We start from the raw sequence: 228,887 nt of genomic DNA, 5'->3' as shown, positions 1-228,887 counted from the left end.
CTGGCTCGGCTGGATGAGGAGAATGCGTTCAAGCGCAGCGAAATTGACCTGTGCTCGCTGACATCGGATATCACCGAGGACTTCAAGCTCACCGCGAGCGACCACCATTGGGAGTTCGACTGCCAGGCGCCGCAGACCATTGTCAATGGCGACTCGGCCTCGCTTCGCCGGGTGATCACCAACCTCTTGGCCAACGCCCGCAAGCACACGACGGCCGGAAACACCGTCACCGTTTCGGTGGACCAAGACGAAGACACCGATGAAGCCATCATCCGGGTTCACGACACCGGTGAGGGCATTGCCCCGGAATTCCTGCCTCGGGTCTTCGAACGTTTCACCCGCGCCGACAAGGCGCGTTCTGGCTCCGATGGCACGACCGGGCTGGGCCTGCCGATCGCCAAGAGCATCGTCGAAGCCCACGGGGGCACCGTCACGGTCACCTCCCAGCCAGGAGATACCGTCTTCGAGGTCCGGCTTCCGTTGGACACGCCCGAAACCGGTGAAGAAACGCCGAAGGCTGCGGTGTAGTCACCGCAGCCTTCGGGCACATCGCTTAGCTGGAACTAGGCAATGGGCGGGGTCACGCCATACAGGCGGTCGCCGGCATCGCCCAGGCCTGGGATGATGTAGGACTTCTCGTCCAGCTTTTCGTCCATCGCTGCCAGCACGATGTGCACGCGATGATCGCCACCGTGGATTTCCTTCAGACGCTCGATGCCCTCAGGGGCAGCGATCAGGCAAATGCAGGTAACGGATTCTGCGCCGCGTTCGAAGATGAACTTGATGGCCTCGGCCAGGGTGCCGCCGGTGGCCAGCATCGGATCCAGCACGAACACTTGGCGGCCGGCCAAGTCATTTGGCACGCGGTCAGCGTAGGTGATGATGTCCAGGGTTGCCTCGTTGCGGGCCATGCCCAGGAAGCCGACCTCAGCGGTCGGAACCAGGCGGGTCATGCCTTCGAGCATGCCCAGGCCGGCGCGCAGGATGGGGACAACCAGCGGGGTCGGCTTGGCAATGGAGGTACCGGTGGTGGTGGCGACCGGGGTCTGCACCTCAACGTTTTCGGTTTTCACCTCGCGGGTTGCCTCATAAGCCAGCAGGGTGACCAGTTCGTCGGTCAGCTGGCGGAAAATCGAGGATGGGGTGTTCTTATCACGAAGAACCGAAACCTTGTGTGCCACCAGTGGGTGGTCGACTACCTGTACGCGCATAAGTAGAAATCTATCAGCACCGACTCAGGCAAATCGAGAGATATCCCCGATTTCCCGTCGTTAAAGCACTTTGGTGTGCCCAAGGAAACAGCAAACTTCAGTGCAGTGCGCAGTGCACCACACTCCGAGCACCCGGCTACCGTCCCAAAACACGTAAAGTGAAAGCACTATGGTGCACGAATTTGATGCTTGGATGGACCTCGCCTTGGCTGAAGCGCGCGAAGCGCTGGCCACTGATGACGTACCCATCGGCGCCGTCATCCTCTCCCCCGAAGGCGAAGTCCTGGCCACCGGACGCAACGAGCGCGAGGCCATCAAGGACCCCACGGCGCATGCCGAGGTGGTCGCCATTCGCAATGCGGTCAAGGCCTTGGAAGCCAAGGGACAAGATGATGGCTGGCGCTTATCCGACTGCACCCTGGTGGTGACCCTTGAGCCCTGCGCCATGTGCGCCGGGGCAATAGTCCTTTCGCGCATTCCCAAATTGGTCTTCGGGGCCTGGGACGAGAAGGCCGGCGCGTGCGGCTCGGTCTTCGATATCGTCCGTGAACCGCGATTGAACCATTGGGTCGAGGTGTACTCGCGGGTCAAGGAAGAAGAATGCGGTGACCTGTTGCGTGAATTCTTCCGGAGCAAGCGCGGCTAGAAACCGACGTTGATGTGTTTCGGAACACTTCAGGCCAAAAACAGCGCTCTCGTTTTTGTTTTCGCCTGATGTTCGTTATAGAGTTATCAGGTCTGGTGACGTGTCCGAGCGGCCGAAGGTGCAACACTCGAAATGTTGTGTACGGTAACCCCGTACCGTGGGTTCAAATCCCACCGTCACCGCCAATGAAAACCCCTGGTCAGCCAGGGGTTTTCTTCTTTTAAAGATCTGACATGGTGCACTTATGGTGCATATTTCACCGGAGGGTAGTTACGACATGCCCATCCTTCGTTGTGAACACGGCTACCACCACCATGCAGGCCCGCACGCCTGCGACTGGGTGAACCACAACGAAGAATGACCATACTGGGCATCGCGCAAGCAGGACGAAAAAGATCTCTAGCCTCCCGCCGGCTGCCGCACCTGCTGCGCGCGCTTGCCCTCAGGAAGCCGGGCACAGAGAAAGGTCCCCCTGCTGCTGTATGCGGCAAGGGGATCTCTTCGGGTTAGGCTCAGCGGATCTGGACATTGCTCGTCTCGGCTCATTCGACGAACGAGCCGGCGTTACCTACTATCGTGAAGTGCTGGTCTTCGAGTGGTGGCGGTAGTTGGTGAACGCCAGGATAAGCGCTGCTAGCAGCAGTACTCCGCCAACAGCCCATCCAACCACGGCGTAGTCGGTAAGCTGAGGGACCCGTGGCAGGTTGATCGCGGCTACCGCAAGGAACAGAAGCACCACTACGGTGCTCTTCCTGGCGGCAGACGAATTGCTAGGTTGCTTTGTCATTTGCCGTTTCCTTTCTCGTGCCTAGCTGGCACCGCTCAGGCACTGTCCTACGGATGCGCCAGCAACAGCGGTGAAACCAGCCACGCAGATGATGCAGCCTGTTCCCACGGTAACAGCACAGAACGCCGCACAGGTGGAGATGATCACGAGCGCCGCCATGGTGGAGATGCCCAGCGCGTTGAGGCACTTGATCACACCTTCGTTGCCAGCGGCCGCAACGCCCACCGACGAGCCTTCAGGAGACATGGCGCTCAAGGCTTTCGCAGCCTGAGCTTCAGCTTCGGGAGTAGCTTCAACAGTCCACTGCTTGAGCAAACTCCCATCGACCCACTGCTTCACCTCGGCAGTGCTGTCGCTGGTGTACGTGGCTTGAACCTGTGCGAAGCTCTGGACAACGTCTCCAGCAGCGTCAACGACGGCAACGGCGAAGGAGCCCTCGTCGTGGCCGTCCCCAGACGTAGCCGCTGCCACCATCAGCGAACTGGAGCCATTGATCCGGGCGACGTTTGCCTGCTTGATATCGACTTCTGCACCGTTTCGCAGCTGAGCATCGAAACTCGGTTCGGCACTTGCGATCGCCCGCTCGACAGCTGACTCCGAAAGCGGCTCGTTGTTTAGGAACGAACCTTCGGAAGCGTTGACCGGACTAGCAACCGCGAAGAGCATCGCCCAGCCTGCAACCATCGCGATGATTGCTTTCGAGATCTTTTTCATGTTGACCACTTCCTATTTCTGGGCCTGGTCGATGCAATATCCTACCTGACCGCCCCATACGCCCGCGGCTGCGGCGATGCAACCCACGCAGCCGAGCCCAACAGTTCCTACGCAGACCGCCGCGCAGGTGATAGAGATGGCGGTAATAACTCAGCTAGGGATGCCCGCGTTGGCAAGGCAGTTGTTGAGCTTGTCCCAGAAACCGGCATATGTAGTGACGTTGTTTTCCGCGCCAGCTGTGGTCAATTGCTTGCCCATGGTCAGATTTCCGTCGACCCACATGCGGGCATGACCAGATACGTCGTCGCCAATGAAAGCCATCTCTGTGCGCTGCGCAACGTTGCCAGACTTATCAAGCAGCGCACCGACTGTGGCGAGCTGAACGCCGTCGCCAACGAGCGGGTAACTGACATACGATGTCCCGTCGGACATCGACCATGCCTGAACGCCTGAACGATCGACCTTCAGGCCTGAGAGCGACTCCGTTGGAAGATCAGCGCTGTTGGCCAACTGAACAGCCTCGGACTTTGGCAGACTCTCGGCATTCTCGCCAAAGCTGGCAATGCTGGTCACGGCCGGAGACGAAGCGGCCGCCGCTGGCTTCGTCAATGCAGTACTCAGAGTCAGGACCAGAGAAGCGATTGCCACGAACGCGATCGCAAGGTACGTGACCCCGGAGCGGAATTGTTGTCTTGATGTTGGGATTGGAATGCAGTGGTCGTCATTTGACCGGACCGCAATCGAGTGAAGTTTAAGCTTCACGACTATCACCTTTTGAATGAATCGAAATCTACATCCTCGTAAAGATCGGCGCATCATCTGCCGTGCCAAGCGGGGGTCGACCGGAATCGCGCCACCGAATCAAAAGTCCTCGCTCTGGATCGGATCTCCCCAGAAACGAGCACGTTTAATAATCATCATTAAATAAGAACGGCGTAAATACTACTTAAGTAGGAGGGCAAAACCCGCCTCGGATTACTCGATGGTCGACAGAAGGGCAAATGGATGCTCGCCGAGACCACTGGCAATCTTCACGATGATGTCCAAGGTGGGATTCCTGCGACCACGCTCGATTCCGCTGACATAAGTCCGGTCGAGTTCAGGATGGTTGGCAAAGGCTCCTTGCGACGTAAACCCTTGGCTTTCCTCAACTCTCGGCCCCGGTCGCCAAACGCGCGTCGATGCTCAGGAATGTTCATATATCAAGCTTTTTGATTATGATGACCATGAGACAACGGACTATGAGTCACATGCACGAACATCTACGCTAGGAAGCCATGGCATCGATCACCATCCCGACAAAACGAATCCGAGCCCTGAGAGTACTCTCACGGACTGCTAAAGGTTTCAAATCCCACAGTCACCGCCAGAAAAACCCCGGGAATCAATGATCCCCGGGGTTTTGCTGTGCCTAGAGCTAGTTCGCGAAGGTATCGGTGAGCTTGCCCTTGGCATCCCACAGCGCCAGCGAGTCGCCACCGTTGTTCAGGATTCCTGGTCCGTCCACGTAGTAGGCTTCTTCGCTGTTGGTACCCGGACCCGAGTACACGCGCAGCTGATCGCCTGTCTCCAGCTCGTATCCTTCGCCAATTTCCAGGATGTTGTTAGCGGCATCGCGAATGATGTAGCCGCTGACATCGATGGTGCGCTTTCCGGTGTTCTCCAGGATCACGTGCTCGCCATTTTCTGGGGCGATGTCATCTCCCGGCACGTCATTGATCGCGTTGGCAATCACCACGCCATTGTTGGCAGGGAAATCCTTCTGGCCAGCGATGTGGCGGTTCACCTGTGCTGGGAAGTCGCCGGTGATTCGCTCGACACCCAGGGCCAGTGCAGCATCGGCTGCTTCGACGGCGTTGACGGTGTAGACGCCCAGGCCCAAGCCTGCGTCCTTCACGCGCTGCGCACCGGCGGCGTCAAGGGTGCGGTAGCTAGTGCCGAAAGAATCCGCGTAGGTCGCGTAGGTTGCCAGTTCCGCGGCAGAAGGCACGGTTCCGGCCAGCTGCTGCAATGGTACTTCAGGTGCCAGTTGGGCAAAGATCTGGTTGGATGCTGCGTCGAAGCTGAGGACCTCGATCTTGTTGGCCTCTGCCAGTGCCTTCCATTCAGGATCCTCAGCCAGCGCGTCGGCTACCAGCTTCTCCACGCCAGGGGACTTGGCTGGATCTTTGATTTCGATGAATACTCCCGTGCCACCGGTCAGTGCACCTGGAACCTCATCGAAATGGGGAATTTTCGTTCCCTCGAACTCGTCTGAGAAGTAGGAACCGGCATCGAGCTGCTGCAGTTCTTCCCAGGTAAATGACGTGATGGGGTCATTGACGCGGCCAGGGAAGACCTCTGCCACGTTCGTGGTGCGGGAGGGCGTACCGTCGTGGAAGATGAACGGTACTCCGTCCTTGGACAGCTGCACATCGATTTCGATGAATTCAGCGCCGGACTGGCTGCCTGCCTTGATGGCAGCCAAGGTGTTCTCCGGTGCCACGCCTGCTGCTCCGCGGTGGCCAATGATCAGTGGATCAGATCCAGTCGGTTCGATCTGAGCAGCCACGGCGGGAGCTGCCAGGGTGATGGCCAAAGCCAGAGTTGCCGTGCCAAGGGTGATATTGCGCAGTTTCATGGAGCACTTCCGTCGGTGTCATTGGTGTACACCGGCCATGTTTCCGCGCGCTGATGACTGCGACCCCACACTGAGCTGAATCAGAGATTAAGCTTTTCTACTCAATCTCATGCGTGCTGAACTGGGTTTCCAGATTCGTCCCGTTCAATTCAAGGTAGATTTGCCCCTCGGTCACCGAGACGGACATGGCATTGCGGCGCGTCAATGCTTGGGCCGCTGCATCAATGAATTTGGGGTCGAAGGAGCGCACCATGATCTCCTGCGACTGGTGGATCGTTTTGCCACGCCAAGAAGCCAGGAGCTTGGCAGGATCGCGGTGCGTGTAGACGGCGGTGCGGTCTGCCCGCTTGCTGCCCAAATGCAGGCGCTGGGCATCAGGGGCGCCGACTTCAATCCACGCGGTAATGAGTCCGGTCAGGTCCTTGACCAAAATGGCTGGCTCTTCCCCGGTGGAAACGCCTCCGGCCGAGAAGGCGATGCCTTCTTCATATTCGAGGCAGTAGGCCAGCACACGGGTGACCATGTAGGCATCGGTTTCTGATGGATGCTGCGCAATACGGAGCGAAAGATCCTCGTAAACCCCGCGATCTACATCAGCAAGTTGAACTTCAAAGGTGTGTATAGTCGCGCCGATAGCCATAGTTCTCGAGTTTACCGTGAACGCCGCAGCTCCATCGACGAGAGGTACGTGCGCTAAGCCTTCGCCTCGCAGTTTCGAACCACGAAGAATCCTGCCAGCGATGACAAGCTGGCCACGGCGGCAAAGATGCCAACCATTGGATTTCCGCTAAAGGAAAGCACCGAACAAGCAGCAAAAAGAATGGCAGAAACAACGAACAAAGTCTTCATAAATACATCCTATTTGATACAGCTCGCGGATAAAAGACATATCTAGGGGTGGCAGTTTTCTCACTCAGCCCCTTGAGCCACTGGCAAAGGAGCTCAACAGTTCGGGCATGCAGCTACCGGGACTCCGTTCAATATCATCTGGCAGCCCGCGTCGCGCTATCCGCCGGCGAATACCGAAAAGCCCGGTACGAGGTGCACGAGCACCTCGTGGCGCGCTCGCCCCAAGCACACGGAACCGCTACCGACGCCACGATTCTTCTTGGGCTTCACGTCCCGCCAGCACGGTCTTCCTTGAGACCCACCGGCCACCTGCTGGGGATCCGACGCCGGAGAGTTGCTGGATAATCTTTCGCCCGTTGCACTGCCTGGCGCAGATGTACGATTCCGGAGTGAAGACTGTGCGTTGGCCGCTGGCCGGATTCAACTGGGGCGCCGTATCCGCTGCGGTGCTCATCGGCCTGTCATTCGTCCCCGGGCTGGTACGGCAGGGCCTTGAGCTGGCGGACTCCCCCGATCACCCGCTGAATCTGCTTGGCATAGTGCTCGTGGTGTTCCAGGGCGGCTCGGTGGCAGTACTGCGCCACTGGCCGCATTGGTCTTTGACCCTCGCCTTTTCGTCGTTTGCCGCTTTACCAATTGCTCGAATTTCCCACCACATTCGCGGCTCTCGGTCTGCTGGTGGCCCTGGTAGGTGCCGGCGCGCTGGTGCAACGGCACCGACCTCTGGCCGTATCGCTGTTCCTTGCCGGCTACGTCCTGCTTGTCGCGGCCCTGATTCGGATTGACCCCACATTCACCGTGCCCGACGCCTTCGTCTTCGTCTTCGGAGCGTTGCTGGCTGCGCTGTGGATCTTGGGCTCGTGGCTTCGCGCGCAGTCCGCGATGCGGGTGATTTGTCCCGCGCCCCAACGCCGTAGCGTCTTGTTCACACCCACTAACGGGTAGCGAACAAGGAGCAAGAATGACAGAAGCTACCGAGAAATCCCCCTCCCTCAGGCAAAAATCTGGATCTCCACAACCCTGATGGTCACTGGAATGGCCATAGCAATGCTGATGGCCAATGCCCTGGCCGCGTGGCCACGCAATCCGGTGGCAGCCCTGATTATCGGACCCATCCTGGCCGTGGCAATGATCGGCCTGTTCAGCATTGCGGGACAACGAGTCGAACACCGCAAGGTAAAAGAATTCCCGAGGAGCAACGGCGTCCGCCATGTGCTGGTCGGGACAGGGCTCGGGGTGCTGATGTCCGGTGCCACAGTGGGCTTGCTTGCCCTCTTCGGCGCCTACGCGATCACCGGCTGGGGCTCTGTTTCCGGGATGCTGGCCGTAGCCGGAATGATGTGCGCTATCGCGGTGTCAGAGGAAGTATTCTTCCGCGGCGTCGTCTTCCGCTTGCTGCGCGGCCGCTGGGGCACAACGGTGGCGCTGGGTATCTCGGCCGTCCTCTTCGGACTGGTCCATCTGGTGAATCCGGATGCCTCATTGTGGGGCGCCTTCGCCATCATGATCGAAGCAGGAATCATGCTGGGCGCCGCATACCTGGCTACCGGGTCCCTCTGGCTGGCCATCGGCGTGCACTTCGGCTGGAACTTCGCGATCACCGGCCTGTTCGGATCGGTCACCTCCGGCTCCGAAGCCCGCGAATCGCTGGTCACCGCGACCAGCAGCGGACCGGACTGGCTGTCCGGGGGAAGCTTCGGGCCAGAAGCCAGCATAGTGGCCATCTTGGTGTGCTCGGCAGCCATCGTCGTGTTCCTGGTTGTCGCCCGGAACCGCGCCAAAGCTAACTGAGGATTTCCAGCTCGCAGTTCGGAGGGACCCAACCCATGCCAGCCGCTGCCGAGAGGCCGCGCCGGCGCAGGGACCAACATCCATCAAGGATGGAACCCGAGCACAGTACTCCAGCGGTTGATGATTCCCTTCAAGCCTCCATGCCTCGCCAGAGTGTTCAGCGCTACCTTGCTGGAAGCCCTGAGTCCGGCCGGCCGCGCGTAAACCCGTCCTGCTGCCTCCACACGCAAAGAGGGAACGAATTTCAGGACGAAACTCCCCTGCGAAGCACAACTCAAATCCAAATCATCATGGATCGCAGATCCCTCGCGACATACTTCATGGCTCAGTTCTTCCCACAGGCTGCTTCTGAACGCCATATTGGACCCCCATAGCGGAACGGTCGCAAGAGCTGAACCCAAGCCGGCAAAATATCCGAAAGCGTAAACGACCGAGCCGAGTGTCCGGAGGCCCCGCGGAAGGTCGTAGAAATAACCGGGGCCGGTCAGAGCATCAATAGCGGGGTTCCCGGCGAATTCTTCATGGACCTTCTCAAGCCAATTGTCCGGCGGGATCGAATCGGCGTCACACCTCACAATGATCTCCGCCGAGGTTTGGTCGTAACCGGCACTTGCGGCGGCGGGGATGCCTCTAGTTCTCTCAACAATGACTTTTGCCCCGGCGGAACGAGCGATTTGAGCACTATCATCGGTGCATCCGTTATCAACCACAATGATCTCGTCTGCTTGCCGCGTCTGCGACGCAAGCTTTTCCAGTAGCGTTCGGAGATGGTGCTCGTCGTTCAGCACCGGGACTACTACGCTGATTCGCATGCGCGTCCGAAGCTCCTTATCCGCTTGATCCAGCACACTGCCAGGACAATGCCCAGCATGCCGGCGAGTAAATCAGTAATGCTGTCGCTGATTCCGACCCCGATACTCCGGGAAATCAAGAAGTAGCCAGCCCATTCTCCGATTTCCCACAGAACAGCCGCTAAGGTGCCATTCACCAGCAGCCAGCCTGCTATTTTGTGTTCTTCAGCCGAGTTTGAAGGCGGTCTTAGAATCTTTCGATGAGTTGCGACGTCAAAGAGCAGGAGGGTGACAGTGGCCGTGGTAACGAAGTGGACTGCGAGGTCCAGCCACCAGATCACTTGGTACACGTCAAACGCGCTGAAAGCTCCAGCGGCTATGAAAACGAGTTGCCCCATCACATCTTGAGTACGCGACGCGGCATAGTACCGGAGCAACCAGGTCCCACCAGAAACCAGCGCCATCGCTGCCGCCGCGGCTGATCCGGCTGCCAGCAAAACAACTGGTATCAACACGAGCGCAGCTGCGCGCAGCGAATCACTCGTGTGCAGTCGAAAAGTCGATTCGTAACCTGTCGCTGTCACTTATTTCCTCCCACCACGCTGTTTGCCGGGCCTTGCAATTTGCAGTAAGGATACTGGTTTCGATGAGCCTTCACTAATTCCGGGGATTGGCCCACAACCCGCGTCATGCAGCCCGGCATCCGCAAACCCAGAAGGCACGCCATGCTCCGGACATGAGTCCTAATACCTGAATCGATGCCATCGACGGTTCATGCCACCTAGGCACCCGATCCTGGCCCTTGTGTACCCCGAGCCTGGGGCAGAATACACGAGGGCCCCGTTAAAGGAGCGCCTCGGCAAGATTACGATGATCGTCTGGAAATACACTCTAGTGAAGATCTCAGTTAGCCAGCAGCCCTGTATATATGCGACGGTGCGCTTCAGATAATGCCTGTCGTTGGCTCCTGCGCGCCTCCACATCCAGCCCGGGAATTTGCCGCAACTTCAGCTGATGCCGCACTGCCCTATTCAGGCTGGATTCATCGATCATTTCTCCATTCCATCTATATGGTTCCACGGAGGGATGCTGCCCCAGATAATGCCCGCAGTCTGGAACAACGACTGCGGCGCCAGCATCCAGGGCCGCTTCCAGCCATCCGGAGTGGGTGCCGAAGCGGTACGGCAGTACGCACACGTCCAAAGATCCCAAATAAGCGAATAACTGCGCTTCGGTGAAGTATGAGTGCGCTTCGAGTTCCCAGTCTCCCCGAGCGTGTCCGTCTATGAGTTGGCGTGCCAGGGCTGGCTGGTACTCCCGATTCTGTGGATCCAGGACTTCTTGATGGATATTGACCTGCAGGACTGTGCCGGGGATATCGGAGACGATGCGGGCCAGAGGCTGGAGCACAGCCGGGGAAATATTGGTTCGGACTTCCTTGAGATGCACACCCACTCGCCGCGTCCGCGACCCGGACTGACGTGGCTGTTTCTCACGGCGTTGGCGCAGCTCTCCCATCGTTGGAAAATCAATGACGTGCGGATGAGGCAGCACATGGGCAGTGCGTTTCCACTCAGCCGCAATCTGCGCGGCCGCTCCGTCGGTTAGGGTGATCAGCTCGTCAGCTGACGGAATAAGCACATCCAGCAATGCCCGGTGTGCGCGGGGGTCCGGTTGATGCGGATTTACCAGATCATGGACCGTATATACTAGGGGTTTCCCGGTTTCTTTCAATGCGCCGATTGTTTCTTCCATGCCATTCGGGTCCAACGCGTCAAATCCGAAATGGATGTGCATCAAGTCGAACTGACGCTGATTCTCCACAATCCACTGTGAGTTCAGCATTGCAGGTGGCCACCAAGCAGATTGGATGCTTTGTCCGCCATCGACCGGCCGCGGGTCGGGCAACCGCGCGATGTCGTACTCCTGGCCCTCCAACGGTTCCAGATGACGAATATAAACTTGGTCGTGGGGTACCGACGCTATACGAATGATGTTGGAAGCCTTCTGTGAAATCATGCTCAGTCCTCCTTTGGTGGTAGCTCTTCGATAGGGTCGAAGGCGAATGCGAAATTCCTATGCGAATGGTGCCTGATGCAATTCTCGATTCTGGTCATTGCCCACCGCCGTGCTGGGCACCTCCAACGGCTGTTGGATGGGGTCCAGCGCAGCTCGATGAAGCCCCAAGAGGTTGTGATTGTCTATATGGACGATCCTGCTCCTGCGCCGGTGGAATCCAGCCTTACGGTCAAGACTATTCATCTACGGTCCTTGCCTGGCGAGCGCGGCTTGCCTCTGGCCCGCGCGAGGAATACTGCTGCACGAAATGCCCGCACGGAGAATCTGGTATTCCTGGATATCGACTGCATACCGTCCAAAGAGTGCTTCGCCGGCATGCTCCGTACCCTCGCCTCGCAGCGTGCTCTGGTGATGGCAGAACCGAGATACCTGCGATCTGCTCTTCCTGCAGGAGCACCTCCGGAGGATTCGAAGTTGAGTGAACTGTCCGAGTCTCATCATGCTCGGTCCGGCCTCCCTCGGAATGTGCCCTGCCAGCTGCATGAAATGTTCTGGTCGCTGGCCTTTGCCATTAAATCTGGAGATTTCTCTGTATTGGAGGGGTTCTCCGAAGAGTACGAAGGGTACGGGGCCGAAGATACTGATTTCGCTTTCAAGGCACGCGAGAGCAATCTTCCGGTAGTTTTCATTCGGGAAACTGTATTCCACCAGCACCACGGAGTATTCAAACCGCCTTTGAACCACTTTTCGCAGATTGTGGAAAATGCCCAACAGTTCCGCCACCGGTGGGGAACATGGCCTATGGAAGGCTGGCTGGCAGCCTTTGCAAGCATGGATCTGGTTGCCTGGGACCGGGCAGCTGCCGATTTGGAAGTGCTTCGCGAACCGACATCTCTGCAAATCGAACGCGCTCGGAGCGACGATGCCTACTAGCATGGATGCTTCGTTACGCTAGCGACCATCCCGTGCAAGGCATCGACAAATCCGTCATGGTCCCCAAACAACACCATCGCCAAGGCATCCGGGTTCTTGGAAGCAGCCACTGGCAAGAGTGCGTTCCAATCCACTGGCGTATTCCACGAAGCGAGCATCGGGTATCCGGTAGCACGGTGGAGCATGCGTGCATAGGCCATCTGTTCGCCAAACGGCCTTTCTTCCGGAATCAGCAGCGCAGGCTTGCGACAGCTCGCCGCCGCGACGACGGCATTGTGCCCTGTTGAAGTTATGATGACATCGGCATCGGCCATCCATTGTTCAGGGTTGGAAACTGTGCCGTGGCTGCGCAAATTATCGGGCATTGCGCCGGTAGCGCGTTGTACAGAACCCAGCACGTCCCAGGACCAGCTCGGCGCTGAGGCAGCGACACGTGCAATTTCATCAAGGCTGATTGCCGCACCCAGTGAAGTTTGGACGGCAACCTTCCGGGATGCCTCCCGAGGGAAGCTCGTTCGGGACCCAGGGTCGGAATAACCTACAGGGTCAGGGGACGGAAGGTAATAGCTCTTGCTCCCGTACCGTTGGAGATGGGAAGCTTCTTCAATGGATTCCGGGTAATAGGCGAACAGCGCATCTGCAATGCCATACCCCAATTCGTGCGCTTGATCTGTGCGTTGTCCTGGCATCCGGCGTAGTGCGACGCGGTATCCGCTCAGCCGGGCAAAAATAGCCACCTCCACAGAGACATCGACCATGACCAGATCCGGAGCGAATTGATACCACGCCTGATTCAATGTGGAAAATCGTTTAGTAATCCGAATGTCTGCCGGAGCATAGTGGAAGTAGCCGCCGGCTGTAATCTCACCAGCATGATTTTCCAAGATATCCGACGCCAATGGAACGTAATTCGTTCCTTCTGGAAGCAGCGCCTGGTTCATCGGTCCTGTGCTCGCTACCTGGACGTCAAACATCCTAGTTTCAACTATTCTGCGCGCATGGCGCAGATGCCCGGAGCCCATATGGTGTGCGTAGTAGGAAATTCTTGGTAATCTGCTCATCTGCGGCGATTTTCAGCAGAGGTCTTCAACGCGATTTCAACAAGTGCTTGTTCATATGAGTCGAGCATTCGATCATGTGAAAAACCGGCCGCTCTCTGGAACACAGCATCTCTGTCAAGAGTTCTTGCCCGCTCGATCGCTTCTACAAGGGACGCTGTATCGCAGCGCTCGGCTACGGCACCACCAGTAGGGCCGATAAGACCAGCCATTGCTCCAGATGGCAGGGCGGCAACAGGAGTGCCGCATGCCATCGCTTCCAAGGTGGTCAACCCGAAAGGCTCCTCCCAAAGCGGGGTGGAGAGAAACACTTCGCTCATGCTGATCATCTTGCTGAGCTCAGTGTGTGTCAGATGACCACGGTATTGAATCTGTTCATCAAGTCCAGGGGCGATCAGCTTGTCAAAATATTCCTGGTCCTGGATCGGGCCCGCCATAACCAATTGCATGCCAGCGGCACGAGCGGCCGTAATGGCGATGTGGGGACCTTTTTCCGGTGTAATCCGGCCGCTCCATGAAGCCAAGCCCGAGCGATATGACGTTTCACGGGCCGACGACCAGCTGGCGATGTCAATTCCGTTTTCGATTATGTGCAGTTGTGGGATCCAAGTTTTCCACGCTCGGGCATTGGAGCTCGATACAGTAGCGAAAAGGTGCCTGGTATGGGGATTTCCCTGTTGCTCCAGGACCCTGACGATCCGTGGCAGAGGGGGAGTGTGCAGAATGTGAAAGGTCGGGATGTCCTGAAGCTGCTCATGCGGAACAGGACTGAGCGAATTATTGATTACGACGTCGAAATTTCCCGCATGGATTCTATCGATAGCACTTTGCATAGCACCATCCAAAATCTGATGCTGCATATTCGTCAGGTCGTCATCGGGATACCCGCGCACTACATAGGACTCTGGAAGCATTGGTTCAAGTTCTGCGTTCGCCATTACGTCGAACTCATCGCTGCCCTCCTTGGCGAATAGGCGAACAGAATGTCCTCTCGATGCCAAACCGGCAACGAGATGTGCGGTATGCGATTCCATACCACCAGCAAAAGGCGCCCGAATGGGGTGATGCAGGTGCGCAAGCACAGCGATTCGCAGAGTCGCTGGCGAACCGAATAACTGAAATGCCATCTCCGGTTTAGCCTTTCGGATTGCTTTCAAGGGCCATCTGACTATGGATCGAAGAATATCTTTCTTCCGCTCTCGTCGTTGCGCTTCTTCGTATCTCCCAGCAATCGTCAGGTTTCATGATCTTGCATTGTCCGCACTTCTCCGGATTGCGCCTTGCAACATCCGTCGAAATACTCTTGGGATGCGCCCACCAGCATGGCAACCGGGACAGAGCATCGTTCGATAAGTCGATCACACGTATCCAATATTGGCGTTCTCACCATCACGTCGTGCGCGCTATCCAACTGATGCTGTTGGCCATGAATCAGTTGCGGATCTGCGGAATCCTGCGGACGGCGAAAGCGTCGGGAAGAGCCGCCCGTGCGAGATGGACGATGTGGCTAGTTACCGGTTCGCCGGCTTGGCCGCTTGTACCTGAGATAGCGGCGCATCCACCTGTCGACACCCAGAAGGACCCTGGCCCCAGATCGACACCCACGACGGATAGCAAGTGCGAATGAACCGCAGCAGCCGGCGCCGGTGGCCGATCAGGCAGTCCGCGTGAACGGCTGGCTCCATAATCCGCGTCAGGTTGGTCCACGCTGTCGCTGAAAGAATGGTTCGCGAATGAGTCCAACCGAGCGGCCGTCCACGAGTTCCGGACATCCCGGAACCGAGTCCAAATGTGCCGGCCTCGCTCGGTTCACTAGGGACTTGTCCGTGTGCTGCCGATGGGATGTGCATCCAGGTACACGCCGTGGAAATACGAGTCGTTTCTACATTGAGTCCGGCCGATCAGCGAGTTGCCCGAGCATCGCTCCCAGCCCTGCGGCCAGGACATGTGCTTGCTCCAAGGGCATCCACCAGCATTCCCAGGACTCAGCTGCGCCGCCGTGCGCGGGATCTGGTTCACCGGCAATCCAACGCCGTGCAAGATCTTGCCGGGCAACCTTGAGCTGGAAGTAGTGGCGGTTTGCGATTTCATCTCTCATGGGCCGCACGTCGTAGGCCAAGATTCCCAGTTCCCGCGTGATGATCCCTTCCAGCCCAGTTTCTTCCAAGAGCTCGCGTCCGGCTGCTTCACGAGGGGTTTCACCCGGTTCGATGGTGCCGGCAGGTACTTGAACCCCGGTGACATGCATGGGGTGCTGCAAGTGCGTGAAGACCAGCAGGTGGTTATCTTGGACGACGTAGCAGACAGCTTTTTCTTTCACGCGCGGCATTGCTTGAGAATACCAGCAGAGCCAGCACCGGCCAGAGCCCTAGCCTTGGCACCTGTCCGAGGCATTTGGGGCCGCAGCAGCGCAGCGCCGTTCCGGGGAAAAGCTCTTGGGCATGCAGGCAGCCTTAGACGCTGTCTGCTAGAGATTTGAGCTTCAGGCGTTGCTGCTCCCACTGACCGGGAGTGAGCTCTGGCAGGTTAGGCGCTGAAGGGCGCAGACCAATGAAACCGTCCAACCGCTCGCGGACGATATCCAGGTGTCCGGCATGACGGTGCGATTCGGCGATCATATGCACCAGAAGCCGTTGCACCGTGGTGTGCCGATGCTTATTCCACCACGGCACCACCGCTGGCGAATCCAGCTCCAGCTCATCGAGAACACCATCGGCTGCGGCAATCGTTTCCTTGTATAGGGATATTGCATCATCCAAGGACATCCCCGGTGGCGGCAGGAAGTCTGCCTGCTCATCTTCGGAATCGATAATGCTCCGGAGGACCGGATCCTGGATTTTCCGGCCCAGGCAGGCAATGAAGTATCCGGCCTCGGTGACGGCCAGATGCAGCAGCAGCCCCATGACGTGGGTACCTGTCGAGGACATGGGAGTCCGCGCCTGGGCATCGTCCAGACCTTCGCATTTCCACAAGACCGCTTCGCGTGCGTCATTGAGATATTCGCGCAGCAGCGCCGAGCTATCGAGTGTTCCGATTGGCATGAGCCGAGTCTATTACTTCACCGGACACAGGAACATAGGCAGATCAGGACAGGTTGAGGTCTGGGTTCCAGCAAGGGAATCTGCGGCTTAAGCTGTTCCTTCAGGATGCTCGTCGGCCCAGCGATGGGCACGTGAAACCAGCTGCTCGGATAATCCTGCAAGCTCTCCCTTGCCGCTGCCCATGGCCAATCCCAGCAAGAAGGTGCTCAAGGGCGCTGCCGGGCGGGCAACCTCATGGGCCACATGCTTGGCGGCATCCAGCACGGTAGCAATATCCACTTCGCTGGAGTCCAAGCCCAATTCCTTGGCGGCGGCTTCCAGCCAGTCGTTCAGTGCTTCTGGTGGCAGGTGCTGTGCCATGCGCGTCCTTTCGTTGCGGCGGGCACTTTCCAGCGCCTGCGGGGTATCGATATCGCTGCTTGTTTCATCATCCACCGGAACTTGTGCCAGGTGAAGCTGGTTCAATGCGCGCCGTACCGGCGCGTTGACGAGGTTCTCGCCAAGTGCGTCGCAGACCGAGGCCAACGCCGCGGTGCGGTAGATCCCGGCCAGCCATTGGGTGTGGCCTTGGGCATCAACCAGCAGCAGGCCATCAGTCTCCCGCCGCTCGAAGTTCTTGGTCAACGTGGTGGCGACCGCGACCGGGCGCTGCAAATCGCAGGCCAGGACCATGGTCCATTCGCTCGCGGTTTCACCGCTGAGTTCCTTCAACCCCGCGGCAATGCCTGACAAGGGGCCGGCAAATGGTGGGTCTTCACGCACTACAGCATCGGCTTTGGTTCCCGCAGTATCCGGGCCAACCACGATAACTCGGGCGGCTCCCGCCTTGCGGGTCGCTGCCACCACACGGTCCACCAGGCGCTGGCCATGCAATTGCAGTTCCGCCTTGCCCGCACCGCCCAAGCGGGTGCCTCGTCCCCCGGCAAGGACCAGGGCGTCGAAGCCGATGGCGTTCGAATTGCTCATGGAACCATCCTCAGGACTTCGACCTCATCGCCGGGATTGACCTGGGTGATCCCAGCCGGGACCAGGGCGTAGCCCTGGGCCGCGCCGAAACCGCCTACCGAGTGGGAAATACTCTGTGCCTGGACCGCCGGTGCGCATCGCAATTGCTCTCCATGTTCGAATACGACCGGGATGACCTGGACGCGTTCTGCGGCGGCTCGCCAACCTACCGCGGCCACTGCTCGCAAGGTGGGACGCAGCACGTCGCGGTGGCCCTGCATGGCACGCAGGCATGGTCGCACGAACAGCTCGAAGCTCACCGCGGCGCTGACCGGGTTGCCCGGCAGGGCGAAGACCATCGCGCCGGCTGCCAGCCGTCCGGCGCACTGCGGCTGGCCCGGACGGATCTTCACCCGCACCGCCTGCACTTGGGGTTCTGCTTCCAGCGCTTGGCGCATGACGTCATAGGCGCCCGGTCCCACTCCTCCGGTACTGAGCACGGCATCGTGGGTGGCGCCAAGGAGCGCCAGCTGCTCGCGCACTGCTTCAATGTCATCGACGCAGTGCACTACGGTAGTGGCCTGGATTCCTGATTCTGCCAGCAGCCCCGCCATCAGCAAGGAGTTGGTTTCCGGGATCTGCCCGCGCGTCAGCGCTTGGCCGGGAGTATGCAATTCTGCTCCGGTGATCAGTACCGCCACCTTGGGCGTGGTGCGCACCTCCAGCGTGCTGGATCCGGCTGCGGCCAAGGCTGAGAGCCGGGCCGCGGTTAGTTCCTCGCCGGCGTAGGCCATCGGTTCCCCGGCATTCTTGTCTTCCCCGCTGCGGCGGATGTCCTTGCCAGCAGGAACCTGCACATTGACCTGCACGGTCTTCACATCCCAGCCATCAACCGCGGCCGAGGTGTCCTCGATGCGCACCACTGCGTCAGCATCCGACGGGATCGGGGCACCGGTCATGATTTTCACGCACTGGCCTGCCTCCAGCACCGGATTCCAGCCGCTTCCAGCCGGCACTTCACCGATCACATCCAGCGCCGCCGGAGCAGTTGCGGTATCGGCCGAGCGCACCGCGTAGCCATCCATGGCCGAGTTGTCCCACAGCGGCAGCGGGTGCGCTGAGGCAACATCCTGGGCCAGCACTGCACCATGCAATGCGGTGAAACCGCCGGCCACCGCAATCCGTTGCGGGGCCACGGGCACCACCTGCGAGAGCAGCCGCGAACGGTGCACTTCAAGTTCTATGGGGTCATTTCCGGTGCTCATGATTGCTCTTCCTGAATGCTTATCGGGTGCTGCGCGGGCAGCGTGGCCACCACGGCGCGCACAAAGCGATTGGCCGGGGCGGCAAAGACGTCGGCCACGGTGCCCTGCTGGATGATCTGTCCGCGCTCAAGCACCAGCAGGTCATCGGCGAGCGCCAAGGTATCGGCGGCCGAATGCGAGACCACGATGGCGCTGGTTGCGGTGCGCGCCAGCTCTTCGCGCACCAGGGCGCGCATGTCCATGGCGGCCTCGACATCCAGCGAAGCGAAGGGTTCGTCGATGAGCAGGATCTTCGGCTTGGCGGCCAGGGCGCGCGCCAGGGCGATGCGCTGCCGCTGTCCGCCAGACAGTGCCTCGGGCCGGTGGCTGGCGATTTCTTCCAGTCCCAGTCTCGCGAGCCATTCGCTGGCGGCGGCCGTGGCCGCGGACTTCTCCAGTCCCCCGGCCCGGGCGCCAAAGGCAATGTTCTTCAAGGCGTCCAAGTGCGGAAACAGATGCGGGTCCTGGCCCAGCAGCCCGACTTCGCGCAGGTGCGGCGGACGGTGCAGCTTCGCATCGGCCAGCACCGTGCCGGACAGTTCGATGCGCCCCCGGGTGATCTTCTGGATCCCGGCGATGGCGTGGACGATGGTGGACTTGCCCGAACCGCTGGGGCCCATCATTGCCAGCGTGCTACCGGCGGGCACCGCGAATTCAACGTCCACGTCGAATCCGGTGCGCGGCACCTGCAGGTTTACCTTGAGCGTCATTTCAGTGATCCCGGGCGCCAGGCACGCACCAGCAGCAGCACCAGAACTGCGGTGGCCAGCAGCAGCAGCGAGAGTGCGACAGCCGAGTCTCGTCCGGCCCCGGCACCGTTGAATGCGGTGTAGATGGCCAGCGGCATGGTCTGGGTGACACCCGGCGCATTGCCGGCAAATAGCGCGGTGGCGCCGAACTCGCCGATGGCCCGCGCGAAGCACAGGATGATGCCGGCGACCAGGCCCGGGGCGGCCAGCGGCAGGGTGATGCGGGTGAGCACCATCCAGCGCCCTGCGCCCAAGGTGGCGGCTGCCTGCTCATAGCCTTGGCCGGCGGCACGCAAGGAGCCTTCGACGGAGAGCACGAGGAATGGCAGTGCAACGAAACTTTGTGCAATCACCACCGCGGCGGTGGAGAACGGCAGGGAGATCCCCCACATGGAATCAATGAACTGGCCAATGGGGCTGGTGCGCCCGAACAGGAAGAGCAGTGCGACGCCGCCTACCATCGGCGGCAGCACCAGCGGGACGGCGATCAAGGCCCGCAATAGCTGGGCTACGCGGGTGGAGCTGCGGGCCATCAATACCGCCAGTGGCACGCCGAGCAGCACGCACAGCACGGTGGCGGCCACCCCGGTGCGCAAACTCAGCCACAGTGCGGCGAGCGCTTCTTCACTGGTGGCATCGGCCACCAGCGTGGACCAGCTGGCCCGCGAAATCAGTGCGAGCAGCGGAAGCACCAGCAGTGCCACGCCCAGCAACGCCGGTGCAATGGCGAAGCCTGGAACCCGTACCCCGGTATCGCTAGCCATTAGCCTGCGCGGCCCCGGTACCAAAGCCGTGCTCCTCCAGAATCTTCTGGCCGCGCTCGCTGCTCACGAAATCCACGAAGGCCTGCGCGCCAGGATTTTCACCCAGTGCTGCGATCGGGTAGGTGTTCACAATGTCTTCTGCCCCATCGGGCACGATCGCCGCAACGTTCCCGTCATCGAGTACGTCGGTGGCGTAGACCAGCCCGGCATCTGCTTCACCGGCGGCCACCTTCTGCAGCACCGCGGTGACATTCTGTTCCTGGCTGGCCGAGGTGACTTGCACGCCGCTGGCTTCAAGCAATCGCTGCGAAGCCGCGCCGCAGGGTACCTGTGGTGCGCACAGCACCATAGTGGCCTGTGAAAGGTCCTGCAGGGAATCGATATCCGCCGGGTTATCCTGCGGCACGGCGATCACCAAGGTGTTGCTGGCAAAGATCACCGGCTCGTGGCCGAACCCGGCTTCAGTTACCTCTGACATGTTGCGTTCATCGGCCGAAGCGAAGACATCCACGTTGGCGCCTTCGAGGATCTGCGTGGCCAGGGTAGAAGAGCCGTCATAGGTGATGCTGGAGATCTGCACTTCGGGGTGTTCGGCTGTGAATTCTTCGGAGATCTGCTCGAAGGCACCTTGCAGGGAGGCTGCTGCCGCAATGGTGATTGGTTCCCCGGTGCTGTTGCCGCTCGCCGAGCAGCCAGTCAGGAACAACCCGGCCACGGTGGCTAGCACCGTGCCGCGAAGGGCCAGCGGCCAACGTACGCGCATGAATTCTCCAGAAATTGTGCTTTAAGCCCATGCTACAACCGCGCTGAGGTCTACCGGCTTATTTTACGCACTGATTTGCGCTTTCAGACGACTCCCTATCGCCTAGGACCCAACCGGGTTAAGCTGGGAAGCATGAAAGCTCCATTGGCAGGGGAAATACTGGATGCCCGTTCTCGGCCCCTGCATGACTTGCGGATTTCGGTCACGGACCGCTGCAATTTCCGGTGCGTGTACTGCATGCCCAAGGAAATTTTCGGCCGTGACTTCCAATTCCGCGAGCGCTCGGAGCTGCTGAGTTTCGAAGAGATTGAGCGTCTGGCTCGCATTTCGGTTTCTCTTGGCGTGACCAAGCTGCGCCTGACCGGTGGCGAACCATTGCTGCGCCGCGGCATCGTGGATCTGGTGGCAATGCTCTCCAACCTGCGCACGCCCGAAGGCAAACGCATTGACCTGGCAATGACCACCAACGGCTCGGCGTTGCCAGTGCTCGCACCTGCCCTCAAAGAAGCCGGCCTGAACCGCGTCACCATCTCGCTGGACTCGCTGGATGATGAAAAGTTCAAAGCCATCAATGACGTGAATTTCCCTGTCTCCAAGGTCTTGGAAGCCATCCAGGTGGCCCGCGAGGTCGGCCTGGGACCGGTGAAGATCAACACCGTGATCAAGCGCGGGGTCAATGACAGCGAGATCCTTTCGCTGGCCGAGCATTTCCGCGGCACCGGGAACATCCTGCGCTTCATTGAATTCATGGACGTCGGCACCACCAATGGCTGGAAGCTGGATGAAGTGCTCCCATCTGCTGAAGTGGTCTCCATGATCAACGAACGATGGGCGCTGGAACCAGTCACCAAGACCGAACCGGGCGAGACCGCCAACCGCTGGCGCTACAAGGACGGGGCCGGGGAGATCGGCGTGATTTCCAGTGTCACCAATGCCTTCTGCGGCAACTGCTCACGCGCTCGCGTCTCGGCCGAAGGCCAGCTCTACACCTGCCTGTTCGCCGGCTCCGGCTACGACCTGCGCCAGCTGATGCGTGACGGGATCAGCGATGAGGATCTTGCCAAGGCACTGACCGGGCACTGGCGCAAGCGCGATGACAACTACTCGGAGCTGCGCGCCGCGCTGACCCCAGGCAACCGCAAGCGCATCGAGATGTCCTACATCGGGGGCTAGCCCATCGATTTCTGCCCGTCCAGGGATTCGCGGATGATATCCGCATGCCCGGCATGCTGCGTGGTTTCTGCGATGATGTGCAGCAGCGTCCGGCGCACCGACCAGTGCGTGTCGGTGAACCACGGGGCAGAAGGAAGCTCATGGGTGGCGTCCAGATCCGCTTCTGCCAACAGGGCATCGGTGCGGGCGGCTACCTGCGTGTAATTCTCCAGCAGCTCATCCAGGCATTCGTCCTGCTGCATGCGGAATTCGTTGTTGAAGGCTTCGATCGCTTCGGGTGGCATCTGGCTGAAATCCGCTCCGTCCCAGGCCATGGCCGCCCGGCCCATGACCATGAATTCCTGCCACTGCTTTTCCACGGCGCTCACATGCTTGATCAATCCCCCGAGGGTCAGCTCGCTCACCGTGGTGCGTTGCGCTGCCTGCGGATCACTCAGCCCCTGGACAGTGAAACGAAGGAAATGCCGGGCGTTGGCCAGAGCCTGGAACAGGTCCGCGCGTTCGCCGGTGAGGGTGGTGTTGGTGATGGCCATGGTGCTCATGATTGCCTCCTGGCATAAGCTGCAGCCGGTATTTCCAGCTGGTAATAACCAGAGTAGAAGTGAAAAGTGCCAGTTTTTGTCCTAAATCGAGGCAGACTTATTGCATGAGTACCAGCACCAGATTCTTGCGCCTGCTCTCGCTGCTGCAGACCCATCGCTATTGGTCCGGGGACGAGCTCGCCGAACGCCTTGACGTCAGCCTGCGCACCGTTCGCCGGGACATAGACAGGCTGCGCGATCTCGGTTATCCTGTGCAAGCTGATCGCGGCGTAGGCGGAGGCTACCAGCTGGCCTCCGGCACCGCACTGCCTCCCTTGGTGCTCGACGATGAGGAAGCTGTGGCATTGGTAGTCTCATTGCAATCCACCGTGCACAGCGGATCTTCCGCGCTGGCCGAGGCCGCACTGCGGGCGATGGGAAAAGTTGTGCCCGTGCTGCCAGCCAGATTGAGGAAGCGGGCGCAGGCGCTGACCGCGAGCACTGTCCCGCTCAATTCCCAGTCCTCCGCAACGGATCCGGTGGATCCAGCGGTACTGGTGGCATTGGCCCAGGCGTGCCGCGATCATGAACGAATCGCCTTCGACTACAAGGATGCCAAGTCAGCAGAAACCTCGCGCCGGGTAGAACCGGTCCAATTAGTGAATGTGGGCAACCGCTACTATCTGGTGGCCTTTGATCTGGACCGCGATGATTGGCGCAGTTTCCGGGTGGATCGCGCATTGAACCCCTCACCCAGGGCATTGCGGTTTGCGTCGCGTGAAGTGCCAGGTGGCGACGCAGCGGCCTTTGTGCGCGCAGGATTGCGCGGCAGCGGGCAACCAGAAGTGAGCGCCCGGATTCAGGCCAGCGCCGAAAAGCTGGAGCCTCTCATTGGCCGCTGGTTCCAGATCCAGCAGATCGATGAGAACAGTTGCCTCGTGCGCACCGAGAATATGGATCTGCGCTGGGCGGCGTTCGGCCTTGCGATGAGCGAGGCAAAGGTCAGCGACGTTCAGCCAAAAGAATTGCGTGCGCTATTGGATTCCTGGATTTCGAACCTCGCACCGATGTTGAGGAATGACGAATAAATACCAGTCGAAGTACATTCATGAAGACGGGCAGTTCCTCGCCAGCGGGTGGACATTCCGTTCTCCTGCGGGCTCGACAACAACGTATCTACTCAGGCGCGGGGAAGTTTTCGTGGCCTTCGCTGCCCATATCTATGGCCTTTAACTAGGCGTCAACATAACTCCATTAACAACTACCGACAAGATTGATTATGTAGATTTAAGGCTGTTGAATTGTCAGATCTTGCGGACTCACTATCCCTAGAATCGGCCCAGTCAGGCCGTCACCTAGTTAAACGAGAGAAGAACCCCCTAGCATTGCTAAGGCTCCCTATCAGATGACACCTAGGCCTACTGCTGAGTGCTATCCATGCTCCTGGCCAGCGCCCGGCGCAGGACGTAGCCAACCACCAGCGGAACGCCTGCCATCAGCGTGTATTGCAACCACAGCGGGTTGATCAACGCCGGCTCAACGAGGATGAATGCGGTGCAGACGGCAATGAAAAGCATCATGAGCGCGGTGAGTGCCACCGAAGTTGCACTCTCTTTGTGGGATCCTGGCCCGGTCTCGTGTAAGCCTGCAATGAAAAACCCAAACAGGAAAGTGGAAACCACGATCCCGAGGGCTGCTAGAAAGGTCATGAACTCCACGATTACCTGGCTCTCCCGCTTGGATGTGTGTTTACGCTCATCAGATCGCTATCTTCGTTTGAGGTGAGCATAACAGGATCCCAAACCGAGGATTGTGTGAACGATAAAAAGCTCACCGAAACCTAGCGCGACGGAACTCGATGCGCTTTCTAGATCGTGCAGGGCTTACCTGCTAAGCGTCAGTGCGGATCAGGCACCACACATGATCGAAATTCCTCGCGTCTAGATCTGTCCGGCGGATCCATACCTGAACCGGCCGCTCGTGGAACCAACCAGGTGTCGGGAAAGTCCTTGGATTGATCTCGAAAAGCAAAACATGTTCATCCGAGGCATCCGTGAGCGGCAACAACGTGGCCAGCTGCCCGTTGTACTCCTCACGGATTTCACACGCACTCCAGCCTGACATCCTGCTGATGCGTTCATCCGGGATGAAATCTGGATGCTCCGGGCGATGATCCGGAAGCCGGGCCTCGAACCTTAACAACCTGTTGTAGATCTCGAACTCGGTAAGCTCTACGAAATCCGCATAGAGATCAGCTTCTTCCTCGGATCTGAAATCGACACTGAACTGATCCTTGAGATTCATGAACCCGTCAATGTCCAGCGGCATCAACGGAATCGAGAGTATTGCATCACCAGAAGATTCCATGAATGCGAAGGTTTCGACCTCGTCATTTTCGGGTACGAAGTACCGAATCGCCCAAGGCGGATTCAGAAGGTCTTCCACGTCTTCGGGTTCGCCCATGTTCTGCGTGTCGTGGAAGAACTGGATGATGCCTTCGTTCGGAAGACCCGTGGGGATGAATCCAGGATCTCCCACGTTCATGGATTCGTATCCGAGGTCGACTTGGGCAATGTGCGTGAGCAGTGTCCCGTCGGAACTTCTCGGCCATTCCCGGCCATTCTCAAAGGGTTGACCGCCGAACCAGGAGGCCCCAAACCGTGTAGGTTCCTTATCCAGTTCCTTGCGCATTCTCTTTGGCTTTTTGAACTCCATGACGCCAAGTCCAAGAGAAACCTTAGGTTCAATCTGGATGCTGGGGAACTTCGACCGAACCGAAGACAGGTATTCCTCGGGGTCATGCAAGTACAGATAGGGATCCGGCAGTACTTCAGTCATAAGGACCTCGCAGTCAAGTATGGAATTACTTGTTGCGACTGTACCTACCCGACCTTGACTCCACAAAAACTCACAAGTTCCATACCCAAAAGTATGTGCAGCTCGCTCACGGTAACGTGCAGTATGTAACTATGCTTCGCTGCTATGTTGAAGAAAAGAGTGGCCATGGCACTTTCGACATGTCTTAGCCTTCAATTTCGATCCTCATGCTTGCCCCGTACATGATTCCTCGTGAACCAGTGAAAGTGTGAAGGGCCGCTATCAATTCCGAGAATGCATATTGCTCACCACCAGTGAATCCACGTGGCATCCTAATCCCATTCAAGCTGGCAATGTCTTTTTCTGTAACCCGCCATTTAACGATCGCACGGCCATTATCGTCAAAGTTCGGAAATTCAATACAGATCCCCACGGCGTTATGTGAGCTTCATACCCATATTCATCCACCAAGGAGTCAACATAGTTTTGGCGCTTGGAAGTCTCCATAAGCCAACCCTAGTGCGAATGGGTAGACATAAAATAGCGCTGGCCTCGATGTTTAAAACTGTCGGACAGCGGAAAAGTTTAGGGATGAAGCGTCATGCCGAAAGACGAGAGGCTTTCACTCTCACTACGTCTTCCCTGTGGAAGGCAGAGAATGCCGTGGCGGCAAACAGGATCGCCAGGACGTCCAAGGCGATGATGACCAGTAGTGAACCTTGAGCCGCGCCCCACATCAATTTGCGTCCTCGAGCAGTTACCCTGGTTGAACCGCGGAGCCGGATTCCCTTCGGCGAATCGCTGCGCTATCCGCGTTCTGCCACAGTGCGTAGAACATAAAGAAGCAAATATTCATTGATAGCAGTACCAAAGCGACGATGGTCGCAAAAGTTTTTCGAATCGGCACTAGCATTCAAAACCTTCTAACAGTGCTTCGGCAGATATACTCTCGAGCCAAAAATACGCATGAATCGCAAGCAAGACGTCGTCTATTGTCTGCGCTGTTCGCGGAGCACCATGAAAAGAAAGGACCGCACTCGCGACATTCGATATCGCGGAGTTCAGGCTGGTCCTGTCGAACTCAACGCCGGGCAAAGCCAACAGAAAGTCGTGTGTCAGTTTGCGTAGCTCTCGCTTGGAAAGCATCTTCTGCGTCGAAAATTCCAGAGCGTGTTGCATCGACAAGGTCGCGGTTTCCACATCCGGAAGCGGCAGACATTGTTGTCGAAACCTGGACACCAGGAATTCATCGCGAGGAATTTCTCCCGGCATGATTTCCCTATAGTCGGTCTTGCTCCCTACGCCAGGAGAATAGTCAGTCACAGGCAAGCCCGGCTTTCCATTAGTTGCATATGTGAAGCAGTATCGAGCCTACAGGCCAACCCATTCTGAACTGCCGGAAGAGAAGTGCTGCTTCTTCCAGATCGGGACCTCGGCCTTGATGCGTTCCACCAGGTTCTCAATGGCATCGAATGCTTCCTTGCGGTGGGCTGCTGCCGAAGCAGCGACCAGCGCGGCGTCGCCAATCTTCAAGGGACCCACGCGGTGCACTGCGGAAAGCTTCAGCCCGGTGCGTTCTTCTTCCTCGGCAATGATTTTCTCCAGGAAATCCTGCGCCTGTGGGTGATGCGAGTAGTCCAAGGAGTTCACCGACTGGCCGCCGTCGTGATTACGAATAATTCCGTGGAAGAGCACCACTGCGCCTGCAGTATCGGACTGCACTGCATCGCGCACTGCGACCTCGTCGATAGGTTCTTCGGTAATCAGCGCATAGCTCATAAGCGGTTTCCTTCGATAGATGCGGGTTCGGCCAGCAGCTGCGGTGCCACCGCGGCCAGTGCGGGAAGCCCGCCTTCAAGATAGTTTGTTTTGATGCCCCGGCCAGCGAGCAAGGCGGCAGCGCGTTGCGAGCGAGGACCGCGTGCGCAATAGACCGTTACCCGTGCCGGGATCTGCTTCAGATCTGTGCCGGATTCAATAGCTGCTTCCAGCTCAGGAAGGGGCAGATGCAAGGAACCGGCGATGTGCTGTTGTGCGCGTTCGTCATCATTGCGCACATCCAACAAGACAAGAGCAGCGGAACCAGCCAGCGACTGGGCGAGCGCCTTGGCATCGATGCCTTGGACCTCGGGCAGAGAACCGGAGCAGAAGAGCACGTAGTCAATCAGCTCGGTGACTTCGCCCGCTTGGGGATCACGGGAGAATTCGAGGGTGCGGGTGCTAGCCGCCAACGCATCGTAGATCAGCACCTTGCCCACCAGCGGGGCACCGATTCCGGCGATCAGCTTCAAGGCTTCGGTAGCCAGCAGCGAACCGACGGTTCCGCATAATCCAGGCAATACTCCCCCGGCCGCGCAATCCGGCACGGTGCCCGGGGCCGGCGGATCCGGGAACAGGTCTCGGTAGCCCGGGCCATGCTCATGCCAGGCCACGGAAACTTGTCCATGATGCTGCAGGATCGATCCCCAGATCAGGGGAATGCCGGTGAGCTGCGCGGCGTCATTGGACAGGTATCGGGTTGGGAAGTTGTCGCTGCCATCGATGACGAGGTCATAATTCGCAAAGATCTGAAGCGCGTTCGATGAATCCAGGCGCAGGTTGTGCTCGATGATCTTCACATTGGGGTCCAGCGCCGTGGCGGCCTGCGCCAGGGAAGCGGTCTTGGCCAAGCCGATATTAGCGGTGGTGTGCGTGACTTGGCGGTGCAGGTTGGATAGCTCCACCACGTCATCATCCACGATGCCGATGGTGCCTACTCCCGCTCCGACCAGATACGGGACGCTGGCGCTGCCTAGTCCGCCCGCGCCGATAACCAGTACCCGGGCGGCAGCCAGCCTGCGCTGCGCAGCGTCATCAAATCCGGGCAACGAGAGTTGGCGTGCAGCGCGAGCAGCCTGTTCGCCGCTCAGTGGCGGCCCGGGGGCCACAAGCGCGGGAAAGTCGCGTTCGCTTTTCATCGTGCTCCTTATCGCCTAGGCGCGATAGCATGAAGTCATGTCGAAGATTACGATACGCTACTTCGCTGCCGCGGCGGCAGCAGCGGGCTGCGAGCAGGAGAGCTGGGAACGCCCCGATACACTCGCCAGGCTGCGTAGCGAACTGATCGATTCCTACGGACCTGAAATGGCCCAGGTTTTGCGCGCCGGAAGTTTCCTGATCAACGGCGTGGTGCGCCGCGATGCCGGCGAGCTGGGCACTGCCGACGATCTGACCGTGGATGTCCTGCCGCCGTTCGCAGGCGGATAGTCCATGTCCTGCACTCTGGAAAGCCATCGCGCGGAACTTGAAGAGCTGCTGTCCCCGGTCTTCGCCTGCCTGGACAATGAAGTGCTGCCCATCGATAGCCCTGAGGCCAGCGATCGAATCCTCAGCGAGGACCAGTACGCCCTTTTGCCCATCCCTGCGTTCACCAATTCGCAGATGGATGGCTACGCTGCGCGCAGCGCGGATCTGGCAGCAGCCTCGCTCCGCTCCCCCATCTCTTTGCCATTGGGTTTCACGGCTGCTGCCGGCGACCGGCAAATATCCCTGGCTGAAGGCACGGTCAGTCCGGTGATGACCGGTGCGATGATCCCGCTGGGTGCTGACACCGTCATCCCCATCGAGGAAAGCGGCTCTGGCGCTTTCCCGGAATTGGTTCGTGCCGGCTTTGGCACCCCCAGCGGCCACGCGGAATTCTCGGCCCCCAGCGCCGCGGGCCGCTTCATCCGCCCCGCCGGCGGTGATCTCGAAACCGGCGCCTTGGTGGCCAAGGCCGGAACCCGGCTGACCCCGACCATGATTGCTGCACTGGTTTCCAGCGGGCTGCGTGAAGTACCGGTGCGCCGGGCCTTGAAGGTGGCCGTGTGCACTACCGGCGATGAGCTCAGCGATGGGCAGCGTTCCCAGGGCCAGATCCCGGACTCGAATTCCCCTATGCTCGCAGCCTGGCTGCGCCGCTATCAGGTGCAGGTGCGCACCTTGCAGCTGCCCGATGATCCGCAGCGCTTCGCCCTGGCCATCGATGTCTTGCAGGAACAGGTTGACCTGATCGTAACCGTGGGCGGTATCAGCGCCGGAGCTTACGAGGTGGTCCGCCAAGCGCTGTCGCCGCTAGGCGGGGTTTTCCATCATGTGGCCATCCAGCCCGGCGGTCCGCAAGGCTTCGCCCGACTGGCCAAGGCAGCGGTGCTGTGCTTCCCGGGCAACCCGGTCAGTGCCCTGCTGTCGGCAGAACTGTTCCTGGCCCCGCTGCTGCGACAGCTCAATGCCCTGCCAGAGCCCTTGCCCAGGCACTACCCGCTGGCAGCCGATGCCAGTTCCCCCGAGCACAAGCACCAGGTGCGCCGCGCGCTGATCCGCGATGGCCAGGTCACCATCCTGGATCCGGGATCCCACCTGGTCCACGATCTGGCCCGCGCCGATGCGCTGGTGCATATCCCGGTAGGCGTCAGCCAGTTGGCTGCCGGCCAAAGCATCGAAACTTGGAGCATGAATGTCTGAGAAACTCACCCACCTGCGCGAAGACGGCAGCGCCCATATGGTCGATGTCAGCGACAAGGCCGTCACCAAGCGCGTGGCCACCGCAGAAGCCATCTTCGCCACCCGCCCGGATGTTGTCCCGATGCTGATGACCGGGCAGTTGCCCAAGGGCGAGGCGTTGGGCACCGCAAGGGTCGCTGGCATCATGGCGGCCAAGCGCACCTGGGAACTGATTCCGCTGTGCCACCCGCTGCCGATTTCCAAGGTGTCCATTGATTTCACCGCCGAGGAATCCGCGGTGCGCGTCACCGCCCAGGTGACCACCAAGGGCGTCACCGGGGTGGAGATGGAAGCGTTGACCGCGGCCAGCGTTGCGGCTCTGACCCTCTACGACATGGTCAAGGCCGTGGACAAGCACGCCGAGGTCCGCTCGGTGAAGGTTTTGGCGAAGTCCGGCGGCAAGAGCGGTGACTGGGTTCGTGGAGACTAGCCGCATGGCGGCCGTGGTGGTTGCTTCGACCAGCGCCGCAGCAGGCACCGCCGAAGACAAGACCGGTCCGCTGATCACCCGGTGGCTGTCCGAGCGCGGTTTCGAGACCGGCGAGCCGACGGTGGTGGCCGACGGGCAGCCGGTGCGTTTTGCCGTGGATGACCTGCTGGCCAACGACGCGCAGGTCGTGATCGTGACCGGCGGGACCGGGGTCTCACCCGATGACCAGTCCCCCGAAATGGTTGCCCCGCTGCTGGATGTCCAGCTGCCCGGAATCATCGAGGCCATCCGCCGGCGCGGAGAAGCGACCACCGCGCTGTCCATCATTACCCGCGGGGTCGCAGGATTCTCCGGCAACAGCTTCGTCATCACGTTGCCCGGGTCCACCGGCGGAGTGAAAGACGGGCTGGCCGTCCTGGATCCGATCCTGGAGCACCTGCTGGTCCAGCGCAGCGGCGGCACCGGGCACGGCCCGCGGTAAGTTCTCCAGTACCATCATTGATCAGAAAGGCCACCAGGTTGAGCATCGAACCCGGAATTTACCAGCATTTCAAGGGCCAGCGCTACGAGGTGCTGGCCGTGGGGAAGCACAGCGAAACCGAAGAGCCGCTGGTCTTCTACCGCAAGCTCTACGATGACTACAGCTTCTGGGCTCGGCCGCTGGAGATGTTTGCGGAGCACGTTGAACGCGATGGCTACAACGGCCCGCGTTTCGCCAGGATCGCCTAGGGCAAGTTGCAGATTTCCCTGGACCTACTGCGAGTCGGCAACGTTATAGCGTTCCAAGGCTTCGGCAAAGGCCGAGATCTGCTCTTCGCTCCAGCCCTCCAGACGATCGGTTACCGCAGCGCGGTGCACGGCGGCGGAAGCCTGAAGCCGCTCGCGGCCCACGCCAGTCAGTTCCACTACGCGGCCGCGCCCGGATTCCGCATCGTCATAGGCGATATATCCCAAGTCCAGCAGCGTGCCTACCTGCCGGGAGACTGTCGAGCGGTTCAGCGAGAACGCCTCGGCAATGTCGGTGGCCCGGGTTCCGGGAGTATCGGCAATGAAGCGCAGCAGGGAATGCTCCACGAGTGTCAGCGGCTCGGCCAGCTGGCGTGAGCGCGTATTGGCACGTCGGGTAATCATTTGCATGTGATGGAAGATCGATTGGATATCGGCTTCCCGCTGTTCCTTGCCCATGTTCCGAGTCTAGTACGCAGGGCTTTGCCGGGCACTCAATGTTGCATCATGCAACATTAAGCGTATTCTTTAATGCTGATGACTCTCACCGACAACGGCCCGCGCCAATCCCCCGCTTCCAAGCATGCCGATAATCCGGCCAAGAAGAAGTCCCCCGCAGCCAAGCCGGCACCACTGGGCTGGGGAAAGCTCGTGTTGACCATGCTGATCCCGTTCTTCCTGTGCGCCATCATGGGCTTGTTCTATCTGGGGGCCTTCCACGCGCCCAGTCCACACAACGTGCAGGTGGCGGTGGTGGGCGATTCCGCGCAATCCAAGGTTTTCGCCCAGACCCTGCAGGATGGGTCCGACGGTGCATTGAATGTGCGCACCGTCGCCGATGCGGACCAGGCCCGGAAACTGGTAGAGCAGCGCGAGCTCGTGGCCGCCTACGAAACCAGCGGCGGCACGGCAACGCTCTACAGCTCTAGCGCCGCGTCGGAAACCTCGGCGAATATCGCCCAGAAAGTCTTCTTGGACGTGGCCTACGAACAAGGCCAGCCATTGCGCATCGAAGATGTCGTGCCCACCGGCGAGCAGGACACCACCGGGCAGGGGCTGTTCTTCCTGCTGGTCGCCTTGAGCATTGGCGGCTACGCCAGCGCCGTGCCGCTGGCCGGGTTCATGGGCAAGGTCAAGCTGCCCGTGCGCTTCGCCATGGCGGCGGTTGCCGCAGCGGTGGTTGCCACAATCGCGGTGCTGATCGCGGGCCCGGTCTACCGGATCATCGAGGATCATTACGCGGGCATCTGGCTGATTTCCTGGGTTTACGCCGCCGGCATCACCCTGCTGGGCCTGGGCCTGCATCCACTGCTGCGCCACTGGACCACCCCGACGCTGACCTTGTGCTTCGTCGCACTGAATTTCACCAGTTCCGGCGGGATCTTCCAGCCGCAAATGCAGCCGGGATTCTACGGTGCACTCAATACCTTCTGGAATGGCGCCGGGTGGCTGCACGCAGTGCAGACCCTCGTCTACTTCCCCGGGCAGTCCATCGGCATGGATCTCCTGCGGCTAATCCTCTGGCTGATCCCCGGCATCCTGCTGGTCATCCTGACCCACGCGTGGAGCGTGCGCAAAACCCGCGTGGCCGATGAAAATGCCAGGATCCGGGACGTCGAGGAAACCGTCGCCGCGTAGCGGCACGCGCCGCGGGGATTGCTCCCTGCCAGATGCCGCTCCTAGTTGCGCAAGAGCCAGGAGCGCGCCGAACCCAAGGCTCGGCGAAGTCCGCTCACCGCGTCATCCATGACCGCGGTTCCCACATCCTGGAAGGACCCCATGCCACCGCGGTAGAGCTCCAAGGCCTTCCGGGCAGCCTCTCGCAGCTGCCCTCGGCTTTCGACGTCCTCGAAGAGGCCATCAAGCCAGCGTGCCGCATGGGCGCGTTGCGCGTCATGGTCCTGGGCCGCTGCGAGATGCAGCTTCTCGATAGCCGCGCGAATTCTGCCCAGTGCTTGCTCAACATTGTCCATGGCACAAGGTTATCCCGGCTGGCGGGCCCTGCTGCCCGCCAGCCGCGCTTCAGGACTTGCCCAGCGGCATCAGGTCAAGTTGCGCGGTGATATGGCTGCGCACGTCGTTCAGTTCATCCATGTTGATCCCGTGGGCCAGCCCAGGGTAGGTGCGAGCGGCAAGGGTCGAGTGCTCGGGCAGGAACTTGGCGGTGCGCTCAATGGCGACCGGGGCAATGACCCGGTCTTCGGTGCCCCGGCCCCAGAAAACCGCCGGGCGCTGTGCGGCGATGATTTCATCGGCCGACTGCGTGCCGCACAGAACGAATCCGCCCAGGATCGTGGTCGCCAGCACCCGCTCGGGCCGGGTGCGCAGCAGCTGGCTGGCCATCAGCCCGCCCTGGGAGAAACCGACTGGAATGATCTTGGTGGCGGTGTCTACATTTGCATCGATCCAGGCCCAGATCGACGCGGTGGCCGCTTGCACCGGCGCCGCGTCGGGGACGCCCGGAGTGGTGATCTGGAACCAGGCGGCCCCACCGTGGCCCAATTCCAGCGGAGCGCGCAGCGAAGCCCAAGGCAGATCCAATCCCAGCGGTTCGGCGAGCGAGCCCAGGTCGTGTTCATTGGAGCCGAAGCCATGCAGGAAGACCAGCACGGCACCGGATTCCGGGGTGCTGCTCCAATTGGCGGAACGCACATCGCTCAACAGGTTGCTCATAGCAGGCCAACTCCTCATAAGTTGTTTGCGGGCGGTTCCCGATGGTGGAATCACAGCCTTCCGGCGGCGTTCCCAACAAGGTTCAATAAGCCAAGCATACCGTAATTGATTGAAGATACAAGTAAATTTCATTGCCGCGATCCGTCACAGTACCCCCGAGCGCCACCCGCCCAGGACATCTGAAGCGAAGCGCACCCAAGTCCCGCTTGCCCTTCTGCCGGCCACCACAAGCGACCCCCAAAAACCAGCTAGTCACCATGGATAACTCCGACATAAAGCAGGGTTCAAGCTAGTGCGAAGGCTTGCGGGCATTCCATGGAAAATTCGCGCAATCTGGAGGGAACGCATCCTACTTCACGCACAAACTTGTCACCAGAAAACCCTAGACAGAAACCAAAATTGCTGTGATCATTTCGTGTTACTACCGGCCAGTAGCAAGTGTCTCCCATCTTTTACTCGAAGGGCCACCATGCAACGACGCATACTTTCCGTTCTGGGCGCGCTGTGCCTGGCCGCTGCAACACTCACCGCCCCGGCCATCGCGCCGAGCGCGGCAAGCACCGCACAAGCCGAAACAGTTTCGTCCCTGAACATCAGCCCATCTGGGGCTAATAATTGGGATTGCGCACCCGATACCGAACATCCCTATCCCGTAGTCCTCGTCCACGGCACCTTTGCCACCATGGACGTCAACTGGATCTCACTGTCCCCCAAGCTCAAGCGCAACGGCTATTGCGTTTCCCGCTGAATTACGGCTTGGAAAACGGCATCTCGGGTGCGGCGCATGTCCCGGACTCGGCAGCCGAACTGCGCGACTTCATTGACCGTGTCCGCCAGGCCACCGGCGCCAAGAAGGTGGACATCGTCGGGCACAGCCAGGGCGGAATGATGCCCCGCTGGTACATGGGGCACATGGGCGGAGCAAAACATGTCAACGAATTGGTGGCCATCGCCCCATCGAGCCACGGCACCCAGGGCATTCTGGTGCCGAGCGCTACCGGAGTCAGGATTGCCGGCAGCTACGCTGGCTGGATCTGCGACGCCTGCGCCGACCAGGTGGCGGGCAGCGAGTTCATGACCGAGCTGAATTCGATCGGCGACACCGTCGCAGGCCCGGATTACACGGTCATTTCCACCAAGTACGACGAGGTCGTCATGCCCTACAAGTCCCAGTTCCTGCATGGAGACAGCGAGCACGTGACCAACGTGCTGCTCCAGGACAAGTGCCCGCTGGATGCCTCGGGGCACGCCAGCATGGCCGTTGATCTCGTGGTCCACCGCTGGGTGCTCAACGCCCTGAACACGGATGGTCCGGCCGATCCAGGCTACCGCCCTTCCTGCTACCTGTAAGCGGGAATCGGCGCATCCTGGCGTGCGTGCCGATGCCGGGATGCGCCTTGGCTCGCACCTAGGCAGAGCGCCTGCCAGCTATTAGATTGGTGGCCATGGACGTTCTTTCCAGCAGGGTGCTGCTGCGGCCAATTGACCTGGCCGCAACCCAGCAGTTCTATCGAGATGTGCTGCAACTAGCCGTGGCCCGGGAATTCGGTCCGGCACAGCAGCCGGGCTTGGTGTTCTTCCTGGGCAATGGCCTGCTGGAAGTCTCCGGGCACCGGCCGCCAGGGATGCCGTCCACGCTGGTGCTGTGGGTGCAGGTGCGCGACGTGCAGGCAGAGCTGGAACAGTTGGCGGCCTGCGGTGCGACGGTGCAGCGCGAGGCGCGCAAGGAGGACTGGGGCCTGATGGAAGCATGGATCCAGGATCCCGACGGCACCAGAATCGTGCTGGTGCAGGTACCCGAAGGGCACCCGATCCGCCGGGACGTGCGCGAGCCCTAGCAACTGGTGCTGGCCTGCGCGGCTCGCCGCGATCACCACGTGTGCTGGCATCGAATGGGATCCGGCCACCGCCTGACCCCGGCGGGTACTAGCGGCTGGCGGCGAGGGCTTCGCGTACCTGCGCGGCAGCTTCGAGCAGCTGCGGCAAGACCACCTCGGCTGCCTGTTCGGCGCTCTGCGTAGTATCGGGACGCACGCTCATCGACACGTTCATCGCGGCGACCACGGTGCCATCGGCACTGAATACCGGCACCGCCACCGAGCGCAGGCCGATCTCCAATTCCTGGTCTACCACCGCATAGCCCTGGGTACGGATCCGCTGAAGTTCAACGCGTAGCGGATCCGGGCGATCGATCCCCAGCCCTGTCACCGAGTGCACGCCGGCGGCGATCACCGCCTCGCTGATTTCTTCGGGCTGGTAGGCCAGCAACACCCGGCCCATGGAGGTGTTGGCCGCCGGGAAGCGGGTGCCCACCGAAATGCCCACGCGCATGATCGAACGGGTATGCACCCGGGCGATGTAGACGATCTGCGATCCGTCCAGGATGGAAGCGGAGGCCGATTCATGCACAGCAGCCGAGAGTTCCTCAAGCACCGGTTCGATCAGCTGCGGCAAGGTGGCGCTGGACAGGTACGAGTACCCCAGCTGCAGGACCTTGCTGGTCAGCTCGAAATGCTTGCCGTCGGTGCGCACATAGCCCAGCTCCACCAGGGTCAGCAGGAACCGCCGGGCGGTGGCCCGGGACAGGGCAGTGCGTGCGGCGACCTCGGAGAGGGTCATTGACGCGTGATCGGCATCGAAGCTGCTGATGACCGCCAAGCCGCGGGCCAGGGACTGGACCGATGTGGTTGTTGCTGCCTGCTCGCTCACCGTGCTCCTTGCGCGCTGGAAATGATTGCGGGGTGCACTTCCGGGACTCGGATGCGCACCCCACTAATCTACTGGGTCTTCTAGGCCTGGGTCAGTTCCACCGGGACCTTGGCGGCCAGCTCCTCGAAGCTGATGCCATGGGTGGAGCGCACGAAGACCTTGGCATCACGCAGCTCGAAGACGGCCACTTCGGTGTAGATCCGCGAGACGCAGCCCAGCCCGGTGACCGGATAGCTCAGCGTTTCAACCAGCTTGGATTCCCCGGCCTTGGTGAACAAGCTCATCATCACCCAGGTCGCCTTGGCGCCGATAGCCAGGTCCATGGCGCCGCCCACGGCAGGAATGGCGCCTTCGGCACCGGTGTGCCAGTTGGCCAAATCGCCATCCTTGGAGATCTGGAAGGCGCCGAGTACGCACACATCCAGGTGGCCGCCGCGCATCATCGCGAAGGAATCCGCGTGGTGGAAGAAGGAGGCACCGGGCAGCTGCGTGACCGGGATCTTGCCCGCATTGATCAGATCCGGGTCGATGTCCTCGCCGGTGGCCACCGGGCCCATGCCCAGCATGCCGTTCTCGGTGTGCAGGGTGACGCCCTGTTCCTTGGTGAGGTAGTTCGAGACGTTGGTCGGCTGGCCGATTCCCAGGTTCACGAATGCTCCGGCCGGGATGTCCGCGGCAACGAGCTGCGCCATTTCATCGCGGGTGAGCTTTGCTTCGGTGGTGGTCATTGCGCTCATTACTTTTCCCCTCCCAGTTCCACCACGGTATCCACGAAGATGCCCGGGGTGATGACGTTTTCCGGATCGATGGAACCGGCCTGGACGACCTCGTCCACCTGCACGATGGCCGACTTGGCCGCGGTGGCCATGATCGGGCCGAAGTTCCGCGCGGTCTTGCGGTACACCAGGTTGCCCAGCGTGTCGGCCTTCAGTGCCTTGATCAGCGCGAAATCGGCGTGGATCGGGGTTTCCAGCACATAGCCCTTGCCATCGATCATGCGGGTTTCCTTGCCCTCGGCCAGCAGCGTGCCGTAGCCGGTGGGGGTGAAGAACCCGCCGATGCCGGCGCCGGCGGCGCGGATGCGCTCGGCCAGGTTGCCCTGCGGAACCAGCTCCAGCTCGATTTCCCCGGCCCGGTAGGCCTCATCGAAGTGCCAGGAGTCGGACTGGCGCGGGAAGGAGCAGATGATCTTCTTGACCCGGCGTTCCTTGATCAGCAGGGCCAGGCCTGCGTCGGCCTGCCCGGCGTTGTTGTTCACGACCGTCAGGTCCTTCGCGCCGCAGTCCAGGAGCGCGTCGATCAGTTCCATCGGCTGGCCGGCGTTGCCGAAGCCGCCGATCAGGACGGTGGCGCCGTCGGTGATCTCGGCGACGGCGTCCGCGGCCGAGGTGGCAATGCGTGGTGCCATGATGCTGCCTTTCTATAAGCTACTTGGTTGCGTTCACGTTTTCGACGACGACGGCCAGGCCCTGGCCGACGCCGATGCAGATCGCGGCAAGCCCGTAGCGCTCGCCGGATTCTGCCAGGCGGCGGGCGACGGTGCCCAGGATGCGCAGGCCCGAGGCTCCCAGCGGGTGGCCGATGGAGATGGCCCCGCCCCAGGCGTTGACGATGGCCGGGTCGATGTCCCAGGCCCGGATGCAGGCCAGTGACTGGGCCGCGAATGCCTCATTCAGCTCGACCGCGGCAATATCCGACCACTTCAGGCCGGCCTTGGCCAGAGCCTTGTTGGCGGCTTCCACCGGGGCGAAGCCGAAGAACTGCGGATCCAGCGCGGCAGCGCCGTTGGAGACGATGCGGGCGATCGGGGCGGCACCCAGCAATTCGCCGCCGCGCTCGGAACCGATGAAGGCCGCCGAGGCGCCGTCGCTCATCGGCGAGGCGTTGCCCGCGGTCACCGTGGCATTCTCCCCGGTGCGGAATACGGTGCGCAGCTTGGAGAGGGTCTGGGCAGTGGAATCGGCACGAATGGTTTCGTCGCGGGTGACTTCCGTACCGCGCTTGTTCGCCGGCGGAACCGGAACTACCAAGTTGTCGTACTTGCCGGCCTCCCAGGCGGCCGCGGCCTGCTGGTGCGATGCCGCAGAGAATTCATCCTGGTCTTCGCGGGAGATGCTGTGCTTCTCGCGCAGCTGCTCGGTGGCCTCGCCCAGCGATACCGTCCATTCCCCCGGCATGGCCGGGTTGACCAGACGCCAGCCCAGGGTGGTGTTGGCCAGTTCCAGATTGCTCATCGGGAAAGGACGCTCGGTCTTGGGAAGCACCCATGGAGCACGGCTCATCGATTCGACGCCGCCAACCAGGACCAGGTCCGCGTCGCCGGTGGCGATCTGGCGCCCGGCGGCGATCGAGGCATCCAGCGAGGAGCCGCACAGGCGGTTCATCGTGGTGCCCGGCAGCGAGGTCGGCAACCCGGCGAGCAGGGTGGCCATGCGGGCCACGTTGCGGTTTTCCTCGCCGGCGCCGTTGGCGTTGCCGAAGATCGACTCGTCGATATCCGCGACATCCAGCTGCGGCGCCCGGGCGACCAGCTCGCGCACCACGTGGGCGGCCAGGTCATCGGGGCGGTGGCTGGACAGCGCGCCGCCGATCTTGCCGAAGGGGGTGCGGATTGCGTCGTATAGGTAGGCCTGCTGCATCGTCTCACTGCTCCATCGCTGCGGTCTGTTCACATCGTGAACTTATGTTCGTAGAATGAACTTTAGCAGCTGATGTCCGTAGCTTCAATAGATTTCTGTTGCGGTCCACCCGGTTCCCCGCACAAAAATGCCCCGGCTGCCGAAGCAGCCAGGGCACTCTCCAAGGCGAATATTGCTATTGCGCGTTAACCGCGACATTCAGCGGCTGCCATCCGGAAGACTCGTCGAACGCCGGGTCCTGCACAGCTAGCGAGCAAATGGATCCAATGAAGTTTCCATCCTCGTCATAAGCGATCTCATCCCAATGTTCTTCAAAATCCATGCAGGAAACCGGCTCAATTTCGCTGGTCGCCTTTCCATCTGCACCGAGGACTTGGCCAACGGCTCGCTCTATTCCAAAGCTGGCAAACACAACCTTGGGCTCGCCCGGCGATGCTCGATACTTGTCCAGGGTGCTCATGGTTTCAATAACCCTGAATTCGCCTTCGTCAATGCTTCCGCCATTGGCATAGGCCTGGTCGGTCTGGGCGATTAGCTCCTGGCACAAGGTGCAGTCCGCTGCCGAGAAGCCCTTGAGTGCGGCGGTGTCACCGCTCGCCACCGCATAGTTCAGCAGCTGTACCCAATACTCCACGGCACCTTCCAGCCCTTCCTCGGATTTCTCGCTGAGGACCGCCGGGCGCTGCGGAACTTCGGCATTTTGCTCCGTGGAGCTCGGCGCAGGCGACACCGTGCCAGCAGAAGGATCACCGGCCCCTCCCTGGGATGCACTGACGCAACCGCTGGCTGCCAGCGTCAGTGCAGCTATCAAAGCTGCAAGCTTCACTTGATGATTCCGAACCATTGCCGCCGCCTTCTTGGAGTTTATTCCGCGTTCGAAAACGACCTTACATCAAGCATTTCGATAATACGACCACTATTCAAATAACGTTTTCGCTACTCTTTTCAATGAAAATCGCTGGAAAAATTCCACGTTAACTCTGGATGAACAAGGGAAATTCGGCGCGATAGCGAACCCTGCTTGCACTAAAGCGCAGAGCCACTCACCTGGATGCAGGAGAAGCGAAGCAGCCACTGCCCTAAAATAGTTCCATGGCCAATTCGCCCAGTGGGGACTCTATGCTGGACCGCTTGGTTCGGATCCTGAATTCTTTTGATCTCAACAATCAGTCGCTCAGCGTCAGCAGCCTGGCCCGGCGTGCCGACATCCCCAAAGCAACCATGTACAGGTTGCTCGATGAATTGGTATCCCATGACTTGCTGGCGCGAGACGGATCTGGCCAGGTGCGGCTGGGTTTGCGCCTTTGGGAATTAGCCAATCGAAGCGCTGCCACCCAGGACCTTCGCACCGCGGCATTGCCGTTCATGGAGGACATCAACCAGCTGCTGGGGCAAAATACCCAGCTCTCGGTACTGCACCAGGACGAGGTGCTGATCATCGAGCGTCTCTCGCGGCCGGGCTCCGTTGTCAATCAGGCGAATGTCGCCGGACGCATGCCTGTGCACCGAACCTCGATGGGCATGGCACTTTTGGCCTTTTCACGGCCGGAAACCATTCACGGGTTCCTGGAACGCCACCACGAACTGATGACCGCCACCCATCCTGAACTCCGCGCAGAAATGGCGGAAATCCGACGCAACGGATTCGCCTCGTTCGACGGATTCATCGACCCGGAAACCACCGGTGCCGCCGCCCCGATCCTCGACGAGGCAGGCTATCAGGTTGCCGTAATCTCGGTGGTTGTCCCCCGCGACTCTGGAACACTGCAGTCCGCAGCCCTGGCGCTACGCACCGCAGCCCGGGGCATCGCTCGCGCACTGCGCCTCGACAACATCTAGCGACCAGAAATTGCAAGGCCAGCACCCTGTTGCGCTTGACCGGTGCGGCATAGATACGCAACCCATTTTTCCCATTCATTGAGAATGCGCCTGTCTGCCGGGTCACATGCACCGCATCCTGATGGAAGTTCTTCTTACTTCCTTAGACCACATGCATCGGTCCGGCAACGCAGCCGGGCGCCCGGCTTCTGGTCCAGACGACAGCAAGGCAGGGTCCCATGGTTCAGAATCCACGCATCCTCAAGACCAAGGTCGGCATCATCGGCGGCGGTCCAGCCGGGCTCATGCTTTCGCATCTGCTGGCCAAAACCGGCATCGAGAACATCGTCGTGGAAATGCGCGACCACGAGGCCATCCGCAACACCCACCGTGCCGGAATCCTCGAAGCCCAAGCGGTCAAGATGCTCACCGAGTCCGGCGTGGATGGACGGGTCCTCACCCACGGCGACGAGCACGCCGGCATCGACCTGCGCTTCAACGGCGAATCCCACCCGCTGGACTTCCGCGACCTGGTCGACGCCACCGTCACCCTGTACGCGCAGAACGAGGTCTTCGTCGACCTGGCCGCGGTACGCCAACGCGACCAGGGCGACGTGCGGTACTCCTGCGAAGTCACCGAGATCCTGGACATGGAGACATCCACCCCGAAGTTCCGCTTCACCGATGCCGAGGGCAACCTCTTCGAGGTGCACGCGGATGTCATCGTCGGCGCCGACGGCTCGCGCTCCTTCGCCCGCCGCCAGATGCCCGAAACCCTGCGCAAGGACTTCAAGGTCACCTACCCCTTCGCCTGGTTCGGAATCCTCACCGAAGCACCGAAATCCGCCCCGGAGCTGATCTACGCGAACTCCCCGCACGGCTTCGCGCTGATCTCCCAGCGCAGCGAAACCGTGCAGCGCATGTACTTCCAATGCGACCCGAACGAAGACGTGAACGCCTGGAGCGATGACCGCATCTGGACCGAGCTGCAAAAGCGCGTGGACGGGCCGGATGGCTTCCAGCTGAAAACCGGGGAGATCTTCGACAAGACCGTGCTGGGCTTCCGCTCCTTCGTGCGCGAACCGCTCTCCCACGGGCGGATGTTCCTGATCGGCGATGCCGGGCACACCGTCCCGCCCACCGGAGCCAAGGGCCTGAACCTGGCCTTCGCCGATGTGAAGGTGCTCTTCGAGGCCCTGGACTCCTACTTCTCCACCGGCAGCGAGCAGCTGCTGGACGGCTATTCGGACCTGGCGCTGAAGCGCGTGTGGAAGGCGCAGAACTTCTCCTACTGGATGACCTCCATGCTGCACACCCCGGTAGGCGGGGACCCGTTCATGGCCAAGCGCGCCCTGGGCGAACTGGAAACGGTCACCTCCTCGCGCTTCGGCCAGCAGTACCTGGCCGAGTCCTACACCGGCTGGCCCCACGCTTAGCCTTCGCCCTTGCCAAGCATTTCCTCCACCACTCCCGTACGCCCCCTTCGAAAGGAGCACGCAGTGAGCACCGAAACCACAGCTAACGAGTCGTTCAGCGATTCCCACGTGCTGGACCCCGCAGCCACGACGCTCTCGCAAGAATCCATCAGCCAGGAAATCGCCGATATCCATGCGGCCTACCGCCAGTCGGTGGTCGAGGGCAAGAAAGCCGAGACCCAGCCGCGCATCGACTTCGCGCCCTACCGTTCCTCGCTGCTGCGCCACCCGACCAAGAACCTGCGCCACGTGGACCCGGAAACCATTGAGCTGCACTCCCCGGCCTTCGGCCAGCGCGACGTGCACGCGCTGGAATCGGATCTGACGATCCAGCACAACGGCGAGCCGATCGGCGAGCGCATCGTGGTCGCCGGCCGCGTGCTCGATGGCGACGGCCGCCCGGTGGCCGGTCAGCTGGTGGAAATCTGGCAGGCCAACGCCGCGGGACGCTACATCCACAAGCGCGACCAGCATCCGGCCCCGATCGATCCGAACTTCACCGGCGTGGGACGCGCCATCACCGGCCCGAACGGCGAATACTCCTTCACCACCATCAAGCCGGCACCCTACCCGTGGAAGAACCACCACAACGCCTGGCGCCCGGCGCACATCCATTTCTCGCTGTTCGGCACCGACTTCACCCAGCGCATGATCACCCAGATGTACTTCCCGGGCGACCCGCTGTTCAGCCTCGACCCGATCTACCAGGCGATCACCGACAAGGAAGCGCGCGACCGCCTGGTCGCCAGCTACGACCATTCGCTGACGTCCCATGAATGGGCTACCGGCTACAACTGGGACATCGTACTCACCGGCTCCAACCGCACCTGGATGGAAGATGAAGAGGGAGACCACTAGCATGGCTCAGGCACCAGAACTGAAGCTGGCCCCCACACCGGGGCAGACCATCGGCCCGTTCTACGGCTACGCGCTGCCCTATGAGAAAGGCAATGAGCTGGCCAGCCAGGCCCATCCCCGCTCGGTACGCCTGCACGGGGTGATCACCGATGGCAAGGGCGAGGTGATCCCGGACGCCCTGCTGGAAATCTGGCAGGCCGACGAGAACGGCAATGTCGTTGCCCGCGATGGCTCGCTGGTTCGCGACGGCTACACCTTCACCGGGTGGGGACGGGCGGCGGTGGATAACGCCGGGCACTACACCTTCACCACCGTGAACCCGGGCGCTACCGAAGAGGGCAAGGCCCCGTTCATCATGCTCGCGGTTTTCGCCCGCGGCCTGCTCAATCGCCTGTTCACCCGCATCTACCTGCCGGAGGACACCGAAGCGCTGGCTAGCGACCCGTTGCTGTCATCGCTGGGCGAAGCAGAACGCGCAACGCTGATTGCTGCTCGCGAAGACGATGGCTCGCTGTGCTTCGATATCCGCCTGCAAGGCGGGAACGAAACGGTGTTCCTCTCCTACCCGCGCGAGAGCTAGTTGCCACCGCGACACCCCGCTGGATTGCCCCAACGCCCGCACTGTTACGGGCGTTGGAGCGCCCGGCGGGGTGTTGCCCGTTGCCGGGCACTACAGTTCTAGATAGACGGCTTATACGCTCAACAGCTAAGAATCGAGGCACCGAATGGATGGCGCAGACTACGGCGTGCTGGCCCCCGCCTGGGCAGGAACTGCGGCCGCGGCCCTGGCCAGCGATGCGTCTTTCGTCCAAGCCATGCTGGATGCCGAAGCCGGATGGGTGCAGGTCCAGGCGGATGCCGGCCTGTGCAGCGTCCAGGATGCGCAGGCCGTGCGCGAGGTGGCCAGCGTGGACCGCTACGACCTGGCCTTGCTGGCCTCCCGGACACCGGATGGGGCCAATGCGCTCATCCCGCTGCTGGGCATGATGCGCGACCTGCTCAAGCACGACGGGGCCGCGGAAACTGCGGGCACCGCGTTGCACCGCGGTGCCACCAGCCAGGACATCATCGACACCGCGCTGATGCTGGTCCTGTCCAAGACGCTCACGCTCACGCTGGCAGATCTGCGCAGCACCGCTGGCGGGTTGGCTGCCCTGGCGCAGGCCCACCGCGGGACCGTGTGCATTGCCCGCTCGCTGACCCAGCATGCGCTGCCCACCACCTTGGGCTGGAAAGCGGCCAGCTGGCTCTCGGCCGTGCTGGATGCCGAGCAGCAGCTGGATGCCGCGGCGCGGCAGCTGCGCTTGCAATGGGGCGGTGCGGTAGGCACGCTCGCCTCCCTGGAGCAGCTGCTCTCCGGCCAGCCGCAGACAACGGCCACAAGCCAGTCGCTGTCCTCGGATCTGGCGGCCCTGCTGGGCCTGGAGGATCCGGGAACGCCCTGGCACACCAACCGCATGCCGATTCTCCAGCTTGGCTCCGCACTGGGTGCGGCCATTGCCGCGCTGGGGACCCTGGGCGCTGATGTGCTCACCGCCTCCCGTCCGGAAATCGGCGAGCTGTCCGAACCTCGCGAGGCCGGCAAGGGCGGCTCCTCGGCCATGCCGCAGAAGCAGAACCCGGTGCGCTCGGTACTGCTGCGCAATGCGGCATTCAGCGCCCCCGGATTGCTCTCCACCCTGTTCACTGCTGCCGGCACCGCGGTGGATGAACGCCCCGATGGCGGCTGGCACGCCGAATGGAGTGCCCTGCGCGAACTGGCCCGGCTGGCATCAGGGGCGGCATTCCACGCTTCGTTCCTGGCCAACGGCCTGGGAGTGGATCGCGCTGCCATCGAGCGGAACCTCGCCCTGGGCGGAGATGCCGTGCTCTCCGAACGACTCGCTGCCGCCCTGGCTGACCTGGTGGTCGGCGGAAAACCGGCCATCCAGGCATTGGTGCGCCGCAGCCTCGACGAGCGCATTTCCCTGCGCGATCTGCTGCGCCTGGAAATCTCCGTGCATGACTTGAACGACCAGGACCTCTACGAATTATTTGATCCAGCTGGCTACCTCGGTGCCGCGGATCGCTTCACCGAAACCGTACTCGCCGATTACTCGGCACGGAAGGAATCATGGCAGTCCCGCAACTAACCCCCTCCTTGCTGCACACCGACAAGGCACTTCCCACCCTCATCGTCGGCCCCTCGCTGGGCACTGCGGCCCTGCCGCTGTGGGCCCCGGCCTTGCCTTACCTCAAGGACAAGTTCCAGGTCATCGCCTGGGACCTGCCGGGGCACGGCGAAAGCAAGCCGTCCACCGAGGCATTCTCGCTGGCCGAACTGGCTACCGGCGTCACCAAGGCCGTAGGGGCGCTGCGTGCCGACGGCGTCATCCCCGAGGACGGCAAGCTGTACTACGCCGGAGTGTCGGTTGGCGGGGCCACCGCCCTGCAGCTGGCCGTAGACCACGCCGGCTTCTTCAACGCGTTGTCCTCCATCTGCTCTGCCGCGAAGATCGGCACCCCCGAAGGGTGGACCGACCGTGCCGAGCTGGTCGCCAAGGCCGGCACCCCGACCATGGTCGCCGGTTCTGCCGAACGCTGGTTCGCGCCGGGATTCATCGAGAAGGAACCGGTGATCAGCACCGAGCTGCTGCACAGCCTGCAGAACGCTGACCGCTTCGCCTACGCCCACGCCTGCGGCGCCTTGGCAGGATTCGACGTGCGCGGGCAGCTGGCTTCAACCAGCGACCCGATCATTGCCATCAACGGCGCACAGGACCAAGTGTGCCCTCCGGCAGACGCGGAGTTCATCGCCGAAAATGCACCCCGCGGAACCATGGCGGTCATCGATTCGGCCGCCCACCTGGCCCCGGCCGAAGCACCCGAAGAGACCGCGGCCTTGCTGGCCGAGTTCTTGCTGGCCAACTAGAAGCGAGGACCTGCAGAAATGGCTGATTCACCGCGCCTTCCCGGCGATACCTATGATGCCGGCATGGAGGTACGCCGCCAGGTGCTGGGCAACGAGCACGTTGAGCGTTCCACCAGGAACTCGAATGAGTTCACCGACGAATTCCAGGAAATGATCACCCGCTACGCATGGGGCACCATCTGGACCCGCGACGGCCTGCCGCGCACTACCCGCAGCGCCATCACGCTGACCGCAATGATCGCCGGCGGCTACTGGGAAGAACTGGAAATGCATGTGCACGCGGCCCTGCGCAATGGCATGGCTCCCGAAGAAATCAAGGAAGTTTTCTTGCAGTGCGCCATCTACTGTTCCGTTCCGGCAGCGAACGTTGCGTTCAAGATCGGCAAGAAGGTGCTGGAGGAGTACGCGGCAGCCGAAGGCCACTAGCCGTGGCACCGCGCCGCTAGCGGCGCGCCGCCGCGGCTTGCCGGATCGAGTGCAGCAGGGCCCACGGGACGATGCCGCTGGTGCGCGGGTTGCGTGGCGAGGGGTGGTTCTTGATCGAGAAGCTGTACTCGCCGGCTGGGCCGCGCGCCTCGATGCGGTGCTCGGTCAGGCCTGCCTCCGGGTCGGCGATCAATCTGGCTGTCACCGCATCCCAATCCCCCACAGCCAACGCCACCGCCGCGGCCACATTCAATGACTTCGGGAAGTCCTGGGCCGCTGCCGCGGCTGGACCGCGAAATACCTCTACCGGTCCGGCGGCCTGCTCCAATTCACCGCGCCGCTGCGCATCCATCCACGGCTGCACCAAGGTGGCCGGCAGCTTGCGCGTCGTCACCAGCACCTGGTCGATGCCGCCCATCCGGGCAGCCGCGCCCAGCAGGTCCAATCCGCCGATGGCCCCGGCAGTGCTGGACAAGCGTCCCGGTCCGGCGGCCTGCACTTGCGCGGCGAACTCCGGGTCAGCCAGCGCCCCCATGGAACTGGCCAGCAGGTCAACCCCGCAGGCCAGGATGCGCACCGCATTCTCGCGCAGGGCTTGCTGGCCCGCGCATTCGACCACCAGGTCGCAGCGCTCCAGGGCCGACTCCCAGCTCAGCTGCTCATGCTCCAGCCCGGTTTGCGGCCGGCGCAGGATCACCCCTTCGAGCTGGGCACCGTGCACCGTCCCGGCTGCCAGTTGCTCCGCCACCACGGAGCCGATCGCCCCGTGGCCCAGTACTCCCACCCGATACATGCTGCCCGTGGCCATGCCCGTCCTGTCCGAAAAGATCGATGTAAGCTACCGCCAGCTTAGGCCAGCTCGCGGGCTCGGCACGAACTGCCAGCTGGCCAGTGTGCGGGCCATTGCCGCTAGTGCCGTGAAGCGGTCGAATGGTCCGTGCGTTCCATGAGCCGGGAGACTCCATATCCGATGAGAATACCCCAGAAGGCGGCATGGATGTTGAACAGGTCCAGACCGGAAATGGTTACCACGAACGTCACGAGGGCGCCCAGGGTGAATTTGGTGGCGAAGGCCGTCACAAAGGCCTGCTGCAGGGCCTTGAGCATGGCGATGCCTCCCAAGGCCAGCACGAAAGCCTCAGGGGTGGCCAGCATTAAGCGCGTCAGCGTTGGAGCGAACAGGGCGAAGAGCAGGGACAGGAAGCCATAGACCACCGCTGCGGTGTACTGGCGGTGCTTTTCGCCAGATGATGTGAGCAACGCGTTGGTTGGCCCGGTGACGCAGGCGGACACCGCACCGAAGCATGCGTTCAGGATCGAGAACCCGCCCGAGGCCAGCGCAAAGGCATTGACCGGGGGACGGTGCCCGGCAGAGCGCAGCACCGCGACACCCTGGCCGTTCTGCACAATCAGCACGGTGATGGCCAACGGCACCACCAGCTCCAGCTGCGCAGCCCAGGTGAATTCCGGAGCGGTGAACACCGGGGTGGCCAGCACGGGCCCGCCAGCTGCGTCCAACGCGAACTGGCCACTGGCTGCCACCGCGATGGCCCCGGCGATCAGCGTGCCCAGCACCGGGGGAATTCTTCTGCCCAGCGCCGGCACCGCAGCGAGCAGGACGAAGACCAGCACCATGGGGCCGGCCACCACCGGGTTGGCTTGGGTGGACGAGACGATGTCGGTGCCGAAGCGCAAGAAGACCGCGGCCACCATGGCCATCACAATCGGCATGGGTATGGCCGCCATGATCCGGCGCACCACCCCGGTAGCGCCCAAGGCCAGGACCAGTACCCCGGAGACGAAGAACGCCCCGACCACCTCGGGGAAGGACAGGTGCTGCAGCGAAGGGCCCAGCAGCACCGTGCCGGGGATGGACCAGGCGAATCCCAGCGGCTGGCGGTAGAGCAGGGACATCACGATGGTCGCCAACCCGGCGGAGAGGAAGATCCCGCAGACCCAGGAAGCCATCTCGGCCTGGGACAGCCCGCCAGCGGCACCCACCGCAAGGGTGACCGCGATGGGGCCCGAGGCGGAGAAAACCAGCCCGATCACGCCATTGCTGGCATATACCCCGCCCACGTCGCGCAGCAGGTCGCGGATTCCGGCAGGCCGCTGCTCGGCCCGCTCCAGCAGCGGTTCGCGTGGTGCTCGCGCAGCTGCTGGAGCCGATTCGCGGGTGGGCAGGTTATCGGCGGGTTTGGGCATGTGCGCTCCTGGGCGTTGGTGGCAGTGGCATTAATAGTCCACCACCATTGCACGGCTCCAGGGGCCGTGGGACGTGGCGCATTGATCCGGGGTATGGCAGTCCTAGGATAGTTCGGGCTGCTAGCTGCCACTGCACGCAGGGCTAGGATAAGACCGGGGCGATGCGGCCCGCGGATGAAAGGAATGCAGGGATGAATTCCAATACCGAGCTCGGCGAATTCCTCAAGGCACGGCGGGCCCTGGTCAGCCCGGCAGGCGATGGCGGTCCCCGGCGACGCGTGCCTGGCCTGCGCCGCGAAGAGGTTGCGGTCCTGGCCGGCGTGAGCACCGACTACTACACCCGGCTGGAACAGGGCCGGCACAAGCGCCCTTCCGAATCCGTGCTCGGCGCGTTGGCCAAGGCCCTGGAACTGGATGAGACGGCGGCCGGGCATTTGTTCAATCTGGCCCGGTCGGTCTCCGGTTCCGGGCGCAACAACCCGTCGAACAGCATCCAGCGGGTACGCCCGTCATTGCATCAGCTGCTGGATTCCTTCACCGGGCATCCGGCCTTCATCCGTGGGCGGCGTACCGAGGTGCTGGGCATGAATGCGCTGGCCGCCAGCCTGCTCACCGACTTCCTCGCCAAGCCGGTGCGCCACCGCAGCCTGATCCGCTGGGCCTTCCTGGATCCCGAAGCCAGGCAGCGCTACGCCGACTGGGAGCAGATCGCCGCCTCGATGGTCGGCACCTTGCGCCTGGATGCCGGGCGCCATCCGCACGATCCGCTGCTCGCGCAGCTGGTCGGAGAGCTGTCCATGAACAGCGAAGAATTCCGCACCTGGTGGGCCGATCACCGGGTGGTCGAGCGGCGGGACGGGATCAAGCGGTTCAACCATCCCCAGGTGGGCTATCTGGAGGTCAACTACGAGGCCTTGGACGTGACCGGGGCACCAGACCAGACCCTGTTCATCTACACCACCGACCCGGGCTCGGACTCCGAAGCGAAGCTGCGCGATCTGGCCGCGCTGCTCAACGGCCAGGGACCGGCACCCGAAGCCTAGCTGCGTGCTGGGATCTGCGATTTGCCGAGCCAGCTGCGCTCCAGCTCGTTGAGCGGGCGCGATGAGACGCCATCGGCTGCCAGCGGCACCATGACCGTGGTCGAGTCGAATACCGGCTGCCCGTCCTGGTAGCCGATGCCCCGCACGGTGAAGGACTTGTTGCCCAGCCGGCTGATGCCCATGCGGATGAGCATCTCGGGCTGGTAGTACAGCGGGCGCAGGTAGTCGATCTGGATCGATGCCACCACGGTGCCGAATTCGAAACGGCCTGTTGTCCCGTCCTCGCGCGTCCAGCGGATGCGGGCTTCTTCCATCAGGGTCACGATGCGCGCATTGTTCACATGTCCCAGGGCATCCTGGTCCGACCAGCGCAGCTGCAAGATGACTTCGGTAGCCGCGGCCAGTTCATCGTTTGTCGTTTCACTCATGGAACCCATTGCACCAGAAACCCGGGCTGGCTACTGCGCCCGTGACGGCTCATGAACTTGGGCCATCGCCGGAAGGCACCCACCGTGCATCCTCGTTGTTGGCGTCAAGACAGATCCATTCCTGTGCAGGCCCGTAGCACCGCAGCTCATCGGTGAACCAGAACGTCTGGTCCGGGTCCCACCCGGCAATCACGCTGGCGTATTTATCATCGATGTCGAGGCATTGCCCGGCGAGCGCCAGATAGGCGCCGATACCCAGATGCACCCCGTCGTAATCGCGCGCCACGGCCAGCCAGTCGGGGATCTTCCATGCGCCGTCGCGCCCGGTGGACAGGTACCAGTCGTGGCGCTTGTGCGCGGTGACCTCGATGCCGTGCTCGCGGCAGAGCCGGATCCAGTCCTCGGCCGTGGCGATCTCCAGCACCTTGGCTGCGGGAGGCACGCTCGTGAACCTGACGCTGGCTTGCTCCCATCCGAAACCGTCCTCCACGCAGCTCAGGCCCACTGGCTCCCGGTCTGGGAACACACCGGTAGTGGAGGGCAGGCGGCTGCTGGGCTTGGACCACCATTCCCCGCTGAAGCTGCCCAGCGGGGTGCTACTCATTTCGGCGGCATCGCGGGCTTCGGTCGCCAGGATGCCGGCCCTCCACTCCTGCAGTAGGCCCAGGGCATTGCTGCCGGGAGCCTGCGTCCTGCCCTGCGGGTCATGCTGGTCGAATTCGACCTGGAATTGGTTGCGCAGATCCACGGGATCCAGCCACACGGCCGCGAGCCCGCTGTCCGCCAGGTGCCGGGCCACGCGCTCAAGCGGCGCGGCCAGTTCCGGCAACGCCAGCAGGGTGTCTTCCCCATCCGGTTCCTGCCAATAGCGGGCACTGTCGACCGAGCGGACCAGCGCTTGCTGCAGCAGCGCTGCGGTGGCCGGAACCAAAGTGGTGCCGTCCAGGCGCCGGGCGATCTGCTGGACACTGGTTTCGGGCATGCTGGATTCATCCGCGCCAAACAGGCCAACGCTTTCGCCGCGTTCTACCGCTACGTGATACGCGGCGTAGAACATCGCCGCATGCAGCGGATGCTCCCCGAACGCCGGTAGCAGCTTCTCTTCGCTGGCAGTGGTGAACTCCCACAGCATCCTGCGCCCGCGCGCGCCTGCCATGAGCGCCTGCACTAGTTCCATCCGCGCCACTTCATTTCACTGGTTCGAAAACAGTAAATCCCGCCAAGACAGTCGATAACTATTTACGGGATCGATTATTAGACATTACCTGAGCAGGGGTTGCAATTCACCTGCCATTGGCACCGTGGAAGACGGCCGGCCAAGGGGCCGGCAGATTGTCCCCACCCGGAGGAACGTTCGTGAAAATCTTCGCTCGACCCGGCAAAACCAATCATCTCACCCCACTGCATCTCACCGCCGGAAGCCTAGTTGCCATTGCAGCTTCCACCGCCTTCATCGGCGCCACCCCGGAACTCGAGGCAGTGCCTGCCGCCAAGTCCGCCGCGGACTGGAGCTCCTCGGCCTACCGCGGGTCAGTCGAGGTGATCCCGGCAGGAACTGGCCGCAGCGGCACCGCGCAAGAGACGCTCGACGGAGTGGTCTTCGAGGATCGCAACAAGAACTCCACGCAGGATGCCAACGAGCCTGGCCTACCGAACGTCACGGTTTCCAACGGCCGCGACATCGTGGCCACCGATGGGCAGGGACGCTACGAACTTCCGGCATACAACAACATGACCGCGTTCGTCACCCAGCCCCGGGGCTTCCAGGTTCCGGTCGACGACGACAACGTCGCCCAATTCTTCTACACCCACCTGCCTGAAGGCTCCCCGGACCTGAAGTACGACGGCATCGCCCCGACCGGGCCGCTGCCTGAGGCAGTCAACTTCCCGCTGGTGGCCAGCAGCGCCACGCAATCGCCCGAGCAGAGCTGCGTCATCGGTGCCGATGTGCAGACCTATACCCAGCAGGAAGTCGAGTACGCCAGGGAAGGCGCTTTCGCCGATCTGGCGGCCCGCACCGACTACACCGGCTGCGGCGCCTTGTTCATCGGCGACCTCGTGGGAGATGACTTGACTTTCTTCCATCAGACCCGCGAACTGTCCTCCATGCTCAACGGTCCGGCCCGGTTCCTGCCGGGCAACCACGACATCGACTACGACTCGCTGGACGGGCAGCACGAGTACGATTCCTTCCGCGCCCAGTTCGGTCCGGAGTACTACTCCTACGACACGGGCAAGACTCACGTCATCGCCCTGAGCACCATCGATTACCCGACTGCGGTTCCGGCCAAGAAGAGCGACTACACCTACGATCTGGGCAAGCGCCAGCTGCAGTGGCTGCGCGCCGACCTGGCCGAGGTACCCAAGAACAAGGCCATCGTCCTGGCCGGGCACAGCCCCCTGCTGGAGTTCTTCTACAGCGACGAGCATTCCACCAAGCAGGTCCGGGAGATCTACGAGCTGCTGGAAGGACGCGAGGTCGCTTCCCTGGGCGGGCACACCCACATGTCAGAGAACCTGCGCGCCGGGGACCTGATGGATGGCTGGCGCGACGAGGTCGGCGAGGCAGGCCTGCCCTTCACGCACCTGACTGTCCCGGCCATTTCCGGGCAGTGGTATGACGGACGGGTTACCGAGAATGGCTACCCGACTTCCATCCAGCGCGACGGGACCCCTCCGGGAGTGCTCACCTTGGACATCAAGAACACCAGTATCACCGAGCGCTTCACCGTGACCGGCGGGGATGCCAGCAAGCAGATGTCCCTGGGCTTGAACACCCCGGCGTACCGGCAGTGGTACGAGGAGAATCTGGAAAAGGAGCGCGGCACGGTTCCGGCCCTGGATGACCCGTTGGCGGTGAGCCGGCAGGGACTGGCCGAGGACACCTGGCTGACCACGAACTTCTGGATGGGCAGCACCGGCTCCGCTGTCGAGGTCTCCATCGACGGCCAGGACCCGGTTGCGGCCGAGCGGACGCAGAAAATGGCCGGCGAACGCCCGCTGTCAGGCGCCGAGTACTCGGATCCGGCGGCCATCGCCGAGCAATTCGTCCATGGCGGCGGATTCGCCGAGAAGACCAGCCACTTGTGGCGCTTGGAACTGCCAGATGATCTCTCCGTGGGGGCGCACACCGCCACGGTGACTGCCACCGACGTGCATGGGCGTTCTTTCACCGAGGAATTGGATTTCACGGTCATCGGGTAGCGTCATCCTTCGTGCGTGCATGAAAAACTCCCCAAAAGTTGTTGTGACTTTTTCAGTCCAACTTTTGGGGAGCAGTTCAATGAGCAGGCACCAGCTTTTTGTTACGCCCGCAGTGGGACAGCATCGGCTGCAGGTGCCTAGGATGAATCCATGCGCATTGCAATCCTGGATGATTACCACAACGTGGCCCGCTCGCTGGCCGATTTCGACGGCCTCGCCGTCGCCTTGGACGCCGAAGTCACTGTCTTCACCGAGCACCTGGGCCACGAGGACAGCACCGTCGTCCAGGCGCTGCAGCCCTTCGACGCCATCGTCGCCATGCGCGAACGCACGCCTTTCCCGGCCGCCCGGCTCAATGCCCTGCCCAACCTGAAGCTGCTGGTCACCACCGGCCGCCGCAACGGATCCATCGACCTGCAGGCTGCCAAGAACCAGGGCATCGTGGTCAGCCACACCGGCTACGTGGCTACCGATGCCGCCGAGCACACCTGGGCGCTGATCCTCAGCGCCGCGCGCCGACTGGACGTGGAGCTGTTTTCCGCGGACCGCCCGCTGGCGGCTGGCTCGGGCTGGCAGACCACTTTCGGACTGGGCCTGTCCGGCAAGACCCTGGGCGTCTACGGCCTGGGAAATCTGGGAGCGAAGGTTGCGAAGGTCGGCTTGGCCTTCGGCATGCGGGTCATCGCCTACAGCCAGAATCTCACCAAGGCCCGCGCCACCGAAGTGGGCGTGGAGCTGGTCTCCGAAGCCGAGCTGTTTTCCACCAGCGACATCGTGACCGTGCACCTGAAGCTCTCGGAGCGCAGCACCGGGGTCATCGGACCCAAGCAGCTGGCGTGGATGCGTCCCGATTCCATCCTGGTCAACACCTCGCGCAGCAGGATCGTGCAGACCGACGCGCTCATCGACGCACTGGACAGCCGGCAGCTGCACCTGGCCGCCGTGGATGTCTTCGACGTGGAACCGCTGCCGGCCAAGGACCGGCTGGCCGCTACCCGGGGCGTGATTGCCACCCCGCATATCGGCTATGTGACTATCGAGCAGTTCGAGATGTTCTACCGCGACGCGGTGGAAGACATCCGCGCGTGGGCTAGCGGCGCACCGATCCGGGTGCTGGCCTAGGGACCTGCGGCCGCGGCACAAAGTAGTAGTGCAGGATCGCCACGACGGCAGCCCATGCGGCCCCGATCAGCATCCCCACCAGCACGTCAGAGACCCAGTGGTGCCCGATGTAGATTCGCGAAGCTCCCATCGCCAGGACGAATAGCGCCGCGACGATGGAGATCAGGTACGCGTAGCGGCGCAGCCCGTAGATGATCGCCAGGTAGCTGGCGATGCCGATCAGCGCGGCCGAGTTCAGCGTGTGCCCGCTGGGGAACGAAAAGGTCTGCGGCGGCGCCGGGCCTCCGGGAACGCCTTGGGGACGCGGCACCTGGAGGCTTGTCTTGAGAATAACGGTCAGCAGGACCGAGACCAGTGCAGTGAACGCGATGGCCGCCAACGGCCACGCGCTGCGGGTTTTCCAGCACAGCAATGAGGTGATCACCAGCATGATCATGGTCATCCCCGGTGTGGATCCCCAGAAGTACAAGAAGTCGGAGACCGCAAACAGGAACGGCGACTGGTGCTCCAGTGCCCATTGGTAGGCTGGGGCATCCAGATCCCTGGCCCATCCGCCCGCGTGCAGGGAGACCAGCACCCTGCGGGTGAAGTAGAACATGGCGACAACCAGCCCGAAAATGATCCACAGCACCTGTGCGCCGCGGGAACGTTGGCCTTGCCGGAAATACCATGAGGATCGCATGGCTTCCATCGTATCGGGGCGGGCGCGAAGCGCTGAACTCGATCGATGCGGAACAATAGAAGCATGACGATCAAGGTGCTGGCAGTTGGCAAGAAACACGAATCCTGGGTGGACGAGGGAATTTCCCGCTACGAGAAGCGGATGAAGAAGCCCTTCAATCTCACCTGGCAGCTGCTGAACCATTCCTCGCGCGAGAACGACGCGGCCCGCACCGAGGAGTCTGCCCGCATCCTGGCGAAAATCGATGACCGCGACTTCGTGGTTCTGCTCGATGAACGCGGCAAGAACGTGGACTCCCCCGCGTTGGCCAATACTTTGCGCACCCCGATTGATGCTTCGCGCAACGTTGTCATCATCATCGGCGGCGCGTACGGCGTGGACGCATCCGTGCATGCGCGGGCCAATTTCACCTGGTCGCTTTCGAAGCTGGTCTTCCCGCACCAGCTGGTGCGCTTGATCCTCACCGAGCAGCTGTACCGCGCGCAGGACATCCTGGCAGGCGGGAAGTACCATCACGTTTAAGCCATTCCCTTGACTTTCCAACTTGGAAAGACAAGACTTTCCATAACGGAAAGTGGGGAAATCATGGCTGAGGGGCAAGAACGAATCGACAAGCTGACCGCCGCGGAGCGCCTGGCCTCCGCGGACCAGGCCTCGAACAAGATGATCGCTGCCGGCACTTCTTCCCGGGCCACCCTCTTCGTGTACGTGGTGCTCGGGAGCACCGCGATGAGTCTTGAACATGTCCTTTCGCCAAAGATGGCTCTGGCGTTATTCGCGGTGGCTGTCGTTGCAGCCCTCGTGCACTACGTGATTATGCGCAGCCGCGCCACGATGCGCCCTTTGCTCAGCAGCTCGGCAACCTACGGCTGGTACGCGTTCCTGGCGTCAATGATCGTGATGTGCCTGCGCTTTTGGGTCGCCGAGGACCCTTGGAGCATCGGTGCGAAACTAGTCGTCTCCTGCACCGCCTTATGGCATTTGCTTTCCGCCGCGCAAACGGCATGGGACAAGGACCGTGTGCAAGATGCCCAGGAAATGGCGGTCTAGCCAGGTGAACAATTCGCAGATCCCCTCGGAGCGCGAAGCCGCTTCCCAACTCGCCACGGCCGAAGAAGCCGCGAGCGGCACCGTCAGCGCCACCGAAGCCCCCGGGGCATTCATGATTGCCCTGGGCATCGTCACGTCGGCAATCTTTTCGCTCTACGGAGTCATCGACATCGCCCTTTGGTACTGGTCGCCGGTGCTCTTTGTGCCATTGATCGCCTGGTACGCCTACTGGTCGCGCCAGCGGCCCAAGTCCCGTTCTGCATTGCGGCACTCGGGCAAATACATCGCTGTCATGCTGTTCATGATGCTCGCCCTGCAATTGTGCACCTTCTGGATTCCCCAGACTTGGCTGTTCGCGATACCCAAATTCCTCGCATTGGCCGCTGCCTTCACCGGTTCCCTGTGGATCATGCGCCGCGAAACCATCAAATCCCGCATCAAGGATGGAAATGAACAAGCCATCTAGCAATGCGCAATTCGACGAGCTGATCCATGCACCCATCCGGCTGCGCATTTGCGCCAGCCTCGCCCCGGTGCAGTGGGCAGAATTCGCGCACCTTCGCGGCATCCTCGATGTCGCCGACTCCGTCTTGAGCAAGCACCTCAAGCAGCTCGCCGATGCCGGGTATATCGGCATCGAGCGGTTCACCAAGCTGGGGCGCAGCCATATGCGCGTTTCGCTGACCAAATCCGGACGCCGGGCCTATGTCAGCCATGTGGCGGCCCTGCGGGAGATCACGGCGGGCGGATAATGGCCGATCTTGTCGTTCGCAGACCGTAGTATCGATTCCATGAGCGATGTCCTGTCCCGGTTCGGCGCAGCCACCCGCAAGTGGTTCACCGACGTCTTCTCCGCGCCCACCGTTGCCCAGAGTGGCGCCTGGGAATCCATCTCGGACGGGAAGCACACCCTGGTCATCGCGCCTACCGGCTCGGGCAAGACCCTGGCCGCGTTCCTCTGGGCGCTGGACCGGCTGCACCATGCGGAACTTGACGCTCCAGCATTGCCGGGGATGGACTCCGATGCCGATCATCCAACGGGCAATGGCACCAAGGTGCTCTACATTTCTCCGCTGAAGGCCCTCGGGGTCGACGTGGAGCGCAACCTGCGTTCTCCGCTCGCTGGCATCCGCGCCACCGCGCACGAAATGGGCTTGTCCCAGCCGTCGGTGTCGGTGGGAGTGCGCTCGGGAGACACCCCGGCCAATGACCGGCGCAAGCTGCTCAAGGACCCGCCCGAAATCCTGATCACCACGCCCGAGTCGCTGTACCTGATGCTCACCAGCCAGGCACGCAAGACCCTTGCCGAGGTGCACACCGTAATCATCGATGAGGTCCACGCGATTGCCAATACCAAGCGCGGAACCCATTTGGCCCTGTCACTGGAACGGCTCGACGCGCTGCTGCCCGCCCCGGCCCAGCGCATCGGGCTCTCTGCCACCGTCGAGCCGCCCGAAGAAGTGGCCCGCTTCCTGGCCGGATCCGCCCCGGTGAACATCGTGCGCCCGCCGTCCACCAAGAAATGGGAGTTGGCGGTGCGCGTCCCGGTGGAAGACATGACCGACCTGCCTTCCGCGGCCGGAGCGCATGCTCTGGGTCCGGGTTCCTCCCCCGCGGCATCGGCGAGCATTTGGCCGCATGTGGAGAACCAGCTGGTGGATCTGGTGCTGGACAACCATTCGACCATCATCTTCGCCAACTCCCGCCGGCTGGCCGAGCGGCTGACCGGACGGCTGAACGAAATCTACGCCGAACGCGAGGGATTCAGCGCCGAGGATGCTTCCACCTCCACCCCTGCCGCGATGATGGCCCAGGCCGGTTCCACCGCTGCCGCGCACCCGGAAGCTCCGTTACTGGCCCGTGCCCACCACGGCTCGGTGTCCAAGGATTCGCGCGCCCAGATCGAGGAAGACCTGAAGCTGGGCAAGCTGCGCGCCGTGGTGGCCACCAGCTCCCTGGAACTCGGCATCGACATGGGACTGGTGGATCTGGTGATCCAGGTCGAATCCCCGAACTCGGTCTCCTCGGGGCTGCAGCGCGTGGGCCGTGCCGGGCACCAGGTCGGCTCGGTCTCCCGGGGCGCTTTCTTCCCCAAGCACCGGGCGGACCTGCTCTCCACCGCCCTGGTGGTCACCCGCATGCGCCAAGGAGCCATCGAGAAGATGGTGATCCCCGCCAACCCGCTGGATGTGCTGGCGCAGCAGACCCTGGCCGCGGTGGCCATGGACGACTTGGACGTAGAGCAATGGTTCGACACCGTGCGCCGCGCCGCCCCCTACCAGCAGCTGCCGCGCAGCGCCTATCTGGCCACCTTGGACATGCTCTCGGGCAAGTACCCTTCGGATGAATTCGCCACGCTCAAGCCGCGGCTGATCTGGGACCGGGATGCCGGTACCCTCACCGCCCGGCCCGGGGCGCAGCGCCTGGCCGTGATTTCCGGCGGCACCATCCCGGACCGCGGGCTGTTCGGCGTTTTCCTGGCCGGATCCGAGGATGACAAGGCGCCCAAGCGCGTGGGCGAGCTGGACGAGGAAATGGTCTACGAATCGCGCGTGGGAGACATTTTCGCCCTCGGGGCGACCAGCTGGCGCATCGAGGACATCACCCACGACCGGGTGCTGGTCACCCCGGCCTTCGGCCAGCCCGGAAAGCTGCCCTTCTGGCACGGCGACGGGCTGGGACGCCCGGTGGAACTCGGGGCGGCGCTGGGCGAATTCACCACGAAGCTGCTGGCCAGCGAACGCACCGAAGCGGCCGAAGTGCTGCACGGCAGCGGGCTGGATCCGTTCGCCGCGAACAATCTGCTCAACTACCTGGACGAGCAGCGCCGGGCCACCGGCCAGGTGCCCAACCACCAGAATTTCGTGATCGAGCGCTTCCACGACGAGCTGGGCGACTGGCGGGTCATCCTGCACTCCCCGTTCGGCTTGGCCGTGCACGCCCCGTGGGCGCTGGCCGTCGGCGCGCGGGTCCGCGAACGCTGGGGGCTGGACGCCTCGGCGATGGCCGCCGACGACGGGATCGTGCTGCGCATCCCCGCCATGGACGATGAGCCGCCCGGGGCGGATCTCTTCGCCTTCGAAGCCGACGAGATCATCGAGGTGGTCACCTCGCAGGTGGCCAATTCCGCGTTGTTCGCCTCCCGCTTCCGCGAATGCGCCGCCCGCGCGCTGCTGCTGCCGCGGATCAACCCGACCAAGCGCACCCCGCTGTGGCAGCAGCGCCAGCGTGCCAGCCAGCTGCTGGATGTGGCACGCAACTACCCGGATTTCCCGATCATCCTGGAAACCGTGCGCGAATGCCTGAATGATGTCTACGATCTGCCGGCACTGTCCAGGATCCTGTCCAGCATCTCCTCGCGGGCCATCCGCCTGGTGGAAGTGACCACCGAGCTGCCTTCGCCCTTCGCCCAATCCCTGCTTTTCGGCTACGTGGCGCAGTTCCTCTACGAATCCGACGCGCCGCTGGCCGAACGCCGCGCCGCCGCCCTGAGCCTGGATCCGGTGCTGCTGGGCGAATTGCTCGGGCGCAACGACGTGCGCGAGGTGCTGGACCCGCAGGTCATCTCGGCCTTGCAGGAGCAGCTGCAGCATCTGGCAGCCAACCGCCGGTTGGCGGGCATGGAAGGCGCTGCGGACCTGCTGCGGCTGCTGGGTCCGCTGGATGCCGGGCAGCTGGCCGCCAGGCTGCGCGATCCGGCCGATGACGAAGCGGCGCTGGATCCTGCCAGCGCCCGGGCCCACGCCGAGGCCTTGGTCTCCACGCGCCGGGCTTTCACCTTGCGCCGCTCCGGCCAGCTGGTGTACGCGGCCATCGAGGATGCCGGCAAGCTGCGCGATGCGCTGGGCACCCCGCTGCCCACCGGCATCCCGGCGGCCTTCCTGGAGCCTGCCACCGCTCCGATCCAGGACCTGGTCTCGCGCTTCGCCCGCACCCACGCCCCGTTCACCCTCGGGGAGCTGGCCGCGCAGCTGGGACTGGGCGTCGCGGTGCTGCGCCCGGTCCTCGACCAGCTGGTGGCCGCCGGCCGCTTGTCGCTGGGGGCCTTCCGCCCGCTGGAGCTCGTCCCCGAAGGCGTGGCCGGCGACGAATACTGCGACGTGTCGGTGCTGCGCACCATCCGCACCCGATCCCTGGCGGCGCTGCGTGCCGAGGTGGAGCCGGTGGACCAGGACACCTACGGTCGCTTCCTGCCGGCCTGGCAGCAGATCGGTTCTTCGCTGCAGGGAGCCGACGGCGCCTATGAAATCGTTGCCCAGCTCGCGGGCGCCGAGGTCCCCGCCTCCGCTTTGGAGTCCTTCATGCTCCCGGCCCGGCTGAGGGGCTACCAGAATTCCTGGCTGGATGAGCTGTGCAGCTCCGGGGATATCCTGATCTGCGGTGCCGGAGCCGCCGGCGGCAAGGACGGCTGGCTGTCGCTGCACACCGCCGAGCATGCAGCGCTGAGCCTTCCCCAGCCCGATGCCAGCGCGCTGCAAGCCCTGGACCTGCGCGTGCTCCAGGCCTTCGAGTCCACCGGCGCCTACTTCGCCGAGGAGCTGGCCGGACGCATCCACCGCAGCGATGAGCCGGCGGCCAGCAGCCACGAGGTCGCCGAATCCTGCTGGAGGCTGTTCTGGGCCGGGTACATTTCACCGGATACCATGGCGCCGATCCGCGGCTACCTGGCCGGCGGAAGCACCGCGCACAAAATCGCCAAGCCCGCCCCGCGGGCCCGCGCCGCACGATTGAACCGACTCTCCGGGCTGAACCGGCTGGCCCGGGAACAAGCCGGCGGGCCGGCGCGCGGCTCGCGCGGCGCGGCCCGCTGGTCGCTGCTGCCCGCACCGGTAGCGGACCCCACGATCAGCGCCCACGCCACCGCGGAAATCATGCTGGAACGCTACGGGGTGCTCACCCGCGGCTCGGTGGCCGCCGAGTCGGTGCCCGGCGGCTTCGGCCAGCTCTACCGGGTGCTCTCGAAGCTGGAAGAAGCTGGCCATGCCCGGCGCGGCTACTTCGTCGAGAAGCTCGGCGCCGCCCAGTTCTCCACCTCCACCACCATTGACCGGCTGCGCGGATTCCAGCTGGCCGATGACCCGCGCCGACAGCCGGTGGCCACGGTGCTGGCTTCCACCGACCCGGCGAACCCCTATGGCGCGGCGCTGGCTTGGCCTGCGACCGAAACCGGGCACCGCCCCGGGCGCAAGGCCGGCGCAATCGTCGGGCTGCTCGACGGGGCCCTGAGCCTCTATCTGGAGCGCGGCGGGCGCACGGTGCTGACCTTCGGGCAGCTGCCCGAGCCGTCCTGGCGCATCCTCGCCACGGCGATGGTCGCCGCGCTGCGCACCGCCCAGGTCGACAAGATCGCCATCGCCACGGTCGACGGGCAGCCGGTGCAGGACCATCCGGTCGGCGCCGCCCTGCTGGGCGCCGGTTTCTATGCGACGCCCCAAGGCATCCGCTTCCGCCGCTGACCCGCTATCGAAGGAGCGTTGCCCATGCCCGAAGGCGATACCGTCTACCGCGCCACCGCCCGCCTGCACCAGGCGCTGGCCGGCGAAATCCTGCTGGCCTCCGATTTCCGCGTCCCGGCCCTGGCCACCGTGGACGTCGCCGGGTACACGGTGCGCGAGGTCGTCCCCCGGGGCAAGCACCTGCTGATGCGCCTGCAGCCGCCGGCTACTGCGAACCCGGCCTTCGCCCAGCCTGCGCTGACCTTGCATTCGCATCTGCTCATGGAAGGGCGCTGGGATCTCTATGGGCCAGGCGAACGCTGGAAGCGCCCGGCGCATACCGCCCGGGTGGTGCTGGAAACAGCAAACGCCAAGGCCGTGGGCTTCGAGATCGCCCAGGTGAAACTGCTGCCAACCGAACAGGAGTCCGAGGTGGTCGGCCATCTGGGACCCGACCTGCTCGGGCCGGACTGGGATGCGCAACGGGCGCTGGACAACCTGCGCGCCGATCCGCAGCTGGGCATCGGGCAAGCGCTGCTGGACCAGCGGATCATGGCCGGGGTGGGAAATGTCTACCGCAGCGAGATCCTGTTCCTGCGGCGCGTGCATCCGCTCACCGCGGTGGGCGAGGTGGCCGGCCTGCCGGCATTAATCGAACTGGCTCACCGCTTGCTGGTGGTGAACAAGGACCGGTCGCGGCGGGTGACTACCGGGCAGCCGCGCACCCGCGACCCGCTGTGGGTCTACGGCCGGGCGTCGAAGCCCTGCCTGCGCTGCGGAACCCGCATCGGGCTGCTGCGCATTCCCTCGGCTTCCACCGGTGCTGAACGGGACTGCTACCTGTGCCCTTCCTGCCAGCCAGCGGCCTAGGCGGCGGGGCGCGGCTGCAAGCCTAGAGGTCGACTTCGCCCTGCACGCAGCTGTTCACGTCGCCTCCCACCCAGACCACGCCGTCCTCCACGCGCAGATGCACCCGGCCCTGGTACCCGATCGCGGTGCCTTGGGCGGCGATGTAGCGTTCGGGAGCCAACCCGGAATCGGCCAGCCACCGGGCCAGGCCCGCATTGAGGCTGCCGGTGGCCGGGTCTTCCCACACTGGGTCCCCGCCGACGAAAGCACGCACTTCGAACTGCGTGCCGGCCCCTGGTTCCTGCGGACCTGCAACCCCGATGGCCAGCGTGCCCAGGGCGTTGGGATCCGGGTCCAAGGCCAGTACCTGCTGCGCACTGGAGAGCCTCACCCCGATCCATTCCGGGCCGTTGACCAGCCATGAGGCATCCTGGATCTGCTCCCGGGGAATCGCCAGTACCTCGGCGATGCGCTGCACCAGCAATTCGGCAACCGGTTCGTAGCGGGTCAGCGGCGGTGCAGCGAACCATAGCCGTTGCGGCTCAACGCGCACCTCCACCAGCCCGGCGGCGCATTCCTGGATGACCCGTCCCTTCTTCTTGGGAACCCCGCCGGCCTTCAGCCAGGCAAAGGCCGAGCCCAGCGTCGGGTGGCCGGCGAAGGGGAATTCCTGGGTGGCAGAGAAGATCCGCACCCGGTAGTCGGCGGCCGGATCCTCCGGTTGCATCAGGAACGTGGTCTCGGCCAGGTTGGTCCACTTGGCAAATCCTTGCATCTGCCCGCTGGCCAGGCCTTCTGCATCGTGGACCACAGCCAAGGGGTTGCCCAGATATGCAGTGGGAGAAAAGACGTCGACTTCGCTGTATTTACGCATGGCCATCGAACCAACCTAGCAGACCGCGGCCTGCGCGGTCCTGGCAAAGATGGGAGAATAGCCCCTATGGCTATGGAATCCCCGCTTCCCGTGCGCAACGGCGTCAATGCAACTCGTCTTCGCCTCCCGCGGACCGGTTCGTGGGCAACTGTCGCAGATTATTTGCTTGAGCGCTTCGGCCATGTGGATCCAGAGGGCATCCTGCGCCGCTTCGATGATCAGCAGATCGTTGGCTTGGGCGGCACTCCGCTCACCCGCCAGACGCCCCTGGGCGAGCACGAATTCATTTGGTACTACCGTTCCCTGCCGGTAGAAACTCCCATTCCCTTTGAAGCCAGGATCCTGCACCAAGACGAGCATCTGCTGGTCGTGGACAAGCCGCATTTCCTCCCCACCACACCCGGCGGACGCTTCATCCAGGAATCCGCGCTGGTACGCCTGCGCAACCAGACCGGCATCGATGATTTGGTGCCGATGCACCGGCTGGACCGGGCCACCGCCGGGGTCATTCTTTTCGCGGTGAATCCGGCGACCCGCGGCGATTACCAGATGCTCTTCGAACGCCGCGAGATCGCCAAGCGCTACAAGGCGGTGGTCGCCCTGCAGCCGGGCGAAGGCCTGGAAACTGGACGGGTGCTGCATCCAAATGGGGAGCATTCGCAGGTCAAACCGGAATCCGAGCTGCGTGGCCTGCTGCAGCGGATGCCGCTGCTCTTCGAGAACCGGATGGCCAAGGTCAAGGGCCAGCTGCGTTCCATTGTGGAAGAAGGGGAGCCGAACGCCCAGACCCTGGTCAAGCTCGAGGCGATCGGGACGAGCACCGGTTTCCATGCCGGGCTGGAGGTCGCCTTGATGGATCTGGAACCGCGATCGGGCAAGACCCATCAGCTGCGAGTGCACCTGGCTTCCTTGGGCCTGGGCATCATTAATGACGCGTTCTATCCGCGGCTGTGGGATCTGGCCCCGGATGACTACCGGCGCCCGCTGCAATTGCTGGCGCACACCATTTCCTTCACCGATCCGCTGACCGGCCACGCGCGCAGCTTCAGCTCGCAACAGCGGCTACTGGAAGCGCCGTCGGTCCCATAACCCCTTCTCACGGGGGAAGAATTGCCCTAGGCTGGTGCCTATTATCCCGTGACCCGTAAGGATGAAGGCAAGATGGCCGAACACCAGCGGACCCCGCAACTCGATTCCCTGGTGGAGTCGGCCCAGTCTGCCATTGCTTCGGCGGCAGAACGGTCCTCCTTCGTGTTGCCCTACGCGGCGCCGGATCATCGCCCCAACCCTGCAGTGGAACCTTTCGACACGGTCCGCGGCTACCTCTTGGGCGCTTCGGGCTTATTGCTGCTGCTGACCTCGTTGGCGTTGCCCTCCGGCTTGCATGGACGCGCGCCGTCCAGCCTGCTGGATACCAGCCTGGTGCATTCGGTGTTGTGGCCGGCAACTGCCATCGCGCTGGTCCTGAGCGCCGCGTTTTCGCTGCGCCGCGATCAGCTTTCGGCGCGACGCCAGCGAATCATTTCCGTTTATTCGATCCCGGCCACAGCGATGATGGCCTGCGCCATCACCCTGGCCTCCGGGTTCTTGGCCATCAGCGCTGCCATCCTGGCAACCATCGCTTCGCTGCTGTCCCTGTACGGCGTGCTCCAGCTGAACAGGAATACTGCGCGAAACCGCTTGGAGCGCTGGGCAACGGATGCCCCGGTAAGCTTCTTTGCCGGTTCCAGCTTGGTCTATGCCCTGCAGCTCTGGTTTGCCGCCGCCGGATGGAATGACGGTGGGCAGGGACTTCCTGCTGTGGTGGTGGCGGCCGGAATTTCAGTGGTTGCCGCCGCCTTCGCCCACTCGGAGCGCGGCCGCCACGCCTTTGCCAGCGGCTTCGGAATCTGCATGATCGCCGCTGCCATCCAGGGCTGGCTCAATGGGTCCGCACCGCTGTGGGTCTGCGCGGTCTGGATCTTCATGGCCTTGCTGGTCTTCCTGATGGCCGAGAACCGCCGGTTCCAGATCAGCCATGCCGAGCACCGTGCGCAGCGCGGCAAGCCCATAGAGTTCTAGGGCTGGCCGCACCCCGCCACGGTTGCCTAGCGTGGCGCCATGCGGATGGCCCCATCAAGGCGAATGGTTTCGCCGTTGAGCATCGGGTTGGCCACGATGTGCTCCACCAATGCCGCGTATTCTTCCGGACGTCCAAGACGCGAAGGATGCGGCACCTGGGCTCCGAGCGAGTCCTGGGCAGCCTGCGGCAGGCCGGCCATCATCGGCGTGTGGAAAATGCCCGGTGCGATGGTCATGACGCGGATCTGGTGGTTCGCCAGCTCGCGAGCCAGCGGAAGGGTCATAGCCGCTACTGCTCCCTTGGAGGCCGCATAGGCCGGCTGCCCGATCTGGCCGTCAAAGGCCGCCACCGACGCGGTGTTGATGATGACCCCGCGTTCGGTGGTTCCCTGCTCATCGCTCAGCGCTTCGCTATGCGCCATGGCTTCTGCGGCCAGGCGGATCACGTTGAAGGTGCCGTTGACATTGATGTCCAGCACCTTGGCGAAGCGCTCCAGCGGCAGCACTCCCTCGCGGCCCAGCACCTTGCCTGGTGTTGCCACACCGGCGCAATTGACCAGCACCCGCAGGGTGCCAAGTTCCTTGGCACGTTCGATGCCGGCAGCCACCTGCTGCGCGTCAGTGACATCAGCTGGCACGAAGCGGACATTCGCGCCGATCTCGGCGGCGATTTCATCGCCATCCTCACGCGGCAGGTCGAGTACCACCACATGCCTGGCCCCGGTGGCCAGCTTCTGCGCCGTGGCGCGTCCCAATCCCGATAGGCCGCCGGTGACCAGAGCGACTGAATCCTGCAACTGCATGTTTACCCCTTTGTAGACAGTGGTCTTGTGATCTACATTACTGGCCAGTTGCGTGGAGGCGAAGAATCTTGCCCGCGGGCATGGAAAAACCGCTGGACCCCGCGATGGGATCCAGCGGCTCTTGCACTGTCCTGCAGCCTAGTGGCTCGGAACCGTCGCAGGCTCGGCTTCGACTCCAGCCGATTTCTTCTTGCCGCCAAGCAGGAAGCCGATCACCACGATGCCGACGCTGCAGCCGGCACCGATCAGGAAGCCAGGCTGGAAACCTTCGACCGAAGCGGTCAACGGATCGCTGCCAGCCGCGATCTTCGCGGCGGTGGATGAGGCGACAACGCCAACCAGCAGGGCGGTGCCCATGGCGCCCGCCAACTGCTGCAAGGTCGAGAGCAGGGCCGAACCGTGCGAGTGCAGGCTGTGCGGCAGCGGGTTCAGCGCAGTGGTGAAGGCCGGGGTGAAGATGAAGGCCAGGCCCAAGCTCATCACCAGGTGCATGACAACCAGCAGCCAGATCGGAGTGTCCACATCCAGGACCACCGCGTAGCCCAGCAGCGAAACCAGCAGCACCAGGGCGCCGGGAACGATCAGCGGACGGGCGCCGACCTTGTCGTAGAGCTTTCCGACCAATGGCGCCAGGACACCCATCAGCAGACCGCCCGGGAGCATGATCAAACCGGTGGTCAGGGTTTCAATGCCCAACACGTTGGTGAAGAACATCGGCAGCAGGATGATCACGCCGAACAGCGAAATCATCGAGAACATCATCAGCACCAGCGAAAGGGTGAAAGCCCTGTAGTTCAGCGGACGCAGATCCAGCAGCGCCTTGTCTTCCTTCTGCAGGTTCAGCTGCAGGAAAACGAAAGCGAGCAGGCACAGAATCGCGCCAACAAGGATGCCCAGGTTCAGCGGGGTGACGCCAACCGACAAGCCGCTGAGGCCGTAGACCAGGCCGCCGAAACCCGGGATGGCCAGAATCAGCGAAGGAATGGACAGCGGCGTCGAGGCGCCGTCAACGTCCTTGGACAGTCGAGGGGTGCCGATCAGCAGAGCCGCTACCGCGATCGGGATGATCACGATGAACATGAATCGCCACGACAGGTACTGCAAGATCAGTCCGGATACCGTCGGGCCGATGGCCGGGGCTACGGAGATCACGATGGAGACATTGCCCATCAGCACGCCGCGGCGCTCAGCCGGGACCAGATGCAAGATGGTGGTCATCAGCAGCGGCATCATGATGGCGGTGCCGCTGGCCTGGATCACGCGGGCCACCAGCAGGACGCTCAGGCCCGGCGCGAGGGCAGCCAGCAGGGTGCCCAGAGTGAACAGGCCCATGGCCAAGACGAAGACATTGCGGATGCTCATCCGCTGAAGCAGGAAGCCGGTCATTGGAATGACCACGGCCATAGTCAGCATGAAGATGGTTGACAGCCACTGAATCGCGTCAGCGGTGACATTGAATTCATCCATCAGAACAGGCAGGGCCACGTTCATGATGGTCTCGTTCAGGATGACCACGAAGCTGGAAACAATCAGCACCGCAATCGTGGTGAAGTTCTGTTTGCTCAGTCGTTCTGGAGCGTTCGTCACGGCAGGAATCTGCTTCCACGAGGATTCGGAAAAAGGAAACGCTATCTGACGCTTGCGGCTGCTTCGCCGGGCAAGGAGGTTCAAATAGCTCTATCGATTTTATCGCTTGGGATTGCGGTGCACTAGGGGTGCAGGAAACCTTATAGGTGAGTTCGGCAACACAGATCCAGCTTCACGGAATGTCGAGGGTTTGTGTACGAAGATAGAACCATGAACGTGCGCACTCCTGACCCATACCCTGGATGGCTCTCCGAAGAAGACCTCTACGAGGCACGGCAGCGCCTGCCCATGCTCTACGTCGAGGCCATTCCCGTGCGCCTGGACCCGCTGGGCTACGTCAACGAGGTGGGCCTGCTGCTCACCGGCGATGATGACGGGCGCATGCTGCGCACCTTCGTTTCGGGGCGAGTGATGTACCGCGAGACCATACGCGCCGCGTTGATCCGCCACATCGAAAAGGACCTGGGCACCATGGTGCTTCCGCAGCTTCCTGCTTCACCGGTGCCCTTCACCGTTGCAGAATACTTCCCGGCGCCGAGCGAAACCGGTCTGACCGATGATCGGCAGCATGCCGTATCCATGTGCTACATCGTGCCGGTTCGCGGCGAGACCAGCCCTCGCTCCGATGCGTTGGAGCTGACCTGGCTTTCGCCCAGCGAAGCGCTCAGCTCGGACATCCAGGGCGAGTTCGCTGGCGGTCGAGAAAATATTCTCCGTCAGGCATTAGCCCATGTCGGAGTGAATATCTAGCCCTGCTGCCCGCTATTTGGAATGATTCCCTGCCGGCGCTTGATGATTGATCCAACCCAGCTTCCCAAGAGCACCCCGAGCATGCCCACGGTGCAGCCGATCAGGGTCTCGACCACGCGGTCGTACATCACCGAGCCGCTCAGGCCCGTCACCAGCGAGACGCCCACGAGCGCCATCGGGGTAATGAAGACCTGCGCCAGGAAATAGTTGCGCATGACCAGCAGCTCGGCCATGAATTGGCATATGGCGATGAAGGCGAGCAGGATCCAGACCTGCGGGTTCAGGAAGATCAAGACCGCCATCAGGACCATGCCTGCCAGGGTGCCGAGCATTCGGTGCACGCCGCGCCGGATGCGCAAGGTCGTGGTGTGCCCGACCAGGGGAACCACCGCGGCCACCATCGCCCAGTAGTTGTGCCCGGCTTCCAGGCTGCTGCCCACGGTATTGGCCAAGGCGCCGGCCACGCCGGCTGTCAGGATGTAGAACAGCCCTTCCCACCAGATGGCCTTGCGGACGTTATCCGATAGTGGCGGCAGCGGGGTGCGCTTCCACAAGCTGGTCCACTGCCCGAGTGCACCGGCCGCACCGATGGCTACCGACAACAAGATCGTCAGGGCCGACACGAGCAGGGCTTCGCCGATTGGCGCGGGGACGGGGATCGAGGCAATTGCCGCGAATGCGAAGATGTGGAACAGCGAACCGCCGGGCCGCAGCCGCATGAAACCCACCAGCACCGAGCAGGCACCGGCCACGAGAGTCGTCGCGCCAACTACTTGCCACTGCTTGATTCCAGGGTCCGAATGGTCGATCCACCAGTGCGAAGCGGCCAGCGCCAGAGCGATTACCGCGAAGAACAAGGCCCCGGAACGCACCTGCATCCGCAACCGGTTCCAGTAGCCGTCCACGCGCCCATACACGCCGGTAAAGGCGCCGAACACGGCAAAGACCACAAGGTCCAGCCGGTCAATCGCGAAGAGCGTGATCAGAGGCGCAAAAACACCGATGCCGGTGCGCAGGCCGATCCAATGGTCCTTGCGGGCAGGCCCCAGCGTAATGAGCGCCTTGGCGGATTTCTTCAAATTCTCCAGACCCACATCTTCCTTCCGTCGCGTTGGACACAACACGTACGCTCCATTATTCGCGCTTTGCCTTGTGAAGCGTTAGGTTTTGGCGCACATTGCCCCTGTCGTTTTCCTCACCGCGCGGTTAATACGGCACACTTGGTACGTGTCCGAAAAGAACTTTGACCCCAGTGCCCCGCATGCCCGCCAGGATGAATTCGGCTTTGAAGTCGGAACCCGGCTGACCGCTCCGGACGGTTCCCCGATGTTGGGACGTACCGGCGTTATCCGTACCCCGCACGGCGACGTCAAGACGCCCGCGTTCATTGCGGTAGGCACCAAAGCTACCGTCAAGGCAGTCACCCCGGTGCAGGTTCAGGAGCTTGGCGCGCAGGCTGTGCTGTCAAACGCCTACCACCTGTATCTTCAGCCGGGCGCGGATATCCTCGATGAAGCTGGCGGACTAGGCAAGTTCATGGGCTGGCAGGGGCCGACCTTCACCGACTCCGGCGGATTCCAGGTCATGAGCCTGGGCTCGGGCTTCAAGAAGGTCATCGACATGAAGTCCGTAGACCAGTCTGGTCCGGACGACGCCGTGGCCCCGGGCAAGGAACGCCTGGCCAATGTGGACGAGGACGGCGTCTGGTTCAAGTCCCATCTCGACGGCACCAAGCACCGCTTCTCCCCTGAGATCTCCATGGGCGTGCAGCACCGGATCGGCGCGGACATCATGTTCGCCTTCGACGAGCTGACCACCTTGCAGAATTCCCGCGGCTACCAGGTCGAGTCCCTGGAGCGCACCCGGCGCTGGGCCGAGCGCTGCATTGCCGAGCACTTTGCATTGACCGATTCCCGCGAAGGCAAGGAGTACCAAGCCTTGTTCGGCGTCATCCAGGGCGCCCAGTACGAGGACCTGCGCCGCAAGGCCTGCCAGGACCTGGGGGCCATGGCCTTCGATGGCTTCGGCATCGGCGGCGCCTTGGAGAAGGAAAATCTGGGAACCATCGTCGGCTGGTGCGCCGAAGAGCTTCCAGAGAACAAGCCGCGCCACCTGCTGGGCATTTCCGAGCCGGATGACGTCTTCACCGCGATTGAGAATGGTGCCGATACTTTCGACTGCGTCTCGCCCACTCGCGTTGCGCGCAACTCGGCGTTCTATACCCCCTGGGGCCGTTTCAATCTTTCCGGCGCACGCTACAAGCGGGATTTCACTCCGCTGGTGGAAGGCTGCGAGTGCTATGCCTGCAAGAACTTCACCCGTGCGTACATTCACCACCTGTACAAGGCCAAGGAACTGCTCAGCCACACGTTGATTTCCATCCACAACGAGCAGTTCACTGTTTCGCTGGTTGAATCCGCGCGCCAGGCGATCGAGGACGGAACCTTCTTCGAGCTCAAGGACAAGGTGCTCTCCAGCTACTACGCTGGCGAACCGGATCCGCAGGGCCAGCCGGCCGCCCTGTAGCCAAGGGCCGCAAAGCAGTCGAGGCATCGATTCTCCACGCACTGGGCAGTGCAAGGAGAATCGATGCCTCGGGCTTTTCTAGGCCGAAACGCCCTGCCCTGCGCGGGTCATCGGCAAATGCATGATCCCGTCGTCGTCATAGTCTTCTCCGGAGCGGAGGAAACCGAACTTTCCGTACCAGCCCTCCAGCTGGGTCTGGGCGCTGAGCTGGATCTCCGCCTCCGGAGCGCAAAGCGCCACGGCACGCTGCATGAGTTCCCCGGCCAGGCCCCGGCCTCGGGCTTCTGCGGCCGTTGCAACCCGCCCAATGCGCGGAGTGCCGCTTGCGCTGTCCATGATTCGCACAGTACACAGCACTTTCCCGTTCTCGGTGGCCACCAGATGCACAGTGCCGGCATCCAGATCGCGGCCATCGATGTCCGGGTAGCACGATCGCTGCTCGACGATGAATACCTCGGCACGCAGTTTCAGTATTGAGTAGAGCAATTCTGCGGAAAGCCCATCGGGCTCGTGGATGGAAATCAAATCGTTCATCCTCCAAGACTACCTACGCCCCCGCGCCCAGCTTCCTGCCGGAAACTTGAACCAGGGCACTTGCACCAAAGAGCATTGCCGCGATCCACAGCAACGGGGGAATGGGAGTACCGGGGCTGAGCACCAAGAAGAAAATTGGCGAGAACGTGGCAGCTGCCCGAAGGAAAGTCGCTGTTTCCAGGAAAAGATACGTGGCCACGGCCGAGTCGCTGGTGGCTCCCCCGAGTAATGCATCCCAGTCCCGTTCTTCCCTGCTGGCGTGGGCACTGCTTGCCGCAGCACACCCCAACGCGGCGACCAGGCCTGCGGCGGTCCAAAGCCAAATGCGATCCAGCTGGATCATGCCCAGCATTCCCAGCCCGCCGGTCAAGAACAGCAAGGCGGTGGCTGAAAATAGCATCGCATACAGCGTTGCTGCCCGCATCAGGCGCTGTTCCGAAATCCCTAGCAGCTGGGTGAGCTGCCGTTCGGAAACAAGCGGTGCAATGGTCGCGGAAATGCTCAAGGTAAGAACCAGGCAGAGCACCAGGTAAAAGGCCGCTGCGCTCAGCGGGTTGGCAATTCGCTGAACCGTGGCGGCCAACGCGAAAGCCAGGAGCAGGAACCCGGCCACCGAATGCCAACGGCCTCCCCTCAGCAAACGGAGGCAGAGAATGCGCCACGCCACCGGCAACTTGGCGGTGAGCTTGCCACCGCGTGCGCGCCTGCGGCTAATAGCGGATGTCGCCGGAGCCGAGAGGCCTCGCGAGTCGCCCTGCATCAAAGCCCCCACGGCGAATTGCTGGTGCTCTCCGGCAAAACGCAACGCCTGGCCCGGAATCTGGTCAAAATGGCGAAACGCACCGTACGTACTCGCGCCGCTAAGTACCAGGACAACGAGCAAGGCGAGCACCCAGGCAGCCGGCTTCAAGGTGGCCGCAGCCATAGCGCCAACCAGGCTTTGGGCCCAAGGAATCTGGAACATCATGAGCATCCACAGCACGGCCAAGGCGATGAGCAGCCCGAGGCCCACCCAGTCGCAGATCCGTCGCGCAGCTATTTGCTGGTTCTTCCCCTGGATCGCCGTGGCCGCGTTGGCAAGCCCGACACCGGCCACTGCGAAGCAGGCGAGCCCAAGGACTGCAACGGGTACCGGGAGCGATCCGGCCAGCCCCAGCATCACGATCAGCCACAACGCACCGGCAAAGCTGCTCGCGAAAAGACCGATGAGCACCGCATTTCGCCACGTCGGCTGGCGGATAGCCCGGAGCTTGACCGGCAGCGGCAGCCACCAGTCGGCCTTGGCCGCACTGAGCCCGCAAGGCCCCAGGTAGAGCATGAGCCGAAAGGTTGCCAAGCCGGCCAAGGCCAATAGCACGAAAGAGAGGTCCTGCAAGCGCCAGACGGCGCTAGGCAGCACTTGGTACGCTACGCCCTCGCCCAAGAGCACAAACAGCATGCCAAAGAGTGCGCTGAAGAGGTAAGCCAACGCCACCAGCGCGGCCAGCACCCAGACATAGGCATCGGAAAAGCTGTCGAATTTCTCGGAGAAATTCCGCCGCTTCTTGGCTCGATTGACCAGTTCTCTAGGATTGAAATCAACGGCATGGGTTGCAACCCGGCTAGCGCTCAAGCCACTGCGCCCCGGCCTGCGGATCAAGCAGTTCACCCTCGTCTTCATCCAGAAGCAGCACTTGGTCCACGCAGCTTCGCAGCATCAGCGGATCATGGGTCACCGCTAGCAAAGTTGTTCCCCTGCCGCGTACCCCGGCAAGCCGCTGGTACAGCTTCTGCCTGATACGCAGGTCCAGGCGTTGTTCCGGTTCGTCAAGAATCAGCAGTTCTGCCGGACGGATCAAGGCCGCGGCGAGCAGCAGCTTACGGCGTTGGCCAGAAGACAGCTCGCCGGGAAGGTGATCGGCAGCAGCAGTGATTTCGAAGAAGTCGAGTTCTGCCTGGACTAACTGGGCCCAATCATCCAGTCCGTGTCCACGAGCGACCATTTCCAGATGTTCGCGCACCGTGAGTTCTTCGAAGAAGGCGCCGTCGGTGACCTGCACTGCGACGGTACGGCGAAAATGCTCCGAGCTTTCATTCACGGGAAGACTTTGGAACTCGACGGTGCCTTCCACCGGAATGAGATGTCCCAGGATCGTGCGGATCAGTGTTGATTTTCCGCTGCCATTGGCACCGATAATTCCTAAGCCAGCACCGGGAGCCAGCTGCAGGTTGATCGGCCCGCAGATCACGCGATTGGGATAGCCAATGGTCAAGTCGCGTGCTTCTAGCTGAACTTCAGCGCTTTGACCTGTCTGCATGCCATCGATTCTAGTGTCCGGATACAGCTGTGGGCATCGCCCTCACGGATGATGCCCACAGGATCACTAGCTTGCGATGGCCGCTTGGCTGTAGCCAGGTTCGCGCTTCTTGAACCATTTGATGACCATCGAGGTCACCGGAACAAACAGGACCTCCACGGCGGTCTTGTAGATGAAGCCCACCACCACGTAGTTGATGAATGTCGGCGCATCGGCGATGCCGATAACTGGCGCTGCAATGGCACAGAAGATCAGGGTATCCAGGAACTCCCCAACACCGCTGGAGCCGATCAAGCGGAGAATCAGCCCACGCTCGCCGGTGCGTTCCTTGAGCTTGACCAGCACCCATGAGTTGGCCAGCTGCCCCACCAGGAAGCCGCAAGCGGAGGCGACGACGATCTGCCAGATCGGGCCAAGGGTGCGCTCAAATGCGTCTTGCCCGTCGTAGAACTCGGCTGATGGCAATTGGATCATGACCCAGAAGCAGAACACTGCGAAGAACGCCAAGGCGAAAGTCACCAGGATTGAACGGCGAGCCGCCTTCAATCCGTAGACTTCCGCAATGACGTCGCCCAGAATGTAGGCCAGCGGGAAGAGGAAGAAGCCGCCATCGGTGATCAGCGGACCGAAGCTGACACCTTTGGAGGCGCCGATATTCGAAAGAATCACGACCGCGCCCATCAAGGTGAGCACCGTGGAGAAGTAGGGAGAACCCGAAGAAGCGAAAACCGCGTTCTTGGTTCGAATCAGATTGTTGCTGGCGTTGGAATCGCCCATGAATTTTTTCCTTGTCAAAGTGGTTCGCCAGAACATCGCTAAAGGGCACGGCCCTGCCCACGAATCAAAAGGGTGAAGGTTCCATGCCTGCGCGCTGTCCCGCTGTATTAGCACTTACGCAACAAGTATCCCATGCATAACTGCGGCCACGTTCTCACCTGTTGAAGACCAACCATGTTTCAGAAATCAAAGAATTCCAAAATTCATATCTCACTTGAATGTCTTCGAACTATAAATTCGAGGAAACAAATAGTGCAGTGATCGTCCTCCCGTACATCAGCATGAAAATTTTCCTTTTTTGAACGCGTTCAAATAATTGGTAGAATCGGATCCACCCACTTCCATCCAAAGGCTCCATGACAACGCAACCACGCACCGAAAAAGGCCAGCAGACCCAAGCCAAACTCTTGGCAACTGCCTTGGAGTGCTTTGCCACGGACGGATATAAAGCCTCGAGCATGCGTGCCATTGCTTCGAACGCAGGGGTTTCCCTGTCGCATGCGTACTACTACTTCAAGTCCAAAGAGGAGATCGTTGCCCAGCTCCTGCTGAACCTGCGCAGGGAGCAATATGATCTTTGCGCGGGGATGCTCGCAGAGGGAAATACCCTCGAAGCCAACATCCGCGCAGTACTCGACACGGGCGTCGAAGCGTTGGCTCCCTATCACGATTTCGGGCCTGCGTTCCTGCGTCTGATGCTCGCGCGCGATATGGGCAACGACGAGATTTCCAGCATTGAATTGGAGATATGGGAGAAGGTCGTTTCCGGATCCCGCCCGTTGCCCCCATTGGGCATACGACGCGATCTGCCGAAGTTCTTACTGCTGGTTTCCCGCCAGATCTTCTCGGCGTGGGCTTTCGACCAGTCGCCGCAGCAGCGCCGATCCAGACTTCTGATGAAGAACATGGCACCGGTTGCCGCCAAGTTCGCGGTGCTCTGCCGCTTGCCTGTGGTGCGCTCGCTCTTTGAAGATGTGCTGGCACTGATGGATCCAGGGCCAGCAGGGATTGCCGAGGTGTCCATGGCAGATCCTTCACCGCTGAGACGGCCGAAAGCCTCCTGAAAAGCCGCGGATTGCGCGCGTCGGCAAACACCCTGACACAGAGTTCCGTATCACCGCGTCTTAAGGCGTAAAGTCAAACATGCCGATAGGTGATCCCTAGCGAACCAAAGGAGAACGCAGCACTATGAGCGCAATGGCACGAGCACTGCCAAGCTGGACCCACGACTACGCCACGCTGCGTGATCGCATTGCTTCCTTCCCGAACCAGCACGAGATTCGTTCGGTGAATCAAGACGGCGAAGACGTGGAAATCCTCCGCTACTGGCCTGATGCTTCCTGGTCCGCGCCAAAGGACGCGCAGCGCTTGATCCTCTTGGGCACTCCCAACGACAGCACCGCTGCAGAACTCGCCACTTCGGGTTGGCAGCAAAGCACGACCATGCATCTGCTGGCCGGCAAGCCCGACGACGTCGAGCAGGTGGTCAAGCTCGCCGATACGTCCGGGCTTTTCGAGGCTCCAATGGATAACTATGACGTCGTTGAGGTGACTGACTTCGACCGTCCGGTCGCCCGAGGACGCATGCGCTACGGCGAAAACTACGGCCTGCTTACCGACCCGGACCTTTTCTCCCCCGCTGATCCCGATGCGGCTCGCCGCGCGGTACTGGCTAACTTTGCAGGCGCAGCTTTCGGCCACGGGCTGCCCTGGCTGCTGCTGGTAGCCACCGCAGAACACGCCCAGCAGCTTCCCGAAGGCTGGTCCAAAGCGACCACGCTCAGCTTCTGGCAGCACAGCTAATCCCATTCCCTACCCGCACTACCCGCAATTGAGACTATGACTAATACAAACACTGCCTCTCCAGCCATGACCCTGACCATCGCTGGTTCCGAAGCCACTGGCGGCGCAGGCGCCCAGGCCGATTTGAAGACCTTCCAGGAACTGGGAACCTTCGGCATCGTGGCTTTGACCTGCATCGTCTCCTTCGATCCCAAGGACTCCTGGAACCACCGCTTCGTTCCCGTTGACCAGCAGGTAATTGCCGATCAGCTCGAAGCCATCCAGGCCTGCTACGAGGACAAGCTCAGCACGGTCAAGCTGGGCATGATGGGCTCGCCAGCAACGATCAACACCGTTGCCACCGCGTTGAATTCCCAGCAGTGGGACAACGTACTGCTGGACCCGGTGCTGATTTGCAAGGGCCAGGAACCAGGCCACGCACTGGACACCGACGAAGCCCTCAAGGCTGCCTTGCTGCCCTTGGCTACGTTCGTCACCCCGAACCACTTCGAGGCTGAACAGCTCTCGGGAATCAAGATCACCACCGAAGATGATCTGATCGAAGCCGCCAAGAAGATCCACGAGGTCTCCGGCGCGGCGGTCCTGGCCAAGGGTGGAGTCCGCATCGCTGGCGAAGACGCCGTGGACGTTTTCTACGATGGCACGACCCTCGAGGTCTTGCGCGAGAAGAAGATCGGCGAAGTTGCGGTCTCCGGCGCGGGCTGCTCGCTGGCCGCAGCCGTAACTGCAGAGCTGGCCAAGGGCGCTACCCCGCTGGAGGCAGCCCGCACAGCCAAGGCGTTTGTCACCGAAGGCATCCGCAACCGCGTTTCTGGCAACACCCCGTTTGACGCACTCTGGCAGGGCGGCCGCCGCTAGGCCCTGGCTGCTGGAGTGTTTGCTGGCCACTGCCGTTCACGGCGGTGGCCAGCAAACTGCTTTAACCGTGATCCCAGTCATTGGCCTAAGCCAACCGCACTTGTTATGGTTATTCCGGAAGTGCTCAGAATCAATGCGTGGAGAACCACAGGAAGGAGCGGTCGGCTATGCAAGCCACTTTGACGCTCTGCCCGTTCGTCTGCGTATCGAACGGGGTTGGCAACACATTTTCCGCTTAAGGCTTCTGCCTTAGGCAATGTTCCAGTGCCCCCAATTTTTCGTTCCCTTGCAGACCTCAATACCTTGACGATTCGTGATTCCGCGCGCCCATGAAGCGCGTGCGGACTATTTGAGGATTTCCCATGCAGCCATTGACCGAAAAAACCATCCGTTCTTCCTTCATCAACGCCAGCCGCCAAGAAGCGAAGAAATTGACCCTTCCCGAAAACTTTGCCTCCCTCGAGTGGGATTCGCTGGAGTACCTGGGTTGGCGCGACCCGAAAATGATGCAGCGCGGCTACCTGCTCCACACCGACGAAGCGGGGCAGACCCGCGGCATCCTCTTGCGCCCCACCGACGGTGGCCGCAAGCCGACCAACGCCACGATGTGCGAGATGTGCCGCGATGTGAACATCCCTTGCGCGGTAGGCATGTGGACGACCAAGCGCGCTGGCCAGGCTGGACGTGACGGCAATACCTTGGGGACATTGATCTGCCTGAACTTCGAGTGCTCCCGCAATGTGCGGATCCCGCCTCCGAAGAATCCGATCTACCCGGACCCAATGGTTGTCGTTGCCGAGCGCATCCAGCTGCTCGACGAGCGCGTGCATAGCTTCCTGAACCGCCTCTAGGCAACCGCAGCCTTCAAGCCGATTCCGGCGCCGCCCGCCCAGCAAGTAGTGAACTGATGAGTAACAAAGCGTCCAAATTTTCTCAAAAATGGACGGGCCCATCAGGCCGTGCTGGGCGGGTTTGTCGCAGTGGTTCGCGGATTTTATTGTGAAATTCCCAAGCCAGCACAATATCCAGCCAAAGGTTACTATTCAATAACCCCTTGATATATGAGCTACGTCACCTAAGATTCCAGCTATGGGTATACGCACTAGCGGACGTTTACCCCGGACGATCATCAAGGCTCGCACCGCTTTTATGTCGCCCGCCCATGACGGGAGCAGCACCGCTATCCAGCCCAGCTAGGAGAATCATGGTCACTCGCCGCACGCAGAGAGTGCCGCGCCTGATTTTGGGATCAGCCACTGCGCTTGCACTGGCTGTTACCTTGTCAGGACCGGCAAGCGCAGCAGGAATCCCCCAACCAGGCGACGGCGAAAATGCCGCGTCCCTGCCAATCACCAGTTCATCAGCGCTGTCCAACCTGAAAGTCTCTGGACCTCTTGCCAAATCAACTGGTGAAGTGTCTGTTTTCGTTCAGTTCCAGGGTGATGGCGCCTTCGAGACGGTGAAGAAGTCCGGCAAGAAGAAGGACACTGCCAAGGTCAAGAAGATCGGCAAGGAGGTCAAGGCCAAGGGCAAGCAGCTGGCAGCCGAGGCCAACTCGAAGGTCATCTACACCACGCACAACGCACTGCAGGGTGTCGCACTGACCGGTGATGCCGCTGATCTGCGCAAGCTTGCACAGCGTAGCGACGTTGCCAAGATCAGCTCCATCGTTCCCAAGAAGCCCTCCAACCGCAGCTCGGTCGTTGACACCGGCGCCCTGGAATCGTGGAAGTCCCTGGACAAGACCGGTGACGGCGTCAAGGTGGCTGTACTGGATACCGGCGTGGACTACACCCATGCCAGCTTCGGCGGCCCGGGCACCTTGGAAGGCTACAAGGAAGCCCAGGCCTCCGATGAGCTGCCCGGTGCAGATTCGGGCCTGATCGACACCAACAAGTTCATTGGCGGTTGGGACTTGGTTGGCGATGACTACAACGCCGACTCCGACGATCCCACCTACCAGCCAATTCCGCATCCGGACCCTAACCCGCTTGACTGCCAAGCTGCCGGACACGGCTCCCACGTTGCCGGAACCACCGCAGGCTATGGCGTCAACGCCGATGGCTCGACCTTCACCGGGGACTATTCCTCGCTGGACGCCGACGCGCTGGCGCAGATGAAGGTCGGCCCGGGCTCGGCCCCTGACGCACAGCTCATCGGCATCCGCGTCTTCGGTTGCGGCGGCTCCTCCTCCGTGGTTGGCCAAGCACTGGACTACGTACTTGATCCGAACGGCGACGGCGACTTCTCGGACCGCGCCGACGTGGTCAACATGTCCCTTGGTTCGGATCATTCCCCGGCCAACGACCCTGAAAATGACATTGTCGACGCCCTGAGCGCAGCCGGCATCCTCTCGGTTGTCGCTTCCGGCAATGCCGGCGATGTCACCGACGTGGGCGGTTCGCCGGGCAACTCGCGTTCCTCGCTGACCGTAGCCAACTCCGTTGGCTCGCACGTCACCCTGGACAAGATCCAGGTCGATGGTCCCGACAATGTCGCCGGTTCGGCCTCGGGCCAGTACTCGGCGAACTTCAACTACACCAATGCTGATCCGGCCGCCTTGTCCGGAGAAGCAGTGATGGCTCCGGCCGATAACGCATTCGGTTGCGACGCATTCGAAGAAGGTTCACTGGAAGGCAAGTGGGTTTGGCTGCAGTGGAGCGAGAACGGCGAGTTCCCTTGCGGTTCCGGCGCCCGCTTCAACAACGCTGAAGCCGCCGGTGCCACCGGTGTCCTCTTGGATGCAGAAAGCAACTTGTTCGATGCAGGCATCGCCGGCAACGCGACCATCCCGGGTGCGCAGTTCACCTTGGACGAGTCGAACAAGCTGCGCCCAGCAGCTGAAGCTGGCACGCTGCAGGTTACCCTGTCCCCCGAATTCGTTGGCGGTTCCTCCAGCGAGTCCGGCGTTGCAGACACGCTGAATTCCTCTTCATCGCGTGGCGTCCACGGTTCCAACGGCGTGGTCAAGCCGGATGTGGCTGCCCCAGGTACCCAGATCGGCTCGGTTGGCGTGGGCACCGGTACCGGCACCGCCGTGATGACCGGTACCTCGATGGCCACTCCATTGGTTGCCGGTATCGCCGCGCTGGTTCTGGAAGACAGCGACTACACCCCATATGAAGCCAAGAGCATCATCATGAACACCGCGGCCACCGACATCAAGGCCGCCAATGGCGAAGCCTACGGTCCGAACCGTGTTGGTTCCGGTCGCGTGATGGCCGATGCAGCACTCCAGAGCCCTGCTTTCGCCTACGATTCCGAGGCAGCGGATCTGACCAGCGTGGTCTTCGGCGTTATCGAGCTGGGAGGCAAGAAGCCGTTCAGCGCGCAGCGCGAAATCACCATTGAGAACACCAGCGGCAAGGCGCAGAGCTACGACGCCAACTACGTGGCCGCTACCGAGATCCCAGGCGCAAGCTTCACCTTGGATCGCAGCAGTGTCACCGTGCCGGCCGGCGGCAGCGCCAAGCTGAACGTCACCCTGAGCGTTGACCCGCAGCAGTGGGCCAAGACCATCGATCCAACCATGGCTACCAGCCAGTCCGGTCTGGCTCGTGCCTGGGTTGCCGATGCCAGCGGTCGCGTCGAGCTGACTGCCAGCAATGCTCCGACCCTGCGCATTCCAGTCCAGGCAGCTCCCAAGCTGGCTGCTGACATGGAGGGCAAGCTCAAGAAGCTGAAGAAGGGCGCGGATACCACCACCCTGAGCCTGAAGGGCAAGGACATCACTGCTGGCGAGGGCGCTACTTCGGTCACCTCCCTGCTCGGCGCCTTCGAACTGGGTGCTTCGAGTGAACGCGGCGACGATTCGCTGGACAGCATCCCGGCAGCCCGTTCCGTGGACCTGCAGCACGTTGGCGCATCGAGCACCGCTGCCCGCACCGGTGTGGCTGACGGCCTGCTGAATGTCGGCATCTCCACCTGGGCCAACTGGGCCCACCTGGCTGGCGGCACCGAGCTGGATGTCGAGATCGATACCAATGGCGACGGCGAAGCCGACTTCGTTACCTTCAACGCCGCATTCGACGAAGTTGACCTTGACCTGGCAGCAACCTTCAACCTCGCCACCGGCGAGCAAGTTGACCTGCAGCCAGTGAACGGCATGCTCGGCGATGTCGATACCAACACCTTCGACACCAATGCAGCGGTCTTCCCGATCTCCCTGTCAGCCCTGGGGCTCGATGAGGATTCGTCGGAGATCTCCTACCGTGTGCTGGGCTACTCCTGGTACAACACCGATGAGAACGGCTCGATGATCCCGGTTGACCAGACCGACTGGATCGACTTCAACGTGGCAGCGCCACAGGTTGATTTCGGTGCAGAAGGCACCTTGTTCACCGATCTGTCCGGGACCCAGATCCCGGTGACCGTTGCAGACAGCACCAAGGCATCGAAGGCACTGTTGCTTCACCTGCACAACGGCAACGATGACCGTGCACAGGTTCTGGAAGTAACTGACGGAAAGAAGAAGGGCAAGAAGTAGGCCTTCCACCTCCCAAGAGCAGGCCCGGGGCACTTCCTAGCGAGTAAGGAAGAGCCCCGGGCCTACACCTTTAAGATCCAGCTGTGCAGCTTATTGCATGCGCAGCTTCTCTTCGAGAACCAGTACTGCGGCTTCTCTTACCTGGGCCGCGAATTTCCCATCGGCCTTGGCCTCGGCTGCCAGGGCCTTCGCCATGGTGATGGCCGGAGCCGATTTTACGCATAGCGGAACAGTTCCGCCGGCGGCCACGAACTTCACTGCGCGCTCGCCCACCGGCAGGTAGCCGACCTGCTTGGCTTCACAGAGATCATCGGAAATCACGATTCCCCCATACCCCATTTGCTCACGCAGCAATCCGGTGATGATCTTCGAAGAGAACGGTGCATCATTCTTTCCATCGAGCCGGGAGTAGCGGGCGTTGGAGACCATGACCCAGGACTTGCCCTGCTCGATAGCCTGCTCGAATGGCTGCAGATCGCTGGAGTCCGCATCGATCTTCGTATCGGTCACTTTGGTACTGGTATCGGTGTTCCCAGCGACCCGGCCCAATCCGGGGAAGTGCTTGACTACCGGTTGCACGCCTTCGGAGCGCAGCGCTTCGTTCACCGTCGAAATGGCCTTGGAGACCCCCGAGGCGTCATGCGCGTATTCGCGGCCAAAGTAGCCGATGGGTGCGTTGCCGGTGCCGATACTGGCCGGAACAACGTCCGCCACCGGAGCCAGATTCACGTTGATGCCGGCTTCAGCCAGTTCTTTCCCGGCGGCGCCCACTTCACGCTCCAGCTTCGATACAGGCCACCCTCCCTGCGTCAACGCAGTCGGCAGTTCGGTGAAACCGGGGCCCTGGAGCACCCGGACAAAGCCCCCTTCCTGATCGGTGGCCACCCAGACCGGCAATTGCCCGGGAATGCCGGACTCCAAGCCCTGGGTAATTTCCTGGACCTGGGCGGCGGTCTGCTTCACCGGCAGTTGCGAACGGCCACGCAGGAAGACATTGGAAATTCCCTGCTTCTTCATCGCAGAAATTTCCGCAGCGGTTGCTCCTGTTGCCGGGACACCGGCCATCACGAGGCTCGCTGCCTGTTCGCTGGCGCTCAGCTCGCCGGCTAGCGCTTCTGCTTGCTGGCGCAGCGAGGGTTCCTGGCTGCGGCTAGGCGATGGGCTTTCTTCTGCCCCGGAGTTGCCGGACGGGCTGGGAGTTGCCTGCTGCGCAGGAGTCCTCGTACTGCTCGGGCTGCTGGAGCTGCCCTCGGACGTGCTCGAAGCTGCTTCTTGGGCATTCGGCGCACTGCAGCTAGCGAGCATCACCGTCATCAGGATTCCGACTGACATGAGCTGCTTGGCACGGGTAGTCATGAGATCATCCTTCCACCGTAAACTGCGAAGTTGCCGAAGAGCCGAGAACCTTTTGCCGTTGGCAGAACGCTAGGCACGCACCACCAGCAGTTCATCCCAGTCGGTGGTGTAGCGCTGCGAAATATGCTCTCGTTTCATTGACCATTCAGGGATTTTAGCCATCCCGGCATGCCCCAGGCCAATGGATTTGGCACCGAATCGAAGGGAGATATCCTGGACTACCGAAGAGACGTTCTCTTGTTCCTCGGCAGCCGGATCGGGACTCTGGCCAAAGAGGTCCAGCTGTGGCTCGCCCGGAGAATCGCTGAGCCCGGAGAGGATCACTCCCCCGCGAACATAGTCCATTCCCGGTTTCATCAGATCCCGCATGGCGGCAATTGCCAGCTTGCTGAGCACGATGGGATCCCGCGTCGGACGCGGCAGGCGCACCTGGGCACTGGGGAATGAGGCTTCTCCCCGGGCGAAGCGGCTGGTGCCCGCGGTGACGGTAAGCAATGAAGCGTACAGGCCTTCGCGCGCCAAGCGGCCGGCAGCCTTCTGCGCATAGATGGACATGACTTCTTCCATCGCTTCATAGGTGCGCACCGGCGTGGAGAAGGAACGGGTGAACATGACCTGGCCGCGATCCGCGCGTTCCTCCACCGGACCAATGCAACGTTGCCCGTTGAGTTCGAAGACCGTGCGCTGCAAGACGACAGAAAACTTCTTGCGGATCGCCAATGGGTCAGCTGCTTGCAGGTCCGCGATGGATTCAATGCCCATGGCTGCCAGCTTGGCACCGGTTTTGCGGCCCACACCCCAGACATCGGTGACTGGAACCCGGTTCAGGATACTGCCCAGGACCTCGGGATCCATGAGCTGCTGGACGCAGACTCCGCCCAGTCCCGGATTGTGCTTGGCAATATGGTTGGACAGCTTCGCCAGGGTCTTGGTGGATGAGACACCCACGCAGACTGGCACCCCAATAGTCTTGTCAATGGCGGCACGGATCTGGGCCGCGGTGCTGCGCACCTGTTCCAGGTTGCCTTCCAGGCCGACGAAAGATTCATCGATGGAATACACCTCGTGCCAGGTCCCGAAGCGTCCGAGCAATTCCATGACACGGGCAGAAATATCCCCGTACAGTTCATAGTTGCTCGACCGCACCGCAAGGTTGTGGGAGTCCATATAGCGTTGGACCTTGAAGAAGGGTTCTCCAGTAGGAATGCCCAGATCCTTGGCTTCCTGGGAACGGGCCACCACGCAGCCGTCATTGTTCGACAGCACCACCACGGGACGATTGCGCAGCGAATAGTCGAAGGCCCGCTCGCAGGAGACGTAGAAATTGTTGACGTCCACCAGGGATACGTGGTCAGCGGACATGATGCAGGCACCTGGTAATGACGCCGAAGACACTGACCTCATCGCCTTCGGCCAGTACCACGGGCAGGGGCGATTCATCGCTGAGCAGCCCAACCTCGTGGCCGTCAATCTGCCAGCGGCGCACCAGCATCTGCCCGTTGAGGTTGACGATGACCACAGAGCCGTGGCGCACGGCCAGCGATCGGTCCACGATCACTTCATCGCCGTCGAAGATGCCAGCTGACCGCATGGCGTGGCCCGAGACGCGCATGATGAAGGTGGAGACACGATCACGGACCAGCAACCGGTTCAGGTCCAGTCCACCGTCAAAATAATCGCGTGCTGGCGAGGGGAAACCCATCGCGGATACCGCTTGGACCGGCCCTTGGGTTGCTCCCGGAGGCATCAGCTCCTGTTCTTCAGCCACACCCCACCACTTTCTAGTACAAATATTCGAATACTTGAATTGTAGCGCGTTATCCAGCAACCTTCATGTTTCCGGCGAGCGCGCTACCCCCGGGACTCCGTAGCAGAGGTCCTCCCATGGACCCTGGCCTGCGCTTTCCAGCTGTACAGCGCGGCGGATACAACGATAACCAGCAGCGTCGCGGCACCGGAGATCACGATGATTGCCCTGGCCGGGCCAATCAGCAATCCCGGGGTGCCGATGAGATAGCCCAATGCGACCATGATGTTGATGAGCATCCGCAGCTGCGCCCAAGCAGCACCATGGCGGGATTCCGGCACGTATTCGTAAATGGCTGTTCGCACTCCAGTATTGTGCAGTCCATTGCCCAGCCCGCCAGCAAGGAACACCAAGGCCAGGCCAGCCGCGTTGGACCAGAGCCCTTCCGTGAGGATCGCGGCGCCCACCAGCCCTCCACCGAGCAGAATCGGCAAGGCGCTTCGGGTACCGAAGCGGCGATTGCCTCCCAGCAGGGAACCGAACACTGCGCCCACGGACCAGGCACCGAGCAATACCGCATATCCAGTGTCGTTATCGGTGATCCCGCGCAGGTAGAACACCCCCGAAACGCCTTCTGCTGCGGTAAACAGCACGATCGCCGCCACCGGCAGCAGCAAGATCCGCAATTGTGGATTGCGCGTCAATGCAGCTCCACCGGGCGATACCGGTCCACCCTGATCCGGCTCGTTCGCTGCGTCTGTTCCTGTCCCGTTGGCGGCTTGCGAGCGGGACAGGAAGATGGCCGCCAGGGCCAGTGCCAGGAATCCTGCCGCCGCGTACCAAAGCACCGCGCCGATCCCCGATTTCGCGAAGACGAGCGAAGCTATCGCCGGCGCGATGATTCCCGCCAGGGACGTCGCTACGACAAGGAAGCTGCTGGCACGAGCAATGCTGAAGCCTCCGCGGATGCGCGGAACGATCTTGAAAATGACCGCTCCGTTAACCACCGCGCAAATACTGGCCACAGGCATCAAGGCGAGGCTCGCGAAGATATTGGAGGCAATGGCCATCACCGCGAAAATCGCCACATGCACGCACAGGTTCAGGATCCACACCCTGAAAAGGCCTGCCCCGTCCACCCAACGCCCTATAGCCGGGGCGGCAAGGATCGGCGGAACCAAGCCGGCGAGGAACAACGCGGTTACGCCCCAGGACCCCAACTGATCCGCGGATTCCAGGGTCAAGGCAAAGACCGCCATGCCCTCGCCGAGCATGGAGAGCAATGCAACCACGCAGAACAGGACACAACGCGCCGAAGACTGCACCTGGCCCCCTTCCTCCGCGCGCATGCCACGCTGGCCTAAAGGTTCTAGTCTATGGGTAGGGGGATTCGCCTCCGAGGACATATCGCGCCAAAGGAGTCTCGTGAAAGTATTACTGGTCAGCTGCGGAGATGTCGCCACCGAGGCAGGACTGCGGCTCCAGCAGGAGGGCCATCGCGTCACCGGCTGGCGGCGCAACAGCCAGAAGCTGCCCGCAGGATTTACCGGCCACAGCGTAGACCTGCTCGATGCCGCCCAGTGGCCAAGCATCGATCCGCAGACCGAAATCGTCGTGCTCACTCCCGTGCCAGCCACCCGCGATGCCGATGGCTACACGCGCGGCTATCTGCGGGTCGCCAAAGAACTGGCTTCACGGCTGGCAGCCCAATGCCCCAATCTTCGCCGGCTTATCTACATCTCCTCCACCGCAGTGATGGGCGGCGCCAACGGAGAACTCGTCGACGAATCAGCACCGCTTGCCCCAGCTAGCCCCACCGCGCAGGTCCTTGCGCACACCGAGGCAGCGCTCGCCGGCAGCGGCCTGCCGGTAACAATCCTGCGGGCGTCGGGAATCTACGGCCCGGGCCGCACCCGGCTCATCGATCACGTCACCGCCGGAACCGCACAGATTCCCGCGGGCTCGCATTGGACCAACCGCATCCACCGCGATGACCTGGCCGCGGCCATCGTTCACGTTGCGGCGCTGGGAGAGCAAGCCGCTGGCCTCTACCTGGCCAGTGACAGCACCCCAGCCCAGCTAGGCGAGGTCTACCAATTTTTGGCCAAGGAACTTCATTTGCCTGCGCCGGAAGAGGCAGGACAAGCCCCGGCACGACGTGCTGCCGACCGCCGGCTCGATAATTCCAAGCTGCTAGCCAGCGGGCTTGAACTGCAGTATCCGGGATTTACCGAAGGCTACCGCGCGATCCTTGCCGGGACATCAACCCGCCATGCCTAAAGCGCGTAAAAGACAGCCTTAAAGGAAAACCGGCTTGCAGCGCATCGCCATGATGCACCGCAAGCCGGTTGTTTTATTTCGTTCCGGGTGTAGACCGAAACGCTTAGAACCCCTTGCGCAAGGGGTTGAAGTGCCGGGCGATGCCTGGAACCTGCTGGCCAGCAATCTGGGCAGCCAGGATCTTGCCAGTCAGCGGTCCCAGCGCAACGCCCCACATGCCGTGGCCGCCGCCAACCGACACGCGCGAGGATCCGGTCTGGCCAATGAGTGGCATGCCGTCCGCGGTGCATGGGCGTCCACCCACCCATTCTTCTTTGCGGTTCTCCCAGTTAATCCCCTGGTAGACCGGGGTCGCAGCGGCAACGATGGCCTCAATGCGCTTCGGCTCCAGCTTGTGGTTGGCGTCGCGGAATTCCATGGTGCCGGCGATGCGGAAGCGATCGCCCAGCGGGGTGCAGGCAACGCGCTGGGTCGGGAAGTAGATCGGGTGCGTTGGCATGTGCTCCGGCTCCACGGTGAACGAGTAGCCGCGGCCTGCCTGAACCACAACGTTCACACCGAACTTGCTGGCCATGTCGGTCATCCAAGCACCGGTAGCCAGCACCACGTGATCCGTGGTGATTGAACGGCCTTCGGAACCGATGACGGTGACCGAGCCGCCATTGTCGCGCACATCGGTGACGTTGAAGGCTCCGATGATGTCGCCGCCGCGGGCGATGACGGATTCGGCCAGTGAATCCATGAACTTCGGCGGGTTGATGTAGCGCTGGTTCTTGATGGCTACGCCCGCAGCGACCTTATTGGACAGGGTCGGCTCGATGCCGCGCAACTCGTCGCCGGTGAGCAATTCGTAATCAACTTCGCCGCCGGTCTTCTCGATCATCTCGAATTCATGCAGCAGCGCATCGCGGTCGCTGAGCGAGGTGAATCCGGTCAAGAATGGATTTGCCGGCTTGGTCGGCTCCTGCACGCCCGGCCCTGCCGAAGTCGCCTGCGCGATTTCGTCGAAGGCATCCAAACCGGTTGCGCCGATTTCCGAGTAGACCCGCATGGCTTCTTCCCACTTCTTCGGGGTCGAGTGCCAGGCAAAACCGATCAGGAAGCGGAGCAACTTGGCATCGGCCTTCAGCGGAATGTACAGCGGGGATGCCGGGTCGAGCATCATCTTCAGGCCGTTCTTGAAAATTGCAGGCTCCGCGATGGGCAGGGTCAGAGCCGGGGTCAACCAGCCGGCGTTACCCCAAGAGGAACCGGACGCGACGCCGCCGCGATCCACGACGGTAACCTTAATGCCAGCTTCCTGCAGGTACCAAGCGGTCGACAGGCCAACAAAGCCAGCGCCTACAACAACGACATGATCTGGCACGCCTACTCCAGCCATGATCCACTCTCCTAGCATTTCGACGGCCTCTCCACACGAGCCCGCATGTCTTCACTGTCGCGCGATCCCCAGGGAAAATCAACGCGTCCTGACGATTCGACGGTGAGCGCCACCACACCGGCAGGAGGTTCGTGTTTCTTGCGGTAAATGATTGCCTATTCCGAACTTTCAACAAGTACTTCCTCCCGTACGGGCACTTTCCCCAGAGGCTGCATCACTATCGCCCATCGGGAACTTCGCCTCCAGCGCGTCCTGCGTAGACTGGAGAGAAGCGAATTACCAATCCCGCCGATCAGCCATTTCTAAGGAACTGCACCACACTCATGGCCTCACGTAAACCAGCCAAGAAGAAGCCTGCCCAGGGTCATCCAGCCCGCCGTTCCGGCGCCAGCAGCGTGCCTTTTGAATCCGAAGTGCGCCAAGCTCTTCAGCCATTCAAGTCCTCGCTCTTCCGCCACTTCCACGAAGAGGGCCAGGCAGCCAGCGAGACCCGCGCAGCGCTCGAAGGGCTCACTACCCTGCTGACCGTGCATGCCCAGTTGCGCCAGAGCGTTGACGTCAAAACCCTGGATCCGACGATTCTGGGTGAACAGCTGGGCCACTTGACGTCGCTGGGCAAGGAAGTTTCGGAAGCCAGCGCTGCGATCCTCAAGCATTACCTGACTTTCCTGGGCACGACCGCTAATTTCGGCGGAAGCGTGGATGACTTCAAGCAGACTTTCGAATTCCTCTCCCGCATGGCTGGCGATTCACCCATCGTGGCACCCTATCTCGAAGATGATGAGGCCAACGGCAGCCTCGAAGCGATGCCCTTCGTTTTTGCGGCTCGCGAGTTGATCAACTGGGTTGGCGAAGGCAAGCCGACCACCCCAGCTGGCGTACTCACCGGCGATACGCTGCAGGATGCGGCCAGCGCGCTGGGCCTGTTCGTCAAGGTCGATGAATCCGCCGGCGTTCCAGAGGATGCCCAGTGGGAGCCGGAAGACGGCACTGCCGTTTCTTCGCTAGCCGACATTCCACGCCTATCGGCATACTGGGACGCCCTGATCGGCACGGCCATGCTGCGCTACCAGGAACCGAACGCAACCCCAACCGAGTCGCTCAGCGATGCGCTGCTGGCATCCAGCGGACAAGGCGCCCGCTTGGTCAAGGAGCTGATTGCAGAGGTTCTCTACTCGCACATCCTGATCAACACCTTGGAGCAGCCGGGCAAGGCGCAGATCGCCGAGATGGTGGCCGGCGTGTTGAGCAATGCCGCATCATCGACACCGCCACGTGCCGAGTTCGCGTTGCAAGTTCCGACCGAAGATGACCTTCCCGCCGAGCAGCATCACCTGATTGCCAGCCTTGAGGAGGTTGTCCCCCAGGTCGAGTCCCTGCTGCGCGTCTTTGAACGCGAAGGCCTTGTCGAGATTAATGACGAGATCACGATTCCTGTGGTCTTGCGCTCTTCACTGGAACGAGCGCTGGCCAAGGTTTCTGATCATGTTTTGAAAGACACCCAAGAGGCAGAGGCTTCCGAGGCTTAACCACCAGCAACGGCAAAGGGTGCGAGAACTAATTCGAGTTCTCGCACCCTTTGCCGTTGATTCATCGACTAGCCGATGCGCGTGGCCAGCTCGGCGTCGTGCCACGGCAGGCGATCGAACCATGGGCCCCGCTTGGTTCGCCGGCCTTCACGGCCAAAGAATCTGCGGTTGCTTCTGCGTTGATCGCAGCATCTGCCGTCTTGCTATCAAAGCCGCCCTTAGGCTCCACGGCCAGGCCTTATTGTTGCCAAACAACCGTATCTGTCTGGGTACTCATGCGCTCTCGCTTCCCAGACAGGAAATGCTCTCCATAGGCGCAACACCCCGCCACGCAGGCCCATTCCGACCTGAGGTGTGAGGCAGAACGCAGAAACACGGGCTGGGTTTAAGTTATAAAAGGTACGTTGCATTACTGACAGACAACGGCGTGCGATGGGGGCACAGCGCCGATGAAAGATCAGTCCGTTTACGCAATGCAACGTACCTTTTAATCACCCTCGGATCCTTAGTGATGCCACTCGCAAAACACCACCAAGTACCTTCCCGGTGATCGGTCTTCACCGATACATGTCTAACTTATCGCGTCCTGCGAAAATCCGAAATCATACTTTAGTAGGAGGGTAGGGGTCAGAACGGGATGCTTGCGCGCAGTGCCCAAACACCGTTTTCGGAACTGGTTGCAAACTTTCCACCAAATGCACGCATCCTGTCACCCATGCCAATCAGGCCTGTCCCGCCTTCGGGCAACCCACTCGCCTTCTTGTCGAAATTCCCCATCTGATTAGTAATTTCCAGGATGCCCTCTGCCCCTTGGACCGTGAGTTCGAAGGTGCACTTCCCGCCCAAGGCACCGTGCTTTATCACATTTGTTGTACCTTCTTGCATGACCCGATAAATCGCAGTCTGTGCAGAACGGGGTAATTCGGAAATTTTCTCGTCAGTGGTGGAGCTCACCTCGAAATTTGCCTCTTTTAGCCTCTGAACGAAAAGTTCTGCACCCTGAAGCGCGTAAACAGTAGTAGCGGCCGGCTTATCAATGCCCTGGGACGAGGGATCTGCCATGGTCCCATCAGCCCTCAGGACATTGAGCATCAGGCGTAAATCGTGCAAAGTCTCAGTACTCAGTTTGGCGATGACATCCAGAGCTTCGAGGGCCTTCTGACCATCGTTTGCGAACTTCGCGGCCTTCGACTGCATGGCCACGACCGTGATGTCATGCGCGACAATATCGTGCAGATCCCGGGCAATGTTCTTTCGCTCCCGGTCGACAGCAAGACGAGTCTGCTCTTTGACCGTATGCATTTGCCGAAGAGCGAGCTCGTTCTTCTCGCGCAGCAAGTAAATATTCCTCGTTAAGAAGAACGCCATCGCCGTCAACGGGGCAATCCCGACAAGCAGAACCGCGTCTTGCCCGGACTGGATGCCGAACTGCACCATCCACGCTGCGGACAAGGTTAGGAATAAGGCCCTAACGCTCATGGCACTGGCCGTAGCTGCCAGCGCCGAAAAAATCATGAATGAAACGACAGTCCAGAAGAACAAGGCGCCGTCCGTGAGGAAGAAATAGGCAACTGCCACAAACAATCCGACGGATACGGCAACCCAGCGAAGACCAAGCGCAAGAATTGCGCACAGTCCTACGCCGAGCAACGCGCCTCGAACCGAAATATCCGACGAACCACTAAATCCGTCTTCCAGCAGAGTCACGAACTCACTACTGGAAACCGCGATCAGAACCGCAATACCAGTCCAAACAATGACACCCCGACCAGCGAAGAGCTTGGTCAGGGTGTCCTTTAGTCGTCCAGTCATATGCCGAATAATTCCCGGCTCAGATGATCAAGTCAAATAAACCGCGTTATGGGCAGGCGACGCCGTAGCGTTTGCAGAACCACTCCGAGAAGGCTGAGCCAAAGCCAGCAGGAGTAGCAACGTTGCCACTGCTGGAGACTGGAGAGCTCGCGGCAGATGCAGGAGCTGCCACGGCGGTCAATGGTGCCAGAACTAATGCTGCTACGGCCAGCATTTTCAAACCCTTCATAACAAACTCCACATCAGATCAACTTATATACTTTCAGGTGAACAGGCCAACATGAGGCCACCCGCATCGAATCAGAGGAATCAGATGGAACAAATAAAGGTCCTTATTGTCGATGATGAACCTCTAATTCGGCATGCGTTGGGCACAATCCTAGCAACAGACCCCGGAATTGTAACGGTTAATTCTGTTGAAAATGGACAGGCCGCCGTCGAGTATTGCAGCGGCAATCAAGTGGACGTTGTGCTCATGGATTTGCAGATGCCGATAATGGACGGGGTTAGCGCTACTAAAGCAATCAAATCTGCCGAAGACAGCCCCTCCGTGCTTGCCATTACCGCCTTTTCTTCTGACGACTACCTGGTTCCGGTACTGACCGCTGGGGCCAGCGGATACTTGGTAAAAGACTCTGAACCAGATGAAATTATTCATGCGATCCATGCCGTTCACCAAGGAACTGCAGCCATTTCCCCGTCGGTTTCTTCTGATCTAGTTTCTGCGGTTCGCGAAGCTTACCGGGATAATTCCCAAGACATTCAAGAACTGGCCTATGACTTGGGAATTACCAATCGGGAATTCGAGATTCTAAAACTGCTCGCACGCGGGCTAAACAATACCGAGATTTCAAGAACTCTGACTATTTCCGAAACTACGGTTAAAACCCATATGGCGAAGATTTTCGTTAAGCTGAATGTTCGCGATCGGGTCCAGGCTCTGGTTGCGGCCGCGCGTATGGGCCTTATCGAAATCCCCAAAGACTAGCGCCTGCTTTCCAGCTATTAGTGTGAAGTCAACCTCTTTGACACCTTGCCCGGCTGGTTCGGGAATATCTGCGCGCCATATGCGTTGAACATGAGCATAGACCGCTCAAGTTTCTATTAGGAGGCTCACTTGCCAGCATTTTTCGGCGCACCGTCAGATGGCTCGTTTGAGGAATTCCTCTCTCGATTCCTGTCTTCACGTGCTCAGGCAGCACGTCCCATCGACCTCACGCGCCTGCTTTCCGCCCGCACCCACGAAGCGGTAGCCACCGCGGCAGCGATTTCCCAGGAGCATGGCCACGACGAGATTGATTCCCTGCACCTCCTGATGGCTCTGCTGCGCACCGAACCAGTCGGCGAGCACCTGACCGCCATGGGTATCGACATCGAGGCTTTGAGTGCAGATGCCATCGCGCGCATGCCCAAGTCCCAGGAGAAGGGCGAGAAGCCATCCCACCTATCGTCGGCAGCTCAGCGCAGCCTCTTTGACGCCTATCAGGTTGCTCGTAACTACGGTTCGACCTACATCGACCCTGATCATCTTTTCCTGGCCTTCGTTTTCAACCCGGAATCTCCGGTCAGCCAGCTCCTGGCGCAGCACGGCATCACCGGCCAGTCTTTGCAGCAAGCCGCCATGGAGCAGGCCCAGCGTGGCCAAAACGATGCCCAGAACCAGTCCGATTCCGAGTCCGACGTGTCCATGCTCGAACGCTACGGAACCGATCTGACCCTGCTGGCCTCCGACGGCCAGATTGATCCGGTGATCGGACGCAAGGAGGAACTGGATCAGGTTATTGAAATCCTGGCCCGTCGCACCAAGAACAACCCTGTGCTGATTGGCGAGGCAGGCGTGGGCAAGACCGCCATTGCCGAAGGACTGGCCCGCGCCATCATCGATGACCAGGTACCAGCCCAACTGCGCAATGCAGCCCTGATCTCCATTGATCTTCCGGGCATGCTCGCCGGAACCCGCTACCGCGGAGATTTCGAGCAGCGGCTCACCGGCCTGCTCGACGAGGTAGCCGCAGCCGAAGGGCAGGTGCTGATATTCATCGATGAGATGCATCTGCTGGTCGGTGCAGGCTCTGGCGAGTCCGGCAATATGGACGCCGCAAATATCCTCAAGCCGCGTTTGGCGCGTGGCGAGCTGCACATGATCGGCGCCACTACGCTCGATGAGTTCCGCAAGGTGGAGAAGGACAGCGCGCTGGCTCGGCGCTTCGGCAAGGTTACTGTCGCCGAGCCGTCGGAGGAAACGGCGCTGGCCATTTTGGACGGCCTGCGCGAATCCTACGAGGATCACCACCAGGTGCAGTACACCCCCGAAGCGCTCAAGGCCGCGGTGACGCTCTCTGCCCGCTACTTGAACGACCGCCAGCTTCCTGACAAGGCCATCGACTTGATCGATATCGCCGGTGCCCGGCGGTCCATCGCTGCTGGAGATGCCGAGGATGTGCAGTCCCTGCGTGCCGAATTGGTAGACGCCGAGCGTGAGAAGTCACGCGCTATCGGCGAGGAACGATTCGAAGAAGCTGGCGCATGGCGTGACCACATCGTGGAAATGACCGCGCGCATCAAGGCTGCTGAGGAGGCCGGCGATGCAGGGGTCACCCGGGTAGTGGATGAGAAGCAGATTTCGGAAGTGATCTCCCGATCCACCGGCATCCCCACCTCGCGCATCTCGGGAGATGACAAGGCACGCTTGGCTTCGCTGGAAGATTCCCTGCATGCTTCGGTCATCGGCCAGCACGATGCCGTTGCCGCTGTGGCACGCGCCGTGCGTCGCAACCGTACCGGAATGTCGCCAGCAGGTCGCCCCATCGGCTCGTTCCTTTTCCTGGGTCCCACCGGCGTCGGAAAGACCGAACTGGCCAAGGCCCTGGCTGCAAACCTCTTCGGTTCGGCCGAATCGCTGGTTCGCGTCGATATGAGCGAATACGGTGAGAAGCACACCGTGGCGCGCCTGATTGGCGCACCTCCGGGGTACATCGGCCATGACGAGCCCGGCCAGCTGACCGAGAAGATCCGCCGCAACCCGTACTCGGTCGTGCTGCTCGATGAAATCGAGAAGGCCCACCCGGACGTGTTCAACGTGCTGCTGCAGGTACTCGATGACGGCCGGTTGACCGACTCAGCCGGGCGCACTGTCGATTTCTCCAACACGCTGATCCTGATGACCAGCAACCTGGGCGGCGAGTACTTGGCCAACAAGGCCGGAAACTTCGGTTTCACCTCCGCCAATGCCACCAGCGAGGCTGGAGAAATCCGGGCCAAGGTCATGGGCAAGGTACGCGAGTTCATGCGCCCAGAGTTCCTGAACCGGCTGGACGAGGTACTGCTGTTCTCCAAGCTCTCGCAGTCCGAGATTGGCCAGATCGTCAAGCTGGTCATCGCCGAGACCGAAGCTCGCTTGGTGGACCAGGAGCTGAAGCTGGAGGTGAGCGACGCTGCCGTGCAGTGGCTGGCAAACGAAGGCTACGACCCCGAGTTCGGCGCTCGCCCGCTGCGCCGGCTGGTACAGCGCAAGGTACAGGATGCCATTGCCGACCTGCTGATCAGTGATTCGCTTGCCGCTGGTGACACCGTTTCGGTGGACTATGCCGCTGGCATGCTGAAGGTGCAGAAGAAAGTCGAGATGCCGACTCCACCTGCTCACAACGAGCACGCGCCAAACTACTTCGATAGCTAGGCCGGCATAGCCCATAAAGGGGCTTGCCTGCTCGGGACTTCCGTCCCGGCCAAGCAAGCCCCTTTTCTTCACTTAGAAAGTGCGCTAGTCAGCTGCAGAAATGCAGTCAACCTCTAGCTAAGCAGGAAGACTCCCGGTACCTTTGACTGCATGGCGAACATTGGAATGATCACCCTTGATGCCCTTGACGAGAAAGCTGCCTCGGCTTGGTGGAGGGCTGTTCTGGGCGGGAAATATCTGGGCCAGTACCCGGGGTTCACCATGATCAGCGTCCCTGGCTTCAGCGCGAGGTTGGGGTTCCAAAAAGTTGATGAGATCACTGCCGGCAAGAACCGGGTTCATCTCGACTTGGAAGCAAGCACGAGCCGCGAGCAGGAAGTCGCCCGTTGCATAGCCGCTGGCGCAACACGCGTTGAGGACCACACCGAAGATCCCACTTTTGGCTGGACCATTATGCGCGATCCTTACGGAATCGTCTTTTGCATTTCCGACCCACACGAGGACTGAGGACATGTCGCTGTTCGCCAGGAAATCATCGGAGGCTTCGACCCACCGGGTGCAGATCCATTTTGCCCAGCCGATGACCGAACGCCTGCGCAAAGATCATGAGGCGGGCCTGCTCGATACATTGTTGCCCAAATACAAGTCTTCCGGAACCATCATCAGCGCCAAGACCACATTGGACGCGGCCGAGGAGCCGATCTCCAGCGACATTAACCTTGAAGTGGCCACCCCCGAACCGAAGAAGCTGTTTTCCGAATTGCTCTCTTCGCTCATCGATGGAGGACTGGGGCATGGTTCCTGGCTGATTATTGATGGACAACGCACCGAAGTAGGCGGCAGCGAGTACGTTTTGCTTCGAACCAGGCTTGGGGCCGAATCGGAATCGGATCTGGAGCCAACAGTCAGGGCCCTGCAGCATGCATTGGGTGACGGCGAAATCGGATGGCATGAGGATGTCTACTACCGGCATGATGGCCCGGTGTTCGTTTACAACGGCGACTCCGCCCAAGCCATCATCCACACATTGGAAACAGAACTGGTGAAGCATCCGTTGCTGGGCAACGCGGAGATCCTTTCGGTTTCCCCGCAACAGTAAAAGGACTCGATGGAACTCTCCACCACTAAGGTGCCTTCCGAGGAACAAATACTCTCGCTCTACAACGCGGTGGGCTGGAGCGCCTATACAGACAACCCAGACGTACTATTCGAAGGCCTGAAGAATTCAGCATGCGTAATCTACGCCTACGACGTAGACCACCAGTTAATCGGCCTTGTGCGCGTGGTCTCGGATAATGCCACCATCTGCTACGTCCAGGACATCCTGGTGCGTCCATCTACGCATCGCACCGGCGTAGGCCGTGCTTTGTTCTCTGCCGTACTAGTGAAATATGAGCATGTCCGTCAGCTGGTCCTGATCACCGATGATGAACCCGGGCAACGTGCCTTCTACGAATCCATGGGGCTCACGGAAGCGTCGGATTTCCGTCCCGGTGCGATCCGGACCTTTGCCAAATTCTCGTAACAGCTCTCCCTTCGCTGCCTGGCCTGTATAGACTGACCATTCATCGATAATGAGGAGTTATTCTTGCGCACCCGTTCGGTCATTGCCCTGTCATCGTTGGCTTTGCTTCTAGCAGGGTGCAATGCAGCTCCCGAACAAGCAGCGCCAGCCGATTCGAGGGCGGCTTCCGTCGCTGGCTCCACTCCGGCGGCACAGCCCGCGGCCGAAACCGGTGAACCCGGTGAAACCGCCCCCGAGCCTGGACCCGCGGAGTTGGACGCCAACGCCAATTCGGGACAGGCCTGGGCAGATTCCAAAATTGAGATGTGGAAAGAAAACTCTGGCATCAAGTCCACCAAAGGCTTCTTGTATCCCTACAACCTAATGACTTCTTGGGAATCTCCAGCACCTGGTGCCATCAATATCTTCTTGGATAACAGCATGAAGTTTGGAACCCAGATGCGGGAAAGCTACGAAACCAACGAGGATGAGCTGCGCATGATGGGCCGAATCATGTTCGAAAGCGTAGGCGAGGCCTCGCCGGAATTGGAATCTGTCACCTTCGCTACTGAAGACGGCAATAACTCAGGAACTTTCACCCGGGCTCGTACTGGTGCCGATCCCGAGGACCGCAAAGCCTGGGCCTCGGAAAAGTACATGCAGTGGCTGTCCGCCATGAACGATACCTACAAATCCCTATGCGGCGCTGAAATCACTGAGCTGGAAATCTACCGCACATGCCTGCCCGCTGACCCCAACGCCTACGTTGAGAAAGTCGAGTCGCCTGCGCTTGGCGAACTCGTCGTCACCCTCGCAGACGGTCCATGGATCGACGGCGAATACGACATGCCCGCATCGATCTTCGTCTCGGGAAATATGATGCTCAAGATCAACGAGCGTGCGGCAACCGGCGAAAAAGTTGAAAAGCTGACGGTACTGGCCAGAAATGGCGATGACACCGATACGGCACTCCGCAAGGACTGGGAAATGTAGTTCATTTCCTTTCATGATCAGTTGATGGGCCCTCAGCCCCTAGGGTGGTACCTATGACCCAAGAACTCTCCATTCCATACGAAGACCTGGAACTCAGCGCGCTCTGGGACCGAGCAAAGGCGGCGAAGGCCGTCATCGTGCTCGCACACGGTTCAGGTGCTGGAAAGGATCATGACTTCATGGCCGGCTTTGCGCTAGCCGCTGCGAATCTGGGTGCCAGCGTCCTGCGTTTTAATTTCCCCTACATGGATGCTGGAAAGAAGTTTCCCGACAAAGCGCCAGCGGCGGTCGCAGTGTGGCACCAGGTCCGCCGTTGGGTTGAAGAACACTTGGCTGAAGGCCTGCCAATCTTCACGGCAGGAAAGTCCTTTGGCGGGCGCATCGCTTCCCTGTCAGTTGCCGAGGGCATGCCCTCGGCAGGGTTGATCTTCCTGGGGTACCCGTTGCACGCGCCTAAGAAGGAAGAGAAGCTACGCGATGAGCATCTCTACCCGATTGCGGTGCCGATGCTTTTCCTCGAAGGCACCCGCGATCCCTTTGCCAACCCCGAAAAGATGGAAGAAGTCGCCAGCAAGCTGAACGAGCACAGCGAACTTTCCTGGTTCGAAGGTGGCAACCATTCCTTCAAGGTAGCCCGCTCCGGCCGCACCGTTGCCCAGGATGGCGCGTGGCTGGCGGAAACTGCTCTTGCCTTCATCTCCAAGCACATCGCATAGTCCAACGGTCCTAGTCCACCTGCTTTTCCAGGAAGCGGTAGACCTCGGTTTCGTCTACTCCGGGAAAGGCTCCGGTTGGCATGGCCGCCAGCAAGTGGGTATTAGCGCGCGTAGCCGGCCACGCATTGCCGAACCACTGGCTGGATAGGTCAGCAGGTGGACGGCGGCAGCAGTTCTCGTCCGGGCAGGTGGATTGGCAGCGCTCCTTGGTATCCCGCCCGCGGAACCACTTCACATGCTCAAAAGGCACGCCAATGGACAAGGAATACAGTCCCGAGGAATGGCGCTCGGTGCGCGCCGTGCACCAGAAGGTCCCATTGACGGTATCGGTGTACTGCTCGAAGGAACGGAACTTATCCATCTGCTCGAAGACCACGCGACTTGTCCAATACCGGCAAATGGTTTGTCCTTCAATGGCACCGGTGTGATCGGCTGGAAAGTTCACTCGGTCATTCTCATAAGCCTTGTGCAAGATGCCCGATTCGTGGACCTTCTGGAAGTGGCAGGTCATCCCCAGATGCTCGGTGGCAAGGTTGGTGAACCGGTGGGCTGCGGACTCATAGGACACGGCGAAAGCATCGCGCAGATCCTCGATGGCCAACTCACGGTTGTTCTTAGCTCGACGCAAGTAGTCCACCGTGGACTTTTCCGGCATCATCAACGCCGCGGCAAAGTAGTTGGTCGCGACCCTCTGCGAGAGGAAATCGAAATAATCGGTTGGAGTCCTATGACCCAATACGTGATGCCCTAGCGCCTGCAGCAACACCGAACGAGGATCATGTTCCGAGCGGTTCGCCTGCGTCAGATAGATACGCTTGTTCTTCTGGTCAGTCACCGAACGCGTGGAATGCGGAAGATTGCCCACAAAGCGCAGGCTGAATCCCAGATGCTCGGCGATATCTGCTGCACGATGATGCGAGAGCGGCCCTGAATCGTGGCCAACTGCAGAGAGGACTTTGGCGGCTTCCTGCTCGATATCCTTGTAGTAGTTGTTGCGTTGGCGCATCTCATGGCGCAACGCGGTATTGGCCCGACGGGCTTCTTCAGGGGTCGCGGCCTGCTCGTTCAGGCGGCGTTCCAATTCATGCTGCAGTCCCACCAGGGATTCCAGGACGTCCATGGGCAGACGCGTGCCAACACGAACGGTAGGCAATCCCAAGGACTCGTACAGTGGACCGCGTTGGGCACGTTCCAATTCGATCTCCAAAGCAGCACGGCGCGATGGCGGTTCGGTGCCCAGCAGATCGTCGACTCCAACCCCCATGGCTCCAGCCAGGGACTTGAGCAGCGATAGCTTCGGTTCGCGCTTGCCGTTTTCAATCAGCGACAGCTGGCTCGGCGCGGTGTCAACGAGCGCCGAGACATCATCCAAGGTCAGTTGCTTGCCCTTGCGCAGAAAGCGGATTCTGCGGCCGAGAGCAATGGCGTCGAGTTCTGTATCTTCGCTGCCAGCGCCATTGCCGGCTGAGTTCACTGAGCGATTCCATGTGGTTGCAGTCACATGACAAGGTTATGCCAAGGATCGTGAAAATTTCTAGATCTTCCGGATTCAACCCGTAATTCAATCGCCCAGCAGTGACGCGGAAGCAAATATTCACGGTTCTTTCCTTGCTTCCCCGGCGAGCTACTCTCAACAAATGCACAGCCTTTCTGCGGAATCTTCAGCGAAGCGCAAACGTTGAAACTACAAAGAGATCCCGCAAGGAGCACCATGCACGCAGTCTCCACCCGCCCCCTACCGGCCCCGCGCCATGCCCACGATCCACCCCGGACTTTGGTCATCGTCGGCACCGATGGCGCAGGCAAAAGCACCACTATTGAAGCTTTAGTACAGCAGCTGCGCAACGATCGCATTCAGGCTCGTAGGCTCGCAAACGTCGCCGCGCGGAGCTGGCTTACCAAATTCTCTCGCGCCCTGGGAATCACGTTCCCGACTTTCACCCAGGATTTCTTCGAAACTTCCATTCGCAGCTTCAATGTTGCCCGCAATATGCTTTTCGCGGCCCGCTCTCCCGGACTCAGCGTGATGGACCGGCACCTGTATTGCCAATTAGTGCTGCGGCGCTTACGTGGCCATCCTCCGGGACTGCTTCTCACCTGGCTTGCGGCGAAAAGTACCGAGCACGCGAGAATTGTCCTGCTCGACATCGACCCCATCCTTGCCTTTGAGCGGATCAATTCCCGCGGCAAAGACGACGAAAGCATGGAGTATCTCAGCGACAGTCGAAATGAGTATCTGCGCCTTGCGCAAGTGCACGGTTGGATCACCCTTGATGCCTCGCTGCCCACATCCCAGCTGGTTGAACAACTTCGATTGGTCATCGGCAAGTAGACTCGTCCCATGAGCGAAGCACAAGCATCTTTTGCACCGGGTTCCATTCTCGAATTGGCGCAAAGCACCAAGAAGCAATGGGAGCTGGGGCAGGTCCGGCTCATTGCGAGCGGCATTCTGGCGCAGGACGGAACGTTGCGGTCCAGCGAACTGCGGGAAGCAACCTGGCAACTGTCGATTCGCTCTATCGAGAAATCTGCAGCTTTCACTCCGTCGCCTTCGGCTCAAGTCTTCACGTTGATCGCCGGCGATTTCGTGCAGCTGGATGTAGACGGGCAGGAGCACGGATTGGAACCGCTGCGCCCGTTGAAATTCGAAACGGAAAATCCTGTCCAGGCGAGCCAGCCCGCCGAAGAACTGCTCATCGTGCACGTGGCCGCCGTTCCAGAGCAGGTACGAGCCACCGTTCGCATTGTCGAGCTGTCCAAAAAGCGCGAGCAATACCTCTTTGATGGGCAACTGGGCCTTTTGGTCCAGGGCTCCGCCAAGCTCTTGCTCGGCGACAGCGAACAGTCGCTGAACCTGCGTGACACCGTCGTTGGCTCTGACGCCGGTGAACCACGCATCTCCGGCCGCGGTTTCATGGCTGTGGTTTCTTTCGACCAGCCCTAGCCCGTTCCGGCTCAATCAGCCATTATCGCAAGATCCATAAATCTTCGCACTCAGAAACTGCACTGCCGGCCAAGAATATCGGCCATAGCGACAAGTCCAGGCCCCCATCTGGCAAAATCCAGCTACCAGTCCAGACTCTGATATTTCACGTTTTTTGGCCTGCTGCACAACGCCTGCCGTGGCGAATCAACACCTGCGGTTTCCATAAAATCCCAGCTCATCAGTGATTCGCCGATTCTCGCAGAGCCCGGAATCGGTCTGCTTTGGCTTCGCCCTTATCCAGGCTTGCTGTTAAATTTCACTCTTCTTCGCTAGGGATTGATTCGATATCAGCTAATTTCCATGCCTTGACTCACATTCAGCGCAAGAAGCGGTAAATTTCCATTTTTGTGAAGAAGTGGAAATCTTAATTCGAAAAACCTCTGTTGAAGCCCTCGCACCTGCGGAAAAGTAGTTGGCACGAAGAAGTTCACAAGATCACCTTCCGATCGACATGAACCCGCAGCTTGTGCGAAGGAGCCAAGGCAATGACTACTGAAAACACCAACGAAACCTCGATCGACAACCGCATCGCAGCCATCGAGAGCGACTGGGAAAACAACCCCCGCTGGAACGGCGTAACCCGCGACTACAGCGCTGCCGACGTCGTGAAGCTCCAGGGCCGGGTCCAGGAAGAGCACACCTTGGCCAAACGCGGATCCGAGAAGCTGTGGAAACAGCTCACCGAGGAAACCCCCACCGGCGGCTACACCAACGCGTTGGGCGCACTGACCGGCAACCAGGCAGTGCAGCAAGTCAAGGCCGGCCTTCGAGCCATCTATCTTTCGGGCTGGCAGGTAGCAGCGGATGCCAACCTTTCAGGCCAGACCTACCCGGACCAGTCGCTGTACCCGGCCAATTCGGTTCCCCAGGTCGTGCGCCGCATCAACAACGCATTGCAGCGTGCAGACCAGATCGAGTTCTCCGAAGGCATCCAAACCGTCGAAGACTGGATGGTCCCCATCGTCGCTGATGCAGAAGCCGGCTTCGGCGGCCCGCTGAACGCCTACGAACTGATGAAGTCCATGATCACCGCTGGCGCATCGGGCGTCCACTGGGAAGACCAGCTGGCCAGCGAAAAGAAGTGCGGCCACCTCGGCGGCAAGGTGCTGATCCCGACCCAGCAGCACATCCGCACCCTGAACGCGGCCCGCCTGGCCGCCGACGTGGCTGGCACCCCTTCCGTAGTTATCGCCCGCACCGACGCTGAAGCGGCAACGCTGATCACCTCGGATGTCGATGAACGAGATCAGCAGTTCATCACCGGCGAGCGCACCCCGGAAGGCTTCTACAAGGTCACCAACGGCATCGAGCCATGCATCGCCCGGGCCAAGGCCTACGCACCGTACTCGGACCTGATCTGGATGGAAACCGGCACCCCTGACCTGGAGTTGGCCCGCAAGTTCGCCGAAGCGGTCAAAAAGGACTTCCCGGACCAGATGCTTTCCTACAACTGCTCGCCGTCGTTCAACTGGAAGAAGCACCTGGACGATGCGACCATCGCCAAGTTCCAGCGCGAACTAGGCGCCATGGGCTTCAGCTTCCAGTTCATCACCCTGGCCGGATTCCACGCATTGAACCACTCGATGTTCGACCTGGCCTCCGGCTACGCGAAGGACGGCATGAGCGCCTACGTCGAATTGCAGGAACGCGAATTCGCTTCCGAGGCCGCCGGCTACACCGCCACCAGGCACCAGCGCGAAGTCGGCACCGGCTACTTCGATGCGATCTCCACGGCGCTGAACCCTAACGCCTCAACCCTGGCCTTGGTGGGATCCACCGAAGAAGGCCAATTCCATTAGACCCTGATGGGTCGATGGTGCTAGCCGGCAAAGGCGCCGGCTAGCACCAGCACCATTTCCAAGATTTTTAAGGACGCTGCCATGAACTCCCCCATCACCCTGAACAACATCACCATTACCGCTACCCCCGTTCGCTACCAGGAGCAGATCCTGACCAGCGAGGCCCTGGACTTCCTTTCGGCCCTGCACACCGCATTCGAACCGCGCCGTGCCGAGTTGATGCAGCGCCGCCAGGTCAACCGGGCGCGCATTGCCAATGGCCGCGATCCGAAGTTCCTGGACGAGACCCGCGCTATTCGCGAAGACGATTCATGGCAGGTCGCCCCGATCGCACCGGGGCTGGAAGATCGCCGGGTGGAAATCACTGGCCCGATCGAACGCAAGATGGCTATCAATGCGCTGAATTCCGGGGCCAAGGTCTGGCTGGCCGACATGGAGGATGCTTCCTCGCCAACCTGGCAGAACGTCATCAAGAACCAGGTCAACCTGATCCGGGTGCTGGATCAGGACCTGGACTTCACCGCACCGGATGGCCGCGAGTACAAGCTGAACAGCTACGATCTGCAGCAGCTGCCAACCATCGTGGTTCGTCCCCGCGGCTGGCACCTGCCGGAGAAGCACCTGCTGGTTGCCGGCACCCCGATGTCCGGTGCGCTGGTGGACTTCGGACTGCACTTCTTCCACAACGCCAAGCGCCTGCTGGCAGCCGGACGCGGCCCGTACTACTACCTGCCGAAGCTGGAGAACCATCTGGAAGCACGGTTGTGGAACGACGTGTTCAACATGGCCCAGGATCTGATGGATATCGAGCGCGGCACCATCCGTGCCACCGTGCTGATCGAGACCATCACCGCCGCATTCGAGATGGAAGAGATCCTCTACGAGCTGCGCGAGCATTCCTCGGGGCTCAATGCTGGCCGCTGGGATTACATCTTCTCGATCATCAAGAACTTCCGTTCCCGCGGACCGCGCTTCGTCTTCCCGGATCGCGACACCGTGACCATGACCGCCCCGTTCATGCGGGCCTACACCGAACAGCTGGTGCGTGCCTGCCACCGCCGCGGGGCTTCGGCCATCGGCGGGATGAGCGCATTCGTTCCCAACCGCAAGGACGCCTCGATCAACGAGCTGGCCTTCGGCAAGGTCCGCGAGGACAAGGCCCGCGAAGCAGCTGATGGCTTCGACGGCTCCTGGGTTGCCCACCCCGACCTGGTTTCGGTTGCCCGGGAGGTGTACGACGAGGTGCTCGGCGAGAACCCAAACCAGTTGCAGCGCACCCGCGAAGATGTCGAGGTTTCCGGCCCGGCCCTGCTGAACATCGAGAGCGTCACCGGCAAGATCACCGAACGCGGCATCCGCGACAACATCGAGATCGGCATCCGCTACATCGAGTCCTGGCTGCGCGGCAACGGTGCTGTGGCACTGCGCAACCTGATGGAAGATGCTGCTACCGCCGAGATCTCCCGTTCGCAGCTGTGGCAGTGGATCCACCAGTCGGCGATCACCGATGAGGGCGAGATCATCACCCGTCGCTGGGTCCAGGAACTGGCCGAGGAGACCATGGAGGGCTTGGAGCGCTTCGAGGGCGATCGCTTCGAGGAAGCCGTGGAAATCTTCGAAGCTTGCGCCCTGCGCGATGACTTCCCGACCTTCCTGACCAAGAACGCCTACCTGCGCTACCTGGATGCGCCAGCCCGCACCCTGGAAATGGCAGGTTAGGCAGTACCTGAGACCCGGCCGATAGAAAACAGTCGTCCCTGAACGTCGGCCACGCAAAGCGGCATTCATCCGTTGGTAACCAGTCCAGCGGGTGGATGCCGTTTTGCGTGTGCGGTGGCTAGGCTGTAGCCACGGCTTTCCAGTTCAAGAACCCGGCCGAGGACCTGTGGCAGCCCGATCTGCTGGGCGAGGATTTCTCGCAACGGCCGTTGCCGATGTCGGACGGTTCGACCGCGACGTTGATCAGGCACCGTCCGCGCAGAACGCTGCGCCTGCCGCCGCCATTGCGCGGGATCGCGGTGCTTTATGTGCATGGCTGGTCGGACTACTTCTTCCAAAAAGAGCTCGCCGAGTTCCTCAGCGAAGCCGGAGCGGATTTCTACGCACTGGACCTGCGCCATTATGGACGGAACTTGCCGGTAGACCAGGCCACCAAAATCGCCGAGCACAGAAGCCCGGGCTTCACCACCGATCTGGATGAGTACTTCGAGGAATTCGACGCGGCCCACCGCATCATTTCCAGCGCGCATCCGGGCACCCGCTTTGTCCTGCTCGCCCACTCCACTGGCGGGCTCAGCGCTTCTCTGTATGCGGCAGCCAACCCGCAGAAAGTTGATGCGCTGGCGCTGAACAGCCCGTGGCTGGAATTCCAGGCCAGCGAGATCGGGCGCACCGCCTTGGCGAGGATCGTCCAGGCGGCCAGCAGCCGCAACCCCCACCGCTTCTTGCCGACGGTGGATCCAGGGTTCTACACCCGCACGGTCTCCAGCCAGTTTTCCGGCGAATGGGATTACGATCTGGGTTGGCGCCCGGTCAACGGCTTCAAGCTCACCGCGGGTTTCATCTCTGCAGTCTTCGATGCGCAAGCCAAGGTGAAGAAGGGGCTGGATCTCCAGATGCCCACCCTGGTGATGCTTTCGGCGGAAGACTATTTGCTGCCTCGCTGGCACGACACCGCCACCCGCGCCGACGTGGCCTTGAATGTGCAGGTCGTCGCCCAGCGCAGCATCGACCTAGGCCGGGAACTGCATTTGGTGCGCCTGCCCGGCGCGCTGCACGACGTGTTCCTCTCCTCGCCAAAGATCCGCTCCAAGGCCTACATGGCGTTGGGCTCATGGCTTGCGGTCGTCAAGAACCGGCAGCGTGATTCGCTGGTGGCCTCCAGCATCCGCCGGATTGTTCCTTCCGGCATCTAGTGCGGCTTAGCCCGCGACCTTGCTGGGCACCTGGTCATTGACCAGTTCCAGCTGCCAATCGCCGGGCTCATTGCCGATAATGGCAACCGAGCCATTGCGGATGGTGTCCAGCTTGTAGCCGGCGAAGTGCGAGAGCGTGTAGCGGATAATGGTGCCGTGGCAGATTACCGCGACGTTCTTGCCCGGGTAGTCTGCTGCAATCTGGTTGATTGCGCGCAGGCCACGGTCAACTACAGATTCCAGTGGTTCAATTCCACCACCGTTCTTGTCCGGCCATAGCGCCAGCGCTTCGGTCTCAACCATGCCCTCGCCCTGGGCGTAGTCGCGCTCGATCAGCAGGTCGTAGCTAGGACCAAGTTCCAGTCCCAGCCCGTCGGCAATGATCTGTGCCGTCTCGCGTGCCCGCGAGAGCGGCGAGGAAACGATAGCGTCCCATTGGCCGCCGTCCAGCACCGAGACAGCCTCGCGGGCTTGGGCTCGCCCGGTATCGTTCAGGGGGATGTCGCTGGAACCCTGCAAGCGGCCTTCGAGGTTCCATTGCGTCTGTCCGTGGCGGACGAATCCTAGTTTCATAAGCCCATTCTCCCACCCGGCAGGTGGCCAACAGCAACCGCTGGTGGCCAAGCTCACGATAGATCTGCAACACTTAAGCGCGCCATGGATGCCTGGAGCGCATAAGATTTTCACGGCTGTGCCCTGCCTTTGGCGCGGGCCCGTCCCCATCGAACGCACCCCTTATAGGATCCGAGCATTACTATCGTGAACGAAATAAAGGCGTCTCTCGCCCGCGGGCTGACTGCCCGCCACATCCGCTTCATGGCCCTCGGCTCAGCTATCGGAACGGGCCTTTTCTACGGCTCCTCTTCTGCTATCCAGGCTGCTGGCCCTGCCGTCCTCTTCGCATACATGATTGGCGGCGCTGCCGTCTTCATTGTCATGCGTGCCATGGGCGAGATGGCTGTCAAGCATCCGGTTTCCGGATCCTTCGCTCACTACGCTTCGCGCTACCTGGGCCGCTTCGCCGGCTTCGTCACCGGCTGGACTTTTGCCTTCGAAATGGCCATTGTCGCGATCGCCGATGTGACCGCGTTCGGCATCTACATGGGCTTCTGGTTCCCGCAGGTGGCGCAGTGGATCTGGGTGTTGGCGGTCGTCCTGCTCATCGCGTCGATCAACCTGATGAAGGTCAAGGTCTTCGGTGAAACCGAATTCTGGCTGGCTATCATCAAGGTGACCGCAATTATCGCCATGATCATTGGTGGCGCCGCCCTGATCATCTTCGGCTTCAACGCCCCTGAGACCGAAACCGCAACCGGCATCGCTACCCTGATGAGCGCTGGCACCCTGTTCCCCAACGGCTTCGTGGGCCTGCTGCTCTCGTTCTCCGTCGTGATGTTCGCCTTCGGCGGCATCGAAACCATCGGCATCACCGCTGGTGAAGCAGCTGATCCTGCCAAGTCGGTTCCAGCCGCCATCAATACCGTGCCATGGCGCATCCTGCTCTTCTACGTAGCTTCGCTGGCCGTAGTCATGATGCTCTTTGACTGGCGCCAGATCGACGGCTCAGCTTCGCCATTCGTGCAGATTTTCGACGGTCTGGGCATCCCGGCCGCCGCCCACGTGCTCAACGCCGTGGTGATCACCGCAGCCGTTTCGGCGATCAACGCCGATACTTTTGGGGCTGGCCGCATGCTCTACGCCATGTCCGAGATCGGCCATGCTCCGAAGTCCTTTGGCCGCATCTCGCGTAACGGCGTGCCGTGGATGACCGTGGTCATCATGGCCATTGTGCTGCTGGTAGGTGTGGTGCTCAACGCCCTGCTCCCGGAGTCGCTGTTCACCATCATCGCTTCCATCGCTACCTTCGCCACCGTTTGGGTGTGGATCATGATTCTGACTTCGTACCTGGCCATGCGACGCAAGGAAGCCGCAGCGGGCCGCGGACCGGCCGTTGCCCGCGAATACGCTGTGCCCGGCGGCACCGTTGCCGTATGGATCGCCTTGGCCTTCATGGTCTTCGTTGTCGTGCTCTTGGCCCTGAGCCCGACGACGCGTGTAGCCCTGTACACCGGAATCGCATGGCTCGTGCTTCTGGCCGTGCTCTTCAAGCTGCTGGTACGCCCAGCGGCGCCAATCAAGCAGGACAGCGACTCCTTGCTGAGTTAGCCACCGCGCAATAAAATATGCCTGGTTTCGCATAAAGCGAAGCCAAGCATATTTTTTATGTCTTTCTACTTGATCCCGGTGGAGGTTCCGGCCTGAGGCTCCGAGGGCGACTCCAGGCCATGGGGTGTGCGCAGCTCCTGGAACAACGCCAGGCTGGCCCACGCGAGCATGCCGCCTGCGACGATCCACAAGCTGCCGAGCCCCAGCCGCAGGTAGGCCAAGACGCCACCCAGGGAACCCATGGTGATCATCAACCAAAGCACTGCGTAGCGCATCCATAGCATCCGGTAGCCGCCGCGGTCCGACCCGGTGGCCAACCCGATGATTGCTCCACCGAGTGCCTGCCCGAGCTTGACCAACGTGCCGGTCATATACGTCAGGCCCAGGGAAACCTCTCCCGAACGAGTGTAGGAAACATTGACCACGCCCATCGCGGCGGCCAGCAGCAGAGCCGTCAGCTGCGGCAAGAAATTCCCGGAGATGGCCGCAGCGAGCAGCAGTGCCGCACTGGAATACATGGCCACTGGCCGGCGCAGCCTATCGAGCCGGAAGGTAATCAGCGTTGCAAGGATGACACCTGCGACAAAGCAGCCCACCAAGGACATCGCCATCGCCCATCCGGCAAGGTCCCCTGTCATCAGCGCCACGGAGGAACGCGTGGAGTTTCCCGACATGAAGGAGAGGAAGTAGCCGCCGAAGTGCACGAATCCGACGCCATCAACAAAGCCTGCCATCGCCGTAATCGTTCCGGCGAAGAGGATTCCGCGCCATCGAAGGTTCTTTGCCACCTGCCCTGCTTTCTCTCGCCATCAGCACCATCCGGTTTCCGTAGGAGCCCTGCCATTATCTCCCCCGAAATCAGCAGCTGCGAATAAGGAATGCCCGGTGAGCAAAAGTTGTTACCTCAAGCATGAGCGAAAATACTGCTGTCCAGTCCCCGGAAGACAAGCGCATCCGCGTGGATATCTTCTCCGATATTGCCTGCCCTTGGTGCTTCATCGGAAAGCGCCGCTTTGAGCGGGGTGTCGAGGCGTTCGAATACTCCCAGAACGTGGATGTCTACTGGCACTCGTACCAGCTGGACCCGAGCCTGCCTGGGAACTATGACGGCAGCGAGGCCGAATACCTCTCCCAGATGAAGGGACTGGGCCAGGAACAGGTCGCCCAAATGCTTGACCATGTCACCGCCCAGGCTGCTGCCGAAGGATTGAACTACGACTTCGCCAACTTGAAGGTCGCTAATTCCTTCACTGCACTACGCGTACTGGAATACGCCAAGAAGCATGGTGCCGGAAACGAGATGAAGGAAGCGCTGCTTTCTGCCCACTTCGAGAAGGGCCTGAACACCGGAGACCTAGAAACGCTGCTCGAACTGGCCGGAACGCTGGGGCTGGATACCGGGGAACTGCGTGCGAAGCTCTCGTCCGGATCCTACGTTGAGGAAGTCAACGCAGATATCGTCCAGGCACGCGAGCTGGGCATCAGCGGTGTTCCTTTCTTCATCATTGATGGAAAGTACGGCATTTCCGGCGCCCAGCCAGCCGAGGTCTTCGCAAATGCGCTGGCCCAAGTGCATTCCGGAGATGTGCAGACCCCGTAGCCAGCTATTTGCTGCAGACCAGCTTGCCTTCAGAAGTATCGAGCTTGCGTTCTTTTTCCAGGCCGTCGAACTTCTCCCCCAGCGCCAGGTCCACCCGGCTGCCCCACTTCTTTTCGTCGTAGATGAAAACGATGCCGGGGATCTGGCGCTGCACGGTGAAAGCCTGGGCATAGCCATCAGGCCCGGCAATGACCGCGCCAGTGGTTTCGGAGAGCGACTTCCACCCGGAAGTCAGCGACGAAATCTTGAAGCCGCGCTTTTCCAGTGCCTCGGCAGTGTCACCCGCAAGACCCGAAATATCGGTAGTGTTCAGCACGCGTATTTCGACATCTGAGGGTTTTTGATACTTGAAATCGATGGCCGGGCACTTGGGGTTTTCGATTTTCGTCTCGCTTGGCTTCGGGCTCGCGACAGCGGCAGGCTCGCCACCCAACTTCAGCGTTCCGTTGAAAACGAGTACGGCGCCGGCCAAAACCGCGATCACCAGCAGGGCCATCACGGAGAAAACAATGTTCTGGCGTTTGCGGGCACGCCGCTTAGCCTGGCCGTCCGAGCTGAAACTTAATTCTTGCTCGTCGACAATATGCGCACCGTGCCATTGCCCCGGGTCATCGCGATCACGCATCATTCCACCTTGCTCTGGTCAGCCTTCGGCAGCTGCTGGCCTGAAGGCGACGTCATCGTCATCCTCGTGGCGCTAGCTTATCTAACTAGCGTCCAGATCCAATATGCGTGCGTGTATTACCGAGCGATGATGAAGCGCCGAGCGCAGCGCGCGGTGCATCCCATCCTCCAGATACAACACGCCCCGATAGCGCACTACATGCGGGAACAAGTCGCCATAGAAGGTGGAATCCTCAGAGAGCAATGTTTCAAGATCCAAGGTGGCTTTGGTGGTGACCAAGTCAGCTAGTTTCACTTGCTGCGGGGGAAGTCCGCTCCAATCACGCGCCGAAGAATAGCCGTGGTCCGGGTATGGACGGCCTTCACCTACCGCTCGAAAAATCACTATTCAAGCATACGGACAAACTCTCCAGACCCACAGACCTGCAGATCAGGCGCTAGTTGGCAGGCCGCAGGAAGGCCACCTCCCGAGACGGCGCCGATTGAGCCGGGTGGCAGCCGGACTCGCCGCGCAGTTGCCGGGCGAATGCTACACGCGAATGCGAATAATCAGACACGCAATGCGAAAAAGCAAGGATTGTTACGCCAAGGGAAACTTGGAGGAACCGGGCGTAACTTTAGCTGGTAACAATCGCGTCATAAGGTGCACTCTGGGTTTATGAACAACGTAGTCACCGAGATCCCACTGCTCGATATTTCTACCGCACGCAATGCTGACGGCTCCTTCAACAAGGATTTCGTTGCCGCGATTCGCGACGCCGCACACCGCGTCGGCTTCTTCCAGATCGTCGGATACAGCGCATATGCCGGGCAGGACCAGGAACTGCTCGACACCATCGCAGAATTCTTCCAGAAGCCCGTTGAGCAGAAAATCAAGCTCGATAACCGCAATAGCGCCCAGTTCCGCGGCTACACCCGGATGGGCACCGAAATCACCCGCGGCCGCGCCGATGCCCGCGAACAGATCGACTACGGACCGGAACGCGAGACGTTGGCGGTCGTTCCCGAGGACAAGCCGTACTTGAACCTGCAGGGCCCGAACCAGTTCCCTGCCGATTTCCCCCAGCTCGAAGAGCGCGCCATGGCGTGGGCCGAGCTGATGAACAAAACCGGCCACGAGCTGCTTTCGGCCATCGCTGTGGGGCTGGGCTTGCCCGAAGGCCACTTCGACGAGCCATTCGCCAACACCCCGTCATGGATGGGCAAGTTGGTGCACTACGTTTCGGGCGACGTCGTACCAGAGTCGGGCAACCAGGGCGTTGGCCTGCACGCCGACTACGGCTTCGTCACCCTGCTGCTGCAGGACCAGGTTGGAGGGCTGCAGGTGCAACCCTACGGCCAGGAAGAGTGGATCGAGGTGCCGCCGACCCCGGGTGCATTGGTAGTGAACCTCGGGGAGATGCTCGAAGTCGCGACCAACGGCTACCTGATGGCCACCATCCACCGCGTCATTGCGCCACCAGCTGGCGTTGACCGCTACTCGGTGCCGTTCTTCTACTCCCCTCGACTGGATGCAGTGATCGACAAGGTCGAACTGCCAGCCGAGCTGGCTGCCGAAGCTCGCGGCGTCTCCGATGATCCGGAAAACCCAATGCTGGCTTCCTACGGCGCCAACGTGCTCAAGGGATGGCTGCGAGCCCACCCGCAGACCGCGGCCATCCACTACCCAGAGCTGGCCAAGGGGCGCAAAAGCGCCTAGGCCGTGAGCTTCTGCAGGGATCAGGAGCTGCACACGCAAAACCTGTTGGCGTCGAGCTGGTGAGAGATTACCGGCCCGGCGCCAATAGGCATTCAAAGCGCCTCGCTTATTCGACGCCGGAAAGCACGCAGAATTCGTTGCCTTCAGGATCAGCCATCACGATCCAGCTCTCGTCCTCCCGCTGGCCCACATCGGCGTAGCTGGCCCCCAAAGAGATCAGGCGATCAGCTTCTTCTTGCTGCTGGGCGTTTCGAGGACGCAGGTCCAGATGGAGGCGATTCTTGATGCTCTTGGTTTCGGGCACTTGCGCGAACGTCAATTTCAGCCCGCCCTGGCCTTGGGATTTGGACCCAATACTGACCAAGCCGGCTTCTTCTTCCAATACGTCATAATTCAGCGCTTCGCACCAGAACCTCGCCACCAGCATCGGGTTCGCGCAGTCGACGGCGATTTCGCTCAATACACTTGCCATAGTCTTACCTTGCCGAAAGATTGCTGAACAGTTGCCACGGATACTACCTGCCAGGTTCTAGCAATGCCGGTAAGCGCAAAAAAATAATGTCCCGGCTCATCGTTTTCACGATGAGCCGGGACATTACATTCGGCGGAGGATAGGGGATTTGAACCCCTGAGGGCGTTAACCCAACACGCGTTCCAGGCGTGCGCCATAGGCCGCTAGGCGAATCCTCCTCAGTTTGCTCCGTGGAGCAGGATCCAGCATATCTAAATTCTCGCTCAATCACGAATCGGACGTTTCCACGTTGCTTCCCAGCTCATTCTTGAGGCGTCAAACCCCTGAAATTCGGTCATTTTGCACCTTTTCACCATCCCGATCTTTTCTCCAAAGGCTGCCGTTTGAACGGATCAATACTGTAAACATGAGTAAAAGAGAGGTATTTCACAGCCAAGACGACCCTCGCCGACTGCCTATCAGCCCGCCCGGGGCAAGGAGTATCCCCGGAATCGATGGTCTTTGGGCCGCGAACCTGGACAAAGACAATCTCTTTACCCAGATCGCCGCTACCGCCATAAACCTTTATGACCAGTCGCCGGTCACTGCATCCGCCCAGGGCCTGGAGCGGCTGAAGACCATTGCCCGGCTGCACAGCATGCTGGATGCTGCCGAGGCAGCGGTGTTGGCCGATAGCTACGAATATTCGGTCGCCGAGACGATCAGCCACGGAACCCAAGAGCCGCTGCTGGATGACCCCGGCACAACGGAAGAAACAGCTGAAACTCATTCTGCCTACTTCTACGGTGTCAATCGCTCCGACGAGTCGCTGATCCGTTCTTCCTTTGTTGCCGAGGCATCGGTGGCAATGCGCTCCTCGGAAAAGAAAGTCCAGGACAAGTTGTTCTTCGCCGAAGGACTGCGCCATCTTTGCGCAGACACTTTGGACGCCCTGAGCGTCGGTGAGATCACGACCAGATCCGCGCAGGAGATCGTCAAGCACTCTCAGGATCTGGCACCCGAGGACGTGGCACTAATGCAACGAACCTTGCTGCCGATAGCGCGGCAGGCCGCTGACTCCGCGATAGCCCTACGTGCCAGGAAAATGCGTGAGCGATTGCATCCAAAGCCCATTGAAGAACGCCACAAGAAAGGTGCGGAGGACCGCAAGATCACCTATTGGCACGAGGCCAATGGAATGAGCGTGATTCAGCTGCATCTGCCGGTGGAAAAGGCGTTGGGCATTATCAATACGGTCAATTGGCATGCCGTACGCAATGTTGATCCAGCTGATAATCGGACCGAACAGCAACGACGGCTGGACATTGTTTGCGATGCGTTGCTCGATGGTTGGCCCGCAACCGAAGGGACCCCGCTCAAAGCTCGTGTAGCTGTCACGATTCCTGCGCTGGAAATGCTGGCCAACCCTAAACGCGCACTAGCTGACCTTGAGGGCTACGGGCCGATCCCAGTAGGGACAGCGCTGCTAATCGCAAAAGACGCCCCGTCTTTCATCAAGGTGCTCACCGATCCTTGGTCAGGGGCAGCTATAGACGTGGGCCGCGAAAAGTACCGTCCGTCCAAGGCGCTGCGTGATCTGCTGCGAAATCGGGATATCGTCTGCCGCTTCCCCGGGTGCAATCGGCCCGCCGAAGCATCCGAGATTGACCACATCGATGCATGGGCAAAGGGCGGGCACACCACGCGCAGCAATACGCATTTATTGTGCAAGCGGCATCAGATGTTCAAGCACGTGCTGGGATGGCAAGCCACCTATCTTCCGGACGGTTCAGTGAACTGGCGCTCCCCCAACGGCATGATTTGTGTTGAGCTTCCCGGCAGCGTCACCAGCGTCCAGAACTTCGACTTCGAGAAGGAGCAGACGCCCATGTTGCCTACCGTCCAGCTCAATGACCGCGTTCGACGCGTACTTGGGTGGCTAGAACCGCCTGAAGAAGCGACCGGCTGAGGACGAACAGCATTTTTGGTCAAGATCTCTGAGCCATGATTTGCAAGCTGAGAGCAAGCGCACGCCTGCCGATTTTCATCCAAGCGCCAACCTCGGGTAGTATTTTTGGTGACCCCTCGTGTGGTGTCATCCTGTTGAACTCCCCCAGGACCGGAAGGTAGCAAGGGTAGATGGGCTCTGGCAGGTGCATGAGGGGTCTTTTACTTTCTTACGCAAGCCGAATGGAGTCCACGTGGGCGCTGGCCGTTTCGCCCCTAGCCCTTCGGGGCCACTCCACCTTGGCAATTTGCGCACGGCCATCCTCGCTTGGCTTTTCGCCCGCTCCTCGCAACGCAAATTCCTACTGCGCATTGAAGACTTGGATCGTGTTCGTTCCGGCGCCGAAGCCACCCAAATTGCTGAATTATCGTCCTTGGGCCTTGATTTCAACGGCGAAATCCTCCGGCAGTCCGACCGCCTTCCGATTTATCTCCAGGCCGTTGAGCGGCTCAAGGCCCGCGGCTTGGTCTATGAATGCTTCTGCTCGCGCAAGGACATCGCCGAAGCCGGAAGTGCTCCGCATGCTGCGCCCGGCGCCTACCCGGGAACCTGCCGCGATCTGAGCGCCAGCGAACGCTCGGCTAAAGCACAGAACCGTCCAGCCGCCTTGCGACTGCGTTCAGAAGTGAACGAATTTTCTGTTCATGACGAACTATTCGGCGATTACACCGGTGCGGTAGATGATTTCGTCCTGATCCGCAACGATGGAGCTCCCGCCTACAACCTTGCGGTTGTCGTCGACGATGCGTTCTCAGGCATCGACCAGGTCGTGCGCGGAGATGATTTGCTCTCTTCTGCGCCGCGGCAGGCCTATCTGGCAACGCTACTGGGCTACACGGTCCCGGCCTACGCGCACGTACCGCTGGCACTGAACACCAAGGGCCAGCGCTTGGCTAAACGCGACGGTGCAGTAACACTCGAAGAGATCACCGAACAAGGTGTGCATCCAGCCAACGTTGTGGCGATTTTGCTAGAGTCATTGGGCTTGCCCAGCACAAGTTTGCAGGCAGCCCTGGAAGCTTTCGATCCGGCGAATCTGCCACGTGAACCGTGGACCGTCGAACCATTGAATATTGTCCAACAGCTGATGCCTAAAGCATCAGGCAACTGATAGGGAACCGGTGTGAGTACAGCGCTATATCGCAGATATCGTCCCGATACGTTTGGCGACGTTATCGGCCAGGAGCACGTTACTGCGCCCTTGATGACGGCGCTGGAGAAGAACCGCGTCAACCACGCCTACCTATTCTCCGGTCCGCGCGGTTGCGGCAAGACGACTTCTGCCCGCATTTTGGCCCGTTGCTTGAACTGCGAGCAGGGCCCTACGCCCGTTCCTTGCGGCACCTGCCCAAGCTGCGTGGACCTTGCCAATGGTGGCCCGGGTTCGCTGGATGTCATCGAGATTGACGCAGCCAGCCATGGCGGCGTCGATGATGCCCGCGATCTGCGCGAGCGCGCAACCTTCGCGCCGACTCGCGACCGCTACAAGATCTTCATCATCGATGAGGCCCACATGGTCACGGCGGCAGGCTTCAATGCCTTGCTGAAGATCGTTGAAGAGCCACCGGCGCACATCAAATTCATCTTCGCGACTACCGAGCCGGAAAAGGTCATCGGAACCATCCGCTCGCGTACCCACCACTACCCATTCCGCCTGGTTCCGCCAGAGGCATTGCTGGCGTACCTGCAAGTGCTCTGCGAACGCGAAAGCGTCGCGGTAGCCGAAGGCGTACTGCCACTGGTGATCCGTGCTGGCGGCGGGTCGGTCCGCGACACCCTTTCGGTGCTGGATCAGCTGATCGCTGGTGCCCGCGATGGCAACCTGGATTACGAGACGGCCATTGCACTGCTGGGCTATACCCACTCGACACTGCTCGATGAGGTCACCTTGTCGCTGCACGAATCCGATGGCGCTGGTCTGTTCGGTGCGATTGACCGCATCATCCAGACCGGTCTGGATCCCCGGCGCTTTGTTGAAGATGTGCTGGAGCGCTTCCGCGATCTGATCATCGCCAAGGCTATGCCAGAAGGCCTTGAGAAGATCTTGCGCGGCGTACCAGAAGACCAGCTTGAATCCCTTCGCTTGCAAGCTGGCTTGGTCGGTGCAGGCGAACTATCGCGATGGGCCGATGTCACCAACAAGGCCCTGAGCGAGATGACCGGCGCAACTTCGCCTCGTCTGCACCTGGAATTGCTGGCCGCGCGCTTGATGCTGCCCGGTTCGCAGAATTCCGACAGCGCTTTTGCCGCTCGGCTGGATCGGTTGGAGCGCCATGCGATGACCGGTGGAGCGCTGCCTGCGCTTGATGAGAACGACGCTGCAAGTGCTGGTGCCTCAATGAACGCCACTCCTAACCCGGGCGCCGCGCGTCAGGGTGCTGCCGCAGTACGCGAAGCCCTGGCCGCCGCCAAATCCCGTCGTGACGGTGCACCCGAACCGGCTGAAGCACAGGGCGAACCAGTGGCTGGCGAACAGGCCCCACAGGTTCAGCCAAATCATGCCCAGCCTCAACCGCAGGCTCCCGAGGCTCCAGCGCAAATGCAGCAGCCCGCGCAGCACGCAGAACCAGTTCAAGCTCAGCGCACCGAGCAGCCTCAAGAGACTCCACAGCCAGTACCTGCCCCGCAGGAAACACATCCCCAGCAGTCCGCGCCATCACAGCCACAGCCACAGCCACAGCCACAGCCACAGCCACAGCCACATGATGATGATCCAAATGCTCCGCTGGATCCAGGCGCGGCAGCGTCGCTGAACACTGGCGAAGCCGCTGACTGGGGCGCAACTTGGGGTCCAAAGGGCGAAAATTACTCGGTGACCACCGAGGTGCAGCCTGGTCCGAGTATTCCGGCAGCTCGTCCGGAAGGTGTGGCACCATTCAGCTTGGTCCCTGATCCTTCCAGCGGTGAAGACCTGTCATTCGGCACCGGGGTCTCCATTGATGACGTGAAGCAAAATCCTGCCATGGCCGAATTCGCACGTCGTGCGGCTGCCAACCGAACACCACAAGCACCGCAGTCGGCACAGCCGCAACAGGCACCAGAAGCTAGCCAGGCTGGCGTGGATGCCCAGCGCCATGCTGCCCACCAGGCGCAAGAACAAGCCCAACGCGAACAAGCTGAACGCGAAGCACAACAGCGCGCCGCACAAGAACAAACCCAACGCGAACAAGCTGAACGCGAAGCACAACAGCGCGCCGCACAAGAACAAGCCCAACGCGAACAAGCTGAACGCGAAGCACAACAGCGCGCCGCACAAGAACAAGCCCAACGCGCTCAAACACCGCAACAGCAACAGCAACAGCAACAGCAACAGCAACAGCAACAACAGGGTGCTCAGCAACCTCAACATGGTGCCCCTAGCGGGATGCCGCAGAGCCAGCCAGCACCACAGGACACCGGCTCACCGGTGGCGATGTTCCAGCAAGCGTGGCCAACGATCTTGCAGCAGTTGCAGGGCAGCTCGCGCGTCCTGCATTCCATGGTTGCCACCTATGGCTCTGTGGCAGGCTTCGATGGCCGCACCCTCACCTTGGCGTTCAGCAATACTGGCCCAATCGTGAATCTGCGCAACCGGCCGGATCTGATGAACACGCTGACCGGGGTTCTGTCCCAGGTCACCGGTGCACCGATCGAAGTGGTCCTCACCGAAGGCGGCTCCAACCCCAACGGTGGTGGTTCCCCAAAAGGTGAGCGCCGGCCAATCCCGGCGCCAACCCCAGCACCAACTAAGTTCACCAAGGCTGTAAGTTCTGCTGGGGCGGCCGCGCGCGCTGCGGCACGGGCCCAAGCTGCCGCTCCGGCACCGCAGCAGCGTCCGGTATCCGCTGTGCCAAGCTCGGCACCAGTCGCGCCTGCACCCCGCGCCCATGACGGGTACGACAGCTCCTACGATGACGTCCCGCCTCCAGCGGATGAACCCTACTTCGACGAGCCACCGTTCCCAGATGACCCGTACTACGTGCCAGCTGGTTCTGTTCCGGAAGCGCAGCAGGTGCAGCCGCAGCAACAGGCTCCGGTCCCGGCCGTGGCTCCGCAGCCGACCCCGGCAGCGCCAGCGCCGGCGGCTAGTGCACCACGGAGTTTCGGTGGGCCTCCGGTGGCTCCCAAGCCCCGGATGACTGCTGGCATGACGGCGCGCCAGGCTGAGGGCGGTGTTCCGAACATTGCACGTCCGGTTTCTTCGACACCGTTGCACCCGGAAAGCACCACCGATTCCTTCGGGAATCTAGCGGTTGGCGAATCCGAGCAGCAGGCTCCACAAGCTATGGCGCCATCAGCTCCATCGGTTCCGGAAGCCCCGGCGCCGCGGACTGCCCAAACGCAGCCGCAGGTCCGCCCCCAGCATCAGGAACAGCCTCGCCAGGAGCCGGCCGCACCGCTGCAAACCCCGGCAGCTCCGCAGCCGGCCCCTGTATCCGCTCCGGGATGGGGCGCTCCACAGGCTGAACCGGCACCGGATCCTGCGGACTCGGCACCGGCGGTCTCAGGCCGCATGAGCCGATACCAGCAGCTGATGGACCAGGCGAAGAACGCACCCAGTGCGCCGGCGCCTGCCCAGGCGGCGCGCGGCTGGGGCGGTCCTGCTTCGGCTCCCGCGCCTGCTCCGGTGCAAGAGCCCGAGGAATTTGTCCCGAGCGACGATGATATCGAGGTCGAGGATTCGGCACTGATCGGTGTTCCAGCCGTGGAACGCCTGCTCGGCGGCATGGTCATCGAGCAGCGCGACGTCAACGGGAATGTAGTGGAAATCAAACGAAGCTTGTAGCCGGCACCACGGCGAACTGTCGGAGTGAGACACTAGGGTGTACCACGGAACAATTTCACGGTATTGAAGCAAGCTAGAAAGTAGGCGCACGTGTACGAAGGTGCTGTACAGGAACTGATCGACGAGCTCGGTCGCTTGCCTGGCATCGGCCCGAAGTCGGCTCAGCGCATTGCTTTCCACATTCTAGACGCCGATGCCGAGGACATGACCCGGCTCGCCGCCTCGATCCAGCTGGTCAAGGAAAAGGTGAAGTTCTGCGAGATCTGCTTCAACATCTCGGAGCAGGAAACCTGCGCCATTTGCCGCGATGAACGCCGTGATGGCACCAAGATCTGCATCGTGGAGGAGTCCAAGGACGTCCTGGCCATTGAGCGCACCCGGGCGTTCTCCGGCAAGTACCACGTGCTCGGCGGTTCCATTAATCCGCTGGCAGGCATTGGCCCGGAACAGCTGCACATCCGCGAGCTGGTAACCCGCTTGGCCGATGACTCGATCACCGAACTGATCCTGGCCACCGACCCGAATCTCGAGGGCGAAGCCACCGCCGTGTACCTGGTGCGCGCGCTAGCCCCTTTGGGCATCCACATCACCCGGCTGGCTTCCGGCCTGCCGGTGGGCGGCGATCTGGAATACGCCGATGAAGTGACCCTGGCCCGCGCTTTCGAGGGACGTCGCGCTGCCGGCCGCACCGCGCCGGGTCCGGCCCGCGCCAAGTCCGAGAAGCAGGGATCCGAGGAGCAGGCGCCGCAAGATCAGTCCGGAGAACCTGCAGAAAAGCCGAAAGCCCAGCTATCCGAACCTCGCCTGCTGCACGTTGGCGGTGCGCCGGTTGCTTCCAGCAACGCTGGCGAAGGGCCTTCGCATCCGGTAGTTCCCGAGATGGATAACCGTCGCAGCCAGTAGTCCTGGTTGCCTTGGAACGCTCTGCACTCTTCCGGTTCGCCGGCTTGAGCGCAGGGCGTTTTTCTATGCCAGCACGGTGATGTGGGGTGAAACACGCTTAGTTGATAATAGTCAACTATCGCCGTATAGTTGATATCAATCAACCATTCAGGCCCTCTATGCCTGACCCTAAATTTTTGGAGCTTCCATGACCGCAACCGCACCGGTCGCCAAGCCCAAGATGACTCACCGCGAAATCCTCACTGCCCTCACGGGCATTTTGATGGGCATGTTCGTATCCATCTTGGCCAGCACCGTCGTTTCCAGCTCGCTGCCAGTGATCGTCTCCGATCTCAACGGCAGCCAGACCGCCTACACCTGGGTGGTCACCGCCACCTTGTTGGCGACCACCATCTCCACTCCGATCTGGGGCAAGCTCGCCGACCTGGGCAACCGCAAACTGCTGCTGCAGATCTCGCTCGGCATCTTCGTGCTGGCCTCGGCCGCCGCAGGTTTCTCGCAGGACACCAGCTTCCTGATCACCATGCGCGTTGTCCAGGGACTGGCCGGTGGCGGCGTTGGCGCCTTGGCGCAGATCGTCATGGCCGATTTCCTCTCCCCTCGCGAACGCGGAAAGTACATGGGCCTGTTCGGCGCTGTCATGGCCGTTGGAACCGTGGGCGGCCCGCTGATCGGCGGCTTCGTTACTGACACCATCAACTGGCGCTGGAACTTCTTCATCGCCCTGCCTTTCGCCATCGCTGCGGTCATCCTGATCCAGCGCACCTTGCACCTTCCGGCCATGGCCAAGCGCAAGGTCAAGATCGACTACTGGGGCATCGTCCTGCTTTCCTCCGGCGTCTCGCTGCTGCTGATCTGGATGTCGCTGGGCGGCTCGCAGTTCGAGTGGGCCTCGACGACCAGCTACCTGATGATTGCCGGTGCGGTAATCCTGCTGGCGCTGTTCATTCTGGTCGAAGCCAAGTCCTCCGAGCCGCTGCTGAGCCTGGGCCTGTTCAAGAACCGCACCTTCACCTTCGCGGTCATCGCATCGCTGGCCGTTGGCGTTTCGATGTTCGGCACCTCGGTGTTCCTCAGCCAGTACATGATCATGGCCCGTGGCGCATCAGCCACCATGGCCGGCCTGATGACCTTCCCGCTGATGGGCGGCCTGCTGGTCATCTCCACCATCGGCGGTGCGATGATCTCGCGCACCGGCAAGTGGAAGGCACTGGTTGTCACCGGTTCGGTGCTGATCGTCGTTGGGCTGTTCCTGCTGGGAACCATCCACTACGACACCAACTACGCGTTGGTCGCCGCCTACATGTTCATCCTCGGCGCCGGCATGGGCCTTGTCATGCAGAACATGGTGCTGGTCGTGCAGAACTCGGTCCACGTCAAGGAACTGGGTGTAGCCTCCTCGGCCGTGAACTTCTTCCGCACCTTGGGCGGCACTGCAGGTACCGCAGGCCTGGGCGCCATACTGGCGACCACTGTGCCGAACATGATCGCCGACCGGCAATCCGATTTGGCCGCAGCCCTGGCTTCCCTGGGCGACCAAGCCAAGGAGCTGACCGCAGCATTGGGATCGGGCACCCTGCCTTCAGTTGCAGCGATGCCTGAACCGGTCCGCGTGATCTTCGAGTCCATCTACGGCGACGCAGTGCCTTCGCTGTTCACCATTGCCGCTCCGCTGTCGCTGCTCATCGTCGTGGCTGTCTGCCTGATCCCCAACCAGTCGCTGAAGACCCAGACTGCAAGTGAACGCATGCAGGAGCTGGCTGCTGAGGACCAGGACGCAGCCAAGGCAGAAACGCCAGCTGGCAACTAGGAGATCCGGTGCAGGTTTCAAGCAAAGCCGAAGACGTTCCCGCCACTCAACGCCCCGATCTCTATGCGTCAGCCGAACAGGAATTATTTTCACTGATCGCGCTGACGACGCGTGCCAAGCGGGAACTGGCCACTCGGCTCGACAGCCGACTCACCCCGGGATACCTGCCCGTGCTCGGGATGATTCTGCGCAGCCAACGCATCACCCAGTCTGAAATCTGCGAACACTTGCTGGTCGATAAAGCTGCGCTATCGCGCATGATCACCAAGCTGGAACAGCTGGCGCTGGTCAAGCGTGAAGTCGACCCGGAAGACCGGAGGGTGTTCCACATCCTGCCTACCGAGCTTGCGGTTGAAAGGTGGCATGAATGCTTCCAAGGGTGGCGTACAGAGCTCCGCTCGCGCATGACCAATTGGGACAATGAGGATCTGTCGGCACTCATCGACCTCCTGAGCCGATTGAATTTGGAAATCAAGTCCCTCTAAAGCAGTCCAATCCCTGGCCGGTCTTCTCGGAATTACCGAGAAGACCGGCCAGGGGCTTTTAAAGCCCACTACATGCACCGGCAGTTCACGGCTTCGCACAGCGCCCTCGCTCACGGCCCATTCCCCGGCGCCAGACAGCGGCGCCGCGGCCACCTTGTTGTTGGAGCTTGCCAGGTTTCGGCACATGAGCACTTCACTGGGCAGGTCAGGGAAAATCGAAATCCGCACTGGTTCAAGAGTGGAAGGAATGGGCAGGCATCATGGATGCCGCGGGCCTGCGCGACATGACGCAGAACGAATGGATTCAGAGGCTGCTTCCGCTGATGCAGGACCCGCAGAAAAGCGGCAGGCTCCTGCGGGCCCGGCGCATCGCTTCGGAGTACCGACAGCTCCAAGTCCGCCCTAGACTGTCCTCATGGCAACAAAAAGCAGCAACCTCCCGGCCATCGCCAAGGCCACCGGCATTGAATGGGATCAGTGGTGCGCCAAACTGTGCGCTGGCGGAGCCGATCAACTTACGCACAGGCAGATAGCCGAACTGGCTTTCACCCACATGCCCCCAACCGTCGATACTCCGGGCTGGTGGGCTCAATCCGTGGCTGTAGCCTATGAGCAGCACATTGGCCGACGCCTGCCCGGCCAATCCCAAGACGGCACCTTCCAAGGTTCGGTGAGCAGCACCATCGATGCTGATTTGGATACCGCGCTGGAACGCTGGATCGCCTGCGTCCAGGGGCGCCAGGAGTTCAACGGCCACCAGCTTTCCGAACCTGCACGCACCAGCGGCTCAGAGCGATGGCGCTATTGGCGAGCTGATTTCAGCGACGGAACCAAGACACAGGTAGACATTGGCCTCAAAGGTGGAAAATCCTCGGTTGCCATAAACATTACTAAGGCTGGAACACCTGAACAGGTGTCTGGATGGAAGAGCTTTTGGCGACAAATTTTGGCTGAATTCAAGGGGTAGCCAGTGTTTTTCAACAACCTGCATTGAGGTTCCTAGGCAATATGACCAATGGTTACCTTCACAACTAGGACATGTCGCCCCGTAGCTGTCACAATATTTATCTGGTAGATGTCTCGCGCCACAGTTCCATCAAAAAGCACCGGCGGCGAGGCACAGCTTTCAACAGGTGGAGTGAGTGCCCATGGGCCTAATTGTTCAAAAGTTTGGCGGTTCTTCCGTTTCAGATGCCGAAGGCATCAAGCGTGTAGCGCGCCGAATTATTGATACTAAGTCCAAGGGCCATGACGTCGTTGTCGTTGTTTCCGCAATGGGCGACACCACCGATGACTTGCTAGACCTGGCAGGCCAGCTTACCGATGATGCACCAGCCCGCGAGATGGACATGTTGCTCTCCGCTGGCGAACGCATCTCGATGTCGCTGCTGGCGATGGCGATCAACCAGCTCGGCGAGCAGGCCGCTTCATTCACCGGCTCGCAGGCAGGATTGATCACCGACTCGACCCACGGCAAAGCCCGCATCATGGAGGTCTCCCCACAGCGCGTACGCCGTGCTATCGACCGCGGATTCATCGCCATCGTCGCTGGGTTCCAGGGCATGAGCAAGGAATCCAAGAACATCACCACCATGGGCCGTGGCGGCTCGGATACCACCGCCGTCGCGCTGGCCGCAGCTCTGGGCGCCGATGTCTGCGAAATCTACACCGACGTGGACGGCATCTACACCGCCGACCCGCGCGTGGTCGCCTCGGCCAAGAAGATCGAGAAGATCACCAGTGAAGAAATGCTGGAAATGGCCGCCAGCGGCTCGAAGATCTTGCACCTGCGTTGCGTGGAATACGCCCGCCGTTTCGGCGTGCCGCTGCACGTGCGCTCTTCATTCAGCACCAACGAGGGCACCTGGGTGCTCCCGGATCCCGAAGACAAAATCAAAATTCAAGAGGGAGAACCCTTGGAACAGCCAATCATCTCAGGTGTCGCCCACGACCACTCCGAAGCCAAGGTCACCATCATTGGCGTACCGGATATCCCCGGTAAAGCAGCACAGATTTTCGGCGTTATCGCCGCTGCGCAGGCCAATATCGACATGATTGTGCAGAACATCTCGACGCGCGGTTCGGGTGCCACCGATATCTCCTTCACCCTGCCGATGACCGAGACCAAGCATGTGCTTGAAGCACTGAACACCGCGAAGCCGGAGATCGGTTTCGAGGAAATCGAGCACAATGACGAGGTTGGCAAGCTCTCGTTGATCGGTGCCGGAATGCGCTCGAATCCAGGAGTCTCCTTCACCTTCTTCGAGGCCTTGCACCGCGCGGGCGTGAACGTGGACATGATCTCCACTTCAGAGATCCGCATCTCCGTGGTCACCGACGCCGACAAGCTCAACGATGCAGTACGCGCTATCCACACCGCGTTCGATCTGGATACCGATGTGGAAGCCACCGTCTACGGCGGCACCGGCCGCTAAGCGCCGCCAAGCTGATAGGGAGAACGCCTGCGAAACAATTACTGTTTCGCAGGCGTTCTCCCTATTAACTGCTATTTATTCGGTTCCAGTGTCTTGGTATAGACGATTTCGCCCAAGCCATTGCGCAGCGTGACGGTGAACAGGTCCTGCTCATCGAGGTCGACGTGGCCGAAGAACTGGCCCTTGCCATCGCGCGGCGACTGGTTGGTGGTGCCAGCCAGCGAGAAGTCCACGCGTGGACCGAAAGTGCCATCCATTTGGTTCGGCCCGAAAGAACCGGCATTGACTGGACCGGCCACGAATTCCCAGAACTCATTGAACTCGCTGAAGGCTGCACGCTCTGGAGAGTAGTGGTGCGCCGCGCAATAGTGCACATCCGCGGTCAGGAAGACGACATTCTTGATGCCGCGGTCCTTGATGGCCTTGAGCAGGCGGGCAAGTTCCAGCTCGCGGCCTAGTGGTGCGCCGTGGTCTGCGTTGGAAATTGATTCCTGCGCCTTGCCGTCCGGAACAATGATGCCCAGCGGCAGGTCGTTGAGAATGACTTTCCAAGTTGCCTTGGACTTGGCCAAGGAATCGACTAGCCAATTCAGCTGCTCTTCGCCGAGAATTGAAGTGGACTTCTCTTCCATTCCGGTGGTGTTCTCGGACTTGTAGCTGCGCATGTCCAATGCGAACAGGTCCATTGCTGGACCACGCGAGATTTTGCGGTAGATGCGTGCCGCCTCGAATCCGGTGCCTGCGCGCATGGCGCGCGGGTCGGCGATCGGCTGGTATTCCTGCCAGGCCTGGCGGCCACGGGCGGCAAGGGTGTTGATATCGCGCACCGTGTAGCGCTCATCTTCGAGGACCTCACCCGGCCACCAGTTGTTATGGGTCTCGTGATCATCCCACTGGGCAATCACCGGAACCTCTGAATACATGGCACGCACATTGTGGTCCATCAGGTTGTAGCGGTGCCGCCCACGGTACTCGGCCAGGGTCTCGGCCACCTTGGAGACTTCCTCGGTGACCAAGTTGCGCCAGATCTGGCCGTCCGGTTCCACAACTTCTGCGGCAATCGGACCGTCGGCGTAGATGGTGTCGCCGCTGTGCACGAAGAAGTCCGGCTTGGTTGCATGCATGGCCGCGTAGGCGCGCATGCCACCGATTTCTTCGTTGATGCCCCAGCCCTGGCCAGCGGTGTCGCCGGACCACACAAAACTCTGGGCACGGGAGGCGTCGTGGTTGCGGCGACCGGTCAACGCCGGTGCGGTGCTGAACCAGCCGTTCTGAGTCTCGCCAAGGGTGCCGTTATCGTCCTCGAAACCGATGCTGACTGCGAAACGGGTACCGGCAGGCAGATGCTCGGCATTGATCTTTGCAGTGAAGTCAGTGGCCTCGCGGGCGTAGGCACCGCGCAAAGTCTTGGCGAAGGATCCACGGCCGCGGATGATTTCCCCTGCTTCGTCCACCGCACGCAGCTGCGCGCGCAAGCGGCCTTCCCCGGAGCTGCGAGCCCAGAGTACGGCATTGCTGGCAGAGACATCCCCCATGGAAAATCCGCTGGTCAATCCCAGGCGGGAACGCACGAGTCGGGGACTGCTGGAAGCCAGCGCTGCTCCAGTGGGCCCAACCAAGGTCAATGCACCTGCGCCAATGGCGCCGGTGAGCAATTTGCGTCGCGAAATATTATTCATGGGATTCAGTGTTCACGACTTGATCAGCCATTTCCTTGAGCCCAGATGAACACCAAGAGAAATCATTCGTGTCCAGTCCACGCCACGAATCCAGAGATCCTGAACTCCAAAGCACGCCCATTACTGGCAGACTGGAAAAATGAGTTCACCTCAAGTCATTTCTGGCCCGCCGTCCGCTGGCCACCCAATTCCTCCAGCTGCGCGCACTGCAGCCGGCCAGGCGGAAATCGAGGGTATCTGGCAGAACGCATTAGGCGGGATAACATACCGGATTGGACAGGGCGAGCAGATGCGCTTCGCCAAGTGGTCGCCGGGATACCCTCCCGCAGAGGACGGCGATCTCCTGGCTGAAGCCCTGCGCATGCGGTGGGCGGGAGAATTCATCAGAGTCCCCGAAGTGCTCAGCTGCGGACAGCATGCTGACGGCCAGCTGCTCGTCACGGCAGCATTGCCCGGGCACAGTGCAGTCAGCGAGCTTGGCAAAAGCGATCCGGCGCGATCCGCGTATGCAGTGGGCGCCGGTCTGCGCCACCTGCACGATCGGCTGCCGGTCGACCAGTGCCCCTTCAGCTGGGATCTGGAATCCCGCATCCAGCACCTGCCTGCCCAGGAGCAAGCTGCTTTGCTGGCTGAAATCCCGGAGCTTGATCTTGTGGTCTGCCATGGCGATGCTTGCCTGCCCAACACGATCATCACCGATAGCCATGATTTCAGCGCGCATGTGGATATGGGGAAATTGGGTGTCGGAGACCGCTGGGCGGATCTCGCCGTTGCCGCATGGAGCACCGAGTGGAATTACGGGCCTGGTTTCGAACAGCATGTCTACGCCGGGTACGGAATCGAACCCGATGAGCGGAAGGTGTCGTTCTACCGAAAGGTCTGGGACGCAACCTAGGAGGCCGAGCCGCTAGCGTGCCACGTAACGGTGCTCGGGACGGCCACGAGTTCCGTATCCAAGCTGCAGCTCCAGGGATTCATTGGCCACCAGCGCCGCCAAATACCGTTGCGCTGTCGCACGGGCAACCCCAATTGCCTCCGCGACCTCGGCGACGCTCATGGGTTCGGTAGCATCCTTGACGCAGGAAAGAACTGCCTGCTCGGTGGGGGCGGCACCCACCGATGCGTTGGTTTCTTCGCCCCCTTGAAGCGCCCGGTACAACCGGTCCACGCCCTGCTGGTTGAACTCCGCGGTCCCGGTCAATTGGCGACGATAGCGAGCCCAGCCTTTGAGCTTGGCGGCCAGGGTCTTGGCCTCAAAGGGCTTGATGATGAACGCCAGTGCGCCCGAGCGCAGCGCTTTGTCAATATTCTTCGGTTCAATCGCCGCGGAAATCATGATCGCATCAACATCGAGTTCTCTCAACAGCTCGATTCCACTGACATGCGGCAGGTAGAGATCCAGCAATACCAAATCAGGTTTCAGGCTCTGCACCATTTTGGGCACAACACGCGGATCCTGCACAGGCTCCAGGGCCTGGAACCCGGGGATGGCGTTGACCATCTCAGCGTGCAGCTCTCCTACCCGGAAATCGTCATCGACAATTAGCACCCGGTAGTTGCCGCTGGAATTCTCGCTCAATGTTGCGCTCCTTCAATCTCGTCGTTTTCCGTATTGGCTGGCTCCACCAGTACCGCCGGCAATCTTGCTGCGATAACTGCCCCGGAACCATCCGTCCCGCGGTCCGCTATCCAGACGTCCCCGCTGCGGGCTTGGGCGAGCCGTCTGATCAGCGGCAATCCGACGCCATGGCCATGATCGCCACCCAGATGTGACCCGGTGCTGACGTCCCGGGCGAAGATATCCTCGTCGGTGGTAATGCCGGGTCCAGAATCGGCCACGGCGATGTGCAAGGTGTTCCCTTCGGAGAGCAAGTCGATTTCCACCCAGGGTTCTGCATCTGTGCAAAGAGCTGCCGTGAAGGCGTTATCCAGCAGATTCCCCAGGACTGCGGTGGCGTCTTGGGCATCGTGGGCCGAGGCGATGTGTCCGAAAAGCATGGATTGGGCAGACACTCTCAGTTCTATGCCTTGTTCGTGGGCGCGCACCGCCTTCGCCGAAATAAACGCCGAGAGGTAAGCGTCCTGGATGGCCTCCAGCCCGGGAACCCGAGCGATCTTCGGCCCGGATTCCATCACCTCACGCAGGTAGTCTTCTGCCTGTTCGATCTTGCCCAAGTTGATCAGCCCGAGGACTGCGTGCATTCGGTTGGCGAATTCATGGCGCTGGGCGCGCAGCGCATCGGCCATGTCCTGGACTGCATCGAGTTTGGTTCCCAACGCTTCAAGGGTGGTGACATCATGGAGCAGCACGACCAGTCCGAGGTCCACTCCGTCACGGTCGACCTTGGTCACGCGGGCTATGAGCGAGTTGCCATTGGCCGCAAAGCGCACCGGTGCCGGGTCGCATTCCTTGATCGCCCTGACCAGCCGGTGATCCAAACCAGCGGATTCAAAGTGGCGGCCGACCACGTCCTCCAATTCGGTGCGGTGCGGCAGTCCCAGCAATTGCCTGGCGGCCCTGTTGCGCACGGTAATCCGGCTATCGGCGCCAATGCCCATGACACCTTCGGTAACACCGTAGAGCACGGCCTGCTGGTCCCTGACAAGCTGGGCAATTTCGGCCGGTTCCAGCCCAAGGGTCTGGCGCTTCAAACGGCGTACGGTGACTCGTCCGGCAAGCACTGCCAAGGCTGCGCAAATCGCCGCAAACAATACAATCCAGGCGAAGGACCCAAGCAGTGCCCCGGTCAAGGAGTCAGTGGTCACGCCCACGGAAACCTCTCCGATGACCGCACCCGCGGTACTGTAGACCGGGACCTTGGCGCGCACCGATTCACCAAGGGTTCCGTGTTCCCGGGAGACCGCTTCAATGCCTTCCAGCGCCACCGGGTCAGTAGAAACCATTTGGCCCAGTTCCTCGGGGTTCGGATGGCTCAAGCGCAGTCCGCGGTCCTCGGTAATCACCACGAAATACGCTTGCTCTTGCCCAATGACAGCGTTTGCCAGTTGCTGCAGTTTTCCATCGGCGAGCGCCTTGGCATCCAGCTCGTCCAGCTTTGCATAGTGCGAGACCTGTTCAACTACTTCCGGCAAGACGGCCACCGAACGAGCTATGGTCAGCGAGGTATCCTCGGCTTTCGAATAGACGCGGTCATAGCTGGCGAAAAGCGTTCCGGCGGTAACGAGAACAATCAGAACACCTACGACCAGGAATTGAAGTCGCATGATGCGTGATGCGAAATGCCGGGTGCCGGCGCCAGAACGGAACATGCCACCCAGCATAAACCCATCTTTCCACTCTCGTGATTTTAATGAGCAAAAAGTTGGCAAAGAACTTAAGCCTTCAACAATAAGCACAAGACGCGCAAAGTGAGCACCGACACGTACCTTGAATGGGTGCCCCTCCTAGCTTGTGGGGACTAAGGATTCACTCACACTGAAATGGAGGTCGGGTCAATGCTCGTTGTACTCGGATTCCTCATGGTCGCCACCTTCATGGTGCTGATCATGACAAAACGCATGACGCCGCTGCTGGCATTGATTCTGGTTCCAACCATCTTCGGCTTGTTCACCGGTGCTGGATTCGGCCTTGGCGACATGGTCATGGACGCGGTCAAGGACATGTCCAGTACCGCAGCCCTGCTGATGTTCGCCATCATGTACTTCGGCATCATGATCGACGTCGGCTTGTTCGACCGATTGGTCTCCGGCATCCAGAAGCTAGTGGGCAACGACCCCGCCAAGGTCGTCATGGGCACTTCGCTGCTCACCGGCGTAATTTCCCTCGATGGCGATGGCTCGACCACCTTCATTGTGGTTACCGCGGCTCTGCTGCCGATCTACCAGCGCCTGGGCATGAGCCCAGTGGTCCTGACCTGCGTTGCAGGCCTGACCAATGGCACGCTGAACATCGTTCCCTGGGGCGGCCCAACGGCCCGCGCGGCAGCGGCACTTGGCGTTGACGCCTCGGAAATCTTCGTGCCGATGCTCCCTGCGCTGGGAATTTCCCTCATTGTCATTGCCCTGTTCGCATGGCAGATGGGCGTATCCGAACGCCGCCGCTTGCAGCGCGAGCGTCCGGAAATCTGGGGCACCGAACTCGGTGGCGGCAACGTTTCCACCCCAACCGGAGGAAAGAGCCCTGCTGGCACTTCCCCTGCCGGAGGCAACCTGGCCGTACTGGAATCCGTGGCTCGCAAGGGCGATGGCACCGAAGCTTCCACCTTGGACGGCACCGTCCTGGATCCGGATCGCGAGACCCTGCGCCCCAAGACCTTCTACTTCAACCTGGCACTGACCGTCGCCATCATGGTGCTGCTGGTAGTCGATGTCACTCCGTTGCCCTACCTGTTCATGGTGGGTACCGCGATCGCCTTGATCGTCAACTTCCCCAAGGTCTCCGACCAGGTGAAGATGATCGCCGCGCACTCCAGCGAAATCATTGCCGTGGTCTCCATGGTGCTCGCCGCGGCAGTGCTCACCGGCGTGCTCTCCGGCACCGGCATGGTTGATGCCATGAGCCAGTGGCTGGTGGATGTCATTCCTACCTCCATGGGTCCATACATGGCAGTACTGACCGGGCTGATTTCGATTCCAGCTACCTTCCTCATGAGCAATGACGCCTTCTACTTCGGCGTCTTGCCAGTTCTCGCCGAAGCCGGCGCGCATTTCGGTGTACCAGCGGTGGATATGGCTCGCGCCTCCATCACCGGACAGCCAGTGCACATGCAGTCTCCGCTCGTTCCAGCCATCTTGCTGCTGGTGTCGCTCTCTCGTGTGGACTTGGGCGATCACCACAAAAAGGTGCTGTGGCGTGCGTTGGTGGTCTCCTTGGTCATGCTCGCTTCGGGCATGCTCCTTGGTGTCATCCACATGGGCTAACGCCCCAGGACCAAAGGTCCGTCGTCAGCCAGGCTCCGTGCCACCCGGACATTTCCAAGCGGGTGGCACGGAGTCCGGTGTTTAACCCGGGCTGACCCTGTTGGCAGCCCGCCGGAGGCTGCCGCATGCAGCTATTCGAGCATTGACCATCTGCACAGGGCGCCGGTTCAGCAAGCACAGTTTCCCGTGAAAAACTGGAGGCAGGGCAAGACGTGCACAGCGCGTGCTTCCCCTGGACCGGATGGACACGCCACTGGGCCACACCGCGAATTCAACCGTCTTCTCCCGACGCAAAGGAAGGCTCCAGCGCATGGAAAGAGAACCTCTGGACAACAGCATCTCCCTAGCCCAGCTCGAAGCGGTTGTCATGATTGTGGACTATGGTTCCTTCACCGCCGCCGCGGATATCCTTGGCATCTCCCAGCCCTCCTTGTCCCGGCGCATTAGCGCGCTGGAGCGCACTCTTGGCATGCCCGTGTTCCGGGCCGCTGGAAGGGACATGGTGCTGACCGAGGTTGGCCGGAGCATCATTCCTGCCGGCCGCCGCGCACTGCGTGAAGTCGCCGCGATCGGAACCATCGCCTCCTCCACGCGTGCATTGGCCACCGGATCCCTGCGCATCGCGGGGTTGCCCTCCCTGGTTGGAGGAATCATGCCCGAGTACATCGGCCCCTTCCATCGCCAGCACCCCGGTGTCCGGATAGAGATCCTGAGCGTGGAGGACGACGAGCAGCTTGCCGATGCGCTTCGCCTGAATCGTGCCGATGTGGCTTTTGGCGTGAACGAGCGCATCCCCGCGGACCTCATCGGCAAATCCCTGCGCGATCAGCAATTCTCGGCCGTCGTATCCGAGGATACCGAGGTGGACCCGGACACTGGGCTAAGCCCTGAATTGCTCAATTCCCTGACTCTGGCCACCCTCCCCCAGGGCACCTCGATTCGCAAGATCACCGACGAAGTTTACCGGAGCTTGAAGGCCACCGCTCCGCGGCTCATCACCACAACGCAACGCGACGCATTGGTCCATCTGGGCATCGCCGCCGGCGGCATCACCTTGGTTCCACGGATCATGGCCAGCACCGCCGTGATCTTCGGCGGCAAGCAGGTCCCGCTGAGCTTGCCAGCCAGCAGGCCCCTGGGCGTCATCTACCGCCGCGAAGAATACCGTAATCCGGCGCTGGGCGAATTCCTCGAATACCTCTGAGACAGAGATCTCCAGGCGGTTTCCGCTCTCCCGAACCTGCGCGCGAAATCGGCCTTTCATGCGCCGCATGCATGGCTCGGCTCAACCATGCTATTGGTTCCAGCGCCGTTCCACGTGGTCAGCTTGATGGGTAATCCGGCCATGGTCCTACCAAGGAGAGCAAGATCGTGAATTCCCAACGAACACCTTCCTCTGCCAGGCGTAGTTCCAAACGGCCGCGGCGCCGGGTAGCTGCCATCATTGCAGCGGCGCTGGTGCTGGCAGTAGTGGTGCCGACCAGCATTGCCTTCCTGCGCCTGCAGGGGAATATTTCCGTCTCGGCGCTCAGGGCGTCTGAAGCGGATGTCCCGGACTCCAGCGAAGGCCTGAATCTGCTGGTGCTCGGTTCCGATAGCCGGGATTTCAGCTCCACCGGCTTCGGCACGGATAACGGCTCCCGACGCAGCGATTCCATGCTGCTTGTCCACTTGTCGCCAGGCAACGAGCGCATCGAGGCGGTCCAGATCCCACGCGATACCGTATTGCAGCGCCCGGCCTGCGCGGATACCGGGTCCGGCGCTTATGCCGGAGGATACGGCATGATCAATTCTGCGCTGAATTACGGTCCCGCATGCTCTGTCGCCGCGGTGGAAGCGCTCACCGGGGTTCACCTGAACCACTTCATTGAGGTGGATTTCGAGGGATTCATTTCAATCATCGACGCACTCGACGGGGTCAGCGTGTGCCTGGCCCAGCCAATGACCGATCCGAAAGCAAACCTGGATCTTCCAGCCGGGCTGCAGGAGCTGGACGGAACCGATGCGCTTGCCCTGGCCAGGACCCGCCATGCCGTTGGCGATGGAAGCGACCTCGCTCGGCTCGGAAACCAGCAGAAGGTCATGTCCGCAATAGTCCAGCGTGCCACCAGCAAGGAAGTTCTCGCACGCCCGGACCGGCTCTACTCTTTCCTTGACGCGATTACCTCCTCGATGACCGTGGACCCGGAACTGAGTTCGCTACCGGAACTTGCAGGATTGGCTGCGCGGGTCAAGGACGTTCCCACGGACAAGATCACCTTCATGACCATGCCGACCCAGCCTGCACCATCAAACGCCAACCGGGTGGTCCCGGCTCCGGACGCGACCCTCATCTTTGAACGCATCAAGCAAGACATCCAGGTGAATCCGGATTCCGAGTCCGAATCCGGCTCCGAATCGGATGCAGGAGAAACTGCCACGGCGAAAGCCTCCGCCCGGCAGCTGCCTGTCAGCATAGCCAACGCAGCGCGAGTGAGCGGACTGGCCGGCAAATTCGCCAACGAAGCCACGGAGCAAGGCTTCACCGTCACTTCAATCACTACCGCGGCGTCCTTGCAGGCGCAAACACGGCTGCTGATTCCGGATACTGATGCAGCCAGGAAAACAGCCGACGCATTCGCCAAAACAGTCGATCTCGACATCGAGGCAACAGTCGCCGATGTCGAAAGCATCGAATTGATCCTGGGCCAGGATTACCAAAACCTGGGGCGGCCAGAAAAGCAGCCTCTCAAGGTGAACAGCCGCAAAGCAGACCAGAAACTCTGCGGCTGAGCCGGCCCCAAGGGCAGGCCGCGCCACCGGAAAATCCTGCCATGCCGCAATGGCTGCCAGGCGAATCTCCGTTTGCCCGCGGCTGTTGGCCTTCGTATTCCGGCTGGGCTGCACCTGCCAATTCCGTTTGACCGCGTCCCTTGCAGCGAGGTGATTCACAGTGAGCATTGCAGGCATCAATGGCAATGAATTCATCGTGCTGGCCATTTTGGCGGCCGTGCTGCTCGGACCTGAAAAATTGCCCGACTACGCAAGGAAACTAGCCACGCTGATTCGCGAGTTGCGCCGACTCGCCTCTGGTGCCCAGGAACAACTCCGCGAGGAGCTTGGCGAGGATTTCGCGGACATGGATCTGAAGAAGTTCGATCCGCGGCAATATGATCCTCGAAGGATCATCAGCGAAGCGCTGCGAGATCAATTCGAAGAGCCGCCTGCCCAAGGATTCCCGGATTCTGCCCGCTCAAGGGGACCCGAGACCAGGAGTTCATCATCACCGCCAGAACCCTCCGGTCCGGCCCCTTTTGACGACGAAAGCACTTAGGACGCCACTGCTCCTTGCCGCAAGTGTCCGCTGGCCGCGCGAGCAGTGAATACGGATCCGGTGGACAGAATTCATTCATCGCAGTCCCCAAAGCTCCACCCGGTTCCTTCATCCGGATCGCACGGATTCCGGCATCTATCCGCAATCGGTCCAGCTTCGCTGATTCGTCGGCCAACCGTGATGGCCGGCCGAAAAAGGATTCCCGGGATCGGCCACCAGCCTGCTGCCGGCCTAGCCTGTAGGCACGCCGGCGCTCCAATTCGGAACGGTATTTTTCCTAGTAGTGCCTTCACAGCAATTCAGGGAGCAGGCGCCACTGCCCGGGCCCAGCGCTTTGCTTCCGGCGATGGTCGATGACTCCGGCTGCTCGCCACGCACTTGCGCTGCCCGTTCCAGGACCAGATCGACCAAGCCGCTGACAAACGACGGTGAGGTGCCAACACTGCCGGCACGGAGAAACGCCATCCCCAACTCGCGCGCGGTATCTGCCGCTTCGGTATCCAGATCGAATTTGACCTCCATGTGGTCCGAAACGAATCCGAGGGGTACAACCAGAACGCCCTCAGTTCCAGTTTCCGCAAGCTCGCGCATGCGGTCATTGATGTCCGGTTCCAACCAGGGAGTGTGCATGGATCCAGAACGGGAGCAGTACACCAGTTCGGCATCCAGCTGCTCCTCACCAGCTAGTTCCCCGCCAATCCAGGCCATGAGCTCCTCATGCTGCCGCTGGTAGCCGGCGGTGAACTTCTGCGATGATTCTTGCATCGCAGTAGGGATCGAATGGGTGACATATAAGATCTTGTGCCGGTTGCGGTCCAGGCCGCCGACGAGCTGCTTGAATTCCTTCAATCCCTTCCGCACGCAGTCCAACTGCGCATGAGCGAATCCCGGATGATTGTAGTACTGCCGGACTTTATCGATCACCACCTCGAGGCCCTCTTCTTGCAGTGCCGCCACAGTTCCGGCGAAATCCTCGCGGTATTGCCGGCACGAAGAATATGAGGAGTAGGCCGACGTATCGATGGCCAGGAACCTTCTCGAGCCGTGCCTGCGCGCATGGTTTCCGACCACTTCGGTGAGGTACGGTTCCCAATTCCGGTTCCCCCAGAGCAGTGGCGTATCGATGCCGCGGGCTGCGAATTCCTCTTGAACGGCTTGCTGCAAAGCCTGGTTCTGCTCATTGATCGGCGATTTTCCGCCGAACATGTAGTAGTGCTCGCCCACCTCTTCAAGGCGCTCGTCCGGAATCCCTCGTCCCCGGGTAACGTTTTGCAGGAAGGGCAGGACATCTTCGGGCTTTTCCGGCCCGCCAAAGGACATCAGCACAACTGCATCAAACGGCGCTACCTGCATGTTTCCCATCGGGATCGTCCACGCTTTCTTCTCGGGCAACTGCCGCCATGGGCAAAACTCCCCGGAGCTGGCAGTCGCAAGCAATTACCTAGATTAGCTTTTATCTAGCCAAGCTAACAATAATTGCTTTGCCTCCGAATCGCCAGCGGGCGTCGCCGACAACTAACGACTGCCCAGGCTATGAGCCAGTTCCAGCTCAATGCGCTCATTGCGGAACTGATGACCGGCATCGAGCAATTTGCGCGGGACAATTTTCTGATCGGCCATGGCCAGAAGGTGGGACCCTTCGGCTCCCAGCAGCAATTTGGGAGCCGCGGCAGGAACCGGAATGATGGCAGGCCGCCGCACTGCGCGCGCCAAGGCCCTGGTGAATTCGGCGTTGCTCACCGGCTGCGGTGCCACCGCATTGACCGGACCTGCCAATTGCGAATCCCAGAGCGCGCGATGGTAGATGTCCAGCAGGTCATCAAGCCCGATCCACGAAAGCATCTGCTTTCCCCCTGCCAGGGGACCGCCCAGGCCTGCGGAGAATACAGGACGCAAAACGGCGAGCATCCCGCCTTTGGGGCTCAGCACGATACCGGTCCTGATCTGCACCCGGCGCATGCCGCTGTCCCCCGCATTCGCCGCACGTTCCCAGCGGTCCACCACGTCAGCCAGGAAATCCGGAGTCCCGGCCCGCGGGGAATCGGTCTCGTCCAATGGGTGCGGTCCGGCTGAAGCACCGTAGAATCCGATGGCCGAAGCGCTGATGAAGGTCCGGACACCTGAACGTGACGCCAGCAGGGCAAGGGATCGGGTCGGTTCGATGCGGCTGGAGAGAATTGCCTGCCGATGTGCTTGGCTGAACCGGCCGAAGATGCTGGCTCCGGCCAAATGGATGACCGCGTCGCAGCCATCGAGCAGGCCCGGGTCAGGATCCAGCGGATTCCAGCGCCGTTCGCTTGCCGATTCCGGCTCGTGCCGCACGAGCTTGACGACCCGGTGCCCGCCGGTGGACAAGAAGGCGCACAAAGCCTGTCCGACTAATCCGCTTGAACCGGTCAGCGCTATCACCAGCGGCTTCAACCCGGCCTGCGCCGCCCGCTGGTGTGCGGCAAAATCGTCTGCCAGCTGGCGGTGGCGGTATGCAAGCATCGATTCGATCTGCCGTCCTGGCATATTCGACTGGATGCAGTCACCCACGGTCGTGCACTGTGCGCCCGCGGGCTCGAAGTAATGCTCATGCCGCCACTGCACCACCCGGGCAGGAAGGCCGCGAACCCCTTCGGGTTCAAGCTGGTCGACGAAACTGCGGTTCTCCGCGAACCCCTCAGGCTGGTGCTTGGCATTCCACAGCACTCCGCCGGGAAGGCCCAGCACGGCCGTCCCGTCCTTCAGCGAACCGGCTTCTTCAATGACCTTCAGCGGAAGCCACGGTGGCAAGAGCCGCTGCATGGCCCCGGGTCGCGAGAACCAGTCGAAGACAACGGATGCAGATGCCGGAAGTTGGCTGGAGCGCTCAGTGTTCATGGCCCCATCCTAGAGGCTTTAGGCAGGCCGGTTCCCGAGGATGGGAAATTGCTGGATTCCGTCGCAATGTCTGGTCCGGCGCCGCAATGAATCCCTCGGTTTCCTGCAGCACGCTATCCCGGCAGACTTGGAGCAGGAACAAGAACTTCTGGACAGAGCTTGATTGCGGACAACTAACGGGCCGGCTGTTGCCCGAAGCGGCTGCCAATGCAACCAGAAAGCTAGGCATACCATGCAGGAAGATAGTCGAAGGGAGGATCCTCGCCCACCCGCCCGTCGATGGCTTCACGCAAGAGATCCGCATGCCCTGCATGCCGCCCATACTCTTCAATCAGGTCGCAGATGATTCTGCGTATCGACGCATGCTTGCCTTCGAAGGCCAACCCCGAGCCCGTGTCCAGCTTCCTTTCCTCGATAACGGACTGCTGGATTCCCCGGCTTTTGGCCACGGCCCGGTCGTAGCGTTGATAAAGATTCTCCGGATCCTCTTCCAGATCAACCACGAAGTGCTCGCGCCCGTTGGCAGTGAACCCAAGGAGGACTTCAGGTCGTTGCCCGGCAATGAAGTAGGTGAATTTCTCATCTTCGACAAGGGCAAGATGCTGGAGCAATCCGCCCAGGCTGAGCTGGCTGCTGGGCAACTTGGTTGCCAGCTGTTCGATGTCCAGCCCCTCGGCCTTGTATCTGAAGGTGGCGTGCAGCCTGTCAAGCATCCCGAACAGATGCTGCTCGTCGGAGCCGCTCATTGGCGGTTCCCAGGGAGGCAGGATTTCCATGGCGTACCCCTTTGCGAGAAGTGTGAGTTGGCGTACCAAACTGGTTTCATCGGCCCATGAATTGAATAATTAGAAGTATGCCTCTGACCGCCGCCGTTTTGGAACCCTCGCAGTGGATGCCGCATGCCGCTGAGCATGAAGCGCGGGCGCGGGCCTTTGGCGAACCTTTCGTGGAACGGCGGATGAAGGGCAAGAAGCATCCCATCGAGGACTTCCTGTTCACCTATTACACGCAAAAGCCGGGCCAGCTCTACCGCTGGCATCCAGGGATGAACGTGGTTCTAGCCGGAGACGCGGCCCAAGAACGCGGCGAGTGGAAGTTCTACCGCAGAGTCCAAACCGGCCACGGTACGGGATACCACTTCGATGCGGAGGCATTCGGCAAGGCGCGTGCCCGGGCCATCGAGTTTGCCCGCATCATTCTGGCCGGCACCGCGCAGCGGCCAGGAAACTTCTCCTGCTTCGGCCTGCATGAATGGGCGATGGCCTACAAATCCGAGGTCAACGGCATCCGCCATGAATATCTCCCGCTGCGCTTGGGTGCGCAGGGAACCGACGAAGTGGTGGAAACCCACAAGATCCGTTGCACCCACTTCGATGCATTCCGCTTCTACACTCCCCAGGCGATCGAGCTCAACGAGCTGCAGCCGACCAGGGAAACCCAGCGCGACCTGGAACAGCCCGGTTGCCTGCACGCCAATATGGATCTGTATAAGTGGGCCTATAAGCTATCCCCTGCGGTGCCAAGCGACTTGGTCATGGACTGCTTCGAGCTCGCCTGGGACATTCGCACCATGGATATGCAGGCGTCCCCCTATGATCTGGGCGATTGGGGCCATGAACCCATCCGCATTGAAACTCCCGAGGGCAAGGCCGCGTACGTGAGATTGCAAAAGGAATTTGCCCAGCGTGCCGACTCGCTGCGCAATCAATTGCTGGAAGTCGCCAACAACCTGCCAATCTTCCCGGAAGACTAGAACTTATTCGCGGCCGCAGGCAAGATTGATCCATGGTTACTGCACGGGGCCTTCGCCTGATTCCGGCCGGTATCGCGCTCGGCTGCGTGAGCCTCTCGCTGGCTTCCTGCGCCACCAGCATCGGACAGGGGCCGCAGACCCAATTGGAAATCACCATTCGAGATGACGGCAGCGAAATTTCACAGCAGTACTCCCTGGAATGCACCGGCGAACAAGCCGCTGAATCCAGCACATTGCCGAACGCATCCAAAGCTTGCTTGCAGCTCGAGCTTGATCCCGGTGCCATTGCCGGAGAAGTTGATCCCCAGGAAATCTGCACCGAAATATACGGTGGACCGCAACGGGCCGAAATAAGCGGAACCCTGCACGGCGAGACGGTGAATACGAGCTTTTCACGGCATAACGGCTGCGCCATCGATCGTTGGGATGCCGCCTCATTTCTACTCGGTTCCGTGAAAACATGAGTCGATAACCCCTGAATAACTGCGCGGAGAAACTAGAATAGTAAGACTATGGAGTTTTTCCTGCTGGTTATCGCGCTGCTATTCGCCACGATCTTGATTGTCGGCATCGGGGAACGCATTAAATTGCCCTACCCGATCTTGATGCTGATTTTCGCGACGCTGGCAGGTTTCTTGCCGTTCATGCCCGAAATGCATATTGAGCCCGAGCTGATCCTGCCGATCTTCTTGCCGCCTTTGCTTTTCGCTACGGCCCAGCGCAGCAGTTGGTCGGTGTTCCGCTTCCGCTGGAAGGCCCTGATCCGGCTGGCCGTGGTGCTCATCGTGGTGACAGCAGGCACCGTGGCCGCTACCGCGCTGGCCTTCTCCCCCATCGCTTCCATTCCGCTGGCATTGGCGTTGGGCGCAGTAGTGGCCCCGCCTGACCCGGTCGCGGTGGATGCAATTGCCACCAAGGTGAAAATGCCGCGGCGCCTGACGTCCCTGCTGGAAACCGAGGGCCTGTTCAACGACGCAATGGCCATCGTGATCTTCCAGCTGGCCGTCCAGGCAACCCTGAATGGCTCGGAAGTCGGACTCGAAATCATTCCGCAGTTCCTGCTCGGTGCCGCAGGGGCGGTAGTCCTGGGTCTGGCCATGGGCTGGGCCATCGGCGCCTTGAACCGTTTCGTTCCCAACCTGGCAGCGCGTTGCGCGGCCACCTTGGTGGCACCTTATGCGGTCTACATGATTGCGGAGGAGCTGCATATTTCAGGGGTCATCGCAGTGGTGGTGACGGCCCTTGAAATGGTGCGGCGGGACCGCCCACAGGACTCTGCCGAACGCCTAACCCGGCAATCCTTCTGGGAAGTGCTCGAGCTGCTGGCCACCGGCCTGGCTTTCGGCTTGATGGGCATCGAGATGAACCAGGTGATCCAGGAGGAAGGCAGCAACCTGATCGGCTTCATCCCGGGCATCGCCGCGATCTGCTTCGTGGTCATCGCAGTGCGTGCGCTGTGGATGCTGGCGACCTACTACCTGCCCAACCGCAGCAAGCCCAAGATTCCTGCGCGCAAGGATGCGCTGGTGCTCACTTGGTGCGGCATGCGCGGGCTGGCGACTTTGGCCTTGGCCCTGGCACTGCCCAAGGTCGCAGCCGATGGCTCGGCCATCGAGGGACGCAACTTCGTGGTGGTCGCCGCTTGCTCCGTCTTGCTGTGCACTTTGGTGCTCCCGGGCCTGACCTTGCCAGCGCTGATGCGCGTGCTGAAGCTGCGCAACAACGAGCAAGATGCCAAGCGTGCCCGCCGGGCCCTGGCCCGCCGCGCCGAGGCTGTCGCACTGGCGGCGCTGCGCAAGAACGTGCAGCTCGAAGAGCTGCCGGAGAATTACCAGCAGGCAGTGCGCCGGCGCATGAACTCGCTGCATACCATCCTGGCCAAGGACCCGGATCCGCACGATGCGATCTCGGACGAAAAGTACACGCAGATTCGCGCGGTGATCGCCAAGGCCGATTCGATCCAGGCCATCGCCCTGGAAGCCGCCCGCGACGAGCTGCTCAAGGCCCGCCGCGAACCGAATATCGACCCGCACATCGTTGACGAGATTGTCGGCCGCCTTGACCGGCGCACCGCAACCCTGGATCGCTAGGCGGCCTTGCGCTCCAGCTTCACGATAACTTCGTAGTGGCTGGTCTGCGGGAACATGTCCATGACGCGAGCCTGCTGCGGAGCGTAGTTCTCCAAACGCTCCAGGTCCCTGGCCAGTGACTTCGCGTTGCAGCTGGAGTAAATGATGTGCTGGACATCGGACTCGTTCAGCCACTTCGATAGCTCTGCGGAGATACCGCGGCGCGGAGGATTCACGATTACCGCCTCTGGCGCCCAGCCGGCACCCAGCGCGAATTCGGTTGCGTCTTGGACCCTGAAATGGATGTCATCCAGCTCCATGGTCTTGGCGCTGGTCTTTGCCGATTCAACGGCTTCCCCGCTGGTCTCGATGCCGTACACGGTACGGTCCTCGGTAGCGCAATGCAGTGCGAAACCACCCACCCCGCTGTACAGATCCCAAACGCTTTCGGGGTTGGCATCGTTGATCCATTGGCGGGCCTGCCGGTACAAGGCGGCAGCGATCTCGCTGTTGGTCTGGAAGAAGCCCTGGGGGCGCAGGTGCATCGGTACGCCGTTCAGCCCGAATTCCAAGGTGGTTCGGCGGGTAAGAATGATTTCTTCTTCGCCTTCCAGCACTGCCTTGTGCTCAGGCAAGAAGTTCACCGACACCACGCTGTGGCGTGGAAGCTGCTCAAGGAACTGCGGCAGCGAATCACGCAGTGCCACAAAATGCTTCTTGGTGCGCAATACCCAACGGACCATCACCGAGCCGGTATCCGACAGGGTGAGAATCACATGCTTGAGTTCGCCCTTGCGCTTGGGAACGTCGTAGGGAATGAGCTTCAGATCATGAATGAACTGCTCGATGACCGGGAATACGGCACGTAGCGGTGCTGCGATGACTCCGCAGTTGCGCAGATCGACACCGTGGCCGTCGGCATCCAGGATGCCGATGGTCGGCTGGCCGGTGGTTCCGGAAATGACCATTTTGGCTTTGTTGCGGAAGCCCTGTTCGCTGCTGGCTTGGGGCGGAAGGAATTCCAGGCCTGGGAAGCCGGCCAGCAGCTGCTGGCAATCCGCTACCTTTGATTGCAGTTGCTGGGCGTAAGGCACCGTCATCAAGGTGCATGAGCGGCAACGGGAGGCAGAAAAGTAAAGGCATTCCATGGTGCTTATGATTTTAGCGAAGATCGGCCGGCACCGAGCACAGAGAAATCTTGGCGCTGATTGACCGCAAATTTTCAGCTTTGGCCGCTAAGCTCTCAATTGATCAAAAGTTACTGAGCAGAATCCCTGCATGATGCGAAAGCCATACGGGGAAGGGTTGTTTAACCGCGAAAGGACAGATGGCACTTCATACCGGGCTATCCACGCATCGCCGTGGCATTGCATTGCTTGCACTCCCCCTTGCTGCCGTGATCGGCGCCTGCACGAGTTGCGCCGCTTCTTCACCCCAGGCTCATGAAGTTTCTTCCACCCCGGTTCCCGCCCCGTCTTCCAGCAGTGCCACCGAAAAATCCCTGCCCACTCCGAGCAAGGCCGCAGCAAGCTCCAGCGTCCCGCTTCCGGCTCCAACCGGGAACAATGCCACTGCTCCCACCACGACTCCGAGCAATTCAGCCAAGCAGCCCGCCGGCACTCCGGCCAAGCCCGAAAGCTCCAAGACATCGCTGTCGCCCCTGGCCTCGGGTGCCAACACTGGTGCCTCCATCAAGGCGCTTCCCAGTTCAGCGGCCGAAATGTCCAAGGCCACCACGCAGCTGTTCGCTGCAGTGAATCGAGGCAAGCTGAAGGACGTCAAGGCGGCGCTCAAGGATGGAGCTGACCTCGACGCGCAGGACGAGGCCGGTCGCACCGCGCTGATGCGTGCAGTCATCAACAAGAACCCTGCCATCGCCAAGACCCTCTTCGAAGCAGGCTCGGATCCCGACAAGAAGGACGACTTCTACGAGTCGCCGTTCCTGCGCGCGAGCGCCAATGGCCAGGTTGAAACGCTGAAGCTTCTCATTGACGGCGGGGCCGACCTCACGGCGGTGAATCGCATGGGCGGGACCGCTTTGACCGTCGCCAGCGAGAATGGCCGGGTTCAGGCCGTACGCCAGTTGCTCCGCACCGATATCCCGGTAGACCAGGTTAATGATCTGGGCTGGACGGCCCTGCACGAAACCATTGTCCTGGGCCAGGGCACCGCCAATGCCATCACCATCGCGCGTTTGCTGATTATCAACGGGGCGGACCCGCATTTGGAGGACCACTCCGGTTCTGATGCATTCAAGCTAGCGCGTGAACGCCAGCAGAGCCAGATGCTGACCATGCTGCAGGCTGCAGCCAAGCGCTGAATCCTAGAGGGCGTCGAGGTAGAACCAGGCGCCGTCCTGCTTCACGAAGGTGCTGACCTCATGCTGCTGCGCTTCATGCCGGCCGTCGCGATAGTACGCAGCGAATTCCACCACCCCGCGGGAGGCCGCCGCGCCGCCAGCACGGGTTGAAATGATCTCCAAGCCGGTCCAGCGCATCTGCGAATCCACGTCCAGTTCCTTGGGCCTCGTGCTCTCATGCCAGGTCGCCAGCAAATACTGCGACAGCCCCAGCACGAAGGCGCTGTAGCGTGAGCGCATCAGCTGCTCCGCGGTCTGCGGCAGCAAGGAGCCGTATTCCCTTCCGTCATGCAAGGGCTTGCAGCAGTTCTCGTAGGACAGCTTCGCAGCGTCCAGGACTCGGCAGGCGCAGACGGTTTGACTAGCATTTTTCACAGTTTCAGCATACGCGTCGAGCGCGCTTCGACAACCCGTGAGCCTAAGATCACATGACTTAAACCGCAGGATATCGGTGCTATCGCGCACAGGGACGTTTTCCCCGTCACATTCACGGGTAGACTATGAAGGCAAGCTCGCGGAGCGCCAAATCCCCCTGGTGTGAGACGGCATCTCCGTGTGGCATTTAACTTAACCTCGCCAACAGGAGATATGCCGGATGCCCCGCATCGTTGTAGATGTCATGCTCAAGCCAGAAATCCTTGACCCTCAGGGCAAGGCCATCGCGGGAGCTCTTCCCCGCCTAGGCTTCACCTCCTTCGAAGCTGTCCGCCAGGGCAAGCGCTTTGAACTGTCCGTGGACGGCGAGGTGACCGAAGAAATCCTCGCCCAGGCTCGCGAGGCTGCAGAAACCCTGCTTTCCAACCCGGTGATCGAAGATGTCGTCAACGTCGAGGTATTCGAAGACTAATGAGCGCCGAACTTCCCCTGATTGGCGACTATTCAACGCCAAGCACTGAACTTTCCGGAGCGCGCATCGGCGTGGTGACCTTCCCGGGCACCCTCGATGACCGCGACGCCGCTCGCGCCGTGCGCGCAGCCGGTGCCGAAGCGGTGTCCCTGTGGCACGCCGACACCGACCTGCAGGATGTCGACGCCGTGGTGATCCCCGGCGGCTTCTCCTACGGCGACTACCTGCGCGCCGGCGCGATCTCCCGCTTCGCACCGATGATGGCGAAGATCGCAGATGCCGCGAACTCCGATGCCAAGCTGCCCGTGCTGGGCATCTGCAACGGTTTCCAGATCCTCACCGAGTCGCACCTGCTGCCCGGATCGATGATCAAGAACGACCACTTGAAGTTCATCTGCCGCGATCAGCTGCTGCGCGTGGAGAACAACCAGACCGCATGGACCAACGGCTTCGAAGCCGGCCAGGAAATCACCATCGTGCTGAAGAACCAGGATGGCCAGTACGTGGCCGACGAGAAGGTCCTGGACGAGCTCGAAGCTGAAAACCGCATCGCGTTCTCCTACGTGGGCTGGAACCCGAACGGCTCGCGCCGCTCGATCGCCGGCGTGAGCAACAAGGCCGGCAACGTTGTCGGCCTGATGCCGCACCCGGAGCACGCCATTGAGGCCGGCTTCGGCCCGGACCACCGCGGCACCGACGGGCTGGCATTCTTCACCAGCGTTCTGACCCACCTTGTTGGAGGCAAAAAGTGAGCCAGGAAGCCACTAAGGAATTCAATATCGACACCGTCGATAACGCAGCGGGCACCCCGGATGTAGAACTGCCATGGGCAGAGCTGGGCCTGAAGGACAACGAGTTCGCCGAGATCGTGAAGATCCTGGGCCGTCGTCCGACCGCCGCTGAATTGGCCATGTACTCGGTCATGTGGTCCGAGCACTGCTCGTACAAGTCCACCAAGAACCACCTGCGCCAGTTCGGCCAGAAGGTCACCCCGGAAATGAAGAAGGACCTGATGGTCGGCATGGGCGAAAACGCCGGTGTCACCGACCTGGGCGACGGCTGGGCCGTAACCTTCAAGATCGAGTCGCACAATTCGCCTTCCTATGTCGAGCCGTACCAGGGTGCCGCTACCGGCATCGGCGGTATCGTGCGCGACATCATCTCCATGGGCGCCCGCCCGATCGCCGTGATGGATCCGCTGCGCTTCGGCGCGATCGACCACGAAGACTCGCAGCGCGTGGTGCACGGCGTCGTCTCGGGCATCGGCGGCTACGGCAACTCGCTGGGCCTGCCGAACATCGGCGGCGAAACCGTCTTCGACCCGATCTACCAGGGCAACCCGCTGGTCAACGCACTGGCCGTGGGCGCACTGCGCCACGAGGATCTGCGCCTGGCCAATGCCTCGGGCGTGGGCAACAAGGTCGTGCTCTTCGGTGCGCGCACCGGTGGCGATGGCATCGGCGGCGCGTCGGTGCTGGCCTCGGAGTCCTTCGACGACACCAAGCCCTCCAAGCGCCCGGCGGTCCAGGTGGGCGACCCGTTCGCTGAGAAGGTGCTCATCGAGTGCTGCCTGGAGCTGTTCAAGGCCTCGCTGGTCGAGGGCATCCAGGACCTGGGCGCCGCAGGCATCTCCTGCGCCACCAGCGAACTGGCTTCCAACGGCGAAGGCGGCATGCAGGTCGAGCTGACCAACGTGCTGCTGCGCGACTCCACCCTGACCCCGGGCGAAATCCTGATGTCGGAGTCCCAGGAACGCATGATGGCCGTAGTCACCCCGCAGAACATCGAAGCGTTCGAGGCCGTCATGGCCAAGTGGAACGTGGAGTACTCCTGGCTGGGCGAGGTCACCGACACCGATCGGCTGATCATCACCTGGAATGGCGAAGTCATCGTGGACGTGGACCCGAAGACCGTCGCCCACGACGGCCCGGTCTACGACCGCCCGTATGCCCGCCCGCAGTGGCAGGATGCGCTGCAGGCTGACACCTTCAAGTCCTCGGAAGCCGGCGCCAACCTGCCAGCTACCGGGGAAGAGCTGAAGGCCGCCGCCCTGGAGCTGATCGCCAGCCCGAACATGTGCGACAAGTCCTGGATCACCAGCCAGTACGACCGCTACGTCGGCGGCAACACCGCGCTGGCCGCCCCGGACGATGCCGGCGTGGTCCGCATCGACGAGTCCACCGGACTCGGCGTGGCCATCGCCACCGATGCCAACGGCCGCTACACCTACCTGGACCCGTATGCCGGCGCCCAGCTGGCGCTGGCTGAGTCCTACCGCAACGTCGCCACCTCCGGTGCGATCCCTGCGGCGGTTTCGGACTGCCTGAACTACGGCTCCCCGGAGGACCCGGATGTCATGTGGCAGCTGGCCGAGGGCATCCGCGGCCTGTCCGATGCGTGCATGGAGCTCGGCGTCCCGGTCACCGGCGGCAATGTCTCGCTGTACAACCAGACCGGCGACAAGGCCATCCACCCGACCCCTGTGGTGGCGACCCTGGGCAAGTTCGACGACGTCGCTCGCCGCACCCCTTCGGGCTGGCGCGAAGAGGCCGACGGCCAGGCCATCTACCTGATCGGCACCACCGCCGATGAACTGGACGGCTCGGAGTTCGCCAACCTGCGCGGCCACCTCGGCGGCCTGCCGCCAAAGGTCGACCTGGCTGCCGAGAAGGCACTGGGCGCAATCCTGATCAACGCCAGCCGCGACGGCATGATCGACGCCGCGCACGACCTGTCCGAGGGCGGCCTGCTTGCAGCGCTGTCCGAGATGGTCCTGCGCTACGGCGTTGGCGCTCGCGTGGCCCTGGACGAGATCAAGCAGCGTGACGGCATCGATTCCTTCACCGCGCTGTTCTCGGAGTCCCAGGCACGCGCCTTGGTTGCCGTTCCACGCAGCGAAGAGGTCCGCTTCAACGACATGACCAGTGCCCGCGGTGTCACCGTGGCCCGCATGGGCATTGTCGATGCGCAGTCCGGCGTCCTGGAAGTCCAGGGCGAGTTCACCGTTTCGGTGGATGAGCTGCGTGAAGCTTCCGAAGGCACCATGAAGAAGTACTTCGGCTAGGCTCCAGCCAACCTGTCAACGGCGGCTCTCCTCATCGAGGAGGGCCGCCGTTGTCCATCTGCACCCAGGCTGTCCCCGCGCGCGCCGCACCTCGGAAACGATAATCTGGGAACACCACAGTTCCCGTTCCCGGCTTCCAAAGGATCTGACCATGGCTGAACCCGACGGGCTGCCCGCCGCGGCCCTGCAGCCAGTGGTGGTGAACTGGAAATGCAATCTGACCTACAGCATCGTGGTCTGGGTCAGCAACGGGACGGCGCGCGTGCATTTCGAGGAAACGGTGCAGCTGCTGCAGGCCGGCCAAGCGCTGTGGATCCCGCGGTTCATTGCGCACAAGGTGGAGCATGATGCCCACTCCCTGGCCTTGTCGATCATGGTCAGGACAACGTCCAACCACAGGCTGGGCGACGGGTGGCGGCTGATCAACGTGCCGCCGGCCCAATCGCAGTGGATGTTCCACCTGATGCTGCTGACCCTCTCGCCCGTGCACCAGGGCCAGGCCAGTGCGCAGCGGGTGCTCGATACGCTGGCGCATTTCGCCGTCGCCTCCCCCTCCTCCACCCGGCCCGTTCCGCTGGCCATGCCACGGCACAGCGCAGCCCGGAAGGTAGTCGCCCACCTGCTGGCCCATCCGCACGGCACGCTGCACTTGGCCGATTATGCGCGGAAGTTCGCCGTGTCCGAACGGACCTTGCGCCGCGCATTCCTCGCCGAAACCGGACTGAATTTCCGGCAATGGCGCCAGCAGGCACGGCTCGGCGCGTTGGACCGCGTGCTTCCGCACAGCGCCAGCCAGCCTCCGGCCTTGACCACCCGCTGGATGAACCTTGCCAACCAGGATCTGGTGCTCTGGGCGGTGCGCGGACGAGCCAGTATTTGCCAGCTGGCCCATGGGGAAGGCACCGGACGCGAACGCACCCAGCAGCTGCAGGGCGGGCAATTCATGCTGGTCCCTGCCGGGCAGTCCCTGCGCCTGCAGATCGAGCAGGGCTCGCTGCTGATCCCGCTGTCCCTGCCAGCCGGTTCTCTGCCGTCCGGGCAGCAGCACCGGATGCCCTGCCAGCTGCCGGTCGAGTTCTTCCAGGCCATGCTGCACCGCGCGGTTTCGCACATCACGCTGCTGCGTCCGGTCCACTTCGACCCGCTCGACACCGTGAAGCTGCTGCAGCTGGTGCCGAATTATCCCGGATTGCCCTGGCCGCACTCTGCCGAAATGCGTTCGCTGGCCGGCACCCTGGCCGCCGATACCCGGGGCAAGCTGCCGGCGTCCGCTGCCGCCGCGCAGCATGGCCTGAGCCTGCGCCAGCTGCAGCGGCGCTGGAGCGCCGAGACCGGCATGAGCCTGCGCGCCTGGCGCCAGGCCTCCCGCTTCCAGCATGCCGAAGCCTTGCTGAATGCAGGATTCCCGGTGCCGATGGTCGCCCTCCAGCTCGGATTCAGCGACGCCGGGAACTTCTCCCGCGCCTACGCTAAGACCCGCGGACGCCGTCCCAAGCCGGCAGACTACACCCTCCCAACGGACATTTTTTGATCACTTAACGACATCTTAGCCTTCTCGATCCACCACCGGAACCCGCTGGAGATCCCGGAAATTCCGGCAGATAATGCTCGGTTGGACCCATAGGGGCAAGGTGAGCCTAAATTAACCCCGGCTAAGGTGGGAGACCGTCACCCTTGAACTCCACCGCGCCGCCTTCGGCGCGGATACCCACCGAGGAGCAACCCCCATGCGTTCATCCGCTCGCAAATTCGCATCCCTGGCCGCTGCAGCGGCCCTCACCCTTTCGCTTGGCGCCTGCGCCGCAAACGGAACTGCAGCAGCAGACGGCTCTCCGGCCGCCGATTCCGCGGACACCGGCAACTGGCCGCGCACGCTCACGGATGACGCCGGAAACGAGGTGCAGATCCCGGCCAAGCCGGAGCGCATCATCTCCACCACGGTGTCCACCACCGGCACCCTGCTGGCCCTGGATGCCCCGGTCGTCGGCTCCTCCACCGCCGCCATCAGCCCGCAGAGCGACGAGAACGGATGGTTCACCCAGTGGGCCGACGTGGCAGTCGAGCGCGAGGTGGCACCGGTCTACCATCTGGGCAACTTCAATCTGGAGGCCGTCGTGGCCCAGGATCCGGATCTGATCGTGGTCTCCACCTCTGGCGCCGACTCCGAAATGGACAACCTCGAGCAGCTGCAGTCGCTGGCCCCGACCTACGTGGTCAACTACGGCGACAAGGACTGGAAGTCGCTGGCCGAGGAGCTGGCCGAAGCCACCGGCACCGAAGCCAACGCCGAATCGATCGTCAGCGAATTCGACCAGCGCGCCGCCGAGATCAAGGAGAAGCTGGCCATCCCGGCCGGCAGCACCGCGTCGATCGTCTCCTACAACAAGGGCGCCGATTCCCCCGTGGGCAAGCAGAGCGGACCGCACTCGGCCCTGATCAGCGCGATGGGCTTCGAGATCATCGAGCCTCCGGCGCAGTTCGACACCTCCGCCCAGAAGCGCGAGGACTTCGCCTTCACCAGCTACGAAGGCCTGTCCGAATCCGCCACCGGCGATTCTGTCTTCCTGATCTCCGCCAACGACAAGACCGCGAAGTCCTTCGCCGCGGATCCGACGCTGTCCAACCTGCCCTCGGTGACCAGCGGCAACATCTTCCCGCTGGCCAACTCCTTCCGCCTGGACTACTACTCCTCCAACGACATCCTGGACTACTTCGAGAACGAGCTCCCGGGATTGAACGCAGGCAAGTAGGCCACCGGCAGTGCTTCAAGAACGCAGTGCCCGCCGCCGGCCCAGGGTTTCGCCCTGGCTGGCGGCTTCGGCCGTCCTGATGCTGCTGGGGCTGCTCTCCTGCGCACTGGGCACCAAGAACATCTCGCTGGCCGAGTCCTGGGCCGCCCTGGCCAGCTTCGATCCGGGGAACAACGACCACCTGCTGGTGCGCGAGCTGCGCGTGCCGCGCACGCTGCTGGCCGTGGTGGTCGGCGCCGGGCTGGGGTTGGCCGGCGCGCTGATGCAGTCCATGACCCGCAACCCGCTGGCCGAGCCCGGGCTGCTGGGCGTGAACGCCGGCGCCGCCTTCGCGGTGGCCATCGCGATCACCGTCGGGGTCGTGCAGCCGGCCGGCTACATGTCCTTTGCCTTCGCCGGGGCGGCCGCGGCCAGCCTCATCGTCTACTTCATGGGCAGCCGCAGGCAGTCGGGCAATGACGTGGTGCGCCTGGTGCTCGCCGGCGCCGGGCTGTCGGTGATGCTGATGGCCGCCACGCAGATCCTGGTCATCGGCGGCGGCACCGAAACCCATGAGCGCTTCGCTTCCTGGACCACCGGCTCGCTGCAGGGCCGCGGCTACGACGTGCTGCCGATCGCCGCGCTGGTGGTGCTCGCCGGCGCGGTGATCGCCCTGGGCCTGTCCCGTTCGCTGGACGCACTGGCCCTGGGCGAAGACAGCGCCCGCGCGCTGGGCGTGAATCCCACCCGGGCCTGGCTGCTGTCCTCGCTCGCGGTGATGCTGCTGGCCGGGGCCGCCACCGCGGCCGCCGGGCCGATCAGCTTTGTCGGCCTGGCCGCCCCGCATGCGGCGCGGATGCTCGTTGGCGCACAGCACCTGCGCAGCCTGCCGCTGTCCATGCTGCTGGGCGCTGGGGTGCTGCTCATCGCCGACATCGCCGGGCGCATGGTGGCCGCCCCGGCGGAAATCGGTGCCGGGGCGATGAGCGCCCTGATCGGCGCACCGGTGTTCATCTACCTGGCCCGTCGACGACTGAAGGCGGGCAAATGAGCACCCGAACCCCTGCAACACAGCGATTCACCCGCACCCGCACCCGCCTGGTGCTCGGCATCCTGGCGCTGCTGCTGGCGCTCGGCGCGCTGCTGGCCATGGGCACCGGAACCATCATGCTGGGCCCGGGCCAGGTGCTCGGCGCGCTGCTGGGTTCCGGCGAGCCGAAGGACGTGCTGGTGGTGCAGAAGATCCGCGCCCCGCGCGTGCTCACCGCCATTGGCGTGGGCGCGGCCCTGGGCGCGGCCGGCGCCTGCTTCCAGTCGATCTCCCGCAACCCGCTGGGCAGCCCTGACATCATCGGCTTCACCACGGGTGCCGCCACCGGCGCCGTGGCGCAGATCGTGCTGTTCAGCGCCGGCGCCTGGGCCACCGGCCTGGCCGCCATGGTCTGCGGGCTGCTCACCGCCGCGGCGGTGTACGCGCTGTCCTTCTCCAAGCGCACCACCGGCGGGCAGCGCCTGGTGATCATCGGCATCGGCGTGGGCGCCATGCTCGGCGCGGTGAACACCATCCTGCTCTCCAAGGGGGACGCGGACCTGGCCGCCCAGGCGAACCTGTGGCTTTCGGGATCGCTGGGCGGGCGCAGCTGGGCCGACGCGGGCCTGGTGGGCCTGTGCCTGCTGGCGCTGCTGCCGCTGCTGATGGCGCACGGCCGGCACCTGACCCTGTTGGAAATGGGCGATGACACCGCCCAGGCGCTGGGCGTCAGCGCCGAACTGGTCCGCCGGATCACGATCTTCGCCGCCGTCTGCCTGACCGCCGCGGCCACCGCCGCCGCCGGCCCGATCGCTTTCGTGGCCCTGGCCTCCGGGCAGATCATCCGCCAGCTGATCGGCAACCGCACGGTGCCGATCTGGCAGGCGGCGCTCACCGGGGCGCTGCTGCTGCTGGCCTGCGACGTGGCCACCCAGCATCTGCCGCTGCGCGCGCAGGTGCCCATCGGCCTGGCCACCTCGCTGGCCGGCGGCCTCTACTTGCTCTACCTGCTCACCCGACCGAATACCCGAACCTGATTCGAGGAACAAATATGCCAGCCAATGAAATGATCGTCGAGGAGATCATCGACTACACCCCGCGCATGCGCCGGGTGGTGTTCCGGGGAGCCGGGGTGGCCGACTACCTGGCCTCCCCGCCGTGCGTGCCGAACATCAAGATCTATTTCCCTGCCCCGGGCAAGGCGCTGGACCAGCCCGGCGAGGACGAGCGCGGACGCTGGGTCTTCACCGGCGACCAGCGCTCGCGGGTGCGCACCTACACGGTGCGCTTCATGGACCAGCAGGCCTCGCAGCTGGCCATCGACTTCGTCCGGCATGGCGACGAGGGGCTGGCCAGCGCCTGGGTGGAGCGCATCGCACCGGGCGATGTGCTCGGCGCCTTGGGCGGCGGCGGGCTGGTGCTCAGGCCCGGCGGCCATGCCCTGCTCTTCGGCGACGAGACCGCGCTGCCTGCCATCAGCGACACCCTGGAGCAGATGCCCGCCGACCAGCTTGGCCAGGTGTTCATCGAAGTGGCGGACGAGGACGAAATCCACCCACTGGCCAAGCCCGAGGGCGTGCAGGTGCACTGGCTGCCGCGCGGCGGGGCGCCGGCGGGAAGCACCGGGCTGCTCATCGAGGCGATGGACCGGCTGCAGCCGCCGGCCGGGCACGCGGACTTCTCCGGGGTGCACCTGTGGGTCGGGGCTGAATCCCAGGTGGTGCGCTTCGCCCGCAAATGGGCGGCACGCGTCGGGATCGAGCGCGCCAACCGGCTGATCATCGGCTACTGGCACCAGTCGATGGACGAGGTGGCCTACGGCAAGGACTCGGACCATGACCGGGTCAAGGACGAGATGGGCTACGAGCGCCCGGGACATGAGCATGCCCATGCACACTGAGCGCGCCCAGCACGCCATGGCAGCACCGCAGGCCGGGGCCCGCGGCAACGGGGCGGCAACTCCGCGGGTGCGCGGATTCCTCGCTTCCCGGGTCAGCCCCGAGGGCATTGCCGCGCTCCCGGCGGCCCTGGCCGCAGGCAGCCTGGACTACCCGCTGGTCGACCGCTGCGCGGCGACAGGCGTTGGCGGCCAGGAGATGGTGCATGCGACATTCCTGTTCATCGACGAGCAGCCAGCGGATCCCGCACAGGCGGTGATCCTCTCGGCCAATGCGCTGGTGGACCATGAGGATCTGGCGGCCAGCGAATTCGAGCAGGCCGGCGAGCGCCTGTGGAGCATTACCCTGCTGGTGCCTGCCGACTGGGTCGCCTCCTACCGGATCACCGTGCACCGCGGGGCCGGCCCGGCCCCCTGGCATCAGGCAGCGGACCGCCGCGCGATCCGGCTGGCGGCAGATGCCGGAGTCCCCGATCCGCTGAACCCGCGGGGTTCGGCAACCATGAACGGCGCCGCGGTGTCGGTGTTCCGTGGCCCCCAGGCCACGGCCAACCCGCATCTGGCCCCGGCGGTTCCCGCCGCGGGACACCGTGGCCCGTCACTGGGCGGCTGGGGTGCGTCCGAGGCCGGCACGCAGGGGTTGCCTCCGCGGGTGAGCCACCACCTTGTGCAGGACGAGAACTGCGGGCGCGAGCGCAGCGTGTGGATGTACCGGCCGCCGGGCAGCGAATCCGGCGTCCAGCAGGAACCGACCCCGCTGGTGGTCGTGCATGACGGGGCCACCTGGGTGAAGCACCTGTCCTTCGCCCAGAGCCTGGACAATGCCATCAACGCCAGGGCACTGGCGCCGGTGCACGTGATGTTCGTGGATTCCACCTCCATCCCCCTGCGCTCCGCCGAATTGCCGCACACCTCGGGCACCACCCGCTCGCTGGCGAGGCAGTTCCTGCCCTGGGCTCGCAACAACTTCAATGTGCGCGCAGATCGCGCCGGCACGCTGCTCACCGGCTCGTCCTTTGGCGGTCTTGCCGCCATGCTGGGGGTTATGCATTACCCGGAGCTGTTCGGCAGGGCGGTGGCGCAGTCCCCCTCGCTGTGGCATACCGATATCTCCGCCCAGCTGCAATCATTGGCTGCGCACGTTGAGCTGGAAATCCAGGCAGGGCGCTATGAAACGCGCATTGCCGAATCCTGTGCGCAGACCCTCGGCGCTCTGCAAGGCGGCGACGTGGCACAGCGCATCCAGTACCAGATGATCTCCGGCGGCCACGACTGGGCCTGGTGGGCACCGGAACTGCTTTCTGCGCTGGTACGCGCCTATCCCGCAGCTGGTCACTGAGTGCAGCTGGCGGCGGTTCTGCTCATTGGGCAGGGCCGCCGTTTTGCTGGTTCCGGTTATTTGGCGCTGAGCACTTCTTCGAGCTCTGTTCCGTCGACAAGGATCCGGGACTCGCCGGTACCGGCCGCGGTCATCGCGGTGTATTGGAGCTATTCGACAATGCGCGGATCATCGCAGGCGCCGCCGGATTTCACGGTTCCGCTCAATTCGACGGTCACCGCATCGCCTTCCACCGCCGATGAAACGTAGTCGAGGTCGGAGCCGGCCAAGGCGTTGCGCAGCACTGATTCTCCGAGCATTTCCTCGTCATCAGCCAGGAGTGCGGTGATCGAGGCCTCGACTTGGTTGGTGAATTCCTCTGGTCCCGTTTCGGTCGCGACCAGCGAGTCGCCGCAGCCGATCTCCGACCCCGACTTCCCCTCATCGCCCACGGCAACATAGAACAGCGTCAGGGCGGCTGTGGTTGGCTCCGCGGAACTCGCCGCCGGATCCCCCCGCGCTCTGCGCCTCAGTAGAGGCGCCGGTGCTGGCTGGCGGCTCCGCGGTAGCAGTATCAGCGCTGGTTGGCTGCGGCGGGCTTTCGGGCGTTTCACTGCCGGGGCCTTGGCTGCAGCCGGCCGCAAGCATGAGCACCGCAAAAGCGAGCGCCAATGGCACCGGGGAGGTTCGTTGAGTTCGCATGGTAATTCCTCCTCGCCAAACTCGAACGAATGGCGTTCCCACCGTAGCCGTGCGCGGCGAGTCCAATCCAGCACGAATCCGTTGCAGTTTGGCTCCTTTGCAGCTCTCAATAGATCAGCTGGAGAGGGCCAAACTAAAGTAGTTGACACGTCAATGAATTAAGGTGATAATTGATGCATCAACCAAGTATTTGAAACGGGGAACACGCAATGAACGCCTTCGAGAACATCGAATTCGGCCTCGACACCTTTGGCGACGTACCCAGCGACAAGTCAGGCAAGCTGGTAACCCATGCCCAGGGCATCCGCGCCACGGTCCAGGAAGCCATCGCGGCCGATCAGGCCGGCGTCGATGTGATCGCTGTCGGCGAACACCACCGCCCGGAATACGCCATCTCCAGCCCCGAGACCGTTCTGGCGGGCATTGCCACGGCGACCGAGCGGATCCGCCTCGGATCCGGCGTGACCGTGCTGTCCTCCGACGATCCGGTCCGCGTCTTCCAGCGCTTCGCCACTGTTGATGCCTTGTCCAACGGACGTGCCGAGGTCATGCTGGGCCGCGGCTCCTTTACCGAGTCCTTCCCGTTGTTCGGCCATGACATGGCTGACTACGAACTGCTTTTCGACGAGAAGATCGACCTGTTCCACAAGCTGCTCGACGAAAAGCCGGTGACCTGGCAGGGAACCAAGCGTGCACCGCTGGAGGATATGGAAGTATTCCCGAAGACCGAGTCCGGCCGCCTGAACACCTGGGTGGGCGTGGGCGGTTCCCCGCAGTCGGTCATCCGCACCGCGCACTACGGATTCCGCATGATGCTCGCTGTCATCGGCGGGTCCCCCGAGCGCTTCGCACCCTACATCGACCTGTACCGCCGGGCCAACGACCAGTTCGGCCACCCAACCCTGCCCGTGGGTCTGCACTCCCCCGGCTTCGTGGCAGAAACCGACGAGCTGGCCCGCGAGCACATGTTCGACGCCTACAAGGAACAGCGTGACCGCATCGGCGCGTCCCGTGGCTGGAGCCCAATGGGCCGCGGAGAATTCGAGCACGAGATCAGCGAAGGCTCGCTGTACGTCGGCTCGCCGGAAACCGTGGCCCGCAAGATCGCCAAGACCCTCAAGTCCCTGGATATCGGCCGTTTCGACTTGATCTACTCCGGCGGCGCGGTAGAAGCTGGCGCCCGCCTGCGTGCCGTGGAACTCTACGGCGAGAAGGTCATCCCGCTGGTACGCGAAATGCTTTCCGAGAGCTAGACCCGGATTCGAAGACATGCCTGAAGGAGAGAAAATGACACAGCAGACCATCGGCATCCTCGGCGCCGGGAAGATCGGCACGGTCCTTGCCCGCCGCGCCTTGCAGGCCGGCTACAAGGTGCTCATCGCCGGCTCCGGCGACTCCGGCGCCATTGCCCTGACCATCGAGATCCTCACTCCCGGAGCGGTGGCCGTGGATCCGGAAACTGCCGCGCGGGAAGCCGATATCGCCATCCTGGCGCTGCCGCTGGGCAAGTACCGGAATATTCCGGTTGCCGAGCTCGAAGGCAAGCTGGTCATCGACGCCATGAACTACTGGTGGGAAACGGATGGCATCCGCGAGGACCTGAACGGCCCTCAGGTCTCCACCAGCAATTTGATCCAGGAGTTCCTGCCAGGTTCGCGGGTCGTCAAGGCCTTCAACCACATGGGCTACCACGACCTCGAGGACGAGTCCCGTCCGGCCGGCGCCGAGCGCCGCAAGGCCATCGCGCTGGCCGGCGACCTGGACTCCGACGTTGACCAGGCAGCCCGGATCGTTGACGATTTCGGCTTCGACCCGCTGCCGATAGGCTCCCTGGCTGAAGGCTTGCGCCTGCAGCCTGGCCAGCCCGCCTTCGGCGCGAACAAGCCGCGGGCCGAGCTCGCAGCGCTCATCGACGCCGCCCAGGTCCAGGCCTCAGCCGAGCTGCGCTAGCACCTCGTTCAGCGCTTCGGTGGACGAGGGGTGGGTGAAGATCTGGTCGCGCAGTTCAGCGGCACTCATTCGCTGCCGCATGGCGAGCGCCACCAGATTCACCACTTCCTGGGAGTCCACGTGCATCAGCGCCGCTCCGAGGATCTTCTCGCTGCGCGCATCGACGACGAACTTGATGATGCCCCGCGGGTCGCCCACGATCTTGGCGCGGCATGGCGGCGATCTCGGAAACTTTCTTCACCGCGATCCTGACCTGCAGTCCCTGTTGTTCAGCCTGCTCCTCGCTCAAGCCGACGCGAGCCAGCGGCGGGGTGGTGAAGATGGTGTACGGAACAGCAACCCGGTCCTTGGTGCTGCGTGTTCCGTCTCCCAGCAGCCCGCTGGCCACGACCCGGTGGTCGTCGAGCGAGACATAGGTGAACTGGGGACCGCCGTTGGCGTCGCCCAGGGCATAGATGCCCTGGACATTGGTGGACAGGAACTCGTCCACCACGACTTCCCCGCGGGTGCCCGTCCGGACCCCGGCGGCTTCCAGCCCCAGGCCGGCAGTATTCGGCACCCGCCCCAGGGCAATCAGCACCGCATCCGCCTTCAGCTGGTGCATCCGGCCCTGGTGTTCGTAGCTGACGGTGGCGCCATGCTCGTCCTGGCTGATCGAACGCACCGAAGCAGAACTGGTGATCACGGCGCCGGCGTCTTCCAGGCAGGACTGGACTTCCCGGGCCACATCCGGGTCTTCCTTGGACAGTGCACGGCTTCCGCGATCCAGCACCGTGACTTTCGATCCGAACTGGGCAAACATGGAGGCGAACTCGATGCCGACATATCCCCCGCCCACCACAGCCAGGGTCTTGGGCAGCTGGGCATGCTGGATCGTTGTGGAATCATGCACCCGCCCGCCGATCTGCGCCCCTTGAATGTCCGGGACCGCGGGAAGCGCGCCGGTGTTGATGATGATCTTCGCCGCGCTCAGCTCCAGCTCATCGGAACCGGCAGTGACCCTGACGCTTCGAGGTCCGGTGAATGCGGCCTTGCCGTTGACCAGCAGCACCGACTCCAGGTCGTCGAGCATGGAGAAATTCTTGGCGCGCATCATGGCAGTGAGCTTGTCCCGGCGCTGGACGGCGGCTTGGAAGGCCTGCTGGTCGTATCCGGCGCCATCGCGGGATTCGGCATCGTGGATCAAGGCCTTGGTCGGCACGCAACCGATATTGATGCAGGTGCCGCCATGCATCTGGGTGGACTGCTCGATTAACGCCACCCGCTGCCCGGCCCGGGCCAGGGTGCCTGCCAGGGTCTTGCCGCCTTTGCCCCACCCGATGATGATCGCGTCGAGTTGTCCGTCCGCGCTTGCTGAACCCACGATGAACCCCTAGCTGTTGCCGCCTTGTCCTAGCCCGAGTCTTGTTCGCGCAGGCCGCTTGCGTCAACCTTTGCCCGGACACCCCGGAGATGAACAATGGCGGACCACACCTTTTACAAGATGCGATCCGCCAGTTACAGGACGCTCACCTGGCTATTGGCCGGCACGGCCACGAGCAGCTGATTCGATGAGGTTATCGCCGGGCAGTGCAGCACCCGATGCCACTGCCTCGATCCAGGTAGCGGTCGGGGCCACCGCAGCCCAGCTGGAATTCAGCACGGCCATCAGGGTTTCATGCACCTGCTGGGCGGGGATGGAACCGGCAGCGTTGACAATGTCGATCGCGCCGGTAGCATCGGAGAGCACTTCCACGGTGAACCCCAGCGGTTCGGCAGCCGCGGCAGAACCGATCACGCAGTTATTGGTCATGTAGCCCACCAGGGTCAACGTGGTGATTTCACGCTCGCGAAGCCACTCTTCCAGGCCTGTACCCGCGAAGATGCTGGCATAGTTCTTGGAGAATTGGTGCTCTGCAGCTTCCATTCGATCCTGGATCTGCGGGTGCAGGGCATAGGTAGCGGATTCCGGGGCGAAGACGGGGAATCCCTCGGGCGCTTGGTGCTGCACGACAACCACCGGGATTCCGGCCTTTGCCGCTTCGTCCATGGCATTGGCGATGGTGGCTACCGACTGCTCGCGATCCGGGTACTGGATCTGCAGCAGGCCCTCAAAGTATTCCTGCTGTGCGTCGATGACGATTAGTGCTCTGCGTGGTGCGGACATAGTGAGTTCCTCTTTCCGATGTGTCCAGATGGTGCCATACGGCACCGGGTGTTTCAGGTTTTATTTAGCCGGCCGGTAGTGCTGGGCCATGAGCTGCACGGTTTGCACCGCTGCGCCAGGGGTGTGGCTGCCAAGGACCATCATCAACTCATCCGCTCCGGTCCGCTGCTGCAGCGCTTCCAGGCGCTGGGCCACTTCGGAAGGCGTGCCGGCCAGGGTGCGGTTGGCGTACATGTCAATGATCGCCCGCTCATTGAGCGTGGCCGGATATTCTGCGACCTCCTGGGCGGATAGCAGTGCAAAGGGTTCACGCTTGAACATCCGCAGCATGGCCATCGCCATGGTCGAGGCCTCGGCACGGGCGTATTCTGGATCCTCGGCCGCGATGACGCTTTGGCTGATGAGCACGTACGGACGGTCGAGCACTGCCGAGGGCACGAAGTTCTCGCGGTAGATGCGCAGCGCGGTGTCGATATCGGCATCGCCGAACTGCAAGGCGAAGGCGTAGGGCCGGCCCAGCCGCGCGGCCAGCTGCGCCGAATACGGCGAGGAGCCCAGGATCCACAACGGGGTCTGCGTTTCCGGTGCGGGCAGGCGGTTCTGCTCGTTCTGCCACGGGCCGGGCACTGCATGGACTTCGCTGTAGGGGTGCCCTGCGGGGAAATCATCATTCAGGAATCCCACCAGCTCGGCCAGTTGCTCGTCGAAGGTTTCGTTGGCTCCGGTTCCGCGGCGCAACGCGGCCGCGGTGGCCCCATCGGTTCCTGGCGCGCGCCCGACTCCCAGGTCGATGCGCCCGGGAGCCAGCGCTTCGAGCATGCCAACCTGCTCCGCGACCACCAGCGGCGCATGGTTGGGCAGCATCACTCCGCCCGCGCCCAACCGGATCCGCTGGGTGTCGGCGGTGAGCCGGGCCATCATCAGCAGCGGCGATGCCACGGACAGCGCGGGCATGGCATGGTGCTCGGACATCCAGAAACGGTGATATCCGGATTGATCCGCAGCCTTGGCGATATCGATGGTGTCCTGCAGGCCATCTTGGGCGGTTTGCCCTACACCGGGTCCGCCTCCGGTGTGAACCGACAGGGCGAAGGGAGCGGAGCCGAATCGTGGCACTGGCTGCAAGGCCAACCTCTTTTCTCATGTTATTTCTATTTTTTACCGTGATACACACACTAGCAGGTGATCACGGTAAAGCGATACTGGTACCATGAGGAACATGTCCCAGATGCCCCTTCCCCCGAGCCCCGGAACCGCGCAGCACTGCAGCATCGATCTGGCCAACAGCGAAATCCAGTTGCCTGGCGGCAAGAGCTTCGACGCGCTGGCTAGCCCGGCGGACACCACGCAATGGCTCATCGTGCGGGGTCTCGTGCCCCAGGAAGCGGCACTGCAAAGCTATTGCCAGAATCGGTTGGTCACCCTTCGCAGCCAGATCAGGAAAGCTTTCCATGCCATCGCCACGGGCACACCCGTGGCCCGGGAAGTGCTGCAGGGCATCAACGCCGCACTGCTGGCAGCACCGAGCACCCCATTGCTGCACCATGAGCCGGGCAAGGGATTCTTCCGCGCATTGGAACACCCCGCCACGCAATTGACCGAGCACGCCATGTCGCGACTTGCCGAGGACGCCGCAGCACTTCTGAGCAGCGAAGAAGCGGGCCTGCTGGCCCAATGCGAAGCCGAGCCATGCACCCGCTACCTGCTCAAGACCCATGGCCGCCGGCATTGGTGCTCCACGCGTTGCGGTGATCGCGTGCGGGCTGCCCGTTCGTACGCCAAGAAGAAGAGCCAGCAGGATTCTTCTGCCGCCTAGCCCATGGCCTGAGGATTCCCGCCGGCGGCGCAGCCGAGCACCTTGCATGCCGTGGCACGTGCCAAGCAGCATGGAACACTAAAGGCTCCCACCATCCGTAGATGCTGGGAGCCTGAGGAACTGCGGGCGGAACGCCTAGATCTTCTTGACGATGGAAGACTTCAGTTCCATCTGGCCGAAGCCGTCCACCTTGGCGGCGATATCATGGTCGCCAGAGCCTTGGACCAAGCGGATATTGCGCACCTTGGTTCCGGCCTTCAGCGCACTCTGCGCGCCCTTGACCTTCATGGTTTTGGTGATGCTGACGGTATCTCCGTCCTGCAGCGCATTGCCGACAGCATCCTTGATCACTGCTTCGACAGCTTCGGCTACTTCGGCCTCAGCGTTCCATTCATGTGCGCACTCTGGGCAGACCAGCAGGGCATCCATTTCGTAGGTGTACTCGCTGGAGCATTCAGGGCACGGTGGCAAGGTATCAGACATGAAGCTGATTTTAGTGACCGGATATGCCCCATGTCGAATGAATCGGATATCGAATAATCCCCGGAATTCCGCGCTGGAAATGGCACGAACCCCAGGCCTTGAACACTTCCTGCCCTCCAGCTTGAAATTACTTGTTTTCCACGCCGGATATACCCCATACTCAGGCATACAGGCTGGTGCCCACACCGGCCGGGTTAGGGGCACACCATGTCTAAGCACCACAAGTACAAGAGCTACGGTCCGCAGTACACGGTGACGCCAAGGGAAGGGCTCACCCTGGAAATCCTCGCTCAGGCCGAAAAGGCCGGGACAAAGGCAGGATACGCGATGGCCAAAGAGCAGCTGTACCGGAACATCGGCAACAGCTCTGTGCTCAACGAGCAGGAAACCGACGAATTGCTGGCCGCTGCCGAACGTGCCGGCGCCGCGGCGGCACTCACCGCGGCACGCAAAGTCCTGGATAAGACACTGCGCACCTCGTTCAAGCACTACCACCACTCGACGGCGCAGGGGCCCGCGCAGCAGCTTGCCCCGCAGCCATTTGCTCCTGCGCAGACGCGCAGCTACTCGGAAACCTACGAGGAGCCCTTGGCCCAGCACACCCCCGCCTTGGGATATCTGGATCCGCCAAGGGAAAAGGTGGATCAGCACATTCTGACCATCACCCGGGTAGAACAGCTGAACGACCAGATGGTGCGCATCATCGCTGGCGCCCCCGATCTGGATGGCTACCGTTCCAACGGGGCGATTGATGAATACGTGAAAGTCTTTGCCGCTGACCCCGCCCTCGGATTAGAGCCTCCCTATGATCTGCGCGCCTTGCGGCAGCGCCTGCCCCGCGACCAGGTTCCGCGTTCCAAGTCGTACACGATACGTTGGATCAACGCGGTTGTGCCGGAAATTGCGATCGACTTCGTAGTTCATGGGGAGTCTGGGACTGTTGGCCATTGGGCCGGGACAGCGCAGCCCGGGGACCCACTGGTTATTTCCCCCTCACGGAGCAAGTCATCATTGTCGCTGAATGCCGACTACTACGTGCTGGCCGCGGATGAAGCAGGCATCCCGGCGATCTGCAAAGCCCTCGAAGCATTGCCCTCGGATGCGCGCGGTCTAGCGTTGCTCGAAGTTGCCGATCAGAACGCAATGTTTGACGTGAAACATCCTCCAGGCGTTGATTTACGCTGGCTGCCGCGTGACGGCGTTCCGGCGGGCCGCAGCTCACTGCTGGCCGATGAGCTCCGTTCCTTGCCGCTGCCCCATCTGCGGCTTGGGCTAATCGCTCATGCCGAGCGTTCCACGGTCAAAGAGATCAGCCAAGTTGCGCGGCACTGGCACCTCGACAAGCGTTCCTCCCACATTTCCTCTTACTGGACCCTGCGCGAGGGGAGATTACGCCGCTAAAAGCTGGATCAGAGTGATCCGCAGCATCACAACGGCACGCACAGGGACAAGCTCTTTAACTCCGGATAACCTTGGAAGCATCGCATCCGCACTGGTTATCCGAGGAGTGTCCATGGCTCAGCCCGATAGCACCAGCAACTTCGCGCGCTTTCTCGGCGGTGTTTTGCTGATTGCCCTCGGACTCGTCCTGATGCTCAACTCGGCGAGCGCGGTCCGGCTGATTATTTGGCTGCTGGGCGCTGGCCTGTTGATTGCGGGCCTGGTGCGCCTTGCCGAGGCTCAACAGGACTCCGTTCGCCGCTGGCCAGTGATGCTTTCTGGCGGCCTGCTGGTGCTCAGCGGGGTCGCCCTCCCGCTCTGGCATCGCGCCAGCTTGCCGGTCCTGGCTTTGGCGACTTCACTGGTTCTTCTCCTGGGCGGAGTGCTCAGACTTGCAGCGGTGCTCCGCGGGCAGCGGCAGCATTCCTTCCGCGGCGCTCTCACAGCACTTGCCGGTGTCTTTGGCGCGGCTCTGGTGATGTTTTGGCCCAGGCTTTCCTTGTGGGTGCTCGGCGTCGCTTTCGGCGGCTGGTTATTCCTTTTGGGAGTCCACTGCTTGTGGTCTTTTCTCCGGCCTCGCCTTCCGGCAATTCCTGGCTGGCTCCGCACTGCGCGTAGCGCTAGCCTGACAGGATTGAGCGCCATTGGCCTCGTCGCCGTGCTCGGACTCGGAACGATCACCGCTTTTCTGCATAGCCAAAGCGATACGGCCGCCGCGGATGATTTCTATTTGCCGCCAGCTAGCGTTCCTGCTGCCCATGGCCAGTTGCTGCGCGCGGAACCGCTGGCCAAGAGCACTCCGCCGAACACTCTCGCCTGGCGAATTCTGTATACGACGCAAGGTCACGATGGCTCTCCTGCAATAGCTTCGGGCGTGGTGACCGTGGCCGAGTCCGCCACGGGAACCCTACCTGTCATCTCATGGGCCAATGGGACCAAGGGCGTCATGTCCCAGTGCGCGCTGTCCATGGGACCGAATCCTTATGATGATGGTCCAGCTGCTGCCCGTGAAACCATGTTGGCTGGCGGATGGGCAGTAGTCGCTACCGATTACGTCGGCTTGGGCACCGCCGGCCCTCATCCCTATTTGATTCCGGCTGCCGAGGCGTACGCGGTGCTTGACGCGACTCTTGCTGCAGGCCAGCTGCAAGACCTGCATTCACGAGGAGTCCGGCTAGGACAGTCCAGCGTAGTGTGGGGCCATTCCCAGGGCGGGCATGCGGCTCTGGCTACGGCTGAAGCCGCCGGGGACTACGCTCCGAACCTGGAGATTCTCGGCATCGCCGCCATGGCCCCGGCAACCAACCTTCCGGAATTGGCCGAGTCGGTTGCTGATACCGCGGCGGGAAAAATCATTTCCAGCTACATTGCCGCCAGCTGGAACCAGCTGTATCCGGATCTGGGCATCGACCAGCGGTTGACGACCCGTTCTCGCATGGCGGTAAACCAGCTATCCCAGAATTGCTTTTCCGGTACGGGCGCGCTGACCGGGTTGGCCCAGGCCAGCCAGCTCTTCGAACCGATTCTCAGTTCCGAGGCTCTCGACGGCCAGCTGCACTCGGTGCTGAAACGCAATTCGTCCATCGTTCCGGCGGGCTACCCGGCGTTCATTGCCCAGGGCGCTGCTGATTCATTGGTCTTGCCCTCGATGCAGCGCGAGTTCTTCAGAAGTTCTTGCACCCCGGATGCCCAGATTGGTTACCTCGAGTACTCCGGACTGGACCACATGCCGCTCGTCGGGGCAGACTCGGCACTCAATGAAGATCTTGTCGCCTTCACCCACTCGCTGCTTGAGGGGAAGCCAGCTTTCCCTGAAGGCTCCACCCTGTGCAGGAAATAACCGTTTGCGATGCCACTCTGATTCCTTTTGTTCTTGTACCAGCGCACGGGCCCGTGTCTGGGGAACATAAAATAGGTTCGGAAAGACTTCCAGTAATTCATTGCCGTTCAATGCCGCCTAGCCATTTTCTGGCCGTCGGCCCAGGAGAATCCTAGTGCGTCCCAGCTTGTCCCGAATCGCAGTTGCCTTGTGCCTTGGCATCTTGGCCTTTTCCCTTGGCTCTTGCGTGGCGTTACCTGACGAGCAAGGGAGAGATGCGGGCACCGCGGCATTTGAATCCGGGCATTGGCCACGCACCTTGACTGATTCAATGCATGACCCCATACGGATCCCGGCAAAACCTGAACGTATCGTCTCGACCTCGGTAGGACTCACGGGTTCACTGCTGGCCCTGGACGCACCGGTCATTGCCAGCGCAACGGCGCCGGCGGGGCCTGATACCGATGGTGACGGTTTCTTCAAGCATTGGGCTGATGTTGCCTCGGATCGCAAAGTTGATCCGCTCTACGAGATCGGGAAGTTCGATCTGGAAGAAATCGAGGACCAGAAACCCGACCTCATCATCGTGGCGGCAACAGGAGCAGACTCCGAAGTCGACAACGTAGGTGCGCTGAGGAAGATTGCACCAACCATTGTCGTGGACTACGCAGATAAGGACTGGAACGAACTTTCAAAGTTGCTCGGGGAAGTCACTGGTACCGAAGAACGAGCAGAGCAGAACACTGCAGCCATTAACGAACGGGTTTCAGCACTGAGAAGCATGCTGGCAATCCCATCCGGAACCACGGCTTCAATCATTTCCTACGCAGCCCATGGCATATCCCCGATCGCTAAAACCACCGGTCCGCATGCGCAGCTGTTCAGAGGACTCGGCTTCACGGTGGTATCCACGCCAAAGAAGTTCAACACTTCCACACAGCCAAGGGAAGATTTCAGTTTCGTCAGCTACAGGGATCTGCCAGCAACGCTCACTGGAGATGCCACCTTCCTCTTGGCCGCAAACAAGAAAGCGACCACGGCATTTACCTCGGATGAATCACTAGCCCAGCTGCCATCGGTGCAGAGCGGCAGCGTCTTCCCGCTCACCACTGCCCACCTTCTGGACTACTACGCAACCCAGAAGATCTTGGACTATTTCGAACACGAATTTCCAGGTCTGGGCTCTTCTGAGCTCGAGTAGCAGCATTCCTTGAAGCCGGTACATCCGACCTCACGCCACAACACGGATCATGGACGGCTAAATGGTCCGCTCCACTGCCTATAGTTCAAGTCAGAGCATCTTCTAGCTCAAGCACCAGCCACCTTAGGAGTAGTACTACCGCATGCGTTCGCTGCGTCGCACCTTATCTTTGTTCGCCCTCCTGTCCGCCCTGGCTCTGAGCTCGTGCTCTTCATTGGAGACCATTGAGTTCCCGCCCCTTCCTGATGCCCAAGCCGCACCGACGCCAAGCACCGCAGAACAACGTGATATCTACGCAGAATCCCTTGAACTGCTCAATGAAGTTAGGGTCAAAGGCCGCGCACCAAAAACCGGCTACGACAGAGCGGAATTCGGCAAGGGATGGAAAGATCCGGACCGCAATGGATGCGATGCGCGCAACGACATCCTCTCGCGCGATTTGGTGGACGTGACATATAAACCGGCCACGCGACCCTGCGTTGTATTGAGCGGAACGTTCGATGATCCCTACACGGGCAAGACCATCGAATTCAAGCGCGGCCAAGGCACCAGCACCTCCGTGCAAATCGACCATGTTGTCGCCCTGTCCGATTCCTGGCAAAAGGGCGCGCAGCGCTGGGATGCCGAGACCCGCTTGGAATTTGCCAATGACCCGCTGAACCTGCTGGCTTCCGATGGCCCCACTAATGCTTCCAAAGGCGACAAGGACGCGGCATCATGGTTGCCACCCAACAAGAGCTTCCGTTGCACTTACGTCTCGCGGCAGACCCAGGTAAAAGCCAAATACGACGTTTGGATGACCAAGGCAGAGCACACCGTGATCGGGAACATCCTCAAATCCTGCATCTAGCAGGCAGGCAGCTTCGCCGGGCTTCATAGCCGCACGCAGGACATCGCACGGAAACATCCACCTTAAGGCTTATCGTCAAATCGATGGACTTGTGGCAAAATGGATATTATTCAACACGTTAGCGATTATGTTCTGCGATGGCTTGGCCTGATCCTCTACTGCAAGGGCGCATGATGAAGACACGAATCCCCGGAGTCCTCCTACTGGTTTCCAGCGTGTGCATCTTCAGTTTTGCACTGACCACCACGCAGCGCGAGGCAGCCACTGCCTGCTGGGTCGTCTCCACCCTCATGTTCATTGGAGCAGCCATGCTGCTGCTGAGTGCGATCCTTGGAACTTCCACCGTCACCGCAGGTGACCCGCGGCATAAGCGTCAGCAATAACTGCATACTCCTCTAATCAGAAGCAACCTCTTGGCCTATGGCTGGGAGGTTGCTTCTGTTGAATAACCGACAGTACTTGTACTTCTGCACCTAAATTTAACGCCAAAGCATCGACAGGTTCATTCAGATGCGATAGACATATGTCTTGTCACACTCGTCACTTTTAGGAGTACCCATGCCTGCATTCAGGCAGATAAGAAAACTCGGTCTCGCTTCGCTGGCAACGATTTCGCTGGCCGCCACCGGTGCCGCAACAGCTCAGGCTACATCCACGCAGAGTGCTTCCCTGTCGCCAGCTGCGGGTACTGAAGCCGTCACCATTGATCTAGTTGGCATCAATGACTTCCATGGCCGCATTTCTGCTGACAGAAGCTCTGCCGGCGCTGCTGTGCTGTCCGGTGCTGTAGATGGAATGCGTGCAGAAAACGAAAACACCCTATTCGTCTCCGCCGGCGATAACATCGGCGCCTCAACCTTCGCTTCCGCCTCGCAGGATGACGAACCAACCATCGCTGCCCTGGGTGCTGGCGGCCTGGATGTCTCGGCAGTAGGCAACCACGAGTTCGACAAGGGATTCGCGGACCTGACCGGACGCGTCATCGACAGCTACGCCGATTCCAGCGGTGTCGACGGCGCAGACTTCGCACTGGGCGCCAATGTCTATGAAAAGGGCACCACGGCTCCTGCCCTCCAGGAATACGCGATCCGCGAGATCTCCGGTATTTCCGTGGGCTTCATTGGCACCGTTACCGAAGACATGCCTTCACTGGTTTCCCCAGCTGGCATCGCCGACCTGGATTTCGGCAGCGAACTGGAAGCAGCGAACCGTGTAGCTGAGCAGCTCTCCGATGGCGATGAAGCGAACGGCGAGGCAGATGTAGTGGTGCTGCTGACCCACAACGGTTCCGCTGGCGATCAGTGCGCAGATATTGCCGAAGAAGACAGCGCCTATGGCGAGCTCGTTCGCGAGGCCAGCAACGAGATCGACGCGATCTTCTCGGGCCACACCCACCAGTCCTACGACTGCGAAATCGCGGGCCGCCCGGTGATCCAGTCCCACCAGTACGGCACCACTTTGGGCAAGATTTCCTTGCAGGTAGATCCTGAGACTGGCGAAGTCACCGAGGCCGCTACCGAGCGCATCGCCTTGGCAACCGAGGGCGCTGACGGCGAATGGGTGGGCAACTTTGATGCCAATGCCGAGGTCGCAGAAATCGTTAGCGCCGCTGAAACGGAAGCTGAAGTGGTCGGCAGCGTGAAGATCGGCGCCATCTCTGAAGACATCCTTCGTGGTGGAGAAGAACCCGGCCAGGACCGAGGCGTTGAATCCACTCTGGGCAACACCGTAGCCGACATCCACCTATGGGCTACCTCTAATGAGGATTTCGCCAGCGAACCAGCCGAGATCGCATTCATGAACCCAGGCGGCCTGCGTGCCGACCTGCTCTACGGCCAAGATGGCACAGTGTCCTACAAGGCCGCAGCCGAGGTCCAGCCATTCGCCAACACCCTGATCACCTTCAACCTCACCGGGGCGCAGATCCGCGAGGCCTTGGAGCAGCAGTGGCAGCCTGCAGGATCGGAACGCAACAAGCTGCATCTGGGTATTTCCGAGGGTCTCGCCTACACCTACGTCGAGGACGCTGCCCAGGGCGAGCACATCAAGGACATCACCTTCAAGGGCGAGCCACTGGACGAGGAAGCAACCTTCCGTGTCGCAGCCAATGCATTCCTGGCTACCGGTGGCGATAACTTCGCCGCGTTTGCCGCCGGCACCGATCATGCTGACTCCGGCCAGATCGATTTGGACGCCACCGTGAACTACTTCAAGGCACATGACGTTGTTGAGCCGGCTCCGCTGGGCCGCGCGGTCCTGCAAGAGCCTGTTGCGCCAACGCAGTCGCCGGATCCTTCGGATGAGCCAACCGGGGATCCAACTGATTCGCCGGAACCATCTGAGGATGCAACCGACGACGCGACCGAAGAACCTACCAGTTCGCCAGAGCCAACTGGGGACGCGACCCGGTCCCCTGACTCGTCTGGCGAGCCTAAGGATGAGCAGAAGGATGATTCCCAGAACCGGGACTCCGAAGACCTAGCTGATACCGGATTCGGCACCAGCTGGATCGGCATCGTCGCCGGTGTCGTTGTCCTGGCAGGCATCGCCTTGGTACTGATACGCCGCTTCGGCAACAAGGCCGGACGCTAGAGCCCAAGGGCAAAGATAAAGGCAAAGGGAAGAACCAAGAGGTTCTTCCCTTTGCCTTTATCCCAATAACTTAGTCGATGACCAGTTCGCCCATGGAATCCCAGCCTTCGCCGTCTACCTTGCGGGAAACGATCTTCGGGGTGGAGACCAGGTGTGGTCGCATGGACTCAAGACCGGCTGCGAAGTGGGCGGAGTTCACGTGGTTTGCCGCGGCTTCGTCATCGCGGAAGGCCTCAACCAGGACGAATTCGTTGAGGTCTTCGACGCTCACGGACCAATCGAAGAAGATGTTGCCCTCTTCGGCGCGGGTTGCCGCGGTGAATTCAGCGACATGGCCCATGAAGTTCGGGGTGGACTCTGGCTTTACTTGGTATTTAACAACGATGAAGTACATGTCTCTAGTCTAGGGTTCCCTTGTTAATTGCGCCTTGCAAACGAATGTATTCTTTATCCCTTTGGGGCATGCTGTCGACCACTAAATCGTATGAATCCTCGATGAGCTCGCCCATCAGTTGCGGGTCGAGTCCTGCACGAACCGAATTCCAGTGCTTCTTATTCATGTGATAGCCCGCGGTGATCTGCGGATGCTCGCTGCGCTGCTGGTCTGCCAGAGCCGGTTCGCATTTCAGGTTCAGCACTAATTCGCCTTGCAGGTGCATGAGCAGCCCAAATATTTTGCCTTTGCCCGGATCACTGCCCGCCACTTTGAATACGGTGCTGTCAGGGCCGAAGGGGTAATCGGCGTAAGCGCACGGCATGCGCAGGCACAGCTGCGCCCACGCATTTTCCAATTCTTCTTGCCCAGCTGTTGTTGCCATCAATGTCTCACTAGCGAAATGGGTACTCGATCTTGGGGCAGGTATCCATCACTACGTCCAGTCCCGCATCCTTGGCCCGTCGGGCGGCAGCTTCGTCAATGACGCCCAGCTGCAACCACACCGCCTTCGCTCCTACGGCAATGGCTTGGTCAACGATGTCTCCCACCTTGGAAGAGTTCACGAAGCAATCCACCACGTCAATGGGGCCTGGAATGTCAGCAAGCTTCGCGAAGCCCGGTTCGCCCATTACAGTTTCCGCGCCTAACGACACGGGAATAATCTGCATCGACAGTTCATCACGCAGGAAACGGGCGATGGACGGAGCTACGCGAGCTGGGTTGTTGGTCAGCCCGACAACCGCCCAGCGTCCAGGCGTGCTCAACAGCCTGCGGATTGTTGCCGAATTATTTACGTGCTGCGTGTCCATGCACGACACCATACCGCGTTGCTGGCACTTTTGGCGTCCAGGTACTGAAGTACGTCCAATTGGCAGGAACCGCTCACACCGCTGGCCTTCCAAGCGTTCGGAATTCACTGCTGCAGCTGAACCGCTTTCCCAGTGGCTGCCGCGCTGTTCTGCGAGAACGCCCCGCGGTGCTTAGCCGCCGGATGATGGGCGGGCAGGTAATCGCCACGGCCAAAGACCTTCTGGCGCAGGCTGCCCTCTGCATATCCACTTTGGGCCAGGCCACGGCGGCGCAGTTCGGGCAGCACTCCTTCAATGAAGTTGTCGTAGGAGCCGGGAAGAACATGATTCATCACGTTCAGGCCATCGATACCAGCATCCTGCCAGCGTTCGAGCTCATCGACAATTTGTTCCGGGGTCCCCGAAATCTGCTGTGCCTTGGCGCGGTAGTAGGCCAAGTCGCGCAGGGTCGGATTGCCGCCGGGCACCGAAGCCCGGGCTGCTTCAAGTACTCCCTGCGCACCCTCGGTCTGGATCTGGCCGATCGGGGTATCCAGATCCAGTCCGCCCAGATCCACTCCGATACCGCCGCCGATGTGCGCGATGATGGCATCCAAGTCCAGGTACTCTTCGTATTCGGCTTCCAATGCCTTGGCTTCAGCTTCGGTGGAACCGATGAGGAAGGACAAGCCGGCAAAGACCTTGATGTCATCGCGGCCGCGTCCGGCAGCAGCCAGGTGCTCGATCAGCTGGGCATTTTTCTTCGCCACGTACTGTGCGTGCGGGGCAAAGAGGAAGGTCGCCTCGGCGTGAGTGGCCGCGAACTGCGAACCGCGTGCCGACGAACCAGCCTGGAACAGGAACGGGGTGCGCTGGGCACTTGGCAGTGCCAGGTGCGGACCGTCAATGGAGTAGTAGTCGCCGCGGTGGTTGATTTTGTTGACCTTGGCCGGATCTGCGTAGATTCCGGAAATCTTGTCGGCCAGCAAGGCATCCTCTTCCCAGGAGCCCTCCCACAGCTTGTAGGCGGCGTCCACGTATTCTTCGGCCCAACCGTAGCGGTCATCATGCCCGACCAGTTCTTTCCCGCCGAAATTGCGGTGCGCATTTTCCAGTACGCTGGTGACGATATTCCAGGCCACACGCCCCTGCGAGAGATGATCCAGGGTGGAGATCTGCCGGGCAAACTGGAATGGATGGGATTGGATGACCGAGCTGGTCATCGCCAGGCCGATGTCCTTGGTGTTGGCGGCCAATGCCGAAAGCAGGACCAGCGGATCATGGCTGGGGACCTGCAGTCCCTTTCGTACGTGCGATGCCCAACCACCCTCATGCTCGCCGTAAAGGCCAACCACGTCAGCGAAGAACAGCGAATCGAACTTTGCATCCTCCAGCTTCTTGGCCAGGTCAACCCATAGGCCCAGTTCATGGAACCGATGCTGCTGCGCTTCGGGGTGGCGCCACATTCCGCCAAGGATATGGCTGGAGGTGTTCATCAAGAAGGCCGAAAGCAGCAAGCGCGGGCGTTCGTTGAAAGTACCCATGATTATTTTCCTGCCTTTGCTTCGCCGATCGAGTTCAATCCAGTAGGAACGGTGCCGTTGATGAAGTAGTCCCCCACCGAGCGTGCCTTGAAGGCCACCGGATTGTGGGTGGCCACCGTGCGGGCATTGCGCCAGAAGCGGTCCAGCGACTTGGTGGTCGAAATCGCCGAGGCCCCGGTGACGTCGAAGAGCTCGCTGGTGGCGTCCAGGACCAGCTTCGGCGTGGCCACGTGAGCTTGCTGGACGGCAAGCTCTGCGCGCAGGTAGGCCGCTTGCGGGTCCAAGCCCAGATCCTCGTCGAGCGCCGAATCCAGTTCCCGGGCTGCGGTGACCACGATGCTCTCTGCAGCGAAGACATTGGCCGCCAAACGGCCGACAAGTTCCTGGATCTGCACGTCATCCTTGAACAGCGCGCCGGAGCCGGTGCTGAAGGTTCGCGTGCGGTTGGCAACGATGCCTGCTGCGGCATTGCGGGCCCCCTTGCCGATACCTGCCAGTACGGCGAGCAGGCACAACTGGAAGAAGGCAGGTTCGAGGGTGGAAGCTATCTTGCGTTGAATGATATTGGCTTCTTCCACCGCAACGTCAGTGAATATCGCGGTGCCGGTACCGGTCAGCGGCTGGCCGAAGCCATCCCAGTCGTCAAAGATCTCCACGCCCTCGGCATGGCGATCGACGATGGCGTATTGGCGCCCCTCAATCCCGTCGGTGGTCGCCATGACCACTACCCAATCGGCGAAGATCGAGCCAGTGGTGTAGTACTTCTCGCCGCGCAGCACCCAGCCTTGCCCGGTCTGGACCAGCTTGGTATTGGTGGTGCCAAGGGCATTGCCGCCACGCTCGGTCGCAGCGTTGCCGAAGATTTCCCCGGCAAGCACCCGCGGGAACCAGCGGTCCTGGAACTCTGCCGGCTGCAGGGAGATGGTTTCTACGAAGGAGAAGTGGCTGCGCAGCAGGTGCGCCACATTCGAGTCCGCCGCGGCCAGCTCAATCAGCAAGCGGAACAGATGCTCGTGGTTGATAGGCGAACCGCCATGGCTTTCTGGCACACGCAGCGTGGTGAAACCGGCATCCTTGAGCCACTGCACCTGCTCGAAAGGCAGGATGCGCTGCTGCTCGCGTTCACAGCTTCCTTCAGCAATTCTGGCAAAGACCGCTTGGAATCGCTCCAGAAGTTCCTGGTAGCGGCTTTCGATTGCGGGCGCGGCGATCATCGTCATGGGTTCTCCCTGCAGAACGTCGATACTTTGAGTAAAGGAGTCGGAAAATGTGGTGCCCCACAACGCCGAAGTTCAGCGTCGTGGGGCCAAGGGCCTACTTATTCCAGGTGGCGAAGTCCGCTTCGAGATCGCGGTCCCAAGGAGTGCCCAATGCACCGTCGAGGTAGCTCGCGTACCATTCGCGCACCTCATCGGAGTGGTAGGCCTCTTCCAGCGCCTTGCCCTTTTCGGTGTCCGTAAACCCTGGCTTTGCGCCGATGATGTTGATGTACGGGAGCGCTTCTTCTTCCTCTTCGAAGAGCAGTGCGTCCTTCGGGTTCAGTCCGATCTCGGCGCCGAGCCGGGCGAAAAGGAACCCGGCATCCACGTCAGGCAGGGTCTTTGAGAGCGACTGCTGATCTACCTCAACGAACTTGAAGCCCTTGGGGTTCTCCAGGATGTCGTTCTGCGACAAGTGAATCACGCTCTTGCCCTCAGCTACCTTCAGGACACCGGCCTTATCCAACAGGGCCAGAGCGCGTCCGTTGTTGGCGGTATCCACAGGCAGTGCGATGGTCGCACCGTTGGGCAGGTCCTTGATGTCGTCGTATTTCTTCGAGTACACGCCGGCAGGCGAGCTGTACATGTAGAAGGCCGGCTCCACGTCGACGTTCTGATCCTTCTTGAACTGTTCCAGGTAAGCGCCGTGCTGGAAGAAGTTGGCATCGTATTCGCCATTGGACACCACGTGGTTCGGCTGCACGATGTCGGTGACGTAGGTAGCCTCCAGAGTCCAGCCCTTTTCGGCCAGCAGCTTCTGTGCGATTTTGGTTGGTTCCTGCGATGGGGCCGATTCGGTGACAATAACCTTGATGGTCTTGTCACCGGTGCCGGCGGCCTGTCCACCTGCCAGGCCGCAAGAAGCCAGCGCGAGGAGTGCGGCGGAGCCGGCGGTGAAAGTTAGGAAGGTGCGGCGAGAGAATGCCATGGTGTTGTCCTTTACTGAAATGCGAGTTGAGCGGGTTTTGTGTTTAGCGCTTGTCAGCGGCGCGCGATAGCCGAGTTCCGACGAACTGAACTGCATGCACCAGCAGGATCATCAACACGATGGCTAGCAGCATGACTCCGGTTTCATAGCGGTAGTAGCCGTAGCGGATTGCGAAGTCGCCGATACCGCCTCCGCCGACCAGTCCGGCCATGGCCGAATACGAGATGAAGCTGACGGTCATGATGGTGATGGAAGACAGCAGTGCAGGCTTGGCTTCAATCAGCAGCACTTCACGGATGATCTGTCCCCGGGTGGCGCCCATGGCCTGCGCTGCTTCGACAACGCCATTGCCAAGCTGGCTGATGTTCTGCTCCACGAACCGGGCGAAATAGGGGATCGCGTTGATGGTCAGCGGAACGATAACCGCCGCGGTGCCAATGGTAGTTCCCACAACGAATCGGGTGAACGGGATGATGGCGATCAGCAGGATGAGGAATGGGAAGGAACGGATTGTATTGACCAGCCCGTCAACGATTCGGTGCAGTCGCGGACGTGGGCGCAAACCGTTGGGAGACATCGAGTAAAGCCAAATGCCCAGCGGGGTTCCCAGGAGAATCGCGATCGGGATGGAAACCAGCAGCATCGCAAAGGTCTGCGCCATGGCGACCCAGATTTCCGGGGCAAGTTCGATGATGCGGTCAAAACTGAAAGCTGCTGCGTTGCCGTTGCTCGTGGCTAGCACTACTGACGTGAAATTCATTGGTAATCCAGGTTCTCTATACGCGGGCTACGGTGGCAGCGACGGCTTGGTCCTGCTTTGGCTGGCGGTTAAGCGTGAGTTCGTCACTGATCAGGTAGCGGCCGATTGGCGTCACTGGTTCAAAGCCTGGTTCTCGCAACGAACTCAGGGCGAACTCTTCAACTACCGCTCCGTCTTCCATGACCGAAACCTTGTCGGCAATGGCCTTAATAACGTTCATCTCGTGGGTGACGATGACTGTGGTGATGCCAAGGCTGGCGTTGATGTCACTGAGGTATTGCAGCACCGACGTTGTCGTTCTAGGATCCACGGCACTGGTTGGCTCATCGCACAGCAGGACCTTGGGCTCGGTGACCAGCGCGCGGGCAATGGCGATGCGCTGTTTCTGGCCGCCCGAAAGCTGTCCTGGATAGGCGGCAGCCTTGTCAGCGAGGTCCACTATGGACAGGGCTTCCAGCGCACGTTCACGGCGTTGCTTTTTCGGAACACCAGCGAACTTCAGATTCAGCTCGACGTTCTGTTGCGCGGTGCGATTGTTCAGCAGGTTGAAGTGTTGGAAGATCATCCCGATCTCATGACGCTGCTTTCGCAGGTCTCCTTCACTGAGCCCGGTCAGTTCGACGCCATCCACGATGACCTGGCCCGACGTGGGACGCTGCAGCAAATTGATATTGCGCAATAGCGTTGACTTTCCCGCACCGGAAAATCCGATAATTCCATGGATGGTTCCGGCCTGGATTTCCAGCGAGACATCCTTGACGGCCGTGAATTGATCTTGGCCCTTGCCGAAGGCGGTCGTTACGTTTTCAAGACGAATCATCATCGCTCCCTTGGTGCTTGGTTATGCGGAGCGCACTTCGCGAAAATCATCTGCGTTCCACAGATTTTCCGTCGCGAAGTGAAAGTACTCCATCGGTTCTGGCTGTAGCACCGCTCCCTCTCGGGTGGTTGCTGCGACGTCGTTGAGCCAGATCTCTCAGTCGCTCTGGATGGTGTGCGTTCGGTTGTACGAGCCGAACAATTCAAGTCTGGAGTCCACGCCCGCAGGCCGGCAAACGTTACTTCAATCGGCGTCATCAAGTCATAGTCCGGACGGATCCACGCTGAAATCACGCAATAATCCACGTAGCAATCTGACACATTTCGCTACTTCCCCTCTTTGTGACGAAAGCCTTGCAGTTTCTGCCCATCTCTCGCTGGCTTGTGCCAGCAATCTTGGGTGGGGAATTCAGCGATGCCTACGGTGGTTGTAGCAGATGCAGACCAACGAGAGGACCCCATGAAGATCGCAATTACCGGTGCCACCGGACAGCTTGGAAATCTAGTCATCGACGCGCTGCTGGCGCGCGGGGCGAATGCCGCTGATCTGGTCGCCATTGGCCGCTCCGAGCAGAAGCTGGAACCGCTGGCAGGCAAAGGCCTGGAAACCCGTGTTGCCGATTACAACGCCCAGCCAACTCTCGTGTCCGCACTCGAAGGCATAGACAAGCTGCTGCTGATTTCGGCCAGCGAGGTGGGCCAGCGCGTTGCCCAGCATGAGAACGTCATCAATGCCGCCAAGCACGTGGATGTCTCGCTGATCGCCTACACCTCCATTGCCAACGCCCTGTCCGGCGGCATGAAGCTCGCCGAGGAGCACATCGCCACCGAACGGCTGCTGGCCGGATCCGGCATCGACTACGTGCTGTTGCGCAATGGATGGTACATCGAGAACTACACCGACCAGTTGATGGGCTACCTCAACAGCGGCACGGTGCTCGGTGCCGCCGGCGACGGCAAGATCAGCGCTGCCGCCCGTGCAGACTATGCGGATGCCGCTGCGGCCGTGCTGCTTTCCGAGGAAGACCAGAACGGCAGGATCTACGAGCTGGGCAGCGACAAGCCATTCACCCTCGCCCAGCTTGCTGGCGCGGTTGGCGCTGCCGCCGGCCAGGACATCGCCTACCAGGAAATGGATCCCGGGCAACTGGAAAAGATCTACGCTGATGCCGGCGTCCCCGGACCGTTCGCGCACATCCTCGTCGATACCGACATGCGCATTCGAGAAGGAGCGCTGGAGGTGGACTCCGGGGAGCTGGCTCAGCTGATCGGCCGCGCCCCGGCTTCCTTGGGCAAAGTCATCAAGGACAACCTGGACAAGTAGCCCAGGTGTACTAGGGTTCCAGCGGGCAGGCACTGGCGGCGATCGAGGCCGCGGTGCCTGCCCGCCGCTTTAACGCGTCACAACCCGGAATATTCGCGCGGCAATGCCGAAATTGCCGCGCAAACCCATGGTGCTGCGTGTCACAACCGCGTGGCGAGTTCCCGCTCCCGTAAATTTGCGCATACTTCATCCCCACCTGCAGAGGAGATCAAAGCATGCCACGAGTACGTTTAAGATCAGTTGCCTGCGCGGCAGCCATCGCCTTGGGCCTGGGAGCTTTCTCAGCGCTTCCGGCGAGCGCCGAACCACGGCACACCCAGAAGGACCCGACCGCCATCGGCACTGGAGGCGCAGTCTCGTCGGTTGATCCGGAAGCCACGGCTGCCGGCATCGAAATCCTGCGCAAGGGAGGCAACGCCGTCGATGCGGCTGTGGCAACCGCGGCGGCACTGGGCGTCACCGAACCCTATAGCGCAGGCATTGGCGGCGGCGGATACTTCATGCACTACGATGCGAAGTCGGGCAAGGTCAGCACCATCGACGGCCGCGAAACCGCCCCGGCAGGCATTGGGCATGATGCCTTCATCGATCCTGGAACCGGCGAGCCGTATAACTTCACCCCGGACCTGGTCACCAGTGGTGTGGCCGTAGGCGTGCCCGGGACAGTGGCCACCTGGCAGCGCGCACTGGATAATTGGGGTTCGCAGAACCTGAAACAGGTTCTGCGGCCGGCGACCCAGATCGCTTCACGCGGCTTTGTCATCGACGAGACGTTCCGCGAGCAGACCCTGGACAACAAGGAACGGTTCGCCGCGTTCACCTCCACGAGCGAATTGTTCCTGCCCGGCGGAGATGCTCCGGAAGTCGGGAGCATTTTCAAGAATCCGGATCTCGCACACACCTACCGGATGCTGGCCAAGCAAGGCATTGATGGATTCTATGAGGGCGAACTGGCTGCCGACATCGCCCAAACGGTACAGGCGCCGCCAAAGAGCAAAGACACCACCCTCCCGGTTCCCGCAGGGCAGCTGGGCACCGCCGACCTGGCCGGCTACGAAGTGGTGGAGCAGGCACCGACAAAGGTGAACTACCGGGGCTACGACGTCTTCGGCATGGCTCCTTCTTCCAGTGGCGGAACGACCATCGGCGAATCGCTGAACATTCTGGGCGAATTCGATTTGCCAGCCATGGAAGAACCCGATGCCTAGCATCATTATTTCGAGGCAACTGCGCTCGCCTACGCTGATCGCGGCAAGTACGTCGGCGACCCCGCGTTCACCAGCGTCCCGACCCGGACCTTGACGGACAAGTTATTCGGCGCGGATCGTGCCTGCGCCATTGATCCGGATCAGGCCGCAACGAAGCCGGTCGCTCCGGGCGACCTTGAAAACTATGATGGCCAATGCCCTGCGGCTACCAGCGAACCGGTAGTGGAGCAGGATACGGAGAACATCTCCACCACCCATCTGTCGGTCGTGGACCGTTGGGGCAATGCCGTTTCCTACACGTTGACCATCGAGCAGACCGGCGGCTCGGGTATGGTGGTCCCCGATCGCGGTTTCCTGCTGAACAACGAGCTGACCGATTTCTCCACGGTGTACGACCCGCAGGATCCGAACCGCATTGAACCTGGCAAGCGCCCGCGTTCCTCGATGGCTCCGACCATTGTCCTGCAGGACGGCGAGCCGGTGCTGGCCATCGGCTCCCCCGGTGGTTCAACCATCATCACCACGGTGCTGCAGACCCTGGTGAACCGCATTGATCTGGGCATGGATATCAGCGAAGCCATCGCCGCTCCACGTGCTTCCCAGCGCAATACGGCAGTGGTCACCGCGGAACCGGAGTTCATCCAAGCCCATGGTTCGGCGCTCGAAGCCTTCGGGCACAAGCTCGCGCCAGCTGGGGATTCCTTCACTCCGCAGGCGGAAATCGGGGCGGTTGAAGCGGTGGAAATCGCTGCCGACGGCACACTCACCGCCGCGGCCGAGCCCACGAGGCGCGGCGGCGGTTCAGCCATGGTGCTGCAGCCAACCGAATAGGCCCGCAGGCAGACGGCGGCCCCCGGCAACTTCATTCGAAGGTGCCGGGGGCCGCTGTCTGCTGCGCTAGCAGGCGATGCGCCTAGGCCTGCGCGGCCATCCGGTTGGAGATCTTGTACCGGGCTGCGCGGTGGGTGTCCTTCACGCGGTCGCCGGCGCCGAACATCTTGTGGCGCAGCGAGCCCTCGGTGTATTCGGTCTTGTAGACCCCGCGCGCCTGCAGCTCGGGAACCACGTACTCGACGATGTCCTCGAAGGTGCCCGGAGTGACAGCATAGGCGAGGTTGAAGCCGTCCACGTCAGTGTAGTCCACCCAGTCGATGAGCTTCTCGGCTACCTCGGCGCCGGAACCAACGGAGACCGGGCCGAATCCGCCCACGCCGATCCATTCGGCCAGCTGGCGGATGGTCCACGGCTTGCCGGTATCGCCGCTGGCCTTCTTGAAGGTTTCCACCGAGGACTGGATGGCGTTGGACTTCACGTCGTCGCCGATGACATCGTCGGGACCGTAGACGGACATGTCGATGCCGGTCCAGCCGGACAGCAGTGCCAGCGACCCCTCGATATCCACGTAGGAGCTGTAGTCCTGGAACTTCGCCTGGGCCAGTTCGGTGGTTTCGGCGGTAATGATGGTCTGCATGGCGAAGACCTTGATGTCGTAGCGGCCACGCCCGGCGGCCTCGGCAGCGTCACGGATCTTGCTGACCGCTTCCTTCAGCAGGTCGCGGGTGGGGCAATTGACGAAGATCGCTTCGGCGTTCGACGCGGCGAACTCGGTGCCGCGCTTGGAGGCGCCGGCCTGGTAGATCACCGGGGTGCGCTGGGTGGACGGCTCGGTGATGGCGATGCCCGGGACCTTGAAGTACTTGCCCTCGTGCTCGATCGGGTGCACCTTGGCCGGGTCGGTGTAGACGCCGGTGGCCTTGTTGTTCTGCACCGCGTCGTCTTCCCACGAGCCTTCGAGCAGCTTGTAGACCACCTCGAGGTACTCATCGGCGTGGTTGTAGCGCTCGTCGTGCTCCATCTGGTCTTCCTGGCCCATATTGCGGGCCGCCGATGGCAGGTAGCCGGTGACGACGTTCCAGCCCACGCGGCCGTTGGTCAGGTGGTCCAAGGTGGCCAAGCGGCGGGCGAAAGCGTACGGGTGCTCATAGGCGGTACCTGCGGTGACGCCGAAGCCGAGGTTCTGGGTCACAGCGGCCATGGCGGAAACCAGCATCATCGGGTCGTTGACCGGTGCCTGCGCGCCGGAGCCCAGCGGGGTCACGTTGGTGCCCTTGTACACGTCGTAGGTGCCCAGCACGTCGGCGAGGAACAGCCCGTCGAACTTCCCCTTTTCCAGCACCTTGGCCAGGTGGGTCCAGTAGCCCAGGGTGTTGTAGGTCGAGGCCTTGTCCTGCGGATGGCGCCACAGGCCCGGCGACTGGTGCACCACGCAGTTCATGTCGAATGCGTTGAATAAGATCTCGCGCTTGTTCTCGCTCATGGCTTTGCCCCCATAGGTCGGTAATCGTGGAAAGTTGCTGGTTTGCGTCGCAGGCCCTCAAGCCCGCTGGGTTGAATCTTCGCCGGTGACGGACAGCCGCTGCGGCTGGACACCGTTGATCTCGTAGTCCCCGACGATGCGCGCCTTGTAGATCGCCGGGTTATGCGTGGCGATGGTGCGCGCATTGCGCCAGTGCCGGTCCAGGTTGCAGCCGCTTCTGGTGGACGAGGCTCCCAGTCCGTCGAAGAGCTTGCTGGTCACGCCGATGGCCAGTGGCTGCACCACGGTTTGCGCGCGGTTGGCGGCCAGCTCGCATACTGCGTAGCGTTCTTCGTCGTTCAGTCCCGGGTCGCCCAAGGCGGCTTCAACTTCGAGTACCGCGCCGATCACCACGGAGTCGGCAGCGAAGGACTCCGCGGAAACTTCGCCCACCAGCTGGAGGACCTGGGGTTCCTGGTATACCGGCACCCCGGTTCCGGTGGTGAAGATGCGGGTGCGCGCCTGCACCGCGCTACGCAGGTCGTTCAGCGCGGCGCGGGCGATGCCGGCCTGCACGGCCATGAGCACCAGCTGGAAGATCGCCGCTTCGGAGTCATTGGTCTGCTGCGGCATGAAGCAATCCACCGGGACCTGGTGGAATTCGGTGGTGCCGGTTCCGGTGAGCCCCTGGCCGAATCCATCCCAGTCGTCGAGGATCTTGACGCCGCTGCGCTGGGTGGAGACCACGGCGATCTGGCGGCCGGCGAGCTCCGGGTGGGCCACGGCAACGGTGGTCCAGTCGGCAAAAATGGTGCCGGTGCAGTAGTACTTTTCACCGTCGATCACCCAGCGCCCGTCCACGGTGCTGGCCTTGGTGTTCAAGGTGCCCAGGGCGTTGCCACCGCGTTCGGTGTAGGCGTTGCCGATAATCTGCCCGGCAGCGATGCGAGCGACCCACTTCTTGCGCAGCTCTTCGTCCTCCAGCGCCAAGACGTTCTCGACGAATGCGACATGTGCACGCCACAGCTGGCCTACGTGGGAGTCCGCCTCGGACAGCTCGATGAGCAAGCGGAAGACATCCACCAGCCGTGCGCCGTAGCCCCCATCGGCAACGGAAAGGCGCAACGCACCGAACCGCTCGCGATTCAGCAGGCCTACCTGCTCGAAAGGAAGCACGCGGTTCAAGTCGCGGTCCTTGGCGGTTGCGGCGATCTGCGCAAAAACGGGACGGAAGATTTCGGCCAGCCGGTCGTATTGCTCATCCGCACTTGGTCCGGGGGTGATTTTCAGCAATTGCCTAGTCGGCAACTGTTCTTCAAACTTGTCCAGGCCCATTGCGGTGGCCTGCGAAGGGTCACTGAGCTGGTTGAAGTCCAGTCCGAGGGCATTGTGCGATTCACCAATAGGCATCAGGGTTCTCAATTCTTTCCATCGGTCCTGGCGGTAGCACCGTCCCGCTATTGGGGTGGTTGCTGCGGCGTCGTGGAGCCAGATCTCTCAGCCGCTCTGGATGGGTCGTAATTCATTTGTAACGGTAATAAACCGGTGATTCCAACCCGCGAAGTCACATTTCGTCCCAGTGCCGGCAGTGCCCATCTTCAAATTTCACAGCCTAATCCGTGTCCTGCCGAAGATGAGTTGCAAAGTTTTGCTTAATGTCAAGCAAACCGGCCTGCAATAAAATAAATAACGAAATTTCTGGGCAATGTGACGTAGTTGTCGAAGATTTTTTCATATTACGCGAGATTTGCGTTCAAATCGTTCGACTCGTTGTAATGGACACGTAACCATCCCGAGCGGCCGAGAGATCTGGCTCGTTGACGCCGCAGCAACCACCTTTGGAGTTTTGCTCTGCAGGCCGGTGCTACCGCCAGGACCGATGGAGATGAACATGACTCTTTCCTTTGCAGCGCCCGAGGCAGCTCCCGTTGTCTCAGCTTCAAGCGCCCTGGACGTGCAGTTCAGCAACGTGTCGCGGACCTTCACCACCAAAATGGAAAGCCGCACCGTCCTGGCCGATATCAACCTGCAAATTCCAGCAGGTCAAGTCCTGGCCATTCTTGGAGCCAGCGGTTGCGGAAAATCCACGCTGCTGCGTTCAGTATCGGGCTTGGACCACCCCACCACCGGCACCATTCGCACCGGCACCCGCGAGGTCACCGGCATCAACGAGTTATGCGCCGTTGCCTTCCAGGAGCCCCGGCTGCTGCCATGGCGCTCGGTTCGCCAGAACATTGCACTAGGCCTGGCACCGGAAACCGATAAGCGCGCCGGCAACTCGCTGATCGATGAGTTGATCGAGCTGACCGGTCTGAGCCATGCAGCCAGCTTGCGCCCACGAGAGATCTCCGGAGGCATGGCGCAGCGGGTTTCGCTGGCTCGCGCGCTGGCTCGGCGCCCGGGTGTATTGCTTCTTGATGAACCCTTCGGAGCCCTCGATGCGCTGACACGCTTGAAGATGCAGGATCTGCTGCTCTCGATTCACGCATCGTTCCCCACCACCGTTCTCATGGTGACCCATGATGTGGACGAGGCGTTGACTTTGGCTGACCGCGTGATTGTTCTGGGGCGAGGCGCTGGGCATAGTGCAGCGGGCGTCATCGAAGATCTGTCCATCTCAGCTGGGCATCCACGCCGGCATACCGATGAAAAGTTCGTTGCAGATCGTCTGCACCTATTGCGCCTGCTCGGCGTCGACCCAACCAACCATTAGTCCCGGGCACGCCGTGGGGCCCGAACCATTCGGCGGCCTCTCTGCCTTTCACCTACACCGCTTGCACGCACAATTCTAGGATTCTCCATGCTTTTGAACCGTCTCACCCGCCGCACGGCATTGTCCGCCGCCGCCTTGCTCGTTGGCGCAATTGCCCTGACCGGCTGTGCTGGCGAAAACGCTACAGCCTCCTCGGATGGTCAGACCCTGTCCATCGACTTTGCCACATACAACCCGCTGAGCCTGGTGCTCAAGGAAAAGGGATGGTTGGAAGCAGCCGCCAAGGAGCAGGGCGTAAATGTCGAATGGATCCAGTCCGCTGGTTCCAACAAGGCCAATGAAGCTCTTCGCGCCGACGCAATCGATGTTGGTTCCACAGCCGGTTCCGCTGCGCTCCTGAACCGTTCGAACGGTGCACCCATCAAGACCATCGCACTGTATTCGCAGCCGGAATGGGCAGCCCTGGTAGTGGATAGGGACTCAAAAATCGAGTCCGTTGAAGATCTCGCTGGCAAGACCGTGGCCGCTACAAAGGGCACCGACCCATACTTCTTCCTGCTGCAGGCGCTGGAATCCGCGGGCTTGAGTGAAGCTGACATCAAGCTGCAGAACCTCCAGCATGCCGATGGACGTACCGCCCTGGCCAACGGCTCGGTTGATGCCTGGAGCGGTTTGGATCCGATCATGGCCGCTGCCGAAAAAGACGGCGCGCAACTGGTTTACCGGAACTTGGATTTCAACACCTACGGTGCGCTGAACGCTCGCGAAGACTTCATTGAGCGGAGCCCCGAACTCGCCCAGCTCGTTGTCGATGCCTACGAAAAGGCTCGTGGCTGGGCAGCTGACAATCCCGAGGAAACCGCAGAAATCCTGGCCGACGTAGCAGGGCTCGAACCAGGAGTTGCTGCCACCGTCATTGAGGAACGCTCCAATCTGGACGTTCCGGCAGTTCCCGACGCCAAATTCACTGGAGTCCTGAGCAAGATTGCTCCCACGCTGGTCGCTAGCGGCGATGTCTCGGAGCAGGAATCCGTTGATGAAGCTCTGGAAACCCTCATCGATGACCAGTTTGCCGTCAAGGCAGACGCAACAAAGATCTCCGGAGAGTAACCAGCCATGAGTCCCACTAACGTGGCTGGAACCCGCGGAAGCCAAACACCTGCCAAGCAGAAGGCCAGCATGGCCGCAACGATCCTGCGTGCCCCGAAATGGCTGCTTGCGCTGGTCTTGCCGCTGACCACCCTGGCTGTGTGGCAATTTGTCACCGTTACCGGAATCGTTGCTCCGTGGACACTGCCAACTCCGGGTTCAGTGGTTTCTGCTGCCATTGAGCTCTTCCAGGATGGCGAACTCGGAAAGCACATCGGCATCTCCACTCAGCGTGTTCTTCTCGGTTTCGCCTTCGGATCATTGCTGGGCTTGGCGCTGGGTGCGCTTGTCGGGCTGTCCAAATTGGCAGATGCATTTCTGGGACTGAGCATCAGCGCCCTGCGTGCAGTCCCTTCCTTGGCTTGGGTTCCGCTGCTGGTGCTCTGGATGAAAATGGGTGAAGATTCCAAGGTCACACTCGTGATCATTGGTGCCTTCTTCCCGGTCTTTACCACCGTCGCCTTGGCGTTGCGCCATGTCGATGCCCACCTGGTCGAAGCAGCCCGCGCCTTCGGGTTGAAGGGATTGAAGCTGCTGCGCACGGTCCAGCTGCCCGCAGTGGTCCCTTCGATCTTCTCCGGACTGCGTTTGGCACTAGCCCAAGCTTGGCTCTTCCTGGTCGCAGCCGAACTCCTCGGCGCGTCAATGGGCCTTGGCTTCTTGCTCACCGACTCGCAGAACAACGGCCGATTGGACCGCCTAATCATGACCATCGTGCTGCTGGCCGTCTTTGGAAAGATCACCGATGCCCTGCTGTCGATAGCAGAACGCTGGGCTATCAAGCGCTGGACCTGAAACCGGACCAGCTAGTACCCGCTGACAAAACTACCCCTCACCAAAGAAAGTTTGCGATGACCACCGAATTGGCAACAACCTCAACTCAAGTTTCAGAGGCAGCACGCCAGGAATTCTGGGACGAAGCGGCGAACCTCTTGGATTGGGACACCCCGTGGCACACCACCAGCCGCATCATTCCGGCCGATCCGGATGCCAAGCGCGGACCGGAAATTTCTTGGTACCTCGGCGGCAAGCTGAACGCCGCAGTGAACTGCGCCGACCGCCATGTAGCTGCGGGACGCGGCCAGAAGGTCGCACTGTATTTCGAAGGCGAGCCCGGTGACCGGGTAGCCGTCACCTACACGAATTTGCAGGAGCGGGTCTCCCAGGCAGCCAACGCCTTGGAATCCCTGGGTGTGGTGAAGGGCGACCGCGTGGTCATTTACCTGCCGGTGCTCATTGAAACAATTGTCATCACCTTGGCTTGCGCCCGCATCGGCGCCATCCATTCGCTGGTCTTCGGCGGGTTCTCCGCCGAAGCGCTGAGGTTCCGCGTGGAGGACACCAAGGCAAAGGTCCTGGTCACCACCGACGGCCAGTTCCGCCGTGGCACTTCGGTTCCGGTCAAAGGCAACGCCGATGCGGCCGTTGCCGGCGAGAACGAAATCGAAAAGGTCCTGGTTATCCGCCGCACCGGCGACGAAATCCCGTGGACCGAAGGCCGCGACATCTGGTGGCATGAGGTGGTTGATACCCAATCCACCGAGCACCACGCGCAGGCATTCGATGCGGAAACACCGCTGTTCATTATGTACACCTCGGGAACCACCGGCCAGCCGAAGGGCTTGGTTCACACCACCGGCGGGTACCTGACGCAGGCGGCCGCCAGCTACAACCTGCTGTTCGCCAACCCGGACGAATCCCAGCGCGCCAAGGACGTGCACTGGTGCACCGCCGACCTCGCCTGGGTCACCGCGCATACCTACGAGATCTATGGCCCGTTGGCCAATGGCGTCACCCAGGTAATCTACGAGGGCGTCCCCAACGCCCCGCACCCGGGCCGCCACTTCGAGGTCATTGAACGCTACAAGGTCACCAGCTACTACACTGCTCCCACCTTGGTCCGCTCGTTGATGGGCTGGTTCCCGGACGGCATCCCCGCTCAATACGATCTGTCCTCGGTGAAGATCGGCGGCACTGTGGGTGAAGCCGTCAATCCCGAGGCATGGAAATGGTTCCGCCAGCAGATCGGCCGGGACAGCGAAGCAGGACTGCCGATGGTTGACACCTGGTGGCAGTCCGAATCCGGCGCGACCGTGCTTTCCCCCCTGCCGACCGATGGACATTTCAAGCCAGGCTGCGCCGCACGCGCGCTGCCGGGCATCTCGGTGGACATTGTCGATGACGGCGGCCTGAGCGTGCCGGCCAACCAGCAGGGCAATATTGTCATCACGCGCACTGGCCCGTCGATGGCCCGTACCGTATGGGGCAACCCGACGCGCTACTACACCAGCTACTGGGAACAATACGTAGAGCAGGGCTGGTTCTTGGCTGGCGACGGTGCCCGCTTCGATGAGGACGGCGATATCTACATCCTGGGCCGCACCGACGACGTGATCAATATTTCCGGCCATCGGCTTTCCACCATTGAAATCGAATCGGCATTGGTCACCCACCCCGGCGTGGTGGAAGCCGGCGTCTGCCCCACCCCGGATTCCAAGACCGGACACGCTGCAACCGCCTTCGTGGTACCGCTGGACAAGACCCTGGTTGCCGAGTCGCCTGACGAGCAGCTCGTTGCACGGCAGGCCGAGTTCATTGCTGAACTCCGTGATACCGTCGCGGTGCAGATCGGCCCGATTGCCAAGCCGCGGGAAATCGTCTTGGTTCCAGATGTGCCCAAGACCCGTTCGGGCAAGATCATGCGCCGCCTGCTCACCCAGCTGTTCGAGGGCACCACGCTCGGCGACACAACGAGCCTGCAGAATGAGCCGTGCATTCCGGAGATCAACGCGATCTGCCGCGCGCGCGGCTAATCGCTGCTCCCAAGCCCCTTGGGGTTAAACAAATGAAGCTTCTTCCCCGGCTGGGGAAGAAGCTTCATTTGATTTGCCGGTTAGGAATCCCCGGCCGTTGGCTTCTGGCTCTGGTCATCGGCCGCGCTGCCCTTGCCGTCCTGCACCGGGTCAGCGGTGGCTTCGGTGGCAAAAAGCTTCACTTCGGAGGCCCTTCCCTCGGCCCTGACCAAAGGGATTTCGGTGGTCATCAAGCTGAACTGGCCACCCTCATGGCGGTCAACCGCCTGGCCCACGGACTGCTCCAGGACCTTTCGAGCCACCTTGCCGCGAAGCACCAGCGGATCCTTGCTCAGGTCCTTCCACAACGCCACGCAGAGCAGGAGCATCACAATCACGAATGGCAGCGCCGAAACAATAGTGATGTTCTTCAGCCCGGTCAATGCCTCCGCCGGATGATCGCCGCCAGCCAGCAGCATCACCGCGGCCACAGCGCCGGTGGCCACGCCCCAGAAGATCACGGCCTTCTTGGATGGCTCTTCAGCGCCACGTTCGCTGAGCGCACCCATCACGATCGAGGCCGAGTCTGCGCCGGTCACGAAGAAGATCGCAATCAGCAGCACGGTGACGACCATCAGCACGGTAGCCATCCAGCCCGACAGCGGGAGGCTGCCAAGCATGTCGAAGAGGATCAAATCGAAGTTGATGTCTGGTGCGCCATCAACAATGCTGGCCAGCTTTTCCCCGGTTTCCCCGGAGCGTTCAGCGCGTTCCTGAATACCGATTGCGCCACCGCCGAAGATTGCAAACCAAATCAGGGTGACACTGGATGGAACGAGCAGCACGCCGGTGACGAACTGGCGAATAGTGCGGCCACGGGAAATGCGGGCGATGAACAAGCCTACGAATGGGCTCCAAGAGATCCACCATGCCCAGTAGAAGACAGTCCACGAGGACAGCCAATCAGACATTGCACCATCGCCGGCAGCCGTACGCGAAGCCATCTCCGGCAAGTCGCCGATGAAAGCGCCAATGGCATTGGGAATGACGTTCAGGATGAACAGAGTTGGGCCGCCAATGAAAACGATCAATGCGATGATCAATGCCAATACCATGTTGGTGTTGGACAACCACTGGATACCGCGCTCAATGCCGGAAACGGCAGAAGCGACAAACAATGCCGTCAGAATGCCAATGATGATAACCAGAACGCCGGAGCCGACCTTCTCCATCATCCCAGTGGCCTGGATGCCGCCGCCAATCTGCAATGCGCCCAGACCCAGCGAGCAAGCCGAGCCGAAGAGGGTGGCGATGATGGCCAGGATATTGATGGTGCGCCCGCCCCAACCATGGATGGCGCGGTCGCCGAAGATCGAGCTGAACATGGCTGAGAACAGCTGGGGGCGTCCCAGCCGGAAGCTGCCGTAAGCCATGCCCAAGCCAACGATGGCGTACATGGCCCATGGGAATAAGGTCCAGTGGAAGAGCGTGGTGCCCATAGCGGTGCTCAATGCATCACTGGTGGAACCTTCCACCGTTCCCGGAGGAGGCGACATGTAGAAGTACAGCGGCTCGCCCACGCCGTAGAAGACCAAGCCGATGCCCATGCCGGTTGCGAACATCATCGAGATCCACGAGACCGTGGAGAACTTTGGCGTCTCGCCGTCCTTGCCCAGCGGGATGCGTCCAAAGTTCTTGGCCGCTACGACGATGGCGAAGACCGCGAAAACCGCGGCAGCAATGACAAAAAGCCAGCCAGTGTTGGTGATAACCCAGTCAAGGGCCGCGCTGGAGGCCTTGCCCAGCCCTTCGGGGCTAGCGAAACCCCAAATAATAAAGGCCAGCGCTAGAGCGCCGGCGATTCCGAATACCCAGTAATCCGTACCGGAAAGTGAGTACTTCTTAGGTCGTCTGTGACGAACTGAATGCAGTTCCTCAACGAGGTCGCCGATTGATTGATCCGTCTGCTTCATTGCGGTCTTCCTTCACTGGTGAGATCCCGCGGATAAGATCCGGGCGGAATCTGCCGAGCCATCGCCTCTCGAGTAAACGATCGCCATGCAGTGTGATTGATTGCGAATTGCTTTTCGGGTGTCGGTCCACTGTGTCTAAATCTCGCGTTGAAGCAGCCTGAAAGAAACAACTATTCTCCGCTAATATCCCGCGAATTATTCCTGCGAGTTGACTCGATTTAGCACGATTTTGACACGATAAATCCCAAAATGGGCCTTTTCCAGCATGGTCGACATCTCATCAAGGGTCAAATCAGATCCTTGATTTCTCGCCGTTTCCGGATCTTCAGCACCCCGGGATCACATTGTTTACGCTGGCAGCGCCATCCATGTGAGCTTCCTCGCCCCACAGGATTTTTCGCTCCCCGAACCCGTGGAATCATCAATTGGACCGCAATATTTCCCAAGATAAAACCACGCACTATTCGCTTTCTTATTTCGGGTGAAATGTCTGCGATTTCGTAATTTTCCTCCCCCAGAAGCACATCACGCTTGAACATGCATCATACGGAATACTTACTAATGAAGCATCGATTCAACCAGTCAGCTGGAGTCCACCCACTTTTAACGCGAAATACACTGGAACTTATCTTGACTGATTCAAAATAAGCAGGCATGCTGGGTACATGACATCACAGGCAGGGATCGAGCAGGTGCTGAAGGCGGCATCGATGCGGGTCACGCAACCGCGCGTTGCGGTACTTTCCGCCGTCGCGGCGCACCCGCACGCGGATACCGAAACCATCATTTCGGCTGTCCGTGAAGATCACCCCAATGTGTCGCACCAAGCTGTCTACGATTCACTCAGGCTCTTCACGAAACTGGGTGTCATTCGGCAGATACAGCCACAGGGCCATACCGCCCGCTATGAAGCCCGCGTTGGCGACAATCACCACCATGTGGTGTGCCGCCAGTGCGGAACGCTGGCGGACGTCGACTGCGCTGTCGGCGGCGCCCCGTGCCTGCATGCTTCCAATGACCACGGGTTCAGCATTGATGAAGCCGAAGTGATCTATTGGGGCACCTGCCCGGATTGCCAGGCTGCGAACGCATAGTTGCTGTCTAAGTAAACCCCTAGATTTGCCATCGTCATCAGCGCAGCTGCTGTGCGATGGATAAAACCAGATAAACCCTAAACAATCCGGAAGGAAAGAGCACATGTCTGAGATGACTGCAGGTCAGTGCCCAGTAGTTGGCGGCGCGGGTCGAATTCACCCTACCCAGGGCAATGCCAACACCGAATGGTGGCCGAATAAGCTGAATCTGAGGATTCTGGCCAAGAACCAGCAGGTTTCCAACCCGCTGGACGAGAACTTCGACTACATTGAAGCCTTCAATGCCCTCGACTTGTCGGCAGTAAAAGCCGACCTGACCGAAATCATGACCCAGTCGCACGACTGGTGGCCAGCAGACTTCGGCCACTACGGCCCGTTCTTCATCCGCATGGCTTGGCACTCCGCAGGCACCTACCGCTCGCACGACGGCCGCGGCGGCGGCGGCGCAGGCCAGCAGCGCTTCGCTCCGCTGAACTCGTGGCCTGACAACGTTTCGCTGGACAAGGCTCGCCGCCTGCTGTGGCCAGTGAAGAAGAAGTACGGCCAGTCGATTTCCTGGGCCGACCTTATCCTGCTGGCTGGCAACGTGGCTCTGGAAGACATGGGCTTCGAGACCTTCGGTTTCGCCGGCGGCCGCAAGGACGTTTGGGAAGCAGATGACGATGTCTACTGGGGCCCGGAAAAGGTCTGGCTGGACAGCGAACGCTACACCGGCAAGCGAGACCTGGATGCTCCTCTGGCAGCAGTGCAGATGGGCCTGATCTACGTGAATCCTGAGGGTCCTGACGGAAATCCGGATCCGCTGGCCTCGGCCGTAGACATCCGCGAAACCTTCCGCCGCATGGGCATGAACGACGAGGAGACCGTCGCGCTGATCGCCGGTGGCCACACCTTCGGCAAGACCCACGGCGCGCATGCCGATGACAAGATCGGCCCGGATCCAGAAGCAGCTCCGCTTGAAATGCAGGGACTGGGCTGGAAGAACGGCCACGGCACCGGCAAGGGCGCGGACACCGTGTCCTCGGGTCTTGAAGTCACCTGGACCTACCACCCAACCCGCTGGGACAACGAGTTCTTCCACATCCTCTTCGCCTACGAATGGGAACTGTTTGAATCCCCAGCAGGCGCCAAGCAGTGGCGCCCGGTCAACAATGGCGGAGCCGGCTTGGTCCAGCCTGCATTCGAGACCTTGGAACACCGCGAGCCACGCATGCTTACCAGCGACCTGGCCCTGCGCTTCGACCCGGTCTACGGCCCGATCTCCAAGAACTTCAAGGAGAACCCAGACCAGTTCGCAGACGCCTTCGCCCGCGCATGGTTCAAGCTGACCCACCGCGACATGGGCCCGAAGTCCCGCTACTTCGGCCCAGAGGTTCCTGCTGAGGACCTGCTCTGGCAGGATCCACTGCCAGCAGCTCCGCAGACCACCTTGGGTGCAACTGAAGTTGCCGCACTTAAAGCCCTGATCAACGATTCGGGACTGACCGTCCAGCAGCTGGTATCCACGGCTTGGAAGGCCGCTTCGACCTTCCGCACCTCGGATAAGCGCGGCGGCGTTAACGGCGGCCGCATCCGCCTGGAACCACAGGTCTCCTGGAGCGTGAACCAGCCTGAGCAGCTCAAACCGGTAATTGCCAAGCTGGAAGAGATTGTTGACAACTTCAACGCCACTTCCGGGATCAAGGCTTCCTTCGCGGACGTCGTTGTCCTAGCCGGCAACGTCGGAGTCGAGCAGGCAGCCCTGGCAGCTGGCCAGCAGGTCGAGGTTCCATTCACCCCGGGCCGCGTAGACGCAACCCAGGAGCAAACCGACGTTGACCAGTTCGCATGGCTGGAACCAGTTTCCGACGGATTCCGCAACTACGACTCGGGCTTCGTCAAGCTGCCTAGCGAGTACTTGCTGATCGACCGCGCGAATCTGCTGGGCCTCTCGGCACCGGAAGCGACCGTACTGCTCGGTGGACTGCGCGTCATCGGCAATAACTGGGACGGCTCCAACTTGGGCGTCTTCACCGACACCCCAGGCGCGTTGACCAACGACTTCTTCGCGAACCTGCTGGAGCTGGGGTTGGAATGGACCCCATCCGCTGACGAGCAGACCTACACCACCACCGATGGCCGCTGGACCGGCAGCCGCGTGGATCTGGTCTTCGGTGCCAACTCCGAGCTGCGTGCACTGGCCGAGGTTTACGCTTCGGATGATGCCAAGGAGAAGTTCGTCAATGACTTCGCCTCCGCTTGGGCCAAGCTCATGGACGCAGATCGCTTCGAACTGCGCAGCAAGTAGCAGCTGCTGGGCCGCGAGCCCGTAGCAATTAGTGCTGGGCTGCTGCTTCCCGCAAGGGAGGCAGCAGCCCAGCACTTGTTTCATGCGGGAGTTGCCCGTCAGAACAGCGTCGCGGCGCCGCTGGCGAAGTCCGGGTTCTCCAGCTTCAGCAGCTCGGACTTGGCTTCCAAGCCTCCCAGGTAGCCGCCCAATGAACCATCGGTGCGCAGCACCCGATGGCAGGGCAGCACGATGGGAATCGGGTTGGTGGCGCAGGCTGAACCGACGGCCCGCACCGCCTTCGGCTTGCCGATCTGCTGCGCCAGCTGGGCGTAGCTCAGGGTATGCCCGTAATCGATATGACCCAGTTCCAGCTGCACCTGGCGGCGGAACTGGGTGGAGAGCTGCAAGTCCACCGGAAGATCGAAGCCATGCCGCTGGCCCGCGAAATACTCCTCCAGTTGCCGGGCGGCACCATCCAGGCTCGACTTGTCGCGCAGGATCCGCGGGCTGAGCCTTTCCGAGAGCACCTCCAGAATCCGGTCATGGCCTTCGGATTCAAAAGCGACCCGGACCAGCCCGGCATCGGTGCTGGCCAGCAGCAAGGCCCCCACGGGGCTATCGACCACGCGATAGGCAACATCAACAAGTTCCCGTGCACGGGCCCGCTCAACGAGCCGGCCCTGCAGCGAGTCGAGGATTTGCGCTTCAGCGGCCGTAGCCTGCTGCCGATAATTTATTCCGTTCATGGCTGCTCCCTCCATAGTTCTTGGTCATCCATCCGGGCCCGCAGATTCTTGATCCCATCGGCGCCCGAACGCCGGGCGGCAGCTTCGGTGCCGGAAAGGATTCCGGCAATTTGCGCGTAGCTCATTCCGCCCAGATAGCGGTAGGCCACCACCTGCCGCTGCTTGCCAGGAAGCTGGTTCACCTCATGCCACAGCTGCAGGTTCTCCAACTGCAGATCCGGCCGCTGGGCCGATGGGGCCAGGCTGTCCACGTCTTGGCCGATGAGGATTTCCGGCTTGTTCCTGCGCAACTCGTCAATGGCTTTGTTCCGGGCAATACGCACTAGCCATGCCAGGACATTGGCGTCTTCAGGCAATTGCGGGTACGCCTTGAGCGCGGCAAGGAACGTTTCGGACCAGGCGTCTTGCGCGCGATGCTCATCAAGCAGGGCACGGCAAACGCGCAGGACGTTCAGTCCATAGTCCTGGACTATCCGCTCGAACGGTGCTTGCATGGATCTCCTGGCATTTTGCGCCTTCATGGCTTCTCACCATGTAAACGTACGAGGAGACCATTTTGTGAGGCGTGAATGAAAAAAATTTCCTTCACGCAGAGACCCCATGGATTCCTAGAATGCCATCAGATCCAATTCGCTGGCGATCTGCTCAAGGCGGATCAAGTCCAAGTGGAGCATTTCGCCATTTTCCACGCCTTGGGGATCCGTGGTTCCGGCCAATGCGTCACGGATGGTGCGCATGGTGGCCCCATGGCTGACAATCATGACCTTGCGCCCGGCATGCCTGCTGGCCAAGTCCAGCAGCGCTGGCACCGCACGGCTCAAGATCTGGGCACGCGGCTCACGCAGGTCCTTGGCAGCAGCCGATTCCGCTTCGCTGACCTCGGCCATGATCCGGCCTTCCAGCGGGCCGAAGCCGCGTTCAATGAGTTCCGGAACAGCGTTCCCCGTCTCGGCCTCGATCTGCTGGGCAATCAGCGCGGCAGTTTCCCGGGCACGTTCCAAGGGCGAAGCAAGTACCAGCGACCAGTTCTGGCCGATGAGCTGGCGCCCGACCTCGCGAGCTTGTTCGCGCCCGGTAGCGTTCAACGGGATATCGGTACGCCCCTGCAGGCGCCCTGCAAGGTTCCAATCGGTCTGCCCGTGTCGCACCAGTGCCAGCGAAGTATCCATGACTCCAGCCTAACCAGGGTAATAGGTATCGAAGAATCTCCGACAACAGCTCCAATACGCAACGTTACGACTCATAGTTGGGTCACGAACGGTCATGTTGCGAAGATTATTACACCATCCCGAGCGGCTGAGAGATCTGGTTCGATGACGCCGCAGCAACCTGCCACATCCGGTGGTTACGGTGCTACCGCCAGAAACGATGCAGCCGCCTACCCGTTGGACCACAGCAGGAAGCGACATTGATTCCGGGATTCCTGCCTCGATCGCGGCCCGCCCTGCGGTGCCCGCGAAACCCCAATCGACAAGGAGTCGTAAGCCACCATGGCAGATCACAAGTTTGGATTCCGCACCCGCGCATTGCATGCCGGAGGCACCCCCGATGCCGAGCATGGCTCACGCGCAGTGCCGATTTACCAGACCACTTCGTTCGTCTTCAAGGACGCTGACGATGCGGCCAACCTCTTTGCCCTGCAGAAGTACGGCAACATCTACTCGCGTATCGGCAACCCGACCGTAGCGGCTTTCGAAGAGCGCATGGCTTCGCTGGAAGGCGGCATCGGAGCGGTAGCCACCGGCTCGGGCATGGCCGCGGAATTCGTCACCTTCGCGGCCTTGGCCCAGGCAGGCGACCACATTGTGGCTTCCTCGAAGCTCTATGGCGGCACCATCACCCAGCTCGATGTCTCGCTGCGCCGCTTCGGCATCAACACCACTTTCATCGACTCCAATGATCCCGCCGACTTCGAAGCGGCGATCCAGGAAAACACCAAGGCCGTCTACACCGAGGTGGTGGCCAACCCGTCCGGCGACATCGCTGACCTGAAGGGCCTGGCCGAGGTGGCGCACCGCCACGATCTCCCGCTGGTAGTCGATTCGACGCTCACTCCCCCGTACATCCTGCGCCCTATCGAGCACGGCGCGGATATCGTGATCCACTCGGCCACCAAGTTCATCGGCGGGCACGGCACCACCCTGGGCGGCGTGGTCATCGAGTCGGGCAAGTTCAACTGGGGCAATGGCAAGTTCCCCACCATGACCGAACCGGTTGCCAGCTACGGCAACGTCTCCTGGTGGGACAACTTCGGCGAGTACGGCTTCCTGACCAAGCTGCGCAGCGAGCAGCTGCGCGACTTCGGACCGGCTCTGCCGGCCCAGTCCGCATTCCAGCTGCTGCAGGGCCTGGAGACCTTGCCGCAGCGCATGGACAACCACCTGTCCAACGCGAAGCAGGTCGCTGCCTGGTTGCAGGCCGATGAGCGCGTGACCTACGTGAACTATGCCGGCCTGGAATCCCACCCGCAGCACGCGCAGGCCAAGGAGCTGCTGCCCATGGGCGTCGGCTCGGTCTTCAGCTTCGGGGTGAAGGGCGGGCGCGAAGCCGGCTCGAAGTTCATCGAAGCCCTGCAGTTGGCCAGCCACCTGGCCAACATCGGCGATGCCCGCACCCTGGTGCTGCACCCGGCCTCCACCACCCACCAGCAGCTGAGCGCCGAGCAGCTGGTCTCCGCTGGCGTGCCAGAAGATTTGATCCGCCTGTCGGTAGGACTGGAAGATGTCGAGGACATCCTCTGGGATCTGGACCAGGCGCTGGCCGCTTCGCAGGAAGCGATTGCCGGTTCCGCCGCAGGGTTCGAGGCACCGGCCTACGACGGTTCCGCCTGCGCATTGCCAACCGCTTCGAAGGGAGCAATCTAATGACTGCCGTTGATACCGCTTGGGAAGGCCCGGGAGCCGCACAGCGCCTGGAGATCCTGCGTGACACCAAGTCCATCGCCATTGTCGGCGCCTCGAACAAGCCATCGCGCGCCAGCTATTTTGTGGCTACCTACCTGCTCTCCTCCTCCAAGTACAAGGTGTATTTCATCAACCCGGTACTCGATGAGATCCTGGGCCAGCCGGTGTACAAGTCGCTGGCCGATCTGCCGGAGACCCCGGATCTGGTGGAGGTTTTCCGCAAGCACGATGACCTGCCTACCGTGTTGGACGAGGCCCTGGCCGTAGGCGCGAAGACCCTGTGGCTGCAGCTGGGATCCTGGCACGAGGAAGTGGCCCGGCGCGCCGAGGCCGCGGGCATGAATGTGGTCATGGACCGCTGCGTGAAGATCGAGCACGCCCGCTTCCACGGCGGCCTGCGCCTGGCTGGATTCAATACCGGCGTCATTTCCTCCAAGCGCCAGGTACTTGCCTAGGGAGTCCAAGATTCCAGGAAATGGGTGCATGCAACATTGCGTTGCATGCACCCATTTTTCTGCGGCAATTCCCCGGAAATGGCCGGTTTGGTCAACGACGCTGAACTTTTGCACGGAGCATTCCGAAGGAAGAACAAGACCTCTGCCGAACCATGGTCGACGCAATTGGCCCACGGCATGCCGTGGGTGTGGCCCCGAAGTGCTCGACGCGTTCAATCACAGATCGAAAAATCTGCAAACCACAGCACTGCAACGCAAGGCCAAACGACCCAAACCCTAAAACAGGCAGAGAGAATCGATTTCGATTCGCTACGAGCGCGAACGAAAGAAGAAAAATCCCGCCCGCACTGCTATATGAAAACTCAATTCCCCTGGCCCGAGAACATTCCAGCATCTCGCAATAGCATGGTGCCGCACCCTCGATGCTGCACGGAGTTGAAATTTCTCTGGGCGAGGATTCCATCTGCGGCACCCAGCTAAGAGGCATCGGAGACAGTACTCTGGGTTGACGCACTATTCAGAATTCTCCGGAAGCAGAAGCCTCCTTGGAGGTGCGCCAGTTGACTGGAGGTGCGCCAGTTGACTGGAGATACGAAGGAGCAGACAGTGGATGCAAATCGAAGAACCCTATGGTCCGTGGCCCTCGGGATGAGCTTGACTGCCTTGGTATGCAGCGGGATTGCCCTGTATTCTACGGGGGTCATCATGGATGAGAACAACCTGGACTCATGGCCTGCCCCGGCTCTTTGGGTGGTGGCGATTGTTGGTGTCGTGGGGCTGCTGATTAGCTTGCCCGGCTGGTTTGCTACCAAGGAAACCAAAAAGGCTTCCTAGCTGTTGCTCCCCTTGTCCATAATCGGAGCGTTCTGCCGGACGGCCTAGTTCTTTTGACCAGTTACGTCGCCTTCCACGTAGGTGGTGTATCCGCACAGCTTCCCGGTTTCATCGGTCGTCTTCGTCGCGGCGAAGATGATGTAAGGCCAGGATCCCAGGTCCCATCCGTCGCGTCCCCACCCTGGAACTTCGTACCACCCGGTACCGGCCAGCGATTCCATCCAGTCATACATTTCGCCGTACATGTCGCGCTCGACAGTTGCCGGGACGGTAACGGTTTCGCGGCTGTCTTTGGTCGTGGTCTGCATAGGTTTTTGCATCCTTTCGCTTCACGGAAAGTGGGGCAGATTGCCAGCCTCCCGTCGAAGCCCTCCCCCGGTTGTTTTTCTGCCTGCTGGCGAAAAGAAATGAAGCGGGGCCAGCCGGAAACCCATCAACCCGTCAGGGGGGCGCAATCCACGAAAATCTTGGGCCGAAAGAAGCGACGAAGGAGCGCGGACCAAGAATTTCTGGTGGAGCACGCCCGAAGCGCAGCGAGTGGCTTGTGGGTTTGGAGGTGGCCCGTACACTCCGAAGGACAGCAGCAAAAACAGGAAAAGACCGGACGAAGTCCGGGCCACCAACCGGACACGCCAGCGGACGCCCGACACACCCTGGAGACGAGCTTGCGAGGACCCAGGGTGTTCAACGGGACGAGAACCTCATGGCATACCTAGCCTGCGTCTAACGTCCACGACTATCCTGAACGGGGAATGCTCGCATGTTCAGAACCCACAGCGGGATTCGTAGCCAAAGTTTATCAACGCTAACTGAAAATTGACCCCCTACCGCCAATCGAAAATTGACCCCTCCACACCCAATTTGTTCTATACCTGCTCAGCGTTGCGCAGCAGATCCTGACGGTTCTTCACCCGATATGAATCCCCAGCCAAAGACAACACCTCCGCATGATGAACCAAACGATCAAGCATCGCCGAAGCAACAACATCATTACCGAAAACCTCACCCCACCGGCCGAAAGGCATATTCGAGGTCACCAGCACCGACCCCTGCTCATATCGATGAGCAATCAGCTGAAAGGACGCAGACCCTGAATGAGATTCAGGGTCTACGTCCTTATCGCGGGGCTTGATAATACGGTAGTGACTCAGTAGTTTTCGCCAAATACTATTCGCGATCCTTTGCCAACGTCCATGAACGTAAGGTCCCCGGACTTATCAGGCTGATCAGCATACACATGGTAGAAGTGTGCTGGACCGCCGCGCTCGAACTCGACCATCGTGAAGTTGGATGAGGTGACTTCTACCGAATCCATGTCGGTCTTCAGCGCAGCTAGCTGTGTGTTCATGACTGTTTCGTCTAATTTGTCCATGATCACTGAACACGCTTTGTCATGGTCAGTTGTTTCTGCAGCCTCAAGTAGTACTCGAACTGCTTCCTGTGGATCGCTGACGGATTTTCCTCCGTCACAAGCCTGCTTCCTATCGGCTGAACACCCTGCTGCCGAAAGAGCTAGCGGAAACAGCAGTAGTGGGGCAATAATCTTTGAGATGCGTTTTTTGTACACAAATGACCTTTGCAAATCGAATGAGCTGTACGACTAGATCCTATGCGCGTACCAAGTTACATTCAGTGGTTTCAGCTGAGTGAAGGGCTTATTCAAAGTAGCGTTGCTGTGGTACGAGAGGTATGGGACACCATTGATTTTCTTAGTGGTCACCATGGTGTGCGTCATATTCTTAATCTTGGCACCGTTCGTTTTGTACTGAAGGATATCTCCAGGAACGAGGCTGTAGACACTGGCAAGACGTGAAGCCCGCTTTGATTCATTCCGGGCAAAACGATAGAAATTTTCAGCACCGCTCCAAGTCCAGCTGGTCATGACACCATTGCCAAACCATTTCGAGTTGCTCTTGTAGTAGCCTTCAATTTTCTTCCATCCACCTGCATAAAGCGCTTGGGAAGCGAAATTAGTACAGTCGTAGCCGTGCCTCTTATAGGCAGGATTGTACGACTTAGCCCACTTGATTGCGTAGTTTGCAACTTTCGTCTTGTTGGACGAACTAAGCTTTGAAGCCGCCATTTCGGCGACGTTCAGGGGGAGAGGATTGATTAATGCCCCACTGTCCTCCTCGCTGCCAGGGACAGTGGGGTCAACTTCGATTTCCTCTTCTTCGGTAGCTAGAGCTAGTGCCGCAGACTGCGAGACAAGATACTCATCATCCTTCACTACGATGTTTTGGATCTTGCCAGTGTCGTCGATTGTTAGCTCATAAGGGATGAGCTCGCTCCTGAGCTGGTCAAGTTTTTGGGACACGAACTTTGATCTTTTTGTACATTTCCTCAAGCCGTCAAAGCTAGAGGATCCCTTTCCTGATACGAGTCCAGAACCGCCTGGGGCTAACTCCGCCATTTGCCGTATACGGGCACTTCCGGTTGCACCAAACCGCGATGCACTCCTTCACTGCGGCACACGCAGCCACCCTGCTGCTGAAGAACCTGTGGTGGAACATTTCCTTCTTGATCGTCCAGAAGGCTGACTCGGCGACGGAATTATCCCAGGGACACCCCGGCGCGTCCCGTCGACTACCGCACCCTGTGCGCAGCACACCACCTCTGGAACGCGCCGAGGTACATTGGGCCTCGGTCTGAATGGAACACACTACCAAACTGGATGAACGCCTGCGACGCAGCAAGCCCCCTCGCGTCAATGGCCAACTACGTTTACATGTTCTTACCCATTGACCAGCCCACGATCTGTCGCGAATTCAAATCGATCACCGTCGCCAAATACAACCAGCCTTCACCGGCGCGCAGGCAGGCAATATCGCCTAACAGTTTCGCCGCAAGCCGCGAGGAGCGGAAGTCACGCATGCCGAGATTGTCGACCCTATGGTTTTCTATACGCACCGTCCGGGATTGGCGCTCACGCACGGTCGTGGTTTTGAAGGCGCTCATCCGCCTGGCCCGGATTCTCAGCTCTTTCATGAGCGACATCACCGTGGATGTCGAGATGTCTTCCTCATGGTTTTTGCGGATCAAATCCACTAATTGTCCGCCACCGGCGACCTGGTTGGACGCCTCACACTCGTCCTGGAGCAGTTTCGTGCGGTGTGCTCGCAGGACTTAGGCTTCGCTCAGCTCTTGGCAGACGTTCAGACATCGGTAGTGACTGCCCCTGGAATTCTGGGTTTCCTACCCATCCAGTTCACTGGATACTCGCCTATGTGGGCTTCGATGAAGTCTAAGACCGCGCTTACTCCTTACTGTTCGAGGCGCGATAGGCTCCGACAACTTTTATGAAGCCGTTCTCCCGTTTCACCTTCAACAGTTCTTTGCGCAGGTTCTCGTTGTGGACCGTTTCACTGGGCCGTGTTCTTCGGTTTCCGCTATGGGACGCTCGGCGCGGTCGGCGCGGGATTCTGAGCGCTCATTGACCTCTATTTGAAATAAGAGCGCCATAGGTAGGTCTAGTACTGTTTAATGCATTTAAGAGTTTTTTAAATTTACGACATCGAAAGGCTTTGGATGTCGCGCTCACAATCAATTACCCTGCGTCCATTTCGCAGCGCAGACACCGAATTCTTTGCCAGCATGGCCTCGGATGAACGTGTAGCTCGTTTTATTGGGTATGGGGAGCCATGGGACCGGCAAACCATCAACGCCTGTGTTAAGCAATCCCTCCAACATGAACCACTCGACACTGTGGGGGGCTCTCGATGGTTCCTAGCTACTGAAGCAAATGCAGCAGTGGGCCTCGTGTTTTGCACCCGGCAGGAAAGTTGCGTGGAGGTCGGTTACTGGGTATCTCCAGATCAATGGGGGCGAGGAGTTGGTGGAGCCGTGCTCGATAGCACCCTGTTTTCAATTCCCAAGATATACGGAATTACGAAATTCAGTGCCCGCGTAGCTCCGGCTAACACTGCTTCAACCCGACTGCTCACCAGTCGAGGATTCAGACTGGAAAAACGTGATGACATGCTTGAGTACTACACACTGGAATAGCCTTCTGTGGGTAACCGAACGCAGCCTAGATTCCTGATTGAACCAGTTGGGGGGTGAAATGTATTTGGTTCAATAGCCGATCCGTAGAATTTTGGCACGCGATTATTGAACCGTTCTTCAAGGGGTTCGGTAGATCTAACATGAAACCTGCTATGTCATGCCGAATACTTTCTATACTGCAAATATGACTGCCCCTCCTACCTCCACCATCGGGCTTGGTACTTGGTCCCGTGAACCAGATACAGCTCTGGCGCAAGCAACTGCCCTGCCTAGCGATGCGACCTCATCATTTGTGATTTTGAGCGAAACGCACACCATTGAGGTCTCTACAGAGTGGGAGCCTCATTCGCATCTGGCCCATGAGCTCTTATGGACCCAAGATGGGACACTCACCGCTCAAATCGAAGGGCAGATTTTTACGGTCTCCGAGGATCATGGTCTGTGGATTCCGACCGGAGCGCTGCACGGTGGACGCCTGACCGCACATGTAAAACTTTTCAGCGCCTTCTTTTCCCCTGAACGAACCACCACCCCATTCAGCACCCCTACAGTGATCGACATGAAACCGTTGCTTAAGTCGTTGCTGGTCCATTTATCCAGTCGGGAACTGAGCCAAGAAGCCAGAGCGCGTGCGGAGGCTGTGGTTTTCGACGTACTCAAACCGTCAGCTCATCAGCTAGCGCTGCGCTTGCCCGATGACCCACGTATCCATGGCATTGCCAACCGTTTGCTAGCCAACCCTGCGGATAACCGATCTCTTGAGCGATGGGCGATAGATGCTGGAATCAGCTCACGAACCATCACGCGAGTCTTCCGCGAAGCAACCGGCTTATCCTTTGCCCAGTGGCGTCAAGCGGTGAAAATTCATCGCGCCCTGGAGCTGCTCACCAACGGTGAAGGCGTCCAAGATATCTCTGAAATGCTCGGCTACGCGCAGCCGAGTACTTTTATCGACGCTTTTCGACGCACCATGGGCTCCACACCTGGCACATTCGCCATAGCAAATGTGAGTAGGTGACCGAAAAGCCGGATGCACTGTCAGAAATCATCGATTGCTGACATCGATTAGTTAACTTAGACTTACCTAAGTGAAAATACCTAATCAAATCGGACGTATTCAATCCGTTCCTTACGCATGCTAGACGTGGCGTCCGGAGCAGCATCCGCTGCAGCCGGAACGATGCTCGCCCACGAGGTAGTGCTGCGCTACGGCAAAAGCACTGTAGTGGACGGTGCTTCCATCCGTTTATCCCCGGGTGAAGTCACCGCACTCATTGGACCCAATGGCAGCGGGAAATCCACACTTCTCCGTTCCGTGGCAAGGTTGCATGAGCGCGCCGCGGGGGTGATCACGCTCTCCAATTCTCACGGGGAGGCCCGCGAAATTAGCACGCTGAACGGACGAACATTCGCCCACGAAGTTACGCTCTTCGCGCAGTCCCACGCCACCCCGGAAGGGTTAGCCGTGGCAGATATCGTCGCCTTCGGTCGCCATCCATATCGGCGCGGTTTCTCGGGGCTATCCGATACGGATCATGCGGCGATTGCCTGGGCCATGGAACTGACTGGCACTACCTCGATGTCCCGGAAGGCAGCTGGGGAACTATCCGGTGGAGAACTGCAACGTGTCTGGTTGGCCGTGTGCTTGGCACAGCAAACCAATGTGGTGCTTCTCGACGAGCCGACCAATCACCTCGACTTGAGATATCAGGTCGAGACCCTAGACCTGGTCCATGATCTAGCCCGTCAAGATCGGCTAGCCATCGGCATCATCCTGCATGACCTGAATCAAGCCGCCGCGTTGGCTGATCGGCTGGTGCTAATGAAACACGGCCGGGTATACGTCTCAGGAACCCCCGCTGAGGTCCTCACAGCAGATAACCTCTCGGAGGTCTATGAGATCCCCGTGCAGGTCCTCTCTGATAAGCAGAATGGATTGTTGCGCATCGAACCGGTTAGCCGCCACCGGATGAGCTGACCACTTTCTTTCTACCACCGAAACATATAATTACAAGGGAAAACCTATGCCTACACTCGCTCGAAATGCAGTCACTTCAGCGGCCGCTCTAGCACTGTTGTTCTCAGCCACCGCTTGCGGTACCACGGACATTAGCAGCGCTGGTGCCGAACGGAGCCCCGCTGCCGCATCCGCAAGTTGCGCGAATGACACCACCGCCACTAGCACAGACCCGGTATCTATGACCGATGATCTGGGCCGCACACTTGAATTGGATAAACCAGCCGAGCGTGTGGTGGTGCTCGAATGGCAGGAAATTGAAGATGTACTGACCTTGTGCGTCACTCCGGTGGGCGTCGCTTCCCCAGATGGATATAGCACCTACGTCACTGCAGAGGAGCTGCCTGAGGGTGTCGCTTCGGTGGGTGAACGTGGCGAGCCAGATCTGGATTCGATCTACGCGCTGGACCCCGACTTAATCATCGTGGACGCTTTTAGTGAAGAAGACCCCGTGCTGTCGCAGCTTGATAAGGGCGACGTTCCCGTATTGGCGGTCAAGGGCAACGATTCTGCGGATCCCATCGGCAACATGAAAAATGTCTTCTCACAGGTCGCCGAAGCCACCGGCCGCACCGAGCGTGCTGCCCTAGTGCTCAACGAATTCGACGCCCACTTGGCGCAGAAAAAACAGGAAGTCTCCGAGGTGAAGTTGGAAACCACCGACTTCCTCTTCTTCGACGGTTGGGTTGACGGCTCCAACCTGACGATTCGCCCATACACTGATGGGGCTCTGTTCACAGAGCTTGGCAAGGAACTGGGCCTGAGCCCAGCTTGGAACGATGACATCAACAAGTCCTTCGGATCCGGCGGCGTGAACAAAGAATACGGGCTGGCCCAGACGGACATAGAAGGCCTAGCGGGCGTTGGCGACGTCAACCTGTTCTACTCCAACGACGCAGGCACCGGGTGGACCACCGAGCTGGAATCCAGCGAGATCTGGAACAACTTGACCGCAGTCAAGGAAGGCCGGACCTTCCAGTTCCCAAACATCTGGGGTGCCGGCGGGCCGAAATCCACCAGTCAAGCGGTAGATGCCTTCACCGATGCACTAACCTCCGCATCGGAAGCCAAGTAGCGTACAACTGAAATGAAAACCGCTGAAAAATCAGCAGAGCGACACATCGTGGACAGCGGGGTCGGCATCCAAATGACCGGCCTTGGTTATTCCCCCGCGCCGGTCACCGGTACCCGTCTCGCCACTGGCCTAGGTCTGCTAGCCGCCTTAGCGGCAGCGGTACTGCTGGTGGGTGCTTGGCACCTCACCCAGGGGACCTCCGGTATTGGTTTGGGTGAACTGCTACGCGCACTCACCGGAGATGACACCCGTATCGGAGGGGTGGGAGCCGCCGAGATCTTCACCGGCTCCCGGCTACCGCGCCTCTGTGCGGGTGCCGCCGTTGGTCTGGCTTTGGGGGTAGCAGGTTCACTGCTCCAATCCGTCACCCGCAACCCGCTGGCCTCGCCGGACACATTGGCTGTCACCTCAGGTGCATTCTTCGCGTTGAGCGTGGCTGCTGCCTTGGGAATAAGCATGTCCACGCTGGCTTCCAGCACTCTCGCATTCGCTGGCGGGCTGCTCGCCGCCGGGATCGTATTGGCTATCTCTGGGCGCAGCGCGGGAACCGCCACCACCCGGTTGATCCTCGCTGGCTCAGCCATCGCCATGGCGTTGGAAGCAGGCAGCGGAATCATCTTGCTGCTGTTCAAGGAAAATACGACTGGACTGTATGCCTGGGGTTCAGGGTCGCTGGCCCAACTAAATCTCGATGCATTCTTGCGCAGTCTGCCAGTGATCTTGGTGGTGCTGGCCATCTGCCTCTTGCTCTCTCGCCGACTGGATGTCCTGTCCTTGGGTGATGAAAACGCTGCGGTGCTCGGCATCCCGGTGCGCTCAACCCACACTCTGGCCGTCCTGTGTGCTGTGCTGCTCACCGGCGTTTCCGTTTCGCTGTCCGGCCCGATTGCTTTTGTAGGGCTTGGCGCCCCCGTGCTCGCCCGACTGCTGTCGCGCCGCCTGGTAGCGTTGCGCCGTCAACTGTTCTTGCTCCCCGCCACCGGCCTGATTGGTGCGCTACTGATCCTACTGGCCGATGTTTCGCTTCGTGCCTCGCTCGGTGCGCAAGGTGCGGCTTCCATTCCTACTGGAGTTCCCACCGCGATCCTGGGCGGCGTGCTGATCATCATCTTGGCAATGCGACTGCCCGAAGCTTCCAGCTCCCGCAACCCGTTACAGGTAGCAAGCAAATTGCGTAGCAACCGCCGATTCATTCTCACCATGACGCTGGGATTCAGTTTGCTGTTGGGAGCGGTGATTCTAGGCCTTTTGGCCGGGAGCATGTTACTCAAGCTGGGAGATCTCGCCTTGTGGTTCCAGGATGATGCGCCCAAGCTCATTGCCCGCGCCTTCTCCGAACGTGCACCACGGACCAGCGCGGCGCTGGGTGCCGGAGCCGCCTTGGGACTGGCTGGTTGTTTGGTGCAGGGCGCCGTGCGCAACCCATTGGCCGAGCCCGGAATCCTGGGTATTACCGCGGGGGCAGGGCTGGGCGCGGCTGTAGTGGTCACCGCCTTTGGCGGTTCCCGCTCGCTACTGGTGATTTTTGCGGTGATTGCCGGGCTCGCGACCTTCACTGCCATCACCGCCCTAGCCTGGCGTCGAGGATTCTCCCCTGAACGTTTTGTGCTAATCGGCATCGGTGCAGGCTACACGCTCTCTGCGGTCACCACCTACCTGCTGCTGAGCATTAATTCGTGGGAAACTCCGCGCATCTACACCTGGCTGTCTGGCTCAACTTATGGACGTCAGTTCGCAGACGTGTTACCTGTTCTGACGGTGTTGGCATTAGCTCTTCCGGTCGTACTGCTCATGGGACGCAAACTGGACCTGCTAGCCATCGACGAAGACCTGCCCCGGGTGCTGGGCGTCAAGACCATTCGCATCCGATTAGTCTCATTGTCCATTGCCGCGCTGCTTGCGGCACTCAGCGTCGTGGCCGTAGGTGTGGTTGGCTTTGTCGGACTCATCGCCCCGCATCTGGCGCGGTCGTTGGTGGGTTCCCGCCATCACCGGGCGATCCCGGTGTCCATGGTTTTCGGAGCCTTGCTAGTTTGCCTGGCCGATACCTTGGGCCGTACCGCAATCGCGCCGGCACAGATTCCCGCCGGTCTGATCGTGTCGTTGCTCGGCTCCCCGTACTTCATTTGGCTTTTGTACCGATCACGCGGCTAGGTGTTAAGCGAGGATCCTAACCGACTCCGCCTCCACCCCACCTAATAGTAAGGAATCATGGCGAAACGCTCTGCCCGGCAAACGAGAATCCAGGCCTTTGACCCCGAGCAGCACCCGGCGCAACTACGGCATCTGGGTTCCATATCAGGTCCGTGGGAAAGTCTCATGGCAACGGTCAACGCTCGGCTGCTCACGATACAGTCATCAGATGCCACCATACTCGGTGCCGCATTGCTTACCGCCCGTTCGGCGACTGCATACGTGAAGATCTCTGGGGTTCTTGCCCGCGACACAGCTGCATATGAAGAGCTCGTCCGTGCGGTGCTGGACTACGCCAGGGAAAAAGATCTGGCCTGCGTGAAATGGGAAAGCTGGTCGGGAGAACCGTGGCTCGCAGACCTGGCTGAACAAATGGGTTTCCAGTCGTTGCCTGCTCCACGCTTCACCACAGATGCTTCGGTATCGATTCCAAAATTCGGCTATGTGCACTGGTCACATCCAGCCCGATATCTGCGTACCTCGCACTACCAGCAAAGCGAGAACTTCACCTGCGCGGCGGTTTCCGCGCTGGCCGCGCACGGGGAAACGATGAGCATTGCAACGATGGATCGCCTGCGTACCGCCGAGTTGTTACTGTGGCGTCAAGCGACTAATTTCATGGCTTGCGAACCCGTGGGGCTCGGGCTGGCCATCGCTGAGCGCTGGCCAGCAAGCTCAGTTCAGGTGTCTTTGGATACCGATAAGCCAGTAATCGTCGACTATTATCCCGAGGTTGAACGTGGCTGGCGGGGCATCTTGCAGGCTGACTCGCGCCGCCGTGCAGAAGCTACCGGGTTGCCGGTGACCTCTATGCGTATGGAAATCTCACAGATTCACAAAGTATTAAGTCAGGGTGCCCGCGTCTTGTTGCTGGTGTCATTGCAGCAGATGCTCGGCTACGATGTTCCGCACTGGCTACTCTGCCACGGAACGGCTGGTTCCACGGAACGTCCCGTCATTCTCATCGAGGACCCTTGGGTCGATGTTAGTAGCGGGGAGAGCTGGGTGGATGCTACCTGCCTACCGATAGCTTTCCAGCAACTAGAAGCCATGTCTTGTCTCGAGTCAGATGGCTATCGAGCTGCGCTAATTCTGACTGAGAGTGCTCAGTAATCACCAATCAAGTTCGTCAATGACAAAAGAGTTCGACACCCGTCCAGAGACATCTTTCAACTCAATGGTTGCGAGAAGTCTCGCCGGGCACCGCTCCCCAGCCGGGAATCCTTGAGAACTCACTAGTCCTAGATTCTCCCGACTATGTGTCGCACTAATATCGTTGGATCATGCGGGCCCCATTAGTCGCGAGAGGCTTTTCAAGGACTCCACGACAAGTCTCATCGGATCCCCTCGCGGATCAATCAAGGCTAAGGCCGCCGATCACGAAGTCCAGGGCTTCCTCGTCATTCGATTCCGCTGCGATGACCACTGGATTCATCACGAGCTATTCGGTGCTCTGGTAGGCCGGCCCGAATTCGATACAGCCCTCGACGCGATACTTCCCCGATGCTACTTCGGTGATCACGAACTTGGTTCGGCAGTAACGCTCGAACTAGATAACAATCGAACTCTCCGACGAAGTTCGCGAATACAACCTCGAGCTGCGGGCCTCTGGCATCTATGGCAGTGACGCCGATCCGAGATTGCCGGTGGGCCCCATGGTTTTCACCGTCATGGTAAATTCGACCCCAATGCAACTAGGAAGCCTGCAAGAACGCACTAACGAATCCATCGCCAAATGCCAATCCAACGGAAAGACTTTAACAGACGCCCACTAGTGCAAATATCAGAGCTGACCTCAGATCGCCCCCACGCTGTTCCGGTCGAAGTTATACCTTGGCAGAGTAACATCCGAGGAGAAAAGGAATGCACAAGGGCTGTTGCATTTCAGCCAACTCGACCGAACGCATTCAAGCGCGGAGAGTGGCATGGCTTGATCCAGGCACGTCGTCCTGACGCAACTCATTCGCCCAGCAACCTATGATGCCTGTCGAATTCATGAACTGCCCGCCCTGGTTCCTGGCCGTACAGACGTCTTGCCCATTAGCTGGGTTTCCAGTCAACTGAGGCCGCACAGATGGCGATTTCCGGAGGACAGAATCAAGTCGCACGCTGCTTGGGTTGCGCGTATCTCCCACCGTTGATTCTGCATAACCCCTAGCAAACCCACTCAAAACCAACTAAAGCCAAATATTCCCCGGATTTTCACTTGACGATGCCACACAATCGGGCATAAAGTCATGGAAACACAGATCAATGTGTTGCAGGTCATGAGGAATTGCGGAGGCAAGAATGTTCGCCGAAGAACGACACCGGCTGATCGTTGAGCAGCTGGAAGCTGACGGGAAAGTAACCGTCGCCCAGCTCGCGCAGCGCTTCGATATCACCCGGGAAACCGTGCGGCGGGATCTGGCCCAGCTGGAATCCGAGAACTACCTGCGCCGCGTCCACGGCGGAGCGGTCACCATCACCGAAGCCAGCACCCGCGAGGAAAGCTACGTAGTGCGCACCGCCATCCATTCAGAGTCCAAGGCCCGCATCGCCCAGCGCGCGCTGAGCCTGCTGCCGGTCTCCGACGCCTCAGTCATCATCGACGCGGGAACCACCACGGAAATCCTGGCCGAACGCATGCTCAAGAGCACCGCGGGCACCGGACTGGTGGTCATCACCCACGCCCTGCCCATTGCCTCGGTGCTGGTCCACAGCCCGGATGTCGCCTTGGAGCTGATCGGCGGGCGGGTCCGCGGCATCACCGGCGCCTCCAGCGGAGCACGCACCGTGCAGGAATATTCCCAGTACCGGGCCGACATCGCCTTCATCGGCACCAACGGGCTGCATGCAGGATTCGGCCTGAGCACCCCGGACCCGCTGGAAGCTGCCGTCAAGCGCGCCCTGGTCGCCAGCGCCCGCCGCGTGGTGCTGCTGGCCGACGGATCCAAATTCGACCAGGAAACCCTGGTCTGCTTCGCCCGGCTCGAAGACATCGACACCCTGGTCACCGACCAGCAACCCGGCACTGAACTTGCCGCTGCGCTGGAAGCGGCGGATGTCGAGGTGGTGATCGCATGATTATCACGCTGACCGTCAACCCGGCGCTGGACAAGACCATCGAGCTAGGCGCGCCACTGGCCCCCGGCGCCGTGCAGCGCGCGGCTTCCAGCCACGTCCAGGCGGCAGGCAAGGGAGTGAACGTCTCGCGCGCCATTGCCGCGGCCGGTGTTCCCACCCTGGCAGTGCTGCCCGGAGCCGGCACCGACCCGCTGATTACCGCGCTGTCCCGCGACCAGCTGGCGCACCGGAACCTGCCGATCACCGAAGCGCTGCGCACCAACACCACCCTGACCGATCCCGATGGCACCACCACCAAGATCAATGAGCCAGGCCCTACCCTGGACGCGCAGCAGCTGGCCGATCTCGGCGACCTGGTCGCCGAGGCCGCCGCCGGCGCCAGCTGGATGGTGATGGCCGGTTCGCTGCCGCCGGGAGTTCCTGCCAGCTTCTATGCGCAGCTGACCGCAAAGCTGAGGGCGGCCCTGGGCGGGAAGTGCCCGAAGATCGCCGTGGACACCTCCGGCGCACCGCTTCTGGAGCTCTTCGCCCACAGCCAGCAGCACATCCCGGATCTGGTCAAGCCCAATGCCGAGGAATTGGCGCAGCTGGCGGGCGGCTACGGCGAGGCGGCACTGGAAGGCTCCCTCGAGCTGGCCACCGGCTGCGCGCAGCAGCTGCTGGACCGAGGCGTCGGCGCGGTACTGGCCACCCTCGGGGCGCAGGGCGCACTGCTGGTCACCAAGGCCGGTGCCTGGCACGGATCGCACACCCCGATCACCCCGCGCAGCACCGTGGGGGCTGGCGATTCCTCGCTGGCCGGCTACCTGCTGGCCGATGCTGCAGGGGCCAGCGCCCCTGAACGGCTGCGCAATGCCGTCGCCTATGGGGCCGCCGCGACGCAGCTGCCCGGCTCCACCATCCCGACCCAATCCGATCTCACCGTTGGCGCCGTCACCGTCCACGAACTTACTTCAACGCAAGGAACCGAGTCATGAGTGAACTAATCACTGCAGAGCTCGTGCTGCTCGATGCCGACCTGGGCAACAGCACGAGCGAGGTCATCGAGAAGCTGGCCCTGCTGGTGGCCAACCAGGGGCGCGCCACCGACGCCGTCGCCCTGGCCGCCGATGCCAAGGCCCGCGAAGCCAAGACCGCTACCGGGGTGCCCGGAGGCATCGCCATCCCGCACTGCCGTTCGGCTGCGGTGACCGAGCCGACCCTGGTCATGGCCCGCCTGGAACCGACGGTGGACTTCGGCGCCAAGGACGGCGAAGCCGACCTGGTGTTCTTCATTGCCGCCCCCGATGGCGCCGACCAGGCCCACCTCAAGCTGCTCTCCAAGCTCGCCCGCGCCCTGGTGAAGAAGTCCTTCACCGCCTCCCTGCGGGCAGCAGCCAGTGAAGCCGAGATCGTGGAACTGGTGCGCGCGGTAGTTTCCGACGCTCCGGCCGCCGCCCCATCCACCTCTTCCCCGGCCGCCGCCGCCCCTGCCGCGTCCAAGAAGAAGTCGATCGTCGCAGTCACCGCCTGCCCCACCGGCATCGCCCACACCTACATGGCCGCCGATTCGCTGGCCCAGACCGCCGAGGAAATGGGTGTCGGCTTCGCGGTGGAAACCCAGGGTTCCTCGGGTTCCACCCCGCTGGACCCGGCGGTCATCGAAGCCGCCGACGCCGTGATTTTCGCGGTGGACGTCGATGTGCGCGACCGCGGCCGCTTCGCCGGCAAGCCGGTGATCCAGGTTCCGGTCAAGCGCGGCATCGACGAGCCGAAGAAGCTGATCAATGACGCCATCGCCGCCTCCGAAGATCCCAAGGCCCGCCGCGTTCCCGCCGGTGCCGCCGCATCCGGCGAGGAATCCGGCGGCAGCGAATCCTTCGGCGCAGGCCTGAAGCGCGCGCTGCTCACCGGCGTCTCCTACATGATCCCGTTCGTCGCCGGCGGCGGCTTGCTCATCGCGCTGGGCTTCCTGCTCGGCGGGTACTCGATCAGCAACGTGGCCGATGGCGTGCTGGGTTCCAGTACCCTGTTCAACTTGCCAGGTGCCGAGATCATGGCGCAGCTCGATACCCCGTTCGGTCCGCTGGGCGCCTATCTGGGCGCCGTCGCGTTCAAGATCGGTTCCCTGTCCATGTCCTTCCTGATTCCGGCGCTGGCAGGCTACATCGCCTATGCCTACGCCGACCGTCCGGGCATCGCCCCGGGCTTCACCGCGGGTGCCGTGGCAGGCTTCATGGGTGCCGGATTCATTGGCGGCATCATTGGCGGACTCATCGCTGGCCTGGCCTGCCGCTGGATCAATTCCTGGACCGTGCCACGCTGGCTGCGCGGGCTGATGCCAGTGGTCATCGTGCCGTTGCTCGGTTCCATCATCGCTTCGGGCCTGATGTTCCTGTTCCTTGGCGGGCCGATTGCCCAGCTCACCGAAGCCCTCAACGGCTGGCTGGCGGGCATGTCCGGCACCGCGGCGGCGATCCTCGGCCTGGTCCTGGGCCTGATGATGGCCATCGATTTGGGCGGGCCGATCAACAAGGTCGCTTATTCCTTCGCGGTAGCCGGCTTGGGCGCCGGTTCGGTGGCCGAGAACCCGGCCCCGCTGATGATCATGGCAGCCGTGATGGCTGCCGGCATGGTTCCGCCGCTGGCGATGGCCCTGGCCACCGCGGTGTCCCCGAAGCTGTTCACCGGGGCGGAACGCGAGAACGGCAAGGCGGCCTGGCTGCTGGGTGCCGCGTTCATCTCCGAAGGCGCCATCCCCTTCGCCGCGGCCGACCCGCTGCGCGTCATCCCGGCCTCCATGGTGGGTGCCGGGGTCACCGGCTCGCTGATCATGAGCTTCGATGTGCTCTCCCAGGCACCGCACGGCGGCATCTTCGTCTTCTTCGCGATGGACAGCACCTGGCCGATGTTCCTGGTGGCCACCGTGATCGGCACGCTGGTTTCCGCGGCGCTGGTGATCATCCTGAAGAAATATGTCCGCAAGGCCCCCGCACGGGCCGCTGAAGAGGCAAAGGCCGCAGCATGAGCCAGAAATTCACCGGAGTAGGCGTCAGCGCCGGACGGGTCATCGGATCGGTGCGCCGCATGCCCGACCCCATCCTCCCGCCCGCCGACGGCGCGCCCCTGCCAGCAGGTTCCAGCGCGGAAGCCGAATCCCTGCGCCTGGCCGAGGCCACGCAGGCGGTCGCCGCGCAGCTCAAGGAACGCGCGGCGCAGGCCACCGGCGATGCCCAAGCCGTGCTCAAGGCCACCGCGCTGATGGCCAGCGACCGCACGCTGCTCAAGTCGGCCACCAGGCTGGTGGCATCGGGCACCTGCGCCGAATCGGCCATCTGGGAGGCCGCCGACGCGGTCGCCACGCAGCTGTCGGCCCTCGGCGGCTACATGGCCGAACGCGCCGGGGATGTGCTCGATGTGCGCTCGCGCATCGTCGCCGAGCTGCGCGGCGTGCCCGCCCCGGGCATCCCGGACTCCGACCAGCCCTTCATCCTCGCCGCGGTGGACCTGGCTCCGGCCGATACCGCGACGCTGGATCCGGCCAAGGTCCTGGCGCTGGTCACCTCCGATGGCGGGCCGCAATCGCATACCGCCATCATCGCGCGCTCGCTGGGCCTTCCTGCCATCGTGGCCGCTGCCGGCACCACGGCGCTGGCCGATGGGGACCATGTCTTCGTGGACGGCATCGACGGGCTGGTCATCACCGGTCCCGGCGAGGCCGAAGAGCACCTGGCCGCCACCTACGCCAACCGCGAGGCGCTGCCGGAGTTCTCCGGCACCGGGCAGCTGCGCGACGGGCACCGCGTGCCGCTATTGTCCAATGTCGGCAGCGGCGACGACGCGCAGCTGGCCGCCGCGGCGGGCGCCGAGGGCGTGGGCCTGCTGCGTACCGAGTTCTGCTTCCTGGGCAAGGACAAGGAGCCTTCCCATGACGAGCAGGTGGCAGCCTACGGTGCGGTCTTCGCCGCCTTCCCCGGCCGCAAGGTCGTGGTGCGCACCTTGGATGCGGGAGCGGACAAGCCGCTGCCCTTCCTGACCGATACCAGCGAGCCGAATCCGGCCCTCGGCGTGCGCGGCTACCGCACCGACCTGTCCAGCCCGGGCGTGCTCGAACGCCAGCTGCAGGCCATCGCGCAAGCCGCCGGCGAGCACCAGGCCGAAATCTGGGTGATGGCGCCGATGATTTCCACTGCGTCCGAAGCGCAGGAATTCGCGCAGCTGGCCAAGGCCGCTGGCCTGGCCACCGCCGGGACCATGATCGAGGTCCCTTCGGCGGCGGTGCTGGCAGGCCAGATCCTGCAGCGCTGCGATTTCGTCTCCATCGGCACCAACGACTTGACCCAGTACACCATGGCCGCGGACCGCCAGCTCGGTGCCCTGGCCGAGCTCAACGACCCCTGGCAGCCGGCAGTGCTGCACCTGGTGGCCGCCACCGCCGCCGGTGCGCAGGCGGCCGGCGGCAAACCCGTCGGGGTGTGCGGCGAAGCGGCCGCCGACCCGGCGCTGGCCGTGGTGCTGGTGGGCCTGGGCGTGGACACCCTGTCCATGAACAAGCGGGCGTTGGCACCGGTTGCCGCGGTGCTGCGCACCGTGGACCTGCCCACTGCGCAGCGCCTGTCCCAGCTGGCCTTGGACGCCGAGTCAGCCGAGGCGGCACGCACTGCCGTGCGCGCGCAGTTGGGCGAGCTGGACCGATTTGGCCTCTAGGCCCCCCGAATTTACCGCAATCAACCGTTCAATAGATCCTGAAGGAGCCATCATGGCAGAACGTACAGCAATCATCGGCAGCCGCGTCGGCCTGCACGCCCGCCCGGCAGCCATCTTCGCCGAGGCCGCAGCCGAGGCGCCGGTCGAGGTCACCATCGCCCTTCAGGGCGAGCCCGTGGACGAGGCGCTGGATGCGTCCAGCATCCTCTCGCTGATGGGCCTGGGCGCGGAATACGGAACCACCGTAGTGCTGCGTGCCGAGGGCGAAGGAGCCGAAGCTGCCCTGGAGCAGTTGGCGGCCATCCTGGAAACCGACCACGACGCCGAGTAGCACGAAGCCGAGCTCCGGGGACCACGCGCCATCGCGTGGTCCCCGGAGTTATTTAATTACCATCCACTGATTGACAAAGCTCAATCAGTGGATGGATGATAGTTCCTACGCACTACCGCAGGAGCTTCCATGAGCGCGCTCAAAACCTCTGCACTGCGCCTCATCAAGCCGTTCGCCTACCGCGACTACGCCCTGCTGGCCAGCGCACTTGTCCTCTCCACCTTCGCCGCCGGCATGTGGGCCGTGGCAATGGTCTACCAGGTGCGCCAGCTGGGCGGCGGGCCCATCCAGCTTTCTGCCGTGGCCACCGCCAGTGCCGCCGGGCTGCTCTGCTTCGTGCTGCTCGGCGGGATCATGGCGGACCGTCATTCCTGCCGGCGCATCGTGATGCTGGTCGAGGCGCTGTCGCTGGCGGTCATGGGCATCACCGCGGTGCTGGCCATGGCCGGTGCCCTGGAGCTGTGGCACCTGATGCTCGCCGGCTTCTGCGGCGGGGCCGGGTCGGCCTTCTTCTACCCCGCCTACTCCGCACTGCTGCCCAAGATGCTGCCCGCCGAGCAGCTGCTGGCCGCCAACGGATTGGAAGGGACAGCCCGGCCGGTGGTGCACACCGCCCTGGGCCCGATGGCCGCCGGATTCGTGGTGGCGGGACTCTCGCCGGCGCACGCCATCGTCGGCATCTGCGTAATCCACCTCGCGGCGCTGCTGATGCTGCGCCGGATCCCCAACCGCCAGGCGTACAACGCGCCAGGCCCCGTTGACGGCCAGGGACAGCCGGGGATGTTCCGGCAGCTGCGCGAAGGCATCGGCTACACGGTGCGCACCCGCTGGCTGCTGTGGACGCTGCTGTTCTCGGTCATTTCGGTGTTCACCTTCATCGGGCCCTTCGAGGTGCTGCTGCCCTTCATCGTCAGCGGCAACCTGCACGGGGACGCGAAACTGTTCAGCTTCGCACTGGCCTTCTTCGGCCTCGGTTCGGCGATCGGCTCGCTGCTGGTCGCGTCCGCGAAATTCCCGCGGCGCTATTTGAGCTTGATGACCGCCTGCTGGTGCCTGGGCACCTTGCCCCTGGCCTTGGTGGGCTACGTCGATGCCGCGTGGATGCTCTTCGCGATCCTGCTGGCCTTCGGCATCACCGACGCCGTGGGCATGGTCATCTGGGGCACCTTGCTCCAGCGCCGGGTTCCCGGACACCTGCTCGGGCGGATCTCCAGCCTGGATTTCTTCGTTTCGCTGGCGCTGATGCCGCTGTCCATGGCGGCGGCGGGACCTTTGACCCAGGTGCTCAGCTTGCAGGCGATATTCGTCATTGCCGGCCTCGCCTCGCCGCTGTTCGGAATCATCGCATGGTGGGCCGGGAAATTTGCCCGCGACGAAATAGCGCATCCGCTCTCGGACCCCGTTCCGGCGGAGCTGGACGGCGAGCGCAGTTGACCGGTTGCGACCAGCTGGCGCTGGGCCGGCGCTGATCAAACTCCCAGCAGATTTTCGCGTGTAGTTCCCGGGCACGGACCGGGCATGACGGGAAGGTGGAAGGATGACTTCTCGATTGCCCGACATGGCGCGCCTGGCCCTGTTGGCGCTGGGCCCGGTATTCCTGGTTTCCTGTTCCCCTGCACCAGCGCCTGCTCCCGATGCGCAGCCCATGGGCTCCGCGGCAAGCGAGCAGGTGGATTGCGCCGTGGCTCGATGCGTGGCGCTGACCTTCGATGACGGACCTGGCCAGTACACCGGGCGGCTGCTCGACGAGCTGAAGGCCGCGGATGCGCCAGCCACCTTCTTCATGGTCGGGAAGAACATTGCCAAATACCCCGACGCGGTCAAGCGCATGGCCGCCGAAGGCCACCAGCTGGGCAGCCATACCTGGGACCATGCGGATCTCACGACGCTGACCAGAGAACAGATCCAGCATGAGCTGGGATGGACCAGCGAAGCGGTAGAAAAGGCCTCCGGCCACGAGCCCACCGTCTTCCGCCCGCCCTATGGGAATCACGGTGCCGTCTATGACCGGCTGGTGCCCTACCCGTTGGTACTGTGGGATGTTGACACCCTGGATTGGAAGCACCACGATCCGGAGAAAACGGTGCGCATCGCCATGGACGAAGTCCATCCGGGCTCCATCATCTTGATGCATGACATCCATGAGAGCTCGGTCAAGGCACTGCCGGATCTCGTGGAGAAGCTGAAGGCCGAGGGCTACACCCCGGTCACCGTGGACCAGCTATTCAATGGCCAGCTGGAGAATTCGACGGCCTATGCTTCGGCTCCTGCTCCCGGCGCGACGAAATAGTTTTGCGCCGCGCAGGGTGCTCAGGGGGCCTGCTCTGCGTACAGCCGCAGCTGGTCCAGCTTGTCCCCTTCGCTTTCGCGGATATTTGCCGCCAGCTCCTCGCACTGCTCCACCGTCAGATCCGGGTTGATGATTGCCACCTGCAGCACTACCTCGGTATGCCCCGCGTCGTCCTTCAGGTCGTAGCGGTAGGAGAGCCCATCGGGATTCTCCGAAGTGTGCAGGATCAGCAAACGGTTCTCGATCAGGTCATGGACGCGATACACGCGTTCATGGCCGGCAACGCGGTATACCAGCTGGGTGCCGACCTTGAGCTGCGGGTCGTCCGAATGCATGGAGCCGATCCCATGGATCCACAAGGGTGTTGCTGCCCAATCGGTAAGCAGCTCCCAGACACGGTGCACCGGCAGGTGAATGACCACGGTGCTCTCGAAAACGCTGAACTGGCTCATACCCGCATAGTGCCACCCTGGGCGGCCAAATGGAATAGCTTCATGGCTGTTGGCATGCAATCCGGTTTCCGGCCGCCCGCAGCAAAGGCCGGCACCCAGCGCGCGTACGCTGCTGGGTGCCGGCCCCTGGGCGGCAGAAGGCTTACCAGTCTTCTTCGTCGTCGCCATCCGCCTCGGAGATACCGAGTTCCGGCTCATTCTCGAGGTCGAAGTTGTACCAGGCCTCGGTGAAGTCAACCATCGCATCCAACGCGTCCTGCGCGTCGGAATCCAGGGCTTCCAGCGCCTCTGGGCTGTTGAGCACTGCGGTCACCGCGAGGAATGGGTGATTATCGAAGTAATCGGTGGGGGTGGCCTCCCCATTGAACGTCAAGTTCTCGCTCTGCGCGAAGAGGTCGACGTACTGAGCCACTGCCTCGGGCAGACGGCTCAGATTAATGCCAGTCAGGGACTCATTGTAGATTTCAGCAGTTGCGTCAGCCCACTGCTCAATGAGCTCTTCGCTCATCTGTGCCATCAGATTATCCACCTCGTGGTTGGGGTTCTAGTGCTCACGGGAATCGGTAGCAATTCATCTTATTTCTTCAGCGGGCGCGTGCCAAGACAGAAAGGCCCACGGCGTTGTGATCTTTTCCGCGTAGGTTCCTGCTCACTGGTTCGGGACGCCGAGGGACGGAATATCGGGCATGTCCGGCAGCGAAGGGATCGAGTATTCACGGGGCTGGGAATCCGGAGTTTCCACATCCTTGAGCTGATTCAGCAAGTCTTCGTCGAGGACGCTATCCTGGCTTGGATGACGGGGCTCCGGGGGCGAATCCAGCGAACCCTCCACTCCCGATATGAGCAGCCCCAGCGAAGCAGCCGCGGCAAACAGCCCGGCGAACAGATGCACCCCGATGAAATACAGGCCGCCGATATTGCCGCGAAGCATGGCCAAGTTCCGGTTTTTGGCCGAGGAGCTGACAGCCAGCCCGTAGGCAAAGGCATTTTCCTTGAATCCAAGACGGACTTGGGCTGCCAGCAAGGAAATGCCAGGCACCAGCAGTCCGGCGGCCACCGATCCGGCTGGCACGGCAGCGATCCTGCTTTCATTGGCCAAGCAAATCCCTAAGAGCACTAGCTGGATGAGCGCCAGGCACGCCCGCTTCCAGAAGCCAGCCGCGTGCAAGCCGCTGCACCGGACCAGGTACCGGCGTTGCTCGTGGCGGTCGGAGCCCTTTCTTGGCGGGCCAGCATTTTCTTGCAGGATCCACAGTGCTCCTAGCTGGCATGCCAGCACACCGAGCAGCATCACGATGATGCCAGCCACCGGCAGGAAACAGCCCAGGACCGCTCCGCTCGTGCTCAGGAGCCAACCAATCCGGTAGGAGCGAATGGCTCGGGGCAGTTTGGGGAAGCGCGCATCAATGTCCTTGGCGTAGCCGGCGGGCAACGACCTGGCCGCCTTGATGTACGCCTTCTTGTTCCACCATCCAAAGAGCCCGGCCACGATGGCAATGGCGGCAATCGCCAGCAGCGCCCCGGTTCCACCAGCCCGCTGCCCCAGGGCGGCGGCAACTGCCAGCACCGGAGTGAAAAGCCAGAACCGATTAGCGTAGGCAGTTTGCTTCGCAACGAAGGTTTCCGCGTAGTCCTGATGCAGGCCTTCGTTCATCGGATCCATGGATATCAATCCACGCAGCACATCGCCTTGTTCCCCGACGATTTTTTCGCCATTGCCGATACTTCCGGCCGCCCGCAACAGCCCCTGGTGATTGGGGTCGATCTGCAGCCCGGATTGGAGGAATCCGAGAGCCGCCAGGTTGTCATCTTGGGCTTCGGCAGCAATTGCCGCGCCCTGGTAGTAATCGGGGTTCCCCGGCTCCAGCCGAATCGCGTGCTCGATGGCTTGGCGGGCCAGCACCCTGTCGTCGTTGCTCCGAATATCGCTGAGCGTGATCATGCTCAGCCAGTAGTGCCCGTTGCCGTATTCCGGTTCCGTTTCGATTACTTGCCGGATCGCCAGCAGCGCCTCCTCCCGTCGATGCTGGCGCATCAGGGCGACGGCCAGGCACTCCCCGGCCACCGGGTTGGCAGGATCCAGATTCAGCCCGGCTCTGGCAGCGGACTCCGCTTCGGCCCACTGCTTGAGGCTCAAATGGCATGACGAATAGAGAATCCAGAAGGCAGGGACCTGATGGTGCTCGTTGAGGTTATCCTTCAGCAAGGCAATCGCTTCGGTTTCCCGTCCGATCGCCAGGTGGTGGGTGATCCGGTGATGCAGTCGCTCGAATTCCATGCGGTGTACTCCCCCGGTGCTTTCTAGAGCATGTTCTGCGAAACCAGATACTCGGATAAATCATCGTAGCGGCCATGCTGGTTGCTGAAGCGCACCACATTTCGCGCGGATTCCAGCCACGGCAAAGTCGACGCCTTGATTTCCGCCAGGGCAGTTCTGATATGGCTCATGTCCAAGGGGAGAACCTCGTTGCGCTCGATGGATTGCATCATTGCCTTCTCGGCGGCAGTGGTGCATACGTGCTCCAGGTCCGCACCCGAGAACCCGTCGGTCTGTGCCGCAATCCATTCCAGGTCGATTCCGGCAATCGGGCGGTTCTTCAAGTGGTACCGCAAGATGGACTCACGTGCCGGCGCGTCCGGCGGAGTCACCAGCAGGGTCCGGTCCAACCGGCCTGGACGCAGCAGTGCTTCGTCCAGATCCCATGGGTGGTTGGTAGCCCCCAGAACGTAAAGGCCATCGTTGTTTCCCGCAAGCGAATCCATTTCGATCAGCAGCTGATTGACCATCTGGCGCATCCACGCGCCCGATCCAGTCAGCGAACCGCGGCGGATGCCGATGGCATCAATCTCATCGATGAAGAGAACCGTTGGAGCATTCTTGCGGGCCCGGTCGAAAATCGCCTTGAGCCGCTTTTCCGTTTCACCGATGTAGGAGTCAACCACATCGGTAATGGTGACAGACATGAAATTGGCTTTCAGCTCACCGGCCACCGCGCGAGCCAGGAAAGTCTTGCCGCATCCCGGTGGCCCATACAGCAGCAGCCCGCCGCGCAATGATTTGCCAAAAGCCTTGGCAATTGCGGCGTTGCGCATCGGTGCCAGGAAGGATTCGTCCAGGCGGTCCTTGACCGCCTGCAATCCACCCACATCATCCAGGGTGACACCCATTCCGGCCGGGTTCTCGATGGGAGCTTCCGGGGCATCGGACCCCGCATCTGAGCGCAGTGGGACCCGTCCTTCAATAAAGGGCGCCGGCAGCGAACTGCCGAGTTCCTTGGAACCCGCTTCCCAGTCGTAGCCTGGTGGCGTATCGTTCTGCTGGTTTCCAGCCGGCGCGGCATACGCTGCGGGTTCGACGGGCGCCTGCGGGGCCATCGCTGCGGCCATCGACGCGCTGATCGTTCCAAGCCTTCCCAGCGCGGACGCGTTCCCCGGATCCTGCTGCAGCACGATGCTGACATGGGACAGCGCTTCGGCGGATCGACCGGCACCATCGAGCTGTTCAGCCAGGTGCAATCGCAGGGCATGGTCATCCGGCGCTGCTTCTACGGCCCGGAGAAGGCTAGCAATAAGGGCATCGTTCATTCTAGGGCCGCTCCACGGTTGAAGGTCTCGGTCTGTTGCCTCTGCTGGTTAAAGCATCCAGCGGGTATCGCTAGAAACGACACCCGCTGGAATTATACGTCGCAGACCCGACTGTTCGCTGAGCGCACCCAGTGCCTAGTAGGCCTTGACTCCCTGCTCTACCACCAAATGGATCAACGCGAATTTCTTGTTTTCGTCAATGGCCTTCAGCGCATTTTCCAGGGCAGCCGGGACATCTGAATCATTCTCGACGCGGACGCCGAACCCGCCGAAGGACTGCGCCATCAGCGCGAAGTCGGGGTTGGCCAACTGGGTTCCGGAAACCCGTTCCGGGTACTGGCGTTCCTGGTGGGTGCGGATGGTGCCGTACTGCTGGTTGTCCATGACGATCACCAGCGGGGTGGCGCCGTACTGGGCAGCGGTAGCCAGCTCCTGGCCATTCATCAAGAACTCGCCGTCACCTGCGATGGTCACCACGCGGCGCCCCGGGTAGTTCAGCGAAGCGGCGACGGCGGAAGGAATCGAGTAGCCCATGGAACCGTTGCGTGCCGAGAGCATCGAAGCGTAGCCGTTGGTTGGGAAGTAGCGGTGGGCCCAGTTGGTGTGCTCGCCAGCGCCGAAGGTCACCAGGGCGTCTTCGGGCAGGGATCCAACCAGATTAGCCATCATGGTCGCCATCCTCGCCTGGCCCGCGGAAGGCTGCGCTGGTGGAAGTTCGGCGAACTTCTCCTGCTCGCCGCGCATCCGGGAAGTCCACTCCTTCCAGGATTCCTTGACCGGCAAATCCATCAGCAGCAGGTCGCGAACGAAGACATCGGGCTTGGCGACAATCTGGTGCGATACCGGGCCGGAACGTCCGCGCAGCGACGGGTCGATGGTGACCAGGAAGTTCTTCTTGTCCCAGTTCTGGCGGACATTGAAGCCGTCGGTGATGACGTCGCCTGGAACCGTGCCGACGAAGATCAGCAGATCAGTCTCTTCCAGCAGGTCATAGGTCGGCTTGGGGCGGCCGTAGCCGATCGGGCCAACATAGGATGGCGAGTTGAAAGGCACGGTACCCTCGCAACGCCATTCGGCAGCGGCTGGCAGGTCGTGTTCCTCGAGCCAACGAGTGAAGTCCGCTGCGCCTTCGTGGGACCAGTCGTTGCCGCCGAAAATGAACAGCGGCTTATCCGCTTCCTGCAAGGCAGTATTCAGCGCCTTCCAGTCGGTCACGGTCATGCCGCCGGTAGCCACCGGGATTTCCGGATGGACTTCGGCGGAAACTTCGTTGCGGATGATGTCTTCTGGCAGGCCGACGACCACCGGGCCCGGGCGTCCGGACATGGCAGCGAACATGGCCTCGGCGACGACTTCGCTGGCGCGATCGGCGTGGTCCAGGATCATCACGCGCTTGGCGCCGGTGCCGAACCATGCCTTGGGATCGAATTCCTGGAAGGCTTCCTTTTCACGGTGCTCGAACGGGATCAGCCCCACGAATAGCACCAGCGGGGTCGAATCCTGCCATGCGGTATGCAGGCCGACGTGGGCGTTGGCAGCTCCCGGGCCACGGGTCACCATGGCAATGCCGGGGCGCTGGTGCATCTTGCCTTCGGCTTCGGCCATGTAGGTGGCTCCGCCTTCGTGGCGGCAGACCACGGTTTCGATTGGCGAGTTGTGCAGCCCATCAAGGACATCCAGGTAGCTTTCACCCGGCACCACGTAGGCGCGTTCCACGCCGTGCGTGGCAAGCGTGTCGACAATGACGTGTCCGGCCGACTTCTTTGTCAGGCCCTGACCATTTTCACTCATCTTCTAGGCGTCTTTCTGGTTTCGAGAAATCGTCTGACGCAACGGCGGAGAAAACGGCCCTGCTGGCCAATGATGCAACGCTGCGTCAACGTGAAACAGTACTAAACAAGCTGCGATTGCACACATTGCCGATCGAATGCTACGCATATGTGACACGATGCCGTATGTGAATCATATTTGAGTGCAAAATGTCTAGAAAGTTTCACTGAATGGAACGGTTTGCTTCGTCACATTGCGGCTGGCCAGAGCAGTGCGGTGGGCAATGTTCGCGATTTCCATTGATCGGCAGCGCCAGCGCTAGTAGCCTGTGATGCAACAAAAGTTTACTTAAGGTAAGCGCTGCTTTTATCCGGACATCGAGGTTCTCCATGGAATTCATCAACGGCGCGATTGTCGCCGCCTACCTGGCCGCAATGCTGGCCTTTGGCTGGTGGGGCAAATCCCGCACCAAGAACAGCAGCGACTATCTGGTGGCCGGCCGGCGCCTGGGCCCCTTCTTCTACACCGGAACCATGGCGGCGGTGGTGCTCGGCGGAGCCTCGACCGTGGGCGGCGTTGGCCTGGGCTACAAGCACGGGATCTCCGGCATGTGGCTCGTGGTGGCTATTGGCGCAGGCGTGATCCTGCTGTCGCTGGCTTTCGCCCCGACGCTGCAGAAGCTCAAGGTCTTCACCGTTTCGCAGATGCTGACCCTGCGCTACGGCAGCGCGGCGGCAACCAATACCTCCGGCATCGTCATGCTGGCCTACACGCTGATGCTCTGCGCCACCTCAACCAGCGCCTACGCCACCATTTTCGTGGTGCTCTTCGGCTGGGAGAAATGGCTGGCCATCGCCATCGGCGGCGCCATCGTAGTCATCTACTCCACTATCGGCGGCATGTGGTCCATCACCCTGGCCGACCAGGTGCAGTTCATCATCAAGACCATCGGCATCTTCGCCCTGATGCTGCCCTTCTCCATGCATGCCGCCGGCGGCCTGGATGGCATCCGCGAGCGCATGGGCGCCGAATTCTTCAGCTTCACCGGCATGGGGCTGCAGTCGATCATCACCTACTTCGTGGTCTACACCCTGGGCCTGCTGATCGGCCAGGACATCTGGCAGCGCGTCTTCACCGCCAAAACCCCGAAGGTCGCCCGCTGGGGCGGGATGACCGCCGGAATCTACTGCATCTTCTACGGAGCTGCCGGCGCACTGATTGGCATGGCCGCAAAGGTGGCGCTGCCGAATATCGCGGGCGCGGCGGAGAACAAGGACGTGGTTTATGCCGAGGTCGCCACTCAGCTGCTGCCAGTTGCGGTGGGAGGTTTGGTCATGGCCGCAGCCGTGGCCGCGATGATGTCCACCGCCTCCGGGGCGCTGATCGCCGCCGCAACCGTGGCCCGCACCGATGTCACCCCATTTGCGGCCAGCTGGTTCGGCAAGCGCGTGGAAGTGAATACCGATGAGAACCCCGAGCATGATGTTCGCGCCAACCGCATCTGGGTGATGGCGCTGGGCGTAGTCACGGTCACCTTGGCAATCCTGGTGGACGACGTGGTCGCAGCACTGACCATTGCCTACGACATCCTGGTGGGCGGATTGCTGGTGGCAATCATCGGCGGCCTGCTGTGGAAGCGCGGCAACGGCACTGGTGCCACAGCCTCCATGGCGGCAGGATCAATAGCCACTTTGGGCACGATGATCATCTTGGAGACCCAGGCTGAGAACAAGTTCGATGGCGTCTACGCCAATGAGCCGATCTACTACGGCCTGATCGCTTCGGCAGTAGCGTTCATTGCTGTTTCGCTGTTGACCAAGCCCACTAACCGGCAGGTGATCGAGCACTGGAACCTGCGAGTTGCCGGCAAGACCCACGACACTCCGGCCAGCACTACTGCACAGGAGCCAACGTACTAGGCCAGTAAGCAACATCGAAGCGAACCCTTGTATTCGAGCCTCGGGCTCAGTGTTGCTCAGCCGTGATCACTACTGAGCACGGGGATCGTTTTGCTCCTCGATATTCGGCGCCGCAGAATTGACTCCGCAGGACTCCAAGTGGGCTATGAAATTCTGAGGCCACAGTTCAGTAGGGCCCTCTTTGCCGTACAGGAACTTGCAAACGCCAGTTTTGCAGCGTTGGAATCTGGGCATCTTTATCGTTCCCGCAAAGTCGAAACCCTTCATTGCCGCTGTGTCGCTGATGCTCAAACTTTTCATCACCTGACGACGGGGTGCACACGGCCACCATCACCGACCACGGCTGCTCAAATACCTGACCGTGAACCTGGCCTTGGGAAACTGCGACATGCACGCTGGGAACATCGGGCTGACCATCGACCGCGGAACCATGCGACTGGCTCCGGCCTACGATGTGGTCCCCACTGCCGTATGGGAGGACGCCGACCGAAACCTGTGCCTGTACGTAGGCACCGGCGTGCACATCGACGAGGTCAACGGCAGGCACTAGATGGACGAAGCGGCCTCTTGGGGTGTCCCTGCGAAAATTGCCGCCAGGCAAATACGCACTACCCTGAAGGCAATGCTGGATGCGCTCCCGGAGCTCATCGAAAATCACGCGCAGAAGGCTGGTTCACCCTCATGCTCCTCGACGTTGCCGCTGACACCAGAGAGCGCATCGACCGGCTCATCCCGCCAAGCACATAACCACTAGGGGGTTGCCACCTGGCTCATTCCTCACTGACTTCTCGCATGGTCGCATCGATAGCAGATTCGTCTGGCTCCGGCTTTCCATTAGGGAATATGAAAGATGCCGCACCTCGTTTGCCGACTGCCGGAACCTGTCCGCATCGTTTCTGATAATGACTGCGCTGAAAGTAGCCTCTTCTGGCATTCGGCTTCCGCCTTGATACGTTCACGTGTTGGTTGCGCATGTACGTCACTACGACCATGCGCTTTTCAATCCTAGGAATTCCGCTTGACGTGACAGAAGCTGGTCACCTGCTCGGCTCAGGGCCGCGCACACGAAAAAGGAGCTATCGCAGTTCATTCATTGATGAACTGCGATAGCTCCTAAGTCCCGGGAACCTAGTCCTGGATCAGATCGTGGCGCACGATGGTCTGATCGCGGTCCGGTCCCACGCCGATGGCGGAGATCCGGGTGCCGGAGATCTTCTCCAGGGCCAGGATGTAGTTCCTTGCGTTCTCCGGAAGCTCTTCCATGCTCTGCGCACCCGAGATGTCCTCGGTCCAGCCCGGGAAGTACTCGAAGATCGGCTTCGCGTGGTGGAACTCGGTCTGCGTCATCGGCATTTCGTCGTGGCGCACGCCGTCAACGTCGTAGGCCACGCATACCGGGATCTGCTCGATGTTGGTGAGCACATCCAGCTTGGTGACGAAGTAGTCGGTGAAGCCGTTCACGCGCGAAGCGTGGCGAGCCAGCACGGCGTCGTACCAACCGCAACGACGCGGGCGTCCGGTGTTTACGCCGAATTCGCCACCGGTCTTCTGCAGGTAGAGGCCCATGTCGTCGAACAGCTCGGTAGGGAACGGACCAGCACCCACGCGGGTGGTGTAGGCCTTGATGATGCCGATGGAGCGGGTGATGCGGGTCGGGCCGATGCCCGAACCCACCGACGCGCCACCAGCAGTCGGGTTGGAGGACGTCACGAATGGGTAGGTACCGTGGTCCACGTCCAGGAAGGTGGCCTGGCCGCCTTCCATCAGCACGACCTTGTCCTCGTCCAGAGCCTTGTTCAGCTCGTAGGTGGAGTCGATGACCAGCGGGCGCAGGCGCTCGGCGTAGGAGAGGAAGTACGAGACGATTTCCTCGACCTCGACGCTGCGGCGGTTGTAGATCTTGACCAGCAGCTCGTTCTTCTGGCGCAGTGCGCCTTCGACCTTCTGGCGCAGGATGGACTCGTCGAAGACGTCCTGTACGCGGATGCCCAAGCGCCCGACCTTATCCATGTAGGCCGGGCCGATGCCGCGTCCGGTGGTGCCAATGGCACGCTTGCCCAGGAAGCGCTCGGTGACCTTGTCCATGGTCTGGTGGTACGGGGCCACCAGATGCGCGTTGGCCGAGACACGCAGCTTCGAGGTGTCGGCGCCGCGCGATTCCAGGCCGTCGATTTCTTCGAAGAGGGCTTCAAGGTTCACCACGCAGCCATTGCCGATAATCGGAGTGGCGTTCGGGGAAAGGATGCCGGCAGGAAGGAGCTTAAGCTCGTACTTCTCTCCGCCGACGACCACGGTGTGCCCGGCGTTGTTGCCGCCGTTTGGCTTCACTACATAGTCAACCTTGCCACCGAGCAGGTCGGTAGCCTTTCCTTTACCCTCATCGCCCCATTGGGCTCCGACGATCACGATTGCTGGCATGGGATCCTCCCCCTTGCAAAAAGCAGTGGTTACGGCGTGCTTAGCGCCGTCCCGGCACGGTGCCGGGCAAAAAATATGCCCCTGTCCTGCTCACTGAAACCCGGAGGTCCGTTGCAAGAGTTAGGGGCTCTTACGACCAAAGTTTACCGAAACGATTAGCGAATCTCGAGTTGCACGTCACGAAGTCGGGGTTAATCATGGATATCAACGAGTTTCTCGCGCAGACTTGACCCTGACACAGTGTGAGGGCGGAGAACTGAAGCATGTTATCCATCGGGGCGTTTGCGCAGA

213 protein-coding genes, 2 tRNA genes, 1 other RNA gene, 6 pseudogenes and 4 riboswitches (2 of these 226 running past the window's edge) are annotated in these 228,887 nt (G+C 61.3%); of the genes and pseudogenes, 122 read left to right on the top strand and 100 right to left on the bottom strand.

Annotation, left to right across the window (positions count from 1 at the left end; genetic code table 11):
* Positions 1-528, top strand: partial view of a cell wall metabolism sensor histidine kinase WalK gene (locus ACIP6G_RS16125; protein ID WP_286172350.1) — the end only. Its footprint begins 957 nt before the window's first position; only the last 528 of its 1,485 coding nucleotides appear in the window; its start codon lies beyond the left edge, outside the window; its stop codon occupies positions 526-528.
* Between the two features lie 35 nt (positions 529-563).
* On the opposite strand, the gene upp is transcribed toward ACIP6G_RS16125, so the two are convergent.
* Positions 564-1,211 carry a uracil phosphoribosyltransferase gene (upp, locus tag ACIP6G_RS16120; RefSeq protein ID WP_105658822.1) on the bottom strand — a complete coding sequence of 216 codons (648 nt, stop codon included), beginning with the start codon at positions 1,209-1,211 and terminating at the stop codon, positions 564-566.
* A 169-nt stretch (positions 1,212-1,380) separates the two neighbouring features.
* Here upp and tadA point away from each other — a divergent pair, with 169 nt between their 5' ends.
* A complete protein-coding gene (gene tadA, locus ACIP6G_RS16115; RefSeq protein ID WP_105658823.1) occupies positions 1,381-1,857 on the top strand; it encodes a tRNA adenosine(34) deaminase TadA in 477 nt (158 codons plus the stop codon).
* A 94-nt stretch (positions 1,858-1,951) separates the two neighbouring features.
* Positions 1,952-2,042: transfer RNA gene (locus ACIP6G_RS16110), tRNA-Ser, on the top strand.
* A gap of 386 nt (positions 2,043-2,428) precedes the next feature.
* On the opposite strand, the gene ACIP6G_RS16105 is transcribed toward ACIP6G_RS16110, so the two are convergent.
* From ACIP6G_RS16105 to ACIP6G_RS16070, 8 genes and pseudogenes are all read right to left on the bottom strand, one after another.
* Positions 2,429-2,644, bottom strand: coding sequence for a hypothetical protein (locus tag ACIP6G_RS16105; RefSeq protein ID WP_133835086.1), 216 nt, complete (start codon positions 2,642-2,644; stop codon positions 2,429-2,431).
* Between the two features lie 21 nt (positions 2,645-2,665).
* On the bottom strand, positions 2,666-3,358 hold the full coding sequence (locus ACIP6G_RS16100) for a hypothetical protein (protein WP_365943107.1): 693 nt from the start codon (positions 3,356-3,358) through the stop codon (positions 2,666-2,668).
* 150 nt (positions 3,359-3,508) lie between these two features.
* Positions 3,509-4,120, bottom strand: coding sequence for a hypothetical protein (locus ACIP6G_RS16095; RefSeq protein WP_365943106.1), 612 nt, complete (start codon positions 4,118-4,120; stop codon positions 3,509-3,511).
* 213 nt (positions 4,121-4,333) lie between these two features.
* Positions 4,334-4,444 (bottom strand): annotated as a pseudogene (locus ACIP6G_RS16090) (helix-turn-helix domain-containing protein); the annotation flags it as partial.
* A 331-nt stretch (positions 4,445-4,775) separates the two neighbouring features.
* Complete coding sequence (locus ACIP6G_RS16085; RefSeq protein WP_365943105.1) at positions 4,776-5,978, bottom strand: glycerophosphodiester phosphodiesterase family protein; 1,203 nt, start codon at positions 5,976-5,978, stop codon at positions 4,776-4,778.
* Between the two features lie 97 nt (positions 5,979-6,075).
* The gene (locus ACIP6G_RS16080) at positions 6,076-6,618 is read right to left on the bottom strand and encodes a YaeQ family protein (RefSeq protein ID WP_365943104.1); all 543 of its coding nucleotides are present in this window, start codon (positions 6,616-6,618) and stop codon (positions 6,076-6,078) included.
* Between the two features lie 53 nt (positions 6,619-6,671).
* Positions 6,672-6,827, bottom strand: a complete 156-nt coding sequence (locus tag ACIP6G_RS16075; RefSeq protein WP_365943103.1) for a hypothetical protein — start codon at positions 6,825-6,827, stop codon at positions 6,672-6,674.
* 461 nt (positions 6,828-7,288) lie between these two features.
* Positions 7,289-7,420 (bottom strand): hypothetical protein, encoded by a 132-nt coding sequence (locus tag ACIP6G_RS16070; RefSeq protein ID WP_365943102.1) that lies wholly within the window; start codon positions 7,418-7,420, stop codon positions 7,289-7,291.
* Positions 7,421-7,463: 43 nt separating this feature from the next.
* On the opposite strand from ACIP6G_RS16070, the gene ACIP6G_RS16065 reads away from it, so the two are divergent.
* Positions 7,464-7,772: a hypothetical protein gene (locus ACIP6G_RS16065; protein WP_400291226.1), complete on the top strand. Its 309-nt coding sequence runs from the start codon at positions 7,464-7,466 to the stop codon at positions 7,770-7,772.
* A 90-nt stretch (positions 7,773-7,862) separates the two neighbouring features.
* Positions 7,863-8,618: a CPBP family intramembrane glutamic endopeptidase gene (locus ACIP6G_RS16060; RefSeq protein ID WP_365943100.1), complete on the top strand. Its 756-nt coding sequence runs from the start codon at positions 7,863-7,865 to the stop codon at positions 8,616-8,618.
* A gap of 83 nt (positions 8,619-8,701) precedes the next feature.
* Here the strand turns inward: ACIP6G_RS16060 and ACIP6G_RS16055 are convergent, their stop codons facing one another.
* The 3 genes from ACIP6G_RS16055 to ACIP6G_RS16045 form a co-directional block, all read right to left on the bottom strand.
* Complete coding sequence (locus ACIP6G_RS16055; protein WP_365943099.1) at positions 8,702-9,430, bottom strand: glycosyltransferase family A protein; 729 nt, start codon at positions 9,428-9,430, stop codon at positions 8,702-8,704.
* Positions 9,415-9,993 (bottom strand): hypothetical protein, encoded by a 579-nt coding sequence (locus ACIP6G_RS16050; protein ID WP_365943098.1) that lies wholly within the window; start codon positions 9,991-9,993, stop codon positions 9,415-9,417. The genes ACIP6G_RS16055 and ACIP6G_RS16050 overlap by 16 nt, the downstream gene beginning before the upstream one ends.
* Positions 9,994-10,312: 319 nt before the next feature.
* Positions 10,313-11,428, bottom strand: a complete 1,116-nt coding sequence (locus ACIP6G_RS16045) for a glycosyltransferase family 1 protein (RefSeq protein ID WP_365943097.1) — start codon at positions 11,426-11,428, stop codon at positions 10,313-10,315.
* A 75-nt stretch (positions 11,429-11,503) separates the two neighbouring features.
* Between ACIP6G_RS16045 and ACIP6G_RS16040 the strand changes: the two genes are divergently transcribed.
* A complete protein-coding gene (locus tag ACIP6G_RS16040) occupies positions 11,504-12,361 on the top strand; it encodes a glycosyltransferase (protein ID WP_365943096.1) in 858 nt (285 codons plus the stop codon).
* Here ACIP6G_RS16040 and ACIP6G_RS16035 read toward each other — a convergent pair.
* The 9 genes from ACIP6G_RS16035 to modA form a co-directional block, all read right to left on the bottom strand.
* Positions 12,358-13,302: a hypothetical protein gene (locus tag ACIP6G_RS16035; protein WP_365943095.1), complete on the bottom strand. Its 945-nt coding sequence runs from the start codon at positions 13,300-13,302 to the stop codon at positions 12,358-12,360. The two genes, ACIP6G_RS16040 and ACIP6G_RS16035, sit on opposite strands and share 4 nt — an antisense overlap.
* A gap of 116 nt (positions 13,303-13,418) precedes the next feature.
* Entirely contained in the window at positions 13,419-14,453 is a 1,035-nt protein-coding gene (locus tag ACIP6G_RS16030) for a glycosyltransferase (protein ID WP_365943094.1), read from the bottom strand.
* 848 nt (positions 14,454-15,301) lie between these two features.
* On the bottom strand, positions 15,302-15,739 hold the full coding sequence (locus ACIP6G_RS16025; protein WP_400291223.1) for an NUDIX domain-containing protein: 438 nt from the start codon (positions 15,737-15,739) through the stop codon (positions 15,302-15,304).
* 133 nt (positions 15,740-15,872) lie between these two features.
* On the bottom strand, positions 15,873-16,460 hold the full coding sequence (locus ACIP6G_RS16020) for a DinB family protein (protein WP_365943092.1): 588 nt from the start codon (positions 16,458-16,460) through the stop codon (positions 15,873-15,875).
* An 87-nt stretch (positions 16,461-16,547) separates the two neighbouring features.
* Complete coding sequence (locus ACIP6G_RS16015; protein ID WP_365943091.1) at positions 16,548-17,426, bottom strand: NTP transferase domain-containing protein; 879 nt, start codon at positions 17,424-17,426, stop codon at positions 16,548-16,550.
* The gene (gene glp / locus ACIP6G_RS16010) at positions 17,423-18,670 is read right to left on the bottom strand and encodes a gephyrin-like molybdotransferase Glp (RefSeq protein WP_365943090.1); all 1,248 of its coding nucleotides are present in this window, start codon (positions 18,668-18,670) and stop codon (positions 17,423-17,425) included. The genes ACIP6G_RS16015 and glp overlap by 4 nt, the downstream gene beginning before the upstream one ends.
* Positions 18,667-19,419, bottom strand: a complete 753-nt coding sequence (locus ACIP6G_RS16005; RefSeq protein ID WP_365943089.1) for an ATP-binding cassette domain-containing protein — start codon at positions 19,417-19,419, stop codon at positions 18,667-18,669. Before ACIP6G_RS16005 ends, glp begins: the two co-directional genes overlap by 4 nt.
* Positions 19,416-20,222, bottom strand: a complete 807-nt coding sequence (locus ACIP6G_RS16000) for an ABC transporter permease (RefSeq protein ID WP_400291220.1) — start codon at positions 20,220-20,222, stop codon at positions 19,416-19,418. Before ACIP6G_RS16000 ends, ACIP6G_RS16005 begins: the two co-directional genes overlap by 4 nt.
* Positions 20,215-20,985 carry a molybdate ABC transporter substrate-binding protein gene (modA, locus tag ACIP6G_RS15995; protein ID WP_365943087.1) on the bottom strand — a complete coding sequence of 257 codons (771 nt, stop codon included), beginning with the start codon at positions 20,983-20,985 and terminating at the stop codon, positions 20,215-20,217. The genes ACIP6G_RS16000 and modA overlap by 8 nt, the downstream gene beginning before the upstream one ends.
* Before the next feature lie 132 nt (positions 20,986-21,117).
* Here modA and moaA point away from each other — a divergent pair, with 132 nt between their 5' ends.
* Positions 21,118-22,158, top strand: a complete 1,041-nt coding sequence (gene moaA, locus ACIP6G_RS15990) for a GTP 3',8-cyclase MoaA (RefSeq protein WP_013347848.1) — start codon at positions 21,118-21,120, stop codon at positions 22,156-22,158.
* Here moaA and ACIP6G_RS15985 read toward each other — a convergent pair.
* Complete coding sequence (locus ACIP6G_RS15985; protein WP_365943086.1) at positions 22,155-22,700, bottom strand: DinB family protein; 546 nt, start codon at positions 22,698-22,700, stop codon at positions 22,155-22,157. The two genes, moaA and ACIP6G_RS15985, sit on opposite strands and share 4 nt — an antisense overlap.
* A gap of 104 nt (positions 22,701-22,804) precedes the next feature.
* Here ACIP6G_RS15985 and ACIP6G_RS15980 point away from each other — a divergent pair, with 104 nt between their 5' ends.
* Positions 22,805-23,767, top strand: a complete 963-nt coding sequence (locus ACIP6G_RS15980) for a YafY family protein (protein ID WP_365943085.1) — start codon at positions 22,805-22,807, stop codon at positions 23,765-23,767.
* 330 nt (positions 23,768-24,097) lie between these two features.
* Here the strand turns inward: ACIP6G_RS15980 and ACIP6G_RS15975 are convergent, their stop codons facing one another.
* The 5 genes from ACIP6G_RS15975 to ACIP6G_RS15955 all read right to left on the bottom strand — a co-directional run bounded on the left by ACIP6G_RS15975 (position 24,098) and on the right by ACIP6G_RS15955 (position 28,453).
* Positions 24,098-24,397: a hypothetical protein gene (locus ACIP6G_RS15975; RefSeq protein ID WP_146041000.1), complete on the bottom strand. Its 300-nt coding sequence runs from the start codon at positions 24,395-24,397 to the stop codon at positions 24,098-24,100.
* Positions 24,398-24,569: 172 nt separating this feature from the next.
* Complete coding sequence (locus ACIP6G_RS15970; protein WP_365943084.1) at positions 24,570-25,517, bottom strand: DUF1963 domain-containing protein; 948 nt, start codon at positions 25,515-25,517, stop codon at positions 24,570-24,572.
* 885 nt (positions 25,518-26,402) lie between these two features.
* Positions 26,403-26,819, bottom strand: a complete 417-nt coding sequence (locus tag ACIP6G_RS15965; RefSeq protein ID WP_365943083.1) for a hypothetical protein — start codon at positions 26,817-26,819, stop codon at positions 26,403-26,405.
* 48 nt (positions 26,820-26,867) lie between these two features.
* Positions 26,868-27,275, bottom strand: coding sequence for a molybdenum cofactor biosynthesis protein MoaE (locus ACIP6G_RS15960; protein WP_365943082.1), 408 nt, complete (start codon positions 27,273-27,275; stop codon positions 26,868-26,870).
* Positions 27,272-28,453 (bottom strand): ThiF family adenylyltransferase, encoded by a 1,182-nt coding sequence (locus tag ACIP6G_RS15955; RefSeq protein ID WP_365943081.1) that lies wholly within the window; start codon positions 28,451-28,453, stop codon positions 27,272-27,274. Before ACIP6G_RS15955 ends, ACIP6G_RS15960 begins: the two co-directional genes overlap by 4 nt.
* Positions 28,454-28,490: 37 nt before the next feature.
* Between ACIP6G_RS15955 and ACIP6G_RS15950 the strand changes: the two genes are divergently transcribed.
* The 5 genes from ACIP6G_RS15950 to ACIP6G_RS15930 are packed head-to-tail and all read left to right on the top strand — an operon-like array spanning position 28,491 to position 31,176.
* On the top strand, positions 28,491-28,742 hold the full coding sequence (locus tag ACIP6G_RS15950) for a MoaD/ThiS family protein (RefSeq protein ID WP_105658553.1): 252 nt from the start codon (positions 28,491-28,493) through the stop codon (positions 28,740-28,742).
* A 3-nt stretch (positions 28,743-28,745) separates the two neighbouring features.
* Complete coding sequence (locus ACIP6G_RS15945; protein WP_365943080.1) at positions 28,746-29,978, top strand: molybdopterin molybdotransferase MoeA; 1,233 nt, start codon at positions 28,746-28,748, stop codon at positions 29,976-29,978.
* Positions 29,971-30,447: a cyclic pyranopterin monophosphate synthase MoaC gene (gene moaC, locus ACIP6G_RS15940; RefSeq protein WP_332487502.1), complete on the top strand. Its 477-nt coding sequence runs from the start codon at positions 29,971-29,973 to the stop codon at positions 30,445-30,447. The genes ACIP6G_RS15945 and moaC overlap by 8 nt, the downstream gene beginning before the upstream one ends.
* Complete coding sequence (locus ACIP6G_RS15935) at positions 30,437-30,928, top strand: molybdenum cofactor biosynthesis protein B (RefSeq protein WP_105658556.1); 492 nt, start codon at positions 30,437-30,439, stop codon at positions 30,926-30,928. The genes moaC and ACIP6G_RS15935 overlap by 11 nt, the downstream gene beginning before the upstream one ends.
* 38 nt (positions 30,929-30,966) lie before the next feature.
* Positions 30,967-31,176 (top strand): DUF1653 domain-containing protein, encoded by a 210-nt coding sequence (locus ACIP6G_RS15930; RefSeq protein WP_013347838.1) that lies wholly within the window; start codon positions 30,967-30,969, stop codon positions 31,174-31,176.
* Positions 31,177-31,200: 24 nt separating this feature from the next.
* Here ACIP6G_RS15930 and ACIP6G_RS15925 read toward each other — a convergent pair whose 3' ends face one another.
* Entirely contained in the window at positions 31,201-31,632 is a 432-nt protein-coding gene (locus tag ACIP6G_RS15925) for a MarR family winged helix-turn-helix transcriptional regulator (protein ID WP_133834408.1), read from the bottom strand.
* 78 nt (positions 31,633-31,710) lie between these two features.
* Here ACIP6G_RS15925 and ACIP6G_RS15920 point away from each other — a divergent pair, with 78 nt between their 5' ends.
* Positions 31,711-32,811: a hypothetical protein gene (locus ACIP6G_RS15920; RefSeq protein ID WP_365943079.1), complete on the top strand. Its 1,101-nt coding sequence runs from the start codon at positions 31,711-31,713 to the stop codon at positions 32,809-32,811.
* 41 nt (positions 32,812-32,852) lie between these two features.
* Here ACIP6G_RS15920 and ACIP6G_RS15915 read toward each other — a convergent pair whose 3' ends face one another.
* Entirely contained in the window at positions 32,853-33,146 is a 294-nt protein-coding gene (locus ACIP6G_RS15915; RefSeq protein WP_365943078.1) for a DUF6966 domain-containing protein, read from the bottom strand.
* Positions 33,147-33,195: 49 nt separating this feature from the next.
* On the bottom strand, positions 33,196-33,846 hold the full coding sequence (locus tag ACIP6G_RS15910; protein ID WP_365943077.1) for a dienelactone hydrolase family protein: 651 nt from the start codon (positions 33,844-33,846) through the stop codon (positions 33,196-33,198).
* Between the two features lie 469 nt (positions 33,847-34,315).
* Between ACIP6G_RS15910 and ACIP6G_RS15905 the strand changes: the two genes are divergently transcribed.
* From ACIP6G_RS15905 to ACIP6G_RS15895, 3 genes are all read left to right on the top strand, one after another.
* Entirely contained in the window at positions 34,316-34,594 is a 279-nt protein-coding gene (locus ACIP6G_RS15905; protein ID WP_365943076.1) for a hypothetical protein, read from the top strand.
* Positions 34,595-34,602: 8 nt separating this feature from the next.
* Positions 34,603-35,196: an alpha/beta fold hydrolase gene (locus ACIP6G_RS15900; RefSeq protein WP_365943075.1), complete on the top strand. Its 594-nt coding sequence runs from the start codon at positions 34,603-34,605 to the stop codon at positions 35,194-35,196.
* A 95-nt stretch (positions 35,197-35,291) separates the two neighbouring features.
* Complete coding sequence (locus ACIP6G_RS15895) at positions 35,292-35,684, top strand: VOC family protein (RefSeq protein WP_365943074.1); 393 nt, start codon at positions 35,292-35,294, stop codon at positions 35,682-35,684.
* Positions 35,685-35,772: 88 nt separating this feature from the next.
* On the opposite strand, the gene ACIP6G_RS15890 is transcribed toward ACIP6G_RS15895, so the two are convergent.
* From ACIP6G_RS15890 to ACIP6G_RS15870, 5 genes are all read right to left on the bottom strand, one after another.
* On the bottom strand, positions 35,773-36,555 hold the full coding sequence (locus ACIP6G_RS15890) for an IclR family transcriptional regulator C-terminal domain-containing protein (protein ID WP_365943073.1): 783 nt from the start codon (positions 36,553-36,555) through the stop codon (positions 35,773-35,775).
* Between the two features lie 80 nt (positions 36,556-36,635).
* Complete coding sequence (locus tag ACIP6G_RS15885; protein ID WP_105658562.1) at positions 36,636-37,292, bottom strand: 3-oxoacid CoA-transferase subunit B; 657 nt, start codon at positions 37,290-37,292, stop codon at positions 36,636-36,638.
* Positions 37,292-37,963, bottom strand: a complete 672-nt coding sequence (locus ACIP6G_RS15880; RefSeq protein WP_365943071.1) for a 3-oxoacid CoA-transferase subunit A — start codon at positions 37,961-37,963, stop codon at positions 37,292-37,294. Before ACIP6G_RS15880 ends, ACIP6G_RS15885 begins: the two co-directional genes overlap by 1 nt.
* A gap of 19 nt (positions 37,964-37,982) precedes the next feature.
* Positions 37,983-39,194, bottom strand: a complete 1,212-nt coding sequence (locus tag ACIP6G_RS15875) for a thiolase family protein (protein ID WP_365943070.1) — start codon at positions 39,192-39,194, stop codon at positions 37,983-37,985.
* A gap of 175 nt (positions 39,195-39,369) precedes the next feature.
* Complete coding sequence (locus tag ACIP6G_RS15870) at positions 39,370-40,020, bottom strand: DUF6318 family protein (RefSeq protein WP_365943069.1); 651 nt, start codon at positions 40,018-40,020, stop codon at positions 39,370-39,372.
* Between the two features lie 266 nt (positions 40,021-40,286).
* Here ACIP6G_RS15870 and ACIP6G_RS15865 point away from each other — a divergent pair, with 266 nt between their 5' ends.
* The 7 genes from ACIP6G_RS15865 (at position 40,287) to pcaC (ending at position 46,682) form a co-directional block, all read left to right on the top strand.
* Positions 40,287-41,033, top strand: coding sequence for an IclR family transcriptional regulator (locus ACIP6G_RS15865; protein WP_365943068.1), 747 nt, complete (start codon positions 40,287-40,289; stop codon positions 41,031-41,033).
* Positions 41,034-41,251: 218 nt separating this feature from the next.
* Entirely contained in the window at positions 41,252-42,448 is a 1,197-nt protein-coding gene (locus ACIP6G_RS15860) for a 4-hydroxybenzoate 3-monooxygenase (RefSeq protein WP_365943067.1), read from the top strand.
* A 63-nt stretch (positions 42,449-42,511) separates the two neighbouring features.
* Positions 42,512-43,345, top strand: coding sequence for a protocatechuate 3,4-dioxygenase subunit beta (gene pcaH, locus ACIP6G_RS15855; protein ID WP_332728439.1), 834 nt, complete (start codon positions 42,512-42,514; stop codon positions 43,343-43,345).
* Position 43,346: 1 nt separating this feature from the next.
* Positions 43,347-43,925, top strand: a complete 579-nt coding sequence (gene pcaG / locus ACIP6G_RS15850; protein WP_365943066.1) for a protocatechuate 3,4-dioxygenase subunit alpha — start codon at positions 43,347-43,349, stop codon at positions 43,923-43,925.
* 145 nt (positions 43,926-44,070) lie between these two features.
* Complete coding sequence (locus tag ACIP6G_RS15845; protein WP_365943065.1) at positions 44,071-45,477, top strand: lyase family protein; 1,407 nt, start codon at positions 44,071-44,073, stop codon at positions 45,475-45,477.
* On the top strand, positions 45,459-46,256 hold the full coding sequence (locus tag ACIP6G_RS15840) for an alpha/beta fold hydrolase (protein ID WP_365943064.1): 798 nt from the start codon (positions 45,459-45,461) through the stop codon (positions 46,254-46,256). Before ACIP6G_RS15845 ends, ACIP6G_RS15840 begins: the two co-directional genes overlap by 19 nt.
* A gap of 18 nt (positions 46,257-46,274) precedes the next feature.
* On the top strand, positions 46,275-46,682 hold the full coding sequence (pcaC, locus tag ACIP6G_RS15835; protein WP_365943063.1) for a 4-carboxymuconolactone decarboxylase: 408 nt from the start codon (positions 46,275-46,277) through the stop codon (positions 46,680-46,682).
* A 16-nt stretch (positions 46,683-46,698) separates the two neighbouring features.
* Here pcaC and ACIP6G_RS15830 read toward each other — a convergent pair whose 3' ends face one another.
* Together ACIP6G_RS15830 and ACIP6G_RS15825 are read right to left on the bottom strand one after the other, a co-directional pair.
* Positions 46,699-47,490: an aspartate dehydrogenase domain-containing protein gene (locus ACIP6G_RS15830; protein WP_332498987.1), complete on the bottom strand. Its 792-nt coding sequence runs from the start codon at positions 47,488-47,490 to the stop codon at positions 46,699-46,701.
* A 101-nt stretch (positions 47,491-47,591) separates the two neighbouring features.
* Positions 47,592-48,887, bottom strand: coding sequence for a benzoate/H(+) symporter BenE family transporter (locus tag ACIP6G_RS15825; protein WP_365943062.1), 1,296 nt, complete (start codon positions 48,885-48,887; stop codon positions 47,592-47,594).
* 191 nt (positions 48,888-49,078) lie between these two features.
* On the opposite strand from ACIP6G_RS15825, the gene ACIP6G_RS15820 reads away from it, so the two are divergent.
* Positions 49,079-49,930 carry a helix-turn-helix transcriptional regulator gene (locus ACIP6G_RS15820; protein WP_365943061.1) on the top strand — a complete coding sequence of 284 codons (852 nt, stop codon included), beginning with the start codon at positions 49,079-49,081 and terminating at the stop codon, positions 49,928-49,930.
* Here ACIP6G_RS15820 and ACIP6G_RS15815 read toward each other — a convergent pair.
* Positions 49,927-50,358, bottom strand: a complete 432-nt coding sequence (locus ACIP6G_RS15815; RefSeq protein WP_365943060.1) for an acyl-CoA thioesterase — start codon at positions 50,356-50,358, stop codon at positions 49,927-49,929. The genes ACIP6G_RS15820 and ACIP6G_RS15815 overlap by 4 nt on opposite strands.
* A gap of 49 nt (positions 50,359-50,407) precedes the next feature.
* Positions 50,408-51,535, bottom strand: a complete 1,128-nt coding sequence (locus ACIP6G_RS15810) for a hypothetical protein (RefSeq protein ID WP_365943059.1) — start codon at positions 51,533-51,535, stop codon at positions 50,408-50,410.
* Positions 51,536-51,714: 179 nt separating this feature from the next.
* On the opposite strand from ACIP6G_RS15810, the gene ACIP6G_RS15805 reads away from it, so the two are divergent.
* Both ACIP6G_RS15805 and ACIP6G_RS15800 read left to right on the top strand, forming a co-directional pair.
* Positions 51,715-53,562, top strand: coding sequence for a calcineurin-like phosphoesterase family protein (locus ACIP6G_RS15805; protein WP_365943058.1), 1,848 nt, complete (start codon positions 51,715-51,717; stop codon positions 53,560-53,562).
* A 150-nt stretch (positions 53,563-53,712) separates the two neighbouring features.
* Positions 53,713-54,684 carry a D-2-hydroxyacid dehydrogenase family protein gene (locus ACIP6G_RS15800; RefSeq protein WP_332595439.1) on the top strand — a complete coding sequence of 324 codons (972 nt, stop codon included), beginning with the start codon at positions 53,713-53,715 and terminating at the stop codon, positions 54,682-54,684.
* On the opposite strand, the gene ACIP6G_RS15795 is transcribed toward ACIP6G_RS15800, so the two are convergent.
* Positions 54,653-55,366, bottom strand: a complete 714-nt coding sequence (locus ACIP6G_RS15795) for a phosphatase PAP2 family protein (protein ID WP_365943057.1) — start codon at positions 55,364-55,366, stop codon at positions 54,653-54,655. The two genes, ACIP6G_RS15800 and ACIP6G_RS15795, sit on opposite strands and share 32 nt — an antisense overlap.
* A gap of 63 nt (positions 55,367-55,429) precedes the next feature.
* Between ACIP6G_RS15795 and ACIP6G_RS15790 the strand changes: the two genes are divergently transcribed.
* The 6 genes from ACIP6G_RS15790 (at position 55,430) to ACIP6G_RS15765 (ending at position 62,721) form a co-directional block, all read left to right on the top strand.
* Positions 55,430-55,888 (top strand): 23S rRNA (pseudouridine(1915)-N(3))-methyltransferase RlmH, encoded by a 459-nt coding sequence (locus ACIP6G_RS15790; protein ID WP_365943056.1) that lies wholly within the window; start codon positions 55,430-55,432, stop codon positions 55,886-55,888.
* 63 nt (positions 55,889-55,951) lie between these two features.
* A complete protein-coding gene (locus tag ACIP6G_RS15785; protein ID WP_365943055.1) occupies positions 55,952-56,416 on the top strand; it encodes a hypothetical protein in 465 nt (154 codons plus the stop codon).
* A gap of 4 nt (positions 56,417-56,420) precedes the next feature.
* A complete protein-coding gene (locus ACIP6G_RS15780) occupies positions 56,421-56,882 on the top strand; it encodes a hypothetical protein (RefSeq protein WP_365943054.1) in 462 nt (153 codons plus the stop codon).
* The gene (locus tag ACIP6G_RS15775) at positions 56,866-57,168 is read left to right on the top strand and encodes a transcriptional regulator (RefSeq protein WP_105658582.1); all 303 of its coding nucleotides are present in this window, start codon (positions 56,866-56,868) and stop codon (positions 57,166-57,168) included. Before ACIP6G_RS15780 ends, ACIP6G_RS15775 begins: the two co-directional genes overlap by 17 nt.
* A gap of 39 nt (positions 57,169-57,207) precedes the next feature.
* Complete coding sequence (locus ACIP6G_RS15770) at positions 57,208-61,872, top strand: ATP-dependent helicase (RefSeq protein ID WP_365943053.1); 4,665 nt, start codon at positions 57,208-57,210, stop codon at positions 61,870-61,872.
* A gap of 24 nt (positions 61,873-61,896) precedes the next feature.
* Entirely contained in the window at positions 61,897-62,721 is an 825-nt protein-coding gene (locus ACIP6G_RS15765; protein WP_365943052.1) for a DNA-formamidopyrimidine glycosylase family protein, read from the top strand.
* Between the two features lie 22 nt (positions 62,722-62,743).
* Here the strand turns inward: ACIP6G_RS15765 and ACIP6G_RS15760 are convergent, their stop codons facing one another.
* Positions 62,744-63,580 (bottom strand): PhzF family phenazine biosynthesis protein, encoded by an 837-nt coding sequence (locus ACIP6G_RS15760; protein ID WP_332594857.1) that lies wholly within the window; start codon positions 63,578-63,580, stop codon positions 62,744-62,746.
* Between the two features lie 60 nt (positions 63,581-63,640).
* Here ACIP6G_RS15760 and ACIP6G_RS15755 point away from each other — a divergent pair, with 60 nt between their 5' ends.
* Positions 63,641-64,663: a pseudouridine synthase gene (locus tag ACIP6G_RS15755; protein ID WP_105658586.1), complete on the top strand. Its 1,023-nt coding sequence runs from the start codon at positions 63,641-63,643 to the stop codon at positions 64,661-64,663.
* Between the two features lie 48 nt (positions 64,664-64,711).
* Complete coding sequence (locus ACIP6G_RS15750) at positions 64,712-65,635, top strand: hypothetical protein (protein WP_365943051.1); 924 nt, start codon at positions 64,712-64,714, stop codon at positions 65,633-65,635.
* 26 nt (positions 65,636-65,661) lie between these two features.
* Here ACIP6G_RS15750 and ACIP6G_RS15745 read toward each other — a convergent pair whose 3' ends face one another.
* Complete coding sequence (locus tag ACIP6G_RS15745) at positions 65,662-66,438, bottom strand: SDR family NAD(P)-dependent oxidoreductase (protein WP_332594860.1); 777 nt, start codon at positions 66,436-66,438, stop codon at positions 65,662-65,664.
* Positions 66,439-66,576: 138 nt separating this feature from the next.
* Positions 66,577-68,025, bottom strand: a complete 1,449-nt coding sequence (locus ACIP6G_RS15740) for an MDR family MFS transporter (RefSeq protein WP_365943050.1) — start codon at positions 68,023-68,025, stop codon at positions 66,577-66,579.
* A 210-nt stretch (positions 68,026-68,235) separates the two neighbouring features.
* Here ACIP6G_RS15740 and ACIP6G_RS15735 point away from each other — a divergent pair, with 210 nt between their 5' ends.
* The gene (locus ACIP6G_RS15735; RefSeq protein WP_105658590.1) at positions 68,236-68,775 is read left to right on the top strand and encodes an NUDIX hydrolase family protein; all 540 of its coding nucleotides are present in this window, start codon (positions 68,236-68,238) and stop codon (positions 68,773-68,775) included.
* On the opposite strand, the gene ACIP6G_RS15730 is transcribed toward ACIP6G_RS15735, so the two are convergent.
* Positions 68,772-69,869 carry an FUSC family protein gene (locus ACIP6G_RS15730; protein ID WP_365943049.1) on the bottom strand — a complete coding sequence of 366 codons (1,098 nt, stop codon included), beginning with the start codon at positions 69,867-69,869 and terminating at the stop codon, positions 68,772-68,774. The two genes, ACIP6G_RS15735 and ACIP6G_RS15730, sit on opposite strands and share 4 nt — an antisense overlap.
* A gap of 133 nt (positions 69,870-70,002) precedes the next feature.
* Between ACIP6G_RS15730 and tgt the strand changes: the two genes are divergently transcribed.
* The gene (gene tgt, locus ACIP6G_RS15725; protein ID WP_105658591.1) at positions 70,003-71,301 is read left to right on the top strand and encodes a tRNA guanosine(34) transglycosylase Tgt; all 1,299 of its coding nucleotides are present in this window, start codon (positions 70,003-70,005) and stop codon (positions 71,299-71,301) included.
* A gap of 78 nt (positions 71,302-71,379) precedes the next feature.
* Here tgt and ACIP6G_RS15720 read toward each other — a convergent pair whose 3' ends face one another.
* The 4 genes from ACIP6G_RS15720 to ACIP6G_RS15705 form a co-directional block, all read right to left on the bottom strand.
* Positions 71,380-71,835, bottom strand: a complete 456-nt coding sequence (locus ACIP6G_RS15720; protein WP_332594861.1) for a GNAT family N-acetyltransferase — start codon at positions 71,833-71,835, stop codon at positions 71,380-71,382.
* Positions 71,836-71,848: 13 nt separating this feature from the next.
* Complete coding sequence (locus tag ACIP6G_RS15715; RefSeq protein ID WP_400291205.1) at positions 71,849-73,447, bottom strand: hypothetical protein; 1,599 nt, start codon at positions 73,445-73,447, stop codon at positions 71,849-71,851.
* Positions 73,437-74,132 carry an ATP-binding cassette domain-containing protein gene (locus tag ACIP6G_RS15710; protein ID WP_332594863.1) on the bottom strand — a complete coding sequence of 232 codons (696 nt, stop codon included), beginning with the start codon at positions 74,130-74,132 and terminating at the stop codon, positions 73,437-73,439. Before ACIP6G_RS15710 ends, ACIP6G_RS15715 begins: the two co-directional genes overlap by 11 nt.
* A gap of 66 nt (positions 74,133-74,198) precedes the next feature.
* Positions 74,199-74,909 (bottom strand): queuosine precursor transporter, encoded by a 711-nt coding sequence (locus ACIP6G_RS15705; RefSeq protein ID WP_365943047.1) that lies wholly within the window; start codon positions 74,907-74,909, stop codon positions 74,199-74,201.
* 356 nt (positions 74,910-75,265) lie between these two features.
* On the opposite strand from ACIP6G_RS15705, the gene ACIP6G_RS15700 reads away from it, so the two are divergent.
* The 5 genes from ACIP6G_RS15700 to ACIP6G_RS15680 all read left to right on the top strand — a co-directional run bounded on the left by ACIP6G_RS15700 (position 75,266) and on the right by ACIP6G_RS15680 (position 82,056).
* Positions 75,266-75,973, top strand: a complete 708-nt coding sequence (locus tag ACIP6G_RS15700) for a TetR/AcrR family transcriptional regulator (RefSeq protein ID WP_365943046.1) — start codon at positions 75,266-75,268, stop codon at positions 75,971-75,973.
* Between the two features lie 124 nt (positions 75,974-76,097).
* Positions 76,098-76,712 (top strand): hypothetical protein, encoded by a 615-nt coding sequence (locus tag ACIP6G_RS15695; RefSeq protein WP_365943045.1) that lies wholly within the window; start codon positions 76,098-76,100, stop codon positions 76,710-76,712.
* Positions 76,713-76,748: 36 nt separating this feature from the next.
* Positions 76,749-77,570 carry a hydroxymethylpyrimidine/phosphomethylpyrimidine kinase gene (locus ACIP6G_RS15690; protein ID WP_332487402.1) on the top strand — a complete coding sequence of 274 codons (822 nt, stop codon included), beginning with the start codon at positions 76,749-76,751 and terminating at the stop codon, positions 77,568-77,570.
* A 362-nt stretch (positions 77,571-77,932) separates the two neighbouring features.
* On the top strand, positions 77,933-78,421 hold the full coding sequence (locus tag ACIP6G_RS15685) for an FBP domain-containing protein (protein ID WP_105658599.1): 489 nt from the start codon (positions 77,933-77,935) through the stop codon (positions 78,419-78,421).
* A gap of 563 nt (positions 78,422-78,984) precedes the next feature.
* The gene (locus ACIP6G_RS15680; protein WP_332594864.1) at positions 78,985-82,056 is read left to right on the top strand and encodes a S8 family serine peptidase; all 3,072 of its coding nucleotides are present in this window, start codon (positions 78,985-78,987) and stop codon (positions 82,054-82,056) included.
* 90 nt (positions 82,057-82,146) lie between these two features.
* Here ACIP6G_RS15680 and ACIP6G_RS15675 read toward each other — a convergent pair whose 3' ends face one another.
* From ACIP6G_RS15675 to ACIP6G_RS15660, 4 genes are all read right to left on the bottom strand, one after another.
* Positions 82,147-83,412 carry a glycoside hydrolase family 3 N-terminal domain-containing protein gene (locus tag ACIP6G_RS15675; RefSeq protein WP_365943042.1) on the bottom strand — a complete coding sequence of 422 codons (1,266 nt, stop codon included), beginning with the start codon at positions 83,410-83,412 and terminating at the stop codon, positions 82,147-82,149.
* Between the two features lie 69 nt (positions 83,413-83,481).
* On the bottom strand, positions 83,482-84,774 hold the full coding sequence (locus tag ACIP6G_RS15670) for a Y-family DNA polymerase (RefSeq protein WP_105658602.1): 1,293 nt from the start codon (positions 84,772-84,774) through the stop codon (positions 83,482-83,484).
* The gene (locus ACIP6G_RS15665; protein ID WP_105658603.1) at positions 84,764-85,180 is read right to left on the bottom strand and encodes a LexA family transcriptional regulator; all 417 of its coding nucleotides are present in this window, start codon (positions 85,178-85,180) and stop codon (positions 84,764-84,766) included. The genes ACIP6G_RS15670 and ACIP6G_RS15665 overlap by 11 nt, the downstream gene beginning before the upstream one ends.
* A gap of 83 nt (positions 85,181-85,263) precedes the next feature.
* Complete coding sequence (locus ACIP6G_RS15660; protein WP_365943041.1) at positions 85,264-86,508, bottom strand: hypothetical protein; 1,245 nt, start codon at positions 86,506-86,508, stop codon at positions 85,264-85,266.
* 76 nt (positions 86,509-86,584) lie between these two features.
* Between ACIP6G_RS15660 and ACIP6G_RS15655 the strand changes: the two genes are divergently transcribed.
* Positions 86,585-87,439 (top strand): NAD-dependent epimerase/dehydratase family protein, encoded by an 855-nt coding sequence (locus tag ACIP6G_RS15655; RefSeq protein WP_365943040.1) that lies wholly within the window; start codon positions 86,585-86,587, stop codon positions 87,437-87,439.
* Between the two features lie 103 nt (positions 87,440-87,542).
* Here the strand turns inward: ACIP6G_RS15655 and ACIP6G_RS15650 are convergent, their stop codons facing one another.
* Complete coding sequence (locus tag ACIP6G_RS15650) at positions 87,543-88,820, bottom strand: FAD-dependent oxidoreductase (protein ID WP_365943039.1); 1,278 nt, start codon at positions 88,818-88,820, stop codon at positions 87,543-87,545.
* Between the two features lie 323 nt (positions 88,821-89,143).
* Between ACIP6G_RS15650 and ACIP6G_RS15645 the strand changes: the two genes are divergently transcribed.
* Complete coding sequence (locus tag ACIP6G_RS15645) at positions 89,144-90,349, top strand: hypothetical protein (RefSeq protein WP_365943038.1); 1,206 nt, start codon at positions 89,144-89,146, stop codon at positions 90,347-90,349.
* A 627-nt stretch (positions 90,350-90,976) separates the two neighbouring features.
* Here the strand turns inward: ACIP6G_RS15645 and ACIP6G_RS15640 are convergent.
* Positions 90,977-92,161 carry a histidine kinase gene (locus ACIP6G_RS15640; RefSeq protein WP_365943037.1) on the bottom strand — a complete coding sequence of 395 codons (1,185 nt, stop codon included), beginning with the start codon at positions 92,159-92,161 and terminating at the stop codon, positions 90,977-90,979.
* A gap of 313 nt (positions 92,162-92,474) precedes the next feature.
* Between ACIP6G_RS15640 and ACIP6G_RS15635 the strand changes: the two genes are divergently transcribed.
* From ACIP6G_RS15635 to ACIP6G_RS15605, 7 genes are all read left to right on the top strand, one after another.
* Positions 92,475-93,149, top strand: a complete 675-nt coding sequence (locus ACIP6G_RS15635) for a response regulator transcription factor (RefSeq protein ID WP_105658609.1) — start codon at positions 92,475-92,477, stop codon at positions 93,147-93,149.
* 129 nt (positions 93,150-93,278) lie between these two features.
* Positions 93,279-95,837, top strand: coding sequence for an ATP-dependent Clp protease ATP-binding subunit (locus ACIP6G_RS15630; protein WP_105658610.1), 2,559 nt, complete (start codon positions 93,279-93,281; stop codon positions 95,835-95,837).
* Positions 95,838-95,987: 150 nt separating this feature from the next.
* Positions 95,988-96,344, top strand: a complete 357-nt coding sequence (locus tag ACIP6G_RS15625) for a VOC family protein (protein WP_365943036.1) — start codon at positions 95,988-95,990, stop codon at positions 96,342-96,344.
* A 4-nt stretch (positions 96,345-96,348) separates the two neighbouring features.
* The gene (locus tag ACIP6G_RS15620; RefSeq protein WP_146112328.1) at positions 96,349-96,936 is read left to right on the top strand and encodes a hypothetical protein; all 588 of its coding nucleotides are present in this window, start codon (positions 96,349-96,351) and stop codon (positions 96,934-96,936) included.
* Between the two features lie 9 nt (positions 96,937-96,945).
* The gene (locus ACIP6G_RS15615; protein WP_105658613.1) at positions 96,946-97,362 is read left to right on the top strand and encodes a GNAT family N-acetyltransferase; all 417 of its coding nucleotides are present in this window, start codon (positions 96,946-96,948) and stop codon (positions 97,360-97,362) included.
* Between the two features lie 252 nt (positions 97,363-97,614).
* Entirely contained in the window at positions 97,615-98,334 is a 720-nt protein-coding gene (locus ACIP6G_RS15610; RefSeq protein ID WP_400291199.1) for a hypothetical protein, read from the top strand.
* A 53-nt stretch (positions 98,335-98,387) separates the two neighbouring features.
* The gene (locus ACIP6G_RS15605) at positions 98,388-99,050 is read left to right on the top strand and encodes an alpha/beta family hydrolase (RefSeq protein WP_105658615.1); all 663 of its coding nucleotides are present in this window, start codon (positions 98,388-98,390) and stop codon (positions 99,048-99,050) included.
* Positions 99,051-99,060: 10 nt separating this feature from the next.
* On the opposite strand, the gene ACIP6G_RS15600 is transcribed toward ACIP6G_RS15605, so the two are convergent.
* Positions 99,061-100,551 (bottom strand): helix-turn-helix transcriptional regulator, encoded by a 1,491-nt coding sequence (locus ACIP6G_RS15600; protein WP_105658616.1) that lies wholly within the window; start codon positions 100,549-100,551, stop codon positions 99,061-99,063.
* A gap of 210 nt (positions 100,552-100,761) precedes the next feature.
* On the opposite strand from ACIP6G_RS15600, the gene ACIP6G_RS15595 reads away from it, so the two are divergent.
* The 5 genes from ACIP6G_RS15595 to ACIP6G_RS15575 all read left to right on the top strand — a co-directional run bounded on the left by ACIP6G_RS15595 (position 100,762) and on the right by ACIP6G_RS15575 (position 106,750).
* Positions 100,762-101,382: an AAA family ATPase gene (locus ACIP6G_RS15595; RefSeq protein WP_365943034.1), complete on the top strand. Its 621-nt coding sequence runs from the start codon at positions 100,762-100,764 to the stop codon at positions 101,380-101,382.
* Positions 101,383-101,391: 9 nt separating this feature from the next.
* Positions 101,392-101,994 carry a HutD family protein gene (locus ACIP6G_RS15590; protein ID WP_365943033.1) on the top strand — a complete coding sequence of 201 codons (603 nt, stop codon included), beginning with the start codon at positions 101,392-101,394 and terminating at the stop codon, positions 101,992-101,994.
* A 527-nt stretch (positions 101,995-102,521) separates the two neighbouring features.
* The gene (aceA, locus tag ACIP6G_RS15585; RefSeq protein ID WP_105659180.1) at positions 102,522-103,835 is read left to right on the top strand and encodes an isocitrate lyase; all 1,314 of its coding nucleotides are present in this window, start codon (positions 102,522-102,524) and stop codon (positions 103,833-103,835) included.
* Positions 103,836-103,916: 81 nt separating this feature from the next.
* The gene (gene aceB, locus ACIP6G_RS15580) at positions 103,917-105,554 is read left to right on the top strand and encodes a malate synthase A (RefSeq protein WP_105659181.1); all 1,638 of its coding nucleotides are present in this window, start codon (positions 103,917-103,919) and stop codon (positions 105,552-105,554) included.
* Between the two features lie 215 nt (positions 105,555-105,769).
* Positions 105,770-106,750 (top strand): alpha/beta hydrolase, encoded by a 981-nt coding sequence (locus ACIP6G_RS15575; RefSeq protein WP_365943032.1) that lies wholly within the window; start codon positions 105,770-105,772, stop codon positions 106,748-106,750.
* Between the two features lie 6 nt (positions 106,751-106,756).
* On the opposite strand, the gene ACIP6G_RS15570 is transcribed toward ACIP6G_RS15575, so the two are convergent.
* Positions 106,757-107,323: a histidine phosphatase family protein gene (locus ACIP6G_RS15570; protein WP_332594869.1), complete on the bottom strand. Its 567-nt coding sequence runs from the start codon at positions 107,321-107,323 to the stop codon at positions 106,757-106,759.
* Positions 107,324-107,509: 186 nt separating this feature from the next.
* Between ACIP6G_RS15570 and ACIP6G_RS15565 the strand changes: the two genes are divergently transcribed.
* Positions 107,510-108,916 (top strand): amino acid permease, encoded by a 1,407-nt coding sequence (locus ACIP6G_RS15565; RefSeq protein WP_105659184.1) that lies wholly within the window; start codon positions 107,510-107,512, stop codon positions 108,914-108,916.
* A gap of 65 nt (positions 108,917-108,981) precedes the next feature.
* Here ACIP6G_RS15565 and ACIP6G_RS15560 read toward each other — a convergent pair whose 3' ends face one another.
* On the bottom strand, positions 108,982-109,704 hold the full coding sequence (locus ACIP6G_RS15560) for a YoaK family protein (RefSeq protein ID WP_365943031.1): 723 nt from the start codon (positions 109,702-109,704) through the stop codon (positions 108,982-108,984).
* Positions 109,705-109,826: 122 nt separating this feature from the next.
* On the opposite strand from ACIP6G_RS15560, the gene ACIP6G_RS15555 reads away from it, so the two are divergent.
* Positions 109,827-110,516: a DsbA family oxidoreductase gene (locus ACIP6G_RS15555; protein ID WP_365943030.1), complete on the top strand. Its 690-nt coding sequence runs from the start codon at positions 109,827-109,829 to the stop codon at positions 110,514-110,516.
* A 4-nt stretch (positions 110,517-110,520) separates the two neighbouring features.
* Here the strand turns inward: ACIP6G_RS15555 and ACIP6G_RS15550 are convergent, their stop codons facing one another.
* On the bottom strand, positions 110,521-111,144 hold the full coding sequence (locus ACIP6G_RS15550; protein WP_105662411.1) for a LytR C-terminal domain-containing protein: 624 nt from the start codon (positions 111,142-111,144) through the stop codon (positions 110,521-110,523).
* A gap of 78 nt (positions 111,145-111,222) precedes the next feature.
* Entirely contained in the window at positions 111,223-111,525 is a 303-nt protein-coding gene (locus ACIP6G_RS15545; protein ID WP_105659188.1) for a type II toxin-antitoxin system VapB family antitoxin, read from the bottom strand.
* A gap of 273 nt (positions 111,526-111,798) precedes the next feature.
* On the opposite strand from ACIP6G_RS15545, the gene ACIP6G_RS15540 reads away from it, so the two are divergent.
* Entirely contained in the window at positions 111,799-112,839 is a 1,041-nt protein-coding gene (locus ACIP6G_RS15540; protein WP_105659189.1) for an isopenicillin N synthase family oxygenase, read from the top strand.
* Positions 112,840-112,945: 106 nt separating this feature from the next.
* Here the strand turns inward: ACIP6G_RS15540 and ACIP6G_RS15535 are convergent, their stop codons facing one another.
* Positions 112,946-113,311 (bottom strand): VOC family protein, encoded by a 366-nt coding sequence (locus tag ACIP6G_RS15535; protein ID WP_365943029.1) that lies wholly within the window; start codon positions 113,309-113,311, stop codon positions 112,946-112,948.
* 133 nt (positions 113,312-113,444) lie between these two features.
* Positions 113,445-113,529, bottom strand: a tRNA-Ser gene (locus ACIP6G_RS15530).
* An 89-nt stretch (positions 113,530-113,618) separates the two neighbouring features.
* On the opposite strand from ACIP6G_RS15530, the gene ACIP6G_RS15525 reads away from it, so the two are divergent.
* The 9 genes and pseudogenes from ACIP6G_RS15525 to ACIP6G_RS15485 all read left to right on the top strand — a co-directional run bounded on the left by ACIP6G_RS15525 (position 113,619) and on the right by ACIP6G_RS15485 (position 125,696).
* Positions 113,619-115,259 (top strand): DUF222 domain-containing protein, encoded by a 1,641-nt coding sequence (locus tag ACIP6G_RS15525; RefSeq protein ID WP_400291193.1) that lies wholly within the window; start codon positions 113,619-113,621, stop codon positions 115,257-115,259.
* Positions 115,260-115,366: 107 nt separating this feature from the next.
* An RNA gene (gene ffs, locus ACIP6G_RS15520) (signal recognition particle sRNA small type) lies at positions 115,367-115,463 on the top strand.
* 28 nt (positions 115,464-115,491) lie between these two features.
* Positions 115,492-116,409 carry a tRNA glutamyl-Q(34) synthetase GluQRS gene (gene gluQRS, locus ACIP6G_RS15515; protein ID WP_400291191.1) on the top strand — a complete coding sequence of 306 codons (918 nt, stop codon included), beginning with the start codon at positions 115,492-115,494 and terminating at the stop codon, positions 116,407-116,409.
* A gap of 12 nt (positions 116,410-116,421) precedes the next feature.
* Entirely contained in the window at positions 116,422-120,063 is a 3,642-nt protein-coding gene (locus ACIP6G_RS15510; protein WP_400291189.1) for a DNA polymerase III subunit gamma and tau, read from the top strand.
* Positions 120,064-120,153: 90 nt separating this feature from the next.
* Positions 120,154-120,744: pseudogene (gene recR / locus ACIP6G_RS15505) on the top strand (recombination mediator RecR); the annotation flags it as partial.
* A gap of 409 nt (positions 120,745-121,153) precedes the next feature.
* Positions 121,154-122,776, top strand: coding sequence for an MFS transporter (locus tag ACIP6G_RS15500; RefSeq protein ID WP_105657996.1), 1,623 nt, complete (start codon positions 121,154-121,156; stop codon positions 122,774-122,776).
* Between the two features lie 8 nt (positions 122,777-122,784).
* Entirely contained in the window at positions 122,785-123,261 is a 477-nt protein-coding gene (locus ACIP6G_RS15495; RefSeq protein ID WP_400291186.1) for a MarR family winged helix-turn-helix transcriptional regulator, read from the top strand.
* A 415-nt stretch (positions 123,262-123,676) separates the two neighbouring features.
* The gene (locus ACIP6G_RS15490) at positions 123,677-124,228 is read left to right on the top strand and encodes a hypothetical protein (RefSeq protein WP_400291184.1); all 552 of its coding nucleotides are present in this window, start codon (positions 123,677-123,679) and stop codon (positions 124,226-124,228) included.
* A 181-nt stretch (positions 124,229-124,409) separates the two neighbouring features.
* The gene (locus tag ACIP6G_RS15485; RefSeq protein WP_105657993.1) at positions 124,410-125,696 is read left to right on the top strand and encodes an aspartate kinase; all 1,287 of its coding nucleotides are present in this window, start codon (positions 124,410-124,412) and stop codon (positions 125,694-125,696) included.
* Between the two features lie 71 nt (positions 125,697-125,767).
* On the opposite strand, the gene ACIP6G_RS15480 is transcribed toward ACIP6G_RS15485, so the two are convergent.
* Entirely contained in the window at positions 125,768-127,375 is a 1,608-nt protein-coding gene (locus ACIP6G_RS15480; protein WP_400291182.1) for an alkaline phosphatase D family protein, read from the bottom strand.
* Between the two features lie 139 nt (positions 127,376-127,514).
* Between ACIP6G_RS15480 and ACIP6G_RS15475 the strand changes: the two genes are divergently transcribed.
* Positions 127,515-128,270, top strand: coding sequence for a phosphotransferase (locus ACIP6G_RS15475; protein WP_400291180.1), 756 nt, complete (start codon positions 127,515-127,517; stop codon positions 128,268-128,270).
* Positions 128,271-128,282: 12 nt separating this feature from the next.
* Here ACIP6G_RS15475 and ACIP6G_RS15470 read toward each other — a convergent pair whose 3' ends face one another.
* Complete coding sequence (locus ACIP6G_RS15470) at positions 128,283-128,954, bottom strand: response regulator (protein WP_105657990.1); 672 nt, start codon at positions 128,952-128,954, stop codon at positions 128,283-128,285.
* Positions 128,951-130,645, bottom strand: a complete 1,695-nt coding sequence (locus tag ACIP6G_RS15465) for an ATP-binding protein (RefSeq protein WP_400291178.1) — start codon at positions 130,643-130,645, stop codon at positions 128,951-128,953. Before ACIP6G_RS15465 ends, ACIP6G_RS15470 begins: the two co-directional genes overlap by 4 nt.
* Positions 130,646-130,831: 186 nt before the next feature.
* Here ACIP6G_RS15465 and ACIP6G_RS15460 point away from each other — a divergent pair, with 186 nt between their 5' ends.
* From ACIP6G_RS15460 to ACIP6G_RS15445, 4 genes are all read left to right on the top strand, one after another.
* Positions 130,832-132,256: a CitMHS family transporter gene (locus ACIP6G_RS15460; protein ID WP_105657989.1), complete on the top strand. Its 1,425-nt coding sequence runs from the start codon at positions 130,832-130,834 to the stop codon at positions 132,254-132,256.
* A gap of 310 nt (positions 132,257-132,566) precedes the next feature.
* Positions 132,567-133,460, top strand: a complete 894-nt coding sequence (locus ACIP6G_RS15455; RefSeq protein ID WP_332730626.1) for a LysR family transcriptional regulator — start codon at positions 132,567-132,569, stop codon at positions 133,458-133,460.
* Between the two features lie 167 nt (positions 133,461-133,627).
* Complete coding sequence (locus ACIP6G_RS15450) at positions 133,628-135,028, top strand: LCP family protein (protein WP_400291176.1); 1,401 nt, start codon at positions 133,628-133,630, stop codon at positions 135,026-135,028.
* Between the two features lie 160 nt (positions 135,029-135,188).
* The gene (locus ACIP6G_RS15445) at positions 135,189-135,569 is read left to right on the top strand and encodes a twin-arginine translocase TatA/TatE family subunit (protein WP_400291174.1); all 381 of its coding nucleotides are present in this window, start codon (positions 135,189-135,191) and stop codon (positions 135,567-135,569) included.
* A gap of 231 nt (positions 135,570-135,800) precedes the next feature.
* On the opposite strand, the gene ACIP6G_RS15440 is transcribed toward ACIP6G_RS15445, so the two are convergent.
* From ACIP6G_RS15440 to ACIP6G_RS15430, 3 genes are all read right to left on the bottom strand, one after another.
* Positions 135,801-136,931: a ferrochelatase gene (locus ACIP6G_RS15440; RefSeq protein WP_400291172.1), complete on the bottom strand. Its 1,131-nt coding sequence runs from the start codon at positions 136,929-136,931 to the stop codon at positions 135,801-135,803.
* A gap of 153 nt (positions 136,932-137,084) precedes the next feature.
* A complete protein-coding gene (locus tag ACIP6G_RS15435; protein WP_105657985.1) occupies positions 137,085-138,434 on the bottom strand; it encodes a TIGR01777 family oxidoreductase in 1,350 nt (449 codons plus the stop codon).
* 221 nt (positions 138,435-138,655) lie between these two features.
* Positions 138,656-139,210 carry a DinB family protein gene (locus ACIP6G_RS15430; protein ID WP_400291170.1) on the bottom strand — a complete coding sequence of 185 codons (555 nt, stop codon included), beginning with the start codon at positions 139,208-139,210 and terminating at the stop codon, positions 138,656-138,658.
* A 77-nt stretch (positions 139,211-139,287) separates the two neighbouring features.
* Here ACIP6G_RS15430 and ACIP6G_RS15425 point away from each other — a divergent pair, with 77 nt between their 5' ends.
* The 3 genes from ACIP6G_RS15425 to ACIP6G_RS15415 are packed head-to-tail and all read left to right on the top strand — an operon-like array spanning position 139,288 to position 142,277.
* A complete protein-coding gene (locus ACIP6G_RS15425; RefSeq protein WP_400291168.1) occupies positions 139,288-140,187 on the top strand; it encodes a 3-methyladenine DNA glycosylase in 900 nt (299 codons plus the stop codon).
* A 32-nt stretch (positions 140,188-140,219) separates the two neighbouring features.
* Positions 140,220-140,651: a hypothetical protein gene (locus ACIP6G_RS15420; protein ID WP_400291166.1), complete on the top strand. Its 432-nt coding sequence runs from the start codon at positions 140,220-140,222 to the stop codon at positions 140,649-140,651.
* A 48-nt stretch (positions 140,652-140,699) separates the two neighbouring features.
* The gene (locus tag ACIP6G_RS15415) at positions 140,700-142,277 is read left to right on the top strand and encodes a sodium:proton antiporter (protein ID WP_105657981.1); all 1,578 of its coding nucleotides are present in this window, start codon (positions 140,700-140,702) and stop codon (positions 142,275-142,277) included.
* Here the strand turns inward: ACIP6G_RS15415 and ACIP6G_RS15410 are convergent.
* Positions 142,274-143,404: a methyltransferase domain-containing protein gene (locus ACIP6G_RS15410; protein ID WP_105657980.1), complete on the bottom strand. Its 1,131-nt coding sequence runs from the start codon at positions 143,402-143,404 to the stop codon at positions 142,274-142,276. The two genes, ACIP6G_RS15415 and ACIP6G_RS15410, sit on opposite strands and share 4 nt — an antisense overlap.
* A gap of 179 nt (positions 143,405-143,583) precedes the next feature.
* On the opposite strand from ACIP6G_RS15410, the gene ACIP6G_RS15405 reads away from it, so the two are divergent.
* Complete coding sequence (locus ACIP6G_RS15405; protein WP_400291164.1) at positions 143,584-144,576, top strand: ankyrin repeat domain-containing protein; 993 nt, start codon at positions 143,584-143,586, stop codon at positions 144,574-144,576.
* A 3-nt stretch (positions 144,577-144,579) separates the two neighbouring features.
* Here the strand turns inward: ACIP6G_RS15405 and ACIP6G_RS15400 are convergent, their stop codons facing one another.
* Positions 144,580-144,990 carry a YchJ family protein gene (locus ACIP6G_RS15400; protein ID WP_400291162.1) on the bottom strand — a complete coding sequence of 137 codons (411 nt, stop codon included), beginning with the start codon at positions 144,988-144,990 and terminating at the stop codon, positions 144,580-144,582.
* Between the two features lie 220 nt (positions 144,991-145,210).
* On the opposite strand from ACIP6G_RS15400, the gene purS reads away from it, so the two are divergent.
* The 9 genes from purS to ACIP6G_RS15355 all read left to right on the top strand — a co-directional run bounded on the left by purS (position 145,211) and on the right by ACIP6G_RS15355 (position 155,521).
* On the top strand, positions 145,211-145,462 hold the full coding sequence (gene purS / locus ACIP6G_RS15395; RefSeq protein ID WP_102598679.1) for a phosphoribosylformylglycinamidine synthase subunit PurS: 252 nt from the start codon (positions 145,211-145,213) through the stop codon (positions 145,460-145,462).
* The gene (purQ, locus tag ACIP6G_RS15390) at positions 145,462-146,214 is read left to right on the top strand and encodes a phosphoribosylformylglycinamidine synthase subunit PurQ (protein WP_102598680.1); all 753 of its coding nucleotides are present in this window, start codon (positions 145,462-145,464) and stop codon (positions 146,212-146,214) included. Before purS ends, purQ begins: the two co-directional genes overlap by 1 nt.
* The gene (gene purL / locus ACIP6G_RS15385) at positions 146,211-148,526 is read left to right on the top strand and encodes a phosphoribosylformylglycinamidine synthase subunit PurL (protein ID WP_400291159.1); all 2,316 of its coding nucleotides are present in this window, start codon (positions 146,211-146,213) and stop codon (positions 148,524-148,526) included. The genes purQ and purL overlap by 4 nt, the downstream gene beginning before the upstream one ends.
* Before the next feature lie 151 nt (positions 148,527-148,677).
* Positions 148,678-150,057, top strand: a complete 1,380-nt coding sequence (locus ACIP6G_RS15380; protein WP_400291157.1) for a helix-turn-helix domain-containing protein — start codon at positions 148,678-148,680, stop codon at positions 150,055-150,057.
* A 196-nt stretch (positions 150,058-150,253) separates the two neighbouring features.
* Positions 150,254-151,276, top strand: coding sequence for a Fe2+-enterobactin ABC transporter substrate-binding protein (gene fepB, locus ACIP6G_RS15375; protein ID WP_400291155.1), 1,023 nt, complete (start codon positions 150,254-150,256; stop codon positions 151,274-151,276).
* Positions 151,277-151,286: 10 nt separating this feature from the next.
* Positions 151,287-152,306, top strand: a complete 1,020-nt coding sequence (locus ACIP6G_RS15370) for a FecCD family ABC transporter permease (protein WP_400291153.1) — start codon at positions 151,287-151,289, stop codon at positions 152,304-152,306.
* Positions 152,303-153,322, top strand: a complete 1,020-nt coding sequence (locus ACIP6G_RS15365; RefSeq protein WP_400291152.1) for a FecCD family ABC transporter permease — start codon at positions 152,303-152,305, stop codon at positions 153,320-153,322. Before ACIP6G_RS15370 ends, ACIP6G_RS15365 begins: the two co-directional genes overlap by 4 nt.
* Positions 153,323-153,336: 14 nt before the next feature.
* Positions 153,337-154,185, top strand: coding sequence for a siderophore-interacting protein (locus ACIP6G_RS15360; protein WP_400291150.1), 849 nt, complete (start codon positions 153,337-153,339; stop codon positions 154,183-154,185).
* Positions 154,175-155,521, top strand: a complete 1,347-nt coding sequence (locus tag ACIP6G_RS15355; protein ID WP_400291148.1) for an enterochelin esterase domain-containing protein — start codon at positions 154,175-154,177, stop codon at positions 155,519-155,521. Before ACIP6G_RS15360 ends, ACIP6G_RS15355 begins: the two co-directional genes overlap by 11 nt.
* 149 nt (positions 155,522-155,670) lie before the next feature.
* On the opposite strand, the gene ACIP6G_RS15350 is transcribed toward ACIP6G_RS15355, so the two are convergent.
* Positions 155,671-155,952, bottom strand: a complete 282-nt coding sequence (locus ACIP6G_RS15350) for a hypothetical protein (RefSeq protein WP_400291146.1) — start codon at positions 155,950-155,952, stop codon at positions 155,671-155,673.
* Between the two features lie 459 nt (positions 155,953-156,411).
* On the opposite strand from ACIP6G_RS15350, the gene ACIP6G_RS15345 reads away from it, so the two are divergent.
* Together ACIP6G_RS15345 and ACIP6G_RS15340 are read left to right on the top strand one after the other, a co-directional pair.
* Positions 156,412-157,455, top strand: coding sequence for an LLM class flavin-dependent oxidoreductase (locus tag ACIP6G_RS15345; protein ID WP_400291144.1), 1,044 nt, complete (start codon positions 156,412-156,414; stop codon positions 157,453-157,455).
* A 16-nt stretch (positions 157,456-157,471) separates the two neighbouring features.
* Positions 157,472-158,152, top strand: a complete 681-nt coding sequence (locus tag ACIP6G_RS15340; RefSeq protein WP_400291143.1) for an NADPH-dependent F420 reductase — start codon at positions 157,472-157,474, stop codon at positions 158,150-158,152.
* Here ACIP6G_RS15340 and ACIP6G_RS15335 read toward each other — a convergent pair.
* From ACIP6G_RS15335 to ACIP6G_RS15320, 4 genes and pseudogenes are all read right to left on the bottom strand, one after another.
* Positions 158,135-158,350, bottom strand: a complete 216-nt coding sequence (locus tag ACIP6G_RS15335) for a hypothetical protein (protein WP_400291141.1) — start codon at positions 158,348-158,350, stop codon at positions 158,135-158,137. The two genes, ACIP6G_RS15340 and ACIP6G_RS15335, sit on opposite strands and share 18 nt — an antisense overlap.
* An 85-nt stretch (positions 158,351-158,435) precedes the next feature.
* A pseudogene (locus tag ACIP6G_RS15330) lies at positions 158,436-159,515 on the bottom strand (FAD-dependent oxidoreductase); the annotation flags it as partial.
* A gap of 153 nt (positions 159,516-159,668) precedes the next feature.
* On the bottom strand, positions 159,669-160,298 hold the full coding sequence (locus tag ACIP6G_RS15325) for a cysteine hydrolase family protein (RefSeq protein WP_400291140.1): 630 nt from the start codon (positions 160,296-160,298) through the stop codon (positions 159,669-159,671).
* A gap of 60 nt (positions 160,299-160,358) precedes the next feature.
* On the bottom strand, positions 160,359-161,429 hold the full coding sequence (locus ACIP6G_RS15320; RefSeq protein WP_400291138.1) for an LLM class flavin-dependent oxidoreductase: 1,071 nt from the start codon (positions 161,427-161,429) through the stop codon (positions 160,359-160,361).
* 88 nt (positions 161,430-161,517) lie between these two features.
* Between ACIP6G_RS15320 and ACIP6G_RS15315 the strand changes: the two genes are divergently transcribed.
* Positions 161,518-162,114: an ABATE domain-containing protein gene (locus tag ACIP6G_RS15315; RefSeq protein WP_133834332.1), complete on the top strand. Its 597-nt coding sequence runs from the start codon at positions 161,518-161,520 to the stop codon at positions 162,112-162,114.
* A gap of 135 nt (positions 162,115-162,249) precedes the next feature.
* Here the strand turns inward: ACIP6G_RS15315 and ACIP6G_RS15310 are convergent, their stop codons facing one another.
* Positions 162,250-162,597, bottom strand: coding sequence for a zinc ribbon domain-containing protein YjdM (locus ACIP6G_RS15310; protein ID WP_332595209.1), 348 nt, complete (start codon positions 162,595-162,597; stop codon positions 162,250-162,252).
* A 207-nt stretch (positions 162,598-162,804) separates the two neighbouring features.
* Here ACIP6G_RS15310 and ACIP6G_RS15305 point away from each other — a divergent pair, with 207 nt between their 5' ends.
* The 6 genes from ACIP6G_RS15305 (at position 162,805) to ACIP6G_RS15280 (ending at position 170,499) form a co-directional block, all read left to right on the top strand.
* Positions 162,805-163,998 carry a siderophore-interacting protein gene (locus ACIP6G_RS15305; protein ID WP_400291136.1) on the top strand — a complete coding sequence of 398 codons (1,194 nt, stop codon included), beginning with the start codon at positions 162,805-162,807 and terminating at the stop codon, positions 163,996-163,998.
* A gap of 112 nt (positions 163,999-164,110) precedes the next feature.
* Complete coding sequence (locus tag ACIP6G_RS15300; protein WP_400291134.1) at positions 164,111-165,877, top strand: lipase family protein; 1,767 nt, start codon at positions 164,111-164,113, stop codon at positions 165,875-165,877.
* Between the two features lie 154 nt (positions 165,878-166,031).
* Positions 166,032-167,057: a Fe2+-enterobactin ABC transporter substrate-binding protein gene (fepB, locus tag ACIP6G_RS15295; protein WP_400291132.1), complete on the top strand. Its 1,026-nt coding sequence runs from the start codon at positions 166,032-166,034 to the stop codon at positions 167,055-167,057.
* Between the two features lie 142 nt (positions 167,058-167,199).
* Complete coding sequence (locus tag ACIP6G_RS15290) at positions 167,200-167,907, top strand: HNH endonuclease family protein (protein WP_400291131.1); 708 nt, start codon at positions 167,200-167,202, stop codon at positions 167,905-167,907.
* Positions 167,908-168,077: 170 nt separating this feature from the next.
* Entirely contained in the window at positions 168,078-168,290 is a 213-nt protein-coding gene (locus ACIP6G_RS15285; protein ID WP_105657967.1) for a hypothetical protein, read from the top strand.
* A 175-nt stretch (positions 168,291-168,465) separates the two neighbouring features.
* Positions 168,466-170,499, top strand: a complete 2,034-nt coding sequence (locus ACIP6G_RS15280) for a 5'-nucleotidase C-terminal domain-containing protein (protein WP_400291129.1) — start codon at positions 168,466-168,468, stop codon at positions 170,497-170,499.
* Between the two features lie 70 nt (positions 170,500-170,569).
* Here the strand turns inward: ACIP6G_RS15280 and ACIP6G_RS15275 are convergent, their stop codons facing one another.
* The 8 genes from ACIP6G_RS15275 to ACIP6G_RS15240 form a co-directional block, all read right to left on the bottom strand.
* Positions 170,570-170,893, bottom strand: a complete 324-nt coding sequence (locus ACIP6G_RS15275; protein WP_400291127.1) for a putative quinol monooxygenase — start codon at positions 170,891-170,893, stop codon at positions 170,570-170,572.
* A gap of 4 nt (positions 170,894-170,897) precedes the next feature.
* Positions 170,898-171,317 (bottom strand): MmcQ/YjbR family DNA-binding protein, encoded by a 420-nt coding sequence (locus tag ACIP6G_RS15270; protein WP_400291125.1) that lies wholly within the window; start codon positions 171,315-171,317, stop codon positions 170,898-170,900.
* A gap of 10 nt (positions 171,318-171,327) precedes the next feature.
* On the bottom strand, positions 171,328-171,744 hold the full coding sequence (locus tag ACIP6G_RS15265) for a CoA-binding protein (protein WP_332502855.1): 417 nt from the start codon (positions 171,742-171,744) through the stop codon (positions 171,328-171,330).
* 104 nt (positions 171,745-171,848) lie between these two features.
* Positions 171,849-173,267 carry an NtaA/DmoA family FMN-dependent monooxygenase gene (locus ACIP6G_RS15260; protein WP_400291123.1) on the bottom strand — a complete coding sequence of 473 codons (1,419 nt, stop codon included), beginning with the start codon at positions 173,265-173,267 and terminating at the stop codon, positions 171,849-171,851.
* Between the two features lie 2 nt (positions 173,268-173,269).
* Positions 173,270-174,487: an acyl-CoA dehydrogenase family protein gene (locus ACIP6G_RS15255; RefSeq protein WP_400291121.1), complete on the bottom strand. Its 1,218-nt coding sequence runs from the start codon at positions 174,485-174,487 to the stop codon at positions 173,270-173,272.
* A gap of 94 nt (positions 174,488-174,581) precedes the next feature.
* Positions 174,582-175,454, bottom strand: coding sequence for a MetQ/NlpA family ABC transporter substrate-binding protein (locus ACIP6G_RS15250; protein ID WP_105657961.1), 873 nt, complete (start codon positions 175,452-175,454; stop codon positions 174,582-174,584).
* A gap of 43 nt (positions 175,455-175,497) precedes the next feature.
* Positions 175,498-176,214 (bottom strand): methionine ABC transporter permease, encoded by a 717-nt coding sequence (locus ACIP6G_RS15245; RefSeq protein ID WP_105657960.1) that lies wholly within the window; start codon positions 176,212-176,214, stop codon positions 175,498-175,500.
* Between the two features lie 16 nt (positions 176,215-176,230).
* On the bottom strand, positions 176,231-177,037 hold the full coding sequence (locus ACIP6G_RS15240; RefSeq protein WP_286134248.1) for a methionine ABC transporter ATP-binding protein: 807 nt from the start codon (positions 177,035-177,037) through the stop codon (positions 176,231-176,233).
* Between the two features lie 83 nt (positions 177,038-177,120).
* Positions 177,121-177,210: riboswitch (SAM riboswitch) on the bottom strand.
* A 283-nt stretch (positions 177,211-177,493) separates the two neighbouring features.
* Here ACIP6G_RS15240 and ACIP6G_RS15235 point away from each other — a divergent pair.
* Positions 177,494-178,357 carry an NAD(P)H-binding protein gene (locus ACIP6G_RS15235; protein WP_332498689.1) on the top strand — a complete coding sequence of 288 codons (864 nt, stop codon included), beginning with the start codon at positions 177,494-177,496 and terminating at the stop codon, positions 178,355-178,357.
* Positions 178,358-178,572: 215 nt separating this feature from the next.
* A pseudogene (ggt, locus tag ACIP6G_RS15230) lies at positions 178,573-180,396 on the top strand (gamma-glutamyltransferase).
* Positions 180,397-180,478: 82 nt separating this feature from the next.
* Here the strand turns inward: ggt and ACIP6G_RS15225 are convergent.
* Both ACIP6G_RS15225 and ACIP6G_RS15220 read right to left on the bottom strand, forming a co-directional pair.
* The gene (locus tag ACIP6G_RS15225) at positions 180,479-181,882 is read right to left on the bottom strand and encodes an LLM class flavin-dependent oxidoreductase (protein WP_400291118.1); all 1,404 of its coding nucleotides are present in this window, start codon (positions 181,880-181,882) and stop codon (positions 180,479-180,481) included.
* A gap of 57 nt (positions 181,883-181,939) precedes the next feature.
* Positions 181,940-183,271 carry an acyl-CoA dehydrogenase gene (locus tag ACIP6G_RS15220; protein WP_400291116.1) on the bottom strand — a complete coding sequence of 444 codons (1,332 nt, stop codon included), beginning with the start codon at positions 183,269-183,271 and terminating at the stop codon, positions 181,940-181,942.
* A 15-nt stretch (positions 183,272-183,286) separates the two neighbouring features.
* A riboswitch (SAM riboswitch) is annotated at positions 183,287-183,378 on the bottom strand.
* Positions 183,379-183,645: 267 nt separating this feature from the next.
* A riboswitch (SAM riboswitch) is annotated at positions 183,646-183,747 on the top strand.
* A 5-nt stretch (positions 183,748-183,752) separates the two neighbouring features.
* Between ACIP6G_RS15220 and ACIP6G_RS15215 the strand changes: the two genes are divergently transcribed.
* The 4 genes from ACIP6G_RS15215 (at position 183,753) to acs (ending at position 188,536) form a co-directional block, all read left to right on the top strand.
* Positions 183,753-184,574, top strand: a complete 822-nt coding sequence (locus ACIP6G_RS15215; RefSeq protein WP_400291114.1) for an ABC transporter ATP-binding protein — start codon at positions 183,753-183,755, stop codon at positions 184,572-184,574.
* An 87-nt stretch (positions 184,575-184,661) separates the two neighbouring features.
* Entirely contained in the window at positions 184,662-185,684 is a 1,023-nt protein-coding gene (locus tag ACIP6G_RS15210) for an aliphatic sulfonate ABC transporter substrate-binding protein (protein WP_400291113.1), read from the top strand.
* A 69-nt stretch (positions 185,685-185,753) separates the two neighbouring features.
* A complete protein-coding gene (locus ACIP6G_RS15205) occupies positions 185,754-186,518 on the top strand; it encodes an ABC transporter permease (protein WP_388024657.1) in 765 nt (254 codons plus the stop codon).
* A gap of 56 nt (positions 186,519-186,574) precedes the next feature.
* Positions 186,575-188,536 (top strand): acetate--CoA ligase, encoded by a 1,962-nt coding sequence (acs, locus tag ACIP6G_RS15200; RefSeq protein ID WP_400291111.1) that lies wholly within the window; start codon positions 186,575-186,577, stop codon positions 188,534-188,536.
* An 80-nt stretch (positions 188,537-188,616) separates the two neighbouring features.
* On the opposite strand, the gene ACIP6G_RS15195 is transcribed toward acs, so the two are convergent.
* The gene (locus ACIP6G_RS15195; RefSeq protein WP_400291110.1) at positions 188,617-190,488 is read right to left on the bottom strand and encodes a BCCT family transporter; all 1,872 of its coding nucleotides are present in this window, start codon (positions 190,486-190,488) and stop codon (positions 188,617-188,619) included.
* 665 nt (positions 190,489-191,153) lie between these two features.
* Between ACIP6G_RS15195 and ACIP6G_RS15190 the strand changes: the two genes are divergently transcribed.
* The gene (locus ACIP6G_RS15190) at positions 191,154-191,582 is read left to right on the top strand and encodes a Fur family transcriptional regulator (RefSeq protein ID WP_388024594.1); all 429 of its coding nucleotides are present in this window, start codon (positions 191,154-191,156) and stop codon (positions 191,580-191,582) included.
* Positions 191,583-191,685: 103 nt separating this feature from the next.
* On the top strand, positions 191,686-193,869 hold the full coding sequence (gene katG, locus ACIP6G_RS15185; RefSeq protein WP_105657950.1) for a catalase/peroxidase HPI: 2,184 nt from the start codon (positions 191,686-191,688) through the stop codon (positions 193,867-193,869).
* 98 nt (positions 193,870-193,967) lie between these two features.
* Here the strand turns inward: katG and ACIP6G_RS15180 are convergent, their stop codons facing one another.
* The 3 genes from ACIP6G_RS15180 to ACIP6G_RS15170 form a co-directional block, all read right to left on the bottom strand.
* Positions 193,968-194,597, bottom strand: coding sequence for a methylated-DNA--[protein]-cysteine S-methyltransferase (locus ACIP6G_RS15180; RefSeq protein WP_400291107.1), 630 nt, complete (start codon positions 194,595-194,597; stop codon positions 193,968-193,970).
* Positions 194,594-195,091 (bottom strand): RNA polymerase sigma factor, encoded by a 498-nt coding sequence (locus tag ACIP6G_RS15175; RefSeq protein ID WP_332595234.1) that lies wholly within the window; start codon positions 195,089-195,091, stop codon positions 194,594-194,596. Before ACIP6G_RS15175 ends, ACIP6G_RS15180 begins: the two co-directional genes overlap by 4 nt.
* A 114-nt stretch (positions 195,092-195,205) precedes the next feature.
* The gene (locus ACIP6G_RS15170) at positions 195,206-195,766 is read right to left on the bottom strand and encodes a histidine phosphatase family protein (RefSeq protein ID WP_400291105.1); all 561 of its coding nucleotides are present in this window, start codon (positions 195,764-195,766) and stop codon (positions 195,206-195,208) included.
* 111 nt (positions 195,767-195,877) lie between these two features.
* Positions 195,878-195,972, top strand: a riboswitch (SAM riboswitch).
* 115 nt (positions 195,973-196,087) lie between these two features.
* On the opposite strand from ACIP6G_RS15170, the gene ACIP6G_RS15165 reads away from it, so the two are divergent.
* The 3 genes from ACIP6G_RS15165 (at position 196,088) to ACIP6G_RS15155 (ending at position 198,789) form a co-directional block, all read left to right on the top strand.
* Positions 196,088-197,461, top strand: coding sequence for an O-acetylhomoserine aminocarboxypropyltransferase/cysteine synthase family protein (locus tag ACIP6G_RS15165; protein WP_400291103.1), 1,374 nt, complete (start codon positions 196,088-196,090; stop codon positions 197,459-197,461).
* Positions 197,461-197,955, top strand: coding sequence for a CoA-binding protein (locus ACIP6G_RS15160; RefSeq protein WP_105657946.1), 495 nt, complete (start codon positions 197,461-197,463; stop codon positions 197,953-197,955). The genes ACIP6G_RS15165 and ACIP6G_RS15160 overlap by 1 nt, the downstream gene beginning before the upstream one ends.
* Positions 197,956-198,561: 606 nt before the next feature.
* Entirely contained in the window at positions 198,562-198,789 is a 228-nt protein-coding gene (locus ACIP6G_RS15155; RefSeq protein ID WP_146112981.1) for a hypothetical protein, read from the top strand.
* Between the two features lie 44 nt (positions 198,790-198,833).
* Here the strand turns inward: ACIP6G_RS15155 and ACIP6G_RS15150 are convergent, their stop codons facing one another.
* The 5 genes and pseudogenes from ACIP6G_RS15150 to ACIP6G_RS15130 all read right to left on the bottom strand — a co-directional run.
* Positions 198,834-199,097: a hypothetical protein gene (locus ACIP6G_RS15150; protein WP_286134701.1), complete on the bottom strand. Its 264-nt coding sequence runs from the start codon at positions 199,095-199,097 to the stop codon at positions 198,834-198,836.
* A 558-nt stretch (positions 199,098-199,655) separates the two neighbouring features.
* Positions 199,656-199,922 (bottom strand): ATP-binding protein, encoded by a 267-nt coding sequence (locus tag ACIP6G_RS15145; RefSeq protein ID WP_286134707.1) that lies wholly within the window; start codon positions 199,920-199,922, stop codon positions 199,656-199,658.
* Between the two features lie 14 nt (positions 199,923-199,936).
* Entirely contained in the window at positions 199,937-200,356 is a 420-nt protein-coding gene (locus ACIP6G_RS15140) for a hypothetical protein (RefSeq protein WP_400291101.1), read from the bottom strand.
* A 33-nt stretch (positions 200,357-200,389) separates the two neighbouring features.
* Positions 200,390-200,872 carry an amidase domain-containing protein gene (locus ACIP6G_RS15135; protein WP_400291281.1) on the bottom strand — a complete coding sequence of 161 codons (483 nt, stop codon included), beginning with the start codon at positions 200,870-200,872 and terminating at the stop codon, positions 200,390-200,392.
* Between the two features lie 260 nt (positions 200,873-201,132).
* A pseudogene (locus ACIP6G_RS15130) lies at positions 201,133-202,206 on the bottom strand (IS3 family transposase); the annotation flags it as partial.
* Positions 202,207-202,317: 111 nt separating this feature from the next.
* Between ACIP6G_RS15130 and ACIP6G_RS15125 the strand changes: the two are divergent.
* The 13 genes from ACIP6G_RS15125 (at position 202,318) to ACIP6G_RS15065 (ending at position 218,452) form a co-directional block, all read left to right on the top strand.
* Complete coding sequence (locus ACIP6G_RS15125) at positions 202,318-202,794, top strand: GNAT family N-acetyltransferase (protein WP_400291099.1); 477 nt, start codon at positions 202,318-202,320, stop codon at positions 202,792-202,794.
* 184 nt (positions 202,795-202,978) lie between these two features.
* A complete protein-coding gene (locus ACIP6G_RS15120; RefSeq protein ID WP_400291097.1) occupies positions 202,979-203,812 on the top strand; it encodes an AraC family transcriptional regulator in 834 nt (277 codons plus the stop codon).
* A 117-nt stretch (positions 203,813-203,929) separates the two neighbouring features.
* Positions 203,930-204,772, top strand: coding sequence for an ABC transporter ATP-binding protein (locus ACIP6G_RS15115; protein WP_400291095.1), 843 nt, complete (start codon positions 203,930-203,932; stop codon positions 204,770-204,772).
* A gap of 220 nt (positions 204,773-204,992) precedes the next feature.
* Positions 204,993-205,886 carry an ABC transporter substrate-binding protein gene (locus tag ACIP6G_RS15110; RefSeq protein ID WP_332595362.1) on the top strand — a complete coding sequence of 298 codons (894 nt, stop codon included), beginning with the start codon at positions 204,993-204,995 and terminating at the stop codon, positions 205,884-205,886.
* Positions 205,887-205,898: 12 nt separating this feature from the next.
* Positions 205,899-208,040: an iron ABC transporter permease gene (locus ACIP6G_RS15105; RefSeq protein ID WP_400291093.1), complete on the top strand. Its 2,142-nt coding sequence runs from the start codon at positions 205,899-205,901 to the stop codon at positions 208,038-208,040.
* Positions 208,041-208,097: 57 nt separating this feature from the next.
* Positions 208,098-209,192 carry a peptidase C39 family protein gene (locus ACIP6G_RS15100; protein WP_400291091.1) on the top strand — a complete coding sequence of 365 codons (1,095 nt, stop codon included), beginning with the start codon at positions 208,098-208,100 and terminating at the stop codon, positions 209,190-209,192.
* Positions 209,193-210,368: 1,176 nt separating this feature from the next.
* Entirely contained in the window at positions 210,369-211,145 is a 777-nt protein-coding gene (locus ACIP6G_RS15095; protein ID WP_105662630.1) for a DeoR/GlpR family DNA-binding transcription regulator, read from the top strand.
* Positions 211,142-212,122, top strand: coding sequence for a 1-phosphofructokinase family hexose kinase (locus tag ACIP6G_RS15090; protein ID WP_400291089.1), 981 nt, complete (start codon positions 211,142-211,144; stop codon positions 212,120-212,122). The genes ACIP6G_RS15095 and ACIP6G_RS15090 overlap by 4 nt, the downstream gene beginning before the upstream one ends.
* On the top strand, positions 212,119-214,152 hold the full coding sequence (locus ACIP6G_RS15085; RefSeq protein WP_400291087.1) for a fructose-specific PTS transporter subunit EIIC: 2,034 nt from the start codon (positions 212,119-212,121) through the stop codon (positions 214,150-214,152). Before ACIP6G_RS15090 ends, ACIP6G_RS15085 begins: the two co-directional genes overlap by 4 nt.
* Positions 214,149-215,831, top strand: a complete 1,683-nt coding sequence (gene ptsP, locus ACIP6G_RS15080; RefSeq protein ID WP_400291086.1) for a phosphoenolpyruvate--protein phosphotransferase — start codon at positions 214,149-214,151, stop codon at positions 215,829-215,831. Before ACIP6G_RS15085 ends, ptsP begins: the two co-directional genes overlap by 4 nt.
* Before the next feature lie 52 nt (positions 215,832-215,883).
* Positions 215,884-216,162, top strand: a complete 279-nt coding sequence (locus ACIP6G_RS15075) for an HPr family phosphocarrier protein (RefSeq protein WP_105657931.1) — start codon at positions 215,884-215,886, stop codon at positions 216,160-216,162.
* Between the two features lie 129 nt (positions 216,163-216,291).
* The gene (locus ACIP6G_RS15070; protein ID WP_105657930.1) at positions 216,292-217,596 is read left to right on the top strand and encodes an MFS transporter; all 1,305 of its coding nucleotides are present in this window, start codon (positions 216,292-216,294) and stop codon (positions 217,594-217,596) included.
* A gap of 103 nt (positions 217,597-217,699) precedes the next feature.
* Positions 217,700-218,452, top strand: a complete 753-nt coding sequence (locus tag ACIP6G_RS15065) for a polysaccharide deacetylase family protein (protein WP_400291084.1) — start codon at positions 217,700-217,702, stop codon at positions 218,450-218,452.
* A gap of 20 nt (positions 218,453-218,472) precedes the next feature.
* Here the strand turns inward: ACIP6G_RS15065 and ACIP6G_RS15060 are convergent, their stop codons facing one another.
* The 5 genes from ACIP6G_RS15060 to ACIP6G_RS15040 form a co-directional block, all read right to left on the bottom strand.
* Positions 218,473-218,904 carry an SRPBCC domain-containing protein gene (locus tag ACIP6G_RS15060; RefSeq protein WP_166650869.1) on the bottom strand — a complete coding sequence of 144 codons (432 nt, stop codon included), beginning with the start codon at positions 218,902-218,904 and terminating at the stop codon, positions 218,473-218,475.
* Between the two features lie 142 nt (positions 218,905-219,046).
* Complete coding sequence (locus ACIP6G_RS15055) at positions 219,047-219,421, bottom strand: hypothetical protein (protein WP_105657927.1); 375 nt, start codon at positions 219,419-219,421, stop codon at positions 219,047-219,049.
* Between the two features lie 132 nt (positions 219,422-219,553).
* On the bottom strand, positions 219,554-221,182 hold the full coding sequence (locus tag ACIP6G_RS15050) for a hypothetical protein (RefSeq protein WP_400291082.1): 1,629 nt from the start codon (positions 221,180-221,182) through the stop codon (positions 219,554-219,556).
* Between the two features lie 23 nt (positions 221,183-221,205).
* Positions 221,206-222,489, bottom strand: a complete 1,284-nt coding sequence (locus ACIP6G_RS15045; protein ID WP_400291080.1) for an AAA family ATPase — start codon at positions 222,487-222,489, stop codon at positions 221,206-221,208.
* Between the two features lie 135 nt (positions 222,490-222,624).
* On the bottom strand, positions 222,625-224,280 hold the full coding sequence (locus ACIP6G_RS15040) for a thiamine pyrophosphate-dependent enzyme (RefSeq protein ID WP_400291078.1): 1,656 nt from the start codon (positions 224,278-224,280) through the stop codon (positions 222,625-222,627).
* Positions 224,281-224,648: 368 nt separating this feature from the next.
* Between ACIP6G_RS15040 and ACIP6G_RS15035 the strand changes: the two genes are divergently transcribed.
* Both ACIP6G_RS15035 and ACIP6G_RS15030 read left to right on the top strand, forming a co-directional pair.
* The gene (locus ACIP6G_RS15035) at positions 224,649-226,178 is read left to right on the top strand and encodes a sodium:solute symporter (protein ID WP_400291076.1); all 1,530 of its coding nucleotides are present in this window, start codon (positions 224,649-224,651) and stop codon (positions 226,176-226,178) included.
* 337 nt (positions 226,179-226,515) lie between these two features.
* Positions 226,516-226,728 (top strand): annotated as a pseudogene (locus ACIP6G_RS15030) (HipA domain-containing protein); the annotation flags it as partial.
* Between the two features lie 578 nt (positions 226,729-227,306).
* Here the strand turns inward: ACIP6G_RS15030 and ACIP6G_RS15025 are convergent.
* A complete protein-coding gene (locus ACIP6G_RS15025) occupies positions 227,307-228,596 on the bottom strand; it encodes an adenylosuccinate synthase (protein WP_388024618.1) in 1,290 nt (429 codons plus the stop codon).
* Positions 228,597-228,859: 263 nt separating this feature from the next.
* Here ACIP6G_RS15025 and ACIP6G_RS15020 point away from each other — a divergent pair, with 263 nt between their 5' ends.
* Positions 228,860-228,887 carry the 5' portion of a MerR family transcriptional regulator gene (locus tag ACIP6G_RS15020; protein ID WP_400291074.1) on the top strand. It continues 782 nt past the right edge of the window, so only the first 28 of its 810 coding nucleotides appear in the window; the start codon lies at positions 228,860-228,862; the stop codon falls past the right edge of the window.

Source organism: Glutamicibacter sp. NPDC088483 (assembly GCF_044753145.1).
GTDB lineage: Bacteria > Actinomycetota > Actinomycetes > Actinomycetales > Micrococcaceae > Glutamicibacter.
This window is presented reverse-complemented; position numbering and strand designations above follow the sequence as displayed.

Bases quoted from the DNA above. Each gene is read 5' to 3' on its own strand.
- katG (WP_105657950.1), top strand. From the start codon at position 191,686: ATGTCTGAGATGACTGCAGGTCAGTGCCCAGTAGTTGGCGGCGCGGGT.
- ACIP6G_RS15795 (WP_365943057.1), bottom strand. From the start codon at position 55,366: ATGCGATCCTCATGGTATTTCCGGCAAGGCCAACGTTCCCGCGGCGCA.
- ACIP6G_RS15300 (WP_400291134.1), top strand. From the start codon at position 164,111: ATGGCTCAGCCCGATAGCACCAGCAACTTCGCGCGCTTTCTCGGCGGT.
- pcaG (WP_365943066.1), top strand. From the start codon at position 43,347: ATGGCTCAGGCACCAGAACTGAAGCTGGCCCCCACACCGGGGCAGACC.
- pcaC (WP_365943063.1), top strand. From the start codon at position 46,275: ATGGCTGATTCACCGCGCCTTCCCGGCGATACCTATGATGCCGGCATG.
- ACIP6G_RS15270 (WP_400291125.1), bottom strand. From the start codon at position 171,317: ATGGCAACAACAGCTGGGCAAGAAGAATTGGAAAATGCGTGGGCGCAG.
- ACIP6G_RS15170 (WP_400291105.1), bottom strand. From the start codon at position 195,766: ATGGATACTTCGCTGGCACTGGTGCGACACGGGCAGACCGATTGGAAC.
- ACIP6G_RS15340 (WP_400291143.1), top strand. From the start codon at position 157,472: ATGCCTGAAGGAGAGAAAATGACACAGCAGACCATCGGCATCCTCGGC.
- ACIP6G_RS15075 (WP_105657931.1), top strand. From the start codon at position 215,884: ATGGCAGAACGTACAGCAATCATCGGCAGCCGCGTCGGCCTGCACGCC.
- ACIP6G_RS15430 (WP_400291170.1), bottom strand. From the start codon at position 139,210: ATGGAAATCCTGCCTCCCTGGGAACCGCCAATGAGCGGCTCCGACGAG.
- ACIP6G_RS15425 (WP_400291168.1), top strand. From the start codon at position 139,288: ATGCCTCTGACCGCCGCCGTTTTGGAACCCTCGCAGTGGATGCCGCAT.
- ACIP6G_RS15575 (WP_365943032.1), top strand. From the start codon at position 105,770: ATGTCGGACGGTTCGACCGCGACGTTGATCAGGCACCGTCCGCGCAGA.
- ACIP6G_RS15705 (WP_365943047.1), bottom strand. From the start codon at position 74,909: ATGGGCGATTCCAACGCCAGCAACAATCTGATTCGAACCAAGAACGCG.
- ACIP6G_RS15635 (WP_105658609.1), top strand. From the start codon at position 92,475: ATGGAACAAATAAAGGTCCTTATTGTCGATGATGAACCTCTAATTCGG.
- ACIP6G_RS15345 (WP_400291144.1), top strand. From the start codon at position 156,412: ATGAACGCCTTCGAGAACATCGAATTCGGCCTCGACACCTTTGGCGAC.
- ACIP6G_RS15420 (WP_400291166.1), top strand. From the start codon at position 140,220: ATGGTTACTGCACGGGGCCTTCGCCTGATTCCGGCCGGTATCGCGCTC.
- ACIP6G_RS15225 (WP_400291118.1), bottom strand. From the start codon at position 181,882: ATGAGCGAGAACAAGCGCGAGATCTTATTCAACGCATTCGACATGAAC.
- ACIP6G_RS15640 (WP_365943037.1), bottom strand. From the start codon at position 92,161: ATGACTGGACGACTAAAGGACACCCTGACCAAGCTCTTCGCTGGTCGG.
- ACIP6G_RS15280 (WP_400291129.1), top strand. From the start codon at position 168,466: ATGCCTGCATTCAGGCAGATAAGAAAACTCGGTCTCGCTTCGCTGGCA.
- ACIP6G_RS15465 (WP_400291178.1), bottom strand. From the start codon at position 130,645: ATGTTCCGTTCTGGCGCCGGCACCCGGCATTTCGCATCACGCATCATG.
- ACIP6G_RS16060 (WP_365943100.1), top strand. From the start codon at position 7,863: ATGGCCATAGCAATGCTGATGGCCAATGCCCTGGCCGCGTGGCCACGC.
- ACIP6G_RS15720 (WP_332594861.1), bottom strand. From the start codon at position 71,835: ATGAACGATTTGATTTCCATCCACGAGCCCGATGGGCTTTCCGCAGAA.
- ACIP6G_RS15305 (WP_400291136.1), top strand. From the start codon at position 162,805: ATGTCTAAGCACCACAAGTACAAGAGCTACGGTCCGCAGTACACGGTG.
- modA (WP_365943087.1), bottom strand. From the start codon at position 20,985: ATGCGCGTACGTTGGCCGCTGGCCCTTCGCGGCACGGTGCTAGCCACC.
- ACIP6G_RS15645 (WP_365943038.1), top strand. From the start codon at position 89,144: ATGGCCTCACGTAAACCAGCCAAGAAGAAGCCTGCCCAGGGTCATCCA.
- ACIP6G_RS15650 (WP_365943039.1), bottom strand. From the start codon at position 88,820: ATGGCTGGAGTAGGCGTGCCAGATCATGTCGTTGTTGTAGGCGCTGGC.
- ACIP6G_RS15070 (WP_105657930.1), top strand. From the start codon at position 216,292: ATGAGCGCGCTCAAAACCTCTGCACTGCGCCTCATCAAGCCGTTCGCC.
- ACIP6G_RS15820 (WP_365943061.1), top strand. From the start codon at position 49,079: ATGAATTCCAATACCGAGCTCGGCGAATTCCTCAAGGCACGGCGGGCC.
- ACIP6G_RS15205 (WP_388024657.1), top strand. From the start codon at position 185,754: ATGGCCGCAACGATCCTGCGTGCCCCGAAATGGCTGCTTGCGCTGGTC.
- ACIP6G_RS15195 (WP_400291110.1), bottom strand. From the start codon at position 190,488: ATGAAGCAGACGGATCAATCAATCGGCGACCTCGTTGAGGAACTGCAT.
- ACIP6G_RS15880 (WP_365943071.1), bottom strand. From the start codon at position 37,963: ATGGCACCACGCATTGCCACCTCGGCCGCGGACGCCGTCGCCGAGATC.
- ACIP6G_RS15285 (WP_105657967.1), top strand. From the start codon at position 168,078: ATGATGAAGACACGAATCCCCGGAGTCCTCCTACTGGTTTCCAGCGTG.
- ACIP6G_RS15970 (WP_365943084.1), bottom strand. From the start codon at position 25,517: ATGACTGAAGTACTGCCGGATCCCTATCTGTACTTGCATGACCCCGAG.
- glp (WP_365943090.1), bottom strand. From the start codon at position 18,670: ATGAGCACCGGAAATGACCCCATAGAACTTGAAGTGCACCGTTCGCGG.
- ACIP6G_RS15135 (WP_400291281.1), bottom strand. From the start codon at position 200,872: ATGGCGGCTTCAAAGCTTAGTTCGTCCAACAAGACGAAAGTTGCAAAC.
- ACIP6G_RS15790 (WP_365943056.1), top strand. From the start codon at position 55,430: ATGACGATCAAGGTGCTGGCAGTTGGCAAGAAACACGAATCCTGGGTG.
- ACIP6G_RS15045 (WP_400291080.1), bottom strand. From the start codon at position 222,489: ATGAACGATGCCCTTATTGCTAGCCTTCTCCGGGCCGTAGAAGCAGCG.
- ACIP6G_RS15060 (WP_166650869.1), bottom strand. From the start codon at position 218,904: ATGAGCCAGTTCAGCGTTTTCGAGAGCACCGTGGTCATTCACCTGCCG.
- ACIP6G_RS15035 (WP_400291076.1), top strand. From the start codon at position 224,649: ATGGAATTCATCAACGGCGCGATTGTCGCCGCCTACCTGGCCGCAATG.
- ACIP6G_RS15675 (WP_365943042.1), bottom strand. From the start codon at position 83,412: ATGACTACCCGTGCCAAGCAGCTCATGTCAGTCGGAATCCTGATGACG.
- purQ (WP_102598680.1), top strand. From the start codon at position 145,462: ATGAGCGCCGAACTTCCCCTGATTGGCGACTATTCAACGCCAAGCACT.
- ACIP6G_RS15365 (WP_400291152.1), top strand. From the start codon at position 152,303: ATGAGCACCCGAACCCCTGCAACACAGCGATTCACCCGCACCCGCACC.
- fepB (WP_400291155.1), top strand. From the start codon at position 150,254: ATGCGTTCATCCGCTCGCAAATTCGCATCCCTGGCCGCTGCAGCGGCC.
- ACIP6G_RS15695 (WP_365943045.1), top strand. From the start codon at position 76,098: ATGAGCGCAATGGCACGAGCACTGCCAAGCTGGACCCACGACTACGCC.
- ACIP6G_RS15105 (WP_400291093.1), top strand. From the start codon at position 205,899: ATGAAAACCGCTGAAAAATCAGCAGAGCGACACATCGTGGACAGCGGG.
- ACIP6G_RS15125 (WP_400291099.1), top strand. From the start codon at position 202,318: ATGTCGCGCTCACAATCAATTACCCTGCGTCCATTTCGCAGCGCAGAC.
- ACIP6G_RS15765 (WP_365943052.1), top strand. From the start codon at position 61,897: ATGCCCGAAGGCGATACCGTCTACCGCGCCACCGCCCGCCTGCACCAG.
- ACIP6G_RS15815 (WP_365943060.1), bottom strand. From the start codon at position 50,358: ATGAGTGAAACGACAAACGATGAACTGGCCGCGGCTACCGAAGTCATC.
- ACIP6G_RS15455 (WP_332730626.1), top strand. From the start codon at position 132,567: ATGGAAAGAGAACCTCTGGACAACAGCATCTCCCTAGCCCAGCTCGAA.
- ACIP6G_RS15845 (WP_365943065.1), top strand. From the start codon at position 44,071: ATGGATGGCGCAGACTACGGCGTGCTGGCCCCCGCCTGGGCAGGAACT.
- ACIP6G_RS15260 (WP_400291123.1), bottom strand. From the start codon at position 173,267: ATGGGTACTTTCAACGAACGCCCGCGCTTGCTGCTTTCGGCCTTCTTG.
- ACIP6G_RS15885 (WP_105658562.1), bottom strand. From the start codon at position 37,292: ATGAGCGCAATGACCACCACCGAAGCAAAGCTCACCCGCGATGAAATG.
- ACIP6G_RS15660 (WP_365943041.1), bottom strand. From the start codon at position 86,508: ATGCGCGCGGAGGAAGGGGGCCAGGTGCAGTCTTCGGCGCGTTGTGTC.
- ACIP6G_RS15590 (WP_365943033.1), top strand. From the start codon at position 101,392: ATGAGCGAAGCACAAGCATCTTTTGCACCGGGTTCCATTCTCGAATTG.
- ACIP6G_RS15755 (WP_105658586.1), top strand. From the start codon at position 63,641: ATGGCTATGGAATCCCCGCTTCCCGTGCGCAACGGCGTCAATGCAACT.
- ACIP6G_RS16000 (WP_400291220.1), bottom strand. From the start codon at position 20,222: ATGGCTAGCGATACCGGGGTACGGGTTCCAGGCTTCGCCATTGCACCG.
- ACIP6G_RS15255 (WP_400291121.1), bottom strand. From the start codon at position 174,487: ATGACGATGATCGCCGCGCCCGCAATCGAAAGCCGCTACCAGGAACTT.
- ACIP6G_RS15685 (WP_105658599.1), top strand. From the start codon at position 77,933: ATGCAGCCATTGACCGAAAAAACCATCCGTTCTTCCTTCATCAACGCC.
- ACIP6G_RS15985 (WP_365943086.1), bottom strand. From the start codon at position 22,700: ATGAGCACCATGGCCATCACCAACACCACCCTCACCGGCGAACGCGCG.
- ACIP6G_RS15500 (WP_105657996.1), top strand. From the start codon at position 121,154: ATGACCGCAACCGCACCGGTCGCCAAGCCCAAGATGACTCACCGCGAA.
- ACIP6G_RS15275 (WP_400291127.1), bottom strand. From the start codon at position 170,893: ATGTACTTCATCGTTGTTAAATACCAAGTAAAGCCAGAGTCCACCCCG.
- upp (WP_105658822.1), bottom strand. From the start codon at position 1,211: ATGCGCGTACAGGTAGTCGACCACCCACTGGTGGCACACAAGGTTTCG.
- ACIP6G_RS15100 (WP_400291091.1), top strand. From the start codon at position 208,098: ATGGCGAAACGCTCTGCCCGGCAAACGAGAATCCAGGCCTTTGACCCC.
- ACIP6G_RS15460 (WP_105657989.1), top strand. From the start codon at position 130,832: ATGCTCGTTGTACTCGGATTCCTCATGGTCGCCACCTTCATGGTGCTG.
- ACIP6G_RS15925 (WP_133834408.1), bottom strand. From the start codon at position 31,632: ATGGGCAAGGAACAGCGGGAAGCCGATATCCAATCGATCTTCCATCAC.
- ACIP6G_RS16070 (WP_365943102.1), bottom strand. From the start codon at position 7,420: ATGCGGCCAGTGGCGCAGTACTGCCACCGAGCCGCCCTGGAACACCAC.
- ACIP6G_RS15025 (WP_388024618.1), bottom strand. From the start codon at position 228,596: ATGCCAGCAATCGTGATCGTCGGAGCCCAATGGGGCGATGAGGGTAAA.
- ACIP6G_RS15830 (WP_332498987.1), bottom strand. From the start codon at position 47,490: ATGGCCACGGGCAGCATGTATCGGGTGGGAGTACTGGGCCACGGGGCG.
- ACIP6G_RS15290 (WP_400291131.1), top strand. From the start codon at position 167,200: ATGCGTTCGCTGCGTCGCACCTTATCTTTGTTCGCCCTCCTGTCCGCC.
- ACIP6G_RS15435 (WP_105657985.1), bottom strand. From the start codon at position 138,434: ATGAACACTGAGCGCTCCAGCCAACTTCCGGCATCTGCATCCGTTGTC.
- purS (WP_102598679.1), top strand. From the start codon at position 145,211: ATGCCCCGCATCGTTGTAGATGTCATGCTCAAGCCAGAAATCCTTGAC.
- moaC (WP_332487502.1), top strand. From the start codon at position 29,971: ATGTCTGAGAAACTCACCCACCTGCGCGAAGACGGCAGCGCCCATATG.
- ACIP6G_RS15840 (WP_365943064.1), top strand. From the start codon at position 45,459: ATGGCAGTCCCGCAACTAACCCCCTCCTTGCTGCACACCGACAAGGCA.
- ACIP6G_RS15700 (WP_365943046.1), top strand. From the start codon at position 75,266: ATGACAACGCAACCACGCACCGAAAAAGGCCAGCAGACCCAAGCCAAA.
- ACIP6G_RS15235 (WP_332498689.1), top strand. From the start codon at position 177,494: ATGAAGATCGCAATTACCGGTGCCACCGGACAGCTTGGAAATCTAGTC.
- ACIP6G_RS15065 (WP_400291084.1), top strand. From the start codon at position 217,700: ATGACTTCTCGATTGCCCGACATGGCGCGCCTGGCCCTGTTGGCGCTG.
- ACIP6G_RS15380 (WP_400291157.1), top strand. From the start codon at position 148,678: ATGGCTGAACCCGACGGGCTGCCCGCCGCGGCCCTGCAGCCAGTGGTG.
- ACIP6G_RS15180 (WP_400291107.1), bottom strand. From the start codon at position 194,597: ATGAACGGAATAAATTATCGGCAGCAGGCTACGGCCGCTGAAGCGCAA.
- ACIP6G_RS15265 (WP_332502855.1), bottom strand. From the start codon at position 171,744: ATGGACACGCAGCACGTAAATAATTCGGCAACAATCCGCAGGCTGTTG.
- moaA (WP_013347848.1), top strand. From the start codon at position 21,118: ATGAAAGCTCCATTGGCAGGGGAAATACTGGATGCCCGTTCTCGGCCC.
- ACIP6G_RS15165 (WP_400291103.1), top strand. From the start codon at position 196,088: ATGGCAGATCACAAGTTTGGATTCCGCACCCGCGCATTGCATGCCGGA.
- ACIP6G_RS15415 (WP_105657981.1), top strand. From the start codon at position 140,700: ATGGAGTTTTTCCTGCTGGTTATCGCGCTGCTATTCGCCACGATCTTG.
- ACIP6G_RS16040 (WP_365943096.1), top strand. From the start codon at position 11,504: ATGCAATTCTCGATTCTGGTCATTGCCCACCGCCGTGCTGGGCACCTC.
- ACIP6G_RS15535 (WP_365943029.1), bottom strand. From the start codon at position 113,311: ATGGCAAGTGTATTGAGCGAAATCGCCGTCGACTGCGCGAACCCGATG.
- ACIP6G_RS15980 (WP_365943085.1), top strand. From the start codon at position 22,805: ATGAGTACCAGCACCAGATTCTTGCGCCTGCTCTCGCTGCTGCAGACC.
- ACIP6G_RS15405 (WP_400291164.1), top strand. From the start codon at position 143,584: ATGGCACTTCATACCGGGCTATCCACGCATCGCCGTGGCATTGCATTG.
- ACIP6G_RS15800 (WP_332595439.1), top strand. From the start codon at position 53,713: ATGCGCATTGCAATCCTGGATGATTACCACAACGTGGCCCGCTCGCTG.
- ACIP6G_RS15115 (WP_400291095.1), top strand. From the start codon at position 203,930: ATGCTAGACGTGGCGTCCGGAGCAGCATCCGCTGCAGCCGGAACGATG.
- ACIP6G_RS15150 (WP_286134701.1), bottom strand. From the start codon at position 199,097: ATGCAGACCACGACCAAAGACAGCCGCGAAACCGTTACCGTCCCGGCA.
- aceA (WP_105659180.1), top strand. From the start codon at position 102,522: ATGACTACTGAAAACACCAACGAAACCTCGATCGACAACCGCATCGCA.
- ACIP6G_RS15920 (WP_365943079.1), top strand. From the start codon at position 31,711: ATGACTCTCACCGACAACGGCCCGCGCCAATCCCCCGCTTCCAAGCAT.
- ACIP6G_RS15215 (WP_400291114.1), top strand. From the start codon at position 183,753: ATGACTCTTTCCTTTGCAGCGCCCGAGGCAGCTCCCGTTGTCTCAGCT.
- ACIP6G_RS15625 (WP_365943036.1), top strand. From the start codon at position 95,988: ATGGCGAACATTGGAATGATCACCCTTGATGCCCTTGACGAGAAAGCT.
- ACIP6G_RS15250 (WP_105657961.1), bottom strand. From the start codon at position 175,454: ATGGCATTCTCTCGCCGCACCTTCCTAACTTTCACCGCCGGCTCCGCC.
- ACIP6G_RS15690 (WP_332487402.1), top strand. From the start codon at position 76,749: ATGACTAATACAAACACTGCCTCTCCAGCCATGACCCTGACCATCGCT.
- ACIP6G_RS15945 (WP_365943080.1), top strand. From the start codon at position 28,746: ATGTCCTGCACTCTGGAAAGCCATCGCGCGGAACTTGAAGAGCTGCTG.
- ACIP6G_RS15210 (WP_400291113.1), top strand. From the start codon at position 184,662: ATGCTTTTGAACCGTCTCACCCGCCGCACGGCATTGTCCGCCGCCGCC.
- ACIP6G_RS15620 (WP_146112328.1), top strand. From the start codon at position 96,349: ATGTCGCTGTTCGCCAGGAAATCATCGGAGGCTTCGACCCACCGGGTG.
- ACIP6G_RS16105 (WP_133835086.1), bottom strand. From the start codon at position 2,644: ATGACAAAGCAACCTAGCAATTCGTCTGCCGCCAGGAAGAGCACCGTA.
- ACIP6G_RS15595 (WP_365943034.1), top strand. From the start codon at position 100,762: ATGCACGCAGTCTCCACCCGCCCCCTACCGGCCCCGCGCCATGCCCAC.
- ACIP6G_RS15310 (WP_332595209.1), bottom strand. From the start codon at position 162,597: ATGTCTGATACCTTGCCACCGTGCCCTGAATGCTCCAGCGAGTACACC.
- ACIP6G_RS15570 (WP_332594869.1), bottom strand. From the start codon at position 107,323: ATGAAACTAGGATTCGTCCGCCACGGACAGACGCAATGGAACCTCGAA.
- ACIP6G_RS15960 (WP_365943082.1), bottom strand. From the start codon at position 27,275: ATGAGCTATGCGCTGATTACCGAAGAACCTATCGACGAGGTCGCAGTG.
- acs (WP_400291111.1), top strand. From the start codon at position 186,575: ATGACCACCGAATTGGCAACAACCTCAACTCAAGTTTCAGAGGCAGCA.
- ACIP6G_RS15190 (WP_388024594.1), top strand. From the start codon at position 191,154: ATGACATCACAGGCAGGGATCGAGCAGGTGCTGAAGGCGGCATCGATG.
- ACIP6G_RS15785 (WP_365943055.1), top strand. From the start codon at position 55,952: ATGGCTGAGGGGCAAGAACGAATCGACAAGCTGACCGCCGCGGAGCGC.
- ACIP6G_RS15440 (WP_400291172.1), bottom strand. From the start codon at position 136,931: ATGGGAAACATGCAGGTAGCGCCGTTTGATGCAGTTGTGCTGATGTCC.
- ACIP6G_RS16080 (WP_365943104.1), bottom strand. From the start codon at position 6,618: ATGGCTATCGGCGCGACTATACACACCTTTGAAGTTCAACTTGCTGAT.
- ACIP6G_RS15905 (WP_365943076.1), top strand. From the start codon at position 34,316: ATGCAACGACGCATACTTTCCGTTCTGGGCGCGCTGTGCCTGGCCGCT.
- ACIP6G_RS15775 (WP_105658582.1), top strand. From the start codon at position 56,866: ATGAACAAGCCATCTAGCAATGCGCAATTCGACGAGCTGATCCATGCA.
- ACIP6G_RS15110 (WP_332595362.1), top strand. From the start codon at position 204,993: ATGACCGATGATCTGGGCCGCACACTTGAATTGGATAAACCAGCCGAG.
- ACIP6G_RS15895 (WP_365943074.1), top strand. From the start codon at position 35,292: ATGGACGTTCTTTCCAGCAGGGTGCTGCTGCGGCCAATTGACCTGGCC.
- ACIP6G_RS16075 (WP_365943103.1), bottom strand. From the start codon at position 6,827: ATGAAGACTTTGTTCGTTGTTTCTGCCATTCTTTTTGCTGCTTGTTCG.
- ACIP6G_RS15050 (WP_400291082.1), bottom strand. From the start codon at position 221,182: ATGGAATTCGAGCGACTGCATCACCGGATCACCCACCACCTGGCGATC.
- ACIP6G_RS16020 (WP_365943092.1), bottom strand. From the start codon at position 16,460: ATGCCAATCGGAACACTCGATAGCTCGGCGCTGCTGCGCGAATATCTC.
- ACIP6G_RS15325 (WP_400291140.1), bottom strand. From the start codon at position 160,298: ATGTCCGCACCACGCAGAGCACTAATCGTCATCGACGCACAGCAGGAA.
- ACIP6G_RS15865 (WP_365943068.1), top strand. From the start codon at position 40,287: ATGGCCAATTCGCCCAGTGGGGACTCTATGCTGGACCGCTTGGTTCGG.
- ACIP6G_RS15605 (WP_105658615.1), top strand. From the start codon at position 98,388: ATGACCCAAGAACTCTCCATTCCATACGAAGACCTGGAACTCAGCGCG.
- ACIP6G_RS15745 (WP_332594860.1), bottom strand. From the start codon at position 66,438: ATGCAGTTGCAGGATTCAGTCGCTCTGGTCACCGGCGGCCTATCGGGA.
- ACIP6G_RS15480 (WP_400291182.1), bottom strand. From the start codon at position 127,375: ATGAATAATATTTCGCGACGCAAATTGCTCACCGGCGCCATTGGCGCA.
- ACIP6G_RS15670 (WP_105658602.1), bottom strand. From the start codon at position 84,774: ATGTCCGCTGACCACGTATCCCTGGTGGACGTCAACAATTTCTACGTC.
- ACIP6G_RS15245 (WP_105657960.1), bottom strand. From the start codon at position 176,214: ATGAATTTCACGTCAGTAGTGCTAGCCACGAGCAACGGCAACGCAGCA.
- ACIP6G_RS15090 (WP_400291089.1), top strand. From the start codon at position 211,142: ATGATTATCACGCTGACCGTCAACCCGGCGCTGGACAAGACCATCGAG.
- aceB (WP_105659181.1), top strand. From the start codon at position 103,917: ATGAACTCCCCCATCACCCTGAACAACATCACCATTACCGCTACCCCC.
- ACIP6G_RS15040 (WP_400291078.1), bottom strand. From the start codon at position 224,280: ATGAGTGAAAATGGTCAGGGCCTGACAAAGAAGTCGGCCGGACACGTC.
- ACIP6G_RS15220 (WP_400291116.1), bottom strand. From the start codon at position 183,271: ATGCCTATTGGTGAATCGCACAATGCCCTCGGACTGGACTTCAACCAG.
- ACIP6G_RS15315 (WP_133834332.1), top strand. From the start codon at position 161,518: ATGTCCCAGATGCCCCTTCCCCCGAGCCCCGGAACCGCGCAGCACTGC.
- ACIP6G_RS15555 (WP_365943030.1), top strand. From the start codon at position 109,827: ATGAGCGAAAATACTGCTGTCCAGTCCCCGGAAGACAAGCGCATCCGC.
- ACIP6G_RS15735 (WP_105658590.1), top strand. From the start codon at position 68,236: ATGAACGTGCGCACTCCTGACCCATACCCTGGATGGCTCTCCGAAGAA.
- ACIP6G_RS15490 (WP_400291184.1), top strand. From the start codon at position 123,677: ATGGCAACAAAAAGCAGCAACCTCCCGGCCATCGCCAAGGCCACCGGC.
- ACIP6G_RS15760 (WP_332594857.1), bottom strand. From the start codon at position 63,580: ATGGCCATGCGTAAATACAGCGAAGTCGACGTCTTTTCTCCCACTGCA.
- ACIP6G_RS15120 (WP_400291097.1), top strand. From the start codon at position 202,979: ATGACTGCCCCTCCTACCTCCACCATCGGGCTTGGTACTTGGTCCCGT.
- ACIP6G_RS15355 (WP_400291148.1), top strand. From the start codon at position 154,175: ATGCACACTGAGCGCGCCCAGCACGCCATGGCAGCACCGCAGGCCGGG.
- tadA (WP_105658823.1), top strand. From the start codon at position 1,381: ATGGTGCACGAATTTGATGCTTGGATGGACCTCGCCTTGGCTGAAGCG.
- ACIP6G_RS16055 (WP_365943099.1), bottom strand. From the start codon at position 9,430: ATGCGAATCAGCGTAGTAGTCCCGGTGCTGAACGACGAGCACCATCTC.
- ACIP6G_RS15710 (WP_332594863.1), bottom strand. From the start codon at position 74,132: ATGCAGACAGGTCAAAGCGCTGAAGTTCAGCTAGAAGCACGCGACTTG.
- ACIP6G_RS16035 (WP_365943095.1), bottom strand. From the start codon at position 13,302: ATGAACCAGGCGCTGCTTCCAGAAGGAACGAATTACGTTCCATTGGCG.
- ACIP6G_RS15910 (WP_365943077.1), bottom strand. From the start codon at position 33,846: ATGAGCAACCTGTTGAGCGATGTGCGTTCCGCCAATTGGAGCAGCACC.
- ACIP6G_RS15875 (WP_365943070.1), bottom strand. From the start codon at position 39,194: ATGCAGCAGGCCTACCTATACGACGCAATCCGCACCCCCTTCGGCAAG.
- ACIP6G_RS15095 (WP_105662630.1), top strand. From the start codon at position 210,369: ATGTTCGCCGAAGAACGACACCGGCTGATCGTTGAGCAGCTGGAAGCT.
- ptsP (WP_400291086.1), top strand. From the start codon at position 214,149: ATGAGCCAGAAATTCACCGGAGTAGGCGTCAGCGCCGGACGGGTCATC.
- ACIP6G_RS15550 (WP_105662411.1), bottom strand. From the start codon at position 111,144: ATGATGCGTGATCGCGATGACCCGGGGCAATGGCACGGTGCGCATATT.
- ACIP6G_RS16005 (WP_365943089.1), bottom strand. From the start codon at position 19,419: ATGACGCTCAAGGTAAACCTGCAGGTGCCGCGCACCGGATTCGACGTG.
- ACIP6G_RS15770 (WP_365943053.1), top strand. From the start codon at position 57,208: ATGAGCGATGTCCTGTCCCGGTTCGGCGCAGCCACCCGCAAGTGGTTC.
- ACIP6G_RS15540 (WP_105659189.1), top strand. From the start codon at position 111,799: ATGAACAACGTAGTCACCGAGATCCCACTGCTCGATATTTCTACCGCA.
- ACIP6G_RS15485 (WP_105657993.1), top strand. From the start codon at position 124,410: ATGGGCCTAATTGTTCAAAAGTTTGGCGGTTCTTCCGTTTCAGATGCC.
- ACIP6G_RS16085 (WP_365943105.1), bottom strand. From the start codon at position 5,978: ATGAAACTGCGCAATATCACCCTTGGCACGGCAACTCTGGCTTTGGCC.
- ACIP6G_RS16030 (WP_365943094.1), bottom strand. From the start codon at position 14,453: ATGGAATCGCATACCGCACATCTCGTTGCCGGTTTGGCATCGAGAGGA.
- ACIP6G_RS15055 (WP_105657927.1), bottom strand. From the start codon at position 219,421: ATGGCACAGATGAGCGAAGAGCTCATTGAGCAGTGGGCTGACGCAACT.
- ACIP6G_RS15915 (WP_365943078.1), bottom strand. From the start codon at position 33,146: ATGGACAATGTTGAGCAAGCACTGGGCAGAATTCGCGCGGCTATCGAG.
- ACIP6G_RS16100 (WP_365943107.1), bottom strand. From the start codon at position 3,358: ATGAAAAAGATCTCGAAAGCAATCATCGCGATGGTTGCAGGCTGGGCG.
- ACIP6G_RS15860 (WP_365943067.1), top strand. From the start codon at position 41,252: ATGGTTCAGAATCCACGCATCCTCAAGACCAAGGTCGGCATCATCGGC.
- ACIP6G_RS15410 (WP_105657980.1), bottom strand. From the start codon at position 143,404: ATGGAATGCCTTTACTTTTCTGCCTCCCGTTGCCGCTCATGCACCTTG.
- ACIP6G_RS15950 (WP_105658553.1), top strand. From the start codon at position 28,491: ATGTCGAAGATTACGATACGCTACTTCGCTGCCGCGGCGGCAGCAGCG.
- ACIP6G_RS15615 (WP_105658613.1), top strand. From the start codon at position 96,946: ATGGAACTCTCCACCACTAAGGTGCCTTCCGAGGAACAAATACTCTCG.
- ACIP6G_RS15475 (WP_400291180.1), top strand. From the start codon at position 127,515: ATGAGTTCACCTCAAGTCATTTCTGGCCCGCCGTCCGCTGGCCACCCA.
- ACIP6G_RS15175 (WP_332595234.1), bottom strand. From the start codon at position 195,091: ATGCAAGCACCGTTCGAGCGGATAGTCCAGGACTATGGACTGAACGTC.
- ACIP6G_RS15240 (WP_286134248.1), bottom strand. From the start codon at position 177,037: ATGATGATTCGTCTTGAAAACGTAACGACCGCCTTCGGCAAGGGCCAA.
- ACIP6G_RS15085 (WP_400291087.1), top strand. From the start codon at position 212,119: ATGAGTGAACTAATCACTGCAGAGCTCGTGCTGCTCGATGCCGACCTG.
- ACIP6G_RS15825 (WP_365943062.1), bottom strand. From the start codon at position 48,887: ATGCCCAAACCCGCCGATAACCTGCCCACCCGCGAATCGGCTCCAGCA.
- ACIP6G_RS15955 (WP_365943081.1), bottom strand. From the start codon at position 28,453: ATGAAAAGCGAACGCGACTTTCCCGCGCTTGTGGCCCCCGGGCCGCCA.
- ACIP6G_RS15810 (WP_365943059.1), bottom strand. From the start codon at position 51,535: ATGGAACTAGTGCAGGCGCTCATGGCAGGCGCGCGCGGGCGCAGGATG.
- ACIP6G_RS15160 (WP_105657946.1), top strand. From the start codon at position 197,461: ATGACTGCCGTTGATACCGCTTGGGAAGGCCCGGGAGCCGCACAGCGC.
- ACIP6G_RS15360 (WP_400291150.1), top strand. From the start codon at position 153,337: ATGCCAGCCAATGAAATGATCGTCGAGGAGATCATCGACTACACCCCG.
- ACIP6G_RS16045 (WP_365943097.1), bottom strand. From the start codon at position 11,428: ATGATTTCACAGAAGGCTTCCAACATCATTCGTATAGCGTCGGTACCC.
- ACIP6G_RS16015 (WP_365943091.1), bottom strand. From the start codon at position 17,426: ATGAGCAATTCGAACGCCATCGGCTTCGACGCCCTGGTCCTTGCCGGG.